This window comes from Allobosea sp. BK604 (assembly GCF_004341515.1).
Taxonomy (GTDB): Bacteria; Pseudomonadota; Alphaproteobacteria; order Rhizobiales; family Beijerinckiaceae; genus Allobosea.
On the sequence record NZ_SLZF01000012.1, the window covers coordinates 1 to 230686 of the forward strand.

Sequence of the window (230686 nt, forward strand, 5' to 3'; positions counted from 1 at the left end):
ACCATCGCCGTCATGCGAAAACTCATCGTCATCGCCAACGCCAAAATCCGCGACGCCAGACCTAAACTCCCAAATCAACAAGTGAGTTGATGACGCGGTTAGGATCTGGCTTCGCCCAACCCTTCTCCGGGAGGGTGCTCCCGCGCTTCGTCCCGAAGCACCTCCCCGCCCGCCCCCTCACATCAGCACGATCAGCGACCGTGGTGACAGCGTAAGCTCCGTCTCCGCCTTCAGCCCCTTGCGGCCTTCGTCCGAATTCGGCCCGGTCTCGGTATCGAGCACGACTGACCATGAGCCCTTCTTCACCCGCGCCGGCAGCTCGAACACCACCTCGCCGTCGAAGGCGTTGAACAGGATGAGCGCCTCGTCGCCGCCTTCCTCGACATTCGGCGCATGCATCAGCAGGCCGATGGCACGCACGCCGGGATCGTCCCAATGCTCCTCGAGCTGGTCGCCGCCGGCGGGGTTGACCCAGCGCAGCACCGTGCCGTCGCGAAAGCTGTCGCGCCGGAAGATCGCGTGCTCGGTGCGCAGATGCGCCACCCGGCGCACGAACTCCGTCAGCGCCTTGTCGCGCGGCCCGATCCTGCCCCAGTCGATCCAGCCGATCTCGTTATCCTGGCAATAGGCGTTGTTGTTGCCGCCCTGGCTATGCCCGAACTCGTCGCCGGCGAGCAGCATCGGTGCGCCATGCGAGAGCAGCAGCGTCGCCAGGAAATTGCGCTTCTGACGTTCGCGCGCGGCGATGATACCCGCATCCTCGCTCGGTCCCTCCACCCCGAAATTGAACGAGAGGTTGTGGCCGTGGCCGTCCCTGTTGTCCTCGCCATTCGCCTCGTTGTGCTTGTCGTTGTAGGAGACGAGATCATTGAGCGTGAAGCCGTCATGGGCGGTGACGAAATTGACGCTCGACCAGGGCCGCCGCCCGTATTCGTCGTAGATGTCGCCCGAGCCGGTCACCCGCGCCGCGAGGTCCCGGATAATGCCCTCCTCGCCCTTCCAATAGGCGCGAATCGTATCGCGATACTTGTCGTTCCATTCTGACCAGCCGGGCGGGAATCCGCCGACCTGATAGCCGCCCGGGCCGATATCCCAGGGCTCGCCGATCAGCTTGACCCGGCGCAGCACCGGATCCTGCCCCATGGCGTCGAAGAAGCCGCTGCGCGGATCGAACCCCTCCGGCTCGCGCCCGAGGATCGTGCCGAGGTCGAAGCGGAACCCGTCCACTTCCATCACCTCGACCCAGTAGCGCAGCGAATCCAGCACCATCTGCAGCACGCGCGGATGGCTGGTATTCACCGTGTTTCCGGTGCCGGTATCGTTGACATAGTAGCGCGGCTTGCCCGCGATCGTCCGGTAGTAGGCGTAGTTGTCGATGCCCTTGAAGCTGAGCGTCGGGCCGAGCTCGTTACCCTCGGCAGTGTGGTTGTAGACGACGTCGAGGATGACCTCGAGCCCGGCCTCGTGGAAGCGCCTGACCATGTCCCGGAAGGAGGCGAGGCCGGCCTGCCCCTCATAGCGCAGTTCCGGCGCGAAGAAGCCGATGCTGTTATAGCCCCAATGATTGCGCAGGCCCCTGGCGACGAGGTGATGATCGTCGGCGAAGGCATGCACCGGCAGAAGCTCGACCGAGGTCACGCCGAGGCTCCTGATGTAATCGACCACCGCCTGCTCGCCGAGACCGTCGAACGTGCCGCGCTTCGCTTCGGGAATGGCGGGATGCAGCTTGGTGTAGCCGCGCACATGCGTCTCGTAGAAGATCGCCTTGTCCCAGGCGATGGCCGGCCTCGAAGGCGCCTTCGGATCGGCCTTGAAATCGCAGACCACGCATTTCGGCATGAAGGGCGCGCTGTCGCTCTTGCTGAAGGTCAGATCGCGCTCCGCCTTGGCTGCGGCATCATAGCCGTAATGCGCCGCGTCCCAGGCGATATCCCCAGCATATTGCCGCGCATAGGGGTCCAGCAGCAGCTTGTTGGGATTGAAACGGTGTCCCTCCTCCGGCGCGTAGCGGCCATGGACGCGGTAGCCATAGCGCTGTCCGGGCTTCACACCCGGCAGGTATCCGTGCCAGATTTCATTCGTGTATTCGGGCAAGCTGAGCCGGGTGATCTCATGCGCGCCGCTCTCGTCGAACAGGCACAACTCGACACGCTCGGCCGCGACCGAGAACAGGGCGAAATTCGTGCCCTCGCCGTCGAAAACAGCCCCGAGATCGGCCGCCTGCCCGGCCTCGATCGTAAATTTCACCATCCCCAGCCCTTCTCCAGGACAGGCGCTCCGGGATCGCGAAAACCGCCGTCCAACTGTCGCCTTGCCGCGCTAGGGAACGCCCGGCGGACTGGGCGGTTCCGGAGCTCGGCCTGGAACTTGCATGATTATTTTGCGCTGCAACATGGAACCTTAATCTTTATGGGCTGTTCTCAGGCCAGCTAGAGCGGGAAGGCAATGATGGCCGAAACGTTGGTGCAATTTGAACCTGTCCCCGCGACGTCCGGCCATGCCTTGACCTATGCTGCTGTCGTAAAGGAAGGCGCGCCGGAGATCGGCGCGGCGCTCCCGGCCACGACCAGGCTGCTCTTCGTCACCTCGGAAATGGGGGATTTCATCAAGGCCGGCGGGCTGGGCGAGGTCTCATCGGCCCTGCCCCGGCAATTGCGCCAGCTCTGCGATGTCCGCGTCCTCATCCCGGGCTTCCGCCAGGTGCGCGCCGCGCGGCCGAACATGGACATCGTCAGCACCATGCCGCGCACTGCGAGCCTGCCGCCATGGTCGCTCGGGCGCTTCAGCACGGCTGACGGGCTGACCATCTACGCGTTGCTCTGCGACGAGCTCTACGATCGCGAAGGCTCGCCCTACGGCCCCTATTCGGGCGGCGACTTCCCCGACAACGACATCCGCTTCGCCCGGCTCTCGCTCGCGGCGGCCGAGCTCGCCGCTGGCGAGGCCGATCCGAACTGGAAGCCGGATATCCTCCATGTCAACGACTGGCCCTCGGCGCTGGCGCCCGGCTATCTGCGCTGGAAGGGGCTGACCACTCCCTCGATCCTGACCATCCACAACCTGGCTTATCAGGGCCTCTACCAGCCGGCGCGGCTGGCGCCGCTCGGCATTCCCGACCTCGCCTTCTCGGTCAACGGCACCGAGTTCCACGGCAAAATCTCCTTCCTCAAGACCGGGATCTTCTATGGCTCGCATGTCACCACGGTGAGCGAGACCTATGCGCACGAGATCACCACGGCCGAGCATGGCTGCGGCCTCGAAGGCCTGCTCAAGACCCGGATGGACGAAGGCCGCCTGACCGGCATCGTCAACGGCATCGACGACAGCTGGAACGCGCTGATCACCGGCGAGAATCTCGACTCGCGCCGGGTCCGGCAATGGAAGCAGCAGAACGCGGCCGATATCCGCAAGACGTTCGATCTGCCGACGTCGAATGGCCCGCTCTTCTCGATCATCTCCCGGCTCGTCCATCAGAAGGGCATCGACCTTTCGATCGAGGCGGCGGAGACCATCGTCGGCAATGGCGGCCAGCTCGTCGTCACCGGGCGCGGCGAGCCGCGGCTCGAGGATGCGATCGAGCGCCTGGCCCGACGCCATCCGCGCGCGGTCGCCGCCCGCATCGGCTTCGACGATGCCGAGGCGCGCCGGCTCTTCGCTGCCAGCGATTTCCTGCTGATGCCGTCGCGCTTCGAGCCTTGCGGCCTGAGCCAGATGTACGCGCAGCGCTCCGGCGCCCTGCCGATCGCCTATCGCACCGGCGGGCTGGTCGACACGATCGAGGATGGCCGCTCAGGCTTCCTGTTCTCGACGCTGACCAGCGCCGGCTTGACCTCGGCGGTCTCTCGCGCCATCGAGGCCTTCCGCTCCAAGCGGATGTTCCGCACCATGCGCGAGCACGCCATGGCCAAGCGCTTCGATTGGAGCCGGCCGAGCCACCGCTATGCCGATGTCTATGCGAGGGCGCTGGCAGCTTGATCTGTCGTCAACGCACTCCGGCGGCCTGCTTGGCCGCCGCCCGGGCCCAAAGCCTCGATCTCGAGGAGACGACGCGCACTAGCGCCCCGAACCCTGCTTCAGGAGGCGGCGAAACCACTTGGAGCACGCTTCGAGACGCGCCGATAGCGCTTCTTGAAGTGAGCGGTGAGAAGAGGACCTCAGGCCTTTTTCTTCAGCGTCTTGCCCGAGTCGACCTTGGCCTTGGTCGGGGCCTTTTTGGTCGCCGCAGCTTTCGCGGGCGGCTTTGCCGCAAGCTCCTTGGAGACGTCCAGCGCCTGGCCCTTGGCCGGAGTCGTTGCCTTGGCTTTGGCCTTTGCAGGGCTCGCGGCCTTCGAATTGCCCGTGGTCAGGCTGGCGGCGACGCGCGCCTCGGCCTGGCGCCAATGATCCTCCGCCCGACCGTCGGGCTTGCCCTCGGCCTCCCAGATCGCATAGGCCGTATCTTTGACGATCTGTTCGCGGCTCATCGGCAGTCTCCCTGTTGCGGAGCAAAAACCCGGTGGGACAACGGCAGCGGCGAAGCTTGGTTCCATTCGCGCGGCGCTGATAAAACGGGCGTCCGGGGAGCGGAACGGGCAATACCGCTATTGCGTTGCATCATAAGTGATTCCGCGCCTCCAGCGGAATCGTTTTCTCGTCCAGGCGGCGCTTTATGACGCATCAGGTCCAGCTCAATTTTCCCAGCTTGCCGGCGCAGGACCTGCTGCTGCTCGAGGAAGGGCGTCACCCCGACCCTTTTTCTGTCTTGGGTCGGCATGTCGTCGATGGCGTCCAGATCGTGCGTGCCTTCCTGCCGGGCGCGCCCTATGTCGAGATCACCAGCGGCGCGGGCGAGCAGCGCCGGACGATCGCGATGACCGGCAACGGCAGCGGCCTGTTCGAGGCGCCGTTCCCGCATGACGAACTCTATCGCCTGCGCGTCGCCTGGCCGATTGGCCTGAGCGAGCATGCCGACCCCTATAGTTTCGGGCTGCTGCTCTCCGAAGAAGACATCTATCTCTTTGCCGAAGGCCGGCATTTCGATCTCTCGACCCGATTCGGCGCCAATCCGCGCGATTTCGGCGGCACGAAAGGCGTTCTCTTCTCCGTCTGGGCTCCCAATGCCGGCAGCGTCTCGGTGGTCGGAGACTTCAACGGCTGGGACCCGCGCCGCACCCCGATGCGCCGGCGGCTCGGGCCGGGCGTCTGGGAACTTTTCGTCCCCGATATCGGCGTCGGCACCACCTATAAGTTCGCGATCACGACGCCCTCCGGCGAACGCCTGCCCTGGAAGGCGGACCCACTTGCGCGTCGCACCGAGGAACCGCCGCGGACCGCTTCGGTCGTTGCCGAGTCGCCCGACTTCGATTGGAGCGATGCCGACTGGCTGGCAAAGCGCGCCAGGCGTCACCCGGTTTCCGAGCCGCTTTCCATCTATGAGGTCCATGTCGGCGCCTGGCTGCGCATGGAATGGGGCCAGATGGGCTCCTGGGACGAGGCTTCCGACCGGCTCGTCTCCTATGTCCAGCACATAGGCTTCACCCATATCGAGCTGCTGCCCATCACCGAGCATCCGTTCGGCGGCTCCTGGGGCTACCAGCCGCTCGGCATGTTCGCGCCGACGGCGCGGCTTGGGCCGCCCGAGGCTTTCGCCCGCTTCGTCGATCGCTGCCACGCCGCCGGCATCGGCGTCATCCTCGACTGGGTGCCAGCACATTTCCCCTCGGACGAGCACGGGCTCGTGCGCTTCGACGGCACGGCCCTCTACGAACACGAGGACCCGCGCGAGGGCTTTCACCGCGACTGGAACACGCTGATCTACAATGTCGGACGGCGCGAGGTCCGCGGCTTCCTGCTCTCATCGGCGCTCTGGTGGATCGAGACCTTCCATCTCGACGGTCTGCGCGTCGATGCCGTCGCCTCGATGCTCTACCGCGACTATAGCCGCCTGCCCGGCGAATGGGTGCCGAACCAGTTCGGCGGCCGCGAGAACCTGGAGGCGATCTCCTTCTTCCAGGAGCTCAACACGCTCATCGGCGAGCGCGGCCGCGGCGCCATCACCATCGCCGAGGAATCGACCGCCTGGCCCGGCGTCACCACGCCGGTGAACCATGGCGGGCTGGGCTTCTACTTCAAATGGAACATGGGCTGGATGCACGACACGCTGCGCTTCTTCGCGCGCGATCCGATCCATCGCGGCCATCACGGCGACGACGTGACCTTCGGCCTGATCTACGCCTTCTCCGAGAATTTCGTGCTGCCGATCTCGCATGACGAGGTCGTGCACGGAAAGGGTTCGCTGATCGCCCGCATGCCGGGCGACGACTGGCAGCGCTTCGCCAATCTGCGCCTATGCCTCGCGCTGATGTGGGCGCATCCCGGCAAGAAGCTGCTCTTCATGGGCTGCGAGTTCGGCCAGGAGGAGGAGTGGAATGTCGACGCCCCATTCCCCTGGCCGCATCCCGGAGAGGAACGCCGACAGGGCGTCTCGCACCTCGTCCGCGATCTCAACGCGCTCTATCGGGCGACGCCGGCGCTCTACAGGCTCGACCGCTCGCCGCAGGGCTTCGCTTGGGTTGTCGGCGACGACAGCGTCAATTCCGTCTTCGCCTTCCGCCGCTCCGGCGGCAAGCCGGGCGACGACCTGCTCGTCATCGCCAACATGACGCCCGTGCCGCGCCACGATTACCGCATCGGCGCGCCGCATCCCGGCTTCTGGCGCGAGCGCATGAACAGCGATGGCAGCGCCTATGGCGGCTCCGGCATGGGCAATCTCGGCGGGGTGTCGAGCGAGCCCATCGAGGCTCATGGCGAAAAGCAGAGTCTGCTGCTGACCTTGCCGCCGCTTAGCCTGCTCATACTCGAACGCGACATGCAGGCGCGCTAAGACAGCATGACGATCACAGCTCTCATCCTTCGAGACGCCGCTGCGCAGCTCCTCAAGATGAGGGCTGCGGAATTCGCCCCCATTGCTCGAACAGAGGCCGGCCATGAGCGACGAAACCTTGCGCGTGCTCGCGTCGAAAGCCGGCATCTCCACGCATTGGACTGATCAGAAGGGCGAGGATCGCGAGGTCTCGCCCGAAAGCCTGCGCGCCATCCTCGCGGCCTTCGGCCTGCCGGCCGATAGCGACGACACGCTGCGCAACTCGCTCTCTGTGATCGAAGGTGGCATCGGCCTTGCCGGCGCGGTGAGTTTCGCGACCGCCCGCACCGGTCAGCCGGTGACCTTGCCGCTGGCGATCGGCGCCGGCACCAAGATCGAGATCACGCTCGAAAGCGGCAACCGCCATATCGTCTCGGCACAGGAAGGCTTCGAGGGCGCGCTCACGCTGCCGCCTTTCGCCGAGCCGGGCTATCATACCGTCCACACGCCGGCGGGCGACATCACCGTCGCGACCGCGCCGGGCCGTTGCGTCACCTTCGCCGACCTGAGCGGTGGTCATACGGGCTGGGGCCTCGCCGCCCAGCTCTATTCCTTGCGCAGTGCGGAGGATGGCGGCATCGGCAATCTCGGCGGCGCGGCCGAACTCGGCCGCAAGGCTGCGGCCCTTGGTGCCGACGCGCTGGCGATCAGCCCGGTCCACGCGCTCTATGCCGCCGACCCGAGCCGTTTCAGCCCCTATTCGCCCTCGACCCGCCTCTTCTACAACCCGCTCCATGCCGACCCGGCTGCGGCGCTGCCTGAGGCTCTGATCCGCGAGGTCATCGCCAAGCAGGGCCTGGCCGAGGAAATGACGCGGCTCTCCGCCATGCCCCAGGTCGATTGGCCGGCGGCGACGCCACTGCGCTGGGCACTGCTGCGCGCGCTCTTCGCCGCGATGACGAGCCCCGCGCAGAAGGACGCGCCCTTCCGCGCCGATTTCGAGCAGTACCGCGCCAGTGCCTCCTCGCTACTGCGCGGCCACGCCACTTTCGAGGCGCTGCAGGCCGCCGAACTCGCACGCGATCCCTTGGCCTGGAGCTGGCGGGCCTGGCAGGACGCCTATCGCGACCCCGACTCTCCGGAGGTCGCCGCCTTCGCCGCCGAGCATGCCGCCGAGATCGATTTCCAGATCTTCCTGCAATGGCTGACCGGCCGCTCCTATGGCGCGGCCCAGCAGGTCTGCCGGGAGGCAGGCATGAAGGTCGGCCTCATCGCCGATCTCGCCATCGGCATGGACGCCGCCGGCAGCCATGCCTGGAGCCGGCAGGACGAGGTGCTCGGCGGGCTCAGCATCGGCGCGCCGCCCGACTATTACGCCGCCGAAGGCCAGGACTGGGGCCTGACCACCTTCTCGCCGCGCGGCCTCGCAGCCTCCGGCTATGCCCCCTTCATCGAGACCTTGCGCGCGAGCCTGCGCCATGTCGGCGGCATCCGCATCGACCATGTCATGGGCATGAGCCGGCTCTGGCTGGTGCCACAGGGCGCGAAGGCGATCGAGGGCGCCTATGTCGCCTTCCCCTCCGAGACGCTGTTCCGGCTGATCGCGCTCGAATCCTGGCGCCATAAGGCGATCGTCATTGGCGAGGATCTCGGCACCTTGCCCTATGGCTTCCGCGATTATTTGCGCGAGCAGGGTGTCGCCGGCCTGCGCGTGCTGCGCTTCGAGAAGACCGAGCACAGCTATGTACCGCCGCAGGAATGGGATGCCGGCGCCGTGGCGCTGACCACGACCCACGACCTGCCGCCGACCGCCGGCTGGTGGGCCGGATGCGACCTCAGTCCGAGTGACGACGGCATCGACCATCAGGGCCTCCGCGCCTGGGATCGCGGTGTACTCTGGGGCGCCTTCCAGAATGCCGGGTTGGTCCATGGCGAACGTCCGGCGCCTGAGGATACCGATCCGGTCGTCGACGCTGCGATCCGCTATGTCGCTGCGACGCCCTGCACGCTGAAGATGCTCCCGATCGAGGACGCGCTCGGCATCCGTACCCAGCCGAACGTGCCGGGCACGACGGTGGAGAAGCCGAACTGGCGGCATCGGTTGCAGGGGGACGCGGGGGCGCTGCTGGACGATCCGACGGTGCGGGTGCGGCTTCGCCACCTCGGCCCGACGCGAGAGACGAGCTGACGGAACCGACGGGAGGCGGCTGAACGCGATCTATGCCGCCGCCCGCGTCTCCACGGCCTCGGCGATCGCCTCCAGCATCTGCGTGTCGTCGCCGGCCATGCCGTCCATCGCCGCCATCCGGCCGATCACGGTCGCGGCCACCGCCTCCTCCACCGTGTCCTCGGCATAGGCGTAGAAGATCGTCGCGTGCTGGCCGTCGCGATGGCAACGCCCCTCGATCTGCTGGAGCTGGATCGCGCTGTGGCGCATGTCGTGGATCACCAGCGAGCGCTCGCGCTCGCCACCCGGCATCTCGCCGCGATGCAGCGAGATCGATTCCGTCACCGTGAAGATCACCGCGTCGAGTTTGCCGGTCTGGAAGGCGATGCGGGTCTCCTCGTTGGCGATACCGGAATATTCGCCATTGATCTCGCCGACCCGCCAGCCGCGCCCGCGCAACGTCTCCGCCAGCATCGCGCTGGTCTCCAGGAAGGCGACCGAGATCGCCACCTGCTCGTCATTCCCCAGCAGGTCCTCGGCGAAATCGCTGGTGCCGGCGATGCGCAACAGGCTCGCCTTTTGACGAAAGCGCAGATCGGCAGCCCAGCCGGCGGGCTTGCGCGTCGAGCCGCCAGCCAATCCCAGCTCACGCCGGAACTCGCGCCAGGTCGCCTCGTAGAGCCGGCGCGCCGGGCTATCCAGCGCGATCGGCGCGAGTTCGCGCTGCACCTCCGGCCAGCCGGCGATCTCCTCCGGCCGCCGTCGCAGGCCGATGGCATTCTTGCCCTTGTAGAGCAGGTCCGACATGATCTTTCGGTCCTGCTCGTTCGGCTCCCAGCTCCAGTTCTTCCAGCGCCCCTTGGCCTTGCCGATTTTCAGCCGCTTCATCATGGCTCGGAAGCCATCGAGATCCTCGCTCGGAGCGCCCGCCGCCCGCGCCAGCAGCGGCCCGAGATAGGACAGCTCATGCGGCGACTGCCCGGCGGTCGCACTCATATAGATCGTGAAATTGGCCGCCGCAGCCATTTGCCGGCAAACCAGCCCCTGCTGCGCATTGGGATTGCGGATGCGATGCGCCTCGTCGATCACCACGATCGGCCAGATGCGCTTTGGCGTGCCGTGCTTGGCCAGCTCGTTGTTCTTCGCCCGCGTCGAACGCTTCTTGCTCTCCGCCGGCGGCGCCAGCAGCGACTTGGTCCGCTCGAAATTCATCAGGGTCACGCGCTTCGGCTTCAGGCCGGAGAGCGCCATGGTCCGCCGCCATTGCGGGATCGCGCCCTTCGGGCAAATCACCAGCACCTCCTCCTCCGGCATTGCCGCGATGGCGAGCCAGGCCGAAAGCGTCTTGCCGAGCCCGGTCAGGTCGCCGAGCAGGAAACCCGGCGCCCCCTTCTCCCGTGCCGCGAGGATCGCATCGCGCGCCGTGAGCTGGTGCGGATGCGGCACCATGATGGCGCCGCCGTGCCAGGTCTCGCCCTTGCTCATGCCCGGACGGTCCGCGCCGGGGCTATCGGCCTGCGAGTCGTTGCCGCCACCGTGTCGAAGCCCTCGAGCTGCCGCGACAAAGCCGCGATGAAATTCGTCACCAGCCGCGGCAGCACGCGCCCGGACATGGTTTGCACTTGCAGGCTGCGCGAGGGCATATCGGCCTCTTTCAGCGGCAGCGCGACGATGCTGCCATTGCGCACCAGCGCGCCGAATGAGATCGCGCTCGCGAACATCACGGCGCCGCCGAGCTCGCAGAAATGCTGCAGGCTGGTGACGTTGGTCGAGACCAGCACCGGTTCCAGCGGCAACCCGCGTCCCGAGCAGTAGATGTTCATGATCTTGGTTACGGTCGCCTCGCCGTCGAGAGCACAGATCGGGTGGGCGAAGATATCCTGGATCTGGATATCCTCATGCGCCAGCAGCGGATGCCCGCGCGCCACGAAAGCATAGGTCGGGATCGTCTGCTGCCAGTTGATGGTGACGCCGCGATCGGCCTGGAGCGAGAAGGTCGCGCCGATATCGATCGTGCCGTTGCGGACATTCTCGGTCACCACCTGCGGCGACATCACCTTGAGATCGAATGCCGCCTCGGGATGGAGCTGCCGGAAGCCGTGGATCACCTCCGGCATCAGGCTGACCGCGAAGCCCTCGGTGACGCCGAGCCGGATCAGCCCCTTCCCTGAACTGTTGAGCTCGCGGATCTCGCTGACGATCTGGTCGCTTTCGAGCGCGACGCGCTGGGCATAGGCCGCCAGGGTCAGCCCGGCCTGGGTCAACACCATGCCACGCGGCCGGCGCTCGAACAGCGGCGCGTCGAGCTCCTTCTCGAGATTTGCGATCTGACGGCTGACGGCCGAGGCCGCGACTCGCAGTCGCTGTGCGGCCGCGCTGACCGAGCCGGTCCGCGCCACCTCCAAAAAATATCGCAAGCCCGAGCTCTGCATCCTGGCATGCCTGTAGCGATGCTTTGCCGATACGGCAATGATCCGTTCGATTCATTCTTATGGCGGCAAACGGATTCCTTCGTCAGATTTCGCGCCGGCATACTGAGTGCAGCCGGCGCAGGCGCCGTGCCGCTCCATGCCGGAAAAGCGATAACGCTGGGGAACGAGAATGAGCGTGATGAACAAGGCTTTCGCATTGCTGCTGGCGACGAGCGCCATGACGGCCACGGCAATCACCACTCCGGCGCTCGCGCAGAAGGCGGCCAACACCGTCCGCTTCGCCTATGACCAGGCTCCCGAAAGCGTCGATCCCTTCTTCAACAATGTCCGCATCGGCGTGATCATCGGCGCCAATGTCTGGGACACGCTGGTCTACCGTGACCCCGACACCAACGAGTACAAGGGCCAGCTCGCCAAGAGCTGGAAGCAGGTCGACGACAAGACCATCGAGTTCGAGCTGCGCCAGGGCGTCAAGTTCCACAACGGCGAGGAATTCGACGCCGACGACGTCGTCTACACCCTGAACTTCATCTCCAAGCCTGAGAACAAGGTCGTCACCCAAGGCAACGTCAACTGGATCGACAAGGCCGAGAAGGTCGATAAGTACAAGGTCCGGGTCGTCACCAAGGAGATCTTCCCGGCCGCGATCGAGTATCTCGCCGGCCCGGTCGTGATCCATCCCAACGAGTATTACGAGAAGGTCGGCCCCAAGGGCCAGAACGAGAAGCCGGTCGGTTCCGGCCCCTACAAGGTCTCGGCCTATGTCCCGGGCAAGTCGATCACGCTCGAGCTGAACAAGGACTATTTCAAGGATTCGCCCAAGCCGCAGCCGAAGATCGGTAAGGTCGAGATCCGCTTCATCCCGGACCGCCAGACCCAGATGGCCGAGGTGCTTTCGGGCGGCACCGACCTGATCATGAGCGTTCCGAAGGATCAGGCCGAGCAGCTCAAGACCGTGCCGATGCTGCAGGTCGTCTCCGGCGAGACGATGCGCATCGTCTTCATGCAGATGAACATCCTCGACAACACGCCGGCTCCGGCCCTCAAGGATGAGCGCGTCCGCAAGGCGATCAACCACGCCATCGACCGCGAGGCGATGGTCAAGAACATCGTCGGCGACGGCTCGCGCGTCATCAACACCATCTGCTTCCACTCGCAGTTCGGCTGCACCGAGGAAGGCGCGACGAAGTACAATTACGACCCGGCCAAGGCCAAGGCGCTGCTGGCGGAAGCCGGCTTCCCCAACGGCCTGACCATGGACATCGTCGGTTATCGCGAGCGCAACCAGACCGAGGCGCTGATCGGCTATCTCCAGGCCGTCGGCATCAAGACCAACCTGCGCTTCCTGCAATATGCCGCGATGCGCGAGCTGATCACCACCAACAAGGCGATGCTGACGCACCAGACCTGGGGCTCCTTCTCGGTCAACGACGTCTCGGCCAATACGCCGAACTATTTTGCCTTCAGGGCCGAGGATTTGACCCGCGACCCGCAGGTCCGCGACCTGCTCGAGAAGGGCAATAATTCGGTGCAGCCGGAGGCCCGCAAGGCCGCCTACAAGGACGCGCTGAAGATCATCGCCGACAAGGCCTATGCGGTGCCGCTCTACTCGCTGCCGGCGTATTACGTCGCCAGCAAGGATCTCGACTTCAAGGCTTATCCCGACGAGATGGTCCGCTTCTGGGCGATGAGCTGGAAATAAGTCCCGCGCTCTGGGAGCGCCGTCATCCCGGCCGTGCCTGCCGCCGGCCGGGATGACCCATCGGGGGCCTTCAAGCCTCGCGAACAGTCTGGAACGATCATTTGCTCGGCTTCATCCTCAAGCGCCTTGGCCTTGCGCTTCTCGTCGCGCTGGCCGTCTCGGCCATCGCCTTCTTCCTGCTCAGGCTCTCGGGCGATATCGCCGTGGCGATCGCCGGCGAAGGCGCGCAGCAGGCCGATCTCGAACTGGTGCGCAAGACCTATGGGCTCGACCGCCCGGTCGTCGTGCAATATCTCGACTGGCTGCTGAAGACGCTCTCCGGCGATTTCGGCACCTCGATCTATTTCAAGACGAGCGTCGCCTCGCTCGTCTTCGACAAGATGCCGGTGACGCTGATCCTCGGCCTGACCTCGCTCGGTTTCGCGCTGCTGATCTCGATCCCGCTCGGCGTGCTCGCCGCGATCTATTCCAACACCTGGATCGACCGGGCCGCGCTCGCCATTGCCGTCTTCGGCCAGGCCATGCCGAATTTCTTCTTCGCGCTGATCCTGGTGATGCTGTTCTCGATCACCTTGCGCTGGCTGCCGGTCTCCGGCTCGCAGACCTGGGCGCATTACGTGATGCCGACCATCGCGCTCGGCTATTACGTCGCACCCGCCTTCATGCGGCTGATCCGCGCCGGCATGATCGAGGTGCTCCAGGCCGATTACATCCGCACCGCCCGCGCCAAGGGGCTCCCGCCCTATGCCGTCGTCATCACCCATGCGCTGCGGAATGCGGCGGTGCCGGTCGTGGCGCTGACGGCGGTTCAGCTCGGCTTCCTGCTCGGCGGCTCGGTCGTGATCGAGACCATCTTCGCGCTCGATGGGCTGGGCTACCTCGCCTATCAGAGCATCACCTACAAGGATTTCCCGGTCATGCAGGTGGTCGTGCTGCTGCTCTCGGTGGTCTATGTGCTGCTGACGCTCGCCGCCGACATCGCCAATGCCTGGCTCGATCCCCGCATCCGGGTCGAATGAGATGACCGACGCCACTCCACTTTCGATCCACGCGACTGAAGCCACCGGCGGCCGCAAGCTGCTGCGCAAGGCTCTCGCCCAGAAATCCTTCGTGCTCGGCTTCGGCCTGCTGCTCCTGTTCGTGCTGATCGCGCTGCTCGCCCCGGTGCTGGCCCCGCACGATCCCTATCTGCAGAACCTGACGGCGCGCACCATCCCGCCCTTCTGGTACGAGAAGGGCAACTGGGTCCATCCGCTCGGCACCGACCAGCTCGGCCGCGACTATCTCTCGCGCCTGCTCTATGGCGCGCGCATCTCGCTGATCATCGGCTTCAGCGTCGTTGCGATCGCCGGCGTGATCGGCACGACGATGGGCCTGCTCGCCGGCTTTTTCGGCGGCCGTATCGACATGGCCATGACCTTCCTGGTCACGACCCGCCTCGCCATGCCGGTGATCCTCGTCGCGCTCGCCGTCGTCGCCATCGTCGGCTCCTCGCTTTGGATCGTCATCCTCGTGCTCGGCCTGCTGAAATGGGACCGTTTCGCCGTGGTGATGCGCAGCGCCACCCAGCAGGTCCGCTCGCTCGACTATATCACCGCCGCGCAGGCGGCCGGAGCCACCACGACCCGTATCATCCTGCGCGAGGTCCTGCCCAATATCGCCCCGCAGCTCATCGTCGTCGCGACGCTGGAAGCCGCGAGCGCGATCCTGCTCGAGGCGGCGCTGTCCTTCCTCGGCCTCGGCGTGCAGCCGCCTTTGCCCTCCTGGGGCCTGATGGTCTCGGAGGCGAAGGCCTATATGTTCTTCTCCTTCTGGCTGATCGCCCTGCCCGGCACCGCGCTGGCACTGCTGATCTTCGCGATCAACCTCGCCGGAGATGGCCTCCGCGACGTGATCTCGCCGGAGAAGCGCGGCTGATGCGCAGCGAAAAGGACAAGATGCTGGCCGGGGGACTCTACGATGCCTCGGATGCCGAGCTTCAGGCCGATGCCGCGGCTGCGGCCGCCTGGATGGCGCGCTACAACGCGACGCTGGCCATGCCGGCGGAGGAACGGCATGCGTTGCTTGCCGAGCGCTTCGCGGCGGCGGGACCGGGCTGCGTCATCCGCCCGCCTTTCCACTGCGACTACGGCTTCAATATCAGCCTCGGCACCGGCGTCTTCCTCAACTTCAACTGCGTGATCCTCGACGTCGTCGCGGTCACGATCGGCGACAAGACGCAGATCGGCCCGGGCGTGCAGATCCTGACCGCGGACCATCCCCGCGATGCGGCGGAGCGTCGGTCCGGGCTCGAATTCGGCCGCCCCGTCACCATCGGCCGCAATGTCTGGATCGGCGGCGGAGCGCTGATCCTGCCGGGCGTACGGATCGGCGACGACGCGATCATCGGCGCCGGCAGCGTCGTCACGCGCGACGTGCCCGCCGGCGCGACCGCCCTCGGCAATCCCGCCCGCCCGCGGGCCTGATCGATTTCAAGCGAACGGAGACCACCATGACCCGGGCCCAGGCCATCGCCCATGCGCAAGACTATTTCGACTCCGGCTCGTTCAAGAGCGACCTGACGCGCCTCGTCGCCATGCCGACCGAGAGCCAGAACCCCGAGCGCGCCCCGGTCCTCACGGAATATCTCGAACAGGAGATGCAGCCGCTGCTCGAATCGCTCGGTTTCAGCTGCCGGACGCTGAACCATCCCAAGGCCAAGGGCCCCTTCCTCTTCGCAGAGCGTATCGAGGACCCGAGCCTGCCGACCATCTTCGGCTACGGCCATGGCGACGTTATTCGCGGCCTCGACGCGCAGTGGAGCGAGGGCCTCTCGCCCTGGACCCTGACCGAGCGCGGCGACCGATGGTACGGCCGCGGCGTCGTCGACAACAAGGGCCAGCACGTCATCAACATCAACGCGCTGAAGGCCGTACTGGCGACGCGCGGCAAGCTCGGCTTCAACGCCAAATACCTGATCGAGATGGGCGAGGAATGCGGCTCCCCCGGCCTGCGCGAGCTGTGCACCGAGCAGAAGGAGCTGTTCAAGTCGGATATCCTGATCGCCTCCGACGGGCCGCGCCTCAATGCCGAGCGCCCGACCATCTTCCTTGGCGCCCGCGGCGGCGTCACCTTCGACCTTTCGATCAACGCCCGTGAGGGCGGTCACCATTCCGGCAACTGGGGCGGCATCCTTTCCGATCCAGCGGTTCAGCTCGCCCATGCCATCGCCTCGATCACCTCGCCGACCGGCCAGATCCGCATCCATGAATGGGTGCCGAAGGAGTTGCCCGCTGCGGTGCGCAAGGCGCTGGCCGATTGCGAGATCGACGGTGGCCCGAACGGGCCGGTGATCGATCCCAACTGGGGCGAGCCCGGCCTGTCACCGGCCGAGCAGGTCTTCGGCTGGTGCTCCTTCGACGTGCTCGCCATGAAGTCGGGCGTGCCCGAGACGCCGGTCAACGCGGTGCCGCCGAGCGCCTGGGCCCGCTGCGCCCTGCGCTTCGTCGTCGGCATCGACCCGACCGATGTCGTCCCGGCGCTGCGCCGCCACCTCAAGCGCCATGGCTTCGACATGGTCGAGGTCGCGCTGGCGCGCGACGAGATCTTCAACGCGACGCGGCTCGACCCCGAGGATGCCTGGGTGCACTGGGCGCTCGACTCGGTCGCCACGAGCACCAACAAGAAGCCGGCGCTGCTGCCCAATCTCGGCGGCGGCCTCCCCAACGATATCTTCTCCGAAATCGTCGGCATGCGCACGATCTGGGTGCCGCATTCCTACCCGGGCTGCTCGCAGCACGCCCCGAACGAGCATCTGCCGGTCGCCATCGCCCGCGAGGGACTGACGATCATGGCCGGGCTCTATTGGGATCTGGGCGAGGACAACATTCCGGCGCTTTGAGCCGAAAGCACGACGTCATGCTCGCCCTTGTTGCGAGCATGACCTCTTGAACACCGCGCTTGCTCAAGGAAGACATTGATGGTCGGCACAAGGCCGACCATGACGCGGGTTTGCATCTCCAGGCGAACTCACGTCGGACGCAACGACGCTTCGTCGCCATACTCCGCCTCATCTGGCGGCGCATCCGGCCGCTGCCGATCGAGGCTTTCCCGATAGCGCAGGCAGCCGCGCAGAAATGTCGGCCAGGGCGGTACCGCGATGGCGGGATCGACCCGCTCCGGCAGCAGCTCCCAAAGCTGCGGATGGTGCCAGCAGAGATCATGCCCGGTCGTATCGCGATGCGCGCGGATTCCGGCGCGCAGGCGCCTGACCTCCTCGGCCAGCTGCTCGCGGCTCATCACGCTGAGATCGTCATCCATGACCGCCCTCGCCGCGGCCGATCAGGCGCGGTGCTCGTTCGGCTCACGCGGCGGCCGGCCGGGCGGAAGGTCATAGGGGCTCGCCGGCGGCGTCTTGGGCGGCGGTGCGTTCGGCGGCAGCTCCGATGGCGGGTCGCGCGGGACCCCGATCGGCTCCTCGTCCGGTGGCGACTCGACCGGCGGCGCCGGTGGCACCTCGCCAGGCGTCAGCGGCGGCGCTTCCGGCGGTGGCTCCGGCGGCGGTTGCGGCACCCCTGGCATCATCGTCACGCTCATCAACTCTCTCCTCTGTCGCTGGATCAACGCAGCGTGGCGAGGATGGTTCGCGCCGGATTTACCCCGCGGAACAATGCCGGGGCTGATGGCTTGGTTCAAGGAACCCTCGCAGAGGAGCACATGCCATGGACAAGCCCGACACCCCCCGCGAGAACCCAGCCCTGCTTGACGAACGGATCAAGGGCGAGGCGGCACGGCCCGAACTGGAAAACCAGGTTCCGGACCGGCCGCAAGCCACCGAGCGGACCAAGCCGCATGATGCGGGCAGCGACGCCAACGATACCGTGGACGGGTTGACCGAGTCCGAGGAAGCGATCCGCCAGGCCGCCGAGGATATTCCGACCGGTCAGGACCCAGCAGGGTCGTCGGAATCGGTCCCGGTCTTCGAGCGTGGCTCGCTGCCGCCCAAGGTATGACGCTTCCTGGCCTCCTTGCCCTGGATCCAGCGCTCGACCGAGTGATTGATCAGCAGCAGCAGGAGGGCCAGCACCGTGGCGGTCAGCGTGACCCGCCAATGGCCCATCCCGGCCGAACAGCCGAGCGCGGCGGTCACCCAGATCGCCGCTGCGGTCGTCAATCCATGCGGCATCCCGTCCTGCTCGCGCCGGATGATCACGCCCGCCCCCAGGAAGCCGATCCCGGTCAGGATACCTTGCATCACGCGGCTCGCTGCATCCGGATGAAACGGGTCGGTGAAGACCGCAGTGGCAGCCGCCGTGCCGAGCCCGACAAGAGCGAAGGTGCGCAGACCGGCGCTCTTGTGCTTGAGCGTCCGCTCCCAGCCGATGGCAACCCCGGCGAGCAACCCCGCCAGCAGTTTCAGGATCAGGTCCAGCTCAAACATCAAGTCGTTCATGCGCGGGCTTCCGTAGATGGAACCGGCTGTCGGGCGCGGCTCCGCCCGCAATAGGCTGCAGCCTCGCTGGATTGGCAAGAGGTGACAGGCGCTCAAACGCGTCGGGAGCGATTACATCGTCACCGGGATGAATATCAGATTACGAAAGATTAATTTCGGCATTCATCTTTCATTTAATTGAGAATTGCAAAGATGAACTATCGATCACCTCGGGAGACATTCTATGAAAATCTCGATTGCCATTGCCGCGCTGGCCATTTCGTTGCTGGCCGTCCCCGCCGCTGCTTTCGCACAGCAGCCGCATCGCCCGGCTCATCACGGCCCGGTCCATGTCCAGAAGCGTCATGTCCAGAAGCCCGTGGTGGTGAAGAAGGTCGTTGTGGTCAAGCAGTCGCGCTGGGCTGCCGGCCGCTCCCTGCCCTCGAGCTATCGCCGCAACGTCGTCGGCGGCTACCACCGCTACCATTTGCGGACGCCCGGCCGCGGCCAGCGCTGGGTCAGGGTCGACAATCAGTTCCTGCTGATCAACAGCATCACGGGCGTCATCGCCGCCCTGGCCGCTGCTGGTTGATCATCGGCCCAGAAGTGGATTGCGGCTCTCGGAAAAAGCCGACGATCCAACTGCATCAAAAAAGACAGCCGCGGCATCGGCCGCGGCTGTCTCGAAACTGGCCTGCGCTGGCAGGTTTCTCAATCAGTACGGATAGGGGCGAACGCCACGACCGGGCGTATAGATATAGCGTCCGCCGGGTCCGGTTTGCGGCCTGACATAGCCACCACGGCCATAGCCGCGGCCATACCCGTAACCTCTGTTATATCCGTAACCGGGGCGGCCATAGCCGCCGCGCCCGTAGCGCTGCTGCCGATTCAGACTGTTCATCATCATCAGCCGGCGCTCCTTGGCGGCGGTCATGGTGAACTCAACATCCTGCCTGTCGAGCTGGTGAGCAATGCCGGCAGGCAAGGCGTCCGCGCGTGCCTGAGAGGGGGCGCCAATGCCAATACCGGCGAGAGCGAAGGCACCGAACATGCTGGCAATGAGCGTCTTACGTATCATGGCAATCCCATCCTTTTGGCCCGTGGCGGGCCATTATCCAACGGGAGCGGACTCGTATTGTTCCACTCCCCGGCGTCAAGGAAGCTACGCCCGCGAAGGTGAACCGAACATGGATGACCGGCCATGACCGGACGATGAAGGTTGCGGGACGAGGTGCAGGAACCCGTGCGCCGCCCGGGCCCCAGGCGGCCAGGCTTCCCGCTACAGAACTGGTTTTCCTGAGGTTTCCGTGGTGGGTGATGTAGGGCTCGAACCTACGACCCGCTGATTAAGAGTCAGCTGCTCTACCAACTGAGCTAATCACCCATACGCCACGAAGACGTCGCCGTTGCGTGTCCGCGTCAGGCAGGCCGGCGATGTAGCAAACACCCCCTGCCCTGTCCACCCCGTTTGCAACAGAAATATGCAGCCGGGAACATTTCTTTTCGCGGCTGCGAAAAAGCCTCACGCCGCCTTGCGATTCAGGAGGTGATAAAGCGCGATCGCGCCGAACGTGGCCGTGCCGATGCCGCCGAGCTCGAAGCCGAAAATCGGCAGCTTGAGATCGCCGGCCCCGAGGATCAGCGCGGCCGCAACGGTCAGCAGATTCTTCGGTTCGGAGAAATCGACCTTGTTCTCCACCCAGATTCGCCCCGCCGTCGCGGCGATGAGCCCGAAGACGACGATGGCGAGGCCGCCGAGCACCGCGACGGGAATCGTTCCGATCACGGCACCGAACTTGGGCGAGAAGCCGAGGGCGAGCGCAATGAGGCCGGCCGCGACGAAGACCAGCGTGGAATAGACCCGCGTCACCGCCATGACGCCCATGTTCTCGGCATAGGTGGTGACGCCGGTGCCGCCGCCCGAGCCGGCGATCATGGTCGCGAGCCCGTCCGCCATGAAGCCGCGGCCGATCAACGGATCGAGATTGCGCCCGGTCATCACGGAGATGCCCTTGATGTGCCCGAGATTCTCCGCGACCAGGATGATCGCCACCGGCGCGATCAGCGCCATCGCCCTGGCGTCGAAGATCGGCGCGATGAAATTCGGCAGGCCGAACCAGGCTGCCGCGCCGATCTTGCCGAAATCGATCGGAGGTGCGCCGAAGGACGAAGCGGTCAGCGCATAGAGGATATAGGCCGCGAGCCCACCGATCAGCACCGGCAGCCGCTGGGCGAGGCCCCGCCCATAGACCGCGACCAGAGCCACGGCGACGACCGTCAGCAGCGCGATCCATTTGGTATAGGCGCTGGCCGAGATCATGTTCATCGCGACCGCGGTCAGGTTGAGACCGATCGCGGCGACGACAGCGCCTGTGACCACCGGCGGCAGGAGTTTCTCGATCCAGGCGGTGCCGACAGCCTGGACGACCAGCCCGATCAGGAAATAGAGCGCGCCGCAGGCGATGATGCCGCCGAGCGCCACGGCGATGTTGGCGTTGGGGCCAGAGCCGGCATAGCCGGTCGCTGCGATCACCACGCCGATGAAGGCGAAGGAGGAGCCGAGATAGCTCGGCAATTGCCCGCGCGTGATCACGAAGAACAGCAGTGTCGCGATGCCCGAAAAGAAGATCGCGACATTTGGATCGAAGCCCATCAGCACCGGCGCCAGCACGGTCGCGCCGAACATGGCGACGACATGTTGCAGGCCGGCGATGAAGGTCTGCCCGGTCGGCAGCCGCTCGTCCGGCATCACGGCGCCGGAGGTCTTCAGGGTCCAATTCGGAAAATAGCCCATCGCCCAACTCCCCAACCCGGCCGCGGGAGGCAGCCCTTGGGGCGATAGAGGCAAGGATCGCGCCCCGCGTTAAGCGGGGCACCGCAATCATCCACCGAAAAAGCGCACGAACGGGCGCCAGAACGCGCTCACGCGACGAGCGGCTGCTGCGGCGGCTGGTGATGCGTGCCTTCGCCGCGATGCAGGAGACGGTCGCCGGAAAGCACGGCCTCCGGACCGAGCTCGGATTGCGCCCGAGCCGCTGCCATCGCCGCGGAGAGCGGGGCCTCGTCGAGCTCGGGCATCGCATCGAAGCCGGGCAGCACGAAATAGCTCTGCTGGTAATCGTCGATGCGGTAGCGCGTGCGCATGACGCGCGTTGTGTCGAAGCCGATCCGGTTCGGCGATGTGCTCTCCAGCGCGAAGATCGTCTCGCCCGGCGAGGAGGCGATGCCGGCGCCGAAGATACGCAGGCCGGCATTTGTCTCGATCAGCCCGAATTCGACGCTGTACCAGTAGAGCCGCGCCAGGCGGGCGAGATCGTCCGGCTCGGTCAGCCTCAAACCCGCCGCGCCATAGGCCGCGACGAAATCGGCGTAGGAGCGGTTCATCAGCAGCGGCACATGGCCGAAGATGTCGTGGAAGATGTCGGGCTCCTCGATGTAGTCGAATTCCTCGGGCCGCCTGATCCAGAACCCGGCCGGAAAGCGCCGCTCGGCCAGATGCGTGAAGAACACGCGGTCGGGCACCAACCCGGGCACGGCGACGACCTGCCAGCCGGTTGCCCGCTCGAGCACGCGATTGAGCGCCCGAAAATTAGGAATGCCGTCAGCGGCGATGCCAAGCGCGTCGAGCCCCTCGAAATACTCGTCGCAGACACGGCCACGCAGCAGTTCGGCCTGGCGACGGTGCAACCGCGACCAGGTCTCATGGTCGGCGGGGGAATAGGCCTCGAAGCGCTGGTCGACGACGAAATCGGCTGGAATCTCATCCGGCCTCAGGCCGGAACGCAGGAAAGGATCGGACATGGCACAACCTCCCGAGTTTACGAGATGGTCCGCCCAGACCCAGGTCATGTCCTGACTATTTCTTGTCGCGAATGTCCTATTTTGGCAGGATAGGACCCAATATCTCAAAACAAGGTCCGATCATGACCCATTCGCAGTTACAGCCATCCGGGCTCGACGAGACCGACCGCCGTATCCTGCGCGCGCTCCAGCGCGATGGACGCATCACCAATGCCGCGCTAGCCGACGAGATCGGCATGGCCGCCTCCCCCTGCCTGCGACGGTTGAAGGCGCTGGAGGAGGATGGCGTCATCACCGGCTACCGCGCCGAGATCGACCGCCGCGCGCTCGGCCATGGCGTCGAGGCCTATGCCTTCGTCAAGCTGGCGCAGTCCGATCCGGATTGGCGCACGCGCCTGATCGCCAAGCTGCAATCCTTCGAGGAGGTGATCTCCTGCCACGCCATGACCGGCGAATGCGACCTTCTGGTCCATATCGTCGCCGGCAATATCGAGGCCTATGGCGAATTCGCGATGCAGCGTCTGCTGACGCTTCCCGGCGTCGCGGATATGCGCTCGTCCTTCGTGCTTTCGACGATCAAGAAGGACAAGGGCTGGCCGGTGTAATAGAGTCTTTCGTTGAAATGATCGCGCTACGGTCGGACTCCATATCCGAGGTAGCGAATATCGACCAAGGGGTCGAGCTCACGTGCCTTTGCGAAAGCAGCCGCAGCGGCGGCCAGTTCACCCTTTCGTTTGAGCAACAGGCCTCGCCCAAATTGCGAATGAGCAAGATTCGGATCGATCGAAACGGCCTTGTCGAAGTCGGCCAAGGCTGCATCGAGGTCGTCTTGCCGAAAAAATAGAAATGCCCGACTGTCATAGATGTATGCGCCACTCGGATCGAGCCGAAGCGCTTCGTCGCAGTCACTCATTGTTCCTTCGAGATCGCCGGCAACAGCCCGATAGAAACAGTTGCTATTCCAAATATCGGCGTTCGCGGCACCTTTTTTGATTATCTTTGAGAGAAGAGCGGTCGCAGCCCCGTAACGCCCCTGCTTAAACAGTAAATTTGCGAGATCGACGATGAGGTTTTGTGAATCAGGATTTAAGCGCAGCGCCTCCTGCAAATCGACAAGAGCTTCTAACGGCTGACCTTGTCTCCATTTGACAGTCCCGCGGCAATACCATGAATCAAAGTCGCCCGGCCTCAGTTGGACCGCCTCCTCGCAATCGAGAGCTGCGGCCTCGAATTGCCTCTCCCCTAGAAAGAGCATGGCTCGATTGACCCGTGCTTCCTTCATCCGGGGATCGAGCGAAATGATCGTGTTATAGTCAGCAATGGCATCCGACCGTCGGCCAAGCGCAGTCGCCGACAATGCTCGCCAGAACATGGCGATCTTGTCTTTCGGGGATTTCGCGATGACCTGCTCAGTGTCCCTGCTCGCGTCTTCGAAGCGCTTCTCGGCGTAGTGGAAGGCCGCTCGCTGGCGCAGCGCGTCGATATGACCAGGCTCTCGCGTCAAAATCCAGTCGAGATCGGCTAATCCCTGCGCGTGCTTTTCAGCATCTTCCGCGAGCAGCCCAGCTCGCCTCAAACGTGCCTCGACGTCGTAGGGGTCGAGTTCGAGCGTGGCATCGAGGGAGCGTAATTGATCTGCGCGCGGGGGCTGCGGCGCCGGCTCGCCTCGTCGGGCGGTCGATGACGAGGCTGCTTGCCGCCAGCCCTGCACCGTCTCCGCCAAGCGCAGCCGCCACATCTCAACCTCCCGGCCGAGCTTGACGAGCATCTCGTTGCGCTTGCGAACGGAATCGGCCTCTCCGGGCTCGACCTCCAGGGCCTTGATGTAAAGCTGCAGGGCCTCGTCCCAGCGCTGCATGCCCTCTGCCGCAAGCGCGCGATTATAGTAGCCATAGAGCGCCTTTGGGTCGCGCCTGACGACCTCGTCAAACTCTGCCGCAGCCTCACGATACCGCTTCATCCTGAGTAAGACGCGGCCACGGTAATTGACCACGGAGACGGTTCTCTCGCGCCCCAGGGTGAGAGCGCGATCGATGTCACGCAGCGCAGCGGCAACGTTGTCGCGATGAAACTGCGCAACTCCACGAACATAGAAGGCTTGCGCATTCTTGGGGCTGCCGTGCAATGCCCGCTGCACGTCCTTTATCGCTTCGTCGTAGCGCCCTTTTTCGATAAGCAGCCAGGCCCGATTGCCATAGGGTATGGAGGAAAGCTTTTCATCGGCCGCTATGGTCTCGCCATAGGTCTTTATCGCCTCATCGTAGCGGTTGAGCATGACCAGCACATAAGCGCGGCGGAACAGCATATCCCTATGCTTGGGGGCCAGCTTCAGGCCCATGTCGTAGGAGCGCAGGGCGCGCATATTCTCGCCTAGGCGTTCGAACGCCTTGCCGCGCTCGAACCAGGAGCCGACAGCAGTCGGGTCCAATGCAAGCGCACGGTTGAAATCCGATATCGCGCCGCGGTTGTCGTCCTTGCTGCCTTTCGCCAGGCCACGATAATGCATGTAGCTGGCGTTCTGCGGCTCAGCCTGGAGGAGCGCATCGAAATCGGCCAGTGCCAGATCGTAGTTGCCGCTGATCGTTGCCAGCCGGCCCCGAAGCCACCGGATATGCGTATCGGCCGGCCTGAGCGTCAGCGCCGCAGCGAAGTCGGAAAGTGCTTTTTCGTCCCGTCCGGCGCGCATATGCACGATGCCGCGATCTGCATAGAGTGTCGCATTCGTCTCGTCGGTGGCGAGCAAGCCTGCCAGGAGCTTCAAGGCCTCTTCGTAGCGACCGAGGTCCGAAAGGACCACCGCCTGCCCTCTTTGCGCGGAATACGCAGACGGCGCGATCTTCAGTGCGGCCTCGAAATCCCGCAATGCGCCCGGCAGTCGTCCTGCCTCCCGCTTCTGCCAACCACGCATCGCCAGCAGCGTCGCTCTGTGAAACCGCCGCGCCTCCATGGCGAGGGCCTGGTCGCAGGCCACCATTCGCTCGGCGGGAGCGACCACGTCGGATCCGCAGCGCTCGACCAGCTCCGACAGCCTGTCGGCAGTCGATGCGCGCAGCTCGGCGGCAGCTCGCCCTGCACTCATGAAGAGGCCGACCGCAATCACGGTCGGCCACAACAACGCCCTTAAAACCATCCCCAGCCCCGGCGCCATCCACACGGAAGAACCACAACTTCCGATACGTGAATCATATAGGCCGGAGCTACAACGGTATAGCCAGCGTGGGCCCGCCGGCGGTGCCTTACTCCGCCGCCTGCGGATGCACCCGCACGCCGCGCGCGATCAGCTTGTTGAGCGCGCTGAGATAGGCCTTGGCCGAGGAGACCAGCGTGTCGGGATCGGCGCCGCGGCCGGTCACGGCAGCACCGCCCTCGCTCGCGAGCCGGACCGAGACCTCGGCCTGCGCATCGGTGCCCTCGGTCACGGCATGGACCTGATAGAGCTCCAGCACCGCCTCATGCGGCACGACCGCCTTGATGGCGTTGAAGACGGCATCGACCGGGCCGTTGCCCTCGGCCTCCTCGGTGACGATGCGGCCATCGACATCGAGCTTCATCGTGGCGCGCTGCGGGCCCCGCGTGCCGGCGATCACGGTCAGCGAGACCAGCTTCACCCGGTCATGAGCGGAGGCGATATTTTCGTCGACCAGCGCCTCGATATCCTCGTCATAGACGTGCTTCTTGCGGTCGGCGAGCGCCTTGAAGCGGGTGAAGGCGTCTTCCAGCTGGTTGTCGCCGAGATCGTAGCCCATGTCCTTCAGCTTGGAGCGGAAGGCGGCGCGGCCGGAATGCTTGCCCATCACCAGCGAGGTCTTGGTGACGCCGACCGAGGCCGGGGTCATGATCTCGTAGGTCTGCTGGTGCTTGAGCATGCCGTCCTGATGGATGCCGCTCTCATGGGCGAAGGCGTTCCGGCCGACGATCGCCTTGTTGTACTGCACCGGGAAGGAGCAGGCCGTCGCGACCGCCTTGGAGGCGCGGGTCAGCATGGTGGCGTCGATGCCGGTATCATAGGGCAGCACGTCGCCGCGTACCCGCAGCGCCATCACCACCTCTTCCAGCGCCGCATTGCCGGCGCGCTCGCCGATACCGTTGATCGTGCACTCGACCTGGCGTGCACCGCCCTCGATGCCCGCCAGTGAATTCGCGACGGCGAGGCCGAGATCATTATGGCAATGCACCGAGAAGATCGCCTTGTCGGCATTGGGCACACGCTCGCGGATCTGCCGGAACATGTCGCGGTACTCATCCGGCGTGGCGTAGCCGACCGTGTCGGGCAGGTTGATCGTCGTCGCACCGGCCTTGATCGCGGTCTCGACAGCGCGGCAGAGATAGTCGATCGGGGTGCGGGTCGCATCCATCGCCGACCATTCGACATCCTCGACCAGGTTGCGCGCCTGGGTGACGGTCTTGGTGATGATCTCGATGACCTCGTCCTCGGTCTTGCGCATCTGATGCGCCAGATGGATCGGCGAGGTCGAGACAAAGGTGTGGATGCGCGGTTTCACGGCATGGCGAACGGCCTCGCCGGCCCGCGCGATATCGATGCTGATGGCGCGGGCGAGGCCGGCGACGGTCGCGCGCTTGATCCGCCGGGCGATCTCGGACACCGCCTCGAAATCGCCGTCGGAGGCGATCGGGAAGCCCGCCTCGATGATGTCGACGCCCATCGCGTCGAGCACGTCGGCGACTTCCAGCTTCTCCTCGAAGGTCATCGTGGCGCCCGGACATTGCTCGCCGTCGCGCAGCGTCGTGTCGAAGATCAGGACGCGGTCCTTGGCGTTTCCTGCAGTGGTCATGCTCTTGTTCCTTGGCTCGGAACGCGCCGCTTGTCTGTCTTGCCGGCGCGGAAGGTCTGAAGGTCGGGTTCCGTCACTCCCCTGAGCGCCCAGGCATGCATGCCCGGCCGGCCCTCAGGGGCGGCTAAGGAGAAGAAGCTGACCAAGGCCAAGAGGAGCGCGCATGCGGGCCGGCCGCGCGATGGCGCGGGACAGGCTCTCGGCATGGGTGGCGAATGCGGCCACGGCGTTTCCTCTGCGAATTGCGAAAGGGTGTAACCGAAAGAGCGGGGCCGATGCAAGCCGGCTCGGCGCAGTTACAATTCGCCGATCACCAGCCCCTCCATCACATAACCCGCGAACTTGAAGTCGCGGATCCCGGTGATCTGCCCCTCGGCCCAGCTGAGCAGGACGATATGGCCGATGCGCCCCTCGCTATCGGCCGGATCGCGGAAGAGCAGCGCCGGGCGGCCTTCCGCCAGGCCGACCGCGACATGCCAGTCGAAGACCGCATCGTAGCGGCCGAAATAGACCGAGACATCCTTGCGGCCGGCGAGGCTGAGGCGGTTCACCAGGTCGAGCTTGACGTCTTCGGCCAGCAGACCGCGCAGCCTGTCGAAATCGCGGGCGTTGAAGCTGTCGGCATAGGCCCGCAACCGCAGCTTCTCCGCCTTGTCGAAGCGTGGCGGTTCGGCGGGCATTTCGACGATCTCGCGCAGCCGGCCACGGCCGCGATGCAGCCCGGCCTTCACGGCGGCGACGTTGATCCCGAGAATCTCGGCCGTCTCGACCGCCGAATGGCCGAGGACGTCGACGAGAAGCACGCTCGAGCGCGGCGTGGGCGGCAGCAGCAGGAAAGTCGCAAGGCTCGCGGCTGCGGCGACCCGCGCATCCGCCGGGCTGCTTTCGCCGACGGCATCGCCCGCTTCGGCCTCGCTTGCGAGCGCGGCCTGCCGTCGTCGCGCCCGCAAGGCGTCGATCGCGACATTATGCGCGATCCGGAACAGCCAGCTCTCCGGCCGCTCGATCAGGCCGGCGCCCGGAAGCGCCGCAGCCGCCCGCGCCAGGGTTTCCTGGACCAGATCCTCGCCATCGATCGCCGAGCCGATCATGCGGGCGCAATAGCGATGGAGGCGCGGCCGCAGCTCCACCATGAGATGATTCATCTCGACCTGACTTGGCATGGTCACTCGCGATCCAGTCGTTGAGCCGCCGAGCGGCGGGGTTCAGACATCAAAGACGCGCGGCAGGAGCAAAAAGATTCCCCCTCCGAGAAATTCCTGCCTCCGAGGAAAACTCCGCGAATCTTTTTGGCGTGCCCGGCCGTCCTTGGTTGCAGCGGTGCGAATTCCCTCGCCGCGACAACGAGGATCGAGACAATGCCAAGAGTGACAATGGTTCGCTATACGACCAAGCCGGGCCAGGACGAGGAGAACGAAAGGCTCTCGCGCGCCGTCTTCACCGAATTGCGGGAGAAGGCGCCCGAACATGTCAGCTATGCGCTGTTCCGCAGCGGCGCGCATTTCGTCCACCTGTTCGTGAACATGCAGGCCGACGACGCGGGTGTGGTGACCGAACTCGCCAGCTTCAAGGCCTATGCGGACGGTATCGGCGCGCGCTGCGAGGCGCCGCCGGAACAGACCCGGCTCGACCTCGACCTGATCGAATCCTACGGCCTCGCGCAGCCGGCCTGAGGCGGGCCAGGCCCGCGACTTGCAGGTATCCACCCGGCGGCGATTGCAATCATTGCCCGAGCCGGGCAATCGGAAGCAGTCGCCGCCTGGGGAGAAGCCGAGATGATGCGCTACGATCGCCGCGCGATCGGGTTCGCGGTTTGCCTGTCTTGCCTGGCCGGCTATGTCGACGCGCTTGGCTTCATCAGCCTTGGCGGCTTCTTCGTCTCCTTCATGACCGGCAACACGACGCGGCTCGGCATCGAGCTCGCCGGCCGCCATGCCGGCGGCATCTTCCTGGCCGGCGGCATCCTGGCGCTGTTCGTCTGCGGCGTGGTCCTCGGCTCGCTCGTCGGCCATGCCGGCGGCAAGCGCCGCGCGCCGGCCGTGCTCGCCAGCGTGACGCTGTGCCTGCTCCTGTCGGCGCTGCTCGACACGCGAGGCTACAGCACGCTCGGCGTCGGCCTGCTTGCCGTGGCGATGGGCATGGAGAACGCCGTGTTCCAGCGCGACGGCGAGGTCACGATCGGGCTGACCTATATGACCGGCACGCTGGTCAAGATGGGCCAGCGTATCGCCGGCGCGATGCTCGGCGGCTCGCGCACCGCCTGGCTGCGCCATTTCGTGCTCTGGCTCGGCCTGCTCTGCGGGGCGGTGCTCGGCGCGGCTGCACATGGCGCGATCGGGCTCGACGCGATCTGGTTCGCGGCCACCGCGGCCGGGTTGCTGACGCTGGTGGCGATGCGCCTGCACATCGCCGAGTGAGGCCGCTGCTCAACCGGCCGCGACGGTCCGGGCCTTGCGCACAGCAAGTTCGGCCGGCGGCGCCGGCCAAAGCTGGAGCCGGTAGAAGTCATCCCCCTCGAGCCCGTCCTCGCTCAAGCTGTCGAGACCGGAATAGGACACGCGCACGCGATAGGTTCCCGAAGCCAGCGGAACCCGCGGCGCATCCGGCAGATGGTCGGTGCAGCCCATGATGACGAGCGTGTCCGAGCGAATGCTGATCGAGCACTCGTTGACCATGTCCCATTCAGCGAAATCCTCGGCCGGCGCATCGCCATGGATCGAGAGCACGACCGGGACTGTCATGTTGCGCGCCGTGCCGATGCCGACGGAGAACTGTCCGACTGCAAGCAACCGGTCGATCGCCTCCTCGGTCCATCTGTCGCCAAAATCCTCGTTGGCCGACTCGTCCTGGATGTAGAATTGGAAGTAGTCGGCGAAGATCGCGAGTTCGGTCGTGGTCGGTTCAGTCATGGAAGCGCGTGCCTCTCTGTGGCGATGCGGGGCGAGTTGTCGGCGCACAGCATGTCGAGCCTGTGGCGATAATCGGGGGTTTGGCGCTTGCACCAGAATCGGTCATGGTCGCGCCGCCTGATCCTGATCGGAGCCGCCGCGATGCGCTCAACTCCTGCCCTTATCATCTCCGGTCTCCTGCTCGCCGCCTGCCAGACTGCCGGTCCGCCGCCCGCGCCCCCGCCGGAAAGCGCCCCGACAGGCGTGACGCCGAACACCTTCCACATGCCGACCGGTGGCGGCTGCTCCGGCGAGGTCGAACGCTTCCAGGCGATCATCGACAACGATCTCCAGACCGGCCACACCACCAAAAGCGTGCATGATCGCGTCAGCGCCGAGATTTCGCGTGCGCGCACGACCTGCTCGGCCGGCAACGACGGCGGCGCGATCAGCCAGATCCGCGCGACGCGGACGAAGTTCGGCTATCCGTGAATGCTCGTCATGCCCGGGCTTGACCCGAGCATGACGGCGGCGCCTTAAGCCGCCAGCCCCCGCTTCTCCAGCAGCGCATCCGGCGTCGGCAGCCGGCCGCGGAACAGCGTGTAGGCCTCGGCCGCATCGCGCGTGTCGCCGGCCGAATAGATGTAGCGCTTCAGCTTGCCCGCCACCTCCGGCGCGAAAACGTCGCCGGCCTCGATGAAGGCGTTGAACGCGTCGGCATCCATTACCTCCGACCAGAGATAGCTGTAATAGCCGGCCGAATAGCCGTCGCCCGAGAAGACATGGGTGAAATGCGGCGTGCGGTGGCGCATGATGATCTCCTCGGGCATGCCGAGTCGCGCGAGCTCGGCGGCCTCGAAGGCGATCGGGTCGAGCCCATCGGGCTTCTCCAGCGAATGGAAGGCGAGATCGACCAGCGCCGAGGAGGTGTATTCCACGGTGGCGAAGCCCTGGTTGAAGGTCTGGGCCTGCCTGATCTTGTCGATCAGCGCCTGCGGGATCGGCTCACCGGTCTCGGCATGCAGGCAAAAGCGCTGCATCACCTCCTTCGTCAGGAACCAGTGCTCATAGAGCTGCGAGGGCAGCTCGACGAAATCGCGCGAGACGGCCGTACCCGCGAGCGAGCCATAGGTCACGTCCGAGAGCAGCCCGTGCAGGGCATGGCCGAACTCGTGGAAGAGCGTGCGCGCATCGTCGAGCGAGAGCAGCGCCGGCTTGCCTTCCTCAGGCTTCGCGAAATTGCAGACATTGACGATGATCGGCCGGATCTCGCCGCCGAGCTTGCGCTGGCCGCGGAAGGCGCTCATCCAGGCGCCTGAGCGCTTCGAGGGCCGCGCGAAATAGTCGCCGACGAAGAGGCCGATATGCCGGCCGCTCGCCGCCTCCGTGACCTCCCAGAACCGGACATCGGGGTGATAGCCGGCCAGCTCCGCCTTCTCCTCGAAGGCGAGGCCGAAGAGCCTGCCCGCCGTGTCGAAGGCCGCGGCGATGACGCGGTCGAGCTGGAGGTAGGGCTTCAGCACGGCTTCGTCGAGCGCGTAGGTCTGCTGGCGCACCTTCTCGGCGTAATGGCGCCAGTCCCAGGGGCGGATCGGCCCGTTCTCGCCCTCGTCCTGTGCCATGGCGGCGAGATCCGCGGCCTCTTGCGCGGCACGCGCCTTGGCCGGCGTCCAGACCAGCTCGAGCAGCTCGCGCACGTTCTCCGGCGTCTTCGCCATGCAGTCGTCGAGCTTGAAATGCGCGAAGGTCTTGAAGCCGAGCAGGTTCGCCTTCTCGGCCCTCAGCTTCACCATCTCGGCGACGAGGCGACGATTATCGGTCTTGCCGACATGCTCGCCGCGCTTGCTCCAGGCAATGAAGGCTTCCTCGCGCAGGTCGCGCCGCGTCGAGAAGGTCAGGAATGGCTCGATGATCGAGCGCGACAGCGTCACCGCATGCTTGCCCTCATGACCACGGTCAGCCGCCGCGCGCGCCATCGCCGCGAGCAGGAAGGGTGGCAGGCCGGCGAGCTTCTCCGCCTCGTCGAGGATCAGGGCGTAGGAGGATTCATCGCCCAGCACATTCTGGCTGAACTGCGTGCCGAGCGCCGCCAGGCGCTCGTTGATCGCGGCGAGCCGCGTCTTGTCGGCCGGGCCGAGCCGCGCGCCGGAGCGCACGAAGCCGCGATAGCTGCGCTCCAGCAGGCGCATCTGCTCGGGATCGAGATGCAGCGCCTCACGCCGCTCGTAGACACGCTCGACGCGGGCGAACAGCGCCGGGTCCATCATGATCGCCGACCAGTGCCGCGAGGCGATCGGCGACATCTCGCGCTCGATCGCCTGCAGCGCCTCGTTGGTATGGGCGCCGGTCAGATTGTAGAACACGCCGCCGACGCGGCTGAGCCCCCTGCCCGCCTTCTCCATTGCCTCGATCGTATTGGCGAAATCGGGCTTGGCCGGATCGGCGACGATCGCCGCGATCTCCGCCCTGTGCTTGGCGAGGGCTGCCTCGAAAGCCGGCCGGATATGCTCGGGCGTGATCTCGGCGAAGGGCGGCAGCTTGAACGGGGTCTCCCAGACACGGGAGAACGGATTGGACTCGGGCAGGTCGAGGGCTTCGGGGGCGGTCATCGGAGGTCTTCCCGGGAAGGAGGCGGCGGTTCAGTTCTGGTCGTAGATATGGGCGAGATAACGCCGCATGAAGGGCGGCAAATCGTAGCTCTCGCACTCGGCGAGCGTGCGGAGGACGACGATGTCGGACAGCTCCGGCTCCTCCTGCTCGGCCATGCGCGAGAGCATCAACGCGCGCGCTTCATCCGCCGGCAGACGCACCGAGACGGGGCGCATGAAGGCGATGCGTCCCTCCAGGATCACCGCCGTCCACCTGTCCTCGACATCGATCTCGCCGAGCGTCAGCCCGGTCTCCTCGCAGAGCTCACGCGTGACGCTGCCGGCGAGATCGAGGCTGCCATCATCCCGCACATCCTCGCGATCGGGCGTGCCAGCGGCAAAATAGATCTTGCCGGGATTGGCGGTGTGCTCGCCCATCTTCCCCAGCAGGAAAGCGCCGTCCGCGGCGCGCAGCGCCGCCATGGCGAAGCCGTTGCGGATGACGGGGCCGGGATGGCCGAAATCGCGCCAGCTCATGAAGGCGGCATAGTCGGTCTCGAAATAGCCTGCCCGGCAGACGCCATCCTCGATCGCGGCGCGATGCTGCAGCATCACCCTGCCGTTGAACATGGCCGGCTTACCGGCGCTGATCTTCGCCCAATGCGCCGCGATCTCCGGCTCGCTCTCGCGCGCGAAAACCCAGTCATAGGGCTCGACCCTGGCCTCGACACGGTCGAGCGCGACAATGCTGTTGTTCTCCACCCCGCTCGTGGACCTGTCTGTCGTCATCGCCGAACCTTTCGCCTAAATCGGAGCGTCAAAAATCGAGGCCGGGCTGAAACCAGCCCCCTACCTTATGCGTATTTCAGGCTGTGAAGCCGGGTGAGCAAAGCAAAGTGCACGATCAGGACGAAAAGCAGCGCAGCGAACAGGGGCAGTCACAAAATCCGCCCCGTGCCAGGCAAAGCGACGAGCAGCGCCTGCTGGCCATCTATCGCTCCCTCTCCGCCGATAACCAGAAGAACGTCATGCGCTATGTCGAAGCGGTGAACGATATCGAGGACATCTTCAAGGCGAAAGGGCGCGACCACTGAAGCATTCTCGAGCGTAGTGGCCCCGGTTCGCGTGACGAAAATGCGTCGATACAAATAGCTAGAGCAGCGTCCCCTCGCTGACGACCACGGCGGCGCCACCGATACGCGCCGCGACCAGCTTGCCGCTCGCGACCGTCAGCCCCAGCTCGATCTGCGAGGGCCGGCACATCTCATAGCCCTGCTCGACGACGAAGACGTGCTCGCCATCTTCGGGCTGGTCGAAGCGCATCACCGCTCCTGCGAAAGCCGCCACCGCCGAGCCCGTCGCCGGGTCCTCGGGAATGCCCATCGAGGGCGCGAACATGCGCGCGTGATAATGGTGCCCGGCATCCTGGGTCTGCCGGCAATAGACGAAGGCATTGGGATGGCCCTCCGGCTTCATCACCTTCGGCCAGAGGCCGGTATCGAGCCTGATCCGGCCCATCGCCTGCAAGCCGAAGACCGGCACGAGGGTGAAGGCGACGCCGGCGGAATAGATGCTGGGAACATGCGTATCGAAGCCGATCTCGCGCTCGTCGAGGCCAAGCGCCTCGGCGAGCAGCGGCGCCCCGGCCGGCTGGTCTATCTCCGCCGGCAGCCGCGGCAGGCTGAAGGTGGCGCGGCCGGCGCGCGCTCCCTGCACCGAGACGGTGCAGGGCACGAGGCCGACCTTCTCCTCGAGCACGAGGCTGCCGCTAGCCCGACCGTCAGCGGCGGCGCGCAGGGCGAGCAGAACGGCGGATCCAACCGTCGGATGCCCGGCGAAGGGGAGCTCTGCCGCTGGCGTGAAGATGCGGACCGAGGCGCTGTTCGTCGGATTGGCCGGCGGCGCGACGAAGACCGTCTCAGACAGGTTGAACTCGCGGGCAATCGCCTGCATCGCCTCGGTATCGAGCCCGTCGGAATCGAACACCACGGCAAGTGGATTGCCGGCATGCGGCCTGGTGGTGAAGACATCGAGCGTGGCGAAGCGGCGGCTCATGGCGATCTGCTCAGCTTTGAGGGATGGTGAGGTCGATGGTCAGCGGGCAATGATCCGAGGCTTTCGGCCTGTCCCAGCCGACGCGCGGATAACGGTCGGCGCTGGTCGCGAGCCGCGCCATCGAGCGATCGGGCTCGCGCGGATCGAGCGGCACCCGATAGGGCAGCCCGCGCCGGATCATCTGCATCTGCGGCCGCGGATTGGCCGCGGCTAGCGCAGGCGAGAGCAGGATATGGTCGAGCGGCATATGGCTCTCCATCAGTTGCTCATGCTCTTCCGACCAATAGCGTCGGAAATGCGTCCAGCGCTCATGCCGCGGCAGGCTCTCCATCGGGTCGACCGCGAAATCATCGAGCAGCGGCTCGATGCCGCTATCGCCCTCGTCGACCGGCTCCGCCTTCGGTCCGAGGCCGATGCGATAGCCATTGAGATCGCCGAGCACGAGCCAGTTCGCCTCGCGCCACCCGGGACCGAACCAGCCCTTGATGAGATGCTTCACCGCCAGAGCCTCTGCCCGGCGGATCGGCAGCGTCATTTCCCGGCCGTCGTCGCGACCATTGTTCATCGACTTGAAATGGCAGCCGAACAATGTGAGCCGCCGGTCGCCGAGCCCGAGCTCGACCGCCAGGCAATCGCGCGCGAAGACGCGGTCATGCGGCCGGATGCCGAACCGCGCCAGGGTGCCCTCATAGACATTCGCCTCGGCGAAGCTCAGCTCCTTGTGCGACGCGAACTTGATCGCCTGCGGCGTCACCAGATCGCGCCGCGCCGCAAAGCCGATATCGATGTTGCGCCGGTCATTGCCGTCGATCAGCGCGAAATGACCGTAGCGGTGATCGGCGATCCGGTGGACGTAATTGGCGAAGAAGGCCTGCAGGCTGGCGAGCGAGTCGACCTCCTGCAGCATCCAGAGATCGGCCTGCGCCTCGGCGATGGCGAGCGCCGTCATCTGACGCTTGTCATCCTCCAGCGCCACGGCGAGCGAGCGCTCGACCGCGTCGCGCTCGTCGGCGCGCGGGAAATGGAACAGCGACATCGCCGCCGCCGTGTCGGTGCGCCCGCCTGGCTCGAAGCGATGGCGCGTCAGCAGGTTCTCGACATTGAAGGTGCCGACTCGCAGCTTCATCGCGGCCATCCGCTCAAAGCGTTTCCGGCGCGAACACCTGCGACGGCGTTACGAACTCGTCCTGCGCCGCGACCGTCAGGATCTCGCGCGAGCCCGCTTCCTTGGTCCGCTTCAGCAGCCCGAATACCGAGGAGGAGGCCTTGGCGAGCGCCGAGGCGGCGGAGCCCTCGCGCAGGTAATGTACGAAGAACAGTGCCGCGATCGCATCGCCCGCACCGTTGACGCTGACGTCGAGCTTGGGCGTGCGCACGCGATAGGCACCCTGCGCATCAGCCGCCATGAGGTCGATCGCGTCGGCCGGCGTCTCCTCGGTGACGAGCGAGGTGACGAGCACGACCTTGGGCCCGGCATCGCGCAGGGTCTCGACCGCGCGATGCGCATCCGAGATGGTCTTGACCTCGATATCGGTGAGCAATTCGAGCTCGAACTGATTGGGCGTCACGATATCGGCCGCCGGCACCGCCTGCTCGCGCATGAATTCCGGAATGCCGGGCCGGACGAAAATGCCGCGCCCGACATCGCCGATCACTGGATCGCAGCAATACATCGCCTTGGGATTAGCCGCGCGCACGCGCTCGACCGCCGAGAGGATGGCATGGCCGATATCGGCCGAGCCCATATAGCCCGAGAGCACGCCGTCGCATGTCGGCAGCACGCCGCGCTCGGCGATGCCCTCCATCACCTCATCGATCGTAGCGCCATCGAAGACCCGGCCTTTCCAGGCGCCGTAGCCGGTGTGATTCGAGAATTGCACCGTGTGGATCGGCCAGACATCGACCCCGAGGCGCTGCATCGGGAAGACCGCAGAGGCATTGCCGACATGGCCATAGGCGACATGCGACTGGATCGAGAGGATATTCATGACGCGCGGCAGGCCTCAGACGAAGAAGGACGCGGCGAACCTAGAGCATGTTCCGCAAAAGTGGCACGCACTTTTGCGATGCGCACATTGCTCAAGATATTGAGCCGGCGCGAATTACGATCGTCCAGCTGCGAGCGGCAGAACGGAAAGCGCGACTTGCGCGCCCACGCAAGGCAAAAGCGGCTATGGCCACGGTGAGAAATTGAGCTCAGTTCGTCCTTGCCGCCGTGATGCGCGCAAGCCCGGCCGTATCCGTGAACTGTGCGATGCTGCGCACCTTGCCATCGGCAAAACTCAGCAGGTCGAGCGTCTGGAACCGCTCGGTGCGGCCGGTCGGCACGAAGGTCACATCGGCACGCCAGTGATAGGCCGCCCGCTCACCTTCGACGACGATGTCGAGCGTCTCGAAATTCGAGAAGGTGAAGACGCCGATGAAGTCCGACATCGTCTTGCGCACGGCCTCGCACCCCTCGAACGGCCGGCAGATCTCCTCCCGCTCGGGCGCGCCCATGAGCTGGAAGCGGCAGTCAGGATGGAAATAGGTCATCAGCACGTCGAGGTCGCCCTGGACGCGTGCCTCATAGGCTTTCTCGATCAAGGACCTGATAGCGGAGTGCTCGGTCATCTCGCCTCTCCTCTTGCAGAGACTTGAGTGTGACCGGCACTCCGCCGGGAGTCGAGAGATTACGAGCCTGCCGCTGCTTTCTTGGCGAAAGTGTCGATGAAGGTCTTCGACAGGTCGACATTGGAATTCGTCAGCTCGGGATCGAGCAGCTTCAGCGAGTCGTACATGCTCTTCATGCCGTCCGGCGTCGAGACGCCGGTGCGCGAATAGCTCTCCTGCGAATTCTTGACCGCGCGCAGATAGAGCGGCTTGTCGCCGAGCAGATACTCTTCCGGCACCAGGTCGGCGACATCCTCGGGCTTGGCCGTCTCCAGCCATTTCAGCGACTTGTAGAGCGCATTGACCAGCTTCTGGGTGGTCACCGGGTTCTTCTCGGCGAAATCGTTCTTGAGATAGAGCACGGCCGCCGGGTTGGAGCCGCCGAACAGCGTCTTGGTGCCCGCCTCGGTCCGCGTGTCGATCAGCGAGACGATGTCGCCATCGGCCTCGAGCTTCGAGGTCACCGGGTCAAGATGCGAGATCACGTCGACCTGTTTCTGCTTGATCGCGGCGACCGCGCTCGCGCCGGCGCCGACACCGATGATCGGCGCGTCGGCGGCCTTCAGGCCCGCCTTGACCATGGCATATTGCGCGGTGAGCGCGGTCGAGGAACCCGGCGCGGTGACGCCGATCTTGAGACCCTTGAAATCCGCGGCGGACTTGACCTTGTCGGCAAGGTCCTTGCGCACCGCGATGGTGATGGCCGGGAAGCGGCCAAGCTCGATCACGGCGCGAATATCCTGGCCCTTGGCCTGCATGCGGATCGTGTGCTCATAGGCGCCGGTCACGACATCGACCGAGCCGCCGACGAGCGCCTGCAGCGACTTGGCGCCACCGCCGAAATCATTGATCTCGACGTCGAGCCCCTGCTCCTTGAAGAAACCCTTCTTCTCGGCAATCGTAAGCGGCAAGTAATAGAGCAGCTGCTTGCCGCCGACGCCGAGCGTCAGCTTCGGCTTCTCGGCGGTCTGGGCCAGTGCGCCATAGGGGGAGAATCCGAGCGCAGTCGAAAGGGCGAGCGCGGCCAGCGCGCCGCGACGGGACAGTAACATTGTAAGCATTCCTCCGATTGGACGATGTGGGCGCTTCTGGCGGGCGCGTTCGGGAGGACAATAGGCGAGATCGCGGAGCGGGAGCAAGAATCCGATCCGCCACTTAAGACTATCGACGACCTCACCGCGCATCCGCGCATGGCTACCGGCTGAAATGGCAGGACTGGGGACCGGTCATGAATGAAGTCCGCATCGCGATCTTTGTGTTCCTGTGCCTGATCGCAGCCTCTTTCGGCGCACTCTTCTCCTACCAAAGACTGCCGGAGCACCAACGGCAAGGCGACACGCATACTGTGATGCGGCTGATCGCCAATATCTTCATCGTGATGACCTCCCTCGTGCTCGGGCTGATGATCACCTCGGCGAAAACCCGCTTCGATGCGGTCAATCAGGATGTGCACCGCTTCGCGACCGATCTCATCCTGCTCGACAAGCTTCTGGTTCTGTACGGGCCGGAGGCGGACGGCGCGCGCAACCGCCTCGTCGCCTATACGGAGCGGGCGTCGAGCGGCCCATGGACGGCGTCGGACGGTACCTTGTCCGACCGGACCGCCGAGCAATTGCTGACCCAGGTCGGCGGCGAGCTCAGGACGCTGAAACCGACGGCCGAGCCCCAGGTGTCGATCTGGAACGACATGCGCCAGCAATATGGCAGGGTGCTCGCGCTGCGCTGGAGCCTGGTGGAGCAGGCTGAAGGCTCGCTGCCGAGACCGCTCGTCCTGATGCTCGTCGCCTGGCTGGTGCTGATCTTCGCCACAATCGCATTCCGCGCCCCGAGAAACGCGGTCGTCATGATGAATTTCGTCGCGGCGGCCGCCCTGATCGGCGGCGCCATCTATCTGATCGTCGACATGGACATGCCGTTCGAGGGGCCGATCCAGGTTTCGCCAGCGCCGCTGCAGAGGGCACTGACCGAAATGCGTCGATAAACTTATGTCGTGGTCGTCGAACTCTGCCCCGGCCGCCAGACCAGCAGACGCTTCTCGACCAGAGTTACGACCGAGTCGATCGCGATCACGAAGATTGCCAGGATCAGCATGCCGGCAAAGACGCCAGTGACGTCGAACACACTCTCGGCCTCGTGGATCTTGTAGCCGAGCCCCGCCGAGGAGCCGAGATACTCGCCGACCACGGCACCGACCAGGGCGAAGCCGACCGAGGTGTGCAGCGAGGAGAACATCCAGGTCAGCGCCGAGGGCCAGTACACATGGCGAAAGAGCTGGCGCCCGTTCATGCCGAGCATGCGGGCATTGGCCAGCACGGTCGGCGAGACCTCGCGCACGCCCTGGTAGACGTTGAAGAAGACGATGAAGAAGACCAGCGTGAAGCCGAGCGCCACCTTCGACCAGATGCCCAGGCCGAACCAGAGCGCGAAGATCGGCGCCAGCACGACGCGGGGCAGCGCATTCGCGGCCTTGATATAGGGGTCGAACACCGCGGCGAGCAGGTCGTTCCGAGCGAAGGTGAAGCCGAACAGGATGCCGGCGGCCGAGCCGATGACGAAGGCGAGCACCGTCTCGGTCAGGGTGATGCCGAGATGGTAGTAGATATCGCTGCCGGTGAGCTGCTTGAAGGTCCGGGCCAGCACGTCGATCGGCGTCGAGAAGAAGAACTGGATCGTCTTGGTTTCGCCGAACAGCGGATAGACCGTAACGACGTGCCAGATGCCGAGGCAGACGATCATCACCAGCATTTGCAGGGCGAGGAGCTTGAGGCGGTTCATCGGTTGCTGCCCTCGACCAGTTCCTTGCCTTCGCCCATGGCATAGGCCTTCTGCACCTCGACCTTGAGCGAGGCCCAGATATCGCGATGGATCTCGTGGAAGGCCTTTTCCAGCCTTATCTCCGCGATGTCGCGCGGGCGCGGCAGCGGCACCTTGTAGTCCGCGACGATGCCGGCGGCGGGCCCGGCCGACATCACCACGACCCGGTCGGAGAGCGCGATCGCCTCTTCGAGGTCGTGCGTCACGAAGATCAGCGCCTTGCGGTCCTTCGACCAGAGGTCGAGCAGGAGGTTGCCCATGATCTGGCGGGTCTGGGCGTCGAGCGGGCCAAAGGGCTCGTCCATCAGCAGGATCTCGGGATTGCGGATCAGCATTTGCGCCAGCGCGACACGCTTGCGCTGCCCCCCCGAGAGCATATGCGGATAGCGGTCGACGAAGGCGCGCAGGCCGACCCGGCCGAGCCATTCGCGCGCCCGCTCATTGGCCTCGGCGGCCGGCACGCCCATCGGCTCCAGGGCCACCGCGACATTCTGCAGCGCCGTCTTCCACGGCATCAGCGCATCGGCCTGGAAAAGATAGCCGGCGCGGGCGTTGAGCCCTGAAAGCGGCTTGCCGAAGATCTCGACCTTGCCGGCCGAGGGCGTCAGCAGCCCGGCCGCGGCGTTGAGCAGGGTCGATTTGCCACAGCCGGTCGGCCCGACCACCGAGACGAATTCGCCGGCGGAGACCGCAAGATCGATCCCGGTCACGGCCTTGTAGCGCTGATCGCCGATATGGAAGGTGATGTCGAGCCCGCTGAGCCTCACAGCCACCGGCGATGCAGTTGCGGACACGCCCTGCCCCGTCTCGAACGGGGGGCGCTGTTGCAGATCCATGGATCGTTTCCCTGGTGGCCGCAGCTTGGGCCGGCCATCATCGCGTTTCTCTTTGCGAAAAACTCTAGGCGATCAGCCCGGGAAGGCAACCCGCCTTTGGTGGGGCAGAGTTGCGTCCGGATGCCGGGCCAGCGATAAGCCAACGCCTCTCCAAACGAAGGAAGACCGCGACGTGATGCTGCAACTCGAAAGCCTGATGCGGGATCTGGTCGAGTTCATGCGCGTCAATCAGCAATGGGCGGTGCCGATCGTCTTCTTCGTCGCTTTTGCGGAATGTGTCGCCGTTCTGTCCTGGATCGTGCCGGCCACGGTGTTCTTCACAGCCTTCGGCGCAGCCGCAGGCGCGATGGGGCTGAACCTCGGCCCACTCGCCTTCGCGGCCTCTGTCGGTGCCGCGTCCGGCTTCTGGATATCCTATTGGGCTGGCCAGGTGCTGGGTCCGAGGGTCGACCATCACTGGCCGTTCAAGGACAACCCCCAGCTCTTGGCGCGGGGCCATGCCTTCTTCGAGAAATGGGGCATCGCCAGCATCCTGATCGGCCATTTCTTCGGCCCATTGCGGGCCGTCATCGCCATCGTCGCTGGAATCGTCAGCATGCCGTTTCTCCAGTTCCAGATCGCGAACTGGATCGCTTCCTTCGTCTGGGGCTTCGGCCTGCTCTACGGCGCCGGCCGTCTCGCCGAACTCGTCACCCGTTGAACAGGCCCAGCACGATCGCCAGCGCCAAGGCAAAAGATGCAGCCATCACGAGCCGCGCACCATAAGGCGATTCCAGCAGTCTGATCGGTCCCATCGTCGCCTCCCTGCGGTTAGGTCCGACTGGTCTCCGGATCGGCCGCGATCATAGCAGTTTTCGCGGGCGAAGCGGCGACCTTTCGTGAGAAGGAATGCTCGCGCGAGCAAAGCTATGGGCCGGCTTCTTTCGCCGGCCCCGCGATGCCTAGTAGGTCAATTCGACCACGCCCCAGGCGATCATCGCCAGGACGAGACCGCCGATGAGGACCATCAGCACAGGCCTGTCCAGAAAGCCCTGCCGGGCCTCCACGGGCGACTCCACTGCCGGATCCTCGTCGCTGTGGTCGTCAGCGCGGAGGGGCGGAATCGGATCGCCCCCTTTGAGCCGTTCGAGCCGATCATCTCTCGGGTCTTTGACATCCGTCATGTCGCTCCCCTTTCACGCCCCGAAGGCGCTCAGAACAGGTTCGTGGCGATCGTGCAGACCACGACCGCGATCGCGGCGCTGATGACCAGGACCATGAGGGCGAGGCTGTCGCCGGCATCATGCTCGGGCAGCGGAACGGCCCGTGCGATCCCGCGTCTGCGCCGATCGCTGTTGTTCAAACCGTTCCGCCCCCATTCGTCCTGGTTCATCGCAAGCTCCCGATCTCGTCTGGCGCATCAACGCCCCGGAGCGCGGCACTGTTCCGCCCGGCGGGAAGCATGGGGCGGCGCCATAGAAAAACGGGCGCCTCGCGGCGCCCGTTTCAGTAATCATCTCAACAGCTAAGCTCAGCATCTTGAATCAAGGTCGTACAGACTTGAATCAGATTGTGAGGCTTCCCGGATCAGTTCGCGAAGCCGCGTATGATCCTCAGTTCTTGGTCTTGTCGACCAGCGCCTTGGCCTTGATCCAGGGCATCATGTCACGCAGCTTGGCGCCGACTTCCTCGATCGGGTGGGAGGCCATGCGGGCGCGGGTCGCCTTGAACGAGGTCTGGTTGACCTTGTTCTCCAGCATCCAGTCGCGGGTGAACTTGCCCGACTGGATGTCGGTCAGCACGCGCTTCATCTCGGCCTTGGTCTCGGCGGTGATGATGCGCGGACCGGTGACGTACTCGCCATACTCGGCCGTGTTCGAGATCGAGTAGTTCATGTTGGCGATGCCGCCCTCGTAGATCAGGTCGACGATCAGCTTCACCTCGTGCAGGCACTCGAAATAGGCCATCTCAGGCGCATAGCCGGCCTCGGTCAGCGTCTCGTAGCCGGCCTTGATCAGCTCGACCAGGCCGCCGCAGAGCACAACCTGCTCGCCGAACAGGTCGGTCTCGCACTCTTCCTTGAAGGTGGTCTCGATGATGCCGGCGCGGCCGCCGCCATTGGCCGATGCGTAGGAGAGGCCGAGATCATGGGCGTTGCCGGTCGCGTCCTGGTGGATGGCGATCAGGGTCGGCACGCCGCCGCCACGCTCGTACTCGGAACGGACGGTGTGGCCCGGGCCCTTCGGCGCGACCATCAGCACGTCGAGATCCTTGCGCGGCTCGATCAGGTTGAAATGCACGTTGAGGCCGTGCGCGAAGAGCAGCGCAGCGCCTTCCTTCATGTTGGCGGCGAGCTCGTCGCGGTAGATGTCGGCCTGGAGCTCGTCCGGCGTCAGCATCATCACGACATCGGCCCACTTGGCGCCTTCGGACGGGGTGTAGACGGTGAAGCCCGCGCCCTCGGCCTTCTTGCGCGTGGCCGAGTCGGCCTTCAGCGCGATCGCCACGTCCTTGACGCCGGAATCACGCAGGTTCTGCGCATGCGCATGGCCCTGCGAGCCGTAGCCGACGATCAGGACCTTCTTGCCCTTGATCAGGTTGATATCCGCGTCGCGGTCGTAATAAACGCGCATGTTGACAGGTCCTTCCTTGGGTTGCGTCGTTTCTTCAGGCTTTCGGTGCAGGCCGCGCCCGCCCGTGAAGTGCGAGGAACTGGTCGACCGCCCGGGCGGCATCGCGCTCGATCTCGGCCGGGCTGAGGCGCAGGGCGTCGCCGAGCAGCAGCCTGATCTGCACGTCGCGGCCGATCAGCCCGAAAAAGGTGCGGAACGCCGTCTCGGCATCGTCGAAGGATAGCAGCCCCGTGTCGCGGCCGGCTTCCAGGACCGGCTTCAGGCGCTCGCCAATCGCGAAACGCCCATTCGCCAGCACGATGCCACCGAGATTGCTCTTGCCCGAGGCGGCATGGCCAATCGCGACGCGGTTGAGCGCGATCGAGGTCTGGCTCGTGATGACGCTCAGCCAGTTCTCGGCGAAATCCTTCAGGCTCTTGCGCAGGGCCACGGCATCGAGCGTCTGGCGGTCGTAATTGTCGGCGCGAACGCGCGATGCCTGCCATTGCACCGTCGCGGTGAGCAGCCCGTCACGGTCGCCGAACCACTTGTAGAGGGTTTCCTTCGAGCAGCTCGCCCGGCGCGCCACCGCGCTCATGGTGAGCTGGTCGCCCTCCTCCACCATCAGCGCGAGCACGGCGTCGAGCACGGCCTGCTGGCGCGCAGTCGGCTCATCGCTCGTGGTCTCGAGGGCTGCTTGCATGGCGGAAAATTGCCGAACCGAACGTTACGGTTCGGGCATCTACAGGATGCGCTTGACGAGCGCAAGCGCTAAGCAAGGCGGCACGAACTGGTCGTCGCAAGGTTCACTGGCGAAGCCGGACCGATCAGATTGCGCCGACAGGAGCAGCTCATGAACTTGGTCACGATAGCCGACATCCTCTCCTTCTGGCGCGAGGCCGGCCCGGAGAAATGGTTCGAGAAGGACGAGACATTCGACGCCGAGATCCGTGCCCGCTTCCTCGCTACCTACAACGCCGCAGCTGCCGGCCAATTGAGCGATTGGGAGGCGACGCCGGACGGCAGCTATGCGCTTCTCATCCTGCTCGACCAGTTTCCGCGCAACATGTTCCGCGGCTCGGCGCAGGCCTTCGCGGCCGACCCGCTGGCACTCGCCATAGCCGATCGCGCGGTCGCGAGAGGCTTCGATGAGGGCTACGCCAATCCCGAGCGGCGCTTTTTCTACCTGCCCTTCGAGCATGCCGAGGACCTGGCGCATCAGGAACGCTGTGTCGCGCTGACCCACGCCTCCGGCGACGAGGACAGCACGAAATGGGCCATCGTCCATCGCGACATCATTCGCGATTTCGGCCGCTTTCCGCATCGGAACGCCGTCCTCGGCCGCGACTCGACGGAGGCAGAGCACGCCTTCCTCGAGAAGGGCGGTTTCAACGGCTGATCGATCAGCCGCCTGTCGCGTGCTGGCTGGCGACGCGCTGCAGCACGATCGCAATCACCGTCAAGGTGAAGCCGAGCCACCAGAGCGGTGAGCGCAGGCTCGCCGTGCTGCCCGGCTCCGGTGCCGGTGCCCGCCCGCTCAGGCGCTGGAAGATCGGCCAGGCCAGGCAGCCGAATCCGACAATCCCCAGCGCCAGCGTCAGCAGGTTGAGCGTCGCCGCATCCATCACATCGCGTCCGGGCCGCGGCTCATCGCGGCGATGCCGGTGCGCGAGACCTCGGTCAGGCCGACCGCCGTCATCAGCTTGATGAAGCGCTCGACCTCTTCTGTCGAGCCGGTCAGCTCGAAGACGAAGGAGGTCAGCGAGGCGTCTAGCGTACGCGCGCCGAAAGCCGATGCGAGCCGCATCGCCTCGACCCGATGGTCGCCCTTGCCGACGACCTTGACCAGCGCGAGCTCGCGCTCCAGCGCCTCGCCCTGCAGCGTCAGGTCGACGACGCGGTGCACCGGCACCAACCGGTCGAGATGCGCCTTGATCTGGTCGATGACATTGGCCGTGCCCGAGGTCACCACGGTGATGCGCGACAGGTGCTTCTCGTGCTCGGTCTCGGAGACGGTGAGGCTCTCGATATTGTAGCCGCGGCCCGAGAACAGGCCGGCGATGCGGGCGAGAACGCCGGGTTCGTTGTCGACGATCACCGCCAGCGTGTGGCGGGCGACCGGCTGGGTCTTGGGGGCGTTCGGATAATGCGTGGCTGGGTTCGGCATCGGAGACCTGTCGCGGAAAGCTGGAAACGAAGGAAGGACTAGTTTGAACGAAGATTGGCGATGGCGGGCTCGTCGACCTCGTCGGCTGCTACGATCCAGCGCTCCTTGAGCGCCGCCTCGAGCCATTGCCTGTAAGCCGGCAGGCCAAGTACCGCCTGCATATACGCAGCCGCATCGGCATCCACCGGGATGGCATAGGTATCGAGCCGGGCGACGACCGGCGCGAACATCGCGTCCGCTGCGCAGAACTCGCCATAGAGGAACGGACCGCCTGCCGTCTCGCCGAAGCGGCTACGCGCCTCCCGCCAGATTGCACTGATCCGGGCGACATTCCTGGCGACATCCGGCCCGCGATCCCGGGCCGCGTAACGCTTGCCGAGATTCATCGGGCAGGCGCCGCGCAGGGCCTGGAAGCCCGCATGCATCTCGCTCGACACGGCCCGGGCATGGGCACGCGCGGCGACATCACCCGGCCAGATGCCCCGCTCGGGGAAGCGCTCATGCAGGTATTCGGCGATCGCCAGCGTTTCCCATACGGCGACCTCGCCATCCGACAACGTCGGCACAGTGCCGCCGCTACGCGGCGCGTGAGCGTAGATCGCCTCTTTGAAGCCGGGCTCGTCGAGCAGGACGAGCACCTCCTCGAACGGGATCTCCTTCGCCGCCAGCAGCAGCCAGGCGCGCAGCGACCAGGAGGAATAGCACTTGTTGCCGATAAGAAGCTTCATATCCGCCCCCCGAACCCTCTCCCCTGCGGGAGAGGGTGCCTTATCACGGCCTCAGACCAGCTGCTTGCCCTTGGCGTCGATTATCTCGCCGGTATCGCCCTCGAAATCCGGCAGGATCATCTCGTTATGGGCCTTGCCCGACGGGATCATCGGGAAGCAGTTCTCTTCCTTGGCGACGATGCAGTCGAAGATCACGGGCTTGGGCGTATCGATCATCTCGCGGATCGCGTCGTCGAGCTCGGCCGGGTTCGAGCAGCGGATGCCGTGGCCGCCATAGGCCTCGGCCAGCTTCACGAAATCGGGCAGCGAAGCCGAGTAGCTCTCCGAGTAACGCCCGCCATGCAGCAGCTCCTGCCACTGGCGCACCATCCCCATGTACTCGTTGTTGAGGATGAAGATCTTGACCGGCAGCCGGTACTGCACCGCCGTCGACATCTCCTGCATGTTCATCAGGATCGAGGCCTCGCCCGCGATGTCGATGACCAGCGACTCCGGATGCTTCATCTGCACACCGATCGCAGCCGGCAGGCCATAGCCCATCGTGCCGAGGCCGCCCGAGGTCATCCAGCGGTTCGGCTCCTGGAAGTGGAAATACTGCGCCGCCCACATCTGATGCTGGCCGACCTCGGTCGTGATGTAGGTGTCGCGGTCCTTGGTCAGCTCGTAGAGGCGCTGGATCGCGTATTGCGGCTTGATGATCTCGGACGAGCCCTTGTAGCCGAGGCTGTTCCGCGCCCGCCAACCGTTGATCTGCTCCCACCAGCTCTTGAGAGCCGGCTTGTCGATCTGCGGATTGGTCTCCTTCCAGACCTTGACCATGTCTTCGAGCACATTGGCGCAATCGCCGATGATGCCGAGATCGACCTTGACGTTCTTGTTGATCGAGGACGGGTCGATATCGATATGGATCTTCTTCGAGCGCGGCGAGAAGGCGTCGAGCCGGCCGGTGATGCGGTCGTCGAAACGCGCGCCGATATTCACCATGACGTCGCAGTCATGCATCGCGAGGTTGGCCTCGTAGGTGCCGTGCATGCCGAGCATGCCGAGCCACTGCCGGTCGGCGGCCGGAAAGGCGCCCAGCCCCATCAGCGTCGAGGTGACGGGATAGCCCGTCAACCGCGCCAGCTCGCGCAGCAGCTCCGTCGCACGCGGTCCGGAATTGACCACGCCGCCGCCGGTATAGAAGACCGGCCGCTTCGCCTTGGCGATCAGGTCGACCGCGGCGCGGATCTTGTCGATATCGCCCTTGACCACCGGACGGTAGGTCTTGTGCTGGTTGTCACGCGGGCGGCTGTATTCGCCCTTGGCGAACTGGATGTCCTTGGGCACGTCGATGACGACCGGGCCCGGCCGGCCATTGGCAGCGACATAGAAGGCCTCGTGCAGGACACGCGGCAGGTCGGCGATGCTCTTCACCAGGTAGTTGTGCTTGGTGCAGGAGCGGGTGATGCCGACCGTGTCGCATTCCTGGAACGCGTCGGAACCGATCAGATGGGTCGGGACCTGGCCGGTGATGACGACGACCGGGATCGAGTCGAGCAACGCATCGGTCAGGCCGGTGACGGCGTTGGTCGCGCCCGGCCCGGAGGTGACGAGCACGCAGCCGACCTTGCCGGAGGAGCGCGCATAGCCTTCCGCCGCATGGACTGCGCCCTGCTCGTGGCGGACGAGGACGTGCTTCACCTTCTCCTGGTGGAAGAGCGCGTCATAAATCGGCAGCACGGCACCGCCGGGATAGCCGAACAGGTGCTCGACGCCCTGGTCCTGAAGCGCGCGGACGACCATCTCGGCGCCGGTCATCATCTCGCTCATCATACTCTCCTGCGGGTTCTTCGGTCGGTCTCGGGAGCTTTGGGCAATAAAAAAGGCCCTCTGAGGGGCCTGGACGTGCGCTGGCGTCGGGGACGCGCGGTTTATGAAAACCGGCCCCTACCAGCGCACCCGTACGATAATAAGCTTGCGCATCGCGCGTTCCACCCTTTGCGGATATTGCGGCACGCTAGCCGAGCCTCAGGGCGCGGTCAAGCGGCCGGAATGCCGCGGCAATCGAACGCCAGCCGTATCGTCTGCTGCATTGCGAAAAATCGGGCGGCCAAAAGAACACTTTCTCAAGACCGCGTTGCTACCGTTTTCGTCTGCGGAACGGGACGGTCATGTATCAGGAAGTGCATACCCAGAACATCGTCGAGCGCGCCCACGCACCGGAAATCACCGAGCTGCTCCGCCGCTTCGCGCTGCTCGCCGACGGCATGGCCGGCGCCCCCTATGAGGCGCTGTGCCAGCAGGTCATGGGCGATTTCGGCGACGACCTGATGGTCATGGTCCCGACCGGCGATGGCGATTACGTCTACCAGCATTACGGCCGTGAGATCATTCGCTATGTCGGCGGCAATCGCTCCGGCGAACGCGTCTCGCAAATGTCGCCGCAGGTCGCCCGCTTCACCGTGGATTGCTATGATCGCGCGCTCGTCGACGGGCAACCGGCCTATACCGTGCACCGCTCGCTCAAGACCTATCGCGTCTGCCTCTGGGAGCGCCTGATCCTGCCGGCCACGGCCGCGAATGGCGAGCGCTTCCTCGTCGTCTTCAGCCGCCCCTTGCAATTCCGCGAGGAGTTGCTGACCACCGTGCTCGAAACCTCGCCTTGCGGCATCGTGGCGCTGCGCGCCGTGCGCGATGGCGATGGCAATATCGAGCGCACCATCGTCATCACCGCCAATCGTCGCGCCGCGATCATCGCCGGGCATGAGGACGAGCAGTTGCTCGACAATGACGCGCGGGCCTGCTTGCCCTTCCTTGCCGACAACATGGTCTGGCGCCGCTGCCTTTACGTTATCGAGCTCAGGCGCAACGACATGTTCGAGGCCTGCTTCACCGTGAACGGCCGTGAGATCTGGCTTCAGCTCGCGCTCGCTCCCCTCGGCGACGGGCTGGTTATGACGCTGACCGACATTACCGAATTGATGATCGCCAACCTCACCCTGCAGAGCCGCGCCGCCACGCTCGCGCTCGAGATCGGCCGCGAACGCGCCACCCGCCGCGCCCTCTCGCACGAGATCGGCCAGCGCGAGGAGCGCGAGCAGGAATTGCGTCGCCTCGCCGAGACCGATCCGCTGACGGCGCTGCTGAACCGGCGTTCCTTCACCGAGAAGGCCAATGCCGAGATTGCCGCCTGCGCCGCGGACAGCGACGATTCCGCGCTGATCATCGTCGATCTCGACCATTTCAAGAGCGTCAACGACAGCCATGGCCATGCCGCCGGCGATGCCGTGATCCGCGCCTTTGCCGATCTCCTGCTCGGGCTCGTCAGGCTCGACCGTGATCTCGTCGGCCGCTTCGGCGGCGAGGAATTCGCCATCTTCCTGCCGCGCACCGGCGCGGCTGCGGCGCTCCGGATCGCCCAGCGCATCCAGGACGCTCTCGCCGTCAAGCAGCTCCCGGTGTCGGAGACGGTGGCGCTGCAGGTCACCGCCAGCTTCGGCGTCGCCATCCGCGAGAGCGAGGAAAGCTTCGCCGATTTCTTCGCGCGAGCCGACGGCGCGCTCTATCGCGCGAAACACGAAGGCCGGAACTGCATCCGCCTCGCCGGCGCCGATATCGCCGTCGCGGCCTGATCTCCCACCGTCACGGCGAGGAAACGCAGCCGGGGAGCGACTCAGGATGACTGGGTGCGAAGCGGTTTCTGGATTGCCTCGCTGCGCTCGCAATGACGGAAGCGGTCCGATCCTCCGTCAAGCCACGGCATTCAGCTCCCTCAACGCCAGATCGAGAGCGCTCTCCGGCGCGACCGCCCGCCAGTCTTCCATCTGGTGCCGGAACCAGGTCACCTGCCGCTTGGCATAGGCGCGCGTGTCGGCCTGGCCCTTGCGGATCGCGTCATCGAGGCTGAGCTGGCCGTCGAGATGGGCGATCAATCCGGGCACGCCATGGGCCCGCATCACCGGCAGCAGCGGATCGAGCCGGCGCTCGCGCAGAGCCGCGACCTCCTCCAGCGCCCCCTGCCCCATCATCACCTCGAAGCGCCGGTCGATCCGCGCCCTCACCTCCTCGCGCTCCGGCGAGACGAAAAGCTTCACCAGCGGCAGCCCGTCGAGCGGCCCGGGCTGCCGTGCCCCCTGGAAGCTCGCGAGCGAACGGCCGGTCGCTTCGAAGACCTCGAGAGCGCGCATGACCCGCATCCGGTCGCTCGGCCGCAGGCGCTGCGCCATTGCGGGGTCGCAGGCCGCAAGCTCGGCATGCAGCATCGCGGTCTCCAGCCCCTGCACGCGTGCGCGAAAAGCCTCGCGCACCGGCTCGGGGACTGGCGGGATCGCCGAGAAGCCCTCAGTCAGCGCTTTGAAATAGAGGCCAGTGCCGCCGACCAGCACCGGCAGCGAGCCGCTGTCGCCAAGCTCGGCCAGCAGCGCCGTGACATCGGCGACATAGCGCGCCGCCGAATAGTTCACCGCACCGTCGACATGGCCATAGAGCCGATGCGGAACCGAAGCCTCCTCGACGATCGTCGGCCGCGCCGTGATGACGCGCAGATCGGCATAGACCTGCATCGAATCCGTGTTGACGACGGTCCCGCCGAAGCGTTGCGCGATCGCCATGGCGAGGGCGGACTTGCCGCTCGCGGTCGGACCTGCGATGAGCACCGCCCTGTACCTGAGCTTCACCCGGTCCGTCTCCATGCTCGTTGCCACGCTCGTTTCCGCCCATGACCAGGCTCTCGTGAGCGAAGCTCTGCTCTCGCGGCTCGTCACCGCCGTCCCGGGCGCCGGAAAATCCGAGCGGCTGGACGGCGAGATCGCCGCCGATCTCTTCGCGGATGCAGCGGATGCGCGCAAGCTCGAAGCCGATATCCGCGCCGCGCTCGAGGGCGCCGCGATCGACATCATCGTCCAGAAGGCCGCGACGCGCCGCAAGCGGCTGTTCCTCGCCGACATGGACTCGACCATGATCGGGCAGGAATGCATCGACGAGCTCGCCGCCTATGTCGGCCTGAAGGAGAAGGTCGCCGGCATCACCGAACGCGCCATGCGCGGCGAGATCGCCTTCGAGCCGGCCTTGCGGGAGCGTGTCGCTTTGCTCAAAGGCGTCAAGCTCTCCGTCGTCGACGAGATCATCCGCGAGCGCATCACGCTCACACCCGGCGGCCGCGAGCTGGTGCACACCATGCGCGCCAACGGCGCCTATACCGCTTTGGTCTCCGGTGGCTTTACCGTCTTCACCGGTCCGCTCAGCGCGATGATCGGCTTCGACGAGCACCGCTCGAACACGCTCATCGCCAAGGACGGCGTCCTGATCGGCGAAGTCGCCGACCCGATCCTCGGCAAGCAGGCCAAGCTCGACAGCCTCATCGAGCTGCGGACGAAACTCGGGCTGGACAAGGCCGCCACGCTCGCCGTCGGCGACGGCGCCAATGATCTCGCGATGATCGATGAGGCGGGGCTCGGTGTCGCCTTCCGGGCCAAACCCGCGGTCGCGGCGGCGGCCGACGCTCGGCTCGACCATGCCGACCTGACCGCCCTGCTCTACGCCCAAGGCTACAAGGGCAGCGAGATCGTCAGGGTCTGACCGCTGCTCGCGCCGGACATCGCACTGGCATCACCCAGAGCATTTCCGCGATTCTCCGAAGCGCGGAAATGCTCTATCTATTTGTTTTGACGCATTTTCTTCACGCGAACCGGTGCCCACTTCGCTCGAAAATGCTCTAAACAAAAGGGCGGCCGAAACGGCCGCCCTTCGAGATAACCGCATTGAGCGGGCGTCAATCCATCGTCACCGCCACGAAGCGGACCTCGCCCTGGGCGCTCGAGACCAGAAGCAGGGCCGACTTCTTGCCCTCCTTCTTCAGCGCTTCCAGGCGCTTGGTCACGTCCTCCGGCGAATTCACCGCCTCCTGACCGACCTCGACGATCAGCTCGCCGATCTGGATGCGCTTGTCGGCGGCGTTGGAGTTGGGATCGACCTTGGTGATCACCACGCCCTTTGTGCCGTCCTTGATCGAGTAGCGCTTCTTGAGCTCCTCGCTCTGGGCCGAGAGCTCGAGGCCGAGAGCCGAGGTCACCGCGGGCTTGGCCGGCTCGGGCTTGGCGCTGGCTGCAGCGGTCTGCACCTTCTCGCCATCCTCGAGGCGTCCGAGCTTGACCGTCTTGGTCTCTTCCTTGCCCTTGCGGACGACAACGACCGGCACATCCTTGCCGACCGACGTGCCGGCGACGATGCGCGGCAGGTCGCGCGAATCCTTGACCTCCTTGCCGTCGAACTTGACGACGACGTCGCCGACCTCGAGGCCGGCCGGCTTGGCCGGGCCCTTGTCGTCGATGCCGGCGATCAGGGCACCACGCGCCGTGCCGAGATTCAGCGCTTCGGCCGTGGCGTCGTCGACGCTCTGGATACGCACACCGAGCCAGCCGCGACGCGTCTCGCCGAACTCGCGCAGCTGCTCGACGACGTTCATCGCCAGCGAGGACGGTACGGCGAAGCCGATGCCGACCGAGCCACCGGTCGGCGACAGGATGGCGGTGTTGATGCCGATGACCTCACCCGCCATGTTGAACAGCGGGCCGCCGGAATTGCCCTTGTTGATGGCGGCGTCGGTCTGGATATAGGTGTCGTACGGACCCTGGTTGATGTCGCGGTTGCGGGCCGAGACGATGCCGGAGGAGACCGAGCCGCCGAGGCCGAACGGGTTGCCGATCGCCATGACGGGGTCGCCGATCCGCATCTTGTCGGAATCGCCGAACTTCACCGACTCCAGCGGCTTGTCGGGCTTCACGCGCAGCACCGCGAGATCGACCTTGGTGTCCTTGCCGACGACCTCGGCCTTCAGGCGCAGGCCGCTGTTGAAGATCACGGTGATCTCGTTGGCGTCGCCGATGACGTGGTTATTGGTGACGACGATGCCCGACGGGTCGATCACGAAGCCCGAGCCGGCCGATTGCGAGCGGCGCTGCTGCGGCGCCTGGTTCTGGCCCTGCTCGCCGCCGCGGCCACGGCGATTGAAGAACTCCTCGAACAGGTCGCCGAAGGGCGTGTCCGGGCCGAGTTGAGGCAGCTGCGGCAAGGTGCGGCCACGGGTGTCGCTGGTGGTGACGGCCGAGATATTGACCACTGCCGGCATCACGCGCTCGGCGAGATCGGCGAGCGAGACCTGACCAGTGACATGCGGCGAGCCGGCAAGCGGCGCTTGCGCGAGCACAGGCATTGTCATCATCGGCAGCGCGGCGACGCCGGCCATCAGCGCGACGCGCAGGAGCCTCGGAGCAGCGGAAACGGATTTCAATGCCATCAGTGGGTCCTCGTGAAGATTCGGGCCGTTTCGACGGCCAAAACGCTGGCCAGAGATTGAACCTCAAAATGCGGCGGAAGGGCGACGCAGGATACACACGATCATGTCATTGCCGGCGCTGTTTTGCACGATCCGTGCGGGTATTTCATCGGCTTTTCGGCGTGAAGCCGGGTGCGGGCGTCCGCGGCAAACGAGCTTGCCTGTAGAATAGGCACAGGCGGCTCAGGTTCCGCCGCGCACCAGCCAGACCAGCAGCACGCCGAGCGCTGCCGAGCCGAGTCCGATCAGCCGCATCGTCTCGACCGGCGTCTCGGAGGCACTGCGCAACGCATCCTTCGCCAGATGCGGGATCGCTGCGAAAAGAATGCCTTCGATCGCAAAAACGAGGCCGAGCGCCGCGATGAAATCCAACATATCGCGACGCTCGTTCTTGATCAGGGCCTGGTGGCCGGGGCTTGGGCCGGTGGGGTCTGGGCCGGGGTCGAAGCCGAACCCGCACCCTTGCCGTCGGGGCCGTTGAAGAAGCGGAAGAATTGCGAATCCGGCGAGAGGACCAGCCGCGTATCGCCCGCCTTGATGCTCGCCTCATAGGCCTGCATCGAACGGTAGAAGGCGAAGAACTCCGGATCTTTGCCGAAGCCTTCGGCGAAGACGCGGTTGCGCTCGCCTTCACCCTGGCCGCGGACCTCGTCGGAGCGGCGTTGCGCCTCGGCGACGATGACCGTCGATTCACGGTCGGCGCGCGCCCTGATCTCCTGCGCCTGCTGGGCGCCAAGCGCGCGGGCTTCAGCAGCCTCGCGCTGACGCTCGGTCTGCATGCGCTGGAACACCGCCTGCGAGTTGGCCTGCGGCAGGTCGACCCGGCGTAGCCTGACATCGACGACCGTCATGCCGAAACGGCCGGCCTCGCGGTTGACGTCGTCGCGGATGCGGCTCATCAGCCGCGAGCGCTCGGTACGGACCACCGCGGTGAAGGTCGCCTCGGCCAGCACCGAGCGAACCTGACCGTTGACGATCGAGGCGAGCTGCGAATTGGCGCGGGCGATGCTGTTGACCGCCTGGTAGAAGCGCAGCGGATCGGAGATGCGGTAGCGCGTGAAGGCATCGACCACGAGCCGCTTCTGGTCCGAGGCGATGATTTCCTGCGCCGGCAGGTCGAGATCGAGGATGCGGTTATCGAGCAGGATGACCTGCTCGAACGGCGCCGGCAGCTTGAAATAGAGGCCGGGCTCCGTGACCACGCTACGCACCGCGCCGAAGCGCAGCACGAGCGCGGACTGGGTCTGCTGGACCACGAAGGTCGCCGCATAGAAGACGATGGCCACGATCGCCAGGACGACGAGCAGGCCGATGCGAAGAGCCGAACCGTTCATCGGACAGCTCCCGTCTGCGGAGCGCCCGGAGCGGGACGCCGCTGCTGCTGCAGCTCGCTGAGCGGCAGATACGGCACGACCCCCTGCCCGCTATTCTGGTCGAGGATGATCTTGTCGGCGCCGCCGAGCACGCGCTCCATCGTCTCGAGGAACAGACGCTCGCGGGTCACGCCCGGAGCCGCCTTGTACTGCTCGTAGACCGAGTTGAAGCGGCTGACCTGACCATAGGCTTCGGCCACGGTCTGCTCCTTGAAGGCCTCGGCCGACTGGACGAGCTGAGCCGCACGGCCGCGTGCCTCGGGCACGACGCGGTTGGCGTAGGTCTGCGCTTCGTTCTGCAGACGCTCCTGGTCGGCGCGCGCGGCCTGGACGTCGCGGAACGCGTCGATGACCTGCTGCGGCGGATCGACCTTCTGGAGCTGGACGAGGCGAATGGTCACGCCGGCCTTGTAGGTGTTGAGCGTATCCTGCATCAGCTGGCGCGTCTCGGTCTCGATCGCACTGCGATCGGTCGTCAGCACCGGCTGGATGTTGCGGCGGCCGATGATCTCGCGCATCGCGCTCTCGGCCACGGCCTTCACCGTGCCGGGCGGGTCCTGGATATTGAAGACATACGCTTCCGGCGCGGCAGGATCGATCTGCCACTGCACGATGAAATCGATATCGACGATGTTCTCGTCGCCCGTCAGCATCAGGCTCTCTTCGTTGACGTCGGTCTGGCGCGAGGTGCGCACGGATTCGACGGTACGGAAGCCCACTTCCGTGGTGCTGACATTGGTCACCTGCGGCTTGATCACGCTGCCGATCGGATAGGGCCAGTTATAGTTGAGGCCTTCGCCGGTCTTGCCGATGAACTTGCCGAAGCGGAGATTGAGACCGACCTCGTTCGGACGGACGATGTACCAGCCGGTCATCAGCCAGATCGCGATCAGGACGAGAATGCCGAGAATCAGGCCGCGGCTGCCGAGATTGCCTCCCGGCATCAGATTCTTCAGCCGGTCCTGGCTACGACGCAGGATCTCCTCGAGATCAGGCGGCGAACCGCCGCCGCCGCCGCCGGGGCCTTGACCCCAAGGGCCACCACCGCCGCCACCCCCGCGCTGGCCCCAGGGTCCGCCCCCGCCGCCACCGCCGCTCTGGTTGCTCCAAGGCATACTCGCGCCGTTCCTCGCTCTTTGGACCTGCCGTGCAATAGGCGAACGGCGGCTGTTTGTCAGCGCCCGGATGGGAGCCGAGCCCGTGAATTGGTCATCGGACACGAATTCGTCAACGGCGCAACCCCTTCGTCATCAACGGAAAGCTGGTTAATGGCGGCGGCGATAGGTCGCGAAGGTAAACGCGTGCTCGTCATCGACGCTGGCAGGATGGCTTTCGCGGCCCGCGGCGTCGAATGCGGCGCGGGTCCAATCGGGGAAAATCGCGTCCCCCGCCGGCTCGGCATGAACCAGCGTCAACTCGAGCCGGTCGGCCAGCGGCAGCGCTTGCGCATAGATATCGGCGCCGCCGGCGACCACGACCGAATCCGCCCCCATCGACGCGCCGAGGCGCTGCCCTTCGGCGAGCCCCTCCTCCAGCGAATGCGCGACATGGACGCCCTCGGCACGAAATTCGGCGTCGCGCGTCAGCACGATGGTCTCGCGCCCCGGCAAGGGCTTGCCGATCGAGAGGAAGGTCTTGCGGCCCATCAGCACCGGCCGGCCGAGTGTCAGGCCGCGGAAGCGCCGCAGATCGGTCTTGAGCCGCCAGATCAGGCGATTGTCATCACCGATCACGCCGTTATCGGCGATGGCTGCGATGAGGACGATGGGAAGCGCCATGCCTCAGCCTTCCCGCCCGAGCCGTTCCAGCGCCTCGCCATCGAGCCGCTTCACGGTCCAGGCGTCCTGGGCGACAGCGCCGATCGAGCGATAGAACACGCGCGACGGCTCGTTCCAGTTCAGCACCCACCAGGCGAGGCGCGGCAGCCCCTCGTCGACGCAGCGCCTGGCGAGATTCGCCATCAGTGCCTTGCCGATGCCACGACCGCGCTGCTCGGGCTTGACGAAGAGGTCCTCCAGCCAGATGCCGTGCCGGCCGCGGAAGGTCGAATAGGTGTAGAACCAGAGCGCGAAGCCGGCAGGCTCATCCTCCCATTCGGCAATGTCGCAAAACACCTTCGGATTGGCGCCGAACAGCGCCTCGCCGATCATCGCCTCGGTCGCATCGACCTCATGGGCGAGCTTCTCGTATTCGGCGAGATCCTTGATGAAGGCGAGGACGAGCCCGGCTTCGTCTGGCCGCGCAGGGCGGATGGTCAGGGTCATAGCAGCAATCCAGCGAGAATGACGGCTGCGTTCATGCAGGCGTGGAGCAGAATGGGCAAGCCGATGCCTCCCGACAGCTCGCGGGCATAGCCCAGGAAGGCCCCCGCCGGCAGGACCGAGACGACATGGAGCAATCCGTTCTCCAGATGGAGCAGCCCGAAGGCGATGGTCGTCACCGCCAAGGCCGGCAGCACGGCAAGGTGGCGGCGCAGCGTCGTGAACAGCTGGCCTCGAAACAGGAGTTCCTCGACGACTGGCGCCAGCAGCACAGCATTCGCCAATCCCAGCGCGCTCCGCTCCGACGACGACATCGCCTTCATCTCCTCGAGCGAGCCCAGCAGGCCGGAGAGCGCCACCGCCGCCTCGACGGCCAGGACGGCAGCAAGCGCGGCGCCAAACCAGATCGCGATGCGCCTGTCTTGCGGCCAGGCCAATGCCAGCGACCGTCGAAACGGCCGGTCGCCAGCAGCCCATGTGATTGCGAATGTCGTGACTCCGACGCTCAGAAAGAATGCGGCCTCCCGCGCATCGAAGCCGAGCGGACGGCCCGCCAGGCTCGTCCAGAGGACAACCGCGCCGGCCATCCCGGCATAGCCGAACCCGACGGCAAGCAGGACCTGGCCGAAAGCCAGAGCGACCGCGCGTTCCATGCCTTCGTCAACCTCTCAGCCGCTCGGATGATTGCCCACCACGCGGTCTCGCCCCTGGGCCTTGGCCGCGTAGAGATGGGCGTCGGCATGGGCGACGAGGTCGCGGATATCGGTCGCGTCGCCCGGACATGTCGCGACGCCGATGCTGACCGTCGGCGCCGCCGCGAATTCCTGCGCGAGGGTGCGGTGGATCGCAAGGCGCATTCGTTCGGCGCAGGCGAGCGCGGCCGCATGAGGCGTGTTTTCGCAGACGATGACGAATTCCTCGCCGCCATAGCGGAAGATGCGGTCATCGCTGCGGATCTCGCTTCGCACGCAATCGACCACGCGCCGAAGCACTTCGTCTCCGGTGACGTGCCCGTAGCGGTCATTGACGCTCTTGAAATGATCGACGTCGAGAATCGCCAGGCTGACCGGCGATTTGGCGGCGAGGTTGCGGGCCAGGATGGCCTGGCCAAGCGTTTCGAAGCGCTCGCGCGTGAGCGCGCCCGTCAACGCGTCGCGCCCGGATTTGCCGAGGAGCTCCTCGTATTTGTGGCGATAGGTGAGCTTGGAGAACACATCCGCGAGCGGCTGCGGGGCCAATTCCTGAGGATCGCGCTCGAACAGGGTCAGGTACAGGCCCATGAGCGTGCTGTAGACGACAGCCGCGCCCATCTTCGCGACCCAGCCTCCGACAAGTGCGTCGATCGGCGTGCCGGTCACGATATGCAGGCCGATGAAGAAGCCGATCTGATCGAAGGTCAGGATCAGCGCCAGGCTGAGACACGAGCGCAGGATCAGCGAGTCCGGAAGAACTCGCCGGAACCGTTCGTAGAGCAGGATGAGCGCGATCGAATCGACGAACAGGAGGGTTGTCCCCCACACCATCAAGGCGCCCATCTGGTCGATCAGCACCAGATCCGGATTATAGCCTGGCAACGAGACGGGCGAGCCATAGAGCCGCAGCGTGAAGACCAGCGCCACCATCAGGAAATTGCCGATCAGCAACCCGTAGATCGGCTGACGAACCGTCTCCGCATCCTCCCGGATGTAAAAGAGCAGGATGATCGCGAGCTTGCCGGAGAACAGCACGGTCGACCCGGGCGAGAGCAGGCCGAACGGCAGCTGGATGAAGAACACGGCCGCGAGATAGGTCTCGAGGAAATGCATCACTCCCAGGGCGCAAAAAAACGCGCCAAGGCCCATCATGTGACGCAGCCGAAAAAGCCCGGCCATCACGCCGAAATAGATGAGGGCTTGAGCCAGAAGAAGAATGATGCCGGACATGGAATGCGGCTACCTGAATCGCACGATAGCCGCTAGAGCGCCCACGTCCTGTGGTCGGTCAACGGCTGCGGATGCGACCAATTCTGGGGCAACATGTGCCTCGAAGGGCACGAAACGGCTTGTCTTTTGACAATGAACGCGTCTCGCAGGGCTTCGCGCGAGGCCGTCCGGCCAGCGCCGCAGACGTCGCGCCAGCTGGCTTGCGCCGGGGTCGGCATCTCTCGATGCGGCTCAGTGTTTCACGACCTTGGCGCCCGGCACCGGCTCCGGCGGCGGCGCTGCCGGCGCGGTCTTTCCGAGCGGAAACGCGATGGTGAAGAGGCCGATCGTGCCTTGCGGACGATTATCCACGCTAACCTCGCGCAGGACCTTCACGCGCGTCGTGATCGGTGTCTCGGCGACATTGAACGTGTAGCTGATCATGCCGCCGACGGCGGTGACGCGGCCCTTGTAGGGGCCGAGCGAGGCGCCCTCACCGCTATCGCCGCTGATCTGCTGATAATGCCCGAACAGGGCGCCGACCGAGAGCTCCTTGCTCAAATACTGGCTGATGGCGAGGTCGACATGAACGGCATTGCCGGTCTTGTAATCGGTGTCGTCGTTCTTGCCGTTGATCTCGATTCCCACCGCGCCGGAGATGTCGAGGCCGATCTTGGGGTCCAGCCAGGTGCCCGCGGCATAGATATCGCCGATCCAACGATTGAAGGAGAGGTTCGAGAGCTCGCCGTCACGATACGTGCCGGAGGGGATGTTGACCAATCCGCCCACTTGCCAGTGGAAGTTGCCGGCGTGCCAGCCGATGAAGCTGGAAATGACGGGATCGCCGAACAGGAAATCGGAATCGCGCAGCTTGACGCCGAATGCCCGCCCGATGCGCGGTGCCGCAATCAGCGCGCCGGCGCTGACGCGCGGAACGCCGAAAGGAAGGATCACCGCGAAGCCGAGATTGCCGCCGAGGATCTCGATCGGTGTGACCCAGGTCGGCGTCAAGAAGTTGACCCGCGCCTGGACCTTGACATTGGCCAGCACCGCGCCGCCGATTTGGGTCTGCGTGCTCGCCGAAAGGCGACCGGAATAGGAATAGAAATCGTTCTCGAAGTAAAACCCCGGCGGCGGAACGATTCCGGCCAGAGGTCCGCGCAGCCCCGCAACGTATAGGCTCGCGCCACTCTCAGTTGAACTCGCGGGATAAGAGGCTATTCCGGCCCAACTAAACGCTATTGCACCGACGACAGAGGCCCGTAGCCGCTTCATGTCCGACGCCCCGCCCGATTTATGCAGCGATGCTGGACTGATTTGATAGGAGCGTCAAGCACAGAGCCCCCGCTAGCGGCGCTAGCAGCTTCAACCAGAGGCGACAAGCCGGTAACAGTTACGGGCCCATTTGCCCGCATTTTCCGGCAGTATGGCGTCAAAGAACGGCCCGCACGATTTGTGGACAGATGGCCATGGAACAAGCGCAGAAGCGTGGGCTGGCTCGCCTCATGCTCCGCTGGCCGGAGCGGAGGGCGGAACTGCGCCAGAGATTCGCGCAGGACCCCCGCCTCCCCGAATTATGCGAGGCATACGAGGCGGCCTGCGAAGCCGCGGCCTATTGGACAAAATCCTCCGCCGCCGTGGGTGCCGAGCGCGCGGAGGAATATCGCGCACTCATGACAGCGACAGAGCAAGACATCCTGCATAGAATTTCTTAAGCTAGGAGCAAGCGCGGCGTTTCACGCAAGCTTGTCATGCGCTTGCCAGAACACTCCGAGTTGAGCCATTGTCCAAAGACTAGCCTATGCATCGAGTTTTGGTCCAAGCTTTATGAGGCGAAGCGATGGACAAGGGAATCTCGGCATTTCGGCCCGGCGGGCCGCCGGCTGAAGATATTCTGGCCGCTCTGAAGGCTATACTTAGCCATGACGAATTGCGGTTGTCGGAACGCAATCGGCGTTTTCTGTCTTTCGTGGTCAACCAGACCGTCGCGGGCCACAGCGAACGGATCAAGGCTTACGCAATCGGTGTCGACGTCTTCGGGCGTGACGAGGCCTTCGATCCGACCCTCGATCCGATCGTGCGCATCGAGGCGACGCGGCTGAGATCGGCCCTAACCGCCTATTACGACGCAACCGGCGCCAGGGATCGCATCCGGATCGCGATTCCGCCCGGGAGCTACGTGCCGACATTCGCGTGGGCAATACCGCTTGCCGAAGACGAGGCCGATACGCCGCCAGCCGGCGCTCAGCCCGCAAGACCCACGCGCTCCGAGACGATCATCGTCCACGACCAGTCGCCGCGCTCGGATGCCGAAGCGGCACTGCGCGGCGAACTCTTCTCGGATGCGCTCGTGCGCCTGTTGAGCAAGGCACAGTTCAAGGTCCATGTGGTTCCTTCGGTCGAACGCCGGGCCGCCTTGGACGCGATACGCGAGCTGTTCACGCACCCTGGCGAGGCCTATTCGCTCGATCTTGCCGTTCGCCCGATGCTCGAGCGGCGGCGCTATTCCTGGCGCTTCGGCGATCTGCGCAACGGCAAGGTGTTGTCGAGCGACTTCCGCGACTATGTCATCGCCACGGCGCCCTGCTTCGACCTGATCGATGCGGTCGCCGATGAGGCTGCGCAGGCGGTCATGGACGCCCTGCCCGATTAGACCTTCGCCCCCTGCTGGCGATCCGGCAGGCAGGCGAAACGCCGGTAACAGTTACAGCCTTAAGCAGGGCGGTGCCGCGTGCGACCCTCCGGCTGCACGCCCCGGGGTCGACGCGTCCATGCCCCGTACGACCCCGAGCGGCGATCCGGAACCGGGAGTGTTTCATGGGACGCCATAAATTCCTGGCCGCGGCAGCCTTGGCAGCTGTCATGAGCCTTTCCGCGCCTCTCAAGGCCCAGCAAGCTGCGCCCGCCCAACCACAGGCGCCCACGAGGCCCAATATCCTGGTGATCTTCGGCGACGACATCGGCCAGTCGAATATCAGCGCGTATTCGCACGGTCTGGTCGGCTACAAGACACCGAATATCGATCGGATCGCCAAAGAAGGCATGATGTTCACCGATTATTATGCGGAGAACAGCTGCACGGCCGGGCGCTCGACCTTCATCACCGGCCAGGTCTGCCTGCGCACCGGCCTGTGCAAGGTCGGCATTCCCGGCGCTGCGGTCGGCCTGCAGGACCGCGACATCACAATCGCCCAGGCGCTGAAGTCGCTCGGCTACGCGACCGGGCAGTTCGGCAAGAACCACCTCGGCGACCGCGACGAATACCTGCCGGTCCGGCACGGCTTCGACGAGTTCTTCGGCAATCTCTACCATCTCAACGCCGAGGAGGAGCCCGAGCGTCCCTATTACCCGAAGAACGATGCCGCCTTCGTCAAGTCGAACTCGCCCCGCGGCGTGCTGAAGGCGTCGGCCGACGGCAAGATCGAGGATACCGGCCCGCTGACCAGGAAGCGGATGGAAACCGTCGACGACGAGACCACAGCCGCTGCGATCGACTTCATGCAGCGCCAGGCGCGGGCCAACAAGCCGTTCTTCACCTGGATGAACACGACCCGCATGCACGCCTTCACGCATGTGCGCGAGGCGATGAAGGGCCAGAGCGGCATGCCCGGCAATGACTATGCCGATGGCATGATCGAGCACGACGGCGACGTGGGCAAGCTTCTGAAGGCGATCGACGATCTTGGCATCGCCAACAACACCATCGTCGTCTACACGACCGATAATGGCCCGAACCAATGGTCTTGGCCTGACGCGGCGACGACGCAGTTCCGCTCGGAGAAGGACACCAACTGGGAAGGCGCCTTCCGCGTGCCGGCGATGATCCGCTGGCCCGGGCGGGTGAAGGCGGGCGAGGTCTCGAACGAGATGATCTCGGGCCTCGACTGGTTCCCGACACTCGTCGCAGCCGGCGGCGATTCCGAGATCAAGGACAAGCTCGCCAAGGGCACGACGCTCGACGGCAAGCCGGCAAAGGTCCATCTCGACGGCTATAACCAGCTTCCCTACCTGACCGGCCAGCAGCCGAAATCGGCCCGCAACGAGTTCTTCTACTTCAACGACGATGGCGAGATGGTCGCCTATCGGTACAATGACTGGAAGATCGTCTTCTGCGAGCAGCGCCAGCCGGGCGGCTTCCAGGTCTGGGCCAATCCCTTCACCTGCCTGCGCGCGCCAAAGATCTTCAACTTGCGCATGGATCCGATGGAGCGGGCCGATACAGTCTCCGACCAGTATTACGATTGGCTCGCCAAGAACGCTTATCTGATCCAGTACGGCGTCTGGAAGGTCGCGCCCTTCCTGCAGACCTTCAAGGAGTATCCGCCGAGCCAACGGCCGGCGAGCTTCAGCGTCGACCAGATGGTCGAGGCGCTGATGCGCAACCTCGAGCAGACAACCCGGTCGAAATAGGCCCTCGCAAATGTGCCGGCCGCCGCCTTTGCGCGGCCGGCAAATCCGGATGATGAGGGCGGAGATGACCAGACAGCTCAGGATTGCGTGCCATGCGACACCGGTGCTGAATCGGCGGCAGGTCGTGGCGGGAACGGCGGTGACGCTCGCGGCCGCAACTTTCAGCACCGCGCCTGTGCTCGCACAGACGGTGACGGCGAAAGAGGCGCGCGCCATCGCCAAGGAGGCCACGATCTACGGCTTTCCGCTGGTCGATACCTATCGCGTCCAGCATTCCTATTTCGTCGACCGTGACAGTCCCGAGTTCAAGGCGGGCTGGAACACGCTGGTCAACAACGACCGGGTCTATACGCCCGCGGACAAGGCGATCCAGACTCCGAATTCCGACACGCCCTATTCCTATGTCGGGGCCGACCTGCGGAGCGAACCGCTCGTCCTCACCGTGCCGGCGGTCGAGAAGGGGCGCTACTACTCGCTGCAATTCATCGACATGTACACGTTCAACTTCGCCTATGTCGGCAGCCGTGCCACCGGCAACGGCGCCGGCAATTACCTGCTGGCCGGGCCGAAATGGAAGGGCGAGAAGCCCGGCGGCATCAAGGCGGTGATCCCCTGCGAGACGGATTTCGCCTTCGTCCTCTACCGCACTCAGCTCTTCAATCCGGCCGATATCGACAAGGTCAAGGCGATCCAGGCCGGCTACAAGGTCCAGCCGCTGTCGCAATTCCTCCATCAGACCGCGCCGGTCGCCGCCGCGCCGGTCAATTTCGCAAAACCGCTGACGCCCGAGCAGGAGCGCAGTTCGCTCGGGTTCTTCGGCCTGCTGAACTTCATCCTGCAATTCTGCCCGACCAATCCTCCCGAGCGAGCGCTGATGGCGCGCTTCGGACGGATCGGCATCGCTGCCGGCAAGCCATTCGATCCCGGCTCGCTCTCCCCCGACATGCGCCAGGCCCTGGAGGGCGGCATGGCCGATGCGTGGGCTGCTTTCAAGGAGTTCAAGGACACCCAGATCGATACCGGCAAGCGGAGCAGCGCCGATAGCTTCGGCACCCGCGCCTACCTGAACGGGAGATATCTCGACCGTATGTCAGGCGCCGTGCTCGGCATCTACGGCAACTCGAAGCAGGAGGCGATGTATCCGGCCTATTTCACCGACAGCGAGAAGAAGCCGCTCACCGGGGCAAGCCGCTACACCTTGCGCTTCGCTCCCGGCCAGTTGCCCCCGGTCAACGCCTTCTGGTCGGTCACCATGTATGAGCTGCCGGCAAGTCTGCTCTATGCGAACCCGCTCAACCGCTACCTGATCAACTCGGCGATGCTGCCGGACCTGAAGCGCGATCCCGACGGCGGCATCACGCTCTACCTCCAGAACGAGTCACCGGGGCAGGACAAGGAGGCCAACTGGCTGCCGGCGCCCAAGGGACCATTCTTCACGGCGATGCGGCTCTACTGGCCGAAACAGGCCGCACTCAGCGGCAAATGGAAGGCGCCGCCGCTCCAGCGCGCAGCCTCGGGTTGAGGAGGAATTGATGCCGGCAACACGTCTCTACCTCGCCGCCGCCGCGATACTGACCTGCGCCGGGGCCGCGGCGCAGACGCCGCTCCCCGTAACGGCGGACAATTTCATTCGTGCCGAGTCGGATCTCTATATCGGCAATCTCGTCAAGGAAGGCGGCATCGGCAAATTCCTGCATCGGCGTGAGCCCGCCTCGCTCGATAATCAGGCCGTCATCCGCCTCAACCGCGACACGCTCTATTCGAGCGCGGTCTTCGATCTCGACGCCGGGCCGGTGACGGTCACAATGCCCGATCCCGGCACGCGCTTCATGTCGATGCAGGTGATCAACCAGGATCACTATGTGCCCGTCGTCGCCTATGGCGCGGGCAGTCATGTGATCGATCGGCGCAAGGCGGGGACACGCTATGTCGTGGTCGGCATCCGCACGCTCGTCGACCCCTCCGATCCGAAGGACGTGCAGCAGGTCCACGCATTGCAGGATGCGATCAAGGTCTCACAGAAGGCGGCCGGGACTTTCACGGTGCCGGCCTGGGATCCGGCCAGCCAGAAGAAGGTGCGCGACGCGCTGCTGGTGCTCGGCTCGACGATTCCCGACTTCAAGAAAGCATTCGGGACCAAGGCCGAGGTCGATCCGATCCGACACCTGATCGGGACGGCGTTGGGCTGGGGCGGCAATCCCGATAAGGACGCCATCTATCTCAACGTCACGCCGCCGAAGAATGACGGCACGACCGTCTACAAGCTCAACGTCAAGAACGTGCCGGTCAACGGCTTCTGGTCGGTCAGCCTCTATAATGCCGACGGCTACTACCAGAAAAACTCCTACAACGCCTACACGCTCAACAACATCACCGCGAAGAAGAACGACGACGACTCGATCGCCATTCAGTTCGGCGGCTGCGACGGCAAGATTCCGAACTGTCTTCCGACCATGCCAGGCTGGAACTATACGGTTCGACTCTACCGACCGAAGAGCGAAATCCTCAGCGGCAAGTGGACCTTCCCGCAACCGCAGCCGGCAACCTGATGGTGTAAGGGAGTTGTTCCCACGGAGGAGGCGAGAATGCCAATGGTCAAACTTCGCGCGGCGTCGGCCCCTCTCCTCATCGCCGCACTCTGCGTCTGGAGCGCGGCAGCCTTGGCCCAGGCCGATCCGCTTCCCTCGTGGAATGACGGCAAGTCCAAGCACGTCATCCTCGATTTCGTGCGCAAGGTGACGCAGGAGGGCGGACGCGATTTCGTGCCGCTGGACCAGCGCATCGCCGCCTTCGACAATGACGGCACGCTCTGGGCCGAGCAGCCGGTCTATTTCCAGCTCCAGTTCGCCTTGGACGAGATCAAGCGCCTGGCCGCACAGAATCCGGCGCTGAAGGGCAAGGAGCCCTACCGCTCGGTGCTCGCCCGCGATCTCAAGGGGCTTTCGGCGAACGGCAACAAAGGCCTGATGCAGGCCATGGCGGTGACCCATTCCGGCATCACCACCGATGAGTTCGCGGTTCTGGTACGCAACTGGCTTGCGTCCGCGCGCCATCCGACGAAGCGAGCCTATGATGAGATGGTCTATCAGCCGCAACTCGAGCTGCTGGCCTTTTTGCGCGCCAACGGCTTCAAGACCTTCATCGTCTCAGGCGGCGGCGTCGAGTTCATGCGGGTCTTCGCCGAAAAGGCCTATGGTATTCCGCCGGAGCAGGTGGTCGGCTCTTCCGGCTCGGTCAAGTACCGGCTCAGTGCCACCGGCAAGCCGGAACTCTACAAGGAAGCAAAGGTCGAATTCATCGATGACGGCCCGGGCAAGCCGGTCGGTATCAACCGCTTCATCGGCAGGCGCCCGATTCTCGCCTTCGGCAATTCCGACGGAGATCTGCAGATGCTGCAATACACCACGGGCGGGGAAGGCGCGCGCCTTGCGCTCATCATCCATCATACCGACGCCGCGCGCGAATGGGCGTATGACCGCAAATCGCAGATCGGCAAGCTCGACAAGGCGCTTGACGAAGCGGCAACGAAAGGCTGGACAATCGTCGACATGAAGACCGATTGGAAGACGATCTTCCCGCCAGGACGCTAGGGATGCAGGCAGACGAACTGGCCAAGCGCTTCAGGGTGACGGATGGCGACGATTTCCGCCTGAAGCATTTCGACCCCGGCGAGACCTGCGGGCTCGATATCGCCAAGGACGAGGCGCGGGAATTGCTGCGTGCGGGGGTCGAGCGCCTGCGCGACCTGCAGGAGCGACTCTATGCCGAGAAGCGCTGGTCCCTGCTCATCGTGCTGCAGGCGATCGATACCGCCGGCAAGGACGGCACGATCGAGCATGTCATGTCCGGCATCAATCCGCAGGGCTGCGAGGTCACCTCGTTCAAGGCGCCGAACTCGCTCGAACTGCGCCATGACTTCCTCTGGCGCACGACCTGCGCGCTGCCCGAGCGCGGCGAGATCGGCATCTTCAATCGCTCCTATTACGAGGAAGTCCTGGTCGTTCGCGTTCACGAGGGATTGCTGCAGAAGCAGGGTCTGCCACCCAAGCTGATCGGCAAGGACATCTGGCAGGAGCGCTTCGAGAGCATCCGCGATTTCGAGCGCCATCTCAGCCGCAACGGCACGGTGATCCTCAAATTCTTCCTCAACCTGTCCAAGGACGAACAGCGCCGCCGCCTCCTCGCGCGCATCGACGAGCCCGACAAGAACTGGAAGTTCGACGCTGCCGATCTCACCGAGCGCGGCTATTGGAACGAGTATCAGGCGGCCTACGAAGACGCGATCGCCCACACGGCGACGAAGCAGGCGCCCTGGCACGTGATCCCCGCTGACAACAAATGGTTCACCCGCCTCGTCGTCGCGGCGACCGTCGTCGACTGCCTCGAACGGCTCGACCCGAAATTCCCCAGAGTCGATGACGAGGCGCGCAGCGTCATGGCCAAGGCGCGCAAGCAATTGCTGGCCGAAGACGACAATCGCAAGGGCTGAAACCGGAGGGTGGACGCATGACGGATGGCGCGACACTGGACGCCCCGCTGCAGACCAAGGGCATGGTCCGCATTGCCGGCGGCACGTTCCGCATGGGCTCCGACCGGCATTACGCCGAGGAGGCGCCGAGCCACCAGGTCGGCGTCGATGCCTTCTGGATCGATGAGACGCCCGTCACGAACCGGCAGTTCCGCGCCTTCGTCGAGGCCACAGGCCATGTCACATTCGCCGAGATCACGCCCGATCCGAAGGATTATCCCGGCGCGTTGCCACATATGCTGCGAGCCGGCTCGCTGATGTTCGATCCGCCGATGCATCCGGTCGACCTGCGCGAGTGGTCGCAATGGTGGACCTTCAAGTTCGGCGCGACCTGGCGCAAGCCCTATGGTTCAGGCTCCTCGATCAAGGGCCTGGACGACCATCCCGTCGTGCATGTCGCCTATCGCGACGCGGAGGCCTATGCCGCCTGGGCGGGAAAATCGCTGCCGACCGAAGCCGAGTGGGAATTTGCCGCCTGGGGCGGACGGGAAGGGGCCGAGTTCGCCTGGGGCGACGAGCTGATGCCGGAAGGCCGCCACATGGCCAATATCTGGCAGGGCAATTTTCCGAACGAGAACACCAAGGATGACGGCTGGGCCCGCACGTCGCCGGTCAGAACCTATCCGCCGAACGGCTATGGTCTGTACGACATGATCGGCAATGTCTGGGAATGGACCTCGGATTTCTGGTCGACGCGCCATCAGGGCGATGCGCCAAAAGCGTGCTGCGTGCCGCAGAATCCGCGCGGTGGGCCGGAAGCCGAGAGCTACGATCCGCGCCAGCCGACGATCCGCATTCCCCGCAGGGTGCTGAAGGGCGGCTCGCATCTATGCGCGCCGAGCTATTGCCGGCGCTATCGCCCGGCGGCGCGCCATGCCGAAGACGTCGACACCTCGACCAGCCATGTCGGCTTCCGTTGCGTGGTGCGCGGTTAGCGCATCGGCCCGAAAAGTGGAATGCGGTTTTCGGAAAAGCCGATGCGAAGCAATGAGTTAGATCATCTGAGCGGATACGGTATCCGATGATCTAAAGCATTTTCGAGCGACGTGGAGACCGGTTCGCGTGAAGAAAATGCGTCAAAACAAATAGATAGAGAATTCTCGCGAATCGGGGAAACGCAGGAAGTCTCGAATGTGCTGAGCAGCAGGGAGAGCGACTGCTCCATCCCATAAGAAGCATGTACCAGCCAGGGGGGCTTGCGGCAATCCCCCGGCCTGGGCGTATGAGCCCTGCCCTTCACCTGATTTTGGGGAGAAGGGAGCTGCGGAATGCGTTTATTGTTATCGACCTATGGCTCGCGCGGCGACGTCCAGCCCTTGGTGGGATTGGCCGTTGAACTGCAACGCCTCGGCGCCGACGTGCGGGTGAGCGCGCCGGCGGACAAGGAATTCGAAGAGTTGCTGTCGGCTTTCGGCGTCCCCTCGGCGCCGGCATTCTTGTCCGTGCGCGAGTGGATCGCCGAGGCGAGACGTTCGGGAGAGGCCCTGCCCGCACTTGCGGCCCGCATGGTCCGTGCGCAATTCGGTGCACTCTCAGCTGCGGCCGAAGGATGTGACGCGATATTGTCGACGGGACTGTTTCCGTCGAGCGCCGCAGCCTGCTCCGTGAGTGAGATATTCGGCATCCCGCATCTGCACGCGAGCTTCTGCCCGCTCTCCCTGCAATCCCCGCATCACCCGCCTTACGAGTACCCGGGCTGGCCGCATCCACCGGAGATGACCGATAACCGCGCGCTCTGGGATCGGAACGCGCAGGTCATGAACGCGCTGTTCGGCGAGGCATTCAACAGCCAGCGCGCAACGATCGGGTTGCCCTTGATCGATGACGTGCGCGACCACGTCTTCACCGATCGCCCCTGGCTGGCATCGGATCCGGTTCTCAGCCCTTGGGTACCGGCCGATCTCGATGTCGTGCAGACCGGCGCGTGGCTGCTGCCCGACCGGCACCCGCTTCCAGACGCCTTGATCGCCTTTCTCGAAGCCGGGACGCCGCCTGTTTATGTCGGGTTCGGGAGCATGACGATGGCTGCTGCAAAGGACGCAGCGCGAGTGGCTGTTGCGGCAATTCGATCACAAGGCCGTCGCGTGGTGTTGTTCCGTGGCTGGGCTGAGCTGGCATCGAATCATCAGGAGGACGACGATTGCTTCCCGGTGGGCGAGCTCAACCAGCTGGCCCTGTTCCGCCGGGTCGCCGCCGTCGTGCATCATGGCGGCGCGGGGACGACGACAACGGCAGCCCTCGCCGGTGCGCCTCAGGTGGTGGTGCCGCAGATCGCCGACCAGCCCTATTGGGCCGGGCGCGTGGCCGCGCTGGGTATCGGCGCGGCGCATGATGGCCCGGTCCCGACCGACGAGTCTTTCGCGACAGCACTCGGGATTGCCCTCGCACCGGAAACCCGCGCACGCGCCATCGCGGTTGCCGCTACGATCCGCACCGATGGCGCGGCCAGGGCCGCGAAAATGCTGCTGGAGACGATCAGGTGAGGCTGGACGCCGGCAGGCGCGTGCTACGCCCCTATCCGGCCGAGGCTGCGCGTCTTTCTCGCAGCCAGTCCCTCGCCTGATGGTGCCAATAGGTCAGCTGCACTGCGGCGGTGCCGGCAGGCCCGCCGTTCCAGACCAGCCCGAACGGCTCGAACTGGCGGATGCGGTCGGACCGCCCGGTGATCGCCTCCGCCACCACCCGGCCGCCGATCGCGGTGGTGTTGAGGCCATGGCCGCCGAAGCCGAGGCAATGCCAGACCTTGGGCTGGAGTTGGCCGATCTGCGGCATGAGATGGCGGGCATAGGACATCAGCCCGGTCCAGGCCGCGTCGATCGCGATGCCCTTCAGCTGCGGATAGGTGTCGGTGATGCTCCGGCGCAGCATCTCGGCGAGCTCGCGCGGTTCCGAGGTCCGCGTGGTGATGCGACCGCCCCAAAGCAGCCGCCGGCCATCGTCGACCAGCCTGTAGTAATCGCTGGCGCGCCGGTCATCGAGCGCGGCGGCACGGGTGCGGATCGCGCCCGCGAGCCGGTCCGGCGCCGCCTCGGTGACCAGCACATAGGTCGCGATCGGTAGCTGGCTGCCGCGCAGCTTCGGCACGAGCCGGTCGGTATAACCGCCACCGGTGAAGACGACATGCTCGGCCCGCACCTCGCCGGCAGTGGTGCGAATGATCTTCTCCGGCTTGTCGAGATCGACCGAGACCGCGCGCGAGTTCTCGAATATCCGCCCCCCGGCTGCCTCGATCGCCGCCGCCAGGGCGCGGGCATAGTTCAGCGGATGGATGTGGAAGGCCTGCGGATCGAGCAGCGCCTGGAAATATTTCGTCGAGACCAGCTTCTCGCGGACCTTGTCCGTCTCCCAGAAATCGAGCGGATAATTATGGCGCTCCCGGAGCCGCTGGCGGAAGCGCTGCAGGCCGTCGGCATCCTCATAGCGGATGACGCGGAAGATGCCGTCGACGCGCTGGGCATCGGTGATCCCGAGGTCGCGAATGTTCTGGGCGACGATGTTCATGCCTTCGATCGAGAGATCGTAGAGCCTGCGCGCCGGCTCCTCGCCAATCGCGCCTTCGAGCGAGGCGAGGCCGCGTGAATAGCCCGGGCTGACGAAGCCACCATTACGGCCCGACGCGCCCCAGCCGACAGCCTCGGCCTCGAGCAGGATGACCGAGCGCCCTGCCCGCTGCAGCTCGAGCCCGGTCGTGAGACCGGCGAGCCCCGCGCCGACGATGCAGACATCCGCCTTCTGCGTGCCGGCGAGCGCCGGCCTCCCCCGGCGATCGGCGAGCGTGCGGGTGTAATAGCTATCGATGTAGGGCGTCATTCGCGGGTCCAGGCAGCTTCGGAATGCAGGCTGTCACCAGCCGACGGCATAGGAGGTGCGGCGCGGATCGGCAGCGCCTGCCTTCACTCCGCTGGCATGGTCGTGCTGGATGGCGCAGACGGCGCCGGCACGCAAAGTCCAGTCCGGCCAGGGATGGACATCATGGCCGAGCGTGCCGAGCTGGCGCGCGGTGTCGGCGGCAATCCGGCTTTCCAGCGCCAGCCGGCCCGGAAAATACTCGTGCGGCTGGAACGCACCGGGGAAGCTGTAGCTCGCGAAGCGCGGCGCTTCGACGGCGAGCTGGAGATCCATGCCGAAAACCAGCCGGTTGAGCAGGACCTGAACCATCGCCTGGCATTGCACGTCACCGCCCGGCGTGCCGAATGGCATGGTCCAGGCGCCCGGCTTGATCGCCAATGCCGGATTGCAGGTCAGGCGCGGCCGGACACCCGGCGCGACCTGCGCCGGATGGCCGGGCGAGGTGAAGCTCTGCGTGCCACGCGAGGACGGGCACAGGCCCGTGCCGGGCACGAGCACCGAATCGTAGGAGGTGTCGCTCGGCGTCGCTGCGAAGGCGTTGCCATGCCTGTCGACGACGCAGACGAAGGACGTATCGCCCGGCAATGCGGGCGAGCCTTCCGAACCGGACAGGCCTGCGGACGCTGCCTCGGCAAAGGAGTGCGGCGGCATTTCCGTCCAGGCCCTGTCGTCGCGCAGCAAAGCGCGGCGGGCGGCGAGATTGTCCTCCGCCAGCAACGCGTCCAGCGGCACATCGGTCACGCGCGGGTCGCCATAGAAGCGCTCGCGATCGGCGAAGGCGAGCTTCAACGCCTCGGTAATCCGGTGGATATAGGCCGGTGAGTTATGGCCGAGCGCTTTCAGCGCCGCGGGATCGAGCAACGCCAGCGTCTGCTGGATCACCGGTCCTTGCGTCCAGGGCCCGCAGGTATGGATTTCCGCCTCGCCGAAGCGGCGCATCACGGCAGGCTCCAAAGCGGCCTCGAAGGAGGCGAAATCTCCGAAGCGCAGCCAGCCGCCCTCGGCCTCGTGGAACGCGCTGATCGTCCGGGCGATATCGCCGCGATAGAACGCGTCGTGCACCGCCTGGAGCCCGGCTTCGCGCCCTGCCCCGGACGCCGCACTTTCCTCGTCGGCGAGATATTGCAGGGTCCTTGCGAGATCGGATTGGATGAAGATTTCGCCGACCTGCGGCAGACGCCCACCCGGCAGGAACACCGCGGCGTTCGACGGCCACTTGCGATAGTCCGCCTCATGCTCGGCCAGGGCATCGGCGAGCAGCGGGTACATCACGAAGCCGTCGCGCGCGAAGCGGATCGCGGCCTGCGCGACCTCGCCGAACGACATCGTGCCGAAATGGCGGAGGGCCTTGATCCAGGCCGACGGGGCGCCGGGCACGACAGTGCGCAGCAGGCCCGGCGGAATCAGGCCGCCATGCTCGCGCAGGAAGATCTCGTTATCGGCCAGGGCCGGCCAGGGACCGAGACCGCTGATCGTCTGGGTCCGACCGGATTTGGCATCATGGACCATGATCGGCGCGATGCCGGCGACGTTGACGAGGTCGCATTGGACGACGCCCAGCACGATCCCGGCCGCGACACCGGCGTCGGTCGCGTTGCCGCCGGCCTCCAGGATGGCGAAGGCGGCATGCGAGGCCAGATAATGCCCGGCGACGGCCATGTGCTGCGTACCGTAGAGCGTCGGCCGATGGGCACCGGTCGTGCCTAGTGTCAGCCCTGATTCAACTGGCCTGGTATTCACGGAGGCAACGCCTTTCCACATAAGGGGCCAAAACCGAAATTTATCTTTTATTTATAAAGACTTGCACGAAATCTCAAATCGCCTAGATTGGCCGAAATCCCCGGATGGAGCGTCCTAGATGATCATTGGCCTGCCGCGCGAACTCAAGCCGGACGAGCGGCGTGTAGCGTTGCGGCCTGTCGAGGTCGGGCGGCTGGTCGAAGCCGGGCACGAGGTCGTCGTCGAAACCCGGAGCGGGGCAGATGCCGGCTTCAGCGACACTCTCTACGAAGCGTCCGGCGCGCGGATCGCGGCGAGCGCGGAGGCGGTCTTCGAGCAGGCAAGGCTGATCGTGAAGGTGCATGAGCTCCAGCAGAACGAGCCCTCGCTGCTGCGCCCGGAGCATATCCTGCTCGCCAGCCTGTATTGCGAGGCCAACCGCGGCCGGCTCGACACGCTGCTCCATGCGGGCATCACCGCCTTCGCGGTCGAGCATGTCGTCAGGCCGCTCTCGGCGAGCAGCGTGCTCGGCGGCGAGATTGGCGCGCTCGAAGGCGTTCGCCTGCTGCTCGCCCCGCATGGCGGCACGGGCAGGCATTTCGCCGGACATTTCGGCCTGGAACCGGCGCGCGCACTTGTCGTCGGGCTCGGCACGGCCGGGCGCGGCGCCCTGCGCGTGCTGCTCGGGCTCGGCATGTCGGTGGCGGGCTTCGACATCGACCCGCTGGCGCTTGAACAGGCGCGCCTCGACTGGCCGGGGCGCGACTTCACCGCGAGGCCGGTCGAGGACTTGCCGGAGCACCTTCCCGGCGCCGATCTCGTGCTGAACTGCGTGCTCTGGGACAAGATGCGGCGCGACCATCTGATCACGCGTGCGATGCTGGGCCGGATGAAGCGCGGCGCCGTCATTGTCGATGTCGCGGCCGACCGGGCCGGAGCGGTCGAGACCAGCGTGCCGACGACCTGGCTGAGCCCGATCTACCAAGTGCAGGGCATCACGCATTTCTGCGTCGAGAACCTGCCGAGCGCCAGCCCGGAAGCCGCCTCGACCGGCTATTCCCGCATGATCTACGACACCGTAGCGGCGATCGCCGAGCACGGCGCGATCGATGCCGCGCGGCGCGATGCCGCGTTGGGGCGCGGGTTGATCTGCGCCGGCGGCAAGCTCGTCCATGCCGGGGCGGCGCAGGTGCAGGGCTTGTCCTTCACTCCGCTCGCCGCCCTCTAGCGCCTTGCTCATTTTGCGTTGGCGCGCGGCGAGGTCTCGTCGATCCAGAGATATTCCGGGTACTGGTTGGTCAGCTCGACCGCGTTCTTCTGGATGCCCTTGAGCCAGGGCTGATGCACCAGCACGGCCTTGTTGTAATTGAAGAACCACATCGCGGCGTCGTCGACGAGCAAGGCGTCGGCCTTCTTCAGGATCGTGGCCTGCTCGGTCTTGTCCTTGGCGGCGCTGGCGGCGTCGATCAGCGCGTCCATGTCCTTGTTGGCGTAGCCGAAGATGTTGCCGGCCGGACGGCTCGTGGTCGAATGGAAGCGCTTCATCGCGGCGAGCGGGTCGGGTCCGGAGGCGAGCGACCAGATCGCCGCGTCGAAATCGCCCTTCTGGAAGAGCAGGTCCTGGCCGACCGCGTTCTCGACCACCTTCGGCTTCACGATGATGCCGACCTTCGCGAGGAAGGGGATCGTCGCCTCGACGATGGTGTTGCCGAAGGACTCGTTATTGGTCGTGACCAGCTCGACCTCGAAACCCTTCTCGTAGCCGGCCTCCTTGAGGAGCTGCTTCGCCTTCTCGGGATCGAAGGGGAAGGCCTTGATCTCAGGGTTGTAGGCGACGGAGGTCGTCGGCAGCCAGCCGGTGGCGCGATAGGCCTTGTCCTTGACCAGGCGATTGATGATCAGATCCGAATTGATGGCGTAGTTGATCGCCTGGCGGACGCGCTTGTCCTGGAACGGCTTGAAGCGCGGATTCAGCGCGAAGAAGCGGGTGCGGTATTCGGCGACCTCGACGAGGTTCTTCGAGAAGACCGGGTCCGCCTTGTAGACCGGGTACTGCGCCGAGCCGAGCAGGTTGACGTCGATATCCTTGGAGCGGAAGGCGACGTCGCGCGCCGGCGCCTCGCCCATGATGTTGTAGACGATCTTATCGAGATGCGGCTTGCCCTTGTAGAAATCGTCGAAGCGCTCGACGACGATGCGGCTGCCGGAGGTCATGCTCACGAACTTGTAGGGGCCGAGACCGATCGGCGCCGTGGCGAAGCCGGGACCGAGGCGCTCGACCTCCTCGCGCGGCAGCACCGAGACTTCCGGCCAGAACAGGTACTGCGCCGGGTCGACGCGGTCCTTGAGCGTGATCTTCAGCGTGTTGTCGTCGACGGCCTCGAGGCCCGAGATCGACGTCGCCTTGCCGGCCTCGAACTCCTCCGCCCCCGCGATGATGCGCAGGTAGCGCGCGCCGGCGAAGGCGCCCTTGGGATCGAGGATGCGCTGATAGCTCCAGATGATGTCCGCGGCGGTCAGCTTGCGGCCATTATGAAAGCGGGCGTTGTCGCGCAGCTTGTAGGTGTAGACCATGCCGTCCGGGGAAACCTCGACGGCCTTGGCCAGCTCCGGCACCGGCTCGTTCTTGTCGCTGTCCCAGCTATAGAGGCCGCGATGGATGGCGAGCGAGATGATGCCGTCCTGTGCACGCGCCGAGGAATGGATGTCGAGCGTGGTGATGCTCGCGCCATAGGGCAGGACGAGGGAAGCCGTGCCCCCGTCGCGCTGGGCATAGGCCGGCGCTATGGATGCCAGAAGCGCCAGCGCGCCCAGAAATGCCTTGATCCGCATCGTCTTGTTCCTGTCCCTGGCTGGTTCCGGCTGGCCCGAAATCCTGTTCACGCAATCCGCTGAGACGATATACGCACAGCCTATGTAGCGTAGGGTGAAACCGCTACTGACGCCCCAAACCGCCGTCAATCAATTTATAATTGATCGCAGGCATAGAGAAAAACTATGGATGTTCGGTCCCTCACGTATTTCGTCGCCGTCTACGAGGAGCAGAGCTTCAGCCTGGCGGCGCGCCGCTGCGCCGTCTCCCAACCCTCGATCTCGGCTGCGATCAGGCAGCTGGAAGAGCATCTCGACTGCCAGCTCTTCGTCCGCAATGCGCGCGGGGTCAGCCCGACCGCGGCGAGCGACCAGATCTTCCCCACCGCGGTGAGGCTCATCGCCGAGTTCGGAGCGCTCAAGACGATCGTGCGGCGGCCGGTCGCCACCAGGCCAGTCCGCTGCGCCGTGATGCCGGGATTGTCCGGCGAGCGTGTCTCTGGCTTCCTGAAGGAGGCGGCTATCGCCTCGCCCGAACTTTATTTCGAGCTGCAGCGTGAAAGCAGCGCGGCGGACATCATGATCGTCTCGGAAGCGGCGCTCCCCGAAGACCAGATCTTCCACCCACTCTGGCGCGACAGCTACCGCGCCATAGCACCCGTCGGTCACCCGCTGACGATGCGCGAAGAGGTCACGATAGCAGGCTTCGCCGATGATCCGGTGATCGTGGCTCATTGGACGGACGCGCCCGGCTCACCGCGCCGGGCCTTCCACGACAGAGGCGTGCAGTTGGCCCGCATGTCGATCGCCCATTCGCATCAGGACGCGCTTGCCATGGCGGCGGCCGGTTTTGGCATCGCGATCGCACCGAGTTCGGAGCCGCTCAGGTCCGGGCTGGTCTCGCGCGAGATCGAGGACATCAGCGTGGAGCGCAATGTCGGGCTGAGCTGCGCCCGCTCCTACCAGCTGCCCAGCGGTCTCTCGATCGCGGTGAACATTTGCCGCCTGCGCTGGCAGAGCCGCTAGAGTACGCGGCGATCTGATCGGCTCCGGCTCTAAGCCAGGCCCGGGCTCGCCTTGAGGACGATCGCGGCGATCGCCTCGATCCCGGCCTGATCCTCGGCATCGAAGCGGGCCGGAACCGGGCTGTCGAGATCGATCACGCCGAGCACCTTGCCCTCGCGGATCAGCGGTACGACCAGCTCCGAACGCGAATCCGCGTCGCAGGCGATATGGCCGGGAAAGGCATGCACATCCTCGACCAGGACCGATTGCTTGCGCGCGACCGCAGCGCCGCAGACGCCGCGCCCGACCGGAATGCGGACGCAAGCCGGCTTGCCCTGGAACGGCCCGAGCACGAGCTCCTCGCCGCGCATCAGATAGAACCCCGCCCAATTGAGCTGCGGCAGCATCTGGAACAGCAGGGCCGAGGTGTTGGCCGCATTGGCGATCGGGTCGCTCTCGCCCTCGAGCAGACCCGTGAGCTGCGAGGCGAGGTCGCGATAAAGTTCCGCCTTGCCGACACCTTCGATGACACGCGCCTGAAACATCGCCGTTTCCTTGCCGAACCGTTCGATAGGCCGCCCTTCTAGCACCGGGGCCGGCTTGGGGCTATCGGCGTCGCCTCAAGCACTCGTCAGCGACAACAAGCTGCGCGCCTCCGCAACCGAGGCGACATGGCGCCCATACTCGCCAGCCAGATCGGCCACACGCTTCACCAGGGCGGCGTTGGACGGCGCTAGCGTATCGCGGTCGAGCCTGACATTGTCCTCGAGCCCCGTGCGACAATGGCCGCCGAGCTCAAGCGACCAGCGGTTCAGCGTGATCTGGTCGCGGCCGATGCCGGCGCCTGTCCAGGTCGCATCCGGCGCGAGCCGCTTCAGCGTCGCGACGAAGAACTCGAAAGCGCCGCGGTCGACCGGCATGGCGTTCTTCACGCCCATGACGAACTGCACATGCAGCGGCCCCTTGATCTGTCCGGTTCTTTCCATCTCGACCGCCTTGAAGATCATCGACAGGTCGAAGGCCTCGATCTCCGGCTTGACGGCATGCTGGAGCATCTCGCTCGCCAGCCAATCGACGAGGTCGGGACTGTTCTCGTAGACGCGCGTCGGGAAGTTGCAGGAACCGGTCGAGAGCGAGCACATCTCCGGCCTGAGCGGGATCATGCCGCCGCGTTCGCGGCCGGCGCCCGAGCGACCGCCGGTCGAAAACTGCACGATCAGGCCGGGACAATGCCGGCGCAGGCCTTCCAGCAGCCGCGCGAAGCGTTCGGGATCCGAGGTCGGCATGCCGTCATCGTTGCGGACATGGCAATGCGCCAGCGTCGCTCCGGCCTCGAACGCCGCCTGCGTCGACTCGATCTGCTCGGCAATCGAGATCGGCACTGCCGGATTGTCGCGCTTGGTCGGCAGCGAGCCGGTGATCGCGACGGTGATGATGCAGGGAGTGGTCATGGGTACTGCCCTCTCCTAGTAGCTGACCTGCGCAACCGCGCGGAGCTCGTCGGACGTGGTCGTCGGGAAGCCGAAAAATTCGAGATAGGCCGGGATCTGCTCGAACAGCATGTCGGTGCCGACCTGGAACGCGCAGCCACGGGCGCGGACCGCCTCCAGGAACGGCGTGACCTCCTGCTTCATCACCACCTCGCCGACGAATGTCGTTGGCGCGATCCGGCTCACATCCATCGGCAGCGGATCGCCCGGCTTCATGCCCAGCGGCGTCGCGTTGACGACGATATCGAAGCCGGCCGGGTCGGCAGAGCCGGTCGCGACCTGCAGCAGCGGGTAGTGCAGCCGCAAGCGCTCGGCGAGGCCGATGGCGAGCGGAGCATAGGCGTCGAACAGGGCAAGTTCGGCGACGGCCGCCTTGGCCAGCGAGGCGGCAATGGCGGAGCCGACACCGCCGCAGCCGACGACCAGAGCCCGCGCGCCTGCGAGACCGCGGCCCTTGCGCAGGACACCGCGCACGAAACCTTCACCGTCGAACATATCGCCGACCAGCCTGCCGTCGGGCCGCAGGCGCACGGCATTGCAGGAGCCCGCGACCTGTGCCGTCGTCAGCACCTCGTCGAGCAGGGATATGGTCGTCACCTTGTGCGGCATGGTGACCAGAGCGCCGTGGATATTGGAGAGCTTGAAGACCAGCTTCAGGAAGCGGGCATAGTCCTCCGTCTTGCAGCCCATCGGCACCACGACGGCATCGATGCCGTGCTTCTCGAAATACGGGTTGTAGATCATCGGAGCCTTGAACGACTCCGTCGGATAGCCGAGATGGGCGATGAGCTTGGTCGTGCCGCGGATCATTGCGAGAAGCTTTCGACCCTAGCCGGCCACGCGCACGGCCGCGCCGGAGCGGGCGCTTTCGAGGATCGCGTCGAGCGTCAGCGCAATGTCGATGGATTCCTCGGGCGTCGCGCCGGTCCAGTGTTCGGGGCCGTGGCGCAGGAGCCGCTCGAAGGCTTCCGCCTCGGCCCGGAAGCCGTTGCCCGGAGCGACTTCGACGATATCAGGCTCGACCGTGTTCAAGGTGCCGCGACGCACCGTCAGGATCGGCGGCCCGCCGACCGGCGGATGGTTGAGATAGGTGGTCTCGATCGTGCCCGCATCACCCGCGATCAGCGCGTGACGATGGAAGGCCGTGGCGAAGCTGCAGGAGATCTGCGCCAGCGCGCCGCCGGGAAATTCCAGCGTAGCCACCGTGCTCAGATCGACACCGGTCTCGCTCCAGCGCGCGCTCGCGCTGACCCGCTCCGGCCGCTCGCCGGCGGCGAGCAGCGCGAGGCTGACCGCATAGCTGCCGGCATCGAGCAGCGCGCCGCCGCCGACCTCGGGCCTGAGGCGGATATTGTTTGGATCAGTGAAGGTGATGCCGAAGCTGGAGTGGATCAGCTGCACCTTGCCGATCACGCCCGTGGCCAGCAATTCGCGCAGCTTCAGCGTCTGCGGCTGGGCGCGATAAGGATAGGCCTCGACGAGATGGCGGCCGAGGCGCTTCGCCGCCGCGAACATGGCGCGCGCATCCACCGCGCTGGTCGCCAGCGGCTTCTCGCAAAGCACGTGCTTGCCCGCCTCCATGGCGCGAACAGACCATTCGGCGTGGAGCGAGTTCGGCAGCGGATTATAGATGGCCTCGATTGCCGGATCGGCCAGAAGGGCCTCATAAGAGCCGTGGAAACGCGGGATGCCGCATTCCCCCGCGAAGCTCTCCGCCTTCGCCGCATCGCGGCTTGCGACCGCCGCGACGGTCACGGTCTTCGACGCTGCGACGCCGCTGCTGAAGGCCCTCGCGATATTCGCCGCGCCGAGGATGCCGAGCTGCAACGGCCTTGTTCCCACGTCACCCATTTGACTCTCCTCGACGGCTTCGCCTGACGGACTTTTGCAGTGTGGCTGCACCTCGCCGCAAGCGCTGCCAGGCGGCCGATCAATGCGTGCGCAGGATCTCGCCCAGGAATGCCCGGGTGCGCTCGTGTCGCGGCCTGGTGAAGAACTCGGCCGGTGGCGCCTCCTCGACGATCGCGCCACTCGCCATGAAGATCACCCGATCGGCGACCTGCCGGGCGAAGCCCATTTCATGGGTCACGCAGATCATGGTCATGCCTTCCTCGGCCAGGCCGATCATGGTGTCGAGCACCTCCTTGACCATCTCGGGATCGAGCGCCGAGGTCGGCTCGTCGAACAGCATGACCTTGGGCTGCATGCACAGGGCGCGGGCGATCGCGACGCGCTGCTGCTGTCCGCCCGAAAGCTGCGCCGGATATTTGTCCGCCTGCTCCAGAATCTTGACGCGGGCGAGCAGCTTGCGGGCCGTCGCCTCGGCCTCCGCCTTGCTGGCGCGCAAGGAGCGCATCGGCGCCAGCATGCAATTCTCCAGCACGGTCATGTGCGGGAACAGGTTGAACTGCTGGAACACCATGCCGACCTCGCGGCGGATGGCGTCGATCGTCCTGGCGCTGTCGCCGAGCAGGATACCGTCGACCCTGATCTCGCCCTTCTGATAGGCTTCGAGATGGTTGATGCAGCGGATCAGCGTCGATTTGCCCGAGCCTGACGGCCCGCACAGGACGATTTTCTCGCCCGTGCGGACCGACAGGTCGATATCGGTCAGAGCCTTGAAGTCGCCATACCATTTCTCGACGCCGACCATGCTGATCATGGCCGCGGCCGTGGCCGCAGGCGAGGATTGGCCTGTCATGTCAGGGCTCCGATCCGTCACTGTTTCGCTCAGCTGGCGGTGAAGGTGATGCCTTCGAGACTGTCCGGGAACTTATGGACCGGCACCTTCATCCACTTGTCGTAGACCTTCTGCAGCTCGCCATTGGCCTTGATCTTGTCGATGAAAGTATTGATCGCGGCGTTGATCTCCTTCTCGCCGAGGCGGGTGCAGGCCCCGTTATAGAGGTTCTGGAATTCGAGCTTGTTCTCGAACTCGCCCGGACGGGCCTGCTCGATGCGCTGCAGGTAGAAGATGTTGCCGCCGAGCGCCTGGACCTGGCCCGAGACCAGCGCCTGGATGCTCGGCGCATCGCCGTCATAGCGCCGGATCGTGGTGCTGGCCGGCGCGTTCTTGGTCACCTGGGTGTCCTGCGCAGCGCCCTTGGCGACACCGATGCTGAACTTGCCCATGTCCTCGTTGGTCTTGATCGTGTCGCTCTTCTTGCCGACCAGCACGATCGTGTTGGCGACATAGGGCTTGGAGAACTGAACGGCCTTGGCCCGCTCGGGCAGCATCGCCATGGTCGCGAACAGCACGTCGACGCGCCCGGTGGTCAGGGCGGGAATACGATTATTGACCTCGAGCGGCACGAACTCGACGGGCACGCCGAGCTCCTTGCCGAACAGCGTCGCGATATCGGCGTCGAGCCCGTCCTGCTTGCCGCCGCTGGTCACGAAGCCCCAGGGCGGATTGTCGCCCTGGATGCCGACGACGAGCTTGCCCTTGGCCTTGATCTCGGCCGGCGTGATCGCGAAGGCCGGCAGCGAGATCAGCGCCGGCGCAGCGAGCGCGAGCGTCCCCCCGAGCAGCAGGTGGCGGCGACTGGGCAATCCCCTGGATAGTTTCTTCATGACGTCTCTCCCTCGGTTGAAATGGCCTTGAGGCCTTGGTGATCGATTGAGTGCTAGCGCGAGGCGGCAGCGAACTGGCGCTCCAGCCGGGCGCCATAGAGCGACAGCGGCCAGCACATGATGAAATAGAGGACGCCGACGATCCCGAAGACGAGGAGCGGCGCGAAGATCTGGTTGGAGATGATGTTTCCGGCCCGCGTCAGCTCGGTGAAGCCGACGATGGCCGCGAGCGACGTGCCCTTGATCAGCTGGACGAGGAAACCGATCGTCGCCGGCAGAGAGATGCGGATCGCCTGCGGCAGGATGACGTCCTTCATCCGCGAGACGTAGTTGAGGCTCAGCGCCTTGGCGGCTTCGGTCTGGCCCTTCGGCACGGCCTCGATCGAGCCTCGCCAGATCTCTCCGAGATAGGCGCTGGCATGCAGGGTGAAGCCGATCGAGACCGCGACCCAGGCATCCAGCTTCAGCCCGATCAGCGCCAGCCCGTAATAGACTACGAAGAGCTGCATCAGCAGCGGAGTGCCCTGGAACAGCGCGATATAGCTCGCGGTCACGCGTTCCAGCAGCGGATATTCCGATGTCCGTGCCAGCGCGACCGCGAGGCCCGCGATGCCGCCGCCGATAAAGCCGACGGCCGACAGGGCCACGGTCCATTTCAAGCCGGCGAGGAGGAAGAGGAATTCGTCGGAGCCCATGACGCGCTCCTCACTTGACCGGGTAGCTGAAATAGCGCGTCGAGATCATCCCGAAGGCGCGCATCATCAGCCATGAGATGACGAGGTAGAACACCGTCACGACGCCGTAGACCTCGAAACTACGAAAGCTCGAGGTTTCGATCTGCTGCGCCACCGAGGTCAGCTCATAGGCCGAGATCGCCGAGGCGATGCTGGTCGTCAGCGTGAGCAGGACGAACTGGCTGGTCAGCGACGGGAAGATCGCCCGCAGTGCCGGCTTCAGCACGATCAGCCGGAAGACCTGCGTCTTGTGCAGGCCGAGCGCGAGACCCGCCTCGATCTGGCCGCGGCTGATCGACTGGACGCCGCCACGGATGATCTCGATCGCATAGGCGCCGCCATTGATGCCGAGCGCGATGATCGCCGTCGGTGTCGGGTCGAGCCTGAGCCCCGCCAGCGGCAGCGCGAAATAGATGAAGTAGATCTGCACCAGGAAGGGCGTGTTCCTGATCACCTCGACGAAGGATTTGATGAACCAGCGGATCGGCGCGATCTTGGAATCGCGCAGCATCACGCCGCCGATGCCGATGATGATCGCGAGGATCATGCCGCCGATCGCCAGTGCGAACGTGCCGAGACAGGCCGTCAGCAGGCTCGGCAGCCCATCCAGTACCGGCGTGAAATCGAGCTTGTAGTTCATGGCGTTTCCCTGAACGGCCGACCTTCTGGCTGGGTCGGTCCAAGTCCCGTCATTTGCGTCGGCGCCTCGTCCCGGGCGCCTTGATCTCGGCCGGCGGAAGAGGTTGCGCGGCCCGCGATCGGTGTTAATTGTACTAACTAGTTCAATTGGTCAAGCGAAATTAACTGCATGGTCCATTTCCCCTCGTTCGCGTTGGGCGATAGACCCGCGACCGGAAGCTTCGAGATGGAAGAGATGGCTCAGACCAAGCCTCGGCGGGCAGATAACGGCAGGAAGGCCTCGAGCTGGACGCAGGACCCGGAGGGCGTCCGCCGCGACATCCTCGCGGTCGCGCGCGCAGAGTTCGTCGAGAACGGCCTGAGCGGCGCCAGGGTCGACGAGATCGCGGCCAAGACCTCGACCAGCAAGCGGATGATCTACTATTATTTCGGCGACAAGGAGGGGCTTTACCGCGCCGTCCTCGAGGAGATGTACGCCCGCATCCGCAATTTCGAGCGCAGCCTCGATCTCGCGGCGCTGCCGCCGCGGGAGGCGATCGCGACGCTGGCGGGCTTCACCTTCGACTACCACGCCGACAATCCGGATTTCGTCCGGCTGGTCATGGTCGAGAACATCCACCATGCCCGGCACCTCGAGGACTCCGCCAAGATCGGCGAGCTCAACCTGTCGGCGATCGACATGATCCGGGAGGTCTATGAGCGCGGCCTGCGCGAGGGCCTGTTTCGCGAGGGGCTCGACCCGATCGATATCCACCTGACGATCAGCGCGCTCAGCTTCTACAATGTCTCGAACCGGGCCACGATCCGACAGGTCTTCGGGCACGATATGGGCGCGCCCGATGCCCGCGAGCGTCGGCGCGCGAGCACGATCGATACGGTGCTGCGCATGCTTTCCCGCTGATCTCGTTCCTATCGGGGTGATGAGCGGTTCCATGGCTCGCACGCGCCGGCTTCAGCTTCGCCCGACCAAGCCAGCCATGGCCTGAAGGGCCAATTCGTACCCCGCGGCGCCGAGACCGATGATGATGCCGGTCGCGGTCCGCGAGATCAGCGAGTTGTGGTAGATGCTCTCGCGCGCATGGACGTTCGAGATGTGCAGCTCGATCTTGGGTCCATCGAACATCTTCAGCGCATCGAGCAGCGCGACCGAGGTGAAGGTGTAGCCCGCCGGGTTGATGATGATGCCGCAGGCCTCGACGCGCGCCTGATGCACGCTCTCGACCAACTCCCCCTCGAAATTCGTCTGGCGAAAATCGACCTCGAAGCCGAGCGCGCCGGCCTTGTCCACGCAGCGCTGGCGGATCTCGTCGAGCGTGGTCGTGCCGTAGACGGCCGGCTCGCGCTGACCCAGCAGGTTCAGGTTCGGGCCGTTGAGAACGTAGATGCGGTTGTCCATGCCCGAACTCCTGCGGCCCCGACGAGGCCGTTGTCGCATCGGCTCAAGCGAATATCAACCGACAAAATCAGAATCATCTGATGATATAATTTTTATCAGATATAGAGCGATCCGACTTTGCGGTCGCCTCCTGCCGTAGTATCGGTCCGGAAAGATGCGAGCAGCGGCATGGTGGATGTAACGACGGACATGGTGGGCGAGGAGGTCGCGCCCGTCTCGACGGGCGAGCAGGCCTATGAGCGCATCCGCACGGACATCGTCTTCGGGAAGCTGCGCCCGGGCCAGCGCCTCACCCTGGAGAAGCTGCGACCTGCCTATGGCGTCGGCATCAGCACATTGCGCGAAATCCTGAGCCGCCTCACCCCCGAGGGGCTGGTCACGGCGGAAGGGCAGCGCGGCTTCCAGGTCGCCCCCTGCTCGGCAGAGGATCTGAAGGAGATTGCCGCCTTACGACTGCTGATCGAGAAGGACGCCTTGGCGAAGTCGTTCCTGGCCGGCGACATGGAATGGGAGGGCCGCGTCGTCGCGGCGCATCACAAGCTGGCGCGAATGGAGTCCGGCCTGCTCGCCGGGGACGATTCCATGACCCAGCAATGGAAGCGCTACGACTGGGAATTCCATCAGGCACTCGTCTCAGCCTGCGGCTCCAGGGCCTTGCTCGAGCTTCACTCCGGCATCTATGACCGCTACCTGCGCTACCAGATGGTCTTCGTGATCTTCCGCGGCCAGGTCGCGGCCGAGGAGCACAGGGCCCTGCTGGACTGCGCCCTCAACCGGGATGCCCCTCAGGCCGAAGCGCTCCTGGAGCGGCACATCCAGGGCTGCCTCGACTTCGCCTTCCAGCACCGGCTCATCTGAGCGGGAGAGCAGTACCGGGACCACTCCCGGCCTCGATAGCTGCGCGGGTTCACAGACCGCAACCTCGAAATCCTCGACGGCAGTCATCGATCGATGCCGCCTGGCGCGCCGGTGAGCGCGCGACACGCTCCGATTCCGTTATTGTCCTGAATCAAACGTCCGCCCCGCGAACGAGCCTAGGTTGCGCCCTCCGGAGCCATCGGCGAAGCGGAGGATGCGATTTGCCTAGGGAAGCAAGACTCGATCTGGACGAGCGCCTGCCGCGCTATACCAGCTATCCGACGGCGCCGCATTTCTCGGGCACCGTCGATTCGCGCGATTATGGCGAATGGCTCGCTGCGCTCGCTCCGGGAACGACGGCCTCGCTCTATCTTCACATCCCCTTCTGTCGCTCGATGTGCTGGTATTGTGGCTGTCATACGACCGTGGCCCTGCGCGATCAGCCGATCATCGACTACCTCGGCGCGCTCCGGCATGAGATCGAACGCGTGGCGGAACGGCTCGCCGCCCCGCTCGACGTGCGGCACGTCCATTTCGGCGGCGGGACCCCGACCATCCTCGAACCGAAGGATTTCCTCGCCCTGGCCGAGCTGCTCCGGAGCCGCTTCGTGATCGCGCCTGGCGCGGAGGTCGCGGTCGAAATCGATCCCCGCAGGCTGACGCGGGCGATGGCGGAGGCACTCGGTGCGGCCGGCGTCAGCCGCGCAAGCCTTGGCGTCCAGAGCTTCGACCCGCAGGTGCAGAAGGCGATCAACCGCATCCAGAGCCTCGAGCAGACGGCTTCCGTCGTCACGGGCCTGCGCGAAGCCGGCATCGGCCGCTTCAACTTCGACCTGATCTACGGCCTCCCCGAGCAGACCGTCCGCTCCTGCATCGACACCATCGAGCAATGCCTGCCGCTCCGGCCAGACCGCTTCTCCGTCTTCGGCTACGCGCATGTGCCGGGATTCAAGAAGCACCAGCGCCGGATCCAGGAGGCCGACCTCCCCGGCGGTACCGCGCGGCACGAGCAGGCCGAGGCGATGGCGGCGGCCCTGATGTCCGCCGGCTATGTCCGCATCGGCCTCGACCATTTCGCCCGCCCGGACGATGCCATGGCCAGGGCGAGCCTGGACGGGACCCTCCACCGCAACTTCCAGGGCTATACGACCGACGCTTGCGAGGCCCTGCTCGGCTTCGGCGCCTCGGCGATCGGCCGGCTCCCGCAGGGCTACGTCCAGAACGAGGTGGTGATCGGGCGCTATGGCGACAGCCTCGCTCAGGGTGCGCTGCCAACGGCGAAAGGCTACAGGCTCAGCGCCGACGACCGCCTCCGTGCCGAGTTGATCGAGCGCCTGATGTGCGACTTCACGGTCGATATCGCGGCAGTCTGCGCCAGGCACGGCACGAGCGCACACGCGCTCGCGGCGTCCGTCCCCCGCCTGCGTGCGCTCGCTGATGAAAGTGTCATCCGCTTTGACGGCTGCCGGGTTGTCATCCCGGAAGGGGTGCACCTATTCGTGCGCAAGGTCGCCTCGGCCTTTGACGCCTATCTCGACAGCTCGTCACGCCAGTTCAGCCGCGCCGTGTGACGACCGCAGGGCATCGCCCATGTCCTGTCCGACCTGAGACGCATCGACTGAAGAGCCATACACTTTCTCAGCTTCATCCAACTCGCCGCCGCTTTGCTCCGGAGGCGGTGAATGTCGGTTCTGCCTACAGCATTCTCGAGCGAAGCGGGCTTCAGCTCGCGTGAAGAAATCCGATAGAACAAAAACTTAGTGCGTTCTTGCGTTTCGAAGAAACGCGGAATGCTCTAGTGGGAGATGATCTCCCGCAGCAGGCTGAGAAGCCCGCGCAGGCGCAGCCAGAGCGTCAGGAAGACGCTTCGATCGAGATCATCAACTGGCGAATCCGATCGGCCGGCTCCTTGCCAGCGCCGCCGAAGTCGGTTCGTCCAGGCAGCTGGGATCTTCTCCGACATGACCGCAGCTCTCGGTTGGGATCGCCGAGCTTGCGCCAAACGTCAGGCGGCCGTCCTTGATCGGGATCAAATGCCGGCACAGTCGCGCCAGGGCGGCGCAGCGCCGGTTGATCTGAATCAAAGTCATTCCAATCGGGTCTCGGTACCGCTCGCATCGAAGCGCCATGGGGCGCGGCGAGCAGAAGAGGTGTCGCATGGCGGCGACTGGCTATCCGATCCGGCGAGCGACGCCAGGAGAAATGGGCGGCATGTTGCTGGCGGCGGCCGCGGTGCTGCCCCTGCTGATGATCGCGGGGATGACCTCCGATTCCGGCTACGCCTTCCATGCCAGCCTGTCGGCGGCCGCGGCGACGGCGAGCATCTTCCTGATCGCCAACCGCTGCTTCCGCCCCGGGCAGGTTCCGGCCCCGCTCGAGATCGATGGCCGGCCGAACTACAACATGGAGCCCGTCAAATTCGCGACCGTCGCCGCGATGGTCTGGGGCATCGCCGGCTTCGCGATCGGCGTGATCATCGCGTCGCAGCTCGCATTTCCCGATCTGAATTTCGATCTGCCCTGGGTCAATTTCGGCCGCCTGCGGCCGCTGCATACCTCGGCGGTGATCTTCGCCTTCGGCGGCAACGTGCTGATCGGCACCTCCTTCTACGTGGTGCAGCGTACCTGCCGGGCCCGGCTCGCCGGCGACCTTTCGCCCTGGTTCGTCATCCTCGGCTACAATTTCTTCATCGTCATCGCCGGCACGGGCTACCTGCTCGGCATCACCGATGGGAAGGAATACGCCGAGCCGGAATGGTATGCCGACCTCTGGCTGACCCTCGTCTGGGTCGTCTACCTGCTCGTCTTCCTCGGCACGCTGGCACGCCGCAAGGAGCCGCACATCTATGTGGCGAACTGGTTCTATCTCGGCTTCATCCTGACCATCGCCGTCCTGCATGTCGGCAACAACCTCGCCGTGCCGGTCTCGGTCCTGTCGCCGAAATCCTACGGGCTCTGGTCGGGCGTGCAGGATGCGATGTTCCAGTGGTGGTACGGCCATAACGCCGTCGGCTTCTTCCTTACCGCCGGCTTCCTCGCGATCATGTACTATTTCGTGCCGAAGCGGGCGGAGCGGCCGATCTACAGCTACCGGCTCTCGATCATCCACTTCTGGGCGCTGATCTTCCTCTATATCTGGGCCGGCCCACACCACCTACACTACACCGCCCTGCCCGACTGGGCGCAGACCCTGGGCATGACCTTCTCGATCATGCTCTGGATGCCCTCCTGGGGCGGCATGATCAACGGGATGATGACCCTCTCGGGCGCCTGGGACAAGCTGCGCACCGATCCGGTGCTGCGGATGATGGTCGTCTCACTCGCCTTCTACGGCATGTCGACCTTCGAGGGCCCGCTGATGTCGATCAAGGCGGTCAACTCGCTCTCGCACTATACCGACTGGACCATCGGCCATGTCCATTCCGGCGCGCTCGGCTGGGTAGCCTATATCTCCTTCGGCGCGATCTACTGCCTGGTGCCCTGGCTCTGGAACCGCAAGGGCCTGTATTCGCTCAAGCTGGTCAACTGGCACTTCTGGGTCTCGACGCTCGGCATCGTGCTCTACATCTCGGCGATGTGGGTGTCCGGCATCATGCAGGGCCTGATGTGGCGGGCCTATACCTCGCTCGGCTTCCTCGAATACTCGTTCATCGAGACGGTTGCGGCGATGAAGCCCTACTACGTCATCCGCGCGATGGGCGGCGTGCTCTTCCTGACCGGCGCGCTGATCATGGCCTTCAATCTCTGGATGACGGTGCGGCGCGGGGCGGAGGACGTCCCGCAGCGCGATCTCACGCCCCAGCCGCAGCTCGTCCCCGCGGAGTAAGGAACGCCCCATGTCGAGCCTCGACACCAACGCGCCCGAGCCGCGCAAGTCGCTCTGGTCAAAGCACAAGATCTTCGAGACGAACTCGATCATCCTGGTCATCGGCGTCCTGCTGGTCGTCTCAATCGGCGGCCTGGTCGAGATCGCGCCCCTCTTCTACCTGCGCAACACGATCGAGACGGTCGAGGGCATGCGGCCCTACACGCCGCTCGAGCTCGCCGGCCGGGCGATCTATGTCCGCGAGGGCTGCTATAACTGCCACAGCCAGATGATCCGGCCGCTGCGCGACGAGATCGAGCGCTACGGGCACTACTCGCTCGCCGCCGAGAGCATGTACGACAAGCCCTTCCAATGGGGCTCCAAGCGCACCGGCCCGGACCTCGCCCGCGTCGGCGGCAAATATTCCGACGAATGGCAGCTCGCCCATCTTAACCGGCCACGCGATCTCGTGCCGCAGTCGATCATGCCGGGCTATCCGTTCCTGGCTGCGACCCGGCTGAATTACGGCGATATCGCCGACCACCTGCGCGCCAACCGCGCCGGCGGCGTGCCCTATAGCGACGAGATGATCGCCCAGGCGGAGACCGACCTGAAGGCCCAGGCGACGCCGGACCATCCCCGCGCCGCCGAGCTCGAGGCCCGCCATCCCAAGGTCCAGATCCGCGACTTCGACGGCGACGCTCAGCGCATCAGCGAGGCCGACGCCCTGATCGCCTACCTCCAGACCCTCGGCACGCTCGTCGACTTCAAGATCTACGACGACAAGGCCAACATCCGGTGACCGCCATGACGACATCGACCTATGCCTGGCTCGCCCATTTCGCGCAGTCGACCGGCGTCCTCTACTTCATGGGCATCTTCCTCGCCGTCTGCATCTACGCCTTCTGGCCCTCCAACCGCGCGCGCTTCGAGGAAGCCGCCCGCACGCCATTGCGGGAGGACTGAGCATGGACGGGCATCACGACAGGGACAATTTCGACTCCGTCACCGGCCACTCGACCACCGGCCATGAATGGGACGGCATCCGCGAGCTCAACACGCCGCTGCCGCGCTGGTGGCTCGGCGTCTTCTACGCCACGATCATCTGGTCCGTCGGCTACTGGGTCGTCTATCCCGCCTGGCCGCTGCTGACGGACGCGACGCGCGGCGTCATCGGCTACGCGACCCGGCTCTCGATCGAGCAGGACCTCGCGACGCTGCGCGACTTCCGGGCAGCGCAGTCGAAGGGGCTCGCCGAGGCCTCGCTCGTGCAGATCAAGGCCGATCCCGACCTGTTCCGGGTCGCGATGGCGCAGGGCAAGGCTGCCTTCGGCGACAATTGCGCCGCCTGCCACGGCGTCGGCGGCGCGGGCGCCAAGGGCTTCCCCAACCTGAACGACGACGACTGGCTCTGGGGCGGCTCGCTCGACACGATCCGCACGACGATCCAGCACGGCATCCGCTTCGCCGGAGACGCCGACACGCGGGTGAGCCAGATGCCGGCCTTCGGCCGCGACAAGATGTTGACGCCCGGGCAGATCAACGATGTCGCCAACCATGTCCGCGCGATCGCCGGCCTGCCGACCCAGCCCAGGGCCGATCTCGCCGCCGGCGGCAAGCTCTTCGCCGAGAACTGCGCCGCCTGCCACGGCGAGGCGGGCAAGGGCAACCGCGAGATGGGCGCGCCGAACCTCACCGACGCGATCACGCTCTACGGCATGGACGTGGCCTCGCTCACCGAGACGATCACCAACAGCCGCAACGGCGTGATGCCCGCCTGGGGCGGGCGGCTCGATCCGACCACGGTCAAGGCGCTGACCATCTATGTCCATTCGCTCGGTGGGGGTGAGTGAGATGGCCGTCATCGACGCGGATGATCTGCCCCTCTTCGCACCGTCGAAGAAGGTCTATCCCCAGAGCGTGGCCGGCCCCTATCGCCGGGCCAAGTGGATCATCCTCGTCCTCTGCCTCGGCATCTATTACCTGCTGCCCTTCCTGCGCTGGGACCGCGGCCCCAACCTGCCCGATCAGGCGGTGCTGGCCGATCTCGCCAATAACCGCTTCTATTTCTTCTTCATCGAGATCTGGCCGCAGGAGATCTATTATTTCACTGGCCTGCTGATCATCGCCGCCCTCGTCCTCTTCCTGATGAATGCCGTCGCCGGCCGGGTCTGGTGCGGCTATCTCTGCCCGCAGACGGTCTGGACCGACCTCTTCCTCGCGGTCGAGCGCGCCTTCGAAGGCGACCGGCGCGAGCGGATCAGGCGCGACGAGAGCCCCTGGTCGCTCGACAAGGCCTGGCGCAAGACCGGCAAGCACGCGGTCTGGCTCGTCATCGCCTGGTGGACCGGCGGCGCCTGGGTGCTCTATTTCGCCGACGCGCCGACCCTGGTGCGGGAGCTCGCGACCTTCACCGCCCCGGTCTCGGCCTATGTCTGGATCGCGATCCTGACCTTCACCACCTATTCGCTCGCGGGCATCATGCGCGAGCAGGTCTGCACCTATATGTGCCCCTGGCCGCGTATCCAGGCCGCACTGACCGACGACGACGCGCTCAACGTCACCTATCGCTATGACCGCGGCGAACCGCGCGTCTCCGTGAAGCAGGCCCAGCGCCTGCGCGCCGAGGGCGTGCCGGCCGGCGACTGCATCGACTGCAACCAATGCGTCGCGGTCTGCCCGACCGGCGTCGACATCCGCGACGGCGCACAGGTCGGCTGCATCCAGTGCGGGCTGTGCATCGATGCCTGCAACACGGTGATGGCGAAGATCGCCTATCCGACCGGGCTGATCGCCTATGACACCGACGATAACGTCAAGCGCCGCATCGCCGGGCACAGGCCGGTCTACCGGCTGCTGCGGCTGCGCACGGCGATCTATGCCGCGCTCATCCTCGTCGTCGGCGGCGCGATGATCTACCAGCTCGCCACCAGGCAGACGGCCGGGATCTCCGTCCTGCATGAGCGCACGCCGCTCTTCGTCAAGCTGAGCGACGGCTCGATCCGCAACAGCTACACCATCCGCCTGCTCAACAAGCGACCGGAAGAGCGGCCCTTCGCCCTGACGGTGTCCGGCCTGCCCGGCGTCCGGATCGAGACCATCGGCCCTCAGGCGACGGCGGATCTGCGCCCGGTCGTGACGGTCGAGCCCGACTCGTCGCGCGAAATCCGCGCGCTCGTCACCGTGCCGGCCGACGTCCATCTCGAAAAGTCCCAGCCGCTCACCTTCACCGCCTCGGACCTGTTCGCCGGCGAGATCGTGCGCGCCGAGGATCATTTCATCGCACCTTAACGAGGGCTCCATGTCCTGCTGCGGAGGCTTCATCATGCCGATCGAATTACCGGCTTCACCGCCGCCCCGACCGCGGGCGCCTTTCAGGCTCGGCGGCCGCTTCGTCCTCGTCACGATGATCGGCTTCTTCGCCGTGGTCGCCGGCGCCAATGCCGTGATGATGACCGTCGCGATCCGGACCATGCCCGGCGTCGACGTCAAGAGCGCCTACGAGACGAGCCAGCGCTTCAACCAGGAGATCGAGCGGATGCGGGCGCAGGCCGCACGCGGCTGGCAGGTCGACGCCGATCTCAGGGATGACGGCACCGAGAGCGTGGTCGAGATCGCCTTCCTCGACAAGCGGGGCGTCCCCGTCCGCGGCCTCGATGTCGAGGCCAGGCTCGAACACCCGGCGACGCGCAGCCAGGACCGCGACGAGCACCTGACCGAAGCGGCGCCCGGGCGCTACCTCGCCCGCATGCGAGCGCTCCATGCCGGCGGTTGGACGCTCGCCATCACCGCCCGCCGCGACGGCGCAGCTGTCTTCGACACCCGCAGCCGTATCGTGCTGAGGGACTAGCACCATGGCCGCCACCCACGACCTCTCGATCTTCGTCCGCCATGGCGAGGGCGGCGTCGCCGGCATGGAACTCGCCGTCGACGGCATCCACTGCGCCGGCTGCATGCACAAGATCGAGCGTGGCCTCTCCCGCCAGTCCGGCGTGCTGAGCGCCCGCGTCAACCTGGCGCTGAAGCGCGTCACCGTCGAGTGGACCGAGGGAGCGCTGCGGCCGGAGGCGGTCATTGCCGGCCTCCAGAGCCTGGGCTTCAAGGCCTATCCCTTCCTGCCCGCCGAGGCGCGGGACGCCGACGCTCAGGAGGACAAGCGGCTGCTGCGCTGCCTCGGCGTCGCCGGCTTCGCCTCGATGAACATCATGCTGCTCTCGGTCTCGGTCTGGTCCGGCAATGGCGGCGAGATCAGCCCGGTCACGCGCGACTTCTTCCACTGGCTCTCGGCGCTGATCGCCCTGCCGACCGCGGCCTATGCCGGGCGGCCCTTCTTCGAGAGCGCGATCCGCGCCCTCAGGGCCGGCGGCGTCAACATGGACGTGCCGATCACGCTCGGCATCGTGCTGACGCTCGGCATGTCCGTGGTGGAGACCTGGAACCATGCCGAGAACGCCTATTTCGACGGCGTCGCGATGCTGCTCTTCTTCCTGCTGATCGGCCGCTATCTCGATCAGCTGATGCGCCGGCGCACCCGCGACCTCGCCGGCAATCTCGCCGCGCTCAAGGCAGAGACGGCGACCAGGCTCGGCGTTGACGGCGCGACGGTGGTGGTGCCGATCGCAGCGATCGCGCCCGGCGAGCTCGTGCTGGTCAGGCCGGGCGAGCGGGTCAGCGTCGACGGCATCGTCGAGGGCGGTTCCTCGGAGATCGACCAGAGCCTGGTGACGGGTGAGACTGCACCGGTCGCGATCTCTGCCAAGGGCCGCGTCCATGCCGGAACGATGAACCTTTCCGGCATGCTCACGGTCCGTGTCGAGGCGGCAGGCTCCGGCACGCTGCTCGACGAGATCGACCGGCTGATGGCGCAGGCGGTCGAGAGCCGCTCGCGCTATGTCAAGCTTTCCGACCGCGCCGCCCGGCTCTATGCGCCGCTGGTCCATGCCACCGCGCTCGCCACCTTCCTCGGCTGGGTCGCCTTCGGCCTCGCCTGGCAGCAGGCGCTGATCATCGCCATCACCGTGCTGATCATCACCTGCCCCTGCGCGCTCGGCCTTGCGATCCCGGCCGTGCAGGTCGTCGCAGCTTCGGCCTTGTTCCGGCGCAAGGTCATGTTGAAGCAGGGCGACGCGCTCGAGCGCCTCGCCGAGATCGACACGGTCGTCTTCGACAAGACCGGGACGTTGACCCTGCCCGAGCCCAGCCTCGCCAATCGCGAGGCGATCGATCCGGCAATCCTCGAGGCGGCAGGCAGGCTCGCCGCCGCCAGCCGCCATCCGCTGGCGCGCCCGCTCGCCTTCGGCGCCGGCGAGCCGCGCCCGCCCGAGGGCGTGCAGGAGCATCACGGCCTCGGCCTCAGCGCCATCGTCGACGGCACTGAGATGCGGCTCGGAAGCGTCGCCTTCTGTGGCGCGGAGCGCGAGGCGCGGGCCGTCGCCGCCGCCTATCCGACTGCCTCGCTGATCGCCTGGCGGCACGGCGAGCGCTGCGCCGTCTTCGCCGTCGACCAGGAGCTCCGGCCGGATGCGCGGGCGAGCATGCGGGAGCTGCGCGCGCTCGGGCTCGACATCGTCATCCTCTCGGGTGACAGGGAGAGCGCCGTCGCGCCTCTGGCGCGCGAACTCGGCATCGAAGTCTACAAGGCCGGGCAGCGTCCCGACGAGAAGCTCGCCGAGCTCGATCGGCTCGCCACGTCCGGCCGCAAGGTGCTGATGGTCGGCGACGGGCTCAACGACGCGCCCGCGCTGGCCAAGGCGTATGTCTCGATCTCGCCGATCAGCGCGACGCATCTGGCGCAGGCTTCGGCCGACATCGTCTTCCTCGGCGACGAGCTGGCCCCCGTCGCCGCCAGCATCCGCATCGCGCGAAAGGCACGCGGCCTGATGGTGGAGAACCTCTGGTTCGCGGTGCTTTACAATGCCGTTGCCGTACCGATTGCGATCGCCGGCTTCGCTACGCCGCTGGTAGCGGCCGTCGCCATGTCCGGCTCGTCGATCGTCGTCACGCTGAATGCGCTGCGCGCCTCCCGGCCCGCAGCCACTCCCTCGGAGCAGGCGCCATGAACATCCTGGTCCTGCTGATGCCGCTCGCACTCGGTCTCGGCCTCACCGGCCTCGCCGCCTTCTTCTGGTGCATGCGCACCGGCCAGTTCAGCGACATGGACGGGCCGGGCTGGCGCATCCTCGAAGATGACGATGTCGGCAGGGAGGGCGTGCTCGTCGAGGCGGCCGGAGCACAGCACCAGGATCGGTTATAGAGCTCACGCTTCTTGCTCGCGCTTGTGGCGAGCATCCACGTCTCGAACACCGCACGTCACCGGCGAAGACGTGGATGGTCGGGACAGGCCCGACCATGACGAAGAAGGCCCGCCCCGGCCGGCATTGCTTCAAGCGCTCGCGCGCTGTCGCTTGCGTCCCTTGCGCTGCGAGGGAGGAGCCGGCTCCAACGCCTGCAGCGCCAGGACCGCACGCATCGTCTCCAGATCGTCAGGGTCGGGGGTGATCGTGAAGCCCAGATCGGCGGCCATGTGCAGCATGCCGCGATTCTCGCGCAGGATATGGCCGAACACGGTCCGATAGCCCGTCTCGCGCGCATGGGCGATGATCTCGCTCATCAGCCGGTAACCGAGGCCGCGCCCCTTCATGTCAGTGCGCACCAGGATGGCATATTCGGCCGTCTCGCGCTCGGGATCGCCCATGATCCTGACGACGCCGAGGATCGGACCGCCGCCGAACGCGGTTCCCGGCTCGACCACGATGAAGGCCATCTCGCGGTCGTAGTCGATCTGCGACAGCCGCGCCGCCATCTCGTGCGGAAAACCCTTCAGCGGCCCGAAGAACCGCATGCGGATATCCTCCGGCGCGCAGAGCCCCACCATCTCGGCGAGTGGCGTCTCGTCCTCCGGTCGGATCGGGCGCAGATGGAGGGCCGTGCCATCCTCGAGCCTGATCTCGCGTTCGAGTTCGCGCGGATAGGGGCTAACGGAGAGGCCGGGACTTGCTGGCTGCGGCTCGCAGATCACCACCCGTGCGTCGAGCGCGATCACACCCTCGGCGTTGGCGAGCAGCGGATTGATGTCGAGCTCGCGGATCTCCGGCAGCAGCACCGACAGTTCCGACAGGCGCAGCAACACGTCGACCACCGGTTCGAGCGGCGTCGCCGGCACGTCGCGGAAACCGGCGAGCAACCTGGCGATCCGCGTGCCGCCGATCATGTCGCGAGCGAGCACCGAATTCAGCGGCGGCAGGCCGATCGCACGATCGCCGACGATCTCGGTCGCCTTGCCGCCGGCTCCAAACAGGATCACCGGGCCGAAGGTGGGGTCCTGCGCGATGCCGGCGATGAGCTCCTGGGCATTGCGGCGCACGATCATCGGCTGCAGCGTGAAGCCGGCGATACGGGCATCCGGCCGGGCCACGGCCACGGCGGCGAGCATGGCCTGCCCGGCGGCCTCGACCTCCTCGGCTGAGCCGAGATCGAGCGCGACGCCATTGACGTCCGACTTATGCATGATGTCCGGGGAGAGGATCTTGAGAACCGCCCTGCCCGTCATGGCGACGAAGGAACGCGCCGCCTCCGCGGGCGAGGCCACCGTCGCTGTCGGCACGGTCGGGATGCCGAACCAGCTCAGCATTTCCTTTGACTCGGCTTCCGTCAGCGACGCACGTCCGTCACTCCTGACAGCGGCGAAGAGTTGTCGCGCCTGCTCGATCACGCCTTGCCCGATCATCACGCCGGCGGCCGGCGTCTCCATCAGCAGCGCCTGGTTGCGGCGAAAATCGGCGAGGTAGCTGAAGGCGCGTACAGCCTCCTCGGGGCTCTTGAACGTCGGCAGCTTGCTTTGTGCCAGGACGGCCCGCGCGTCCTGGGTACTGCGCCCGCCAAGCCAGCTCGTCAGGATCGGCACGCCGCGATGGCGCCCTGCCACGGTCGCGACAGCCCGGGCAGTGTCGACTCCGTCGGCGACGGCCGTCGGGCAGTTGATGACGAGCACGGCGTCGCTGTCGCGTTCCTCGAGCAGGGCGTCGAGCGCGCCGGCATAGCGCTCTCCTGTCGCATCGCCGAGCAGATCGACCGGGTTCGCGCGCGACCAGCCGGCAGGCAGGATCTTGTCCAGCCGCGCGATCGTGCCGGGGGCGAGCATCGCGACGGTACCTCCGCGCGCTCCCGCTGCATCGACTGCGAGAATGCCCGCTCCGCCGCTATTGGTCAGGATCGCCATGCGCTCGCCGGAGACGCGGATGCCGGTCGCGAGGATCGCGGCCGCGGCGAAGAGCTCGTCGAGCTCGGCCACGCGCAACAGCCCGGCGCGCCTGAAGGCCGCGTCATAGACGATGTCCGAGCCCGCGAGCGCTCCTGTATGCGACAGGGCTGCTCTGGCGCCGACTGCGCTGCGCCCTGCCTTGACCACGATGATCGGCTTTGTGCGAGCCGCCGCCCGTGCAGCGGACATGAATTTGCGGGCATGGGTGATGTTCTCGACATAGAGCAGGATCGAGCGCGTCGCGGCATCGGCACAAAGATGGTCGAGCATGTCGCCGATATCGGCGTCACTCATGTCGCCGAGCGAGACGACATGGGAAAAGCCGATGCCACGCTCGTCGGCCCAGTCGAGCAGCGCCTCAATGATCGCGCCGGACTGGCTGATCAGGGCGATATTGCCGGGATGGGGCGTCAGCCGCGCGAAGCTGGCATTGATCCGGCGCGGCGAGGAGATGAGGCCGAGGCAGTTCGGCCCGACGATGCGCAGCAAATGCGGCCTGGCGGCGTCGAGCAGTTGCTGGCGTAGTCCCGCCGGCTCGCCGGCCGCGCCGAAGCCGGCGCTGATCACGATCGCGGCGCGGCAGCCCCGCCTGCCGAGATCGGCGATCAGGCCGGGCACGGTCGCGGCCGGCGTCGCCAGCACCGCCAGATCCGGCGTCACTGGCAGCTCGGCGACCGAGTGATAGCTCAGCGCCGAGCGGATCGCCGTGGCATGCGGGTTCACGGCCATGATCGGCCCCGCATAGCCCGCGCCATAGAGGTTTTCGGCCAGCACGGCCCCGACCGAGCCCGGCGCAGTGCTGGCGCCGATCAGTGCGATCGCGCCGGGATCGAAGAGCGCGTCGAAATTGCGTATGCTCATCAGCGGCCACCGGGTTGGCTGCGCATGATCATGCGGCGGCGGCGCCGATTTGGCGATAGCTGCCCTTGGCAGCTATCGCGGCTCGTCAGTGGCTCATCAGCAGCGGCACGCGGCTGGCCTTGAGCAGGGATTGGGTGACCCCGCCGAGCAGCCATTGACGCAGGCGCGAGTGCCTGTAGGCGCCGGTGACGATGAGGCCAGCCCGGAAAGCCACCGCCTCGCGCTGCAGCGCGCTGGCGGCGTCCTCCTTCGCGCCCAGCGCCGTCGTGGTGACGCTGACATCGATGCCGTGCCGGGCGAGATGCGGCGCGAGATCAGCCCCTGGCACGGAGCTCGAGAGATCCTTCTCGCCGACAACCGAGACGATCTCCACCGCCTCCGCCGCGCGCAGGAAGGGCATGGCCCCGGCGACGGCGCGGGCTGCGCTGGCGCTGCCATCCCAGGCGATGACGATGCGCCGGCCGGCGAAGCTGTGATGCTCCGGCGGCACGATCAGCACCGGCCTGCCGCTCTCGAACAGCGCGCTCTCGATCAGGCCGCGATCGCCGTCGATGGTCGAGCTCTCGGCGTCGAGGATCGACAGGTCATGGACGCGGGCATGGCCGAGGAACCGATCGATCAGGTCGTTATAGTGCAGCTGCGGGCTCTCGACCGTGCAGACCACGCCGGCGAAATCGGCCTCGCCCTTGGCCTTGCCGGCAAAGCGATCGGCCAGCGCCGCGATCCGCCTGTTCTCTGAGGAGATCAGGTCCCGGCTGAAGTCATCGATCATCGAATAAGGGATGTGGAAGCGACTGGCGGCCGCCTGGAGGGTCAAATGGGCGTTGGTCTGCCGCGCCAGCGAAAGTCCGTAGCTCAGGGCGAAGGTCTCTTCCTTGCGCCCCTCCTCGGTGACGGCGACCAATACGCTCTTGATGCCTTCGATCATACGAGCCTCCTGTTTGGGATGGAACGGATCATCGCCGGCGGGGCGAAAACGTCTTTGCGGCAGATCAATTCTGCCGTCGCCTCGCCAGTCGATAGTTATGGCGTCAATCGCCCGGGAGAGCCACACTCATGCCGCACGTCATCACCCTTCATCTCGCCCGCACGCCCGGCCATCCCGATGGCAGCACCCGGCATGGTTACGAGATCCACGCCCCGCTCGATACGAGCGGCCATATCGATGCCGAAGCCTGGCGGGCGAGCCGCAAGCTCTGCCGCGTGCGCCGCTTCTGGGCCGGCGAGCCCGACCGGCACGGCTGGCTGGTGCATCGGGCCGGAGGCGCCGGCGGGTCGACCTGGTGCATCGACTACGACGACGCCAGGAGCGAGGATGACGAGTTCGGCTATCGGCTCGACAGCCACCGCTTCGTCGCCGGCGACTATGTCTCGATCCGAGACCACGACGGCGAGATGCTGCCGTTCCGCATCGCGGCAGTGAAGGAGAAGGCTGGGCGGACGCCTTCGGCCGCCTGAACGCAGCGGCTTTGCGCTGGATCAATGCAACCGGTCCGGGCGAAAGCGAGCATGCTCCGGCAAGCCTTGAACGCAGGAGATTTGCGATGACGTCCGCAGCGATAACCGCCGTCCAGACCGGCTATGCCAGCATCATGGTGCCGCTCAATCTCGGCGAAGGCGCCGAGGACCGGGTCAGGCTGGCCGCCTCGCTGGCCAGGGATTTCGGCAGCCGCCTGATCGGGATCGCGGCAGAGGAGCTGGTGCTGCCCTATATGGGCGACGGCATGTCCGGCGTCGACGCCACGCTGATCGAGGATGCCAGGCGCACCGCAACCGAAAACCTCGCCAAGGCGGAGACGATCTTCCACCGGGCCGCCGATCCGCTCAACGATATCGATTGGCGCTGCGCCATCGACACACCCCGCCACTTCATCGCGAACCAGGCCCGCGCCGCCGACATCGTCGTGATGGCGCGGCAAGCCTCGAACGACCCGGTCCAGAAGAACATGGGGCTGTCCCCCGGCGACCTCGTCATGGATGTGGGACGCCCCGTCATCGTCGTGCCGCCGCGCATCACCCATCTCGCCGCCAGGCACATCGTCATCGCCTGGAAGGATACGCGCGAGGCACGCCGTGCAGTCTGGGACGCCCTGCCCCTGCTCCGGCGTGCCGAGACGGTGACCGTGCTCGCCATCGGCGCAGATGCGCCGGACCAGGGCGCCCAGGATGTCGGCAACTATCTCGCGCTGCACGGCATCACCAGCCGGACGGTGCTTCGGACAGACAGTATCAAGCACACCAGCGACGAGCTGATCGATTTCGCGCTCGAAACTGGTTCCGACCTGATCGTGGCCGGTGCCTATGGCCATAGCCGGATGCAGGAATGGTTCTTCGGCGGCGTGACGCGTGATCTGCTGGAAGGCGCGCCCGTCTGCTGCCTGATGTCCCACTAGACCTGACGGCGCGTTGGCCCGCGCAGGTCCCCGCAGCCTTCGCCATGGGGCCGCGGGCCACGTGGCTGAACACTCAGCCCTCCGACATCCACGGCTCGCAGCCCGGAATGGCAAGCTCGCTCTCGATGCCGCGCGTCATGTCTGATTGCGCGCCTGCGTGGCCTTTTCCCAGATGCGGACGGCATCCTTGAGCGCCATGATCTCGCGATGGCTGCTCCCGTCCTGAACGGAGAGCGCCTTGATGCGCCGTGTCGCCAGGGCGTAGTCCTCGATTGTCTCGATCGTGAAGATTGGCGGATCGGACCTGCAGGAGTCCGGGCCATGCTTGACTGTCGTTTTCATCGACAACCTCCGTGGTTTAAGTGTCGGATACGCGACGCCTGACTGATCGTAGGACGGATAGGGCGGTCCAGATTTGCGCCACATCAAACTCCCCATCGGCGCTTCGGGCGGGCGGCCATGCGGCGGAGGGCGGCAGCGTTTCGGGCGGGCCATGCAGGCAAAGCTCGCGTCGCGGGGCCGGCCGGCTGATCAATTCTAGCCGCTTTTGACCCAGGTCAAAGCAATCTGCTCAGGCACAGGTGGCATTGCGACATTCGACCCCATGGAGCTTGTCATGTCGTCCTATGCGAGCTTGATCGTGAATCTCGATCTTGGCCCGGATGCTGCCAGCCGCGTTGCGCTCGCCGCCCGCCTGGCAGAGCGCTTCGGTGCGCGCCTGATCGGCTCGGCCTCGCGCAGCATCATTCCCGCCCTCCCTCTGGAGGCGGGTTTTGCCGCACAGACGCTGATTGAGCAGTGGCGCGAGATCGCTGCCGAAGAGCTGCAAGAGATCGAAGCCGGCCTCATCAAGCTCGCCGGGCCCGCCGCAGGCACCGCGCTGCGGACCGGGATGGACGAACCGACACCGTTTCTCGTCGAGCAGGCCCACGCTGCCGATCTCCTCATCATCGGCCGGCAAGGACGCAGCGATCACCGTGACTGGCGCTTCGCCGTCGATCCCGGATCGATCCTGCTCGAAGCCGGGCGCCCCGTCCTGGTCGTGCCGCCCGCCACGGATCGCCTGTCTGCGCAACGCATCGTCATCGCCTGGAAGGACACGCGCGAGGCGCGCCGCGCGGTCTGGGACGCGCTGCCTTTTCTGAAGGCCGCCGAAGAGGTCTTCGTCTTCACCGCTGGCGAAAGCCCCGAGACTTCGGGCGCGCGCGGCCTGCAGGATTATTTGCGCCAGCATGGAGTCAACGCCCGCATCCTCCCGGATGCCACGATCCGGGAAGCGTGCATCGCCGACGAACTGGTCGAGCGCGCCCGGCAGGAAGGCGCGGATCTCCTGGTGTCCGGCGCGTATGGCCACAGCCGGACGCGTGAGTGGATCCTCGGCGGCGTCACGCGTGATCTGCTCGATCACGCATCGATCTGTTGTCTGATGAGCCATTGATCGCATGACGGCGTGATCAGGCGGAAGACGGCGAGCGGAAGGAGCAGGATAGCCGATCTGCATCCAGGCCGAATTCGGCGTGCTTGACCGAAATCAAAGCCTGCGGGTGAACCACCGGGCCATGATCGGAATTATTCAGGGGAGGCGGAGTGCACGCAGATGCAGGCCTGCAATCAGAACGAGACGATCTGCTTTCTCGGCTCGCCGCGAGCCTTCGGCGATTGCGCGGGGCGGGCGCGGACGGTCTCGACCCATATCTCGGTGGTGCTGCTGCTCGGCTCGCGCGCGCTCAAGCTGAAACGGCCGGTCGCCCTGCCCTATCTCGACCTGTCGACGCCCGAGCGCCGGCTGGCCATGTGCGAGCGCGAGCTGATGCTCAACCGTCGCACCGCGCCGGAGCTCTACCGCGCCGTCCACCGCATCACGCGCGAGGGCGACGGCAGCCTGACACTGAACGGCCAGGGCAAGCTCGTCGACGCCGTGCTGGAGATGAAGCGCTTCGACGACAGTCTCCTGTTCGACAGACTTGCGCAGGAGCGACAGCTGACGTCGTCCGACATGGCGGCGCTGGCAACGAGCATCGCCGAATTCCACCGCTCGGCCGCGATTGCGGAGGGCGGCGACGGGGCGGCGCGCATGGGGCGCGTGCTCTCCGTCAACGAACGCGCCTTCGCCGCCACGTCTCTCCTCGCACCAGCTGAGGTCGCCCAGGTCAACGCCGCCTGCCGCACCGCCCTCACCCGTCATGCCGGCCTGCTCGACCAGCGGGCGCGCGACGGCAAGGTCCGGCGCTGCCATGGCGACCTGCACCTGCGCAATATCTGCATGGTCGATGGCAAGCCGCTGCTTTTCGACTGCCTTGAGTTCGACGAGGATCTCGCCACGACCGACGTCCTCTACGACCTCGCCTTCGTCCTGATGGACCTGTGGTACCGCCGGCGCGAGACGCTCGCGAACGCCCTGTTCAACCGCTATCTCGACGCCACCGGCGACGAGGCGGGATTGCGCCTGCTGCCCTTCTTCATGGCCGTGCGCGCCGCGGTGCGCGCCCATGTCACCGCGGCCAGTGCCACCGGCAACGAGCCGTCCTCCGCCTGGAAGCTGGCGGAAGCACAGGCCTATCTCGAGCTTTGCCTCACCTTGCTGGAGCGCAGGCCGCCCATTCTCGTCGCCATCGGTGGCTATTCGGGCTCGGGCAAGTCGACGGTCGCGGCCGCGGTCGCGCCGAAGCTCGGCCCTGCCCCGGGGGCCCGGATCGCCGCGAGCGACCGCCTCAGGAAGCGCCTGTTCGGCGTCTCGCCCGAGACGCGGCTGCCCGAGGCGGCCTATTCCGAAGAGGCTTCAGCCCGCACCTACCAGGCCATGGCGGAGGCGGCCGCGAACGCGCTGTCGCAAGACCATGCGGCGATCGCGGACGCGGTCTTCGACCGGCGGATCGAGCGCGACCGGATCTGCGAGGTTGCGAGGCATGCCGGAGTGCCGTTCCGGGGCCTCTGGCTCGACGCGCCGGAGGAGATGCTGATACGGCGCGTGGCCGAGCGGCTGGGTGATCCGTCCGACGCGACCTCCGAGGTGATCAGGGCCCAGCTCGCCCGGAAGGGCGCGGCGACCGATTGGACGCGGCTTGCCGCACAGGCGGACGGCAGGACGGTCGCAGATGCTGCCATCGCGGCTATCGGAGCGGGAACCACGGTGCAGGCCGCATGGCCCGCTCCGGCGCCGGCTTCGGGCACGCTTTCGTCATCGGCGATCCTTTGACGGAAGGGTTCGGGGCGCGGGAGACGTCTCTGGCCAGCGGCTGAATCAGTCCAGCAGCAGACGCAGCCGCGTCGCCAGCTCCCGCGCCGTATAGGGCTTCTTGAGCCAGCTGCCTTCGTCGAGCTCGCGGCCGGCAAGGCTGGGCTCGGCATAGCCCGAGGTGAAAAGGACCTTGAGATCGGGGCGCAGCGCCCGGGCCTCCTTGGCGAGCTCGTCGCCGAGCATGCCGCCGGGCATCACGATATCCGTGAAGAGCAGCTCGATCTCCGGATGCTCGGCCAGCGCCGTGAGCGCCTGCGCGCCGTTGCCGGCCTCGATCACGCGATAGCCCTCGTCCTCCAGCCGTGCGACGGCGACGCGGCGGACGCGCGCATCATCCTCCACGACCAGAATGCATTCATGGCCGCGCGGACCTGCCGGCGCATCCGCCTCCCCTCCGGGCTCGCCCACCCCTCCGCGCAGGCCGGCGGCAGCCGGCAGGAAGAGCCGCACCGTCGTGCCCCGGCCGAGCTCGCTGTAGAGCTGCACATGCCCGCCCGATTGCCTGGCGAAGCCATAGACCATGCTCAGGCCGAGCCCGGTGCCTGAGCCGACCCCCTTAGTCGTGAAGAACGGCTCGAAGGCGCGTTGCTGGACCTCCGCGCTCATGCCCTCGCCGGTATCGGAGATGCTGACGAGGACATAGTCGCCGGTGCGCACCTGCGGGTACATCTGGGCATAGTCCGCGTCGAGATGAGCGCGCGCGATCTCGACCGTCAGCCGCCCGCCGCGCGGCATCGCGTCGCGCGCGTTGAGCGCGAGGTTGAGCAGCGCGTTCTGGAGCTGGGCGGTATCGACCAGGGCCGACAGCGCTGCTCCGGTGATCACCGTGCGCAGCTCGATCGCCTCACCGAGCGTCCGCCGCAGCAGGTCGGCGAAATTCGAGACGAGCTGGCCGATATCGGCGAGCTTGGCGTTGAGCGCCTGGCGCCGACCGAAGGCGAGCAGTTGCCCGGTCAGCTTGGCGCCGTCATCGGCGGCGCCCTGCGCCTCGCGCAGCAGGGCGAGCAGCCTTTCGTTATCGAGCCGCCGCTCGATCATCTCGAGATTGCCGCTGATGACCGTCAGCAGGTTGTTGAAGTCATGGGCGATGCCGCCGGTCAGCTGGCCGATCGCCTCCATTTTCTGCGACTGGCGCAACTCCTCTTCCATCTTGTGGCGGCTGGTCAGGTCGCGGATGAAGCCGGTGAAAATCCGCTTGCCGCTGGTCGCAGCCTCACCGACCGCAAGCTCCATCGGAAAGGTGGTGCCGTCCTTGCGCTGCCCTGTGACGACGCGGCCGAAACCGATGATGCGGCGTTCGCCGGTGGTCAGGTAGCGCGAGATATAGTCGTCATGCCGATCACGGTCGGGATTCGGCATCAGCATCTTGACGTTGCGCCCGCAGACCTCCTCCGCCGCGAAGCCGAAGAGGCGCTCCGCCGCCTTGCTGAAGGACAGCGTGATGCCGGCCTCGTCGATCACCACCATCGCTTCCGGCACGGTCTCGAGGATCGAAAGCAAGTGGGATTCGCGCGCGGCGAGGTCGTCCTGCGCGTATTTCAGGTCGCTGATATCGGAATTCGTCACCACGATGACGAAGTCGGAAGGCCGATCGCAGGCCACGGCGACCCAGCGGCTGGCTACGAAGATCGGCCGTCCGTCGCGGTGCCGCTGCGTCAGCTCGCCCTTCCAGGTGCCGTGCCGGCGGAGCTCGGCGAGAATCTCGTCGAGCGGGCGCGGAAAGACCGTCTTCAGGAGGTCGTGAACGCTCCTCCCGATCGCCTCCGCGGCGGTCCAGCCGTAGAGCTCCTCGCAGCCGCTCGTCCAGCGGCTGATCACGCCGTCGAAGCCGTGAACGATGAAGTTGCCGTCGTCGAGGATCGCAGCGATCTCGTCCAGGCCGCTCTGCGTGATGACTTTCCGTTCGCTGGTCTTCGTCACCCGGCCGGTCCTGCGCTCGTCAATGAGGCCGAGATGCCTGCTGCGCCATCCCGGCATCAGCCAGAGCGTTATCGCCCTCCTCGACCTCACCAGCAAGGCAGGCCAGGTTCGATAGCTGGCGAATCTCGAAGGCGTAGCGGCTGCTCGGCGTGATCACGCCGCGATGGGTCAGGCTCGTCACCGTTCGTGACACGGTCTCGATGGTCAGGCCGAGATAGTCGGCCATGTCGAGGCGGTTCATCGGCAACTCGACGACGATCGGCCCTGGGCGGCGCGGCGCGCGGCGTGCCAGTTCGAGCAGGAGGCTGCACACGCGCTCCTCGGCGCTCTTGCGGGCAAGCAGCACCATCCGGTTCTGCGCAGAGGCCATTTCCTCGCAGATCCTGGCGACGAAGAGTGGCCGCAGCTCGGCCGATTCATCGATCGCCTCGCGGAACCGGTTGAGGCCGAGCCGCCGCAGCTTGACCTCGTTCACCGCCTCGGCGGTGTAGAGGTAGCGCTCGTCGAGCGAGATGCCGAGAATCTCGCCGGGATAGATGAAGCCGGTGATGATGCGGCGGCCATCGGCCAGGATCTTGAAGATGCGAAGCACACCCTCGACGACCTTGAAGACATGCGTCGCGGCGTCGCCTTCCCAGAAGATCGCGCTGCCGCTCTCATGGGTCTCCAGCGGCTGGCGGCTGAATAGGCCGAGCAGGCCGGGTTTCACCGCGTTGAGCGCGAGACCCGGAAACTGGCCGGGCGCCCGGGACACCGCATTCGCAACGATCATGACCACCGTCTCCGCATCGGAATTGATGACACGAGTTGAGTGCCCTTGCGTGACTGCGGAACGATCGGCGTGTTACCGATAGTGCTGATTTGTAACGAACTGTGACAAGCTCCCCGCCCCGCTCCTTCCAAGTGCAGATGGCCGATCCGCAGACACGCAGCGAACACATCCTCGTCGTCGACGACGATGCGCGCATCCGGCAAATGCTGATCAGCTATTTCGAGGATGAGGGTTATCGCGTCAGCGCCGTCCCGGACGGGCGCGGCATGCGTGAGGTATTGCAGAATTCCCCGATCGACATCGTCCTGCTCGATCTCATCCTTCCCGGCGGCGAAGATGGCCTGGTACTGGCGCGCGAGATCCGCTCGCGTTCGGACCTGCCGATCATCATGCTGACCGGGCGCGACGACGTCGTCGACCGCATCGTCGGGCTCGAGGTCGGGGCCGACGACTATATCGCCAAGCCGTTCCATCTCCGCGAGGTCCTGGCCCGATTGCGGACGGTGCTGCGCCGCCGTCAGCGCTCACCCGAAGCGGCGAAGACCGAGACGGGCATCATCCGCTTCGACGGCTGGGAACTGGATCCGGAGCGGCGGCGGCTGACGATGCCGGACGGCCAGGAGGTCGCGCTCACCACCGGAGAGTTCGATATCCTCACCGTGTTCGCGCGCCATCCGGGGCGCGTCTTCTCGCGGGAGACGCTGATGGACCTGACGCGCGGGCGCCGCCAGGAAGCCTTCGACCGGACGATCGACGCCCAGATCGCGCGACTGCGCAAGAAGATCGAGCCGGAACCCGGCGCCCCGACGCTGATCAAATCCGTCCGCGGCGTGGGCTATGTCTTCACCGGCAAGCGCTCCTAGCGGCGACGCGTTGGAGGCCCCCGCGCTACCGGGTCAATTTTCGGTGTCGACCCTGGCCGTCGCACCGGCACCTGTACCGGCGAAGCGATGCGGGTTCAGCCGTTGCGCGGCAATGACCACCTCCAGCCTGTTCCGCGCGCGGAGCTTGCCCATGAGGTTGGTCATGTAGCCTTTGACCGTCTTCTCGCTCAGCGCCAGCGTGCGCGCGATTTCGCTGTTGCGCTTGCCACAGAGCAGCAGATGCACGATCTGCTCCTCCCGCAAGCTGAGCTTCGTGCTTTCCGCTACGCGTTTTTGCAGCGCCTTGCTCTGCAGCGCGCCGATGACCTTGGTCGCGAAGGATGGCGTGACATACATCTCGCCGCGCCGCGTCATGTCGATCGCCTCGAACAGTTCCCCCGCCTGGCTGTTCTTCAGCACATAGGCGTCAGCGCCGGAATCCAGGGCGCGCATCGCATGCTCTGCGCTGGCAGAGGCGGCAAAGGCGATGATCTTCGTGTCCGGGTATTCCCGGCGGAGGCTCGCCATCGCCTGGAACGCATCCCCCGGCACGTTGAGGTCGATGATCATCACGTCGATCTCATGACGTGACGCAATCGCGATGATGTCGCCCGCGCGCGAGCCCGTTGCCGAGATGGCAAAGCCGGTCCTGCCCCGGAGAACGGACGCAATCCCCTCCATCATGAGGGGATGGTCATCGACAATGCCAACCGAGATCACCAGAGTCTCCGCCCCACCCTTACTTTTGTCGTAGGTCGCAAGAGCCATCGCCTAAGTTGGAATCGATGTAAATACCCTAGTTAACGGAGGGTTAATTGCGCATCCGCCGTTATCTAGGCGCTCCCATTTGGGAGTTGCCGAGCTTCCCGATCTTGAAAAAGCATCAAAGCACAGATATATCGCCTACATTCCGAAAAAACGAACAAAAATCGAACATTAATTCAACAATAGAATACTATACATCTCAACGACGGCCGATAAACGCGGTAGTATATAGAAAATTTTTCTTACCAACAATTTGTATTGGGGGCCACCCACACGCCCCGATATGATCAGCATTAGAGGTGCATCACCTCGCATCTCCAGAGACACGACTATGATTGCCGTTACGTCACTCGTCGGACGCCGGGACATAACGCTGGGCTGCAATGGCAGCCTCGGTGCGGTTCTTGAATTCCCCTTTCGCGAGAATGTTCGAGACGTGAAACTTCACCGTCTTGACCTGCACGCCTGTCGCCTCCGCGATCTCGCGGTTGCTCAGGCCATGGCCGAGAAGCCGAAGGACGCGCTCCTCGGCGCGGGACAGGAGTGCAAGCCTGGCCTGGATCGGGTCGACCGGTTGCGGCTTGCGCATTGCCGCCAGGAGTTGGACCGCCATGCCGGGTGGGACATAGCGCTCGCCATCGGCAATCGAGCGCACGATACTGACCAGGTCCGGCGCGGACACGCCTTTGAGCACGTATCCGACCGAACCGGCATCAAGCGCTTTCAGGACGGTCTCCTGGTCTTCGGACACCGTCAGCATGATGACCTTCACCCGGGGCCAGCGCTTGCAGATTTTCTGCGCGGCTCCCAGGCCGCCGCCGGGCATCGAGACATCCGTCAGCGCAATGTCGGGCGTGAGACGTTCGACCAGGTTGATGGCATCTTCGGCGGTCGCCCCCTCGCCGACAACGTCGAAATCGTCGACGTCACGAAAGGCCTGGACCACGCCGCTCCGAAAGAGCGAATGGTCGTCGACGACGACAATCGAGCGCCTGTCAGTGTTCAAGCAGCCCTCCAACAAGCTCCAGGTTCATCGAAATCCGGGTCTCTCCCGATTGCCGGATCTCGGCGGCGAATGTTCCGCCGAGGCTTTCGACGCGATTGCGCAGCCCTTGCAGGCCGAGTCGCTCTCCGTCAGCGGCGTCCCGCTCGACGATAACGGCTGCCCCGTCATTTGCGACCACGACTGAAAGCGTCGTGCCATAGAGCGCGCAGCTGACGGATTGCCGGGCGCCGGCCGCGTGGCGGAAAGCGTTGTTCAGGCATTCCTGAACGAAGCGGAACACGCAAGCCCTCACGGCATCCGAAATCTCGATGCCGACGGCTTCGGTCGCGAGTTGCACCTCGGTATGCGTCCGTCTCTCGTGAGCGCGCGCAGCGCGCGCAATGACGTCCTGCAAGGGCAGGCCTGCAAGATCGGGCAGGAGCAGCCCCTTCGCGATCGTCCGGATTTCGTGCAGGGCTTCAGACAGGACCGTGCCCAGATGCTGGACGAGCCGGCCGCGCGCAGCAGGGTCGGAGGCGGCCGCGATCTCGTCGAGCTTGAGCTTGGAGAAGCCGACGAGCTGGGCCGGGCCATCATGCAGTTCGGCCCCGACCGTGCGGATGAACTGCTCGTTGAGCTCGGCGACGCGGGCGGATGCGCGCTGCAGGCGATCTCTCAGGTTCTGGTTCAACAATGCCAGCCTCTCGGCTTCGGCGATACGCGCCTCCAGGGCAGCGTGCTGCGCCTCGATGGTCCGACTTCCGCGACGGACGATACCGTAAAGGCCGAGCATGATCGCCAGCGTGCTTCCGGCCACGACCAGCCAGCTGCCCCAGCGCAGATTGGCGAGGTCCCCTTGCAGAGGCTGCGTGAATTCGTGGATCTCCGCGACGCCCAGGACATGTCCCTCCACGCCCGAGCGTATCGGGCTGTAGATTTCGAGGAACGGCGTCTTGATGTCACGGACGCGGTGCTCGCCGGCGCGCAGGTCCGTGTAGTCGGCGACGACTTCGCCGCTCAGCGCGCGCGACAGCCCGGCAGAATGCGGAAAGCGCTGGCCGATGATCTGGGTAGAATTCGAATAGGCGACGGTTCCGTCGGGCTTCCAGATCTCGAAATAGGGGAACCGATCCTTGAACTGCTCCTTCGACAGGAGCATGTCGAGCCTGGCGGATGAGTCCGGCGACAGGCGCCCCGTGCTGGCGAGCTCATCAGCAAAGGGCGCAACCAGGCTCTGCATGAACAGCGCCGTGGCTGCCGCCTTGTGATTGATCGTGCTGCGCGCGACGAGGGCGCTGATCGCGTAGCCGGCGAACAGCATCGCGATCAACAGCAGCAGACCGCCCGCGACCAGGAACTGGGCCGACAAGCTGCCGAAAGGCCGCTTTGCCAGGGCCTGCTGGCCGTGGCCAAGCCAGCCACGAAGACCCGACTTCACCCCATCCTCCACATCGCGACCGGGCCCGGAGCGCGTCTCGCAGAACTGGACCAAAGACCAGAAAAACCCCTAGTCCCCGGGCCAGTTTTTGCAGTGTTCTTAAGTCGTTTTCTTACCCCAGGATTTAGTCCTGAAAATAATCGGACCAATTTCTCTCACGACCATTGTTTAGTTACGGCATTATCTCATTAACGAAAGGTTAATTTGCCGTCGTCGCACCGGCGCCGGCTGCCTTAGTCCGTGATCGATTTGATTTCAAAAGTGAGGGTGTGATGAAGCTCAATACGCACGATCTGCAATTCATCCTGAAGCAGATTAAGATCGCGGAGGCGCACACCGACGGGACGCCGCTCACAGAACTCGTCGACAATCCGCTGGTGCCCTATGGATTGCGCACGGTCGATGGCTCGTGGAACAACCTCACTCCCGGGCGCGAATGGGTCGGATCATCCGATCAGATCATGCCCCGGCTGCTCGATCCTGTCTTCCATGACGCTGAAACGGCACCGGCTGGCCTCCATGGCCCGACATCTCCCGCAGGGACCACGCAGACGAGCTACGAGCAGACCTCCGGCAATGTCTACGATTCCCAGCCGCGCCTGATCTCGAACCTGATTTCCGACCAGACCCTGGGCAATCCGGCGACGATCATCTCCGCGCTGACGAATCTCGGCCACGAGGACCCTTACGCGTTCCTCGCGATCACCGCGAACAAGGCGGTCTATGAGGGCGCGGTCTCGGCCTACGAGACCTATGTGCAGGCCGAGAAGGGCGTGGCGACGGCGAAGCAGGCGCTGGCGAACCTCTATTATGGTCCGCCGCCGGCCGGATCCGCGGTCGCCGCGATGCAGGCCGTGATCAACGCTGCCCAGCTCGTGCTCGATGCCGCGACCGAGGCCAAGGACGACGCATATGCGGCACTCGAGGAGACCCTCGGCGTGACCATGGAAGGCGACTCGGTCCTGATCCCGAACGTCGCGCCTGATCTCGGCGATACCGCGCCCTTCAACGGCTTCTTCACGCTGTTCGGCCAGTTCTTCGATCACGGCCTCGACCTCGTCAGCAAGGGCGGGGCAGGCACGGTCTATATCCCGCTTCAACCCGACGATCCGCTCTATGTGCCGGGCAGCCCGACCAACTTCATGGTCCTGACCCGCGCGACACCGGTCATCGGCGCCGGCGCAGACGGTGAGCTGGGGACGGCGGACGACACGCGCGACCACAATAACGAGACGACGCCGTGGATCGACCTGAACCAGGTCTATACCTCGAACCCGTCGCACCAGGTCTTCCTGCGCGAATATGAATTGGTCGACGGCAAGCCGGTCGCGACGGGCCGCATGCTCGAGGGCGCCAGCGGCGGCCCGGCGACCTGGGCCGACGTCAAGAAGCAGGCGGCCGATATGCTGGGCATCCAGCTGACGGACATGGATGTCCTGCGTGTCCCAGCCGTACTGACCGACCTCTATGGCGAGTTCATCCGTGGAGCGAATGGCTTCCCGCAGCTCGTGACGGCTTCCGGCCCGCTCGAGGGCGATCTCGACGCTCCGGTCCTGGCCTCGCAGGCCTATTCGGCCGGGCGGGCCTTCCTGAACGACATCGCACATAGCGCGGTCCCGTCAGGCCCGGTCGACCATGACCGCAGGCCCGATACGGCGCCTGTCGAGGTTCTGCCGGATAGCGACGACGTCGCCGGCAACACCATCACCCCGAACGCCTACGGCATCGCCACCACCTATGACGACGAACTGCTCGATGCGCATTTCATCGTCGGCGACGGGCGCGGCAACGAGAATATCGGCCTGACCTCCGTCCATCAGGTTTTCCATGCCGAGCACAATCTGCGCGTTGAGCAGATCAAGGAGCAGCTTCTGACCGGCGAAGGCGCCAGCCTGGCCTTCCTGAACGAGTGGCTGCTGACCGACGTCACCCAGATCCCGACCGATCCGGCGGTCATCGCGGCCCTGAACTGGGATGGCGAGCGCCTGTTCCAGGCCGCCCGCTTCTCGACCGAGATGGTCTATCAGCATCTCGTCTTCGAGGAGTTCGCCCGGGCGGTCGCGCCGGATGTCGATCCGTTCCTGTTCTCGAACACCACCACGGTCGACGGCGCCATCGTCGCCGAGTTCGCCCATGTGGTCTACCGCTTCGGCCATTCGATGCTGACCGACACGGTCGACATCCTCTCGGCTGGCCCGGGCGGCGCTCCCATCGCCTCGGAGATCGGGCTGATCGAGGCCTTCCTCAACCCGATTGCGTTCAACGCGGCGGGAACCAACGCGGAGGACGCCTCCGCCGCGATCCTGCGCGGCATGATGCGCCAGACCGGCAACGAGATCGACGAGCACATCACCGATGCGCTGCGCAACAATCTCGTTGGTCTCCCGCTCGATCTCGGCACGATCAACATCGCCCGTGCCCGCGAGACGGGCGTGCCCTCGCTGAACGAAGCGCGCCGGCAGTTCTACGAGGATAGCCAGGACAGCCGGGTGAAGCCCTATGAGAGCTGGTTCGACTTCGCCCTGTCGATGAAGAACCCGGCCTCGCTGATCAATTTCATTGCGGCTTACGGCACCCATTCGACCATCACCTCGGCGACGACGCTTGAGGCCAAGCGCGACGCCGCGACCCTCCTCGTCATGGGCGGACCGGGTGCGCCGGCGGACCGGCTCGCCTTCCTCAACGGCAGCGGCGCCTGGGCCAATGACGCGGATGGCGTCACCATCACCGGCCTCGACAGGGTCGATTTCTGGATCGGCGGCCTGGCCGAGAAGAAGATGACCTTCGGCGCGATGCTGGGCTCCAGCTTCACCTATGTCTTCGAATTCCAGATGGAGCAGCTCCAGGCTGGCGACCGGTTCTACTATCTTAGCCGCACCCAGGGCCTGAACCTGCTGAACGAGCTCGAGGGCGATTCCTTCGCGCAGCTGATCATGCGCAACACCACGGCCGGCGACGAGGACGCACCGCATATCAACGGCGCCGCCTTCCAGACCGCGTCCTTTATTCTCGAAGTCGACCAGAACAAGCAGGTCACGGGCCTCGGCGCAGACGGCAAGGCCGATCCGCTCCACACCAACCCGGTCCTGCAGGCGATGAGCCCGCTCGTCGTGCGCGACAATCCGGCCACGGCCGAGATCGACACCAACTACCTGCGCTATACCGGTCTCGAGCATGTCGTTCTCGGCGGCACCGCCGGGAATGACACCCTGATCGGCGGCGAGGGCGACGACACGCTCTGGGGCGGAGCTGGCGACGATCGCCTCGAGGGTGGCTATGGCGTCGACCACCTCCATGGCGGCGCCGGCAACGACATCATCACCGATAGCGGAACCGATATCGGCGCGGCCGACGTCATCCATGGCGATGACGGGCATGATGTCATCACGCCCGGCAACGGCCTCGACCTGATCTTCGGCGGCCGCGGCAACGACTTCATCTACGGGGGAACCGAGGCGAAGACCGTCTCGGGCGGCGAAGGCAACGACTTCATCCGTGGCGGCACCGGCATCAGCATGCTGGCCGGCAACGAGGGCGACGACTGGATCGAGGGCGGCGAGAGCTTCGACACGCTCGCCGGCGAGAACTCGGAACTCTTCTTCAACTCCTCGATCATCGGCCACGACGTGCTCAACGGCCGCGGCAACGACAATGACTATGATGCCGAGTCCGGCGACGACATCATGTTCCAGGGCGAGGGCATCGAGCGCAACAACGGCATGGCCGGGTTCGACTGGGCGATCCACAAGGGCCATGAGCAGGCCGCCGACTCCGACATGACGGTGTCGATCTTCCAGAACCAGCAGAACAACATCCTGCGCGACCGCTTCGACCTGGTCGAAGGCCTCTCGGGCTGGAAATATGACGACAAGCTGGTCGGCCGCGAGGTCGTGATCGGCTCCTACGATGCCGACGGCAACGCGGCGGAGATCGATCCGGACGCGCCGCTGGAATCCTATTCGAACGCGCTCCTCGAAAAGAACCTGCACCTGATCGACGGGCTGGACGCGCTCGTCGCCCATCTCGAGCGCAGGACGGTGACCGTCGCGGGCCAGACCGAGACCATCGTCATGGATACGGCCGATGCCTCGGACATCATCCTCGGCGGCGGCGGCAGCGACCTGATCGAGGGCAAGGCCGGCAACGACATCATCGATGGCGACCAATGGCTGAACGTCCGCATCAGCATCCGTGATGAGGACGGGCTCGAGTTGGCGACGGTCGACACGCTCGACCAGGTCGTCACCGGCGCGCTGATCCCGACCTGGAACGGCAAGACCCTGCCCGAGCTGATGCTCTCCCGCCAGATCGTCCCAACCCAGCTGAACATCGTCCGCGAGATCCTGGACGGCGGCGAGGAGGACGATATCGACACTGCCGTCTACTGGGACGTCAGGGAGAACTATGCCATCACCCGCAATGCCGATGGCAGCGTCACGGTCGAGCATGTCGAGCAGACGCTCGAGACCGATCCCGTCACCGGCCGGAACCGGATTTCCGACGGGACGGACCGCCTGTTCAACATCGAGCGCCTGCGTTTCGCCGATGGCGACATCATGCTCTCGCCCCCCGAGCTGAGGCTCCATGCCTTCGATGCGGGCGGCACCTATGTCGACAGCTTCAACAGCGCCAATTACGGCAACAGCAACGGCTCGCTGAACTGGGGCCCGGACTGGAGCGAGACCGGCGACGACGGCAGCGCGACCGCGGCGAGCGGCCAGATCCGGATCACCAACGGTGATCTGCAGTTCGACGCCGGCAACGGCGCCACGATCCAGCGCAGCGTCAATCTCTCCGCCGCAACCACGGCCCGGCTGACCTATTCGGTCGAGGAGAGCGGCTTCGACGATGGCGAGACCGTCCTCGTCGAGTTCGCTGCCGACGGCGTCAACTTCGTCACGGTCGATACGATCGACGACCAGACCGGCAACGCGGACCGCGCGATCGACCTCACCGGCCCGTTCGGCACCAATGCGATCATTCGGTTCACGGTCTCGAACGTCAGCGCCAACAACGAAACGGTGAATATCGACAATCTCGCGTTCGAGCTCTCGGTCCCGGCGGCCGCGCCGACCACGAACTACGAGACCAACTTTACGGAAGACGGCAATGCGGTCGCGATCGCCTCGCGGCCCGGCATCGCTGACGACGCGACCGAGATGGTCTCGGCCCGCATCGTCCTGACCAATGCCCAGGCCAGCGACGTGCTCACTATCGGCAACCTGGCCGGCACGGGCATCACCGGCGCGGTCGACACCTCGGTCCCTGGCCAGATCACCGTCACGCTCACCGGAACCGCATCGCTCGTCGCATATCAGCGTGCGATCCAGGCGGTGTCCTTCAACAACACCTCCGAGAATCCGAGCACGGTCGACCGCATCATCCACGTCACCGTCAATGACGGGATCATGGACAGCAATGTCGCCGTCACGACGGTCAATGTCGCGGCGACGAACGATCCGACCAATGCCCAGGACGACACGATCATCACCAATGTGACGACCGCGCCGATCGTCGTTCCCGAATGGGTCCTGCTCGCCAATGACACCGATGCCGATGGCGTGCTCGACATCACCGCGGTCGGAACCCTCAACAGCCTCGCTTCGGTCTCGCTGACGACGAATCCGGGTTCCGTCACGATCACCGACGGCACCACCGGCGGCGCCGGGGGCTCGTTCCGCTACACGGCGGGTGACGGCGCCGGCAGCGACACGGCCGGCGTCACCGTGACCCGGGTCGGCGGACAGACGATCAACGGCAACACCGCCAACAACATCCTCGTCGGCGACGCCGGCAACGGCACCTTCGACGCCGGCACGGGCAACGACGTCGTCCTGGCCGGCGGCGGCAACGACATGATCATCTGGAACGCCAACAACAATGGCGACACGGATGGCCGCGACTTCGTCGATGGCGGTTCCGGCACCGACACCTTCGACGTGAACACACGCAACGGCACGACGGAGATCTACCGCGTCTATACGCTCGAAGCAGCTGCCACTGCCGGCCTGACCGGCTTCAGGCCCGGCACCGAGATCGTGATCACCCGCACCGTCGGGACAACAACCTCGATCATCGCCGAGCTCGACAATATCGAGGAGATCCGCATCGGCAGCCAGCCGGGCGATCCGGTCAACGGCTCGGCCGGCAACGGCGACACCGTCCAGATCTTCGGTGACTTCTCCACCACCAGCCTGGCGCTCAACACGATCACCATCGACGGGACCGGCGGCGACGACACGGTCGACATCTCCGCCCTGGCCTCGGCGCACCGCATCGTGTTCCGCTCCAATGGCGGCAACGACACGATCGTCGGCACCTTGCGGCCGCAGGACGTGATCGAGCTGCCCGACGGCGCAGTGCCGGAGGATTACGAGGTCACGACCGACGAGAACGGCGTGACCACGATGACGAGCGGCACGCACAGCATCTGCTTCACCGCGGGCGACGGGATGCCGCAATTCGGCTCCGGCGATCACGGCGACGATGATGACGACGATGACGACCATCACGGCCATGATGACGATGACGATGATGACGACGATCATCACCAGGGCGGTAATGACGACGATGATGACGATGACTGCGGTTGCGACGATGACGACGCCGAGCCGGCGCCGTCGGTTAGCGGGCCGCGGGTCGGCACCACCGGCAGCGACGTCCTGATCGGCACCGCGGGCGATGACAACATCGTCGGCTTCGCCGGGGACGACGTCCTGATCGGCGAAGCGGGCGAGGATGCGATCTCCGCCGCCGAGGGCGCCGATTTCGTCGATGCCGGAGCGGGTGACGACGTGGTCTTCGCCGGCTCGGGCGACGACCAGGTCTTCGGCGGAGCCGGCAACGACCTCCTCCATGGCGAGGCCGGCAACGACCGGATCTTCGGCGAGGCGGGCAATGACCGGATCGCGGCCGGCGCGGGTGACGACACGGTGGTGGCCGGCAGCGGCGACGACGTGATCGTCGGCGAGCAGGGTGACGGCAACGACACCTATTTCGGCGACGATATCGGCGGCGGCTCGGGCAATGATACGCTCGACCTCTCGGCGATCACCGCGAACCTGACCGTCGATCTCGGCAACGGCCTGCTCGGACGCGGCAACGTCTCCAGCTCGCAAAGCGGCAACGACGTGCTCTGGAATATCGAGAACGTCGCGACCGGCTCGGGCAACGACACGATCACCGCGAGCAACGCCGTCAACGTGATCGAGGGCGGCACCGGCAACGACACGTTCCGCTTCCTCAGCACCGCGGCCGCCGATGGCGACACGATCCTCGACTTCGAACCGGGCGACCGGCTCGATCTCAGCGGCATCGACGCCAACGCGACGCAGGCCGGCAACCAGAGCTTCACGCTGGTGAACGGCCCGCTCACAGGCGCAGCCCAGGTGGCCGTGACCTACGAGATCCGCCAGGACGGTGACTACACCATCGTCAGCGGCAGCATCGATGCGAACTCCGACGCGGAGTTCCGCATCGAGCTGAAGGGCAGCCACAACCTGACCGGCGGGAACTTCTCGCTCTGACCGGCAAGGCATCCCAGGCAGGCGGGTGAAAACCCCGCCTGCCTCCACCGCATTTCCTCGTCATTTCGAACTCACGGTCCGCCGCCATGGCAATGTCCAAAGGCCTCGCCAGCGCCCGCAAGCGCGATGTCGCGAAGCTGACGGAAGGTTTCCGCAGCGCCTTCCTCTTCCTGTTCCTGGTCTCCGGCATCATCAACATCCTGGCCCTGACCGGATCCTTCTACATGCTGCAGGTCTACGACCGGGCGCTCACCAGCGGCTCCGTCCAGACCCTGGCGGCGCTCTCGATCCTGGCGATCGGGCTCTATCTCTTCCAGGGCGCCTTCGACGTCATCCGCTCGCAGGTACTGGTGCGCCTCGGCGCGAGGCTCGACCGCAACATCGCGCCGATCGCCCATCGCGTCGCCATCGACATGCCCCGCTTCGGCTTCTCCAGCGCCGAGGCCCTGGAGCGCGGCCGCGACGTCGACACGGTGCGCGGCTTCCTCGGCAGCCAGGGTCCCGGCGCCCTGTTCGACCTGCCCTGGATCCCGCTCTATCTGGTCTTCGTCTATTTCCTCCATCCCTGGCTCGGCGCCCTCACCTTCGGCGGCGCTTTCGTGCTCGCCCTGCTGACGGTGCTGAGCGAACTGGCAACGCGCCGGATCAACGGCACGACGCGCCAGGCCGCGATCGCCCGCAACACGATCGCCGATTCCAATGCGCGCAATGCCGAGGTGCTCAAGGCGATGGGCTTCGCCGGCCGCGCGGTCGAGCGCTTCAACCAGGCCAATCGCGAGCATCTCGTGCTGCAGACGAAGTCGAACGATTTCGGCGGCACGTTCGGCGCGATCTCGCGCGTGCTGCGCATGATCCTGCAATCGGCGACGCTGGGGCTTGGCGCCTATCTGACGATCAAGGGCGAACTCTCGGCCGGCGCGATCATCGCCGCCTCCGTCGCCTCCTCCCGCGCCCTCGCCCCGGTCGACCAGGCGATCGCCAACTGGAAGCCCTTCGTCGCGGCGCGTGCCGCCTTCCAGCGCCTGCGCGAGACCGTGGTGGCCCTCAGCCAGGCGACCGAGCCGATGGAGCTGCCCGCTCCGACGAAATATCTCAAGCTCGACAAGATCACGGTCGCAGCCCCCGGCTCGGGCCAGGTTCTGCTCAGCGATGTCAGCTTCGAGCTTACAGCCGGCAAGGCGCTCGGGATCATCGGCCCAAGCGGCGGCGGCAAGACGACCCTGGTCAAGGCGCTGACCGGCATCTGGCCGGCCCTGCGCGGCGCGGTCCGCCTCGATGGCGCCGAGCTGGCGCAGTGGCCGGAAGAGAGCCTCGGACGCCATGTCGGCTACCTGCCGCAGGAGGTCAGCCTCCTCGATGGCAGCGTCGAGGAGAACATCTCGCGCCTGCAGCCGGATCCGGATGCGTTCGGCATCATCGCGGCGGCCACGGCGGCGGGCATCCACGAGATGATCCTGCGCCTGCCTGACGGCTACAAGACCCAGCTCGGACCGCAGGGCGCCGCGCTCTCGGCGGGCCAGCGCCAGCGCATCGGCCTGGCGCGGGCGCTCTATGGCGACCCGTTCCTGGTCGTCATGGACGAGCCCAACTCCAATCTCGACGGCGAGGGCGAGGCTGCGCTGAAGACGGCGATCGAAACGGTCAAGGCGCGCGGCGGCATCGTCGTCATCGTCGCGCATCGGCCAAGCGCCCTGACGGCGGTCGATCTGGTCGGCGTCATCCAGAACGGCAAGCTCGCCGGCTTCGGCCCGAGGAACGAGATTCTCGCTCCCGCCGCGAACCAGTCGGCGCCGATCCAGCAGCCGGTCCAGGCGCCGGCCGCGTCTCCCGCCCCCGTCAGGCTGCCGCGGGCGGCCGAGCATCTCAAAGCCTTGCACGAGCGGGTGTCGGCATGACGATCCAGGTCAAATCCCTCAGGTCCGAGGCGTCGCAACTTCCCTCGACGCAGGAGCTCTATCGTGGTCCGGCGACCGAGCCCGCTCCCTCGCGCTGGCCGGCGGTGTTCGTGCTCGCTCTCACCTCCATCGCCATCTACCTGAAAAGCATCTTCCCCGGCCTTTCCAAATCCGACCTCGGTCCGCCCACCGAGCACCCGGAGGCGGAGGAGGCTGGGGAAGGCCGGGTGCGGCAAGCCCGCACCGACGCCGAACCGACGGATGCGGAGAAGCAGCCCGAGGACGAGACCGGTGCGCTCGGCGACAAGCCGGTCGATCCCGACCAGGCGATCGGTTCCGGTGGGCCGGGCCCCAGTGTCGGCGGCATCGCCGATTTCCTGGGCATCGATTCCCCCGCGATCGACTACGCACAACTGCCGCTGCCAGCACGCCAGCTGGCTGGCGAGATCAAGATGGACTATGGCCGCGAGCGCGCCGGCAACGACAATATCGGCGCGGTATCCTTCGGCGGCTCCCCTGCCCCGAGCGGCTCGCCTGGTCTGGATGATATCGCCGATCGCGATACCGGCGCGCGGCCGAACCTGCCGGTCGTCGTCGGTCCATTCTCGCCGGTGATCGTCACGCCCGAGCCTGAGCCCTGGCCGGACGATGATGGCAATACCGACATCGACATCCCGCAGCCGCCGGATCCGCCGGCGTTGCGCAACCGCGCGCCGCGCGTCGGTGCGCCGGTCCTCCTCGGCGATATCGGCATTTGCCAGAGCTTCCTGATCACGGCGGTCGCGCTGCTGGCGGGCGCATCCGACGCCGACGCCGACCCGCTCACCATCGTCAACCTCACGGCTTCGTCAGGCGAGATCGTCGCTGTCGACGGCGGCTGGGAGTTCAGGCCGGCGGATGGCTACTACGGCCCGGTCACGTTCAGCTACGCGATCAGCGACGGCGAGGAGAGCGTGGTCCAGACCGCCTCGGTCAGCGTCGTCGAGTTCGTCGAATTGATCGGCACGGATGGCGACGACGATCTCGTCGGCACCGAATGCGCCGACCTGATCGACGGGCGCGACGGCAATGACACGATCGACGCACGCGGCGGCAACGACATCGTCTTCGGCAGCGGCGGCGCAGACATCATCCACGGCGGAGCCGGCCATGACCTGATCTATGCCGGCCGCGGCGACGACATCGTCCATGGCGGCAGCGGCAACGACACGATCCATGGCGGCGCCGGCAACGACCAGCTCTTCGGCGATGATGGCGACGACATCATCCATGGCGACGAGGGCGATGATCTGATCGTCGGGGGGGCCGGCAACGACCAGCTCTCGGGCGGGGCGGGCAATGATCACCTCATCGGCGGCACCGGCGACGACGTCATCGACGGCGGCGAGGGTGACGATATCATCGACGGTGGCGATGGCGACGACGAGATCCATGGCGGCCCCGGCGACAACGTGATCTCGACCGGCTCCGGCACGAACAGCGTCACCGTCACCGGCAGCGGCAGCAACCTGGTCATCGGCGGCAGCGGAGCGGACACGGTCCAGCTCGCGGCGGGCGCCGATACCGCCAGGCTCGGCGGGGGCGACGATGCCGCCTCCGGTGCCGATGGCGACGACCGCCTGTTCGGCGAGGACGGCAACGACACCTTGCGCGGCGACGATGGCGACGATGTCCTCGACGGCGGGAGCGGAAACGACAACCTCTCCGGCGGCGCCGGCCAGGACAGGCTCTATGGCGGCGACGGCACGGACCTGATCGATGCCGGCTCGGGCAACGACTATGCCGAGGGTGGCGACGGCAACGACGTGATGCTGCTCGCCGCCGGCGACGACGAGGCCAAGGGTGGCGCCGGCGACGACAGCATGTTCGGCGGCGACGGCAATGACGATCTCGACGGCGGAGACGGGAACGACGTCGTCGATGGCGGCAATGGCGATGATCGCCTTCGGGGCGGCGCCGGCAACGACACGCTCCGCGACGGCGCCGGCCGCGACGAGGTTCGCGGCGGCGATGGCGACGACCACATCGTCGCCGCGCTCGACGGCGACGACGATTGCTACGATGGCGGCGACGGCTACGACACGCTCGATCTGTCGCAGGCGCGGCGCAGCGTCGATATCGACCTTGTCGACGGCACCGCGATCGGCATCGAGATCGGCCGCAACCAGATCTTCGACCTCGAGGAGATCATCGGCGGCGGCGGCGACGACCACTTCACCGTCGGCGCCACGGCGATGACGCTGAGCGGTGGCGAAGGCTGCGACACCTTCAATTTCGATGTCAGCCTCGATGACGACGACCGCGCCCTCGTTCACGACATCCTCGATTTCGAGGCGGGCGACCGCATCGTCATCAAGCAATACCAGATCCGCTCCGACTGGGACGATGACGACGACGATCGCAAGCGTGACGATGACGATGACCGCTTCGAGCGCAATTACGGCGACAATGACGATGACGGCCAGCCGTTCAGGTTCCGCATCGAGAAGATCGGCGACCACGAATGGACCTTCGTCGATGTCTTCGTCGAACAGCAGGACGAGAAGGATTTCTCCATCGAAATCCTCGGCAGCCACCGGCTCTATTACTACTGAGCCGGCAGCATTGACGAAAATACTGGCGCTGCGGCGCGGAGAGGGAGAGTAGCGTGACAGCCCATCAGGTCGATGCAGCCGCCGAAGACGATCGGAAGACGAGCTTCCGCCTCGGTCCCCATGTCATGGCCGGCTCCGCGCTCATGCTCATGCTCGTGCTGGGCTGCGGTGGCTGGGCCGCGACGGCCAACCTCAACGGCGCCGTGATCGCGCAGGGCGCGGTCAAGGTCGACCAGAACCTGAAGGAGGTGCAGCACCGTGACGGCGGCATCATCCAGGCGCTCATGGTGCGCCAGGGCGATCATGTCGAGGCCGGACAGGTGCTGTTCAGGCTCGACGATGTCCAGATGCGGGCCGAGCTCTCGATCATCCACTCCCAGCTCAGCGAGAATCTCGGGCGCAAGGCCAGGCTGGCGGCCGAGCGCGACAACCTGTCGGCGATCCAGTTCCCGGCTGAGCTGGCACAGGTCGCCGAGGATGCCACCCCGATCGTCGAGGGTGAGACGCGGCTCTTCGACGGCAACAAGGTCAACCGCGAGAGCCGCAAGGAACAGCTCGAGATCGGCATCGTCCAGTCCGGCGAGGAGATCAAGGGACTGGAGGCGCGCCGCGTCGCCAAGATGGAGGAACTCAGGCTTGTCGAGCTCGAGAAACAGAAATACACCGGCCTCTTCGCCAAGGGCCTGATCGACGGCACGCGCGTCTACACCGTCAATCGCGAATGGGCCCGCCTGCTCGGCGAGCGGGGCGAGATCGATGCCGCGCTCGCCCGCTCGAAACTGCGCATCAGCGAGGCCCGCCTGCAGATCATCGCTGTCGACGAGACGGCGCGCACCGAGGCCCAGCGCGAGCTGCGCCAGGTCGAGGCCAAGATCTCGGAGCTCGGCGACCGGCGCCTTGCGACCGAGGACCGGCTCGCGCGCACCGAGATCCGCGCGCCGATCGCGGGCACGGTCAACGAATTGACCGTCTTCACGGTGGGCGGCGTCATCACGCCGGCGGCACGGCTCGCCACGATCGTGCCGCGGCAGGCCAAGCTGACGGTCGACGTGAAGATCGCGCCGGCCGATATCGACCAGATCAAGCCCGGGCAGCCGGCGCGGCTGCGCTTCTCGGCCTTCGCAAAGAACACCACGCCTGAATTCCCCGGCAAGGTGATCCATGTCTCGCCGGCGACCTCGCGCGACCCGAGCAACGGCACGACCTTCTATTCCGGCGACATCGAGCTGGAGGACGCCGCGGCGCTCGACGGCCAGCGGCTGCTGCCGGGCATGCCTGTCGAAGTCTTCATCCAGACGGAAGAGCGCACCGCCCTCTCCTATCTCGTCAAGCCGTTCGCCGATCACGCCAGCCGGATCTTCAGGGAACGGTGATTGGCTGGAACATCGGCCCGAAAAGTGGATTGCGATTTTCGGAAAAGCCGATGATAAATCAAGAAGTTAGATCATCGGGCCGGACGATATCCGATCCGATGATCTAGAGCTCGGCTTCGCTAGGCCGCGAGGGTCGCCGCCCAGGGATGGGCCGGGTGGACCATTCCCGCAAAGCCTTGATCCCCATCGCGTTGCACGGCGGAGGGGATCGAAAAATGCACCGGGTAGAGCGCGTCCTCGACAATCTCGATCGGGAACTCGCGCCCGACCGTAGCGGCCGTATCGGCTTCGGCCCTGGCATCGATCTTGATGACCGGTGTCGAGGCGTCGATGCGGGGGCGGTGGAAGACCTCCTCCAGCGTCAGGCCGAAATCGACCATGCCTGACACCATCTGGAGCACGGTCGGAAAGATCGTCCGGCCGCCGGCAGCACCGATCGCAAGACAGGGCTTTCCGTCTCGGCTGAGGATGAGCGGGCACATGTTCGCGAGCGGCTGCGCCCCGGCGGCGATGCTGTTCGGGTTGCCCGGGCGTGGATCGAACCACATCATGCCGTTATTCATCAGCAGCTGGACGGAAGGCAGCATCACCAGCGCTCCGAAGCGGGAGAGCAGCGTATTGGTCAGCGCGACCATGGTTCCGCTCCGATCGACGACGCTGACATGGGACGTGCAACTCGCGCCCGTGGCATGCCCCATCGTCGTCAAGCGCTCGGCATAGGCGTCCCGGATCGCACGCGCATAAAGCAATGCGGCTTCGGCTTCAGGTGTCGCGGCCCCAAGAGGCGCGCCCTCGAGGCGCTGCGCCGCTGCGAGCCAGGTCGGCCCGGCGGAGAGGCCCGGCACGAGTGCGACATCGAAATCGCGATAGCGCCCCTTCAAGGGAGCGCGCCATGCCGCTTGATAGCTAGCGAGGTCGGACGCGCGGATCGGCGACCCTCCGGCCTCCAGATCGGCTGTGATGCGCCGCGCGGTCTCGCCTTCGTAGAAATCACGTGGACCGGCGGCCGCAAGCTGCTCCAGCATCTCCGCCTTGCGCGGCATGGGCTTGTAGCGTTGGCCCTGGAGGCCACTGGCCCGCGGTGCTGCACCATTGTCGAGCAGCGTTGCGGCGCTGACGGCGTCCCGCGCAAGCGCTGCCGACTCGAGACCGATGCACAGGGCGGCGAACCAATCGATCTCCAACCCGCGCCGAGCATGTTCGATCGCCGGCTGCACGGCTTCGGCAAAGGAAATCGTGCCATGGCGTTCGAGGGCTGCGGCGAAGCCGGCAATGGCGCCTGGCACGCAGATCGACGCGTAACCGGAAATGTTGCGGTCGTCTTTGACGGCCGGCCACTGAAACCAGTTGCCTTCCGCTCCGGGCGCGAGCGGGTAATCGGCAGGGTCGAGCCCCGCAGCCGAGCGCATCCCGAAATCAAGCGTGTCGATTGCGCCCGAAGCGCCGTCGGCGCGAATCAGGAAGCCGCCACCGCCAACTCCGGAAAGCCAGGGCTCGACGACGCTGAGGGTCAATGCGGTCGTGATCGCCGCATCGACGGCATTGCCCCCGCGCCTGAGCACAGCCGCACCGGCTTCGGCAGCATGGCGATTCTGGGCCGAGACAAGGCCATGGCTGGAGCGCACGGCGGGGCGCCGCATCGTGAAGGTCTGCATCAGTGCCCGGCCTTGAAGCGCCGCGGCGCGCTGGGCAGTGGCGGCTGCGAACGCGTCACGAAATGCTCGCGATTGGGCGACGCAGCATGATGCGCCGCGATCTCGCCCACCGTGGCAAGCCAGACCCCGGGCGTCGCCGTGATGGCGTCGAGGAGCCTTTCCAGCATGCGGATGCGCCCGGCGCGACCGGAGATCCAGTCATGCACGGTCAGCATCAGCAGCCCGCCCTCTCGGGCGAGCACCGTCCATTCGTCCAGCCAGGCATCGAGGACGCCGTTCTGGGCGGCCGGGTGCCAGCGGTCCGCTCCGCCACCAGTGAACTTGAAGTAGATGGCGTCGTCGACGGCCCATTGCACCGGGACCTCGGTGACGCCATCGATGGTGTAGGGATGGTCGAAGCCCATCAGCGAGGAATCGTAGAGCCCCCGTGCGGCGAGCTCGGCGAGCATCTCGGGCGTCATCTCCCAGGCCGGAGAGCGGAAGCCTCGCGGGACGACCCCAGCCTGCGCCTTGAACAGCGCGAGGGACGCATCGAGCGCACGGACGAACTCGGCCGTCGGCGTGTCGGCGACGATCTCGTGGAAATAGCCGTGCAGGCCGATCTCATGGCCGGCCTCCGCGATCGCCGGCAGCAAGGCCGGGTGATTTTGCGCGACCAGGCCGGGAACAAAGAAACTGCCCTTGATGCCATATCGGTTGAGCAGGTCGAGCAGGCGCCAGATGCCGGTGCGCGGACCGAAGAGCCGCTGCTCCATCTGGCCGAGCAGCGGCGGCGTTCCCTCCGGAAGCCCCCACAGATACGGGCTCTCGGCATCGACATCGACGGAGAAGGCGAAGGCGCTGCTGCGACCCTCCGGCCAGGAATAGCGTGGGTAGGGAGAGCTCATAACGCCCGCTTCTTGTCCTGGTGGACAGCAAGCGTGCCGGCCGAATTGCCCCCGTCCACGGTCAGCGTCGCGCCGGTGACATAGGCCGAGGCGTCGCTGGCGAGATAGAGCAGGCCATTGCCAACATCCTCGCGCGAGGAGGCGCGGCCGAGCGGGATCTGCGAGACTGTGTTCTGGACATGCGCGTCGGTCAGCGGGCTGACCTTGCTGCCGGCGGCGAAGCCGGGCTCCAGCGCATTCACACGGATACCGTATTCGGCGAGTTCGACGGCGAAGCCCTTGGTCAGGCGATCGAGCGCCGTCTTCGAGGTGCAATAGGGCACCACCGTGCGGCGCATCTTGCGGGAGGCGCCCGAGGAGATGTTGATCATCGAGCCGCGCCTGTCGGCCTTGACCATCTGCGTCGCGATCTCCCGCGTCAGGATGAAGGGCGCGCGCAGATTGACGGAGAAGATCCGGTCGAACTCCGCCGTCGAGGTGTCGAGCAGGAAGCCGCTGGGATAGATGCCGGCGTTGTTGACGAGGATATCGGTCGCGCCCCAGCGCCGGCCGACTTCGCCGACAAGCGCCAGGATCGAGGATTCGTCGGTCAGGTCGGCCGCGTGCGTGAAGCCGCCCTCGCCCAGCGAGACGGTCTTGGCCAGCGAGGCGAGCTCCTCCGGATTGGCATCGGTCAGCGCGAGGGTCACACCGGCTTCGGCGAGGCTCTCCGCGATCCAGCGTCCGATCACGCCGCCGGCGCCGGTGACGAGGGCTCGCTTGCCTTTGAGGTCGGGAAAGAAGGTCATGATGGTCCTCAGCGAAAGCGGGGGTCGAGGCGGTCGCGCGCGGCGTCGCCGGTGAGGTTGACCGAGAGCACCAGTGCGAACAGGCACAGGCCCGGAATCGTCGCCACCCACCAGGCGGTGGCGACATAGTTGCGTCCGGTCGAGAGCATCGCGCCCCAGCTCGCGGTGGGCGGCTGGACGCCGAGGCCGAGGAAGGAGAGCCCGGCTTCGAACAGGACCATCAGCCCGAATTCCAGCGTCACCACGACGATGAGCGTGCCGGCGATGTTCGGCAGGATGTGGCGGAACAGGATGCGCGCGCTGCCGGCGCCGGCCAGCACGGCGTTCTCCACATAGGACATTCCGGCCATGGCGAGCGTCTGGCCATGGGCGACGCGCGCATAGCGCGGCCAACGCGTCAGCGCCAGGACGAGCACGACGTTGATCAGGCTCGGCCCGAGCACCGCGACCGTGATGATCGCCAGCAGCACGGCCGGGATCGACAGGAAGATATCGACGATCCGCATGATGACGATCTCGGCCCAGCCGCGGCGATAGCCGGCGAGCAAGCCGAGCGTCGTGCCGACCACGCCCGAGAGCAGCACCGACAGGACGGCGACGAGCAACGAGACGCGCGTGCCATAGATGACGCGGCTCAGCAGATCGCGCCCGAGCTCGTCCGAGCCCAGCAGGTAGTGGAAATTCCGCGAGACCGTGCCGGGCGGCTTGAGGCGGCCGACGAGGTTCTGGGTATTCGGATCGTAGGGCGCGAGCAGCGGCGCGAAGACGGCCGTCAGTGTGAACAGCGCCAGCAGGCCAAGCGGCCACCAGCGCTTGAGCGGGAAACGCCCGGCGGGTTGGTGCGTCGCGACGCCGCTCATCTTCCGTCATCCAGTGCGATGCGCGGATCGATGATGCTGTAGAGCAGGTCCGAGAGCAGGCTGAGCGCGATCGTGACGAGTGCGCCGAGCATCACGACGCCCTGCACCACCAGAAAATCGCGCGCGAGGATCGCCTGCACCGTGACCTGCCCGATGCCTGGCCAGGCGAATACGGTCTCGACGATCACGGCACCGGCGAGCAGGTTCGAGATCTCTAGCGCGGCGACCGTGATCAGTGGAATGGCGGCGTTGCGCGCCACATGCCGGAACAGCAGCCGGACCGGGCCGACTCCGCGGGCGCGGGCCGTCCGGACATAATCGCGCGAGAGCTCCTCGATCAGCGCCGCCCTGGTGATCCGCGCGAAGGTCGCCATCGAGAGCAGGCCGAGCGCGACCGACGGCATGATCAGGTTGGCGAAGCTGCCGGTCGATGATGGCGGCAGCCAGCCCAGCGTCACCGCGAAGAGAAGAATGAGCAGGATACCGCTCCAGAAGGTCGGCATGCTCTGGGCCGCGAGCACGAAGCCACCCGCGAGCTTTGCGGGTGCGCTGTCCCGGAACAGGGCGAGCAGGATTCCGACCGGGATCCCGATGCCGCAGGCGACGGTCAGCGCGCCGCAGGCCAGCATCACCGTATAGGGCATGCGCGAGGCGATGATGGTCGTGACCGGCACGCGCTGGACGACCGATTGGCCGAGATCGAAGCGCGCCAGGTTGAACAGGAAATCGACATACTGGACCATGAGCGGCCGATCGAGGCCAAGCGCGTGGCGCAGGTTCTCGATATCGGCGGCCGTCGCGGTTTCCGGCACCAGCAGATAGGTCGGGTCGCCCGTCAGGCGCTGGACGAAGAAGATAAGCGTCGCCACGCCGAACAGCGTGATCAGCGCCTGCCCGCCGCGCCTGAGGAGGAAGCTCGTCATCCGCTTGCGCTCAATCGGTCCAGCGCATGCGATTCAGGAACAGGCTCTCATTGGGGGTCGGCTGCCATTCGAGATTGCGCGTCGCGCCGTAGATCGCGGACGATTGGTAGAGCGGCACCGCGGGAACGTCCCTCGCGACGATCTCGTGGACCGCAGCATAGCTGGCAAGGCGCTTGGCCGGATCGAGCGCCTGTCGTGCGGTCTCGAGCAGAGTGTCGACCTCCGCGTTGCGATAGGCCGACCAACCGCTGGAGCGATGCAGCAGCGGAAAGAGCACGCCGTCGGCATCCTGGCAGGCGCAGGACCAGCGCCCGAAGCTCAGGGTGGGAATCGTGTCGGGACCGGACTGGGCGCGGCGCAGATAGCTTGCCATGTCGGAGACGACGATCTTGACGTTCAGGCCGACATCGGTGAGCTGCTGCTGGATCGCCTGCACGATGCGCTGATCGAAGACCGGCGCGGTCGCGAGCTCGACCTCGTCTTTCGCAGCCGCCCCCGCCTCCCCGATCAATGCCTTGGCGCGAGTGGGGTCGTAGGGAAGCGCCTTGATGCCGTCGGCCCAGCCGAAGACGACCGGCGTGAGCAGTTCCGGCATCGGCTTGTCATAGCCGCCGAGGATGCCGTCGGTCAGCCCTTCCTTGTCGATGGCATGGGCGACGGCCTGGCGGACCTTCGGGATGTCGAAGGGCGGTTTCGTCGTGTTGAGTCGCAGGTAGGCGACGCGCTCGGTCAGCGCGGTGAGGGCCTTGGCGCGCTGGGACGACTTGAGCTGGCCGGCCTGGTCGGTGTCGAGACCGACGGCGAGATCGGCCGTCCCCGCCTGAAGATTGGCGAGACGCGTCGCGCCGTCGGGCACCGCGCGGAAGAGCACCACGGGGAACTGCCCCTTGGTTCCCCAATAGGTTTCGTTGCGGGCGAGCGTGACAGCGACGCCGCGCTGCCAGGAATCGAACCTGTAAGGTCCGCTTCCGATCGGCTTCTGGTTGAAGCCATCATTGCCGAGAGCCTCGACCGCGGCCTTGGGCACGATGGAGAGTTTGACGAGCTGGGCGAGCAGCGCCGGATAGGGCGCCGAGGTGGTCAGCGTCACCGTGTTCGCGCCGGTCGCAGCGGCATCGGCGATCTTGTCGAACTGGCCGAGCTGGGGGCTGCCGAAGGCCTTGTCGGTGATGCGCTTCACCGAGAACACGACGTCCTGCGGCGTCAGCTTCGAACCGTCATGGAAGCTGACGTCGTCGCGGATCGTGAACTCGATCTGGGTATCTGAGAGCTGGCGCCAGGCCGTGGCGATCTGCGGGACGATCTGCCCCTTGTCGTCGCGCGTGACGAGATTGTCGAAGATGTTGCGATAGACGTAGTAGCTATCCGGATTCCACTGGAGATGCGGGTCGAGCGAAGACGGCTCGCCGGAGAGATCGACGGTGAAGCGGTCCTTTCCGGCTTGTGCCCCGGCCGCGCTCAGTGCCAGGACGGCGGCGATGACTGCGCGGACAGGCCATTTCCAGTGTTTTCCCATCTTGCCCTCCCAGGCGTCTGATCTCAGTCGGTCCAGCGGATACGGTTCAGGAACAGGCTCTCGTTCGGTGTCGGCGTGAACTGAACCGGCTTTGCGGCGCCATAGCCCGCGACGGTCTGGTAGAGCGGCACGACCGGCAGGGTCGTTGCGATGATCTCGTGAACCTTGCGGTAATCGGCCAGCCGCGTGGCGGGATCGAGCGCAGTGCGGGCTCCGTCGAGCAGGGCGTCGACCTGCTTGTTCTCGACAATCGTCCAGCCGCTGCCGGCATGGAACAGCTCATAGAGCGCGCCGTCGGCGTCCTGGCAGGCGCAGGACGAGCGGCTGATGGCGAGGACCGGTGCCTCGACCGGGCCGCGCTGCGTTCGTTGCAGGAAGCTCGGCGTATCGATCAGCTCGATCGTCACATTGAGCCCGACATCGCGCAGTTGCTGCTGGATCGCCTGCACCACGCGCTGGTCGAAGAACGGCGCGGTCGTCAGCGGGATCGCGACCTTGCCCGCGGGGCCGGCCTCCGTGACGAGCGCCTTGGCGCGCGCGGGGTCGAAGGCCGGGCCCTCGATCCCGTCGATCCAGCCGAAATGGGCCGGCGTCAGCATCTGCGCGATCGGCTTTTCCTGCCCCCCGAGGATGCCGTCGATGATGCCCTGCTTGTCGACCGCGCGCGCCACCGCCTCCCGGATCTTCGGGTTGTCGAATGGCGGGCGATTGGGATTGAGGCGCAAATAGGCCAGCCGCTCGGTCAGGGCGGTCAGGGGCTTGGCACGCTGCGAGCCCTTGAGCTGGGCGAGCTGGTCGCTGTCGAGGCCGACGGCGAGATCGGCGCTGCCGGCCTGAAGGTCGGCGAGGCGGGTCGCGCTGTCGGGGATGGCCCGGAAGACCGCGCTCGCGAACGGTCCCTTCGTTCCCCAATATCGATCGTTGCGCGTGAGCGTGACGGCGACGCCGCGCTGCCAGGATTCGAAGCGATAGGGGCCACTGCCGACCGGCTTCAGGTTGAAGGCGTCCTTGCCGACCGCCTCGACGATCTTCTTCGGGACGATCGAGAGCTTCACGAGCTGGGCGAGAAGCGCAGGGTAAGGACCGTCCGTGACGAACTTGACCTCAGTCGCCGAGAGCGGGATCGCCTGCACGATCTTGTTGAACTGGCCGCGTTGCGGGCTCGCGAAGCTCGCATCGGTGATGCGGGCGATGCTGAACGCGACGTCCTCGGCGGTGAGGCTGGAGCCGTCGTGGAAGGTCACGTCAGGCCGCAGCGTGAAGACGATCTCCGTGTCGGAGAGATTGCGCCAGGCAGTGGCGATCTGCGGGACGATCTGCCCCTTGTCGTCGCGCGTGACGAGATTGTCGAAGATGTTGCGATAGACGTAGTAGCTGTCGGGATTCCACTGGAGCTGAGGGTCGAGCGTCGACGGCTCGGCGGCGAGATCGACGACGAAGCGATCAGCGCCCGCGATGGCCGGCGTCGCCAGCATGAGACCGGCGGCAAAGAGCCAGGTGAACGATTTTTGCATCACTCTTCCCTCCGTTTCGTTGCTGGGGCGGCCGCCATCGGCTTCGGCGCGAGCGGTCTGCGCCCGCGCCGCCGCTTCGCCGGATTCACCTGAGGCGCAAAGCTGAGCATCGCGCGGGCGACGGCGATCTCGAACCCATCGATCTCGGCACGGATCAAGCGCTCGGCCGAGACGGCGTCCCCCGAAGCCAGGGCTTCGATCAGCGGGCTAAGATGAGCGGGCGCCAATGGCAGCCCGGCGATCTCCAAGGCCCGCACGATCCGCGAGACGTGGTCGGCGAGTTCGCAGAACCAGCGCCGTGCCAGTGCCCCGGACTGCTCGGCAAGCAGGTCACGCATCCGTCGCTCGGCGGCCCGCGCGGTTGCAACGACGGCGGGCTCCTGCCGCCCGGCCGCAGCGCCGACCGCGATAGCCAGGGCGCGCAAGACCTGCACCTCCTCGGCCGACAGCAAGCGACGCGCGAGGGCGGGCTCGAGCTGCCGCCGCGCCAGGATCAGAGCGGCGACATGGGGGCCATCGAGCGGCGTGACGCGCCAGCCCTGCCGCGCCTGTCGCTCCACGAAGCCAATGGCCTCGAGCCGGGTGAGCGCGACCCGGACGGCAGCGCGCCCGAGCCGGAAGCGCTCCGCCAGGACCGCCTCATGGATCATCGAGCCAGGCGCGAGCTCGCATGAAACGATGGCGTGATGAACCCGCTGCAAGGCCATCTCGGTGCGCGGAGCCGGGCTCGGCGGCACTGGCGTCGCGTTGGCTGAGACAAGCGACCAGGGCGTACGATCGAACATCGCAGCATGTTACGCCATATCTGACATCTCACAATTCTCTTTTGAGATGTCAGAACAGAAAAATCATCTCTGCTTTGGCCTGCCCGCGGCGTGCCGACTTCCGAGGATCTGGCGCATCGGCCCGAAAACTGGCTTGCCGCTTTTGGAAAAGCCGATGCGAAAACAAGGAGCTGGACCATCAGACCCGATACGATATCCGGTCCGATCGTCTAGCGAGCCACTCCCACGGTCATCCCGCCGCAGACATAAAGCGTCTGGCCGGTGACGAAGCGCGCGGCATCCGAGACGAAGTAGGCGACGGCATGGGCGATGTCGGCCGGCTGCCCGAGGAAGCCAACCGGGACGCCTTCGACAATCGCCTTGGTCTTGGGCGAATCCGCCGGGTTCGCCGCCTCGAACAGCTTGGTCCAGTCGGGCCCGGCCCGATCGCGTTGACGGTGATGCCGTCGCGCGCCAACTCGAGCGCCATCGTCTTGGTCATGCCGAGCAGGGCCGCCTTGCTAGCGGAATAGGCAGTGCGCAATTCCTTGCCGAGCGCGGCACGGCTCGAGATGCTGACGATCCGCCCGATGCCGGCCCTGCGCATGGAAGGTACCGCGGCCTGCGCCGCCAGCATCGCCGAGCGGACATTGACCTGCTGGACGAGATCGAAATCCTCCGCCGTGGTGTCGTCGAAACGCGCCGGCCGTACGATCCCGGCGCCGTTCACCAGACGCGTCACCCGCCGGTCGCGGCAGAAGGCCCCGAGGGTTTCGGAGGTCGCCGTCGCGTCGGCGAGATCAAGGCTGACGTGGTCCGAAAGAAAACTGTGCCGCGGCTCGTCGCGGTCGACGGTGACGACGCGAAAACCGTCATTGGTCAGCCGCTCGGCGATGGCGGTTCCGATGCTGCCGGCGCCCCCGGTCACGATGGCGAAGTCGGACATGTCTTCTCCCTTGTCTTGTTCTGGAATTTTGACTCTCCCGGCAGCTAGACCGCCCCCTCGCGCAGCGTATCGAGCCGGAAGCGCGCCGCGACCTCGGGTACGAGCTTTTTTACCTTGGGCAGGATGCTTTCGCGCAGCCCGGTGATCGCGACATCATGGATGTGCTCGCCGACATGCATTCCGTCGCCCCGCCGCATGGCCAGGAAGATGGAACGCACCAGCGAATCCTCGGGATAGGGCGCGACGCGGATCGGCTCGCCGCGCTCCATCGCCTTGATGACCGCCAGCACGGGCAGGACCGTCCAGCCGGCACCGGCCGCGACCATTTGCAGGACACCCTCGTTGGTATCGAGATGGAAGCGGCGCTGCGGCGCCATTCCGCGCGCCTGAAGCGCGATGTCGACGCGCGAGACCATGTTCGGGTCGCGCCCGAAGCGGATGTGGTCGAGCGTCTCGCTGACCCGCTGGATATCCCTTGGGTCGCCCTCGTAGGAGGCGGGCACGATGATCAGCAACGGCTCGGTCAGGATCGGCATGATCTGCACATCGGGCGGCGGGCTGGCTTCATCCGCCGTGATGATGAAATCGAATTCCCGCTGCGACAGCGATTGGAACCTTGTCGCGAAGAAGCCGGAATCGACCGAGACCTCGGCCGCCATTTCCCGAAGGCTGTTGATGATCACCGGCCCGATCGTCGTCGCAACGCTATTCAGCATGCCGATGCGCAGCGCCGGAAGCTGGGCGAGATGGCCAAGGCGCAGGGCGTTGTCGAATTTCTGGAGGCTTTCGAGAATGGCGATGGCGTGCGGCAGCAATGCCCCGGCCTGAAGCGTCAGCGCCGGCGGGCGCACTGAACGGTCGAAGAGCTGGACGCCGAGCGAGGCCTCGAGCGCGCCGATCGCCTGCGAGATCGCCGGCTGGGTAAGCCGCAGGCGCTCGGCGGCCGCGCTCATGCTGCCTTCACGCGCGACGGTGACGAAGAATTCGAGCGAGCGCGCCGTGAGCGCTGGACTGATTGCAAAGCGACTCAGGCGCTCCCCCGAGCTTGGCTCGATATGAGATCTATCGTTTGAATTCTTGCGCATTCATGCTCCACGAAAGCCAATAGGCACGGATTCCGGGTGAATAATTCAAAATACCAAATTCCGGAGAATCTATACTCAAAAATATCAAAAATCGGATCGGTCCATAAAAAATTCTTGCACCGCTCACAATCGGCTTATACTAAATATAAGTCGCCTTTAGAAGGGCCCTCAAAACACAAAAAAATAAGCAATATCAATGGGAGACGGAAATGCTCATACGACGTGAGGTGCTTTTCGCGATCGCCGCGGCACTGTCGCTCAGCGCGACGGCACATGCCGATGACAGCTGGAAGCCCAAGGGCAACATAGAATTCATTGTCGGGGCTGGCCCGGGCGGAGAAAACGATCGCATTGCACGCGCCATCCAGCGCGCTCTGCAGGATGGCGGCTTCGTCCCATCGATGACCATTCTCAACAAGCCGGGAGCGGGCCAGGTCATCGCCATCACCGACCTCGCGAGCCGCAAGGGCAATACCAACACCATCGGCCTCGCCTCCGGCAGCTTCATCAACGCCATCGCGCGCTCGGGCTCGAACCTCCACACCCGGGTCGTCCCGGTGATGAAGCTGTTCGACGCCTATCAGGCGTTCTTCACCAAGGCCGATTCTTCCATCAAGACGATGGCCGACGTGAAGGAGCGGCTGAAGGCCGATCCGAAATCGGTGACCTTCGCGTTCCCGGTCGGCCTCGGCAGCCCGCTGCATGTGGCGGCGGTGCAGGTCGCCAAGACCGCCGGCGTCAAGCCCGCCGAGGTCAAGACCGTGGTGTTCGACTCCGGCGCCGACGTCTCGGCGCAGATCTCCGGCGGTCACGTCGATGTCGGCATCACCAGCATCGGCAGCGCCATGCCGTTGATCCAGGCCGGGAAGGCCCGTTTCCTCGGGCTCGCAGCGCCGGAACGCATGGGCGGAGACATGAAGGATGTGCCGACGCTGCGCGAGCAAGGCCTCGATGTGATCGTCGCCAATTCATACAACGTGCTGCTGCCGGGCAGCCTCAAGCCCGAGCAGGTCGCGTTCTGGACCAAGGCGCTCGACGCCGTTCTCGAAAACAAGCAGTTCCAGGCCGATCTCGATCGGAATTTCTGGGTCGCGACCCCCGTCCGCTATCCGGGATCCGTCGCCGAATTCAACAAGGAATATGACGAGAATCGTACGATTCTCAAGGAAATCGGCTTCGCCGAATAGCATCCCGAGCGCTGCACCTGTCCCGGATCGATCCTGATCCGGGGCTCATCTTCCTTCACGGCAATGCATCGGCGCGTGGCGCTGGTGCCATTGACTGGAAAAGCACGTCGAGGCGCACCGTGTCCTATACCCGCTTAGGATTTCTTCTTCCGCTCGTCCTGGCCGCCTTCTACGAATTCATGACCGAGCGCATCCCCTCGCTCGCCTTCGGCGATCCGCTTGGCGCGCGCGCATTCCCTCGTCTGATCGTCGCCGGATTGGTGCTCTCGGCCGTGCTGTGGGCGTTCGAGGACCGGGGCAGGGCGAAGACGTCGGAGGCGTTAACAGAACACCCTGAAGGCAATCATTACGTCGCCGCCCTAGCGGTGGCCGCCGCCGTGCTGGTCTACATCCTCGCCCTGGTGCCGCTCGGTTACGTTATCTCGACATTGGTATTCCTGCTGGTCCTCACCAGTTACTTCAACAAGGGAAAATGGATCGCGAATGTCGCGACGTCGGTCATGTTTCCCGTCGCGTCCTATCTTCTCTTCACAAAGCTTCTCGGCGTCGCGCTGCCTTACGGCGAACTTCTCCCGGCATAGGCCAAATCCGAGGATCATGGCATGGAGCATCTGATTTCCGGGTTTGCCGTTGCTCTGCAATGGGACAATCTGATCTACACCTTCATTGGCGTCTTCATCGGGACGATCGTTGGCGTCCTGCCCGGTATCGGGCCTTCCGCCAGCATCGCACTGCTCGTGCCGATCACCTTCGGCATGAACCCCACCAGCGCGCTCATCATGATGTCGGGCATCTACTACGGCGCCATGTATGGCGGCTCGATCTCGTCGATCCTGATCAATACGCCCGGTGAAGCCTCGTCCGTCATGACGGCGATCGACGGCTACCAGATGGCGAAGAAGGGTCGTGCCGGCGCGGCGCTGGCCGTCGCCGCCTGGGGCTCGTTCATCGCCGGCACCATCGGCATCGTCGCGCTCTCCCTGCTCGCCGTGCCGCTGGCACAGTTCGCGCTCGAATTCGGCCCGGCCGAATACTTCCTGGTCATGCTGTTCTCGATGGCTGCGGTCTCCGCGCTTGCCGGCGACGCGCCGGGCAAGGCGGTCTTCTCGATGATGCTTGGCCTCGCGGTCGCCACTGTCGGCATCGACATGCAGACCGGCCAGGAGCGCTTCACCTTCGCAATTCCGGAATTCCAGGACGGCATTCACTTCGTCGCGGTCGTGGTTGGCCTGTTCGCCGTCGCCGAGGTCCTGCGGGGCGTCGAGGATTGGTACATGGGTACGAACGAGGTCATTCGCATCAAGGGCAAGCTGATGCTGACCCGTGACGAATGGAAACGCTCCATCAAGCCGATCGCGCGCGGCGGCATCATCGGCTTTCTCCTCGGCGTGCTGCCCGGAGCCGGAACCACCATCGCAACCTTTCTGTCCTATGCGGCGGAGAAGAAGTCTTCGAAGCATCCGGAGGAGTTCGGGCACGGCGCCATCGAAGGCGTTGCGGGACCGGAATCGGCGAACAACGCCGCGACGATGGGCGCGATGGTGCCGCTGCTCAGCCTCGGCCTGCCGGGCTCGTCCACAACGGCGGTGCTGCTCGGCGTGCTGATCATGTACGGCATCCAGCCCGGCCCGACGCTGTTTACCGCCAAGCCCGAGCTGGTCTGGGGCCTGATCAACAGCATGTATGTCGGCAATATCATGCTGCTCATCCTGAACCTGCCGCTGATCGGCCTGTTCGTCCGCCTGGTCTACCTGCCGGTCGGCCTGCTGTTGCCGATCATCCTCGCCCTTTCGGTGATGGGCGCCTACGGGCTGAACTCCAGCGTCATCGACCTCTACGTCATGCTGTTCTTCGGCGTCGCCGGCTACCTCCTGGAGAAGATCAAGGTCCCGCTCGGCCCGATGGTTCTCGCGCTGGTGCTTGGCGGCACGCTCGAACAGTCGTTCCGGCAGGCCATGACGATCTCCAGCGGCAGCCCGAAGATCTTCGTCGGGACCCCGATCTGCGTCGTGCTGCTGATCATGTGCATCGGCGCCATCAGCTGGCCGTTCATTAGCAAAGTCATGGCGCGCCGCACGGCTGCGTCGACGCCCAAGCGGGCAATCGAAAATCAGGTGGGAGAAACGCTTTGAGCACGGCCAAGACGAGTTTCAAGCAGGCGCTGCGCAGCGGCGTGCCGCAGATCGGCTATCGCAGCCAGCTCTGCAGCCCGATGGTTGCCGAGGCGCTGGCCTGGTGCGGCTTCGACTACATCTATATCGACATGGAGCACGCCCCCAACGACCTGATGTCGGTGGTGCAGCAAAGCCAGGCGATCGGCGGCACCCCGGCCTATCCGGTGGTGCGGCTGCCGACCAATGACAGCGTTCTGATCCAGCAGATGCTGGATGCCGGGGTCGACAATATCGTCATTCCCATGGTCGAGACGCCGGAGGAGGCCGCGAGCGCAGCCGCCGCGACGCGCTACCCACCGAAGGGCATACGGAGCGCGGCGCGGGTGCATCGCGGCAGCCGCTACGGCGCCATCACCGACTACGACACCACGGCCAACGAGCTGACCTGCCTCGTCGTGCAGGTCGAGACCCGCGCGGCCGTCGAGCGCGTCGCCGAGATCGCGGCGGTCGAGGGGGTCGACGGTGTGCTGTTCGGGCCGGGCGATCTCGCCGCCGACCTCGGCCATCTCGGCGATGCCGACCATCCCGAGGTCATCGCGCTGATGGAAGCGGCGATCCCGAAGATCCGCGCCGCCGGCAAGTTCGCCGGCATGTCGTCGTCGAATCCGGCCAAGACGCAAGGCTGGCTCGCCAAGGGCTGCAATTTCATCTCGATCGGCGGCGACATGCAGCTGCTGGTCACCCACGCGCGCAACGCATCGAAGACGGCACGCGCCGCGGCCTGAGCCGCCTGTGAACAACAGAGCGGCATGAGCGCAGCTTCAGTGGAAGGATAGAGGAAGACCTCAATGGCGGATAAGCGATCTTTGTATCAGAAGGTGTGGGACGAGCATGTCATCGTCACCTCGCCACAAGGTGAAGATCTGCTCTATGTCGACTTCAACCTGATCAACGAGGGCGGTTCATTCCTCGCCTTCGACCAGATGCGCATGGAAGGCCGCAAGCCCTATCGGCCAGCGCAGCATCTGGCGATCACCGACCACTATCTGCCAACCGCGAACCGTGCGGCGGGGCCGGCGGGCATCGGCAATCTCGAGATCCGCAAGGTGGTCGAGATGCTGGCCTCCAACACTGCCGATTTCGGCGTGCCGCACATGAACATGCACCATACCCAGCAGGGCATCGCGCATGTGGTGGCACCCGAGCTCGGCTATGCGCAGCCAGGCATGCTGATCACCTGCAACGATTCCCACACCGCGACCAACGGAGCGCTGGGCGCGCTGGCGATCCCGATCGGAGCCTCGATGCAGCTCCGACATGTGCTGGCGACGCAAACGGTGTGGCTGAAGCGCGCCAGGACGATGCGCATTTCCGTCACCGGCACGCTGCCCGAGGCCGTCACTTCGAAGGATGTCATCCTCGGCATCATCGCGCAGATCGGCATTGGCGGGGCGACCGGCTACGCGGTCGAATATGCCGGCTCGACGGTGCGGGCCATGTCGATGGAGGCCCGCCTCACCATGTGCAACATGTCGATCGAGGCCGGCGCGCGCATCGGCATGATCTCGCCCGACGACACGGTCTACCAATATCTCAACGGCCGGGTGAACGCGCCGAAGGGCGCCGATTGGGACCGGGCGCTGGCCTATTGGCGGACGCTGCCAACGCAGGACGACACGCCGTTCGATCGCGAACTGAGCTTCGACGCCACCAAGCTCGCGCCTATGGTGAGCTGGGGCACCAGCCCGGAGGACTGCTCGCCGATCGACGGCGCCGTGCCCGATCCCGCGCTGATCACTGACGCCGACCGGCGCCGGCATGTCGATCGCGCGCTGGAATATATGCAGCTCACGCCGCGGACCCGGCTCGCCGATATCGCCATCGACCGGGTCTTCATCGGCTCCTGCACCAATAGCCGGATCGAGGACCTGCGTTCCGCCGCCAAGGTGCTGCGGGGCCGCAAGGCCGCGGTGCCCGGCATGGTCTCGCCCGGCTCGACCACGGTGAAGCGCCAGGCCGAGGCCGAGGGGCTGGATGCCATCTTCCGCGCGGCCGGTCTCGACTGGCGCGACGCCGGCTGCTCGATGTGCAACGGCTCCAATGGCGAGATCCTCAGCCCGGGCGAGCGCGCCGCCTCGACCACCAACCGCAATTTCGAGGGCCGTCAGGGCCGCGGCGCCATGACCCATATCATGAGCCCGGCGATGGTCGCGGCCGCCGCCGTCACCGGAAAGCTGACGGACGTGCGCCGGATCACCGATTGAAGCGCCACTTCTGCCGCCTGGAGTTTGCCATGCTGCCTTTCACCGTTCTGACCGCCGTGGCGGTGCCCCTGGAGATCGCCAAGATCGACACCGGCATGATCCTGCCGGGCCGCTTCATGCGCCGCCACCGGCGCCCCGGCCATGACTATTCCGAGGCGTTCCTGCACGACCTGCGCTTCGACGAGAAGGGTGTGCCGCGCCCCGAATTCGCGATGAACATGCCGGCTTATGCGAAGGCCGAGATCCTCGTCACCGACAGCGATTTCGGCTGCGGCTCCTCCCGCGAGGGCGCGGCCTATGCGGTGATGGACTATGGGTTGCGCGCCTTGATCGGGCCGAGCTTCGCCGAGATCTTCTATGGCAACTGCCTGCAGAACGGCCTCCTGCCGGTGACGCTGCCGGAGCCGGTCGTCCACGACCTTTGGGCGCAGTTGCGCAACACGCCGGGCGCGACGATCACCATCGACCTGCCCAACCAGCAGGTGATCGCGCCGGACGGTTCCGCGCATGCCTTCGAAATCAACCAGTTGCGCAAGGAGCGGCTGGTGCTCGGCATCGACGATATCGACGTCACCCTGGAGCACCGCGCCGCCATCGACGCCTTCGAGGCGAAGCGACAGCAGGCCTATCCATGGCTGCCCAATGCCGCGCACGTCCTGGCCGGGCACTGAAGCCGTCTTCGTTCGAGCGGAACCATGCTCCCGCCGCGCGATAGCGGCCTCAACTACCAAGGGAATCCGACGTGAACGGTGCCGAGAGTATTGTCCAGACGCTGCTGGACGCCGATGTGACCACCTGCTTCGGCAATCCGGGAACCAGCGAGATGCATTTCGTGGCGGCGCTGGACCGGATCGCCGGCATGCGCTGCGTGCTCGGCCTGTTCGAGGGCGTGGTGACCGGCGCCGCGGACGGGTATGGCCGCATGGCGGACAAGCCGGCGGCGACGCTGCTGCATTGCGGGCCCGGGCTCGCAAACGGGCTGGCCAATCTCCACAATGCGCGCCGCGCCCGCACGCCGGTGGTCAATATCGTCGGCGACCAGGCGACCTATCACCGCGAGCTCGATCCGCCGCTGACCGCCGATACGGAAGGCTGGGCCCGCGGCGTTTCGGCCTGGACACGCACTGCGGCATCCGCCGCTACCGTCGGCCTCGATACCGCCACCGCCGTCCAGGCGGCTCGGAGCTCTCCGGGCCGCATCGCGACGCTGATCGCACCCGCCGACACCTGCTGGGACGAGGGCGGCGTGGTCGCCAAGCCCCTGCCCGTCCCGCCGCCTCCAACCATCGCGCCACACCGCATTGCCGAGATCGCCAGGTTGCTGCGCGGCGGCGAGCCGGTTCTGCTGCTGCTCGGAGGCACCGCGTTGCGCAGCGCGGCGCTCGAAGACGCCTACCGCATCGCCGAGGCGACCGGCGCCCGGCTGATGGCCCAGCAATTCAATGGCCGGGTCGAGCGCGGACAAGGACGCTTGCCGATCCGCCGACTATCCTACGGCGTCGCCCCGTCCCTCGCCGAACTGGCGGAATTCCGGCACATCGTGCTGATCGGCGCGACGCCGCCCGTGGCCCCTTTCGCCTACCCCGGCAAGCCCGGCCATCTCGCGGCGCCGGGCACGTCGATCCATGTCTTCGCTCGGCCGGAGGAGAACATGCCCGACGCGCTGGCGCGGCTCGCCGATGAATTGTCAGCCCCAAAACTCGCCGTCCCGAGGGCGCCGCAAGGCGCCGGCCCCGGACGCGGAAACGTCACCCAGGAGGCGGTGACGCAGACGCTCGCCGCCCTGCTGCCGGACAACGCGGTCGTGGTGGACGAGAGCGTCAGCTTCGGCCGGCTGTTCTTCAACGGCCTGGCGGGCGCCGCGCCGCATGACTGGCTGCAGATCACCGGTGGCGCCATAGGCAGCGGCCTGCCGATGGCGACCGGCGCTGCGCTGGGCGCCCCTGGCCGACGTGTCGTCTCGCTGCAGGCCGACGGCTCGGCCATGTACACCGTGCAGGCTCTGTGGACGCAGGCGCGCGAGCAATTGCCGATCACGACCGTGATCCTGTCGAACCGGAAATACGCGATCCTGCTCGGCGAGCTCGACAATGTCGGCGCCAATGCCGGCAAGGTGGCGCTCGACATGCTGACGCTCGACAACCCCGCCATCGGCTGGGTCGGCATCGCCAGCAACCTCGGCGTCGAGGCGGCCCGTGCCGAAGACATGGAGACCTTCGCCGATCTATTCACCGCGGCGAACAGGAGGCCCGGGCCATTCGTGATCGAGCTGACGATCTGAGACGGGGGCTACCTCGCCCGGCCAGCTGCCGGCGCAACCTGCCTTTTCGCCAACGTCAGAGGCAGGACTACGGTATCGGCTGGGTCGCGCCCGCACCGAGCGATCGCTGCACCATGACGCTGTCGGACCACTTGCCGTAACGATAGGCGACCCCGGGCAAATGACCCACCCGGGCGAAGCCGAAGCGCTCGTGCAGCGCCAGCGAGGCGCCGTTCTCCGCGTCGATATAGCCGATCATCTGGCGGAAGCCCGCCGCCGCGCAGGCGTCGATCAAAGCCTGGATCAGCAGCCGGCCGATGCCGCGGCCGAGATGCTCGTGATGCACGTAGATAGAGTGCTTGACGGTGAAGCGATAGGCTGGCCGCTTGCGGAACAGGACGACATAGGCATAGCCCACCACCTCCCCGCCGCGCGTCGCCACCAGATGCGGCAGCCGCCGGTTGCGGAGGTTCTTGCGTCGGTCGCGCAGATCGTCCGGCTGCGGCGTGCCGGTATCCTCGACTCCCGCCTCGATGCCGCGGCGGATATGCCGGCGATAGATCGCCAGCATGGGCTCGACATCGTCATCGCGCGAGGGGCGAATGACGATCGGCGGTTCGTTCTCCATGATTCCTCGGTAATCTCAGCCCTGTGCCTGTTCGCTGGCGACATAGGTATACAGGCGCACGCGCCCGGCCGAGTCCACCTCGCGATAGACACCCTGGATCTCGACCTCGAAACCGGGGAAAGCGTTGAAGCTCGCCTCGAACATCTTGAGATAGTCGATCATCGGCTTGGCCCGCTCCGTCAGCAGCTCGCCCGGGACGATGGTGGCGATGCCCGGGGGATAGACGACGAAGGGCGTCGTCGCGATCCGCCCGGCAATGGCGTCGATCGGGAGGTATTCGACATCGTTGCGCACGAGACAGCGTGCGGCGTCATGCGGAGACATCGCCATCTCCGGCAGATGCTCGGGCGAGAATTGCCGGTTCTGCAGCCCGCTGACGTCGTGGTCGCGGAAGAAGCGGTGCATCTCGCCGCATAGGTCGCGCAGCCGCACACCGCCATAGCGGCCCGGCCGGCGCCGGTAGAATTCGGGGATCGCGTCCTCCAGCAGCGCGTTGTCGTCATGCAGCTTCTTGAAGGCGACGAGCCCGCTGATCAGCGTGCCGGCCTTGCTGGCCTCGACGCCGGGCGTCAGCAGGAACAGCAGCGAGTTGAGATCGTTCTTCTCTGCGACGATGCGGTTCTCGCGCAGGAACTGCGCGACGATCGGCGCCGGGATGCCATGCTCGGCATAGGCGCCGGTCTCGCGATCGAAGCCCGGCGTCAGCAGCGTCAGCTTGTTCGGGTCGGTCATCGCGAAGCCCGGCTGCATCCCCGCGAAGCCGTGCCAGGCCGCATCGGGACCGAGCTGCCAATAGCCAGGATTGCTGGCGAGCTGGTCGGTCGCGACCATTTCCCAGGCGACATCATGGACCGCGCCCTCGCGCGAGGCGTCGGCGATGCTGACCCGGTCCGGCACGAAGGGCTCGAAGAACCAGCGCCGCTCCGGCCTGATCTCCTTCTCCTCGAACTCGCGCCGCACGGCCCGGATCTTCTTGCGCAGCTCGATGCCGAGCCGGATCGTATCGTCCCAGAGCACCTCGCCGGAACGCCCCTTCATCATCTGCGCGCCGACATCGAGCGAGGCGAAGAGCGGGTAGAACGGCGAGGTCGAGGCATGCTGCATGAAGCTTTCGTTGAAGCGCCGGTGCTCGACACGTCGCTTCTGCCCCTTGATGTGCCGGTCCTTGATGTGGATCTGCGAGGCCTGGCTGAAGCTCGCCAGCTGCTTGTGGGTAGATTGCGTCGCGATGATGCCGGGCGAATCCGGCCCCAGCTCCGACAAGCCCATGGCGAAGCGCCCGGCATAAAGCGGGTGGAACTTCATGAAGCCGGCCCAGGCCTCGTCGAAGAGGATGTATTCGCAGAGATGGCCGATCTTATCGAGGATCATCTGCGCGCTGTGGATCGTGCCGTCATAGGTGCATTGCTCGACCACGGCGACGCGGAACGGGCGCGGCTTCTTCCAGGCCTCGGCATCCTTGACCAGCGGGTTGGTGCGGATGCGCTCACGCAGCGCCTCCTCGTCGAAGCTCTCCCAGCGCATCGGGCCGATCAGGCCCCAGGCATTGCGCGCGGTCGGGATATAGATCGGGATGCCGCCCGAGATGAGCAGCGCGCCGTGATGGGCGGCCTTGTGATTGTTGCGGTCGAACAGGACGAGGTCGTCGTCGGTGACCAGCGCGGAGAGCGCGACCTTGTTCGAGGTCGAGGTGCCGTTCAGGACGAAATAGGTCTTCTCCGCCCCGAAGATCTGCGCCGCTTCCTTCTGCGCCTTGAGCGCTGGCCCCTCATGGGTCAGGAGATCGCCGAGATCGAGCACGGAATTGTCGAGATCGTCGCGGAAGACGGCTTCGCCGAGATGCTCCATGAAGACGCGGCCGATCGGGCTGCGGCTGTAGAACACGCCGCCATTATGGCCCGGGCAGGTCCAGAGATGGTTGCCTTCCTCGGCATAGTCGACGAGCGCGCCGAAGAACGGCGTTTTCAGCGTCTCGGCATATTGCTTCAGCCGGCTGATCAGGCTCTTGGCGATGAAGGGCGGCGTCTCTTCCGAAAGGAAGATGTAGCCGTCGATGAAGTCGAGCACCTCGACCGGAACGTCCTCGAAGCGCTTGCGGCGGATCAGCAGGATGATCGGGAACTCGAGACCGCGGCGGCGCATCAGGTTGATCAGCGCCGCGGTCTTGCCCTCGAGCCCCTTCTTGCCCCAGTCGACCACCATGCAGCCGATGGCCGCATCGGTCTGGACGGCGATCTCGGCATCCTCGAGCTTGCGCGCCTTGACGACCTCGAAGCCAGAGCGCTCGATCTCCTCGACGATCTGGTTGTAGCGAAGCCCCTCGAGATCATCGCTGTCGAAGTTCGGCGTCGCGAAGAGAAAGGTGAAGCGCCTGAAATAGTCCATGCCACCTCCGTTGGCGTGAACCTCCAACATTGAGTGAGTCTTGCGACAATCCGGCGACCAGCGCCACCGGTTCAGCCTGCCGACCGAGCGCTGACTTGGATATCAGCAGATATTCTGAACATCGGCGATGGTAGGAGGCGAAAATTTGCCCCAACTCTCGCCCCCTGGCGGCAGGAACTTCTCGCGACAGTTCGTCGTGTATAGGTTGACTGCCGCATCAGCCACGCAGGGCGCCCGGAGTGAATCATCGCCAGCTCGAAACCTTCGCCGCGGTGATGAAGTCCGGGACGGTGTCGCGCGCCGCCGAACTGCTCGGGATCACGCAACCGGCCGTCAGCCGCACCGTCGCCGAACTGGAGCGCTCCATCGGCTTCCTGCTCTTCGACCGGGTCCGCAACCGCATCATCCCGACACCCGAAGCCAAGTTGTTCTATGCGCAGGTCGAAGCCTCCTTCCGCGGCATGGATACGCTGCGCGCCGCGGCCGCACGCATCCGCGATCATGGTTCCGGGCAGCTTCGCGTCGGCTCGCTCTCGGCGCTCGGCTCCTCGCTCGTGCCGAAGGCCGTCAAGCGGTTTCGCGAGGGACATCCCGATATCGGCGTGACGCTGATGGTGCTGCCTTCCCGCGATGTGCGCGACGGCGTCGCCTCCGGCCAATTCGATGTCGGGCTCGCGGCCGACGAGATCGATGTCAGCGGCGTGCTGCACCAGCCCTTCGTCTCGCCCCGCGTGCTCTGCGCCCTGCCGGTCGGTCACGCTTTGGCCGAGCGCGACGTCATAACCCCCTATGACCTGCGCGACCTGCCCTTCATCGCCTATGTCCCCGAAGATCGCGCGCGGCAGCGGCTCGACCTGATCTTCCATCAGGCCGATGTCAGTCCCCGCATCGTGGTCGAGACGATCTATGCCGCGACAGTCTGTGCCCTGGTGGCGGAAGGTGTCGGCGTCGGCCTCGTCAGCCCCTACGCGGTCGCGGGCATCGACCCCTCCCGCATCGTGCTGAAGCCGTTCGAGCCGGCGGTGCATAGCAAGAGCCTGCTGATCCTGCCGCTGGACCGGCCGAAATCGCAGCTCGTGCGCGATTTCATCGATTGCCTGCTCGCCTCGCGCTAGATCGCATCGGCTTTTCCGAAAACCCCAATCCCCTTCCCGGACCGGCACGCTAACCGGAAGCGCGGCAGGTATAAGTTTCAGGCATCGAGTTATTCCCCCCGCTCGATTGTCGCGCGAGCCTTGCCGGCTATCGTGACCGGCAGGCGGGCCTGAGCCCGCCGGATCGGAGCCCGGTCCAGAGCGGCGCAAGACCGTGGCGGGCAATCGATCGGCATCAATGCAGGGGATAGATCATGAGCTTTCCTTCCCGACGCCTCGCGCTCGGTCTCGCAGCCCTTGGCTTTGGCATTCTCGGCGGCTGGACAGCCCAGGCCCAGCAGCCCGACCTGTCCGGCAAGACCGTCATGGTCGGCATCCATAACCGCTCGCCCTGGGGCTATCGCGACAAGGATGGCAACGTGATCGGCTACCATCCCGATCTCGTCCGCGCCGCGCTCGCACCGCTCGGCGTCAAGAAGATCGAGTTCACGGTCGCCGATTTCGGCGCGCTCATTCCGGGCCTGCTCGCCAACCGCTTCGACATCATCGCCTCCGGCGTCGCCATCACGCCGGCGCGCTGCCAGCAGGTCCTGTTCAGCGAGCCGGATCTCTCGGCCGGCGACGGGCTGCTCGTGCTGAAGGGCAATCCGAAGAAGCTGCATAGCTACGAGGACATCGTGAAGAGCCCGGAGGTCAAGCTCGGCGGCGGGCGTGGCACGGAGAATGCCAAGAACGCGCTGGCGGCCGGCGTGCCGGAGGACCGGCTCCTGCTCTTCCCGAACAACGAGGCCGTGGTCAGCGCCATGCTCGCAGGCCGGGTCGATGCCGCCACCTTGTCGGCCGCGAGCGTTTCCGGGCTGATGGAGGCTGGCGGCATGAACGGGATCGAGCGTGCGCTGCCGTTCAAGGGTTACGTCAAGCCGGACGGGCAGGAATATATGATGGCGACCGCCGTCGTCTTCGCGCCGAAGGACAAGGAACTCCAGGCTGCCTACAACGCCCAGCTCGCCAAGCTGAAGGCCGACGGCACGATGAAGACGATCATGGCGAAATACGGCTTCACCGATGCCGAGATGCCGCCCAAGGCGACGACGGCCGAACTCTGCGCCGCCAAGCCCTGACCGCCCCGGCAGCACGCTGACCCGTCATGACATTCGCGGAAATCCTCGCCGGGATCTACGAAGGCTTCGGCGTGACCGCCTCGGTCACGCTGCTGGGCATGGCCTATGCCGTGCCCTTCGCCTTCATCGCGGGCGTGCTGCAATACAGCACCAGGGGCTGGGCCCATACGGCGGTCACGGCAGTGATCGAGTTCTGGCGATCCTCGCCGGTGATCATCCTGCTCTACGCCTTCTATTACACGCTGCCGGGCTTCGGCATCCGGCTCTCCGGGCTCGCTGTCGGCGCGCTGGTGCTCGGGCTGAATATCGGCGGCTATGGCAGCCAGGCGGTGCGCGCCGCGCTGCAGGCGCTCGACCGGGGCCAGGCCGAGGCGGGCCGCGCGCTCGGCTTCCGTCGCTGGCAGATCCTCCTGCTGATCGAGCTGCCCCAGGCCCTGCTCGCGATGATGCCGACCTTCGTCAACCAGTTCATCCAGCTGGTGAAGAGCACGGCGCTGGTTTCGCTGATCACGCTCAGCGACATGACCTTCCGCGCGAAGGAGATCTCGCAGCTCTATTACGACCCGGTGAAGGTCTATACCGGCCTTCTCGTCGCCTATTTCGTGCTCTGCTACCCGGCGACGATCATCGGCCGCTGGCTCGAGCGCAAGGTCGGCGCCGGACGGAAATTCGCCCATGATATTTGACCTGGGCTTCGCGCTCTCGATCGTGCCGCCGATCGCCAAGGCGCTCGGCACGACGCTGGCCGTCACGCTGCTGAGCTGCATATTCGCGGCACTGCTCGGCTTCGGGCTCGAGATCACCCGCCGCTCCAGCGAGCCGATGCGCTACGTCATGCGCTTCGTCATCGACTTCATCCGCTCCACGCCGGTGCTGGTGCAGCTCTATTTCCTCTACTATGTGCTGCCGGTCTACGGCATCAAGCTGCCGGCACTGGTCGTCGGCGTCGCCGCACTCAGCATCTATTATTGCGGCTACCTCGCCGAGGTCTTCAAGGCCGGCATCGACGGCATCGCCAAGGGCCAGTTCGAGGCGGCGAAATCGCTCGGCCTCAAGCATTGGCAGTCCGTGCTGCTGGTGATCGCGCCGCAGATGCTGCGCAACATCGCGGCTCCCATGGGCAACTACTTCATCTCGATCTTCAAATCGGCGCCCTATCTCGCCGTCATCGCCGTGCCGGAATCCTTTGGCTCGGCGCTCGACATCGCCTCCGACACCTTCCGCTACGGCGAGCCGATGGCGGTGGTCGGCGCGATCTTCCTCGCCATCGCCGTCACGCTGTCCTTCCTGATCCGCCAGCTCGAAGCGCGCCTCGCGCTCTCGGCCAAGCGCTGACGGTCCCTTCCGCAGAGATCCATCATGGACCAGGCTTTCCTCGACCAGCTCAAGCAATGGCGCCGCCATCTGCATGCCCATCCCGAGCTCTCCGAGCATGAACACGGCACCTCTGCCTTCGTGCAGGAGAGGCTGACGGAGCTCGGCATTCCCTTCGTCGCGAATGTCGGCGGAACCGGCGTGGTCGCGACGCTGTCGCGGCCGGGCTCGAACCGGACCGTGGGCCTGCGCGCCGACATGGACGCACTGCCGATCCACGAGCTGAACGATACGCCCCATGCTTCGAAGACGCCGGGCGTGATGCATGCCTGCGGGCATGACGGGCACACGGTCTCGCTGCTCGGCGCGGCCGCGGCGCTCGCCCGCGACGAGAGCTGGAAGGGCCAGATTCAGTTCATCTTCCAGCCGGCCGAGGAGAACGGCGTCGGCGCCAAGGCGATGATCGCCGACGGGCTGTTCGAGCGCTTCCCGATGGAGCGCGTCTTCGCCTTCCATAATTGGCCGGGTCTGGAGACCGGCACGGTCGCGGTCCACAATGGGCCGGTGATGGCGGCCGGCGGGCGCTGGAGCGTGACCTTGCACGGGCTCGCCGGCCATGCCGCGATCCCGCACCTGACGCGCGACCCGATCGTCGCCGCCGGCCATCTCATCGTCGCCCTGCAGACCATCGTCTCGCGCAATGTCGATCCGGTCGATGCGGTCGTGCTCTCGATCGGCCAGATCAATGGCGGCGTCGTCAGCAATCAGATCCCGGAAAGCGTGACCCTGCTCGGCACCCTGCGCACATACCGGCAGGAGGTGCGCGAGGCGGTGATCAAGCGCATGGAAAGCATCATCGCCGGCATTTGCGAGGCCTATGGCATGCGCGCCGATGTCGAGATCCTCTCGACCGGCCGCGCCATCATCAATTCCGCTGCCGAGGCCGAGCTCTCGGTCGCAGCGGGACAGGCGATCGGCGCGAAGGTTCGACGCGACCTGCGCCCCAGCACGACCGGCGACGATTTCTCGTTCCTGATCAAGGAGCGCCCCGGCGCCTATGTCTGGATCGGCAACGGCCCTGCCGTCGACGAGGGCGAACTGCACAACGCCCGCTACGATTTCAACGACGAGATCCTTCCGGTCGCCATCGACTGGATGAGCCAGGTCGCGCGCCTCGCGCTCGCCGACCGACCGGCCACCTGAACCATAACGTGGCGGCATCATCTCATGCCGACCGCCTGATTGTCCCTGTCTCAGAACAGCTTACGCCTCGTCCCACGAAAGGGATTTGACATGCACGACCTCACCCGCTGCGTCCATCATCCAGCCGTCAACACCGAGGGCTATGCCAGTCTCGCGGTCGCCACCCACCGCGCCTCGACCATCGTCTATCCAGACGCCGAGACCTTCTCGCAGCGTAAGTACCGCGGCTTCGACGGCTATACCTACGGGCTGCACGGCACACCGACGACACGCACGCTCGAAGCCCAGCTCAGCGAACTGCATGGCGGCGTCCGCACCGTGCTCGTGCCCTCCGGCCAGGCGGCGGTGACCGTGGTCATGCTGTCCTTCCTGCTGCCGGGCGACCGCGTCCTGATCCCGGACCATGTCTATCCGCCCGTGCGCAGCTTCTGCGAAGAGTACTTGAAGCCGCGCGGCATCGATTATGGCGTCTACGACCCGCTGATCGGCGCGGGTATCGGCGCGCTGATCGACGAACGGACCAAGCTCGTCTGGGTCGAGTCGCCGGGCTCCGGCACGATGGAGGTCCAGGACGTGCCGGCCATCGTCAAGGCGGCCAAGGCCAAGGGTGCGCTGGTCGGCTGCGACAACACCTGGGCGACGCCGCTGCTGTTCAAGCCACTGGCCCATGGCGCCGATTTCGCCTGCGAGGCGCTGACCAAATATGTCGGCGGCCATTCCGACCTGCTGCTCGGCTCGATCACGGTCAAGGATATCGCCCTGCGTCAGACGATGAAGGAGACGATCCGGGCAATGGGCGTCGGCGTCTCGCCCGACGAATGCGCGCTTGCCCTGCGGGGCATCGAGACGATGGGCATCCGCGTCGCCCATATGGGCAAGGTCTCGGAGGATTTCGCCAGACGGCTGACCCGCTCGCCGGCAGTGGATCTCGTGCTGCATCCGGCCCTCCCCTCCTGCCCCGGCCATGAATTCTGGGCACGCGACATCAAGCGCTCCTCGGGCGTGTTAAGCATCGTGCTGAAGCCCGGCGCCGAGGCGAATCTCGACGCCGCTCTGACGGCGCTGAAGGTCTTCGCCATCGGCGCTTCCTGGGGCGGCACCCGCAGCCTGATCGCGCCGATGGCGGTGAAGGGCGACCGCACGGTCAATCCCTGGACCCACCAGGGCACGATTCTGCGCATCAGCATCGGCCTCGAGGATCCCGACGACCTCTGGACGGATCTCGACGCCATGCTGTTCAAGCTCGAGAACGCGACGGCCGCCAAGGTCGCCTGAACACCGATCACGAACGAGACGCTGCCGCCCGACAATCTCGCACCAAAGCATTTTCGAGCGAAGTGGAGACCGGTTCGCCTGAAGAAAATGCGCTAAAACAAGGGGCTAGAGAATTTTCGCGCTTCGGGGAAGCGCGGAGATGCTCTAGAGCATCGGACCGAAAAGTGGAATCCACTTTTTGGGTAAGTCCGATGCCAGATCAAAGGGATAGATCGCCACTTCGCGTCCGAAAGGACGCGCGGCGATCTAGCGGCGTTTGCCTCTCCGAAACGACTATCGGGCATGTTGACCGTCTGTCGTCCGGAGGTCGGGTTTGGAAACGTCTCTTTATGCACCGGTCAAGCGCTTCCTCGAGGGGCTGGGCTATTCCGTGAAGGGAGAAATCGGACGCTGCGACCTTGTCGGCCTTCGCGACGACGACCCGGCCGTGGTGGTGATCGGCGAATTGAAGCTGAGCTTCAATCTCGAGCTCATTCTGCAGGGCGTGGACCGGATGAGTCTCGGCGACGAGATCTGGCTCGCGGCGCAACTCTCCGCCAGGGGCAAGGGCCGCGAAAGCGATCCGAGATACCGCAATCTCTGTCGGCGCCTCGGCTTTGGGTTGCTCGGTGTGTCCAATTCCGGCCGCGTCGATATCCTTGTGTCCCCGACTGCGCCCACGCCACGGAAAGACCCTCGCCGTCGCTCGAGATTGGTCGAGGAGCACAAGCGCCGCCAGGGTGACCCCGCCGCTGGCGGAAGCACGCGCAAGCCGATCATGACGGCATATCGCCAGCAGGCGCTTGCCTGCGCGGCGGCGATGACGACAGCGCCGCAACGACCGCGAGATCTCAAGCAAGCCTTTCCCGATGCCCAGAAGATCCTGCACCGGAATGTCTATGGCTGGTTCGAGCGCTCCGAACGCGGCGTCTACGCCCTGACCGAGACAGGTCGGAGCGCGGTGGAGACATGGCTGCCTCAGGCACCGACCAGCCCTGACGGAAGCGGGGCATCCGCTTAGGCTCAGCAGCAACTTGCGATGATCCGTGCGGACCCAGCCTTCCCGCGCGGCCGTTGCGCGGAAGTCGCCATCAGATTCCCCAATCGCCTTGACCGACCATCCGTAAATTCAATACTCGATGGCCATGAAGCTGAGGGAACTCGAAGCTTTTCGGGCTATTCTGCAAACCGGCACGGTGACTGGCGCGGCGGCGCAACTGCGCCTCACCCAGCCGCAAGTCAGCCGCCTGATCGCAAATCTCGAGGCGGAGTGCGGCTTCCCGCTCTTCATCCGGCAGAACCAGCGCCTGATCGCGACGAGCGAGGCGCGCATCTTCAATGTCGAGTCCGAGCGCCTGCTGCGCGGCCACGAGGAGGTCAAGGCCGCCGCCCATCGAATCCGCAATCAGCAGTCCGACCATGTCAGGATCGTAACGGCCCAACCGCTTGCCGATGGCCTCGTCTCGCCCGCGCTGCGCCTCCTGACATCGCGCAACGACAAGGCGACGTTCTCGATCGAGATACGCTCGAAAATCGAGATCGAAGCCCGCATGGGTCAACATCATTTCGATCTCTGCGTGTCGTCCCTCCCGATACACCACGTCGCGATCACCACGGAGCCTTTCGCCTTCCGTGAGGCCGTCATCATGCTGCCCGCCGGCCATCGCCTGGCGTCGCAACCGATCATCAAGCTCGCGGAGCTGGCGGAGGAGCCATTGGTCGTGACGAGGCGCGGAACCTATCTTCGCGATCATCTCGACCACGTCTTCGCGGATGCGGGCATCATCCCGAATATTCGCGTGGAAACAGCCCTGAGCGGGTTTGCCGGCAAGCTGGTCTCCGAAGGCATCGGCATTGCCTTTGTCGACCCTTTCGCCGCCTTCGCGCTCAAGAGCGAACGGGTCGTCTTGAAACCGGCGGAGCCCGCGATGGCGCTGGGCTATGCCTTCGTCCTACCGGCCTGGCAGCCGGCCTCTGCAATTACGCGCGCTTTGATGGGGTGCATCGCCGAGGTCGAAGCGACCCTTGAGAGGATTGGCGGCCACGGCAAGCCGGAAAAATAGTCGAAGAAATCGCAGCCTCGGCGCGAGATCACGATCATACATTTTCCGCATGACTTTAAAAATATTATGAATTTGACGCATAAAGGTCGCGGCGACAACAGTAGCGGATGACGCATTGAAGCGGCATCTGCGGAGATCATCGATACCCCGCAGCAAACAGACGCCAGGAGATGGCGAACACTATTGTTCGCGATACTCGCGCCTGAAAACAGCCGAGGGGACAATGAGCGATATCGCATTCACACGTCGACATGTACTGACGATGACATTGGCTGGTCTGGCCTCAGTGCCCTTCATCGGCGCGGCTTCGGCGCAGAGCGGGCGGCGCCTGCGGATCGGCGTGGCCGCGCCTGCGACGACCCTGGACCCTCATCTCCAGAATAACGGGCCGAACAACGCCCTTGCCACGCATATCTTCGATTCCCTCGTCATCAACAACGAGACCTCACAGTCGAAGCCGGGACTAGCCAGTTCCTGGCGGACTCTCGACGATACGCATTGGGAATTCACGCTGCGCGACGGTGTGAAATTCTCCGACGGAACGGCTTTCGGCTTCGAGGACGTCAAGGTTTCGATCGAGCGCGCCACAAACCTGCCGAGCAGTTCCTCTTTCCGGGCCTATACCCGCAACGTGAAGGCCGTGACGCCGGGGGGCGCGCCGAACACGATCGTGATCGAGACGCGGACACCTGATCCGCTGCTGCTGAATTCGCTCAGCCGCGTCCGTATCATCTCCGCGCGCTTCAAGGATGCGCCCAGCGGCGATTTCGACGCCGGCAGGGCCGCGATCGGCACCGGGCCCTTCCTGCTCAAGGAATATGTGCCGGGCAGCCATACGCTGCTCGCTCGCAACGACGCCCATTGGGGCGCGAAGCCGGCCTGGGACGAGGTGATCCTGCGCATCGCCAGCAACAGCGGCACGCGCATCGCGGGTTTGCTCGCAGGCGAGTTCGATATCGTCGAGAACGTGCCGGCCGAGATGCTCGACCGGATCAAGGCCGACAGCAAGCTCCACGTGATCACCGGCGTCTCCAGCCGCGTCGTTTTCATGGGCTTCGATTTCGGCCGCGACGTGACGCCGTTTGCGACCGACGCTTCCGGCAAGCCGCTGGCTCGCAATCCCTTCAAGGATCCAAAAGTCCGTCAGGCTTTCGATTACGCCATCAATCGCCAGGCGATCGTCGACCGGGTCATGGAGCAGCAGGCGACCGTGGCGGCTCAATATCTCCCGACCGGCGCGCCCGGCACCTCGGACAAGCTCAAGCCGACGCCCTTCGACCTGGCCAAGGCGAAGGCGCTGCTGGCCGAGGCCGGCTATCCGCAAGGCTTCAAGCTGACCATTCACGGGTCCAACGACCGCTACATCAACGACAGCAAAATCATGCAGGCCATCGCGCAGATGCTGACGCGGGCGGGCATCGAGACGAAGGTCGAGCTGCTGCCGTGGTCGGTCTATTTCCCGAAATGCAACAACAACGAATTCAGCTTCTTCCTGGGCTCCTTTGGCGTGAATACGGGAGAGACGTCGAATCCCATCGTCGCGATCAATGCGACGTTCGACGCCAAGACCGGCATGGGTCCGGTCAATTTCGGCCGCTATTCCAATCCCGCGCTCGATGCCAAGCTCAAGCAGGCGCTTCCTCTGCTCGATGACAACGCCCGCAACGGGCTCCTGGCGCAGGCGAGCGAGATCGTTTTCGACGATCGCGCGATCCTGCCGCTGCATTTCGAGGGGCTCATCCTCGCCGCGCAAAAAGGCATCGAATACGCCACCCGGGCCGATCAATACACGCTGGCGATGGGCGTGACGAAGGCCTGATCGAGCCTATCTCACTGAGCTCAAACGAATAATCCGACCTATAGGCGACTCTATGAACGACTTCGAGACCAAGGCCCGCGCGCAATACGACATGGGCCCGACGGCGATGTTCGCCGCCAAGGCCGATCCACGCATCCATTACTGCCTTTACGTTCCGCCTTCGGTCGCTCGGGGCGAGCAGACCGATCTGCTCGTCGCCGTCCACGGCAGTTCGCGCACATCGTTCCTGGAATATCGGGATGCGTTCGCGTCCTTCGGTCACTGGAACAACTGCGTCATCCTCTGCCCGATTTTTCCCATCGGCATCCGGGGCGACGGCGCGCGCCACGGCTACAAGTACATGCAGGAGGGCGATATACGTTATGACGAGGTCCTGCTCTCGATCGTCGCGGAACTCGCCGGGAAATACGGGCAGGACTGGTCGAAATTCGCCATGTTCGGCTTTTCCGGGGGCGGGCATTTCACGCACCGCTTCACCATCATGCACCCCGACAGGCTCTGGGCCGCATCGATCGGGGCCCCCGGTTCCGTGACGCTGCTCGATCCCAGCCGCAACTGGTGGGTCGGCATCAAGGACATGAAGGAGCGCTTCGGCATCGATTTCGATCCCGCCGCCCTCGCGAAAGTCCCGGTGCAGATGCTCGTGGGCGAGCAGGATATCGAGACCTGGGAGATCATCCACCAGCCGGGAAGCGCGACATGGATGGAAGGTGCGAACGATGCCGGCGGCACGCGTCCGGAACGGTTGAAGGCGTTGAAGGCCTCGTTCGAGAGCGCCGGCGTTTCGGTGCGGTTCGAGCTCGTTCCCGGCATCGCCCATGAGCGGCTTCGGGTGCTCGGACGCGTTCAGGACTTCCTGGCCGGCGTCCTGAAGCAGCGCCGCTCTCGCGGCGGTGAGGACCGTTGAGCCGGGCCCCCCGTAGCGACCGTCGGGCTCGCTCCTGCGAGCCGCCATCGCTGCCGGGCTGCGATAGGATGATGCGACCATGATTGGCTGGCTGGCCCGCCGCGTCGTGCAAGCGATCTTCGTCATGCTGGCGATGACGGTGATCGTCTTCATCGGCGTCAATGTCATCGGCAATCCGGCGGATATCCTGATCCCGCCGGATGCCGACCAGATCGAGCGCGCGCGGGTGATCGCGCAGCTTGGCCTGGATAAGCCCCTGTGGGAGCAATACGCCTCGTTCCTGTGGGGCGTGCTGCACGGCGATTTTGGCAAGAGCTTCGTGTTCGGCGAGCCGGCACTCAAGGTCATCCTGCAGCGCATGCCTGCGACGCTCGAGCTGGCGCTGGTCGCGATGGTCTTCGCCGTGCTCGTCGGCATTCCGCTCGGCCTCTATGCCGGCCTGCGCCCCAATGCCCCCGGCGCCCGGGCCGTCATGGCGATCTCGATCCTCGGCTTCTCGCTTCCGAGCTTCTGGGTCGGCCTGCTGCTGATCATGCTCTTCTCGGTCCAGCTCGGCTGGCTGCCAACCGGCGGCCGCGGTGAAACCCGCGAATTCCTCGGGATGCACTGGTCGTTCCTGACCGCCGACGGCCTGAGGCATCTCGTGCTGCCCGCGCTCAATCTCGCCCTGTTCAAGATCTCGCTCGTGATGCGCCTGGCGCGGGCCGAGACGGGAGAGGTCATGCCACAGGATTATGTCCGCACCGCTTTCGCCAAGGGCCTCTCCGAAGGCGCCGTCATCCGCACCCATGTGCTCAGGAATACGCTGATCCCGGTCGCCACGGTCGTCGGACTGGAGTTCGGCTCCGTCATCGCCTTCTCGGTCGTGACCGAGACGATCTTCGCTTGGCCCGGCATGGGCAAGCTGATCATCGACAGCATCCACCTGCTCGATCGGCCGATGATCGTCGCCTACCTGCTGGTGATCGTCGTGCTCTTCATCGTCATCAACCTCGTCGTCGATCTGATCTACGCATCGCTCGACCCCCGAATACGCCTCGAGAACTGACGTCCGGCACTTGCCGGGACACCGCCGGCCCCGCCGTATTCGCCTTCTCTGGATGAGCCTCATCGATGAACACGCATGTTTCACAGGGCCAGGTCGAAGCGGTTCTCGTCCAGACGCCGCTTCGTCGCTTCGCGCGCGCCTTCAGCCAGTCGCGGCTGGCCATGCTCGGGCTCGTTCTCTTCACTGTCATCGCGCTGGCCGCGCTTTTCGCGCCTCTGCTGGCGCCGCAGAACCCCTACGACCTGATGCAGCTGGACATCATGGATGGCCGCCTGCCGCCCGGCTCCCGCTCGGCGACGGGCATGGTCTACTGGCTCGGCACCGACGACCAGGGGCGCGACATGCTGTCGGGCATCCTCTACGGCCTGCGGATATCGTTGCTTGTCGGCGTCTGTTCGGCCCTGGTCGCCGCCGCGATCGGCACGACGCTGGGACTGTTCGCGGCCTATGCCGGGGGCCGCATCGAGAGCGCGCTGATGCGCCTCGTCGACCTGCAGCTGTCCTTTCCCACGATTCTCGTCGCGCTGATGATCCTGTCCTTCCTCGGCAAGGGCGTCTTCAATGTCATCCTGGCCCTGGTGATCGTCGAATGGGCGACCTATGCGCGAACCGCGCGGGCGAGCGCGCTCCGGGAGCGGCGCAAGGAATATATCGAAGCCGCCATCTGCCATGGCGCCTCGCCCCTGCGCATCCTGTTCGGTCATCTGCTGCCGAACTGCATGCCGCCGCTCATGGTCATCGTCACGATCCAGGTCGGGCGTGCGATCGCACTCGAGGCGACCTTGTCCTTCCTTGGCCTGGGCGTGCCGGTCACCGAACCGAGCCTCGGCCTGCTCATCGCCAACGGCTACCAGTACATGCTCTCGGGGAAGTTCTGGATCAGCTTCTATCCGGGGCTGGCCCTGCTCGCGACAGTCGTCTCGATCAACCTCATCGGCGACCAGCTCCGCGACGTCCTGAACCCGCGCAAGCGGTCCTGATCGGCGCCGTCGCCGAACTCGATGGCTGGCTGCGCGGACGACCACTGCGCGCGCGAAATCATTCGATACTTGGGGGAGCAAACGACTTGCGCGCCTGGCGCCGGATGTCGTTGAGCTCTGCCCTCACTCGTCACACAGTTGCGCTGCCGGCGCTTGAGGAGCGCCGGCAGCGTGAAGACGTCAGCGGATCGCTGGAACGGGTTTAGAGCATTTTCGAGCGAAGTGGATACCGGTTCGCGTGAAGAAAATGCGTCAAAACAAGTAGATAGAGATTTTTCGCGATTCGAAGAAACGCGGAAATGCTCTAGGAGGTCGCGGCGACGATCGTGATCTCGACCTTCAGGCCGGGCTCGAGCAGAGCCATCTGGCCGGTCGAGCGTGCCGGCGGATTGGTGGGATCGACCCACTTGTCCCAAACCGCATTCATGCCGGCGAAATCCCGCCTGTCGGCCAGCCAGACAATCGCCTGGAGAATCCGCGACTTGTCGGTCCCCGCAGCAGCCAGCAGCCGGTCGATTGAAGCCAGCACGGAGCGGGTCTGCTCCTCGATGCTCTGGTCTTCGACGCCAACCTGCCCGGTGAGGTAGACAGTCTGGGCATGGGCGACTGCCTGGGACAGGCGGCCATTGGGCTGGATACGTGCGATGGACATCTCTTGATCCTTCCAAGTCAGATGCGGGGATTTTGGGTCGCGAAAGCAGGCGTGCAGCCTCGACAGCCGGGCGTGAGGGCGCTCGATCACACCGTTTGCTGGCCGTGCGGTGAAAGGCAGGGGTCGCCTTGCGAACCTCCAGACCTTCCATGAGGTCTTGGACGAGCGCTCGACGTCCCCGGTTAAGTGCCGGAGTTGGCCGAGGGCTAGGCCTGAGCCCTGATCAGCCTTTCCTTGATGGCATCAAGGGCGAGCGAGACATTCGAGAAGACGCCCTGGGCGCTCAGAAAATTCAGGACCTGCTCGTTCAGGCCGCCGCGCGTCTGATACTCCGCGGCGAGCGCGGCGAATTCCCGCCCCGCTGCCGCGCCGAGATTGCCGCCCAGCCCGACCAGCATCTGACCGACATAGGGCTGGGCCTTTTCATGTGCGACGCCATTGGCAACCATCCATGAGGAAATCGCCTCGGCGAACTGGAAATAGCTCGCCATCATCGCCGTCCCGGCCGTAAAGGCGTGGAACTCGCTCTCGTTATCCAGTTCAATCGCCGTGCCCAGCGGCTCGAACAGCGCTTTCACGGTCGGGTGTGGCGGGAAGAAAGCGGTCGGCCCCTGCCGTTGCGCGACTGTGGGGATCGGCACCGCCCTGGTGACGGTCGACGCTGGAGCCGTGACCTCCTTGAGGTAGTCCAGGGAGACCGCGGCGATCAGGCTGATCGCGTGGTGATCCGGCCGGAACCGCAGCGCGCGCAGGACGCCATCCGCGATCTGTGGCCGAACCGCGAGGAACACGACATCGCTCGCATCCAGCACGGCCTGATTTGTCGCCGCAACGCGCACATTCGAGAAGCGCGCAGCCAGATCAGCCGCGACATCGGCATTGCGTGGGGACAGGGTGATCGCATGGTCGCGATCCACAGCACATAGCCCTTCGATGATGGCGGCCGCGATGGCCCCGGTGCCGATAAACCCAAGTCTCATGATCTGCATTCCCTGCGCCCATTCGATCAGCACGACATCCATGTGTCGTTCAGGCGATAGCCCTCGGGGAACGGATCTTCGGGGTCCGTGCCGTAACAGGAAACCCCAGTCAGCCAGGCTCGCCCCGCGACGCGCGTCATCACGGCCGGGCCCCCCCCGACTGTCGCGGTCCCCTCGATCCTGCATCCGAAGACCGTATCGAGCAGCGAATAATGGTTGAATGCCTCGCCGACCTCCAATTCGCCGCGGGCATGCATCAAGGCCATGCGCGCCGAGCTGCCGGTGCCGCAGGGGCTGCGGTCGACACGGCCCGGGGAGACGATCACGGCATTCCTGGCGCTCTTGATCCCGTCCCTCTCGTGGAGCGGGCCGGCGAACAAGGTCTGGTTGATGGTATGAATGCCGGGATTCTCGGGGTGGACGGAGGGGAGCTGCTCCGCCGCCGCCAGCTTGATCCGCTCCCCGAGTTCCACCAGCGCGCGCGCGTCGTTCCGCTCCAGCCGGAATCCGAGGCTGTCGGCGGAGACGATGACATAGATCATGCCGCCATAGCTCACATCGACCTGGATGCGCCCGAGCCCGGGGACATCCACGCTCTTGTCGCGATGCATCACGAAGGCCGGCACGTTCTGGAAGGACACGCGGCGGCACTTGCCGCCGTCACATTCGGCCTCGACCTGGACAAGCCCGGCAGGGGTATCCACGCACAGCTTCACGACGCCATCGCGCATCCCAATCATGCCCGTCTCGAGGACGGCGGTCACGGTGCAGATCAGGTTCGAGCCCGACATCGGCGGGTAGTAATCCGACTCGATCACGATCATGCCGAAATCGGCTTCGGCAGCGACCGGCGGTGTCACCAGATTGACCGCGGCGTTCACGCTGCCGCGTGGATCAGACAGCAGCATGGTCCTGAGCCAGTCCTGGTCGCGCTGGATCGCGACCTGGCGCTCGAACATCGAGTTCGCGCGCGGCGCGATCACGCCGCCGGTGATGACCCGCCCAACCTCCCCTTCGGCGTGAGCGCCGACGACGGTGACGACCTGCTGTAATCTCATGCTCGCTCCGAATGACAGGCTGCGAGGCTTGCCATCAGCGAGCCTCGCAACATTTGCCTAACCGCGGCCCGCCGGAATCCCGGCCGGCCACCTGCGTCACGCCGCGAGCTTCGCGCGCGCCTTCAGGGCATCGATTGCGGCCTGCACCGTATCGATGACGTGCTTGCGCTCCTCGCCGACGAGCGGGAGGCGCGGTGCGCGCGTCCATTCCGGAGCGCCATAGACGAGGTGCTCGGCGAGCTTGATGTACTGCACCAGCTTGACATGGGTATCGAGATGGAAGGACGGCGTCAGGATGCGATAAAGCTCGCGCGCTTCCGCGTATTTGTTGGCCCGGCAGAGATTGAACAGCTGCACGCATTCGGCCGGCCAGGCGTTGGTCATGCCGGAGACCCAGCCGGTGACGCCGAGCGCGGCGCTTTCGACGATGAGATCGTCGACACCGCAGAACACGCTGAAGCGGTCTCCGCAGGCGATATAGGTATCCGTGACGCGCCGGATATCGCCGGTCTCTTCCTTGATGCAGACGATTTCCCTGGTGTCCGCGAGCTGGAGGAGCATCTCTGGCGTCACGTCGACGCCATAGGCGATCGGGTTGTTGTAGATCATGATCGGCAGTGCCGAGGCGCTGGCCAGCTGCTTGTACCAGTGCACGGTCTCGCGCGGATCGGTCTTGTAGCCGAGGCTCGGGAACGCCATCAGGCCCTGGGCGCCGAAGCTCTCGTATTTGCGGGCATTCGCCTTGACCGTCTCGACGGTGGTTTCGCAGATGCCGGAGAGCACCGGGACGCGCCCGGCAGCGGCCTCGACGCCGGCGCGAATGACGGACTCGCGCTCGCCGATCGAGAGCGACGCGTTCTCGCCGAGCATCGGCAGGACGATGACGCCGGAAACACCGTTCTTGATCAGCCGGTCGACCGACTTCTGGCAGGCGTCGAGATCGAGGCTGCCATCCTCGTTCAGCTTGGTCGTCACCGCCGGGAAGACACCGGTCCAGATGGTCATGTTAGCGCTCCTTGATCTGCGTATTGGATCCAATATCCTGCATTCAATCGCTTGTCCATAGCGCCCTTGGGCGCTCAGGACCGTACCACGCGGGCGAGGCCCACGAGACGCTCCAGCCCGAACACCACAATCAGGATGAGACCGATCTGCAGGGCCGAGGCGGCGGCGATGACGAGCTGGCCGACCGAGAATTGCAGGTAGTCGAAGATCTCGATGGGCAAGGTGCTGATGCCGGGGCCGGTCAGGAACAGCGCCGCGTTCAGCTCGCCGAAGGAGAGGATGAAGGCAAAGATGCCGCCTGCCAGGATGCCGGGCCAGATCAATGGCAGCGTCACGAGTGCGAATCCCCGGAGCGGGCCCGCTCGCAGGCTCTGCGCCGCTTCCTCGAGCACCGGGTCGACCGCAAGGACGCTGGCGGCCACCGACCGGACGACGAAGGGCATGCCGAGCACGCAATGCGCGATGACCAGGCCGGTGAAGGCCGGCATGCCGCCGAGCAGCTTGAAGAACAGCAGCAAGGACAGGCCGAGCACGATCGCCGGAAAGACGAGCGGCGCGAGAAAGATGCCTTGCAGGATGCTCGCCGCCAGGCCGCGCCGTCGTGCGATGTAGAGGCCGCCCATCGTGCCGACCAATGTCGCCAGGATGCTGGAGACGATGGCGAGTTGGATGCTGAGCGTGAACGCGTTGCGCATGCTCTCCGTGCCGAAGAACGTCGCGAACCAGCGCAGCGACAGGCCAGGCGGCGGGAAGACGAAGAACTCCGTCGGCGAGAAGGCGGAAACGACGACGACGAGGATCGGCAGCAGGATGAAGAGATAGGTGAAGACCGTCATGGCGACGAGAAGACGATGCATGACGTTATCCCCTGCCCTGGACGCGCTGCGGCCGCAGCACCATCAGGATGAGCGCGCAGACGACGAGCGCGATGGCGAGCAGCACGAAGGACATCGCGGCGGCCAGCGGCCAGCGGAAGGTCGCGGCGCTGTCGAAGATCAGGCTGACCAGGAGTTTCATGCGGGGGCCGCCGAGCAGCACGATCGCGACATAGGCGCTGAGCGACATCAGGAAGACCAGAAGCATTCCCGACGCCACGCCCGGGCTCGACAGCGGCCAGGTGACGTGGACGAAGGTCTGGAAGGGATTGGCCCGGAGCGACTGGGCGGCTTCCCGATAATAGGAATCGATCGTCGCCAACGCGTTGCAGATCGAGATGACCATATAGGGCAGCATGATCGTCATCAGCGCGAAGGCCACGGCCTGGAAGGTGTTGAGCATGACCAGCGGCGCGTCGATCGCCCCGGCCTTCTGCAGCACGACATTGACCAGGCCCTGCCGCCCGAGCAGCGTGAGCCAGCCATAGGCGCGCACGACATTGCTGACGAGCAGCGGCAGGGACAGCAGAAGCAGCAGCCACAGGCGTGCGCGCGGGCTCAGGGGCGCGAGCACATAGGCGGTCGCGTAGCCGAAGACGAGGCAGAGGGCCAGGATGGTCGCGCCGGCACCGAGGGTGCGTTGCACGATCGTCAGATAGAAGCTGTCACTGATGATCGCGATATAGTTCTCCGCCGTGATCTGATCGCTGTAGAGCTCACTGCTGGATGAACCGTGGATGCTGACCCAGAACAGCAATCCCAGCGGCACGATGAAGAAGATGATCGATACGAACAGAGGCGGGGCAAGCAGCGCGAAGGATGCGAGCCTGCGTGTCATCACGAGCTTCGTCATCACGCCTGTCCTTGCGCGAGGACGCCGAGGCTCCCCGTCGGAAACGCGATCGACGCGGCCTCGCCCGGCTGCCAGTCGATGGCGGCCTCGGCGGAATTCTGCACGAAAGCCATCAGCGGCAAGCCGTTCGCGTCCAACGTGATATGGGCGGTCATGCCGCGATAGACGACGTCGCGGACCGTCGCCGGGATCGCGGCGTTCGCCTCGGCCTTCGCCAGCGCGACGCGCTCCGGCCGGATCGAGACCCGCAACCTCGTTCCCGGCCCATGGCGTCCGGGGATCGTGAAGCGCCCGCACGGCGCCTCGACCAGCGTCTGGTCCGCCTCGGCCGCGACCGCCACGACATCGATCAGATTGCTGGCGCCAAGGAAGGTCGCCACGAATTCGGTGGCGGGCCGCTCGTAGATCTCGCGCGGCGCCCCGAGCTGCTCGACCACGCCGTCGCGCATCACGGCGATCTGGTCGGACATCGTCAGCGCTTCTTCCTGGTCATGGGTGACGAAGACCGTGGTGATGCCGAGCTTGCGCTGCAGCGAGCGCAGTTCGACCTGCATGGACTCGCGCAAATTCTTGTCGAGCGCGCCGAGCGGCTCGTCGAGCAGGAGCACGGCCGGTTTCATGACGATGGCGCGGGCAATGGCCACGCGCTGCTGCTGGCCGCCCGAGAGCTGCTTCGGATAGCGGTCGGCAAAGTTGCCGAGCTTGACCAGGTCGAGCGCGGCGGCGACCGCAGCGGCGCGCTCGGCCTTGGGCACCCCGCTCATGCGCAGCCCGAAAGCGACGTTCTCCGCGACATTGAGATGCGGGAACAGCGCGAAATTCTGGAACACCATGGCGAAATCGCGCTTGTACGGCGCGACATCCGTCACGCGCTGGTCGCGAATGAAGACGTCACCGGAATCCGGAACCTCGAAGCCGGCGATGAGCCTCAGCGTCGTCGTCTTCCCGCAGCCGGAGGGGCCGAGCAGAGAAAAGAAGCTGCCCTGCGGAATGCTGAGCGACAGGTCTCGAACTGCCGTGGCCTTGCCATAGGTCTTGCGGACATTCTCGAAACGGACGTCCGGCCGGTTTGACTGGTTGATCATTGGTCTTTCGCGGCTCTGCTGGAAACGGCAACGACAAGGCGCTGCCGGCACCCTCCACGGATGCCGGCGCCGAGCGCCACAGGACTGGATGGTGTGCTGATCAGCCGCCGGAGACGGCCCGGTTCCAGCGATCGGTCCACTCGGCCCGCTTGGTCATCATCATGACCGGGTCGAGCTCGACGAGCCGCTTGAAGTCGTCCTCGCTCATGTGAACGCGTTTCTGCAATTCCGGCGTCAGGACGGCCTCGGTATCCGGGTTGCTGCCGGCATAGTTGAAGCGTTCGGCGATGACCTTCTGGAAGCGCGGATCGAGCAGGGTGTTCAGATAGGTCTCGGCCAGTTCGAGATTCTTGGTGCCCTTGGCGATGCCGGCACCGCTGGCATAGGCGATGGCGCCCTCGCTCGGCCAGACCCAGTCGACCGTTCCGCCCCAGCCCTGCAGCGTATAGGTCTGCGCCTTGTACAGCAGGCCCACCAGCGCATCCTCGTTGCGCAACGAGTTCATGATCGAGTCCGTGTCCTTGATGAACATGGGTTGCTGGTCGACCATCTTCTTCAGCATCTCGAAGCCGGCCTTCTCGTCGCTCGGGCTCTTGCCGGCGGCCATGGCGCCGATCGGGATGATGTAGGAGCCGATGGAATGCGAGATCTCGGGCAGCGCGATCCGGCCCTTGAACTCGGGCTTCCACAGATCGGCGAAGGATTTCGGCGGGTTCTTCAGCTTGGTGTTGTAGACGATGCCGAGCGGTGAATAGTTCAGCGCGACCCAGCTTCCGGTGAAGAAGCGCTTCGGCACCTTCCTCAGGTTGGGCAGGCGCGGCGAGTCGAGGTTGAGCGGCTGCAAGGCGCCCTGTTCGAGGCCGAGCTGCGCCATCAGGTCGACGAGCTGGATGATGTCGTATTGCTGGTTGTTGACGCTGAGCTTGACCTTGGTGATGCGCTGGTCGGGCGTCGAGCCGCGATCCTGCACGACCTTCACGCCGGTCTCCTGCTCGAAGATGACGTCGCTGCTCGCCTTGAGCGCATCGCCCCATTGTCCGCCCCAGGTCATCACGACGATCTGCGACGCCTTCGGTTGAGCCAGGGCCGAGCCGATCGGTCCCGACAAGCTGTTGGCTGCTACGAGCCCGGCCGAGCCGGACAGAAATTGACGACGATCCATGCCTTCACGCCTCCCGTGAGCTGTCGTTCGCGGCAGCTGTCCCGCCGATCGGGAGACCGCCTTGTCAAACGAGATGCATCCGTATGAATGGATATTGTATAGCAATCTCTGTCAAGGTTCGTTTGCGGCTGCGGCGGTCGTGGCTGCGCGATTGTTGAGCAAGATGCTGCGAACGCAGGCGCAGGCATGAGGCGGCCGGGTTTGGGTCATCGCCTGGACGGCGAAGGCGGTCGCAGCATGCGCGGGGGATCGATCGCCGCGGCGAGACACGTGGAAAAACAGGCGGAGCGGCACCGCAAACGGTTTATTTTGGATATCTTCGTACGAGACACACGCTCCAGCGGGAGATTCGCGTCAGATGCTCAAACGTCGAACGGTCACCAGCGATGTGGCTGATTTCATCCGCCAGAAGATCATCGACGGCTCCTACAAGGGCGGAGAGCTCATTCGGCAGGAGGCTCTGGCTGCCGAGCTCGGGGTCAGCCGCATTCCCGTCCGCGAAGCCCTGCTCCAGCTCGAAGCGGAAGGCCTGGTGACGATCCATACCCATCGCGGAGCGATGGTCGCGATCCTGTCGCCTGACGACGCGCAGGAGATTTTCGAGGCTCGCGCGCTAATCGAGCCCTTCATGCTCAACGAAGCCATGAAACTTCGTACGCCGGCGGACGTGCTGGCGGTCCAGCAGGTCCTGACGCGCTATGAGAATGCGATCAAGAACGATGCCGGCCCGGAAGAGCTGAGCAGCCTGAACTGGGCGCTGCATGTGAGGATGTGCGAACCGGCGAAACGGCCGCGAATGATGGCGATCCTCACCTCGCTCCATAATTCGGCCGACCGGTACTTGCGCGTGCAGATCAATGTCCAGGAAGCGCGGCAGCGCGCACTCGTCGATCACCGGAATATCGTTGATGCCTACGCCAAGGGGGATACGAAAAAGGCCTGCAAGCTCATGGAACAGCATATTCGCGTGGCCTTGGACGAGGTCATGCAGCGCCTGAAGCCGCTATCCCCGGGCAGCTAGATAGGGCTACTCGTTCCGGCTCCTTGCGCTCGCAGCCGCACGACATGGCGCGGGCGCCCCCAATCGGCGGCGGCGCGCACGGCGGGTTCGACATCTTCCCACAGCATCAGGCCCTGGCCCGCGAGCCGTTCGGCCGCCTGGCGGATCGCCTCCCGATAGGCTTCGGACGAGGGATAGCGTTCCATGATCGAGATGCGCGGGTCGCCTGACTGCTCGCGCTCCTCCTCATCCTCGGGGAACGGGAGGTAGCTGCCGGTCACGCCGAGCATGGCGCCGAGGCCGAGATCGGACCGGCGAAGGTTCCAGCCGACATAGGTCCCGAGCGGCGCCTGCACCATCGGAGCCTTCACGCCCGCCAGATCGATCCCGTCCCGATCGACGGCCGGAACGAGCACGGCATATTCCCTGTCACCGACGAATCTGGGCGGGTGATGTCCGATCACGCCACGATCGATGTCCGGCCCGAAATCGAGAAGCCGGAGACGACTGGCCTGCTTCGGGATGGCGCGGCCCGGAATGGCGGGGAACTGTTGCTTCCAGGCTTGATAGCTGACGAGGGTTGCGTCCTCGCGTCTCGGATGATGGCTCGGCGGCGGCGCCTTGCCGGTCGTCGCCCAAACATCCAGCAATGTCAGCGTCGCGCGGAAGAACATCGAGGTCGAGACGATGTTGTCGAGATACTCGCCGAGCCCGTTCAGGCCGCGTTGCGGCGGCGTGTTCTCGACCGCGGCGAAATGCTGCGAGCTCGCCCACATGTAGACACGGACAATATCGGGCTGCGGTAGATCGTTTCCTTGAGTGTCTGTGACGACAAGCGATCCGCGACGATTCCAGTATTCGGAACAGGTATCGGTGTGAATGACGAGAGGGTCGGTTGCAGGTCGTTTGAGGATTGCGTCCGTTCGCCCCGTCAAATGATCGATCGAGGACGCGTAGGCGAAGGGGAACCTGTCGACGACCGTGAAATGGTTCTCGTACTCACAGCCTGACAGCACGACCGCATTCGCGAAGCGATGGTTCAGCCACTTCTTGCCGGCTCCCGCGACATGCGGGAGGACACCATCGAAGACAGGCTCGCCGCGACCGTTGTCGTTGAAGCCGAGATAGAGGAAGTCCCTGATGCAGCGACCGGTCTGCGAACGGCCCCAGGCATAGGCCTTCTCGATATACGCGCCCTGCTCCTGCAGCGGATTGGCGGTTCCATCGCTGTCGGTCGGGCTGGTGCGCAGAAAATCGACAAAATCGCGAACCGCCACGTGACCGAGCCCGAGAACGAGCGGATCGCGCGCCTCATAGATGAGTTCGTAGATCCAGCCCGGTTCGAAACCGCCTGCCACATAGAGATGGCTATCCGACGGAACGATCGCGATCTCGGGACCGTGCTCGACGCCGCTGCCATGCTCCACCCGCGCGAAGGACCAGGCGTCAGCCTCGATCGGTACGCGCCTGGACTCGGCGTAACGCCGACGCGTCAGCTGCGCCTTGGTGGTGTCGCGCGAGACCGGAGGATAGCTGCGTGTCGACGCGACGCTGCTGAGTGGAAGCGATAGCGTACCCGGCTTCGTCGCCACGAACTCGGTTCGGATCGTGCCGACGATCGGTTGCCCGTTCTGGGTCGCGGTCGGCACATCGAGCAGCAGCCGATCGCTTCCGGGGAGCAGGTCACCTTGCCACCCGAGCCAGACGATCGTGTATCCGCTCCGCATCAGGAAGCCGTTGCCCGCATGATCCAGCGTCGTTGGACGGTTCGCGGCCGGCGCGTCGTTGAAGAACTGCAGCGCCCGCTTGTTGCCGCGATTGCCATAGTCGAAGAACAGCCGCCGATTGCTGCGATTTATGTCGATCGGCTTCAGAATGAAGAAGTCGGCGGAAAGCGAGACCAGGCCATCAGCATCCCTTGGCGCAAGAGCGAGATCGACGACAGCCGCGTTCTCGTTCGCCAGGGGGTCGATGGCGAAAAAAGCTTTGCCGGAGATTGCCTCGTAGGCTCCCACGGCCCCGAAGGGGTCGCCTTGTGCGAACGGCTTGCGGGAACTGATGTCGAGACGCAGGCTCATTGGCGCATTTCCTAGGGCGACTGCGGATCGTCGCGAGGGAGATCCTGGTGAGACCGCCTGTCTTTGGCGCAACCGCCAATCTGGCTTCACTTTGCCCCGGTCGCGCTTACGCCTTTCATAATATATTGGATATTATATGCGCAACCAATGATTTTCGGCCCGATCGCGGGGCTCTGCCCACGGCGTTCACTTAGCGCTTGCACGTTTGCGATCGTGAAGAATAGACGGGCAGATCGGCGTTGGCGGCCTTCTCCCGCCCATTCCTAAAGGGTCGTAGCGCGCCTCACGAGCCGGCATGGCAGGCGAAGCGGGCTCGATTGGCGTCCGGTTTGGAGCCAGCGCTCGAGCATGCCCACCGCTTCATGCGCCATGCGTTCAATGTCCTGGTCGACAGTGGTCAGGCTATAGGCGGCAAGCGCGCCCGGCGCGGCATTGTCGAACCCTGCCACGGACAGGTCCTGCGGAACGCTGAGACCGAATTCGCTGCGCGCGACGTCGAGAACGGCCAGCGCCATCTCGTCATTGGCGCAGAAGATCGCGTCCGGCCGCTCGCTTGCGCCGAGCAGCCGCCGCGCCGCCGCCTGCCCGCCAGCATAATCGTATTGGCCGACATCGCGGCCGACGAGGTCGAGCCCGTGCCGGGACAATCCGGCGATGAAGCCCGTAGCGCGGTCGCGGCTGGTCGAGGTATTCTCGAGGCCGGCGATGAAGGCGGGCCGGCGCCGGCCGGTCTCGGCGAAGAGATCGGCGATCATCGCGGCACCGGCGACATTGTCGGCGCTGATATCGCCGGCGACATCCTCGTCATCCTCGGCCATGCGGTCGAGCAGCACGATCGGTGTGCGCGCCGCGTCATAGAGCCGGGTGACGCGCAGGGAGAGCGTGGCGCTGGTGACGAGCACGCCATCGACCTGGAAGGATAGCAGCTCCGGCAGCAGCGCGTCGGCCGCCCCCGCCTCCTTCGCCGCGAAGACAAGCGGTGCCTTGCCCCTGCCCTGGATCTCGATCGCCAGCGCCTCGACCAGGCGCGCATAGAAGGGATTGCCGACATCGGCGACGACGATGCCGATAAGGCCCGAGCGCTGCGTGTTCAAGCCGCGCGCGATGGCGTTCGGGCGGTAGCCAAGCTGCTCCGCCGCCTCCATCACGCGCCAGCGCGTCTCCTCCGCGATGCTGGCTCCAGGGGTGAAGCAGCGCGAAACCGCCGAGCGCGACACGCCGGCGAGCTGTGCGACCTCCAGTGACGTGACCCAGCGACGCTTGCCCAAATCTGTCATCGCAACGATCAGTGGCTTGACCGGAGCGAGGCGTCAAGGCTAACGTTGCACACGTATGCAAGAGGTGGATCGGAACCGCCCTGCACCGAGGAGGACGTCCCATGGAGGAGAGCGACAGCGTCGCCGCCGATGCGCATGCGCGCGCTCCCCGGATGCCCTTTTCGCCGCGTTTCACGGCGGCGCTGCCGAGCGCAGCCGCCAAGTCGCCCCGCCTGCAGCTGAACAAGGCTCTGACCAATGACCCGCGTGCTTATCGATTGCGATCCCGGCCATGACGATGCGATGGCCATCCTCTATGCGGCCAAGCATCTCGACCTGGTGGCGATCACGACCGTCCACGGCAACGCGCCGCTGGAGGACACCACCCGCAACGCGCTCTCGGTTTGCACGCTCGCCAAGCTGAACGTGCCGATCTCGGCCGGTGCCGACCGGCCGCTGGTCCAGCCCAAGCTCCAGAAGCAGACCCTGCACGGCAAGAGCGGCATCGACGGTGCCGACCTGCCGGTTCCGGACCGCGACGTCACCGGCGAGCACGCCGCGCTGACCATCATCCGCGAGGCCAGGCGCGCACCGGGCGAGCTGGTGCTGATCGCGGTCGGGCCGATGACCAATGTCGCGCTGGCGCTGCGCCTCGAACCGAAGCTGCCGGAGCTGCTCAAGGGCCTCAGCATCATGGGCGGCAGCACCACGCTGGGCAATGTCACGGCCACCGCCGAGTTCAACCTCTGGGCCGATCCGGAGGCCGCCGCCGCCGTGTTCGACTGCGGCATCCCGGTCATGATGGCCGGGCTCAACATCACCCGTCAGGCGCTGATCCGCGAGCCGCATGTCGCGCGCATGCGCGCCAGCGGCGGTGCGGTCGGCAAGGTGATGGGCGACCTCCAGGAGTTCTATGCCCGCCGCTCGCATTCGGTCTACGGGCTCGGCGGCGCGCCGATGCACGATTCCTGCGCGGTCGTGCCCTTCGTCCATCCCGATCTGATCAAGCATCGCGAGTGCCATGTCCACATGGAGCTCGGCAGCCCGCAGGTGCGCGGCACGACGATCTGCGACCTGCGCACCTTCCTCAGCGAGCCGGCGGGCGCCACCCGCCAGCAGCAGAAGGCTAACGCGCTGGTCGCGCTGGAGATCGACGGTGACGCCGTGGTCGACAAGGTTGTCGACGCGGTGGTGAGCTACGACAGCTGAAACAAGAAGTCGCAACGCACGAAGCCACGAAGGCAAGAAACCAGAAGGGGAGAGAAACATGCTGACACGGCGCCATGCCATGAGCCTGCTGGCCGCCAGCGCGACGGCTTTCGCCGCGCGCGGCGCGTTCGCCCAGGCCAAGGGAGAGTTGAACGTCATCTGGCAGGCATGGCCCGAGGGCCATGTCACGCCGATCTTCAACAAGTTCAAGGAGCTCAATCCGGGCGTCACGTTGCGCGACGAGCGCCTGCCCTTCGCCGAGCTGTTCCAGGCCATCGAGGTCAGGCTGCAATCGCGCGGGCCGACGCCGGACATCTACATCGCCGACGGACCGTTGACCGCCTCCTATGCCGTGCGCCGTCATCTCCAGGAGCTCGACGGCCTCGTCGATGTCTCCCGCTACACCAAGGCGGCGCGCGACCAGGGCAGCTTCCGCGGCAAGCTCTACACGCTGCCGCTCTTCTCCAGCAGCCAGCTGCTCTACATCAACGCCAAGATCTTCAAGGAAGCCGGCGTCACGCCGCCACCGGCCGATGTCAACGGCCGCTGGACCTGGGACCAGGTGCTCGAAGCCGCGAAGAAGCTGACCGACAAGGGCAGCAACCGCTGGGGCCTCGTCATCGAGCAGGCCGAGCGTCCCTATCAGCTGCTGCCGCTGGCCCAGTCGAAGGGCGCAACCGTGATCGGCCCGGACGGGCTGACCGCGACGGGCTTCGTCGACAGCGCGCCCTTCATCGACGCGATGCGCTGGTATGGCGAGCTCTACACCAAGCACCAGGTCTCGCCGCCGAACGTGTTCGAGCCCAACCTGGCGCAGGAGCTTTTCGCCACCGGCCGCGCCGCGATGTTCCTCGGCACCAACTCCAATATCAGCATCTTCGGCAGCCGCGAGGGGCTGGATTGGACGGTCGCCGCCCACCCCTATTTCGCCGACGGCAAGCCGGTGACCCCGACCGGCAGCTGGCATGTCGGCATGAACCCGCGCACCAAGCAGAAGGAGGCGACAGAGGCCTTCATCCGCTTCCTGGCCGAGCCCGCGACCATCGAGATGCAGGCGCGCCTGCGCTCCAACCCGCCGGTGATCCGCAGCGTCTGGGATTCGATGTCCGACGTGCTCAACACGCCAGGCTGGAAGATTATGCGCTACGAGCTCGACAACACCGCCGTGCCGCGCCCGGCGACGCCGGGCTGGCGCGAATACGAGGATATCCTGCGCATCTCGATCCGCGAGATCACCGGCGGCGCCGATGCGGGTCCGCGCCTGCAGCGCGCCGCCAAGGATATCGACCGCGAAATGGCCAAGTACCGCTCATGACCAAGTACCGCTCGTGACCAAGTACCGTTCGTGACAGGGTGTCGTACGTGACGGAACTGACAGCATCGGGTGCGGCGGCAGCCGGTCCAAAGGCCCTGCCGCGCCTGAAAAAGCCCCGCTCCCATCTCGGCCTCGCCGCGCTCTTCCTGGCGCCGGCGCTGCTCGGGCTCGTCATCTTCCGGCTGGCGCCGATCGGCGTCGCCGGGCTGGGGGCGCTCTATCGCGAGAATCTGGAGGGCGATCAGGTCTTCGTCGGCCTCGCCAATTTCGCCAGCCTGTTCGAGGACATGGGCTTCTGGCATTCGCTGCGCACGACGATCCTGTTCAATCTGATCATCAACCCGTTCCAGATCGCCATCTCCTTCGCCATGGCACTCCTGGTGCTGCGGCCAGGACGCGGTATCACCTTCTTCCGCGCCGCCTTCTTCCTGCCGATGACGCTGTCGATCGGGCTCACCGCCGTGCTCTGGTCGATGCTGCTCGACCAGACGCTCGGGCCGATCAACGCGCTGCTGGAACAGCTCGGCTTCGCCCGCCAGGGCTTCTTCCGGAGCGAGGACCAGGCGCTCGGCACGATGATCGCGGTCGCGAGCTGGAAGGGCTGCGGCTACTGGATGGTCTTCCTGCTCGCCGGCCTTTTCGGCATCGACGACCAGCTCTACGAGGCGGCGCGCATCGACGGCGCCAATAGCTGGCAGCGCTTCTGGCACATCACCTTGCCGCAGATGCGCCGGCCGCTGACCTTCGTGCTCATCGCGGACACGGCGGTGAACTTCCTGTTCTTCGCGCCGGTCTACATCATCACCAGCGGCGGCCCTAACGACGCGACCTCGCTGATGATGTTCCGCGCCTATGAGGCCGCCTTCACCTTCATGAACTGGGGGCGCTCGCTCGCCTATTCCTCGGTGATCCTGCTGATCGTGATCGGGGTCGCCATCGTCCAGCTCAAGCTGTTGCGCCATGGGGAGGATGAAAGTTGAGCACCGTCGACGGCACCATGGGCCGCCGCCTCGGCCTCACCGGCGCGCGCTATCTCGCGCTCTCCGCCCTCGCCTGCCTGCTGCTGCTGCCGCTGGTCTGGCTGGTGATGTCCTCCTTCCGTCCGGCCGGCGAGATCTTCGCCAACAGCCACCAGTTCGGCTGGCGCACTTTCGTGCCGGGCAGGCTCACCTTCGAGAATTATCTCTCGCTCGCCGATAGCGGCTTTCCGCGCGCCCTCTTGAACTCGCTCTTCGTCGCGGGAACGACGATGCTGCTCGGCGTCCTCGTCAATTCAGCCGCCGGCTTCGCTTTCGCGGTCTTCGAGTTTCCCGGCCGCAAGCTCCTGCTGGTCCTGGTGCTGGCTTCGGCGATGATGCCGTTCGAGGCGATCGTCATCCCGCTCTACCAGATCATCCGCTGGTTCGGTTGGGTCGACAGCTACCGGGCGCTGATCCTGCCGGAAGTGGCGAACGGGCTGGTGATCTTCCTGTTCCGCCAGTTCTTCGTCGGCGTGCCCAAGGAATTCTACGAGGCGGCGCGGGTCGACGGCGCCTCCTGGCTGCACATCTTCCTGAAGATCGCGCTGCCGCTGTCATGGCCGGTCGTGGTGACGGGCGCGCTGATGCAGTTCATCACGCAATGGGAAGCCTTCTTCTGGCCGCTCGTCGCCGCGCCCTCGCCCGACCACACGCTGGTGCAGATCGCCATCACCCGGAACATCTCCTTCGAGGAGACCTCCTGGGGGCGGCTGTTCTCATCGACCACCATCGCCTGCCTTGTCGCGCTGATCCCGTTCCTGGCCTTCCAGAAACTCTATCTGCGGAACATCGCCTCGTCGGGCCTGAAATAGGCCCGCGTCCCACGAGACGCGCGACGCCCGCACGACCTTCGGGAGCCGGAATGATTCTCGTCTTCGGATCGATCAACATGGACCTCGTCGCCGAGGTCGCCACGATCCCACGCCCTGGCGAGACCGTGCTCTCGCCGAGCTATGCGCATCTCTTCGGCGGCAAGGGCGCGAACCAGGCGGTAGCGGCAGCCCGCGTCGCCGAGCCGGGCCTGGTCGCGATGGTCGGCTGCGTCGGCGACGACGCGTTCGGGCGGATGTGCACGGCCAATCTCGCAGCGAACGGCGTCGATGTCAGTGCGGTAACCCCGGGCGAGGAGCCGACGGGCTGCGCCTTCATCACCGTCGATGTCACCGGCCAGAACGCCATCACCGTAGCCAGCGGCGCGAATCTGCAGCCGACAGCCGGCGCTGTTCCGAGCGAATTCGTCGACACGCATACGATCGGCGTCTTCCAGATGGAGGTTCCGTTCCCGACCTCCCTTGAGGTCGCGAGGCGGCTCAAGGCGTGCGGGGGTCGGGTGATCTGGAACTTTGCACCGGTACCGCCGGGGTTCGGGCGCGCCGAACTCGACATGCTGCTGGACGTGACCGACCTCTTCGTCGTCAATGAGATCGAGGCCCGGTCCGCCGCCGCAATCCTGGGCGTCGACGATCAGGGACTGGAAGCCGACGCGCGAAACATCGCGAGTTCCGGCAAGGCAACCTGCATCGCCACGGCTGGCGAGCGCGGCGCCATCGCCTTCACTCCGGCAGGCGAGCGCTATCTTGCGCCTGCCCTGGCCATCCGGCCCATCGACACGACAGGCGCGGGCGACACGTTTGTCGGCGTCCTGGCGGCGAGCCTCGGTGCCGGAGCGGAGATCGCGGCCGCGCTGAATGAAGCCTGCATTGGCGGCTCGCTCGCCTGCCAGGCAAAGGGCGCGCAAGCAGGGATGCCGGACGGTGCGGCTCTGCGCGCCGCTATCGGTTAGAGCACGCCGACATGACGGACTGAAAACCCGAGTCGGCAACACCGAGCAGCACGCTGGCAAGCAGGCATACCATGAGCGACATCATGTCTCTCCGGCTCTCGAGCGACCCGCGGCAGGGCGAGAACCTCTCGGTTGGGCCGTACCATCGAACTCAGACCGCGACATCCGCCTTGATGACGGCGTGTGGCGAATAGCCCTCCACCTCGAAGTCCTCGATCCGGTAGTCGTCGATGCTGGCGGCCTGCCGCGTCAGGCGCATTTTCGGGAATGGACGAGGCTCGCGTGACAGCTGCTCCTGAGCCTGGTCGAGATGGTTCAAGTAGAGATGGACGTCCCCGCCGAACCAAACGAAGTCGCCCAGCTTCAATCCTGCTTGCTGCGCTATCATCAGTTGCAGGGCGCAGCAGTTGACCCAGTTGAAGCCCACCCCGAGAAGCATGTCCGCCGATCTCTGGAAGCACAGAGAATTCAACCGCCCGTCAGACGTGACATGATATTGGTAGACCATATGACAGGGCGGAAGCGCCATTTGGCTTAATTCAGCGACATTCCAGCCGTGGAACAGCATTCGACGGCTGGAAGGATTGTTGCGAAGACTGCTGATCAGATCTGCGATCTGATCGTGCTCACGGCCGTCAGCGCCCAGCCACCGCCGCCACTGCTTGCCGTACACGGGCCCCAAATCGCCCCAGCGCGCTGCAAAGGCATCGTCCTCGGCGATACGCCGCTCGAAATCCGTCTGGCTGATGTCCTCGCCCGTCTCGCGGCGGTAGGTAGCGAGCGGCCAATCGGTCCAGATCCGCACATTCTCGCGGACCAGCGGCTGAATGTTGGTCTGCCCGGTCAAGAACCAGAGCATCTCCTTCACCGCCGTCTTCCAGAAAACGCGCTTGGTTGTGAGGATCGGCACCGTTCCGTCCGAGAGGTCGAAACGCGCCATGGCCCCGAAGATCGACCGCGTGCCGACGCCCGTACGGTCGATTCGCTTGTCGCCTCGTTCCAGAACATCGGAAAGGAGGTCGAGATACTGGTATTCCGGATGCCTTCGGTTCACGCGCCGCCTCCTCGAGGATTGACAGGACGAGCCTGACAATCGTGAACCTGACTATCCCCCTCGGTGTTTGCTGGCAACGCGTGGACAGCGAGCGGTCCACGTCGAACTGGGTGCGTCGGCCTCTGCTCGTCGGTGATTCCCTATATCTGTGACCAGCTTGCCATGCCCCGCCTGCCGCGCGACCTTCGCGCTGCTCCTGAGCCTGCTGCCGGTCACCGCCGCGCTCGTCGGAGCGCTGGTGCTGCGGCAATGGCCGAGTGCGGCTGAAATCGTCGGAATCGCCCTGGTTTGCGCCGGAGTTGGGCTCCATCAGGCGCCGGAGCGCTGAGATCTCGCACCTCTCACAGGAATGCGAAAAGGCGTGATGGCGCCGGCCACGCCCCGGCCGAACCCCTGCCGCAATTCGGCGGCTTATGGCGGCGGCCACAACGGAGCCCCGCCCCCATGATGATCGGAAGCATTGCCAGTCTCAGCTTCATTGTCCTTGCTTCAGTAGCCCCGACCACGCCCTCCACCGCTGGAGAGCCGACCCAGATCGCGAAGCCGTCTCACATCCGAATCGATGAACGCCAGGCGCGGCGCATCGCCTGGGACTACGGCATCGTCCGGATCGAGGAGATCGCGCTCGCCGGCGGTCGCTGGGAGATTGCCGGGCGCGACGACGAAGATGGTGAATTGGCGCTGGATATCGATGCCCATAGCGGCAAGGTCAGCCGCTGAACCTCAAAACCGGGGATATCCGGAGCGAAATCGACGATCTTCGCCGGCGAGCGACAAGCTCTCTTTCCCCGCGCGCGCTCAGTGCCTATATTCGGTTTGCCGCTCGCAAGAACGGCTATGGCGATAAACGGACGTCGGAATAAGCCTTTCGGACCCGGGGGCGGTACCCGGCGCCTCCACCAGAGCCCGTCAGCCTCTCGCAGGCGGGTTCCGGCGGGGGCGAAATAGGATCGACGAGGGTGTAAAGGTCGTTCTTTTGCTCGGCATGGTTCCGCCGTTATCGGGCCAAAAGCATAGTTGCCAACGACAACAATGCTCGGGTTGCTGTCGCCGCGTAATGCGGTGCTGGTTCCCAAACCAAAGCCCTTGCGCTTAGCCGCGTAAGGCGGGGCTCGGAGGCGCCTGGCAACAGAAGCCTCCACTTCTTTCTGCGGGCTTGCCCGGCCTTGACGCCGAAGCGGATACGGGAACAATCGAAACGATGACCAAGGATATTCTTCGCTACGACCTCATGGTGCAGGAGGCACTCAAAGGCGTCGTGCGCAAGATCCTGACCGAGGCCGGCCGCGACGGCCTGCCGGGCGAGCATCATTTCTACATCACCTTCCGCACCACGGCGCCGGGCGTGCGCCTCTCCCAGCGGCTGCGCGACAAGCATCCGGACGAGATGACGATCGTGCTGCAGCACCAGTTCTGGGATCTCAACGTCAGCGAGCATTCCTTCGAGGTCGGCCTCTCCTTCTCCGGCGTGCCGGAGCGGCTGCTCGTACCCTTCGACGCGGTCACCACCTTCTTCGACCCGTCCGTGCAGTTCGGCCTGAAGTTCGAGACGCAGGACGTACCGGACGAGGCCTCCAACAGCGACCAGCCGCAGCCGGCCGCCAAGTCGCCGCGCGGCGCCGGCTCCGAACCCAGCGTCGCCCCGCCGGCCCCCCTCGCCCTGCCCTCGAAGGCTGCGACGCCGAGCGCGCCGGCATCCAAGGGCAAGAACGCGGGAGCGGCGGCCGAAGCTGCCGAAAAGGCCCCCGCGAAAGGCGCCGAGCCCGCAGCCGAGACCGATGAGGGCGCCGGCGCGCAGGTCGTGAGCCTCGACGCTTTCCGCAAGAAGACCTGACAGCCGCCATGTCGGATACCCGCACAGAAACCGATTCCTTCGGCCCCATCTCTGTTTCCGCCGATCGCTACTGGGGCGCCCAGACCCAGCGCTCCCTGGAGAATTTCCGCATCGGCGGCCCGAGCGAGCGCATGCCGCTGCCGCTGGTCCATGCGCTGGTGCTGGTCAAGAAGGCCGCGGCCCATGTCAATGCGCGGCTCGGGCTGATCGAGCAGCGCGTCGCCGGCGCCATCGGCCAGGCTGCCGACGAGGCGCTTGCCGGCCGTTTCGACGCGCATTTCCCGCTCGTCATCTGGCAGACCGGCTCGGGCACCCAGACCAACATGAACGTCAACGAGGTGCTGGCGAACCGCGCCAACGAGATCCTCGGTGCAGGGCTCGGCGCCAAGAGCCCGGTCCACCCCAACGACCAGGTCAATCGCGGCCAGTCCTCCAACGACTGCTTCCCGACCGCGATGCATATCGCCGCCACCATCGAGATCTCGCGTGGCCTCCTGCCCTCGCTACGAAAGCTCGAGCAGGCGCTGCAGCTCAAGGCCGAGCATTTCTCCAACCTGGTCAAGATCGGCCGCACCCATCTCCAGGATGCGACGCCGGTCACGCTCGGCCAGGAATTCTCCGGCTACGCCATGCAGCTCCATCTCGGCATCGGCCGGATCGAAGCCTCGCTCGGCGGGCTCTATGCGCTGGCCCAGGGCGGCACGGCGGTCGGCACGGGCTTGAACACCCATCGCGATTTCGCCGCCTTCTTCGCGAGGGAGGTCGCATCGCTGACCGGCCTGCCCTTCCGCCCGGCTGGCAACATGTTCGAGGCGCTGGCGAGCCACGGCGCCCTCACCGCCGCCCATGGCGCGCTCAATGCGCTCGCCATGGACCTGTTCAAGATCGCCAACGACATCCGCCTGATGGGCTCCGGCCCCCGCTCCGGCCTCGGCGAGATCAGCTTGCCGGAGAACGAACCGGGCTCCTCGATCATGCCCGGCAAGGTCAATCCGACCCAGGCCGAGGCGCTGACCATGGTGGCGACGCAGGTGCTCGGCAACCAGGCGACGATCGGCTTCGCCGCCAGCCAAGGCCATTTCGAGCTCAACGTCTTCAAGCCGGTGATCATCGCCGCCTTCCTGCAATCGGTCCGGCTGCTCGCCGACGCCGCCGAGAGCTTCCGCGTCAATTGCGTCGAGGGCATCGAGGCGAATGAGGACCGGCTCGCGGAGCTGCTCTCGAACTCGCTGATGCTGGTCACCGCGCTCGCCCCGGCGATCGGCTATGACAAGGCCGCCAATATCGCCAAGTCGGCCCATCACAACGGCACGACCCTGCGCGAGGAAGCGGTGAGGGCCGGCGTCGACGCTGAGTTGTTCGATCGCACGGTCAAGCCCGAGCATATGCTCGGCCCGACCTGAGCGAGGGCCAGCCGCATGGCCGAGATCATCAATCTCCGGCGTGCCCGCAAGCAGCGCGACCGCGCCGCCGCCGAGAAGCAGGCCGAGCAGAACCGCATCAGCTTCGGCCGCAGCAAGGCCGAGCGCAGCCTGACCGAAGCCGAGCGCAAGAAGGCGACCCGCACGCTCGAAGGCCATCGCCTGTCCACCGCGGACGATGACGAGCCGGCGCGGTGAGGCGCGAGCGCAAGCACTCCCTTGCCATTGCCGGCCACCGCACCAGCATCTCGCTGGAAGAGCCCTTCTGGAGCGCCCTGAAGGAAATCGCGAGCACGGAGGGCGTCACCCTCGCCGCGCTGGTCGCCGAGGTCGATTCGCGCCGCGGCGAGGCCAATCTCTCCTCGGCGCTCCGCCTGCACGTGCTGGCGCATTATCAGCGGCTGGCTGCGGCGACATGAGCGTCCGCGCAGCGGCGCGCGACCTGTCAATTCACGAAAAATAAACCATAACAGCGGCTTGTCGCGGTTTCTTGCATCGGACCGGCAAGCACCTGAATCTGGATTGCAAGCGGTTGAATCAGTTCGGCAGCGGCGTGCGCGAGAGCGGACGCGGCACCGACTCGATCTCCACCGGTGGGGCGAGCGGCGGCGGGTTCTGGCCCGGCGGAGGCGGCCGGAAGACCTGATCAGGAAAATTCTCGCGCGGCGCGCCCTGCAGGATCAGCGGCCCGGGCTGCTGGGCGGCGGCACGCTCGGCGGTCGCCCGCGCCCGCTCCTCCGCCTCGATGCGGCGGCGCATCTCCTCCATCCGGCGAGCCTCTTCCTGGCGCTGCGCTTCCTGGGCCCGACGCGTCTCCTCCTGGATCCGCGCTTCGAGCGCCCGGCGCTCGTCCTCGACCCGCTTCTCTTCGGCCAGGCGGCGCACCTCCTGCGCTTTGCGCTCCTCTTCGGCGCGCTTCTCCTCGGCGATGCGACGCTCTTCCTGGGCCTTGAGGAACTCGCCAAGCTTGCGTTCGTTCTCGCGCATCTCACGCTCCGCCCGCAGCCGGCGCGAATTCATCGCCCGCTCGCGCGCATCGGCCTCGAAAGCCTCGACCCGCTCGATCTCGCGCGCCAGCGCCCGCGCCGCGACCGCATTCGAGAAGGCGCTGACATCGGCCTCGCGCCGCAGGCCGCTGAGCGGGCCGCGCCAGGCAATACCGAGCACGGGCGGGGTCTGGACCGTCCAGCCCTTCGGCATCGTCCCGAGCGGCCGCAGGCCAAGGCGAAGATCGGCGCTGAGCGAGCGCAGATCGATGAGCCCGCTCGCCTCAGCCCGCAATTGTGCGCGCTCGATCGTCAGCGGCGCGAGCCGCACGATGCCGCCGGCCAAGGTGAAGCCGAGCGTGACATCACCGAGCTGCCAGGCGCCCTGGTCCAGCGCCGCGCCCAGCCTGTCCTGCAGGCGCGCGCTCTCGCTCTCCGACGCGTCCTCTCCGGTCGCCGCGATGACGCGGGCATAGCCGCTCGGGTCGAATTTCACGAGGCTCGCGCCGATGAAGTTCAGCGAGCCCGCGCCACCCAGGCCTGCGACCAGCCGCGCGGGGCTCTCGCCGGAGCCGCCGGCTTCGAAACGGCCGGAAACCTTGCCGAGGAATGCGCCGCCGGTCAGGCCCGCAAGATCGACCTGGGCCAGCGTGACGCCGCCCGAAACCTGCGCCAACCCACCCTCGCGCCGCGTCGCGAGATGCCCGGAGACCTTGCCGCCACCATAGGAGCCGGCGAGCTTGTCGAGCTTGAGCCCATCGGCATCCGCTTTCAGCTCGAAGCTGGCATCGCGCAGCTCGATCGTGTCGCTGACGCGCAGCGACGGTGTCTCGACGGTCACCGCAAGATCTCCGAGCACGGCGACGGGGCTGAAGCGGGCGCTGGACCAGAGCACGCCCGCCGCGGGCCCAGCGGTGCCGAGCGAAGCCCCGAGCACGGAGCGCAGATCGGCGCGCTGCAGGGCGAGCTTGCCGGTCACGGCCCCTTCCCGCGGCAGGACGAGCGAGCCGCGCGCGCTGGTATTGCCGATATTGGCGACGAGCTCGTCGAGGGCGATCTGGTCGGCCGAGAAGCGGGCGCGACCATTGGCGTCGAGCACCGCATCAGGCAGGAGGCGGGCCGGGCCCTCGGACAGGATCTGCCCGGGCCGGTCGGCCTGTACGGTCAGGCGCGGTGCAGCAGTCGCATCATCGTCGAGCGCGACCGACAGCCCCGGCCCCGCCAGCGAACCCGAAAGCCGGTTCTGCGCCTTCGCCAGGTTGAATTGGCCGGGCCCGCCGAGCTGCGGCGCCGGCAGACCAAACGCCGTGAAGACCTGGCGGCGATCGTTGAGGTCGACGCGGAAATCGGCACCGCTCCAGCTGCCGCCGGCATCGAGCCGGGCGTTCAGAGCGAGCTTGCCCGCTTGCGCGGCGCCATCGAGCGTCAGCGCCGTGTCGCCGGCCGGCGCCCGCGTCAGACGATAATTCGCGTCGAGCCGCGACAATCCTTCGCCGACCCGGGTCAGCGCCTGCCGGACGCTCTCGGGCAGGAGCGGCCCGGCGAGCGCGGCGAGCGTCTCGAAGCGCGGCGCCCGGATGCGGCCGGCGATCTCGCCGCCCTCCGGCAGGAGCGCGCCCGATCCGGCGACCGCGACGCCGCCGAAACCATCGATCGAGAAGCGGCTCAGCCGCCAGCTCGCGCCTTCGCGGCGCAGGTCGAGCTTGGCCGAGCCGGGCGGCGCATTGCGATAGCGCGCGCCGTTCAAGGTGAGATCGAGCGAAAGGTCGCGCCTGCCGATCAGCCCCGCAAAGCTCTCGCCCGGCGGCAAGGTGTTGAGGTCGAGCCCCTGCACGGTCAGCTTCGCGTTCAGCCGCTCGGCCGCGATCTCCCCGCCCCCGTCGAGCCGCAAGCCCGAGGCCCCGGCAATGGTCGCGCGCTCGAACTGCAATCGCCCGGGCGCCCAATCGCCGACCGCCTCGGCATCGATCTTCCCGAGCGCAGCGATCATATCGGCCAGCGCTGGATCGAGCCCGGCCCGCGCCAGGACAAGCGCGACGCGGCGCGCATCCTCGGCCTTGAGATTGAGCTTGCCCCGCAAACCATTCGCATCGACCGCGCCGCTGGCGCCGATCAGGGCTCCGGCCACGCGCACCGAAGCCGAGGTATTTCTCAGCCCCTCATCGGTCAGGGTGCCGCGCAAGGCCGCAGCCGAAAAATCCTCGCCGCGCCAGATCACCTGGTCGAGATCGAGGCCCAGATCGATCGCGCCCGGCAAGCCGCGCAGGCCGCGCTCGAAGCCGGCGCGTTCGCTTAGCGCCACGACCAGCGCATCGGCATCGAGCCGTCGCGCCCTGAGCGCGACCGAGCCGGTGCCCGCGACCGGCAGGAACTGGCCCTCGCCCTCCAGCCGCGCCGCGCCGCCGGCGATATCGACGATCAGGCTGCTGAGATCGAGCTGGCGATTGCTGCCGCTGACGCGCCCGGAAAGGCTGACTGCACCGCCGGGGGCGAGCGAGAACGAGCCGTCCAGCCCGGGCCTGACGCTGCCATTGCTGCTTGGCAGCTGGAAATAGCCGTCGAAGCCGACCTGCGCCTCTTCTCCCGTGATCGACGCCTTGGCGCGCAGCCGACCATCGGCCTCGGTCTCGCCGGTCGAGAGTCTCAGCGACGTGCCTGCCACCTCGCCGTCGACGCGCCAGGGCCCGGCCAGGCTGACGGCTGAAACCTCGGCGGAGATCGGCGACAGCGTCACCGGTTCCTTGCCGCGCTCATGCCAGAGCACGGCCGAGCGGCGTACGCTCAGGCGGTCGAGGCTGGTCTGCAGGGGTAGGCCGGCGCCGACCCGGCGCGGCAGCAGCACGGCGCCGCTCTCATCGGCGACGAGTGCAAGCGTCGCGCCCTCGATCTCGGCATCCGCGAAGCGGAACTCGCCGCGCGCCAGGGCCGCCAGCGCCAGCTCGACCGTGATCTGCTCCGCCGTCGCCGAGCTCGCCGCGCCATTGGCCTCGCCGAAATGCACATCGCCGAGCGTCAGCCGCGGCGAGGGCAAAAGGCGCATGCCGATATTGCCCGCTACCTTGGTCTCGATACCGAGGGCGGTTGTCAGCCTCGTCTCGAATTCCTGCCGGTAGACGCGCCAGTCGACAAAGCCCGGGCCGATCAGCGCTGCAAGCAGCGTCAGCACCAAAAGCCCGGCCAGAACTGTCAGACTCTCACGCACCTTGCGGCACTATCCCTCTTGTCGGCGGTGTCCCGATCTTGCCGGCAAGTCGCGGCGAGATCACGACATTCCTGTCCCTGAACCCCTGCCGCAAGACGCTTTGATGTCACAAGGCAATGATCTTGCCCGGATTCAGGATGTTCTGCGGATCGAGCGAACGTTTCAGCAGCCGCATCACATCGAGCGTGGCGGCGCTATGCTCGAGTTCGAGATATTTGATCTTCTTCTGGCCAACGCCGTGCTCGCCGGTGCAGGTGCCGTCCATCGCCAGCGCCCGCTTGACCAGGCGGTCGATGAAGGCGCGGCAACGCTCGACCTCGTCCTCGTTGTCCAGGTCGACCAGCGGCTGCGTGTGGAAATTGCCGTCGCCGACATGGCCCGCGATCGGCGCGATCAGCCCGCTTTCCTCGATGTCGCGCTTGGTCTCCTCGACGCATTCGGCCAGCCGCGAGATCGGCACGCAGACATCGGTCGCGACCGATTCCGTGCCGGGCCGCAGCGCGCGGGCCGCCCAATAGGCGTCGTGGCGGGCCTGCCACAGCTTGGAGCGATCCTCCGCCTTGGTCGCCCAGTCGAACGGGCCGCCGCCATATTCGGCCGCAATCTCGCCGAAGCGCTCCGCCTGTTCCTTCACCCCGACTTCCGAACCGTGGAACTCGACGAAGAGCATCGTCGTCTCCGGCAGGCCGAGCTTGGAATGGATGTTGACGCCGCGGATCATGACGTCGTCGAGCAATTCGATGCGCGCCACCGGCAGGCCAGACTGGATGGTGACGATCGTCGCGTCGCAGGCGGCCTGGACCGAGGGGAACGGGCAGACGCCGGCCGAGATCGCCTCGGGAATGCCGTGCAGCTTGACCGTGACCTCGGTAATGATGCCGAGCGTGCCTTCCGAGCCGACCAGCAAGCGGGTGAGATCATAGCCGGCCGAGGACTTGCGCGCCCGGCTCGCCGTCGTGACGACCGAGCCATCGGCCATGACCGCGGTCAGCGCCAGCACATTCTCCTTCATCGTGCCGTAGCGCACCGCGTTGGTGCCGGAGGCGCGCGTCGCCGCCATGCCGCCGAGCGAAGCGTCGGCGCCGGGGTCGATCGGGAAGAACAGGCCCTGGTCACGCAGGTGCTCGTTCAGCTCCTTGCGGGTGACGCCGGCCTCGACGGTGACGTCGAGATCCTCGGCATGGACGGCAACGATCCGCTTCATCTGCGAGAGATCGACCGTGACACCGCCGAAGGGCGCGTTGACATGGCCTTCGAGCGAGGTGCCGGTGCCAAAGGCGATGACCGGCACGCCATGCTTGGCGCAGAGCTTGACGATCTCGGACACCTCGTCGGTGCTCTGCGGATAGACCACCGCATCCGGTGCCTGCGTCGGAATCCAGGTCAGCGTATGGCCGTGCTGGTGGCGCACCGCCTGGCTGGTGACGAGGCGGTTGCCGAAGCTGGCAGCGAGCGCGCCGATCACAGCTGAAATCGCCTCTGGAGACGGCGGCAGGGTTGCGGCGGAAGCGGAGGCGGCATGAAAGGCTGTGACAGGCAGGCTCATTGTCATTTTCCGGACGAGGCGCTTAACTTGGAACTGGTTGGCTTCTTAAGCGGTTGAATTAAGTGAGGTCGACCCTAGAGCATGTGCGCGAAAAGTGGGAACCGCTTTTCGGACATTGTCATGCTCTTAAGTCGTATCGGGCTGCTTCTGTGCGGCTCGTCATGGTCGGCGGCGAGATTCGCCTGACACATGGATTAAAGGCATCAGGTGAAACGCGATGGTTTCTTAACCATCTGGCGTCTTCATCGGATCTGAAGAGCGCGAGCGGGGGCCGTACCGCTCGTGTGACAGCGAAAGGGAGGCGGCCATGAAAGACGATATCCGCGCTCCGGCGCTGTTCTTCGCTCCATTCGTCTCGTCCGCCATGCGGGTCGAGCCGCAATGGATCGACTATAACGGCCATCTCAACATGGCCTATTACCATGTCCTGTTCGATCGCGCCGTCGACGAGGTCTTCTCGCTCGTCGGCATGAGCCAGGACTATGTCGAGACGCGCCACGCTGCGTTCTTCGCGGCCGAGTGCCACATCCTCTACAAGCGTGAGCTGACCGAGGGCGATGTGGTGCGCGTCACCGCCCAGCTCATCGCCTTCGACGAGAAGCGCCTGCACTATTATCTCGAGATGCGCCATGCCAGCGAGGGCTGGCTCGCGGCGACGAGCGAGAACCTGTCGCTCCATGTCGATACGACGAGCCGCAAGGTCACGCCCTTCCCGGCCGACATCCTCGCCAATCTGGCGCTGATGAAGGCGGCCCATGGCATGATGCCGTTGCCGGCGACGATCGGCCGCATGATCGGCATGCCCAAAAAGACCGCCATCACCATCGAAAGCATGAGCGGCGAGCGCGAGGCCGAGACCCGACATTGAGGGCGGCGCGAGCCGCCCTGTCGGAACGGGCGGCCAGTCCCTATCTCCGGTGATCAGATCACCGGAGCAACCATCATGGTCAAGGCAGTCTGGAACGGCGCGGTGCTCGCTGAATCCGACGACACGGTCGTCATCGAGGGGAACCATTATTTCCCGCGCGAGACGATCCGGGGCGAGTATTTCAAGCCGAGCGAGACCACCTCGATCTGCCCCTGGAAGGGCACCGCGAACTATCACTCGATCGTCGTCGATGGGGCCGAGAACAAGGATGCGGCGTGGTATTATGCCGATCCGCAGCCGGCTGCCGCCGAGATCAAGAACCGCGTCGCCTTCTGGAAGGGAGTGACCGTCAGCTGAGCGTGCAGGTCAGGCTACGCCGCGCTCCGCCACGGCATGGACGGCATAGCCGCGATAGAGACGCGTCGTTCTCGCGCGCACGCCTTCGGCCCGCGCCAAAGCGTCGAGCGTTTCGCCGAGATCAGGTCGCGGCGTGACGTGAAAAAGCGTCAGCCAGCGGTTGAGCACTGCCTTGAACGGGCCGGGCAGCCCCGCCTGGTCGCCGAAATCGACGATATGCAGCGAACCGTCCGGCGCGAGCGTCCTGAGCGCCTGTGCCACGACGCCCTGCCAGGGCGGGATCATCGAGAGCGCGTAGGAGATCACGATCCGGTCGAAGCCGCCGAGGCCGAACAGGACCTGCGGATCGAAGGCGGTGGCGTCGGCTTGAGCCAGCGTGATCCGATGTGACAGGCCGGCACGCTCGACATTGCGCCGCGCCGTCACCAGCATCTCCTCGGAAACGTCGAGCCCATAGCAGACCGCATTCGGATAGGTCTGCGCCAGCTTGATCAGGTTGCGGCCGGTGCCACAGCCGATCTCGAGCACGCTGCCGCCGAGCGGCGGATCGAGCGCCGCGATCATGCCGTCCCGCCCGAGCAGGTAGAACTTGCGGCTGGCATCGTAGATATGGCGCTGGTGGCGGTACATCCGGTCCATCAGACCGGCGGCTTCGCCGCTTCGCGCGGCCGCGCTCACGCCGCCGCCCTCGCCAACCGGTAGAGATGGAAGGCACCGTAGATCGAGGAGCGGTCGCGCTCGCCGAGCTCGCGGCTGCGCGCTTCCTCATAGGTCCACTGGTCGAGGACCGCGTCGGGGATGCGCCCCGGCAGCAGACGCTCATCGGCAGCGGTCCGGAAGATCACGCGCGCGCCCGGCTTGGCCGTGCGCGTGATCTGCGTCCACAGCGCGGTGAGATCGGCATCATTCATCCAGTCCTGCGCATCGAGCAGGACATAGGCGTCACAGCTCTCGGCCGCCCGCCCTTCGAGGAAAGCGGTGATCGCGCTCTGATGATAGCCCACCCTGTTGGCACGCGCGCGCACCACCTCGAAATTGCGCCGCTCCAGATAGGGCGGCAGCGAGGCGTCCGGCCCGCTCTCATACCCTCGGCCGAAGGCCTGGCGGGCGAAATAATTCTGCTTCAGGTCGAAGCCGCAGGCGAGCCGCTCCAGCCGGTGGTGGAGCACGGCCTTGATGCCGTCGTCGCTATCGGCGGCGAGCGCCTTGTACTGCGCCGGGGGGATGCCGAGCCCATAGAGCGAGGCCGGCTGGCGGATCAGCCAGCGCACCAGCTTCTTCTCGAAGACCGGCGCCAGATGCTTGTCGAACAGCGCACGTTGCTCCGCCATGTCGCGCGCCTGGAGCATGACCCGTGGATCGTAGCCGAGGGCACGACCAAGGAAATGGCCGGCGCCGATGAAGCGGCCGAGCAGGCCGTAGCGGTAGAAATTCCTGGCGAAGGCGTCGATGCGCCGCCGCCCTGTCAGGCTCCGCGCCTCCCAATAGCCGCGCGAGACGGAATCGAGCCTCGGCGCGATCACCTTGTCGTAGAGGGCGACATTGTCCTTCGACTGCGCCTGCCCGAAGAAGCGCAGGAAATCCTCGTGTCGCGTCAGGCTGCCGAGCGCTGCGATCTTGAGCTTGCCGAGCGCGATATGAGCGCCGTTGAGGTCGATCGCGCTGATCTTCGCCGGATCGCCGGTGAGATAGGACAGGATGTTGCAGGAGCCGGACGCGATCGCGACGACATGGTCGGATGAGCGCAGGTCGAGCGCCTCCATGTCGACGACCGGGTCCTCCCAGATCTGCGGATAGACCAGCCCGGAAAAGGCGACCGTGAACATGCGTTCCAGCACGCCCGCCCGGGAGAGCGGCTTGCTGCGGTGGACCGCAGTGGTCAATCCGATGGTGGTCGTGCGCCGGACCGTGCGTGCCGTTTGCGTCACTCGTGCCTCGCGCGGCTCGTTGCGAATTGCGAGCCGACTAGAGGAGTCGGATGACGGTTGGGTGACGAGCGAGACGATCAACCTCTCCCGGCCATGCAACGGTGGCATGAAACCTTCGTGATGGGGCTGACGAATAGGCTGTTCGCTCCCCATATTCGGGCGCGAACGGAACAGGAGATTGACCATGGGCCTGATGGACATGTTCGGCGGCGGCAAGGCGAAGACCGAGGATTTCCCGTTCAAGCTCACCGACGCCGAATGGCGCGCGAAGCTGACGCCGGAGCAGTATCAGGTGTTGCGCGGCCACGGCACCGAGCGGCCCGGCTCCTGCGCTCTCAATTATGAGAAGCGCGCCGGCACCTTCTCCTGCGCCGGCTGCGCCAATCCGCTGTTCAAGGCGGGCACCAAGTTCGAAAGCGGCACCGGCTGGCCGAGCTTCGACCAGCCGCTCGAAGGCGCGGTCGAGACCACCGAGGACAACAGCTACGGCATGCGCCGTGTCGAGGTCCATTGCGCCAATTGCGGCGGCCATCTCGGCCATGTCTTCCCCGACGGCCCGCCGCCGAGCGGCCTGCGCTACTGCATGAACGGCGTGGCGATGGATTTCGAGCCGGAGGAGAAAGCGGCCTGAGCCGCCTCATCCGCAAAGCCGTCAGATGGAAATCCGCACTGAAGATGTCGGCGATGCTGATGCCATCGCCGACGTGACGACCAGGGCGTTTCGCGCAGCCGCGCATTCAAGCGGTACGGAAGCGAAGATCGTCGAGGCGCTGCGTCATGCCGGCGCCCTTACGGTTTCCCTGGTCGCGACCGAGAGCGGCTCGATCGCCGGCCATGTCGCCGTGTCCCCGGTTCGCATCGACGGGCGGGAAGAACGCTGGTTCGGGCTCGGCCCTGTCTCCGTCGCTCCCGAACATCAGTCGAAGGGAATTGGGACCGCCCTGGTCCAGGCGGCGCTTGAGCGACTGCGCGAGCTGAAGACGGACGGCTGCATCGTCCTTGGCGACCCGGCCTTCTACCGGCGCTTCGGCTTCAGCAGCGATCCCGGACTTGGATACGGGGATGTTCCGCCGGAATATCTCCAGCGGCTCCTTCTCGCAGGCACGCCGCCCAAAGGCGAAGTCAGATATCATCCCGCCTTCGACGGGTCCTAGAGCATTTTCGAGCGAAGTGGATACCGGTTCGCGTGAAGAAAATGCGTCAAAACAAGTAGATAGAGAATTTTCGCGATTCGAAGAAACGCGGAAATGCTCTAGGGAGGGGAAGGCCCTCTTACGTGGCCGGCACCGCCCTCCTCGCCAATGCCCCCGCATCGACCGAACCCGGCAAATCGCCGAAATGCCCAGCCCATCGCCCTTCCAGCCGGGTCGCGATGAACGCGTCGGCCACCGCATTCGGCGCATGGCGCAGCAGCAGAGAGGCCTGCAGCATGACCGCCAGCCGCTCGACCAGCCGTCTCGCCTGGCCCTCGTCGCGCGCCATCTCGGCAAGCTCGCCCTCGATACCCGCCAACGCGGAATCGTAGCGCCGGTCCTCACCCTCCGCCTCGCGCATCTCGTCGAGCAGTGCCGGCAACGAGTCGGGCTCGCGCTCCAGCGAGCGCAGCACGTCCAGGCAAATCACGTTGCCCGAGCCCTCCCAGACGCTGTTGAGCGGCGCCTCGCGATAAAGCCGCGCCATCGGATTCTCTTCGATGAAACCATTGCCGCCATGGCATTCGAGCGCCTCGACCACCACGGCCGGCGTCCGCTTCGCCACCCAGTATTTCGCGATCGGCGCACCGATCCGCGCCAACAGCCTTTCGCTCTCGCTTTCCCTCTGCCGATCCACCGCCGCGAAGAGCCGGAAGGCGAGCCAGCCCGCGGCCTCGGCCTCGATCGCAAGGTCGGCGATCACGTTCTGCATGATCGGCTGATCGATCAGCGCCCGCTGGAAGGCGCGCCGGTGCTGGGCGTGATGGGCCGCCAGCGAAACCGCAAGCCGCATCTGCCCGGCCGATGCCGCCGCGATATCGAGCCGCGAGCCCTGGTTCATTGACAGGCCGGTGCGCAGCCCACGGCCCGGCTCGCCGATCATATGCCCGATCGCACCGCGGAACTCGACCTCGGAAGAGGCATTCGAGCGGTTGCCGCACTTATCCTTGAGCCGCTGGATCGCGACGCCGTTGCGCGACCCATCCGGCAGCCAGCCCGGCACGACGAAGCAGGAAATGCCCTCCTGGGTCCGCGCCAAGGTCAGGAACAGGTCGGAATGCGGCACCGAGAAGAACCATTTATGCCCGGTCAGCGACCAGGTGCCGTCGCCATTATCCTCGGCGACCGTCTGTGTCTGGCGCAGGTCCGAGCCACCCTGCTTCTCGGTCATCGCCGTGCCGACGGTCACGCCCGTCTTGCCCATGGCCGGCATCTGGCGCCGGTCGTAGCGGTTGGACGAGATCAGCCTGCCCCATTGCGCCCACAGGTCGGGCTCCTGCCGGAGGACCGGGATCGCGGCATAGGTCATGCTGATCGGGCAGCAGATGCCGCTCTCGCCCTGGCTCCAGAGATAGGAGAGCGCCGCTCGCGCGACCTGCGCGCCGGGGGCCGGTCGGTTCCAGGCCAGCGCATGCGTCTCCTGGCCGATGGCGAGCTCCATCAGCTCGTGCCAGGCAGGGTGGAACTCGATCTGGTCGATGCGGTTGCCGAAGCGATCGAAAGCCCTGAGCTCGGGCGTATGGCGGTTGGCGAGCCGCGCCAGTTCCTGCACCCCTGCCGAGCCAACCGTGCGCCCGGCCTCGTGCAGCCGCTCGCTTGCCCAATCGGCATCGAAGACCGCGATAGCCTCCGCGAGGACCGGGTCGGCCCCGAAGGCGTCGTAATCGGCGAGTATCGGAACCTGGTTCGTCGCCTCGGGGGTGGCATAGCGGGGAACGATATCCACATTCATCGCGGCGCATCCTGACGATCCTGCGCGCATTCAACGCCGATCAGGCGTATCCAGCAAATTGCGCCGCACCACCCTATATTGCAGATAGAACGAATCACGATCAGCGACCCGAAGCTTTGAGCGACGAAACCACCACTTCAGCCCCCCTGCCCCGCCCCGGCGGATTGGCCGCGCGCGCCGCTGCGCAGCAGGCCACGCCCTACCTCGCGGGCCTGAACCCTGAACAGCGCCAGGCGGTCGAGGCGACGGACGGACCGGTTCTCGTGCTCGCCGGCGCCGGCACCGGCAAGACCCGCGTGCTGACCACCCGCATCGCCCATCTGATCGCGACCAACCGCGCCTATCCCTCGCAGATCCTATCGGTGACCTTCACCAACAAGGCCGCCCGCGAGATGAAGGAGCGCGTCGCAAACCTCGTCGGCCCGGTCGCCGAGGGCATGCCTTGGCTCGGCACCTTCCACTCGATCTCGGCAAAGATCCTGCGCCGTCATGCCGAGTTGCTGGATCTGCGCTCGGACTTCACCATCCTCGACACCGACGATCAGATCCGCCTGATGAAGCAGGTGATCACGGCCGAGGGCATCGACGAGAAGCGCTGGCCGGGCCGGATGCTGGCGGGCTTCATCGACTCCTGGAAGAATCGCGGGCTGGCCCCCAAGGACGTGCCAGCGGGCGAGGCCGCCGTCTTCGCCAACGGCAAGGGCGGCAAGCTCTACGCCGCCTATCAGGACCGGCTGAAGACGCTGAACGCCGTCGATTTCGGCGACCTGCTGCTGCACTGCCTCTCGCTCTTCCGCGAGCATGCCGACGTGCTGGCTCATTATCACGAGCGTTTCCGCTATATCCTGGTCGACGAGTATCAGGATACCAATACGGCGCAATATCTCTGGCTGCGGCTCCTGGCGCAGGGCCGGCGCAACATCGCCTGCGTCGGCGACGACGACCAGTCGATCTATGGCTGGCGCGGCGCGGAAGTGGATAACATCCTGCGCTTCGAGCACGACTTCCCGGGCGCGACCGTGATCCGGCTGGAGCGCAACTACCGCTCGACCGGCCATATCCTCGCCGCCGCCTCGAAGCTGATCGCCCGCAACCAGGGCCGGCTCGGCAAGACGCTGCGCACCGAGGACGAGCTCGGCGAGAAGGTCACGCTCACCGGCGCCTGGGACAGCCAGGAAGAGGCGCGCCTGATCAGCGACGAGATCGAGGCGATGCAGTCCAAGGGCGAGAACCTCGCCGAGGTCGCCGTGCTCGTGCGCATCTCCGCGCAGATGCGCGAGATCGAGGAGCGCTTCGTCCATGTCGGCGTACCCTATCGCGTCATTGGCGGCCCGCGCTTCTACGAGCGCGCCGAAATCCGCGACGCCATGGCCTATCTGCGCTGCGTCGTCAGCCAGACCGACGACCTCGCCTTCGAGCGCATCGTCAACGTGCCGAAGCGCGGCCTCGGCGACGCCACGATCCAGCTGCTGCACAACCATGCCCGCGCCACCGGCTTCTCGCTGCTGCAATCGGCCCGCGCCGTGGTCGAGACCGAGGAGCTGAAGCCCAAGGCCCGCACGGCGCTCCGCGAGCTGGTCGAGGCCTTCGCCCGCTGGAGCGGACGCGCCGAGCACATGAAGCAGGGCGAGCTCGCCGAGCTGGTGCTGGAGGAGAGCGGCTATACCGAGATGTGGCAGAAGGATCGCTCGGCCGATGCCGCCGGGCGGCTCGAGAACCTCAAGGAACTCGTGCGCTCGCTCGACGAGTTTCCCGACCTGCCGGCCTTCCTCGAGCACGTCTCGCTGGTGATGGACGCCGATGGCGGCGATGCCGGGGCGCGCGTCTCGATCATGACGCTGCACGCCGCCAAGGGGCTGGAATTCGACACGGTCTTCCTGCCTGGCTGGGAGGAAGGATTGTTCCCGAGCCAGCGCGCCCTCGACGAGAACGGCCGCGCCGGGCTTGAGGAGGAGCGTCGCCTCGCGCATGTCGGCCTCACCCGCGCCCGCAAGCGCCTGAAGCTCTATTTCGCCTCGAACCGCCGCATCCACGGCCTCTGGCAATCGAGCCTGCCGAGCCGCTTCGTCGACGAGCTGCCGGAGGACCATGTCGAGGTGGTGCAGGCACCGTCCGTCTACAGCCAGGGCGGCTACGCGTCCTCGCGCTTCGACCGGATGGAAAGCTTTGGCTCCTCCTACCAGACGCCCGGCTGGCAGCGCGCACAGGAGAACAAGGCCAAGTTCGGCTCCGGCGGCGGCTTCTCGGACGGTGGCCGCGGCGGCTTCGGCCAAGGCGGTGGCCGCACTCGTGGCCCGATGCTGATCGAGGGCGAGCTCACCGCCAAATCGACAGGCAGTTCCGCCTTCGACACGGGCGCCCGCGTCTTCCACGTCAAGTTCGGCCCCGGCTCGGTGGCGAGCGTCGACGGCAACAAGCTGACGGTGGATTTCGACAAGGCCGGCCGGAAGATGGTGCTGGACTCGTTCGTGCAAAAGGCGGGGTAAAGGCGTATTTCTCCAGGCGATGGAACGCGCTATGGTTGCAGGCGGAGGATGCCGATGCACCACAAGCGAAAACGCCCGAAGAGTTCCCGCGCAGGCTGCCTGCTTTGCAAGCCGCACAAGGCCAATGGCTGCTGCGCTGGTAGCAAGAACATGCGCCACGGCAACCGCCGCCGCTTTGAGGCGGGAAGCAGCCAGCTTCGCTGCGAAGGGGTGGTTCTGAGATAGCTCACGTATCCGCTCGTGGCAGTCCCGGCATGCCTGCCGCGGCGATACGGGCTTTTGATTGATCGACTATGAGCCTCGCATCGCCTGCCTTGGCGAGCCGAGGATCTCCATTCATGACTGGCTTCACCCTAGCCCTTTCCGACACCGCCGATTCCGCCCTCCAGGCAGTGATCTCCGATGGGCTCAGCAGCTACAATGGTGAGATGGGCGGCGCGCGTGACCGCAAGCCGCTCACGATCGCGATCAAGGGCGAGGACGGCGCGCCAATCGGGGGCCTGCTCGGGCGCACCTCGATGGGCCTGCTCTTCATCGACCTGTTCTATCTGCCGAAGGAGCTGCGTCGCTCCGGCCTGGGCAGCCATATCCTCAAGATGGCCGAGGATGAGGCACGTGCCCGCGGCTGCAGCGCCGGCGTGCTCTACACGGTCAGCTTCCAGGCTCCCGATTTCTACAAGCGCCATGGCTGGACAGTGATGGGCGAGGTCGCACCCAGCACCGGTGCGGCCCGTGTTTTCCTGACCAAGGTGCTGGATCAGTCGGCGGCGGCGGCCTGAGGCACGCCGCCTACTCCGCCTCATGGCAGCAGACGCAGAGCTTGTTGCCCTCGGGGTCGCGGAAATACGCCCCGTAATAATCGGCGTGATAATGCGGCCGTAGGCCCGGCGGCCCCTCGCAGCTCCCGCCATGCGCCAGAGCCGAGGCATGGCAGCGATCGACCGTTGCCCGGTCGCTGGCCAGGAGGGCAATCATCTGGCCGTTGCCGACGGCGGCCGCTTCGCCATCGAAAGGCCTGGACAGGATGAAGAGCGGGCGCCCGCCCTGCTTCTGCTGCCAGCCGGCCCATCTACCCTCTTCGTGGAAGCGCAGGCGGTGGCCAAGCTCGGTCAGCAGGGCCGAGTAGAATGGCAGCGACTTCGCAAAATCATTCGTGCCGACATTGACATGCGAGAGCATGGGAGCGTCCCCTGGGGGCCAGATCGACAGCGTAGGAGACTGCTTGGGACTTCGCCAGCGTGGGTCGCATTGCCACGCGAGGCGACCATGCTGCTGGACCTATCAGGCGGTCTGCGAATGACATTCGCCCGCGCCCCTGCTAAGCCGCCCGCATGCGCGAAGGCCTTCTCCCCGCCACGGTCGCGACCGTGCTCGAACTCTCCACCAGCGGCGACAAGGCGCGCGCGCTGACCGAACTCCTGGGCGAGGTCTTCGACCCCACGGAAACCGCGATCTCCGCCTTCGAGATCGAGCAGGGCGTCACCACCCTCTCGCTCAACGCGCCCTGGAAGGTCGAGATCTATTTCGCAGCGCATCCCGACGAGGATGCCGTGCGCGACATGCTGCGGCCGATCGTCGGCGAGGTCATCGATTCCACGCCTTTCACCACGGTGAACCAGAAGGATTGGGTCGCCGCCAGCCTGGACGGCCTGCAGCCGGTCCGCGCCGGGCGCGTGCTCGTCCACGGCGCGCATGACCGAGAGGCGATCAGGGTCAACGACGTCGCGATCGAGATCGAGGCGGCGCTCGCCTTCGGCACTGGCCATCACGGCACCACCGCCGGCTGCCTGCTCGCCCTTGATGCCGAACTGAAGCAGCGTCGCCCGCGCTACGGGCTCGATGTCGGCACCGGCACGGGCATCCTGGCGCTCGCATTGGCCAAGCAGACCAGGCAGCGCGTCGTCGCCGGCGATATCGACCCGCTCGCGGTCGAGGTCGCCGCGCATAACGCCCGCGTCAACCACGCTCCTCACGCGCTCGATCTTTATGTCGCGCCGGGCCTGCGCCATGCCAAGGCGAACCGGCGGGGCCATTTCGACCTCGTCTTCGCCAATATCCTGGCGGGGCCGCTGAAGCGCCTGGCACCCGCGATCACGCACGTGCTCTCGCGTGACGGCACACTGATCCTGTCCGGGCTGCTCGCCATGGACGTCGCCGGCGTGCTCTCGGTCTACCGGCACCAGGGCGTCTATCTCGCCCGCCAGTCGCTACGCGAGGGCTGGGCGACATTGGTCATGAAAAAAGGCGGCGCAGCTCCGAGAGCGCGCCGCCTGTCATAGGCCAGACGATCCCACCGGGATCTTCAGGCTTCGAGCACGTGGCTCAGAAGCCCAGATGGCCGTACTTCTGCTCCGCTTCGCTCTGAAGCGCGCGGGCCTCGTCCCAAACGAGCGAGGTGAATTCGACGGTCTCGACGACCCATTCGACGATGTGCTTGATGATGGCGATCATGGTCTTTGTCCCAGGGTTAGGTGGCGAGCCCGAAGGCCAGCCGGAATTCAGCGGTTGAAGGGAAGCGAGGCGGGTTTGTCTTGCGCATCACCGAGCACCAGTTCCGCCTCCTTGATGAGGTGGGAATAGGCGCGAAGCTCGCGCAGAGCCGAGCGGCGGCGGCTCTCGATCATCGCGGCGAATATCCGCTGCCAGAAGCTCAGGCCCTTGAGGTTGGCCGGCTTGTCGGCGGCGAAACCGGCAGTCGAATTCAACACATAGGTCACAGGTCCATCTCCTCAGCAAACGAAGGACAGTCCCGGTCGCTTCCTCGTTCTCTTGTAAGACTTAAGTGATACGCCTTCGCACTTGCGAGAAGAGGCCTTCGCAGATGCGAGATATGCGTTTTCTGCATGCAGCCCCTAAAATGCGGTTAACGGTTGCATGTGCCGCATAGCTATGAGGCAAGCCGCCTAAATTCAAGGCTGATTGGCCTGACCAGTTGGCCGGAACCAGAACCGCTTTTGCGCTGGCCTTCCCACCGTCAAGACGTAACGATGCGACAAACCCGCATCCGGACCCGCCATGACCGACTCGCCTGTCTCAGTCCATCCCGCCTGCCGCTTCCAGTCCTTCTCCGAGCCGAGCGACCCGGCGCATGTGGCCCCGCGCGTCGCCGCCTTGCGCCAGGCGCTGTCCAAGCTTGGGCTCGACGGCTTCATCGTGCCGCGCGCCGACGAGCATCAGGGTGAATATGTGCCGGCCCACATGGCGCGCCTCGCCTGGCTCACCGGCTTCACCGGCTCGGCCGGCAACGCAGTGATCCTCAGGGACAAGGCGGCGTTGATCGTCGATGGCCGCTACACCTTGCAATCGGCCGAGCAGACCGACCCCGCCATCATCACTCCCACCAGGATGGAGGTGACGGCGCTCGACCGTTGGGTCGAGCTCAATCTGACGGCCGGCGCCAAGCTCGGCTACGACCCCTGGCTTCACACGGTCGATGGCGTCTCAAAGCTCGAAAAGGCGGCCGCTGCGGCCGGCGGCGCGCTCGTCGCGGTGAAGGTCAATCCGATCGATGCGCTCTGGAGCGATCGCCCTGCTCCACCTGCAGCCCCGGTGAGGGCGCATCGCGCCGAATTCGCCGGTGAGACCGCGGCAAGCAAGCTCGCCCGCATCCAGGAGGCGCTCACCAAGGCCAGGGTCGACGCGCTGGTGGTCTCCGACCCGCATGCGCTCGCCTGGGCCTTCAATATCCGCGGTGGCGATGTCGAGCATACGCCGCTGCCGCTCGGCTACGCCATCGTGCCGCGCGAGGGCCGGCCGACGGTCTTCCTCGAGCCGGAGAAGGTGACGAACGAGGCAGGCGATGCGATCGGCGCCGTGGGCGAGATCGCCCCGCCCGCGGCGCTGCAGAAGCAGATCGAGGCGCTCGGTGCCGCCAAGGCCAAGGTCCGGCTCGACGCCGGCACGGCGGCGGCCGCACTGGCCATGCTGATCCGCGATGCAGGGGGCACGCCCGATGCCGGAACGGATCCGATCGCGCTGATGAAGGCGAGGAAGAATACGGCCGAGCTCGAAGGCACGCGTGCAGCCCATCTGCGCGATGGCGCCGCGATCGTGCGCTTCCTGCATTGGCTCGCGCGTGAGGCGCCGAAGGGCGGGCTCACCGAGATCGATGCCGTAGCCGCGCTTGAAGACGAGCGCGCCAGAACCGGCCTGCTGAAGGATGTCTCCTTCACCACCATCGCGGGCGCCGGTCCCAATGCCGCCCTGCCGCATTACCGCGTCAGCGAGCAGAGCAACCGCAGGATCGAGCCCGGCATCTTCCTGGTCGATTCCGGCGGTCAGTACGAAGACGGCACGACCGACATCACCCGCACCATGGCGATCGGCGAGCCGACGGCCGAGATGCGCGACCGCTACACCCGCGTGCTCAAGGGCCATGTCGCGATTTCGCGCGTCGTCTTCGTCAAGGGTACGTCAGGCGCGCAGCTCGACGCTCTGGCGCGGCTGCCGCTCTGGCAGGCAGGCCTGGATTTCGACCACGGCACCGGCCATGGCGTCGGCAGCTATCTCTCGGTGCATGAGGGGCCGCAGCGGCTCTCCAAGCTCGGCACCACACCGCTGGAACCGGGCATGATCCTCTCCAACGAGCCCGGCTACTACAAGACCGGCGAGTACGGCATCCGCATCGAGAACCTGATCGTCGTCGAGGAGCGCCAGATCCCGGGCGGCGACCGCACCATCTATGGCTTCGAGACCATCACCTGGGCGCCCTATGAGCGGGCGTTGATCGATCTCTCGCTGCTGGACGAGGGCGAGATCGCCTGGATCAACGCCTATCACGCCCAGGTCTGGAGCAATCTCGCGCCGCTCATGGAGGGCGAGGCGAAGGCGTGGCTCGAGCAGGCCTGCTTGCCTTTGTGACGCCTCGTCAGCCCCAAAGATCGGTCGAAAGGTACTTCAGCCCGGAATCGCAGATGACCACGGCGATGGTCCTGCCGGCCTCGGCGCCGCCAAGCAGTTGCAGCGCGGCGGCGACGTTGGCGCCAGCCGAGAAGCCGCCGAAGATACCTTCGAGACGAGCGAGAAGCCGGGCAGTCTCGCGTGCCTGCTCGCCCGAGACCTGCAGATAGCCGTCGACCGGAAGATGTTTCAGGAAGGCGAGATCCGCCATCGCGTAGCCGCCACCCTGGATCGGATGGTCAGGCCGCGACACGGGCTCTCCCGCCGCCGCCGCGGCCCCGTCCGGCTCGACGACATAGCAGCGGATCGCTGGATCGCGCTCCTTCAGCGCCCTGGTCACCCCGGCATAGCTGCCGCCGGAACCGATGAAATCGGCGAAGACCTCGATCGCGCCGCCACTTGCCTGCCAGAGTTCCGGCCCGGTCGTGCGGTAATGCGCAAGCCAGTTGCCGTCGCGATGGAACTGGTCGGCGCGGAAGGCGCTACGTTCCTGCGTGATCCGCTTCGCTTCCCGGTCGACGAGTTCGAGATCGCCGCCCGAGACCTGCCCTGGCACCGAGCCGGGCAATTGATCGACGAGAATCACCTCCGCCCCCAGTGCTCGCATCATTCGCGCGCGCTCTTCCGAATTGCCCTTCGACATCACGGCGACGAAAGGATAGCCCCGGATCGCGCAGACGATGGCGAGCCCCGTGCCCATGTTGCCGGAGGTGAGTTCGACCACGGTCTGCCCTGGCTTCAGCGTGCCGGCACGCTCGGCCTCCTCGATGATGCCGAGCGCGGCGCGGTCCTTCTTCGAAAAGCCGGGATTGAGGTAGTCGAGCTTTGCGAGGATCGTGCCCTCGACGCCTGCATGCCGCGTCAGCCGGTCGAGCCGCACCAGCGGCGTGTCGCCGATGGCCTCGACGACGGAGTTCATCACGGCGCGCATGGTTTCTCTCCCGACCGGTCTCAGACCACCAGGCGCAAGGCAACGACCGCCGCGACGCCGACCGCGACCACCCCCAGCAAGGGCAGTCGCGTCGCAGCGAGCGCTGCCACCACGGTCGCTCCCGTCTCGGCCCAGCCGGTCGCCAGCGCACTCGGTGCGATCACCGCGATCAGCACGGCCGGCGGGATCGCATCGAAGGCGGCCTGCGCACGCGGTGAGAGATCGAGCCGCCCCGCCAGCGCCAGGCCGGCGATGCGGGTGAAATAGGTCACGAGCGCCATCCCGAGGATGGCGACGAGGTTCAGTGGATCGAGCGTCACGGCTGCGCTCCTTCGCTGACGGACTGCACCTCGCCTTCGTCACCGGCGGCGAGCCAGGCGGCGAGCAGCCCGCAAAGAGCCCCCGCCGCGACATGCCAGGGCGGGCCGGCGAGCTTGTAGGTCAGCGCCGAGGCAGCCCCGGCCGCCGCGACGGTCCAGAACGTCACCCTGCCCTTCCAGAACGAGGCGGTGAGCGCAATGAACAGCGCCGTGAAGGCGAAATCGGCACCGAGCCGCTTCGGATCGCCAAAGGCCGCGCCGACGATCGCCCCGAGGGTCGTCGTGGTCAGCCAGCAGCAAACGAAGGGCAAGGCCATGCCGAACCAGTAGGCCGGGCTGAGCGCGCGCGAGCGGGCCCGCTTTTCCGCCAGCGCCCAGTTCTCGTCGGCCATGTAGTAGAGGCCCAGGAGCTTCTGGACTGTGTTGAAGCCGTTCAGCTTCGGCACCAGCGAGGCGCTCATCAGGATATGGCGGGCATTGATCAGCAAGGTCGAGAACACCAGCGCCCAGACCGGGGCCGGTTGGGTCCAGAGCTCGACCGCGGCGAACTGCGCCCCGCCGGCGAAGACGAATGCCCCCATCAGGAACACTTCGAGCGGCGAGAGCCCCTTGCCGGCGGCGAGCGCCCCGAGCAGCAGGCCGACCGGTATCGCGGCAACCATTGCAGGCCAGATATCGCTGAGGCCCAGGCGGGCATCGTCCAGGACAGACATGAGTGAGCCGTTTCAGATGAGATGGGCGGCGCGAAAGGCGCCAGGCGTCAGCGCATAGCGCGCCTTGAAGGCGCGGGTCAGATGCGCCTGGTCGCAGAATCCGGTCGCGGCGGCGACATCGCCGGGCCGCTCGCCCCGCGAAAGCAGGTCGCGCGCTCGCCGGACCCGGACATCGACGAGATAGGCATGCGGCGTCAGCCCGGTCTCCCGCCGGAAGGCACGGATGAGATGATGCCGCGCCAGCCCGCTCAGCCGGGCAATCTCCGCGAGGGAGAGATCCTCGTCGTAATGCGTCTCGATCAGATCGCGCGCACGGGCGACATGGATAGCCTCGCGGCCGAGCGGCGCGACCGGCCAATCGGCATGGCGGGCGAGGCAGCGCGCATAGAAGCGCAGCAGCATCTCCTCGCCGGCAAGCAGGTCGAGCCCCGCCTCGATGGTGCGGTGAGCCTCGCGAAAGAGCAGCGCGCCCTCGGGATCGTGGATCAGCGGCGCGCGGAAGAAGGGCGTGCCCGCGACCTCGCGCCCGGCCAGCGAGGCCGCGACCTCGCGCATCAGCACGACGCTCGGATAGGTCATGCGATAGCTGTAGCCGCCCTCGTGCGGCGCACCGTCATGGGTTTCGAGCGGATTGACGAAGGTCAGGTGCTCGGGGCGCGCATAATGCTTCACCCCGCGCACGCTGAAACTCTCGCAGCCGGTCTCGATCGTGCCGAGCACATAGGTCTCGTGCAGATGCGGCGCATAGGTATGGCGCTGGAACGTCGCCGACAGGCAGTCGAGCCCGTCGAAGCGGCGGGCCGGAAACAGCACCGCCCGCTCATCGGCGGCCAGGGGCTCGATGCCGAGCGCTTCGATCTGCGAAATCGCATCCATGCGCGATCATATGCCGCCGCGCCGCAATCGTGTCTTGAAGAAAAGTGATGGCGACGATCACGCGACCGTCGCCATCAGGCTCCCCAGACCGAGGTCTCAGAGGGCCGCTTGTCCGCGCCGCGCCGACAGCGCGAGCAGTGCGCCGAGCAACGTGCCGAGGCCGCAATAGCCGATGGCGCCGAGCGCACCGAGATGGTCGACGAGCAGCCCGCCGAAGACCGCGCCGCTGGCGATCGCGATCTGGAAGGCCGCGACGATGAGCCCGCTCGCCGCCTCCGCCTGATCAGGCGCGGCGCGGATGATCCAGGTCTGGACGCCGACCGGGATCATGCCGAAGGCGAAGCCCCAGAACGCGACGCCAACGGCCGAAACCGGCAGCGATGCACCGAAGAGGGTCAGCCCGAGCGCCATCACGGCGATCAGCAGGGCGCCGGTGACGACCGAGGCTTTGGCGCTGCGCTCGACCACCGCCGCCCCCGCGAAATTGCCGAAGAAGCCGCCGACGCCATAGGCGAGCAGGACAAGCGAGATCATCTCGACGGAAAGGGCGGGCACCTGCTCCAGGAAGGGACGGACATAGGTGAAGCCGGCGAAATGCCCGGAAATGCAGAGCAGGATCGTGAGCAGCACCAGCCTGACACCCGGCCGCCCCAGCAGCTCCACGAGCGTGCGCGCACTCGGCGCACCCTGCGGCGGCATGCGTGGGAAGGTCGCGAGCTGCGCGACCAGGGTGACGACGCCGATCAGCGCCGCAAGCGTGAAGACCATGCGCCAACCGATCAGTCCGCCGAGATAGGCGCCGATCGGCGCGGCGCTGACGGTCGCGACCGAGACGCCGGTGAAGATCAGCGACATCGCCCGCGGAACGAGCCGCGACGGAACGAGCCGCATCGCCATGGCGCCGGCCATCGACCAGAAGCCGCCAATGCCGATGCCGAGCAAGAGGCGCGCGACGAGCAGCATGGTCAGGCCGTTGGCCAGCGCCGCAAGCACGCTCGATACGATCAGCAGGCCGGTCAGCGCCCACATCACTAGGCGCCGGTCGAGGCGTCCGGTCACGATCGGGGTGAAGAGCCCGGCAACCGCGCCGATCAGGGCGGTCGCGGTCACGGTCTGCCCGGCTGCGCCGTCGCTGATGCCGAGATCGGCGGCGATCGGCGTCAACAGGCTGGCGGGCAGGAATTCGGCGGTGACGAGGCCGAACACGCCGAGCGCGAGCGCAAGCACGGCCGCCCAGGCCGGGCTCCGCTCATCGGCATCGGGAAGCGCGTCGAGATCCTGGACTGTGGCGGATAGGGAATCGGACATGGGCATCTCCGGAAAGGTCAGGCCGGGAAATTGGCAATGACCCGCTGGACATTCCATGCTAGAAAACCCACAATGCTTGACCATTCGTCCAAAACTGGCAGTGCCGACCCGTTGACCGAGATGCTGCGCGGCCTGCGGCTCGATGGCGTCGACTACGCGCGTTACCAGATGGCGGCGCCCTGGGGCCTGCTCTTCCCGGCGCAGCAGGCGGCGCGTTTCCATTTCGTCGCGGAGAGCGGCTGCTTCCTGCGCACACCGGAAAACGAATGGGTGCAACTCCAGCCGGGCGATGCCGTGCTGCTGCCGCGCGGTGTCGAGCACGCGCTGGCGAGCGCGCCCAATGCCTGCACCGCGCCGCTCGCCTGCTGCCAGTTCCAGACGGTCTGCGGCGACATCGCCGAGGCGCGCGGCGGCGGCAGTGGCGAGGAGAGCCTGTTCTTCAGCGGCAGCATGAATTTCAACGTCGACGGCCAGCACCCGTTTCTGCGGATGATGCCGGAGCTGATGTGGGTGCATGAATTCGCCGCTCACGAGCCCGGCATCTCGCCCCTGTTGAAGACCATGGCCTGCGAGCTGGCGCTCGACCGGGTCGGCGCCGGCAGCATCCTGACGCGGCTCGCCGATGTCGTCGCTGCCAGCATTATTCGCTCCTGGGTCGAGCGCGGCTGCGGTGATGCCAGCGGCTGGGTCGCCGCGGCGCGCGATCCGGATATCGGCCGGGTGCTCGCCGCGGTCCATCTCAACCCGCAGGAGGATTGGACGGTCGAGTCGCTCGCCAGGGTGATGCACGCCTCGCGTTCCGCCTTTGCCGAACGCTTCGCCAGCGTCGTCGGCGAGACGCCGGCCCGCTATGTCCTGCAGGTCAGGATGCGCCAGGCCCGGCAATGGCTGGTGCGCGACAAGCTCAAGATCGCCGTGGTGGCGCGCCGGCTCGGCTATGAATCGGAAGCTTCCTTCAGCCGCGCCTTCAAGCGCGTCATCGGCAAGGCGCCGAGCCATTTTCGCGCGGAGCCGGAGACAGGCGATGGCGAGACGAGGCCCGCGGCTGCCCCGCCGCAGCAATTCGCAGGCTCGTAGCCGAGTGGCTCGGTCCGGGCGCTGCCGGCCGCGGCACCATCCTCATGGATCTCGACACGGTTGCGGCCGTTGTGCTTGGCCCGGTAGAGCGCGGAATCCGCGCGCGTGAGAACATCCCGAAGCAGGTCGCCGGACTCGTAACTCGCGACGCCGAAACTCGCGCTCAGCCTGTGATCGGCGGCAATGAGCGGATGGCTGGCGGCATGGAAGCGAACGCACAGCATGCCCGCCAGTTCGGCGGCCTCGGCTGCGCTCCGGCGCGGCAGCAGCAGGGCGAACTCCTCGCCGCCGACGCGGGCGGCGGGCTGGCCGGTCCGTGCCAGCAGCACGGCGAAGCTGCACAGGATCTCATCGCCGACGTGATGGCCGTAGCGATCATTGACCTGCTTGAAGTAGTCGATATCGCAGAGGATAAGGGCGCCACCGCCCGAACGGCCGTCCCGGATCATCTCGTCGAAGGCGAGACGATTGAACAATCCGGTGAGTCCGTCCCGCTCCGAGCGGGTGCGGTAGGTCGTGATCACGCCTCCGATGATCTTGGCCAGCAGCAGGAAGACGGCCGGGGGCGTCACGATCGCCGTGAGGCGCAACAGCATGCTCTCGAACGACGAATCCCTGATCGACGGATAGGTGGCGGCGCTGTCGAACAGCACGGGGAAGAACGGCAACCGCAGGAAGAAGGCGCCGGCGATGCCGGCCAGGGCGAGCATGAGGCAAATGTCCAGCACCCGCCTGCCGGGAGCCCGGAACAGCCTGATGAGGCTGTCGCAGACCGCCAGCCCGCATGCCAGCTGGAATGGCAGGGTCTGGTAGATGAATGGAATGCCGGCAAGCAGCAGCAGGAGGGAGACGCCCGCCAGGCCGGCCACCGTCGCGAGCAGCCCCGGATACGCGCGCGGTTCGCCGACCACAAGCCCGGCGGCCTGTCCGAAGCAGAGATAGGCGGAGGGCAGGAGCAAGATCACCGCGAGTTGCTCGAGGACCGTGCCGTTCGACTGGCTGAGGATCAGGATGACGATGCTGCCGATGAACATCGCCGCCGCGAGCCAGGCGAGCGATGATTGCCGGCGCAGGCCGAAATAGATCGCGACGCTCAGGCCGGCCAGGAACGCGAAGATGCTGGCTTGCACGAAGCCCAGGCTCACCATCGTGTTCATTGAGGGCGGCCCCCTTACGCGCGCCGCAACATGGGACATCCTCGCAAAGTTTCGGTTAACGGAGGACTACTGCGATCGGGCATGCGGCAGCCATCCGGGCGGCATGTCCGCTGCAGCGATTTACAGGCTGCCGGTCGTTCGTCAGAACTCGCCGTACCGACGAATGGTGGAGCCGACATGAGCATTCGCGAGCAGCTGATCGAGCGCTTCTTCCGCTATGCCGCGGTCGAGAGCCAGAGCAATGCGAAATCCGCCTCGTTGCCGAGCACGCCGGGCCAGCAGCGTCTCGCCGAACTGCTGGCCGAAGAGCTGCGGGCGCTCGGGCTGGAGAACATCGTCATTGATGAGCACGCCACCGTCACGGCGCTGAAGCGCGGCACCGTGCCGGGCGCAGCGAAGATCGGCTTCATCGCCCATCTCGACACGTTCGACGCCGGGCTCTCGGCGGTGGTCCGCCCGCAAGTGCTGCGCTTCGAGGGCGAGGATCTCTGTCTCAACCGCGAGCAGGACGTCTGGCTGCGCCTCGCCGAGCATCCCGGTCTGCGCGACTGGACGGGTGCCGACATCATCGCCAGCGATGGCACGAGCGTGCTCGGCGCCGACAACAAGGCTGCCGTCACGGTGGTGATGACGCTCCTCGCCACGCTCGGGCCGCAGGACGCGCATGGCGACATCCTCGTCGCCTTCGTGCCTGACGAGGAGATCGGCCTGCGCGGCTCGAAAGTGCTCGATCTCGCCCGCTTCGCCTGCGACTTCGCCTATACGATCGACTGCTGCGAGCTCGGCGAGGTCGTGATCGAGACCTTCAACGCCGCTGCCGGCGAGATCACCTTCACCGGCGTCAGCGCCCATCCGATGTCGGCCAAGGGGGTCATGGTCAATCCGCTCCTGATGGCGCACGACTTCATCGGCCAATTCGACCGCGCCGAGACGCCCGAGAACACCGAAGGCCGCGAGGGCTATTTCTGGTTCAACGCGATCGCGGCCAACGCCAGCGAAGCCCGCCTGCAGATGCTGATCCGCGATTTCGACAAGGAGCGCTTCGCCTGGCGCAAGCGCCGCGTCGCCGAGGTCGCCGAGGACATCGCGGCGCGCTACCCGACAGGCCGGGTCGAGTGCAAGATCACCGACACCTATGGCAACATCCATGACAGCCTGGGCGAGGACCGCCGCTCGGTCGACCTGCTCTTCGGCGCACTGGAGAGGCTGCAGATCAGGCCGAAGCAGATCCCGATGCGCGGCGGCACGGATGGCGCGGCCCTGTCACCGCGTGGCCTGCCGACACCGAACTTCTTCACCGGCGCCTATAATTTCCACTCGCGCTATGAGTTCCTGCCCGTCCCGGCCTTCGAGAAGTCCTACGAAGTCGCCCGGATGATCTGCACATTGGCGGCGGAGCGGACGAAGACCGCAGCCTGAAACATCATTGCGGGCATCCGGGTCTTGCCTTCGGCAAGCCCGAGTACAGGCTCCGCGAAGCAATCCAGGGGGCTCGCTCTACGTCCTCCTGGATTGCTTCGTCGCTATGCTCCTCGCAATGACGACTTTGGGCCGCCCTACCCGCCGACCAGCTCGAACCAGCCGGCCTCGTCGATCACCTGCACGCCGTGCTTGGCGGCGTCCTTGAGCTTGGAGCCGGCACCCGGCCCGGCGATCAGGATATCCGTCTTCGACGAGACCGAGCCTGCCACCTTCGCGCCGAGCCGCTCGGCCATCGCCTTCGCCTCGTCGCGGGTCATGCGCTCGAGCGCGCCGGTGAAGACCACCGTCTTGCCGGCGACCGGGCTGACCGAGGCGACCGCCTCCAGCGGCTGCGGCGTCACTTGCGCCAGCAGCCGGTCGAGCAGTTGCTGGTTGTGCGGCTCGCCGAAGAACTGCGCGAGCGCCTCGACCACGGTCGGGCCGATGCCGTCGATCGCATCCAGCGCCTGGCGCTCCGGCGCGTCGGGATCGGTCGCGCTGCCGACCGCTCGCAGAGCCTCGAACGAACCGAAATGCCGCGCCAGCAGCCGCGCCGTGGTCTCGCCGATATGGCGGATGCCCAGCCCGAAGATGAAGCGGTTCAGCGGCGGCGAGCGCCGATCCTCGATCGCGTCGAACAGCTTCTTCACGCTCGTCGCGCCAAAGCCTTCCTTGTCCTTGAGCTTCTTCAGGTTCACGCCATCGCGCGCCGCGAGCGTGAAGATATCGGCCGGCTCGCGCACCGGCAGGTCGGGATCGGCATGGAAGAACTCGATCTGCTTGTCGCCGAGCCCATCGATGTCGAGCGCATCACGCGAGACGAAATGCTTGAGCCGCTCGACCGTCTGCGCCTCGCAGATCAGGCCGCCGGTGCAGCGCCGCACCGCATCCTCCTTGCCCGTGCGCGGATTGACCTCGCGTGTCGCGTGGCTGCCGCAGACCGGACAGAGCGTCGGGAAGACATAGGGCTGTGAGTCGCTCGGCCGCTTGCTGAGATCGACAGCCTCGACACGAGGGATCACATCGCCCGCGCGCTTGACCGTCACGGTGTCGCCGATGCGGATATCGGCGCCGTCGCGGATGGGCTGGCCCTTGGAATCGAAGCCGCGGATGTAGTCCTCATTGTGCAGCGTCGCGTTGGTGACGACGACGCCGCCGACCGTGACCGGCTTCAGCCGCGCCACCGGCGAGAGCGAGCCGGTGCGGCCGACCTGGATATCGATCGCTTCAAGGACGGTGGTCGCAAGCTCCGCCGGGAATTTATGCGCGATCGCCCAGCGCGGCGCCCGCGAAACGAAGCCGAGCCGGGCCTGTAGCGCCAGCTCGTCGACCTTGTAGACCACGCCGTCGATATCGTAGCCGAGCGTCGCACGCTGGGCCTCGATGGCGCGATAATGCGCCAGCAGCTCTTCCGTGCTCACGCAGCGACGCATCAGCGGGTTGGTGCGGAAGCCCCAGCGCTTGAAGGCCTCGACCACGCCGAACTGGGTATCGGCCGGCAGGGCCGACATCTCGCCCCAGGCATAGGCGAAAAAGCGCAACGGCCGCGCGGCGGTGATCGACGCGTCCAGCTGGCGCAGCGAACCGGCCGCGGCATTGCGCGGATTGGCGAATTCGCGCTCGCCCTTGTCGCGCTGAACCTGATTGATGGCAGCGAAATCGGCATGGCCGAGATAGACCTCGCCTCGGACTTCGGCGACCTCCGGCACATCGTCGCCGGTCAGCGTCTTCGGGATTTCCGCCATGGTGCGGGCGTTGATCGTGACGTCCTCGCCCTCCTCGCCATCGCCGCGCGTCGCGGCATAGACCAGTGCGCCCTTCTCGAAGCGCAGCGAGAGCGAGAGCCCGTCGATCTTGGGCTCGGCGGTGAAGGCGATCGCGCTCTCGTCCTTGCGGCCGAGGAAACTCCGCACCCGCCCGACGAAGTCGACGATATCCTCGTCGGCAAAGGCGTTGTTGAGCGACAGCATCGGCACGCGATGCCGGATCTTGGCGAATTTGCCGGAGGGCTTGGCGCCCACGGCATCGCTGAGCGCCGCCTTGCCCTTGAGCTCCGGAAAGGCCTCCTCCAGGGCATTGAGACGCCGTCGCTTGGCGTCGTAGACGGCGTCGTCGAGGATCGGCGCGTCATCCTGGAAATAGGCGTTGTTGGCCGCCGCCACCTCGGCCGCGAGCAGCTTGTGCTCGGCCTTGGCCTGGCGTGGCGTGAGATCGGTGACCGGGGCGGATTCAGCTTCTTCGCTCATGGCATTTTCATAGGCGAGTTGCGGGGACTGCGGAAGGCTGCCGGAACAGCGGCAAGGTTCCCGCTTTTCTTCGCATCCGACTGCGACAAGTACCGTCATCAGGCGTATAATGCTCGCGCTGGGAATTGGATGCTCGACGCCTGCGGCGCGTGAACCAAGGATCGCGTCAGGACGCTGCTGGTGAACCGGGCCGGAACCGGAGGAACGCCATGGCAAATCTCGACGGTATGATCTCCAATGCTGAACGACGTGAACTCGCCGGGCATCCATTGCACGTTGCAGATCCACGCGTGCGCACCATCACAGTCGCCGACCTGTATGACGCGCTCTGGCGCGGCTACGAGGATTTCAAGGCACAGCCGAGCCATATCCTCTTCGTCGCCCTGATCTACCCCATCGCGGGCGTGCTGCTCGCCCAGCTCACGGTGAGCTACAACATCTTCCCCCTGCTTTTCCCGCTGGTGGCAGGCTTCGCGCTGCTCGGCCCCTTCGCCGCGATCGGGCTCTACGAGATCAGCCGGCGCCGCGAGCGCGGCATGAACTCCTCCTGGGGCCATGCCTTCGCGTTGTTCAGGTCGCGCTCGATCGGTACGATCGCCGCGCTCGGCGCAATCCTGACCGGTCTCTTCCTGTCCTGGCTGATTGTCGCCTGGGTGCTCTATCGCTGGCTGCTCGGCGACGCGCCGCTGACCTCGATCGAAGCCTTCATGACCGACGTGCTGACCACGGTGAATGGCTGGACACTGATCGTCGCCGGCAATGCGCTCGGCGCGCTCTTCGCTATCACCGCCTTCTCGATCTCGGTGATCTCCTTCCCGCTGATCATCGACAAGCATGTCGATCTGGCGACTGCGATCCGGACCTCGATCTCGGCGGTCGAGGCTAATCCGCGGGTCATGTTGATCTGGGGCCTGATGGTCACCGGGCTGCTCGTCCTCGGCTGCCTGCCCGTGCTGGTCGGCCTGATCATCGTCATGCCGATCCTCGGCCATGCGACCTGGCACCTCTACCGCAAGGTCGTCGAGAAATAGGCTGCCCCCGCGGCCGGGCGAACACGCGTCCGGCCGCAATGGTCTCACAAGAATTCCTGGATCTCCCGAAAAAGTCTTGCGCCGCTTTGAACCGGCTCGCGCCTCGCCGCGACCAACGGGCATGAGGCCGCGTGCTGCGGACCTCGCAAGCGCAAGCAAGGGAGATCCCCATGTCCGTTCGCACGAGCTTCACCGCTCTCGCCGCCGCCGTCGTCCTCGGCACCGGCGCCCTCGTTGCTGGCTCGCTCGCCACCGCGACCTCGGCTGAAGCCGCGCCCGGCTGGCACGGCAAGGGTGGCCACCACGGCCATGTCGGCAAGGGCTGGGGTCATCACCGCCATGGCGGCTGGGGCCATCGCGGCTGGGGCTTCCGTCCCGCCTATACCGGCGCCTATTTCGGCGGCTGCTACAGGGTTTATCGCCGCGGCTTCGTCCCCGGCATCGGCATGGTCGTCCGCCCGGTCACCATCTGCCGCTAAGCCGATGCAGATCGGCGAGCAGGAGCCGGAGCGATCCGGCTCCTGTTCGCGTCGCCAGCATTGCTCGGTCGCCATATCGCGCCACGCCATGTCGACCGCCGGCACGATCGGCAGCGAGGCCGGGAGCCCGATCGCCGAAAGCTGCCCCGCGTCATCATCGTTGATCAGCGTCGCGATCCGACAGTTCGGAACCTTTGCCGTCAAAGTCGGTTCAAGCAACGTCCGTCCCGTGTCGCAGTGGTTTCACGGGAGCGCGGCAGTCGATTTCAAGCTGGGGCGTTTCATGAACAACATCATTTACATCGTCGGACTGATCGTCGTCGTTCTGGCTATTCTGTCCTTCCTCGGCCTGCGCTGAGCCCAGCTGCAGACCGAATGTGGCAGAGCAGAGCGCGACGCTCCAGCCGCGCGCTCAGCGGCGCTCATCTCCGCGCGGCTTCTTGCGCTTGAACGGCTTCCCTCCCGGTCCACCCGCACCGCGCCCATCGTCGCGCTGCTCGAAGCGCGGCTTGGCTCCGGCAAACGGCTTGGCGAACGGCTTGCCGCCGGGCTTGCCGGAATGCGGCTTCCCGCCCGGCTTGAAGGCGCCGTCGCCTTGCGGCTCACGATCAGCGCGCACCGGATCGTAGGATTTCGCCGCGCCAAACGGCTTGCCCTTGCCTTCATAGGGCTTGCGCTTGGGCGCTCCGGAATGGGAGCGCTCCTCGTCGCGATGCTCGCGCTGCACCCTCGTCTCGGCGCCATGGCTCGCCTTCTCGCCAAAGGGCTTGGCTGGCCGCCGCTCGCCCTCGCCGAAAACCTGCTCGATCGTGATCCGGTCGCGATCGGGAGCCCCTGCGAGCGACGCGAAGCGCTCCGCAACATCGGCATCGATCTCGACCTTGGTCTCGCGGTCGAAGATGCGGATGGCGCCGACCTCGTCGCGTGTGATCTTGCCGCGCCGGCACAGCATCGGCAGGAGCTGGCGCGGATCGGCTCCATCCTTGCGGCCGATATTCAGGCGGAACCAGACGGTCTCGCCACGCGGCCCAGCCTTGCGCGGGCCGTCAGATTTCGGGCTGTCGGAGCGATCAAACTCGCGCCGTTCGCCATATTCGCGCGGCTTGCGCTCGTCGCGCCCATAATTGGGATCGCCGACCTCTTCCGCCGCCGGCAGGCGCGAGCGATAGACCCTGACCAGGGCCGCGGCAATCTCCTGCGCCGAACGGCCGGCAAGCAGGGCCTCGATCATCGAGGCATCATCTGTAGCGTTCTCCCCGCTCAGCAGCGGGTCGCCGAGCAGCCGCTCCTGATCGAGCGCGCGGATCTCTTCCGGCGTCGGGGGACCGGCCCATGTCGCCTCGGCCCCGGCGACGCCGAGCAGCATCTCCGCCTTGCGCCGGCGCGAGGGCGGCACCAGGAGCACGCTCGTGCCGCGCTTGCCAGCGCGCCCGGTGCGGCCGCTGCGATGCTGCATCACCTCGGGATCGTTCGGCAATTCGGCATGGATCACGAGTTCCAGGCCCGGAAGGTCGATGCCGCGCGCCGCGACATCGGTCGCGACGCAGACCCGGGCCCGGCCGTCGCGCAAGGCTTGCAGTGCGGAGTTGCGCTCGCTCTGGCTCAGCTCGCCCGAGAGCGCCACGGCCGAGAAGCCGCGCTCGAGCAGGATCGCCTCGAGATGGCGCACGGCGTTGCGGGTGTTGCAGAAGACCAGCGCGCAGGGCGCATCGTGGAAGCGCAGCAGATTGACGACCGCGAGCTCCGCCTCCTTCGGGTAGACCCGGATCGCACGGTAGTCGATATCGGCATGGCCGCGCGCCGCGCCAGTGACCTCGATGCGCAGGGCGTCGCGCTGATAGTTCTGTGCCAGCGCGATGATCGCCTTCGGCAAGGTCGCGGAGAAGAGCAGGCTACGCCGCTCCTCCGGCGCCGTCTTCAGGATGAATTCGAGATCGTCGCGGAAGCCGAGATCGAGCATCTCGTCGGCCTCGTCGAGCACCACGGCCTTCAGGGCGGAGACATCGAGCCGATGGCGCTCGATATGGTCGCGCAGGCGACCGGGCGTGCCGACGACGATATGCGCGCCCTCGTCGAGCAGGGCCGCCTCGCGACGCGGATCCATGCCGCCGACGCAGGAGATCACGCGGGCGCCGGCCTGCTTGTAGAGCCAGGACAGTTCGCGCTGGACCTGGAGCGCCAGCTCGCGGGTCGGGGCGATGATGAGCGCCAGCGGCTGCCCGGCGCGCCCCAGCGTTTCGGCGCCGCCGAGCAGCGTCTCGCCGATGGCGAGCCCATAGGCGACTGTCTTGCCCGAGCCGGTCTGCGACGAGACGAGCAGATCGCGCCCGGCGGCCGCCTCCTCCAGCACCGCGTTCTGGACCGGGGTCGGTTCGTTGTAATTGCGTTCGGCGAGCGCACGCGCGAGCGGCGGGCTCGTGGGGAGGAAGGACATTTCTTGTCAGGCCTTGGGTTGCGGCACGCGTGCCTCGCGTGCGGGGCGGCGATACGCGACGCCACGACATTGCTGCGGCTCATAGAGCAGATCGGCGCAAAAGGAAATGGAGCCTGCCGCAGGCGCGTGGTCTATCGATCGTTGAGAGGCGGATTCGCCGATCAGGTTGATCCAACCTGATCGGATCCGGCTCTAGGCAGCGCAGGCGACTGGAGGCCCGCTCGACATGGACAGGACATCGCGCCGCTTCGGCCAGTTCGAGCTGCGTCTCCTCAAGGACGGCATCTTCGAGGCATTTTCGAAGGTTCTCACCCACACGGCCGGGGCAGAGGCGCGCCAGGCCGCCATTGCGGCATTGGGCCGGCGCGCCTTCAGCATCGATGTGAACTGCTTCGCCCTGCGCGGGCCGGATGGGCCGATGCTGATCGATGCCGGCACCGGGACCGCTTGGGGCGAGGCTCTTGGCCATGCCCGCGCTGCCCTGGTCGCGGAAGGCCTGTCTGCGGGCGAGATCCGTCGCGTCCTGGTCACCCATCTTCACGGCGATCACGCGCTCGGATTGTTCGACGGGGATGAGCCGTATTTTCCCCAGGCCGAGATCTGGGTCCCGCGCGCCGATTTCGCCTTCTTCACCGACGCGCAGGCCCGCGCGTCATTGCCGAAAGCGCGTCAAGGCGGTTTCGACATCGCGGAACGCCTGCTTCGGCTCTATGACGGGCACGTGCGCCTGATCGACCCGGGCGAGATCCTGCCGGGGATCGAACTCCATGCCCTGCCGGGGCACACGCCCGGCCATTGCGGCTACCTGATCCGCGGTGAACCGGAGAGCGCGATGCTCTGGGGCGATGCGGTGCATCTGGCGGATTTGCAGGCGGCAGACCCGGATATCGGCCTTGAATATGATCTCGACCGGGCCATAGCGGCGGCGACCCGCCGCAACGTGCTCGCGCAATCCGCACGGGAGGGCTGGCTCGTTTCGGGCGGGCACATCCACGGCTTTGGCCGGGTGCGCTCCAGCGGCAGCGGCTTCGAGATCGCCCCCACCTAACGCATCGGCCCGAAAAGTGGACTGCGGTTTTCGGAAAAGCCGATGCGAAACGAAGGAGCTGGATCATAGGACCGAACACGGTATCCGGTCCGATCAACTAGAGCATTTTCGAGCGAAGTGGACACCGGTTCGCGTGAAGAAAATGCGTCAAAACAAATAGATAGAGAATTTTCGCGGTTCGGAGAAACGCGGAAATGCTCTAGCCGCGCAGGCCTGCCGCGCTCAGGAGCCGCCCGGCCGCCGCCCTCGCCTCTTCCGTGATCGAGGCGCCGGCAAGCATGCGCGCGATCTCCTCGCGCCGTGTCTGGTCCATCAGCGGGGTCACGCGGGTCACGGTCTTGGCGGCGGCCGCCGCCCCCGTCGCCGATTTCGCGATCAGGAAATGCTGGCCGGCCTTGGCCGCGACCTGCGGCGCATGGGTGACCGAGATCACCTGCACCCGTCCGGCCAGCCGCGCCAGCCGCTCGCCGATCGCATCCGCCACCGCGCCGCCGACGCCGGTGTCGATCTCGTCGAAGACCAGCGTCGGCGCCGAGCCGCGTTCGGCCAGCACGACCTTCAGCGCCAGCATGAAGCGCGAGAGCTCGCCGCCCGACGCGACCTTCATCATCGGGCCGGGCCGCGTGCCGGGATTGGTCTCGACCCAGAACTCGACCCTGTCGAACCCTTCCGGCCCGCGTGCGGTCTCGTCGCTGTCGATCTGGGTGATGAAGCGGGCCCGCTCCAGCTTGAGCGGCGGCAGTTCCGCCTTGACCGCCTTGTCGAGCCGCGCCGCCGCCTGCTTGCGTCCGGCAGAGAGCGCCTGCGCCTGCGTGAGATATTGCCCCTCGGCCTTCGCCAGTTCGGCTTCCAGCCGCGACAGCGAGCCCTCGCTCTCGTCCAGTTCGGCGAGATCCGCGCTCATTCGCGCCGCGAGATCGGCCAGCGCATCGACCGGCACATCGAATTTGCGCCCGGCGGCGCGCAGGGCGAAGAGCCGTTCCTCGACCCGCTCCTGCTCGCGCGGATCATATTCCGCCGCGCGCATCGCCGCGGCCAGGGTCTCGCCCGCCTCTTCCAGGGCGACGATCGCGGTGTTGAGCGCCGCCATCGACGGGTCGATGAGGTTCGGCGCCTGCGCGCCACGCCGCTCCAGGCGGCGCAGCACGGCCGATAGCGCGGGAACCGGCGAAGCCTGGCCACCCACAGCCTCATAGGAATCGATCAGGTCGCGCGAGACCTTTTCGGCCTGCATCATCGCCTGGCGCTCTGCGGCCAGCGCTTCCTCCTCGCCAGGCTGGGGCGCGAGCTTGCCGAGCTCGGCGACGGCATGGCGCAGGAAATCGGCCTCCTTGCGCGCGGCCTCGACCCGGATGCGCTGCGCCTGCAAGGCCTGGCGCGCCCGCTTCAACGTCTCGCTCGCGACAGCGGTCGCTTCGGCCCTCGCCTCGAGCCCGCCGAACCCGTCGAGAATGGCGCGGTGCTGTGCGGCATCGGTCAGCGCCCGGTCGTCATGCTGGCCGTGGATCTCGACGATCGCAGCTCCGATCATGCGCAGGATCTGGACGCTGACCGGCTGGTCGTTGACGAAGGCGCGGGTGCGGCCATCGGCATATTGCACCCGGCGCAAGATCAGGTCGCCGTCGGTATCGATCTCCTGCGCCTGCGCCAGCTTGCGGGCGGGATGGTCGAGCGGCAGGTCGAACACGGCGCTGACCTGCCCCTGCGTCTCGCCATGGCGCACGAGATCGCCATCGCCGCGCCCGCCAAGCGCCAGCGCGAAACCGTCGAGTAGAATCGATTTGCCGGCGCCGGTCTCGCCGGTCAGCACGCTCAGCCCAGCGCCGAAGGCCAGATCGAGCCGGTCAATCAGAACGATGTCACGGATCGAGAGCTGGGCCAGCATCGGTTTCAGCCGGGTGTCGGGTGGCGGAACAGGCGGTCTTCACCGCCAGCTTGGCCGTCAGCCTCCGGTGAGGCCGATCAGCGTGCGCGTGAAGCCGTTGAAGGCCTTGCTGATATAGGAATAGCGATCCTCGCGCGGCTGCAGGCCGCCGCTTTCGAGGAGCACATACGAGTCCTTGTACCAGGGGCTGTCGGGGAAGTTGTGCCCGAGCACGGCCGCCGCCGTCTGCGCCTCGTTGGTGATGCCGAGCGCCATATAGGCCTCGGTCAGACGCATTAGCGCCTCCTCGACATGGCGCGTGGTCTGATACTGGGTGATGACGGTGCGGAAGCGGTTCACGGCGCCGGTATAGTTGCGCTTCTCGAGATAGAAGCGGCCGGCATTCATCTCCTTGGCGGCGAGCTGGTCGCGCGCCATCAGCATCTTTTCCTTGATGTCGAGGACGTATTCCGACTTCGGATACCTGTCGAGCAGCTCCTGCATCGCCTGCAGGGCAAGGCCGGTGCGCTCCTGATCGCGTGTCGCATCCGGGATCTGGTTGAAATAGGACATCGCCAGAATGTACTGCGCATAGGCCGCGTCGGGGCTCTGCGGGTTCTGGGCGATGAAGCGCTTCGAAGCGGTGATCGCCTCGTCATATTTCTGCGCCTGGAAATTCGTGTAGGCCGTCATGATCATGCCCCTCTTCGCGTAGGGCGAGAACGGGGCAGACTTGTCGATCTCCTCGAAACGCTTCGCGGCGCCGTCGCTGTCGCCGTTCTGCAGGCGCGCCAGACCCTCGTTGTAGAGCTTGTCGGCGGGAACCTCGTCCTTGACCTCGGGCTTGTAGACCTCGGGCCGGTCGAACGGATTGAGCGAGGACAGCGTATCGCAGCCGCCGAGCAACAAGCCGACGCCAAGCGCCAGGGCAGCACCCGGCCGCAGCGACCGCGCGTTTCCGGTGATTGGGGTGTTCAGCCGCTTGACGCTCACGTCGTCCGTCCTCTTTCGATCGTCACCGCAGGATGGCGAAGGATGCCCTTTACCTCAGACGCCACGCCCGCGCTACCGTCGAAAGCCGGGTTGCGAACAAGCGAAGCTGTCCAGGGCATTCGATAGAAACCGGGCGAATGCAAGGCGCAGGGCCTGCCCGGCCGCAATTCGACGCGTTTTCGGCTCAGTTCAGGTCGGGCGCGAAAGCGGCGGGAGCCGCCGCTGCCATCTGCGCGGCGCCATGAGCATAGACCGGCGCAGCCTCGACGATCGCGTAATTCGCGCGGTCGGCGAACAGGGCCTCCAGGATCTTCACGTTCATCCGGTGGCCGCCGCAATAGGAGCGGAACTCGCCGAGAATCGGATAGCCGGCAAGCGCCAGATCACCGACCGCGTCGAGCACCTTGTGGCGCACGAACTCGTCGGCATAGCGCAGGCCGTCAGGGTTGATCACCTTGTCGTCGCCGATCGCGACCGTGTTGTCGAGCGAGGCGCCGAGCGCGAAGCCGGCCTTCCAGAGCTGCTCAACATCACGCATGAAGCCGAAGGTCCGGGCCCGCGAGATCTCGGTCGCATAGGCGACCGGATCGAGATCGAAGACCTTGCGCTGCCGGCCGATCACCGGCGTGTCGAAGTCGATCTCGACATCGAGGCGGAAGCCGCCATCGAACGGCACCAGCTCGGAGAAGGAGCGGCCATGCTCGACACGGACGGGCTGCAGGATCTGCAGGTAACGGCGGTTGGCGCCGAGCGCGACCAGCCCGGTCGCCTCGATCGCCGCGACGAATTCCGCCGCGCTGCCATCCATGATCGGCATTTCCGGCCCGTCGATCTCGACAAGGACGTTGTCCAGGCCGAGGCCGGCGCAGGCCGACATCAGGTGCTCGATGGTCGCGACCGAAGCCGAGGCACGGTCGCCGATCACGGTGCAGAGCTCTGTGGCGCTGACCTTGTTGTATTTCGCGTGGATGAGCTGCGCCGGCGCGGCCTCGGTTTCCTTGCGCAGGAACACGATTCCGGAGTTGGCGCTGGAGGGACGCAGACAGATACCGGCCGAAGCCCCCGAATGGACGCCGATACCTTGTAACATCACGGGTGCGCGAAGGGTGGTCTGCCGATCAAGAATCATTCCGGTATCCAATCTCGAACGCAAACGAATCCAGCTCCGCGCAAGGCACAGGCACACTGATGCGTCTACGGTCCTCAGCGATCCAGCGTGGAGCACCGCTCCGCCGCCGTTTGTCCCCTTTTGTGCGATCGCAACATAACCGTTGCGCGAAAGGTCACAAAATCACGCTTTCTTTCGCTCTGTAACAAGCTGAGTTGGCCAGAAAAACTTAACCATCCCATTGAGGGATATAGTTTTTTTAGGGTAAACAGAGTTCCGCTTCGGACCGTGCACCGGGCTCTGTTACACGCCGGTGACGGCCTGCGCGGGTCAGCCCCCGACCGATTCTTCACAGCGAATCGAGCGGGGGCATAAGCCGTTTCTATCAATATGTTAGCCGGTGATTCCCCAAGCTCGAACGCAGCTGGCTGCGTTTTCCATCGGGGAATCCTTGAGTCCCGCCTCAGTTTGCCTGGCGGCGGAGGAAGGCCGGGATCTCCAGCTGATCCTCCTCGCTGGTGCGGCTCGGCGCGGCGCGGCCATGCGGATCGAGCTGACCCTGGGCCGGACGCTGGGCCGGCTGCTGCACCGGGCGGCGCATATACTCGGCATGGGCCGCGCTCGGAGCTGACGGCGCCGCCGCCTGGACCGGCGGAGCCTGCCGCGGCATCGGAGCGGGAGCCGGCATCGGGGCTTCGGCCATCTCGTCATCCTTGCGGCCGAACCCGACCGAGGCCAGGCGCTGCATCAGCGACATGCGCTTCTGCTCGACCGAGGCCGGCGGCTGCGGCACGGCCTGGACGCCGCGGCTCGCAGCGATCTGATTCTGCGCCGGCATCGGCAGGTCCTCGATTCGCGGCATGCGAGTCGGGCGAACGACAGCGCGCTCGGGCGCCGGCGGAATGAAGCTCTCCTCGGCGTGACGGAGCGGCTCCTCGAACATGACAGGCTCGACCATCGGCGCGGCCGCCATGACGGGGCGCGGCTGAACCGGCTCGATGCGCAGATCATCGGCCATGCTCGGCTGCGGCGCCGGAGCGACCTGGCGCGGCAGCTCGGCCACCGGCGCGGGGCGCAGGTCCATGAGCGGCTCGGGCTGCATCGGCGCGGGAACCGGGCGCAGGGCCGCAGCGCTCTGGTTGCGCAGGCGGGCCTCGGCCTTAAGCCGCTCGGCGACCTGGGCGATGCGGGCCTCGGTCTCGTCGACCTCGGCCTGGGTCGAGATCGGCTTGTCGATGCCGGTGGCGACCACCGAGACGCGCACCGTGCCCTCGAGCGATTCGTCGAAGGTCGCGCCGACGATGATATTGGCCTCCGAATCGACTTCCTCGCGGATGCGGGTGGCGGCCTCGTCGACCTCATAGAGCTTCATGTCGCGCCCGCCGGTGATCGAGATCAGCAGGCCGCGCGCGCCCTTCATCGAGACGTCGTCGAGCAGCGGGTTGTTGATCGCGGCCTGGGCCGCGGTCAGCGCGCGCTTCTCGCCCTGCGCCTCGCCGGTGCCCATCATCGCCTTGCCCATGCCGCGCATCACGGCGCGCACGTCGGCGAAGTCGAGATTGATCAGGCCGGGACGGACCATCAGGTCGGTGATGCAGGCGACCCCGGAATAGAGCACCTGGTCGGCCATGCCGAAGGCATCGGCAAAGCCGGTGGTCTCGTTGGCGACGCGGAACAGGTTCTGGTTCGGGATGACGATCAAGGTGTCGACCGCCTCGTTCAGCTCGCCGATGCCGGCCTCGGCCATGCGCATGCGGCGATGACCCTCGAACTGGAACGGCTTGGTCACGACGCCGACGGTCAGTATACCCATGTCGCGGGCGACGCGGGCGATCGCGGGAGCCGCGCCCGTGCCGGTGCCGCCGCCCATGCCGGCGGTGATGAAGACCATATGCGCGCCCGCCAGATGATCACGGATCTCGTCGATCACTTCCTCGGCCGCCGCGCGCCCGACCTCCGGCTGCGAGCCGGCGCCGAGGCCCTCGGTGACCTGCAGACCCATCTGGATGATGCGCGGGGCGCGCGAGAGCGCCAGAGCCTGCGCGTCGGTATTGGCCACGACGAAATCGACACCGTCGAGGCCAGCCTCGATCATGTTGTTGACGGCATTGCCGCCGGCTCCACCGACACCGAACACGGTAATCCGGGGCTTCAGTTCCCGGATGTCCGGGGCTTGCAGATTCATCGCCATGGTTGCCTCTTCCAATTCTTGTCCGGCGCCTGGCGGGAGCCGTCCCGTTGCTGTTTTACTCGTCGCCATCCCACCGGCCGCCGCGCCGGCTGAAGAGCGTTACCCCTTAGAAACTGTCCTTCAGCCACCGCCCGACGCGCGAGAAGTAGCCATCCGTGCCGGTCGCGAAATAGGCGCCGCTGGCCCGGGGTTCGAAATGCTCGATATGCGCCACCTGCGGATAGACGAGCAGACCGACTGAAGCTGCGAAGGCCGGGCCCTTGCCCGCCTCCGGCAATCCCTTGATGCCGAGCGGCCGACCGGTGCGGACCTGGCCGCCGAGGATGCGGCGCGCCACTTCCGGCAGGCCGGTGAGCTGGCAGGCCCCGCCGGTGAGCACGACGCGGCGCCCGGCCTGGGCCGAGAAGCCGGCGGCGTGCAGCCGATCGCGGACCAGTTCGACGATCTCCTCGACGCGTGGCTTGATGATGCGCACCAGATGCGACTTGGCGAGGTGGTTCGGCATGTCGCGCTCGTCGTCGTCGACTTGCGGCACCGCGATCATGTCGCGCTCGTCGGAGGCGCTGGAGATTGCCGAGCCGTGCAGGGTCTTCAGCCGCTCCGCCGCCGAGACGCGGGTCGAGAGCCCGCGCGCCACGTCCATGGTGATATGGTTGCCGCCGACGGCGACCGCGTCGACATGCACGAGATGGCCGCCGGCGAAGACGCCGAGGCTGGTGGTGCCGCCGCCCATGTCGACCGTGACGACGCCCATCTCGGCTTCGTCATCGACCAGGACCGAGAGGCCGGACGCATAGGGCGTCGAGACCACGGCCTCGACCTCGAGATGGCAGCGCTCGACCGCGAGCATCAGGTTGCGCGCCGCCGCCGCCTCGCAGGCGACGACATGCATGTCGACCGAGAGCTTGCCGCCGGTCAGCCCGCGCGGATCGAGAACACCGGGAACACCGTCGAGCGCATAGCCCGTCGGCAGCGCATGGAGCACCGCCTTGCCCGGCCGCAGCGCATGGGTCGCCGCGCCCGCCAGCACGCGCTTGACGTCGCCGTCCCCGACCGAGCTGCCGCGCAGATCGACGCTCGCCGCATAATGCTGCGAGCCGAGCCTGCCGCCGGTCAGGTTGACGATGACCGACTGGACCTCGACCTTGGCCATGCGCTCGGCCGCATCGACCGCCGCGCGAATGGCGCGCTCGGCATTCTCGAGATCGATGATCGCGCCGCCCTTCACGCCGAGCGAACGCTGATGGCCGATGCCGATGATGCGCGCGACATGGGTGCGCCCGCGCAGCCGCTCATTGGCCTCGGCCGGGTTGAGCTCGGCGATCAGGCAGACGACCTTGCTCGTGCCGATATCCAGAATCGACAATGTCGCGCTCTTGCGCGACGACAGCGGCCGCATCCGCGGCGTCAGACCGTGGGAGTTGAGGTTCACGCCTCGCCTCCCTTCTTCGGCTTGTTCTTGCTCTTGAGCTGCTCGGCGCGGGCCGCAGCGGCCTCCTCCGTCAATCGCATCACCACCCGGTCGGGCTGGCGCAGATCGATGGCGAGCAGGTCCTTGTCGAGCAGGTGCATATCGTTTTCGAGGCCGGCGAGACGCTTGACCGCGGCGGCGGGGTCGACCTCGGGCAGCCGGACATCCATGCCGTTGTCGAGCTTGAGGTTCCAGCGCCGGCCGGAGATCAGGCTGCCGGCGCGGATGCGCGGGGCCATCGGACCGGCATCGGCCAGGAGCGCGAGATATTCCTTGGCGCGCTTGTTAGCGTCGTCGCCGACGACCAGCGGCAGCCGGGCGAAGCGGCCATCATCCATCTTGTCGATCACGGTACCGTCGGCTGCGATGAGGAAGAGGTCACCCTTGACCTGCCAGAGTGCGTAGGGCTCGCGCTCGACCAGCGTGATCGAGACTTCGCCCGGATAGAGCTTGCGGACGGTGGCCTCGCGGATCAGCGGTGTCGCCTCCAGGCGGCGGCGCGCCTCGTCGGCATCGAAGAAGGCGAGCGAGGTCTTCGAATCGATGCCGGCGGCGACCAGCACTTCAATCTCCGAGAGCTCGGCGATGCCGGAGATCGTCACCCGGTCGATGCCGAGGCCGACCAGCCGCGCCAGCATGTGCTTGGGCTCGCCATAGCTCTCGCGCAGCGTGTCGAGATGGCCACCCATCACCGTGCCGGCGCCGATGCTGAGCGCCAGGAAGCCGAGGGCGAGCATCGTGCCGATGCGCTGCGGCAGGCGCTGCGCCAGCGGCACCGCGATCGCGCTGCGGCGCGAGCGGAACCAGCGGCGCGAGCGCTCGCTGACCAGCAATTGCGGGCCAGGGACAGGCACCGGCAGACGTTGGCTTGTCACCGCCATCGCCCTCACCGATCCAAGGAGGCGTCCTCCACCATCCATTTGACGAGCTCACCGAAATTCAGGCCCGCGTGGGCAGCCAATTCGGGCACCAAACTTGTCTCGGTCATCCCGGGCTGCGTGTTGACTTCCAACCAGACGAGCGTGTCGCTCTCGTCGTCGTAACGGAAGTCAGAACGGCTGACGCCCCGGCACCCGATTGCTTGATGCGCCGTTAACGCACACTCTTCGATCTGCTGGTAAATTTTCGGTAAAATTTGAGCCGGACAGATGTGGATCGAACCACCTTTTGCGTACTTCGCGTCATAGTCGTAGAAGACGCCCGTCGCGGCCCGAATCTCGGTCACGCCCAGCGACTTGCCGCCCATGACGGCGCAGGTCAGCTCCCGTCCGGCGACGAAGCTTTCGGCCAGCAGCATCTCCCCGCAGGGCCAGTCCTCGCGGGCCACTTCCTGGGGCGGATGTTCGCGGTCTTTCTTAACGATCACGACGCCGACGGAGGAGCCTTCATCCACCGGCTTGAGCACATAGGGCGGCGGCAGCGCATGCTTCTTCGCCGCATCGAAGCGCGAGAGCGTGACGCCGCGCGCGACCGGAACGCCGGCCGCTGCCGCGACGATCTTCGCCCGGTCCTTGCGCATCGCGAGGGCCGAGGCCAGCACGCCGGAATGGGTATAGGGAATGCGCAGGATTTCGAGCACGCCCTGGATCGTGCCGTCCTCGCCGAAGCGCCCGTGCAGCGCATTGAAGGCGACATCGGGCCTGAGCCGGGCCAGCACCTCGGCGATATCGGGCTTCACCTCGACGCGGGTCACGCGATAGCCGACGCTTTCAAGCGCATTGGCGCAGCCCTCGCCGGACCGGAGGCTGACCTCCCGTTCGACGGACCAACCGCCCATCAGCACCGCGACATGTTTGGTCATAAGGGTCCCCGCTTGCTAGCGCCGAACCTGACCAGTCATGGTTAATAGATGGTTAATGCCGCAACGGCATCTTAACCATTTGATCGCTAGGGTCTGTACTCAGGCCGCCAAGCCGAGCCGCTTGATCTCCCAGTGCAGCTCGTAGCCGGACTTGTCCTTGACCCGGCGACGGACCTCCTCGCCGAGATTCTCGATATCGGCCGCGGTGGCCCCGCCCGTGTTGATCAGGAAGTTGCAATGCATCTCCGAGACCTGCGCGCCACCGATGCGCAGGCCGCGGCAGCCGGCCGCGTCGATCAGCTGCCAGGCCTTGCCGCCATCGGGGTTCTTGAAGGTCGAGCCGCCGGTGCGCTCCTTGATCGGCTGCGCCGCCTCGCGTGCCGCCGTCACCCGGTCCATCTCGGCGAGAATGGCCTTCTGGTCGCCGGGCCGCCCCTGGAACAGGGCGGAGGTGAAGATGATCTCGGCGGTCGAGAGCGCGCTGTTGCGATAGGTGAAACCCATATCGGCATGGGACAGCGTGACGATCTCACCCTTGCGCGTGACACCGCGCGCCTCGACCAGGACATCGGTCGTCTCGCCGCCATGCGCGCCGGCATTCATCCTGAGCGCCCCACCGATGCAGCCGGGAATGCCGCGATAGAAGGCGAGCCCGTCGAGCGAGGCATCGGCCGCCGCGCGCGCCACCTTCACATCCGGAACCGAGGTTCCGGCCCGAAGCCGATCGCCGTCCTCCAGCGTGATCTCGCCAAAAGCCTTGCCGCCGAGCCGGATGACGAGGCCGGGAATGCCGCCATCACGCACGATCAGGTTCGAACCGAGGCCGACCACCGTCACGGGAATATTCGCCGGCAGCTTCGAGAGCAGATAGGCGAGATCCTGCTCATCGGCCGGGGTGAACAGCACCTGCGCCGGCCCGCCGACGCGGAACCAGGTCAGGCCAGCCATCTCCTGGTTGGCCAGAAGCCGGCCGCGCAGCTCGGGCGCGGCAGCGCGAAGGTCGGGGGTGATGTCGGGGAAGGTCATCGATGAGGCCGCGCGCTACTCCTTCTCCCCTCGGGGGAGAAGGTGGCTCCGCGAAGCGGAGACGGATGAGGGAAGTCCGGCGAGACCTAAGACGTCGGCAATCTCGCGCAGAACGAAGTCGAGATTTCCTAGAACCCGATCATTGGCAAAGCGCAAGACCCTGTAGCCCTCGCGGCGCAGGAAGGCGTCACGTTGGGCATCCCTGGCCTTTGCCTCCTGCGTGAGATGCGGCTCGCCATCCAGCTCGACGATGATCCGATGCTCAAAGCAGCAAAAATCGGCGATAAACGGGCCGATTGCCATCTGGCGCTTGAATTTCAAGCCATTGAAGCGGCGCCCCCGAACCGCCTGCCAGAAGGCAGCTTCCGCCCTGGTGGGCTGGCGGCGCTGATCGCGAGCGAAGGCGAGCGCTTCAGGCGAATTCTTTCGCTCCAGCACAGCCTTCCCTCATCCGTCAGCGCTTCGCGCTGCCACCTTCTCCCCCGGGGGGAGAAGGAAGCAAGCATCAATCCAGCGCCGCCAGCTCTCCCGGCAGCGCATAGGCCCATTGCGTGATGTTGCCCGCTCCGAGGCAGACGACATAGTCGCCCGGCCCGGCGAGCTCCTTCACCATTCCGGCGAGCTTGTCCGGTCCCTCCAGCGCCAGAGCATGGCGGTGGCCCCGCGCCTTGATGCCGGCGACGAGGCTGTCGCGGTCGGCGCCCGGAATCGGCGCCTCGCCGGCCGCATAGGTCTCGGCCACGATCACCGTGTCGGCATCGTTGAAACAGGCGGCGAAATCGTCGAACAGGCTGGAGAGGCGGGTATAGCGATGCGGCTGCACGATCGCGATGACCTTGCCCTTGGTCGAGGCCCGCGCCGCCTTGAGCACGGCGGCGATCTCGACCGGGTGATGGCCGTAATCGTCGAAGATCAGCGCGCCGTTCCATTCTCCGGTCTTGGTGAAGCGGCGCTTCACGCCGCCGAAGCCGGCGAGCGCCTCGCGGATCTGCGGCACCGGCACGCCGAGATCATAGGCCACCGCGATCGCCGCCGTGGCATTGAGCGCATTGTGATGGCCCGGCATCGGCATGATCAGGTCGCGGATGACCTCGTCGCGGTTGCGCTTGCGGTCGCGGATCAGCAGCGTGAACTTGGCCTGGCCGCCGGCGAGGTCGATATCGATCAGCCGGAAATCGGCCTGCGGGTTCTCGCCATAGGTGATGACGCGGCGGTCCTCGATCTGGCCGACCAGCCCCTGCACGGTCGGATGGTCGATGCACATCACGGCGAAACCATAGAAGGGCAGGTTCTCGACGAAGGAGCGGAAGGCCTCCTTGATCGCGTCGAAGGTCTTGAAGTGGTCGAGATGCTCGGGGTCGATATTGGTGACGATCGCGACATCGGCCGGCAGCTTCAGGAAAGTGCCGTCGGACTCGTCGGCCTCGACCACCATCCAGTCGCTCTCGCCCATGCGGGCATTGGTGCCGTAGGCGTTGATGATGCCGCCATTGATCACGGTCGGATCGAGGCCGCCCTTCTCCAGCAAGGTCGCGACCAGCGAGGTCGTCGTCGTCTTGCCATGGGTGCCGGCAATGGCAACGCAGGTCTTCAACCGCATCAGCTCGGCCAGCATCTCGGCCCGGCGCACCACCGGCAGGCGGCTTTCGCGGGCGGCGGCGAGCTCGGGATTGTCGCGCTTGATCGCGGTCGAGACCACGACGACCTCGGCCTCGCCAAGATTCTCGGCGGAATGGCCGATGAAGGTCTTGATGCCCTTCTCGGCCAGGCGCCGGACATTGGCGTTGTCGGAGGCGTCCGAGCCCTGCACCTTGTAGCCGAGATTGTGCAGCACCTCGGCGATGCCGGACATGCCGATGCCGCCGATGCCCACGAAGTGGATCGAGCCGAGTTCCGCCGGCAGCTTCATGATTCAGACGTCTCCTGTGGGGGCGGTAGCCGTCCCGCGCTCGGGACCAACATCAAGACTTGATGCCCGCGACTTGCATGACGAGGCGGGCGAGTCGATCGGCCGCGTCGGGAATGCCCGCGCTCTTGGCGTTGGCGGCCATGGCAGTCAAGCGCGACGGCTCGGCGATCAGTGCGGAAAGCTCGCCGGCAAGCCGCCGCGGCGTGAAATCGGGCTGCAGGATGCGGATGGTCCCGCCCGCCTTTTCGAGCACGGCGGCATTGGCCGCTTGGTCCTGGTCGAGCGCGCCGGGCAGCGGCACGAGCAGCGAGGGCCGGCCGATCACGGTGAGCTCGGCGACAGTGGATGCCCCCGACCGGCCGACGACGACATGCGCCGCCGCCATCCGCGCCGGCAGGTCCTTGAAGAAGGGCGCGATCTCCGCGGGAATACCAAGATCGCCATAGATCTTGCGGACGCGATCATCATCCTCGGAACGCGCCTGCTGCACGATCGAGAGCCGCGCCCTCTCCTCGGCGGACAGGAGCTGGATCGCCGGCGGCACGATATCGGCCATGATCCGCGCGCCCTGGCTGCCGCCGAAGACGAGCAGGCGAATGCGGCCCGTCCCGGGATCGCCATAGGGCAACATCGCCTCGATCACGGCCGGCCGCACCGGGTTGCCGACCTGGACGCATTTCGCCACCTGGGCAGGCTTGAGGCCGCCGACCTCGGCAAAGCCGGTCGCGATCGTGTCGACGCGCGAGGCCAGGAAGCGATTGGCGCGGCCGGCGACGGCATTCTGCTCGTGCACCAAGGTCTTCACGCCCATGAAGGAGGCAGCCAGCACCGGCGGCACGGTCGGATAGCCTCCGAAGCCGACGACGACGGCCGGCCTCACCGCCTTGACCACGTGCCGCGACGCGGCGAAGCCCTTCGCCAGCTCGAGCAGCGCCAACCCCATCTTCAGCGGCGAGCGGCCAGACGGCGTCGCGGCCGGGATCGGGTGCAGCGATTCCGCCGGGAAGCTGCCGGCATATTCCGCCGCGCGTGTATCGGTGATCAGCGCGACCCGCGCGCCCTGCCGGTGCAGGGCATGGCTCAGCGCCTCGGCCGGGAAAAGATGACCGCCCGTGCCTCCGGCGGCGAGCAGGACGAGCGGAGCACTTGCCATGGTTCAGCGTCCGAATTCGCCGAAGCTCTCGGCGCGCGGCCGCTTGCGCGTCAACGCCAGCAGGAAACCGGTGCCGAGCGCCAGGGAGATCAGCGACGAGCCGCCATAGGAGATGAAGGGCAAGGTCATGCCCTTGGCCGGCATCATGTGCAGGTTGACCATCATGTTGATCGCGGCCTGGACGCCGAAGAGCAGAGCCAGTCCCGTCACGGCCAGACGGATGAACGGGTCTTCCGCCTTCTGCGCCACGAACAGCGCCCGGAGCACGATCGTGGCGAAGAGCGCGACGAGGACGATGCAGACGACGATGCCGAACTCCTCCGCCGTCACCGCGAAGATGAAGTCGGTATGCGCGTCGGGCAGGATGCGCTTCACCGTGCCCTCGCCCGGGCCTTTGCCGAACCAGCCGCCCTGCGCGAAGCTTTCAAGCGCCGTATCGACCTGGAACGTGTCGCCAGAGCCCTTGTCCATGAAGCGCTCGATGCGGGCGCGCACATGCGGCACGAGCTGGTAGGCGACGAGAATGCCGGTCGCGCCGACGCCGCCAAGCCCCATCACCCAGAACCAGTGCAGGCCGGCGACGAAGAAGAGCCCGCACCAGACCATGCTGATCAGCAGCGTCTGGCCGAAATCGGGCTGCAGCACGAGCGGCACGATGGTCAGCGGCAGCAGCAGGAAGGCGAGGATCGTGCCCGGCAGGTCCGGCCGGCGGGTGCCTTCCGAGAAGGCCCAGGCAGCGAGCACCACGAAGGCGGGCTTGAGGAATTCGGACGGCTGCACTGAGCCGAGCGGGCCCAAGGTCAGCCAGCGCCGCGCGCCCTTGACCTCGACGCCGAGATAGAGCGTCCCGACCACCATCGCGAGCGAAACGACGTAGAGCAGCAAGGCGGAACGGCGCACCTGCCGCGGCGTCAGGAACGAGGTGGAGATGAACACCGCCATGGCGATCAGGAGATAGACCGCCTGCCGATTGACGAAATGGAAGGTCGAGAGCCCAAGCCGCTCGGCCACCGGCGGTCCGCCGGCCATCAGCAGCACGACGCCGGAGACCATCAGGGCGACCAGGGTCGTGAGGATGACGCGGTCGATCGACCACCACCAGCGGCCGCTAAGGCTGGGTTCCGCGCGCGAGACCATGTCGAGGCTCCATCACCGGGCAGGCAGATAAAGAGCGCCCGCTCCAGCGAATCACTCTGTCAATGAATGGTTAACCGATTGATTCCGACTCGAGCCGATTGCCCTCAAGCCTGGCTCGATTCGAACCCCGGCAGCGCCTTCACCAGCGCACGGAACCGATCGCCGCGCACCTCGAAATTCGGGAACTGGTCGTAGGAAGCGCAGGCAGGCGAGAGCAGCACCGCGATCTCGCCATCGCCCGCTTGCGCCAGGGCATCGCGCGTCGCGGAAGCGACTGCGGCATCGAGCGTGCCGCTGCGCTCATAGGCGACGCGCCCGTCATCCTCGAAGGTTCCGGCGAACTCGTCGCTCGCCGCACCGATCAGATAGGCCTTGGCGATGTTGCGGAAATAGCGCCGGAGGCTCTCGATGCCGCCTTCCTTGGCCTTGCCCCCGAGGATCCAGAAGATGCCGTTGAAAGAGGTCAGCGCCTTCTCGGTCGAATCGGCGTTGGTCGCCTTGGAATCGTTGATAAAGACGACGC

207 protein-coding genes, 1 tRNA gene, 1 other RNA gene and 3 pseudogenes (1 of these 212 cut by a window edge) are annotated in these 230686 nt (G+C 65.9%); 97 read left to right on the forward strand and 115 right to left on the reverse strand.

The genetic code is table 11. The features are described 5' to 3' along the window. Positions 1 to 177: 177 nt before the first annotated feature. Positions 178 to 2250, reverse strand: coding sequence for a glycogen debranching protein GlgX (glgX, locus tag EV560_RS29790; RefSeq protein ID WP_131859487.1), 2073 nt, complete (start codon positions 2248 to 2250; stop codon positions 178 to 180). 198 nt (positions 2251 to 2448) lie between these two features. Here glgX and glgA point away from each other — a divergent pair, with 198 nt between their 5' ends. After that, positions 2449 to 3975, forward strand: coding sequence for a glycogen synthase GlgA (gene glgA / locus EV560_RS29795; RefSeq protein ID WP_131859488.1), 1527 nt, complete (start codon positions 2449 to 2451; stop codon positions 3973 to 3975). Between the two features lie 179 nt (positions 3976 to 4154). Here the strand turns inward: glgA and EV560_RS29800 are convergent, their stop codons facing one another. Further along, on the reverse strand, positions 4155 to 4463 hold the full coding sequence (locus EV560_RS29800) for a DUF2934 domain-containing protein (protein ID WP_165923707.1): 309 nt from the start codon (positions 4461 to 4463) through the stop codon (positions 4155 to 4157). 185 nt (positions 4464 to 4648) lie between these two features. Between EV560_RS29800 and glgB the strand changes: the two genes are divergently transcribed. Both glgB and malQ read left to right on the forward strand, forming a co-directional pair. After that, positions 4649 to 6862, forward strand: coding sequence for a 1,4-alpha-glucan branching protein GlgB (glgB, locus tag EV560_RS29805; protein WP_131859490.1), 2214 nt, complete (start codon positions 4649 to 4651; stop codon positions 6860 to 6862). A 103-nt stretch (positions 6863 to 6965) separates the two neighbouring features. Then, on the forward strand, positions 6966 to 9029 hold the full coding sequence (gene malQ / locus EV560_RS29810) for a 4-alpha-glucanotransferase (RefSeq protein ID WP_131859491.1): 2064 nt from the start codon (positions 6966 to 6968) through the stop codon (positions 9027 to 9029). Between the two features lie 30 nt (positions 9030 to 9059). Here malQ and EV560_RS29815 read toward each other — a convergent pair whose 3' ends face one another. Continuing rightward, positions 9060 to 10493: a DEAD/DEAH box helicase family protein gene (locus tag EV560_RS29815; RefSeq protein ID WP_131859492.1), complete on the reverse strand. Its 1434-nt coding sequence runs from the start codon at positions 10491 to 10493 to the stop codon at positions 9060 to 9062. Further along, positions 10490 to 11425, reverse strand: coding sequence for a LysR family transcriptional regulator (locus tag EV560_RS29820; RefSeq protein ID WP_165923708.1), 936 nt, complete (start codon positions 11423 to 11425; stop codon positions 10490 to 10492). Before EV560_RS29820 ends, EV560_RS29815 begins: the two co-directional genes overlap by 4 nt. Positions 11426 to 11609: 184 nt before the next feature. On the opposite strand from EV560_RS29820, the gene EV560_RS29825 reads away from it, so the two are divergent. From EV560_RS29825 to EV560_RS29845, 5 genes are all read left to right on the forward strand, one after another. After that, positions 11610 to 13142 carry an ABC transporter substrate-binding protein gene (locus tag EV560_RS29825; RefSeq protein WP_131859494.1) on the forward strand — a complete coding sequence of 511 codons (1533 nt, stop codon included), beginning with the start codon at positions 11610 to 11612 and terminating at the stop codon, positions 13140 to 13142. A 101-nt stretch (positions 13143 to 13243) separates the two neighbouring features. After that, positions 13244 to 14161 carry an ABC transporter permease gene (locus EV560_RS29830; protein ID WP_131859495.1) on the forward strand — a complete coding sequence of 306 codons (918 nt, stop codon included), beginning with the start codon at positions 13244 to 13246 and terminating at the stop codon, positions 14159 to 14161. Between the two features lies 1 nt (position 14162). After that, positions 14163 to 15059, forward strand: coding sequence for an ABC transporter permease (locus tag EV560_RS29835; RefSeq protein WP_131859496.1), 897 nt, complete (start codon positions 14163 to 14165; stop codon positions 15057 to 15059). Next, positions 15059 to 15607 (forward strand): sugar O-acetyltransferase, encoded by a 549-nt coding sequence (locus tag EV560_RS29840; RefSeq protein ID WP_131859497.1) that lies wholly within the window; start codon positions 15059 to 15061, stop codon positions 15605 to 15607. The genes EV560_RS29835 and EV560_RS29840 overlap by 1 nt, the downstream gene beginning before the upstream one ends. A gap of 26 nt (positions 15608 to 15633) precedes the next feature. Further along, a complete protein-coding gene (locus EV560_RS29845; RefSeq protein WP_131859498.1) occupies positions 15634 to 17022 on the forward strand; it encodes a M20 family metallopeptidase in 1389 nt (462 codons plus the stop codon). Positions 17023 to 17150: 128 nt separating this feature from the next. Here the strand turns inward: EV560_RS29845 and EV560_RS29850 are convergent, their stop codons facing one another. Together EV560_RS29850 and EV560_RS29855 are read right to left on the reverse strand one after the other, a co-directional pair. Then, complete coding sequence (locus tag EV560_RS29850; RefSeq protein WP_131859499.1) at positions 17151 to 17441, reverse strand: hypothetical protein; 291 nt, start codon at positions 17439 to 17441, stop codon at positions 17151 to 17153. A 21-nt stretch (positions 17442 to 17462) separates the two neighbouring features. Continuing rightward, a complete protein-coding gene (locus EV560_RS29855) occupies positions 17463 to 17717 on the reverse strand; it encodes a hypothetical protein (protein WP_131859500.1) in 255 nt (84 codons plus the stop codon). Positions 17718 to 17842: 125 nt separating this feature from the next. On the opposite strand from EV560_RS29855, the gene EV560_RS29860 reads away from it, so the two are divergent. Beyond that, positions 17843 to 18133, forward strand: a complete 291-nt coding sequence (locus EV560_RS29860) for a hypothetical protein (RefSeq protein ID WP_131859501.1) — start codon at positions 17843 to 17845, stop codon at positions 18131 to 18133. On the opposite strand, the gene EV560_RS29865 is transcribed toward EV560_RS29860, so the two are convergent. Continuing rightward, on the reverse strand, positions 18064 to 18573 hold the full coding sequence (locus tag EV560_RS29865; protein ID WP_131859502.1) for an MgtC/SapB family protein: 510 nt from the start codon (positions 18571 to 18573) through the stop codon (positions 18064 to 18066). The two genes, EV560_RS29860 and EV560_RS29865, sit on opposite strands and share 70 nt — an antisense overlap. A 223-nt stretch (positions 18574 to 18796) precedes the next feature. On the opposite strand from EV560_RS29865, the gene EV560_RS29870 reads away from it, so the two are divergent. Further along, positions 18797 to 19144, forward strand: a complete 348-nt coding sequence (locus EV560_RS29870) for an RcnB family protein (RefSeq protein WP_131859503.1) — start codon at positions 18797 to 18799, stop codon at positions 19142 to 19144. A gap of 123 nt (positions 19145 to 19267) precedes the next feature. Here EV560_RS29870 and EV560_RS29875 read toward each other — a convergent pair whose 3' ends face one another. The 4 genes from EV560_RS29875 to phhA form a co-directional block, all read right to left on the reverse strand. Next, on the reverse strand, positions 19268 to 19630 hold the full coding sequence (locus EV560_RS29875) for a hypothetical protein (protein ID WP_131859504.1): 363 nt from the start codon (positions 19628 to 19630) through the stop codon (positions 19268 to 19270). Between the two features lie 230 nt (positions 19631 to 19860). Next, positions 19861 to 19936: transfer RNA gene (locus EV560_RS29880), tRNA-Lys, on the reverse strand. 138 nt (positions 19937 to 20074) lie between these two features. Continuing rightward, positions 20075 to 21346 carry a solute carrier family 23 protein gene (locus EV560_RS29885; protein ID WP_131859505.1) on the reverse strand — a complete coding sequence of 424 codons (1272 nt, stop codon included), beginning with the start codon at positions 21344 to 21346 and terminating at the stop codon, positions 20075 to 20077. 128 nt (positions 21347 to 21474) lie between these two features. Next, positions 21475 to 22353, reverse strand: a complete 879-nt coding sequence (gene phhA / locus EV560_RS29890) for a phenylalanine 4-monooxygenase (protein ID WP_131859506.1) — start codon at positions 22351 to 22353, stop codon at positions 21475 to 21477. Positions 22354 to 22475: 122 nt separating this feature from the next. On the opposite strand from phhA, the gene EV560_RS29895 reads away from it, so the two are divergent. Continuing rightward, complete coding sequence (locus EV560_RS29895; protein ID WP_165923709.1) at positions 22476 to 22958, forward strand: Lrp/AsnC family transcriptional regulator; 483 nt, start codon at positions 22476 to 22478, stop codon at positions 22956 to 22958. 26 nt (positions 22959 to 22984) lie between these two features. Here the strand turns inward: EV560_RS29895 and EV560_RS29900 are convergent, their stop codons facing one another. The 3 genes from EV560_RS29900 to EV560_RS29910 all read right to left on the reverse strand — a co-directional run bounded on the left by EV560_RS29900 (position 22985) and on the right by EV560_RS29910 (position 28309). Continuing rightward, positions 22985 to 25501 (reverse strand): tetratricopeptide repeat protein, encoded by a 2517-nt coding sequence (locus tag EV560_RS29900; protein WP_131859508.1) that lies wholly within the window; start codon positions 25499 to 25501, stop codon positions 22985 to 22987. 88 nt (positions 25502 to 25589) lie between these two features. After that, a complete protein-coding gene (locus EV560_RS29905) occupies positions 25590 to 27146 on the reverse strand; it encodes a 2-isopropylmalate synthase (protein WP_131859509.1) in 1557 nt (518 codons plus the stop codon). A gap of 296 nt (positions 27147 to 27442) precedes the next feature. Next, positions 27443 to 28309, reverse strand: coding sequence for an RNA polymerase sigma factor (locus tag EV560_RS29910; protein WP_131859701.1), 867 nt, complete (start codon positions 28307 to 28309; stop codon positions 27443 to 27445). A 195-nt stretch (positions 28310 to 28504) separates the two neighbouring features. On the opposite strand from EV560_RS29910, the gene EV560_RS29915 reads away from it, so the two are divergent. After that, the gene (locus tag EV560_RS29915) at positions 28505 to 28819 is read left to right on the forward strand and encodes a hypothetical protein (protein ID WP_131859510.1); all 315 of its coding nucleotides are present in this window, start codon (positions 28505 to 28507) and stop codon (positions 28817 to 28819) included. Between the two features lie 102 nt (positions 28820 to 28921). Beyond that, the gene (locus tag EV560_RS29920) at positions 28922 to 29563 is read left to right on the forward strand and encodes a YoaK family protein (RefSeq protein WP_131859511.1); all 642 of its coding nucleotides are present in this window, start codon (positions 28922 to 28924) and stop codon (positions 29561 to 29563) included. Positions 29564 to 29572: 9 nt separating this feature from the next. On the opposite strand, the gene EV560_RS29925 is transcribed toward EV560_RS29920, so the two are convergent. Beyond that, positions 29573 to 30055: a hypothetical protein gene (locus EV560_RS29925; RefSeq protein ID WP_131859512.1), complete on the reverse strand. Its 483-nt coding sequence runs from the start codon at positions 30053 to 30055 to the stop codon at positions 29573 to 29575. Between the two features lie 141 nt (positions 30056 to 30196). Here EV560_RS29925 and EV560_RS29930 point away from each other — a divergent pair, with 141 nt between their 5' ends. Then, positions 30197 to 30526 (forward strand): hypothetical protein, encoded by a 330-nt coding sequence (locus tag EV560_RS29930; protein WP_131859513.1) that lies wholly within the window; start codon positions 30197 to 30199, stop codon positions 30524 to 30526. Positions 30527 to 30570: 44 nt separating this feature from the next. Here the strand turns inward: EV560_RS29930 and EV560_RS29935 are convergent, their stop codons facing one another. Beyond that, positions 30571 to 32643, reverse strand: a complete 2073-nt coding sequence (locus EV560_RS29935) for a M3 family metallopeptidase (RefSeq protein WP_131859514.1) — start codon at positions 32641 to 32643, stop codon at positions 30571 to 30573. A 30-nt stretch (positions 32644 to 32673) separates the two neighbouring features. After that, positions 32674 to 33411: an NUDIX hydrolase gene (locus EV560_RS29940; protein WP_131859515.1), complete on the reverse strand. Its 738-nt coding sequence runs from the start codon at positions 33409 to 33411 to the stop codon at positions 32674 to 32676. Positions 33412 to 33518: 107 nt separating this feature from the next. Between EV560_RS29940 and EV560_RS29945 the strand changes: the two genes are divergently transcribed. Beyond that, the gene (locus EV560_RS29945) at positions 33519 to 33716 is read left to right on the forward strand and encodes a hypothetical protein (RefSeq protein WP_131859516.1); all 198 of its coding nucleotides are present in this window, start codon (positions 33519 to 33521) and stop codon (positions 33714 to 33716) included. 58 nt (positions 33717 to 33774) lie between these two features. Here the strand turns inward: EV560_RS29945 and EV560_RS29950 are convergent, their stop codons facing one another. The 5 genes from EV560_RS29950 to EV560_RS29970 form a co-directional block, all read right to left on the reverse strand. Continuing rightward, complete coding sequence (locus EV560_RS29950) at positions 33775 to 34677, reverse strand: PhzF family phenazine biosynthesis protein (RefSeq protein WP_131859517.1); 903 nt, start codon at positions 34675 to 34677, stop codon at positions 33775 to 33777. A 10-nt stretch (positions 34678 to 34687) separates the two neighbouring features. Continuing rightward, positions 34688 to 35803: an endonuclease/exonuclease/phosphatase family protein gene (locus EV560_RS29955; protein ID WP_131859518.1), complete on the reverse strand. Its 1116-nt coding sequence runs from the start codon at positions 35801 to 35803 to the stop codon at positions 34688 to 34690. Positions 35804 to 35816: 13 nt separating this feature from the next. Next, on the reverse strand, positions 35817 to 36665 hold the full coding sequence (gene pdxY, locus EV560_RS29960; protein WP_131859519.1) for a pyridoxal kinase PdxY: 849 nt from the start codon (positions 36663 to 36665) through the stop codon (positions 35817 to 35819). A gap of 208 nt (positions 36666 to 36873) precedes the next feature. After that, entirely contained in the window at positions 36874 to 37290 is a 417-nt protein-coding gene (locus tag EV560_RS29965) for a nuclear transport factor 2 family protein (RefSeq protein WP_131859520.1), read from the reverse strand. Positions 37291 to 37349: 59 nt separating this feature from the next. Further along, positions 37350 to 38375, reverse strand: a complete 1026-nt coding sequence (locus tag EV560_RS29970; RefSeq protein ID WP_465247057.1) for an ABC transporter substrate-binding protein — start codon at positions 38373 to 38375, stop codon at positions 37350 to 37352. Between the two features lie 182 nt (positions 38376 to 38557). Here EV560_RS29970 and EV560_RS29975 point away from each other — a divergent pair, with 182 nt between their 5' ends. Further along, positions 38558 to 39310 (forward strand): bestrophin-like domain, encoded by a 753-nt coding sequence (locus tag EV560_RS29975; protein ID WP_131859522.1) that lies wholly within the window; start codon positions 38558 to 38560, stop codon positions 39308 to 39310. A gap of 2 nt (positions 39311 to 39312) precedes the next feature. Here EV560_RS29975 and EV560_RS29980 read toward each other — a convergent pair whose 3' ends face one another. After that, positions 39313 to 40104 (reverse strand): ABC transporter permease, encoded by a 792-nt coding sequence (locus tag EV560_RS29980; protein WP_131859523.1) that lies wholly within the window; start codon positions 40102 to 40104, stop codon positions 39313 to 39315. Further along, on the reverse strand, positions 40101 to 40979 hold the full coding sequence (locus EV560_RS29985; protein ID WP_131859524.1) for an ABC transporter ATP-binding protein: 879 nt from the start codon (positions 40977 to 40979) through the stop codon (positions 40101 to 40103). The genes EV560_RS29980 and EV560_RS29985 overlap by 4 nt, the downstream gene beginning before the upstream one ends. Before the next feature lie 175 nt (positions 40980 to 41154). Between EV560_RS29985 and EV560_RS29990 the strand changes: the two genes are divergently transcribed. Then, positions 41155 to 41679 carry a DedA family protein gene (locus EV560_RS29990; protein ID WP_248312283.1) on the forward strand — a complete coding sequence of 175 codons (525 nt, stop codon included), beginning with the start codon at positions 41155 to 41157 and terminating at the stop codon, positions 41677 to 41679. Between the two features lie 241 nt (positions 41680 to 41920). On the opposite strand, the gene EV560_RS29995 is transcribed toward EV560_RS29990, so the two are convergent. From EV560_RS29995 to EV560_RS30010, 4 genes are all read right to left on the reverse strand, one after another. Continuing rightward, the gene (locus tag EV560_RS29995; protein ID WP_131859525.1) at positions 41921 to 42142 is read right to left on the reverse strand and encodes a hypothetical protein; all 222 of its coding nucleotides are present in this window, start codon (positions 42140 to 42142) and stop codon (positions 41921 to 41923) included. A 29-nt stretch (positions 42143 to 42171) separates the two neighbouring features. After that, positions 42172 to 42351, reverse strand: a complete 180-nt coding sequence (locus EV560_RS30000) for a hypothetical protein (protein ID WP_131859526.1) — start codon at positions 42349 to 42351, stop codon at positions 42172 to 42174. 220 nt (positions 42352 to 42571) lie between these two features. Then, positions 42572 to 43591 carry a ketol-acid reductoisomerase gene (gene ilvC, locus EV560_RS30005; RefSeq protein ID WP_131859527.1) on the reverse strand — a complete coding sequence of 340 codons (1020 nt, stop codon included), beginning with the start codon at positions 43589 to 43591 and terminating at the stop codon, positions 42572 to 42574. 34 nt (positions 43592 to 43625) lie between these two features. Then, positions 43626 to 44273 (reverse strand): TetR/AcrR family transcriptional regulator C-terminal domain-containing protein, encoded by a 648-nt coding sequence (locus EV560_RS30010; RefSeq protein ID WP_131859528.1) that lies wholly within the window; start codon positions 44271 to 44273, stop codon positions 43626 to 43628. Positions 44274 to 44423: 150 nt separating this feature from the next. Here EV560_RS30010 and EV560_RS30015 point away from each other — a divergent pair, with 150 nt between their 5' ends. After that, a complete protein-coding gene (locus EV560_RS30015; protein WP_131859529.1) occupies positions 44424 to 44969 on the forward strand; it encodes a DUF924 family protein in 546 nt (181 codons plus the stop codon). A gap of 4 nt (positions 44970 to 44973) precedes the next feature. Here EV560_RS30015 and EV560_RS30020 read toward each other — a convergent pair whose 3' ends face one another. From EV560_RS30020 to EV560_RS30035, 4 genes are read right to left on the reverse strand one after another with little or no spacing between them, the layout of a single operon-like run. After that, positions 44974 to 45195, reverse strand: a complete 222-nt coding sequence (locus EV560_RS30020; protein WP_131859530.1) for a hypothetical protein — start codon at positions 45193 to 45195, stop codon at positions 44974 to 44976. Then, positions 45195 to 45737, reverse strand: coding sequence for an acetolactate synthase small subunit (gene ilvN / locus EV560_RS30025; RefSeq protein ID WP_131859531.1), 543 nt, complete (start codon positions 45735 to 45737; stop codon positions 45195 to 45197). The genes EV560_RS30020 and ilvN overlap by 1 nt, the downstream gene beginning before the upstream one ends. A 38-nt stretch (positions 45738 to 45775) precedes the next feature. Further along, on the reverse strand, positions 45776 to 46465 hold the full coding sequence (locus EV560_RS30030) for a glutathione S-transferase family protein (protein WP_131859532.1): 690 nt from the start codon (positions 46463 to 46465) through the stop codon (positions 45776 to 45778). Between the two features lie 51 nt (positions 46466 to 46516). Next, positions 46517 to 48280 carry an acetolactate synthase 3 large subunit gene (locus EV560_RS30035; protein ID WP_131859533.1) on the reverse strand — a complete coding sequence of 588 codons (1764 nt, stop codon included), beginning with the start codon at positions 48278 to 48280 and terminating at the stop codon, positions 46517 to 46519. Positions 48281 to 48618: 338 nt separating this feature from the next. On the opposite strand from EV560_RS30035, the gene EV560_RS30040 reads away from it, so the two are divergent. Continuing rightward, positions 48619 to 50079: a GGDEF domain-containing protein gene (locus EV560_RS30040; RefSeq protein WP_131859534.1), complete on the forward strand. Its 1461-nt coding sequence runs from the start codon at positions 48619 to 48621 to the stop codon at positions 50077 to 50079. A 117-nt stretch (positions 50080 to 50196) separates the two neighbouring features. Here the strand turns inward: EV560_RS30040 and miaA are convergent, their stop codons facing one another. After that, positions 50197 to 51138 (reverse strand): tRNA (adenosine(37)-N6)-dimethylallyltransferase MiaA, encoded by a 942-nt coding sequence (miaA, locus tag EV560_RS30045; protein WP_131859703.1) that lies wholly within the window; start codon positions 51136 to 51138, stop codon positions 50197 to 50199. Between miaA and serB the strand changes: the two genes are divergently transcribed. Continuing rightward, positions 51095 to 52024, forward strand: a complete 930-nt coding sequence (gene serB, locus EV560_RS30050) for a phosphoserine phosphatase SerB (RefSeq protein WP_165923710.1) — start codon at positions 51095 to 51097, stop codon at positions 52022 to 52024. The genes miaA and serB overlap by 44 nt on opposite strands. A gap of 193 nt (positions 52025 to 52217) precedes the next feature. Here serB and EV560_RS30060 read toward each other — a convergent pair whose 3' ends face one another. From EV560_RS30060 to EV560_RS30100, 9 genes are all read right to left on the reverse strand, one after another. Further along, on the reverse strand, positions 52218 to 53741 hold the full coding sequence (locus tag EV560_RS30060) for a Do family serine endopeptidase (protein WP_131859535.1): 1524 nt from the start codon (positions 53739 to 53741) through the stop codon (positions 52218 to 52220). Positions 53742 to 53963: 222 nt separating this feature from the next. Continuing rightward, the gene (locus EV560_RS30065) at positions 53964 to 54155 is read right to left on the reverse strand and encodes a DUF2065 domain-containing protein (protein WP_131859536.1); all 192 of its coding nucleotides are present in this window, start codon (positions 54153 to 54155) and stop codon (positions 53964 to 53966) included. A gap of 20 nt (positions 54156 to 54175) precedes the next feature. Further along, positions 54176 to 55114 carry a protease modulator HflC gene (gene hflC, locus EV560_RS30070; RefSeq protein ID WP_131859537.1) on the reverse strand — a complete coding sequence of 313 codons (939 nt, stop codon included), beginning with the start codon at positions 55112 to 55114 and terminating at the stop codon, positions 54176 to 54178. Then, complete coding sequence (hflK, locus tag EV560_RS30075) at positions 55111 to 56268, reverse strand: FtsH protease activity modulator HflK (protein ID WP_131859538.1); 1158 nt, start codon at positions 56266 to 56268, stop codon at positions 55111 to 55113. The genes hflC and hflK overlap by 4 nt, the downstream gene beginning before the upstream one ends. Positions 56269 to 56418: 150 nt before the next feature. Then, positions 56419 to 56931 (reverse strand): dihydrofolate reductase, encoded by a 513-nt coding sequence (locus EV560_RS30080; protein WP_131859539.1) that lies wholly within the window; start codon positions 56929 to 56931, stop codon positions 56419 to 56421. Between the two features lie 3 nt (positions 56932 to 56934). Next, on the reverse strand, positions 56935 to 57417 hold the full coding sequence (locus EV560_RS30085; RefSeq protein ID WP_131859540.1) for a GNAT family N-acetyltransferase: 483 nt from the start codon (positions 57415 to 57417) through the stop codon (positions 56935 to 56937). Next, entirely contained in the window at positions 57414 to 58067 is a 654-nt protein-coding gene (locus EV560_RS30090) for a CPBP family intramembrane glutamic endopeptidase (protein WP_131859541.1), read from the reverse strand. The genes EV560_RS30085 and EV560_RS30090 overlap by 4 nt, the downstream gene beginning before the upstream one ends. Before the next feature lie 15 nt (positions 58068 to 58082). Then, positions 58083 to 59336, reverse strand: a complete 1254-nt coding sequence (locus EV560_RS30095; protein WP_131859542.1) for a GGDEF domain-containing protein — start codon at positions 59334 to 59336, stop codon at positions 58083 to 58085. Between the two features lie 231 nt (positions 59337 to 59567). After that, positions 59568 to 60590, reverse strand: a complete 1023-nt coding sequence (locus EV560_RS30100; RefSeq protein WP_131859543.1) for a SphA family protein — start codon at positions 60588 to 60590, stop codon at positions 59568 to 59570. Between the two features lie 661 nt (positions 60591 to 61251). Here EV560_RS30100 and EV560_RS30110 point away from each other — a divergent pair. The 8 genes from EV560_RS30110 (at position 61252) to EV560_RS30145 (ending at position 70736) form a co-directional block, all read left to right on the forward strand. Further along, on the forward strand, positions 61252 to 61968 hold the full coding sequence (locus tag EV560_RS30110; RefSeq protein ID WP_131859545.1) for a hypothetical protein: 717 nt from the start codon (positions 61252 to 61254) through the stop codon (positions 61966 to 61968). Between the two features lie 164 nt (positions 61969 to 62132). After that, positions 62133 to 63725, forward strand: coding sequence for an arylsulfatase (locus EV560_RS30115; protein ID WP_131859546.1), 1593 nt, complete (start codon positions 62133 to 62135; stop codon positions 63723 to 63725). Positions 63726 to 63789: 64 nt separating this feature from the next. Further along, the gene (locus EV560_RS30120) at positions 63790 to 65247 is read left to right on the forward strand and encodes a DUF1254 domain-containing protein (RefSeq protein WP_131859547.1); all 1458 of its coding nucleotides are present in this window, start codon (positions 63790 to 63792) and stop codon (positions 65245 to 65247) included. Between the two features lie 10 nt (positions 65248 to 65257). Then, on the forward strand, positions 65258 to 66274 hold the full coding sequence (locus EV560_RS30125) for a DUF1254 domain-containing protein (protein WP_131859548.1): 1017 nt from the start codon (positions 65258 to 65260) through the stop codon (positions 66272 to 66274). A gap of 42 nt (positions 66275 to 66316) precedes the next feature. Beyond that, positions 66317 to 67315: an HAD family hydrolase gene (locus tag EV560_RS30130; RefSeq protein ID WP_131859549.1), complete on the forward strand. Its 999-nt coding sequence runs from the start codon at positions 66317 to 66319 to the stop codon at positions 67313 to 67315. 2 nt (positions 67316 to 67317) lie between these two features. Then, positions 67318 to 68214 (forward strand): polyphosphate kinase 2 family protein, encoded by an 897-nt coding sequence (locus EV560_RS30135; RefSeq protein WP_131859550.1) that lies wholly within the window; start codon positions 67318 to 67320, stop codon positions 68212 to 68214. Positions 68215 to 68231: 17 nt separating this feature from the next. Then, positions 68232 to 69188, forward strand: a complete 957-nt coding sequence (locus EV560_RS30140) for a formylglycine-generating enzyme family protein (RefSeq protein WP_131859551.1) — start codon at positions 68232 to 68234, stop codon at positions 69186 to 69188. A gap of 333 nt (positions 69189 to 69521) precedes the next feature. Then, entirely contained in the window at positions 69522 to 70736 is a 1215-nt protein-coding gene (locus EV560_RS30145; protein WP_131859552.1) for a glycosyltransferase, read from the forward strand. 31 nt (positions 70737 to 70767) lie between these two features. Here EV560_RS30145 and EV560_RS30150 read toward each other — a convergent pair whose 3' ends face one another. Together EV560_RS30150 and EV560_RS30155 are read right to left on the reverse strand one after the other, a co-directional pair. Beyond that, positions 70768 to 72063, reverse strand: a complete 1296-nt coding sequence (locus tag EV560_RS30150; RefSeq protein WP_131859553.1) for an NAD(P)/FAD-dependent oxidoreductase — start codon at positions 72061 to 72063, stop codon at positions 70768 to 70770. A 33-nt stretch (positions 72064 to 72096) separates the two neighbouring features. Continuing rightward, positions 72097 to 73842 (reverse strand): gamma-glutamyltransferase family protein, encoded by a 1746-nt coding sequence (locus EV560_RS30155; protein ID WP_207908154.1) that lies wholly within the window; start codon positions 73840 to 73842, stop codon positions 72097 to 72099. A gap of 118 nt (positions 73843 to 73960) precedes the next feature. Here EV560_RS30155 and EV560_RS30160 point away from each other — a divergent pair, with 118 nt between their 5' ends. After that, positions 73961 to 75049, forward strand: coding sequence for an alanine dehydrogenase (locus tag EV560_RS30160; RefSeq protein WP_131859555.1), 1089 nt, complete (start codon positions 73961 to 73963; stop codon positions 75047 to 75049). An 8-nt stretch (positions 75050 to 75057) separates the two neighbouring features. On the opposite strand, the gene EV560_RS30165 is transcribed toward EV560_RS30160, so the two are convergent. Then, the gene (locus EV560_RS30165; protein WP_131859556.1) at positions 75058 to 76653 is read right to left on the reverse strand and encodes an ABC transporter substrate-binding protein; all 1596 of its coding nucleotides are present in this window, start codon (positions 76651 to 76653) and stop codon (positions 75058 to 75060) included. A 165-nt stretch (positions 76654 to 76818) separates the two neighbouring features. Between EV560_RS30165 and EV560_RS30170 the strand changes: the two genes are divergently transcribed. Continuing rightward, a complete protein-coding gene (locus EV560_RS30170) occupies positions 76819 to 77658 on the forward strand; it encodes a LysR family transcriptional regulator (RefSeq protein WP_131859557.1) in 840 nt (279 codons plus the stop codon). A 29-nt stretch (positions 77659 to 77687) separates the two neighbouring features. On the opposite strand, the gene EV560_RS30175 is transcribed toward EV560_RS30170, so the two are convergent. The 8 genes from EV560_RS30175 to EV560_RS30210 all read right to left on the reverse strand — a co-directional run bounded on the left by EV560_RS30175 (position 77688) and on the right by EV560_RS30210 (position 84074). Beyond that, positions 77688 to 78182 (reverse strand): GAF domain-containing protein, encoded by a 495-nt coding sequence (locus tag EV560_RS30175; RefSeq protein ID WP_131859558.1) that lies wholly within the window; start codon positions 78180 to 78182, stop codon positions 77688 to 77690. A gap of 75 nt (positions 78183 to 78257) precedes the next feature. After that, complete coding sequence (locus EV560_RS30180; protein WP_131859559.1) at positions 78258 to 79088, reverse strand: 3-oxoadipate:acetyl-CoA acetyltransferase; 831 nt, start codon at positions 79086 to 79088, stop codon at positions 78258 to 78260. 15 nt (positions 79089 to 79103) lie between these two features. Beyond that, positions 79104 to 79937: a shikimate dehydrogenase family protein gene (locus EV560_RS30185; protein ID WP_131859560.1), complete on the reverse strand. Its 834-nt coding sequence runs from the start codon at positions 79935 to 79937 to the stop codon at positions 79104 to 79106. Positions 79938 to 79955: 18 nt separating this feature from the next. After that, positions 79956 to 80978 carry a Gfo/Idh/MocA family protein gene (locus tag EV560_RS30190; RefSeq protein ID WP_131859561.1) on the reverse strand — a complete coding sequence of 341 codons (1023 nt, stop codon included), beginning with the start codon at positions 80976 to 80978 and terminating at the stop codon, positions 79956 to 79958. A gap of 79 nt (positions 80979 to 81057) precedes the next feature. After that, the gene (locus tag EV560_RS30195; RefSeq protein WP_131859705.1) at positions 81058 to 81789 is read right to left on the reverse strand and encodes an amino acid ABC transporter ATP-binding protein; all 732 of its coding nucleotides are present in this window, start codon (positions 81787 to 81789) and stop codon (positions 81058 to 81060) included. 68 nt (positions 81790 to 81857) lie between these two features. Next, positions 81858 to 82700, reverse strand: coding sequence for a transporter substrate-binding domain-containing protein (locus tag EV560_RS30200; protein ID WP_131859562.1), 843 nt, complete (start codon positions 82698 to 82700; stop codon positions 81858 to 81860). 53 nt (positions 82701 to 82753) lie between these two features. Further along, entirely contained in the window at positions 82754 to 83395 is a 642-nt protein-coding gene (locus EV560_RS30205) for an amino acid ABC transporter permease (protein WP_131859563.1), read from the reverse strand. A 10-nt stretch (positions 83396 to 83405) separates the two neighbouring features. Continuing rightward, complete coding sequence (locus tag EV560_RS30210; RefSeq protein ID WP_131859564.1) at positions 83406 to 84074, reverse strand: amino acid ABC transporter permease; 669 nt, start codon at positions 84072 to 84074, stop codon at positions 83406 to 83408. A 234-nt stretch (positions 84075 to 84308) separates the two neighbouring features. Between EV560_RS30210 and EV560_RS30215 the strand changes: the two genes are divergently transcribed. After that, complete coding sequence (locus tag EV560_RS30215; protein ID WP_207908155.1) at positions 84309 to 84974, forward strand: TetR/AcrR family transcriptional regulator; 666 nt, start codon at positions 84309 to 84311, stop codon at positions 84972 to 84974. A gap of 51 nt (positions 84975 to 85025) precedes the next feature. Here the strand turns inward: EV560_RS30215 and aroQ are convergent, their stop codons facing one another. Beyond that, on the reverse strand, positions 85026 to 85469 hold the full coding sequence (gene aroQ, locus EV560_RS30220; protein WP_131859566.1) for a type II 3-dehydroquinate dehydratase: 444 nt from the start codon (positions 85467 to 85469) through the stop codon (positions 85026 to 85028). A 168-nt stretch (positions 85470 to 85637) separates the two neighbouring features. Between aroQ and EV560_RS30225 the strand changes: the two genes are divergently transcribed. Continuing rightward, on the forward strand, positions 85638 to 86327 hold the full coding sequence (locus EV560_RS30225; RefSeq protein ID WP_248312272.1) for a GntR family transcriptional regulator: 690 nt from the start codon (positions 85638 to 85640) through the stop codon (positions 86325 to 86327). Between the two features lie 221 nt (positions 86328 to 86548). Further along, a complete protein-coding gene (gene hemN / locus EV560_RS30230; RefSeq protein WP_131859567.1) occupies positions 86549 to 87898 on the forward strand; it encodes an oxygen-independent coproporphyrinogen III oxidase in 1350 nt (449 codons plus the stop codon). A gap of 224 nt (positions 87899 to 88122) precedes the next feature. On the opposite strand, the gene EV560_RS35915 is transcribed toward hemN, so the two are convergent. Continuing rightward, the gene (locus tag EV560_RS35915; protein ID WP_165923711.1) at positions 88123 to 88290 is read right to left on the reverse strand and encodes a hypothetical protein; all 168 of its coding nucleotides are present in this window, start codon (positions 88288 to 88290) and stop codon (positions 88123 to 88125) included. A gap of 194 nt (positions 88291 to 88484) precedes the next feature. Between EV560_RS35915 and ccoN the strand changes: the two genes are divergently transcribed. From ccoN to ccoS, 8 genes are read left to right on the forward strand one after another with little or no spacing between them, the layout of a single operon-like run. Then, positions 88485 to 90152, forward strand: coding sequence for a cytochrome-c oxidase, cbb3-type subunit I (gene ccoN, locus EV560_RS30235; RefSeq protein ID WP_465247052.1), 1668 nt, complete (start codon positions 88485 to 88487; stop codon positions 90150 to 90152). 10 nt (positions 90153 to 90162) lie between these two features. After that, the gene (gene ccoO / locus EV560_RS30240; protein WP_131859568.1) at positions 90163 to 90933 is read left to right on the forward strand and encodes a cytochrome-c oxidase, cbb3-type subunit II; all 771 of its coding nucleotides are present in this window, start codon (positions 90163 to 90165) and stop codon (positions 90931 to 90933) included. Positions 90934 to 90938: 5 nt separating this feature from the next. After that, complete coding sequence (locus EV560_RS30245; RefSeq protein WP_131859569.1) at positions 90939 to 91097, forward strand: cbb3-type cytochrome oxidase subunit 3; 159 nt, start codon at positions 90939 to 90941, stop codon at positions 91095 to 91097. A 2-nt stretch (positions 91098 to 91099) separates the two neighbouring features. After that, positions 91100 to 91984 (forward strand): cytochrome-c oxidase, cbb3-type subunit III, encoded by an 885-nt coding sequence (gene ccoP / locus EV560_RS30250; RefSeq protein ID WP_131859570.1) that lies wholly within the window; start codon positions 91100 to 91102, stop codon positions 91982 to 91984. Between the two features lies 1 nt (position 91985). After that, positions 91986 to 93422 carry a cytochrome c oxidase accessory protein CcoG gene (gene ccoG / locus EV560_RS30255; RefSeq protein ID WP_131859571.1) on the forward strand — a complete coding sequence of 479 codons (1437 nt, stop codon included), beginning with the start codon at positions 91986 to 91988 and terminating at the stop codon, positions 93420 to 93422. Positions 93423 to 93456: 34 nt separating this feature from the next. Further along, positions 93457 to 93981, forward strand: coding sequence for a FixH family protein (locus tag EV560_RS30260; RefSeq protein ID WP_165923712.1), 525 nt, complete (start codon positions 93457 to 93459; stop codon positions 93979 to 93981). A gap of 4 nt (positions 93982 to 93985) precedes the next feature. Then, a complete protein-coding gene (locus EV560_RS30265; protein ID WP_131859573.1) occupies positions 93986 to 96190 on the forward strand; it encodes a heavy metal translocating P-type ATPase in 2205 nt (734 codons plus the stop codon). Continuing rightward, the gene (gene ccoS / locus EV560_RS30270; RefSeq protein ID WP_131859574.1) at positions 96187 to 96384 is read left to right on the forward strand and encodes a cbb3-type cytochrome oxidase assembly protein CcoS; all 198 of its coding nucleotides are present in this window, start codon (positions 96187 to 96189) and stop codon (positions 96382 to 96384) included. Before EV560_RS30265 ends, ccoS begins: the two co-directional genes overlap by 4 nt. A 129-nt stretch (positions 96385 to 96513) precedes the next feature. On the opposite strand, the gene EV560_RS30275 is transcribed toward ccoS, so the two are convergent. Continuing rightward, on the reverse strand, positions 96514 to 99252 hold the full coding sequence (locus EV560_RS30275; protein ID WP_131859575.1) for a bifunctional acetate--CoA ligase family protein/GNAT family N-acetyltransferase: 2739 nt from the start codon (positions 99250 to 99252) through the stop codon (positions 96514 to 96516). Between the two features lie 85 nt (positions 99253 to 99337). Continuing rightward, positions 99338 to 100180 (reverse strand): universal stress protein, encoded by an 843-nt coding sequence (locus EV560_RS30280; RefSeq protein ID WP_131859576.1) that lies wholly within the window; start codon positions 100178 to 100180, stop codon positions 99338 to 99340. 128 nt (positions 100181 to 100308) lie between these two features. Here EV560_RS30280 and EV560_RS30285 point away from each other — a divergent pair, with 128 nt between their 5' ends. Continuing rightward, a complete protein-coding gene (locus tag EV560_RS30285; protein ID WP_131859577.1) occupies positions 100309 to 100710 on the forward strand; it encodes a hypothetical protein in 402 nt (133 codons plus the stop codon). A gap of 86 nt (positions 100711 to 100796) precedes the next feature. Then, complete coding sequence (locus tag EV560_RS30290) at positions 100797 to 101645, forward strand: universal stress protein (protein WP_131859578.1); 849 nt, start codon at positions 100797 to 100799, stop codon at positions 101643 to 101645. 135 nt (positions 101646 to 101780) lie between these two features. Here EV560_RS30290 and EV560_RS30295 read toward each other — a convergent pair whose 3' ends face one another. Further along, positions 101781 to 101987: a hypothetical protein gene (locus EV560_RS30295; RefSeq protein WP_131859579.1), complete on the reverse strand. Its 207-nt coding sequence runs from the start codon at positions 101985 to 101987 to the stop codon at positions 101781 to 101783. Between the two features lie 274 nt (positions 101988 to 102261). Here EV560_RS30295 and EV560_RS30300 point away from each other — a divergent pair, with 274 nt between their 5' ends. Together EV560_RS30300 and EV560_RS30305 are read left to right on the forward strand one after the other, a co-directional pair. Further along, entirely contained in the window at positions 102262 to 103083 is an 822-nt protein-coding gene (locus tag EV560_RS30300; protein ID WP_165923713.1) for a universal stress protein, read from the forward strand. A 159-nt stretch (positions 103084 to 103242) separates the two neighbouring features. Next, positions 103243 to 104841 (forward strand): bifunctional aminoglycoside phosphotransferase/ATP-binding protein, encoded by a 1599-nt coding sequence (locus EV560_RS30305; RefSeq protein WP_131859581.1) that lies wholly within the window; start codon positions 103243 to 103245, stop codon positions 104839 to 104841. Positions 104842 to 104886: 45 nt separating this feature from the next. Here the strand turns inward: EV560_RS30305 and EV560_RS30310 are convergent, their stop codons facing one another. After that, on the reverse strand, positions 104887 to 106803 hold the full coding sequence (locus EV560_RS30310) for a PAS domain S-box protein (RefSeq protein ID WP_465247053.1): 1917 nt from the start codon (positions 106801 to 106803) through the stop codon (positions 104887 to 104889). Between the two features lie 19 nt (positions 106804 to 106822). Beyond that, entirely contained in the window at positions 106823 to 107575 is a 753-nt protein-coding gene (locus tag EV560_RS30315; RefSeq protein ID WP_248312273.1) for a helix-turn-helix domain-containing protein, read from the reverse strand. 137 nt (positions 107576 to 107712) lie between these two features. On the opposite strand from EV560_RS30315, the gene EV560_RS30320 reads away from it, so the two are divergent. Further along, positions 107713 to 108438: a response regulator gene (locus EV560_RS30320; protein WP_131859583.1), complete on the forward strand. Its 726-nt coding sequence runs from the start codon at positions 107713 to 107715 to the stop codon at positions 108436 to 108438. Between the two features lie 33 nt (positions 108439 to 108471). Here EV560_RS30320 and EV560_RS30325 read toward each other — a convergent pair whose 3' ends face one another. From EV560_RS30325 to EV560_RS30335, 3 genes are all read right to left on the reverse strand, one after another. Next, positions 108472 to 109158, reverse strand: a complete 687-nt coding sequence (locus tag EV560_RS30325) for a response regulator (RefSeq protein WP_248312274.1) — start codon at positions 109156 to 109158, stop codon at positions 108472 to 108474. Positions 109159 to 109549: 391 nt separating this feature from the next. Next, complete coding sequence (locus EV560_RS30330; RefSeq protein ID WP_348982282.1) at positions 109550 to 110224, reverse strand: response regulator transcription factor; 675 nt, start codon at positions 110222 to 110224, stop codon at positions 109550 to 109552. Beyond that, positions 110199 to 111626, reverse strand: a complete 1428-nt coding sequence (locus EV560_RS30335; protein WP_131859586.1) for a sensor histidine kinase — start codon at positions 111624 to 111626, stop codon at positions 110199 to 110201. The genes EV560_RS30330 and EV560_RS30335 overlap by 26 nt, the downstream gene beginning before the upstream one ends. A 272-nt stretch (positions 111627 to 111898) precedes the next feature. Between EV560_RS30335 and EV560_RS30340 the strand changes: the two genes are divergently transcribed. From EV560_RS30340 to EV560_RS30355, 4 genes are all read left to right on the forward strand, one after another. Next, positions 111899 to 119152 carry a peroxidase family protein gene (locus EV560_RS30340; protein WP_131859587.1) on the forward strand — a complete coding sequence of 2418 codons (7254 nt, stop codon included), beginning with the start codon at positions 111899 to 111901 and terminating at the stop codon, positions 119150 to 119152. An 86-nt stretch (positions 119153 to 119238) separates the two neighbouring features. Further along, the gene (locus EV560_RS30345; protein ID WP_131859588.1) at positions 119239 to 121047 is read left to right on the forward strand and encodes a type I secretion system permease/ATPase; all 1809 of its coding nucleotides are present in this window, start codon (positions 119239 to 119241) and stop codon (positions 121045 to 121047) included. Continuing rightward, positions 121044 to 123641 (forward strand): cadherin-like domain-containing protein, encoded by a 2598-nt coding sequence (locus EV560_RS30350; RefSeq protein ID WP_131859589.1) that lies wholly within the window; start codon positions 121044 to 121046, stop codon positions 123639 to 123641. The genes EV560_RS30345 and EV560_RS30350 overlap by 4 nt, the downstream gene beginning before the upstream one ends. Positions 123642 to 123694: 53 nt before the next feature. Beyond that, the gene (locus tag EV560_RS30355; RefSeq protein WP_248312276.1) at positions 123695 to 125014 is read left to right on the forward strand and encodes an HlyD family type I secretion periplasmic adaptor subunit; all 1320 of its coding nucleotides are present in this window, start codon (positions 123695 to 123697) and stop codon (positions 125012 to 125014) included. 119 nt (positions 125015 to 125133) lie between these two features. Here EV560_RS30355 and EV560_RS30360 read toward each other — a convergent pair whose 3' ends face one another. From EV560_RS30360 to EV560_RS30405, 10 genes and pseudogenes are all read right to left on the reverse strand, one after another. Further along, on the reverse strand, positions 125134 to 126669 hold the full coding sequence (locus EV560_RS30360) for a gamma-glutamyltransferase family protein (protein WP_248312277.1): 1536 nt from the start codon (positions 126667 to 126669) through the stop codon (positions 125134 to 125136). After that, positions 126669 to 127556 (reverse strand): polysaccharide deacetylase family protein, encoded by an 888-nt coding sequence (locus EV560_RS30365; RefSeq protein ID WP_131859591.1) that lies wholly within the window; start codon positions 127554 to 127556, stop codon positions 126669 to 126671. The genes EV560_RS30360 and EV560_RS30365 overlap by 1 nt, the downstream gene beginning before the upstream one ends. After that, positions 127553 to 128344, reverse strand: a complete 792-nt coding sequence (locus tag EV560_RS30370; RefSeq protein WP_207908157.1) for an SDR family NAD(P)-dependent oxidoreductase — start codon at positions 128342 to 128344, stop codon at positions 127553 to 127555. Before EV560_RS30370 ends, EV560_RS30365 begins: the two co-directional genes overlap by 4 nt. 8 nt (positions 128345 to 128352) lie before the next feature. After that, a complete protein-coding gene (locus EV560_RS30375; RefSeq protein ID WP_131859592.1) occupies positions 128353 to 129204 on the reverse strand; it encodes an ABC transporter permease in 852 nt (283 codons plus the stop codon). Further along, positions 129201 to 130127: an ABC transporter permease gene (locus EV560_RS30380; protein ID WP_131859593.1), complete on the reverse strand. Its 927-nt coding sequence runs from the start codon at positions 130125 to 130127 to the stop codon at positions 129201 to 129203. The genes EV560_RS30375 and EV560_RS30380 overlap by 4 nt, the downstream gene beginning before the upstream one ends. A gap of 10 nt (positions 130128 to 130137) precedes the next feature. Beyond that, positions 130138 to 131643, reverse strand: a complete 1506-nt coding sequence (locus EV560_RS30385; protein WP_131859594.1) for an ABC transporter substrate-binding protein — start codon at positions 131641 to 131643, stop codon at positions 130138 to 130140. A gap of 23 nt (positions 131644 to 131666) precedes the next feature. After that, on the reverse strand, positions 131667 to 133157 hold the full coding sequence (locus EV560_RS30390) for an ABC transporter substrate-binding protein (RefSeq protein WP_131859595.1): 1491 nt from the start codon (positions 133155 to 133157) through the stop codon (positions 131667 to 131669). Continuing rightward, positions 133157 to 133864 (reverse strand): GntR family transcriptional regulator, encoded by a 708-nt coding sequence (locus tag EV560_RS30395; RefSeq protein WP_165923714.1) that lies wholly within the window; start codon positions 133862 to 133864, stop codon positions 133157 to 133159. The genes EV560_RS30390 and EV560_RS30395 overlap by 1 nt, the downstream gene beginning before the upstream one ends. A 287-nt stretch (positions 133865 to 134151) precedes the next feature. Next, positions 134152 to 134867, reverse strand: a pseudogene (locus tag EV560_RS30400) (SDR family NAD(P)-dependent oxidoreductase). A 44-nt stretch (positions 134868 to 134911) separates the two neighbouring features. Beyond that, positions 134912 to 135952 (reverse strand): LysR family transcriptional regulator, encoded by a 1041-nt coding sequence (locus EV560_RS30405; RefSeq protein WP_131859597.1) that lies wholly within the window; start codon positions 135950 to 135952, stop codon positions 134912 to 134914. A gap of 209 nt (positions 135953 to 136161) precedes the next feature. On the opposite strand from EV560_RS30405, the gene EV560_RS30410 reads away from it, so the two are divergent. The 7 genes from EV560_RS30410 (at position 136162) to EV560_RS30440 (ending at position 143798) form a co-directional block, all read left to right on the forward strand. Further along, positions 136162 to 137139 carry a tripartite tricarboxylate transporter substrate binding protein gene (locus EV560_RS30410; protein ID WP_131859598.1) on the forward strand — a complete coding sequence of 326 codons (978 nt, stop codon included), beginning with the start codon at positions 136162 to 136164 and terminating at the stop codon, positions 137137 to 137139. A 119-nt stretch (positions 137140 to 137258) separates the two neighbouring features. Then, positions 137259 to 137720, forward strand: a complete 462-nt coding sequence (locus EV560_RS30415; protein ID WP_131859599.1) for a tripartite tricarboxylate transporter TctB family protein — start codon at positions 137259 to 137261, stop codon at positions 137718 to 137720. A gap of 21 nt (positions 137721 to 137741) precedes the next feature. Then, a complete protein-coding gene (locus EV560_RS30420; RefSeq protein ID WP_131859600.1) occupies positions 137742 to 139271 on the forward strand; it encodes a tripartite tricarboxylate transporter permease in 1530 nt (509 codons plus the stop codon). Then, positions 139268 to 140038, forward strand: coding sequence for an HpcH/HpaI aldolase family protein (locus tag EV560_RS30425; protein WP_207908159.1), 771 nt, complete (start codon positions 139268 to 139270; stop codon positions 140036 to 140038). Before EV560_RS30420 ends, EV560_RS30425 begins: the two co-directional genes overlap by 4 nt. An 81-nt stretch (positions 140039 to 140119) precedes the next feature. Then, positions 140120 to 141517, forward strand: coding sequence for a 3-isopropylmalate dehydratase large subunit (leuC, locus tag EV560_RS30430; protein WP_348982283.1), 1398 nt, complete (start codon positions 140120 to 140122; stop codon positions 141515 to 141517). A 29-nt stretch (positions 141518 to 141546) separates the two neighbouring features. Then, positions 141547 to 142188: a 3-isopropylmalate dehydratase small subunit gene (gene leuD, locus EV560_RS30435; protein ID WP_131859602.1), complete on the forward strand. Its 642-nt coding sequence runs from the start codon at positions 141547 to 141549 to the stop codon at positions 142186 to 142188. A gap of 71 nt (positions 142189 to 142259) precedes the next feature. Continuing rightward, complete coding sequence (locus EV560_RS30440; protein ID WP_131859603.1) at positions 142260 to 143798, forward strand: acetolactate synthase large subunit; 1539 nt, start codon at positions 142260 to 142262, stop codon at positions 143796 to 143798. Positions 143799 to 143865: 67 nt separating this feature from the next. Here EV560_RS30440 and EV560_RS30445 read toward each other — a convergent pair whose 3' ends face one another. After that, complete coding sequence (locus tag EV560_RS30445) at positions 143866 to 144405, reverse strand: GNAT family N-acetyltransferase (RefSeq protein ID WP_131859604.1); 540 nt, start codon at positions 144403 to 144405, stop codon at positions 143866 to 143868. 15 nt (positions 144406 to 144420) lie between these two features. After that, positions 144421 to 146790, reverse strand: a complete 2370-nt coding sequence (locus tag EV560_RS30450; RefSeq protein ID WP_131859605.1) for an Orn/Lys/Arg family decarboxylase — start codon at positions 146788 to 146790, stop codon at positions 144421 to 144423. Between the two features lie 239 nt (positions 146791 to 147029). On the opposite strand from EV560_RS30450, the gene EV560_RS30455 reads away from it, so the two are divergent. The 12 genes from EV560_RS30455 (at position 147030) to EV560_RS30510 (ending at position 159593) form a co-directional block, all read left to right on the forward strand. Further along, the gene (locus EV560_RS30455; protein WP_131859606.1) at positions 147030 to 147905 is read left to right on the forward strand and encodes a LysR substrate-binding domain-containing protein; all 876 of its coding nucleotides are present in this window, start codon (positions 147030 to 147032) and stop codon (positions 147903 to 147905) included. 233 nt (positions 147906 to 148138) lie between these two features. Beyond that, on the forward strand, positions 148139 to 149005 hold the full coding sequence (ehuB, locus tag EV560_RS30460) for an ectoine/hydroxyectoine ABC transporter substrate-binding protein EhuB (RefSeq protein WP_131859607.1): 867 nt from the start codon (positions 148139 to 148141) through the stop codon (positions 149003 to 149005). A 26-nt stretch (positions 149006 to 149031) separates the two neighbouring features. Continuing rightward, on the forward strand, positions 149032 to 149691 hold the full coding sequence (locus EV560_RS30465; RefSeq protein WP_131859608.1) for an amino acid ABC transporter permease: 660 nt from the start codon (positions 149032 to 149034) through the stop codon (positions 149689 to 149691). Continuing rightward, positions 149681 to 150340, forward strand: a complete 660-nt coding sequence (gene ehuD / locus EV560_RS30470) for an ectoine/hydroxyectoine ABC transporter permease subunit EhuD (protein WP_131859609.1) — start codon at positions 149681 to 149683, stop codon at positions 150338 to 150340. Before EV560_RS30465 ends, ehuD begins: the two co-directional genes overlap by 11 nt. Before the next feature lie 24 nt (positions 150341 to 150364). Next, positions 150365 to 151522 carry an amidohydrolase gene (locus EV560_RS30475; protein ID WP_131859610.1) on the forward strand — a complete coding sequence of 386 codons (1158 nt, stop codon included), beginning with the start codon at positions 150365 to 150367 and terminating at the stop codon, positions 151520 to 151522. A gap of 90 nt (positions 151523 to 151612) precedes the next feature. After that, on the forward strand, positions 151613 to 152797 hold the full coding sequence (gene metC / locus EV560_RS30480) for a cystathionine beta-lyase (RefSeq protein ID WP_131859611.1): 1185 nt from the start codon (positions 151613 to 151615) through the stop codon (positions 152795 to 152797). 313 nt (positions 152798 to 153110) lie between these two features. Next, positions 153111 to 153797, forward strand: a complete 687-nt coding sequence (locus EV560_RS30485; RefSeq protein ID WP_131859612.1) for a DUF2161 domain-containing phosphodiesterase — start codon at positions 153111 to 153113, stop codon at positions 153795 to 153797. A gap of 118 nt (positions 153798 to 153915) precedes the next feature. Continuing rightward, the gene (locus EV560_RS30490) at positions 153916 to 154839 is read left to right on the forward strand and encodes a LysR family transcriptional regulator (RefSeq protein WP_131859613.1); all 924 of its coding nucleotides are present in this window, start codon (positions 153916 to 153918) and stop codon (positions 154837 to 154839) included. 262 nt (positions 154840 to 155101) lie between these two features. Beyond that, positions 155102 to 156658: an ABC transporter substrate-binding protein gene (locus EV560_RS30495; RefSeq protein WP_207908160.1), complete on the forward strand. Its 1557-nt coding sequence runs from the start codon at positions 155102 to 155104 to the stop codon at positions 156656 to 156658. Positions 156659 to 156710: 52 nt separating this feature from the next. Then, complete coding sequence (locus EV560_RS30500) at positions 156711 to 157565, forward strand: alpha/beta hydrolase family protein (protein ID WP_131859615.1); 855 nt, start codon at positions 156711 to 156713, stop codon at positions 157563 to 157565. A gap of 79 nt (positions 157566 to 157644) precedes the next feature. Continuing rightward, positions 157645 to 158613: an ABC transporter permease gene (locus tag EV560_RS30505; RefSeq protein WP_131859616.1), complete on the forward strand. Its 969-nt coding sequence runs from the start codon at positions 157645 to 157647 to the stop codon at positions 158611 to 158613. 65 nt (positions 158614 to 158678) lie between these two features. Further along, positions 158679 to 159593 carry an ABC transporter permease gene (locus tag EV560_RS30510; RefSeq protein WP_131859617.1) on the forward strand — a complete coding sequence of 305 codons (915 nt, stop codon included), beginning with the start codon at positions 158679 to 158681 and terminating at the stop codon, positions 159591 to 159593. Between the two features lie 304 nt (positions 159594 to 159897). Here the strand turns inward: EV560_RS30510 and EV560_RS30515 are convergent, their stop codons facing one another. From EV560_RS30515 to EV560_RS30550, 8 genes are all read right to left on the reverse strand, one after another. After that, positions 159898 to 160245 (reverse strand): RidA family protein, encoded by a 348-nt coding sequence (locus EV560_RS30515; protein ID WP_131859618.1) that lies wholly within the window; start codon positions 160243 to 160245, stop codon positions 159898 to 159900. Positions 160246 to 160451: 206 nt separating this feature from the next. Next, on the reverse strand, positions 160452 to 161225 hold the full coding sequence (locus EV560_RS30520) for a pyrroline-5-carboxylate reductase (RefSeq protein ID WP_131859619.1): 774 nt from the start codon (positions 161223 to 161225) through the stop codon (positions 160452 to 160454). 26 nt (positions 161226 to 161251) lie between these two features. Beyond that, a complete protein-coding gene (locus EV560_RS30525; RefSeq protein ID WP_131859620.1) occupies positions 161252 to 162283 on the reverse strand; it encodes a proline racemase family protein in 1032 nt (343 codons plus the stop codon). A gap of 96 nt (positions 162284 to 162379) precedes the next feature. Then, positions 162380 to 163288, reverse strand: coding sequence for a dihydrodipicolinate synthase family protein (locus tag EV560_RS30530; RefSeq protein WP_131859621.1), 909 nt, complete (start codon positions 163286 to 163288; stop codon positions 162380 to 162382). Between the two features lie 74 nt (positions 163289 to 163362). After that, on the reverse strand, positions 163363 to 164145 hold the full coding sequence (locus EV560_RS30535) for an ABC transporter permease (protein ID WP_131859622.1): 783 nt from the start codon (positions 164143 to 164145) through the stop codon (positions 163363 to 163365). Between the two features lie 4 nt (positions 164146 to 164149). Beyond that, the gene (locus EV560_RS30540; RefSeq protein ID WP_131859623.1) at positions 164150 to 165016 is read right to left on the reverse strand and encodes an ABC transporter permease; all 867 of its coding nucleotides are present in this window, start codon (positions 165014 to 165016) and stop codon (positions 164150 to 164152) included. Next, positions 165016 to 166101: an ABC transporter ATP-binding protein gene (locus tag EV560_RS30545; protein ID WP_131859624.1), complete on the reverse strand. Its 1086-nt coding sequence runs from the start codon at positions 166099 to 166101 to the stop codon at positions 165016 to 165018. Before EV560_RS30545 ends, EV560_RS30540 begins: the two co-directional genes overlap by 1 nt. Positions 166102 to 166201: 100 nt before the next feature. Then, complete coding sequence (locus tag EV560_RS30550) at positions 166202 to 167263, reverse strand: ABC transporter substrate-binding protein (RefSeq protein WP_131859625.1); 1062 nt, start codon at positions 167261 to 167263, stop codon at positions 166202 to 166204. 358 nt (positions 167264 to 167621) lie between these two features. Between EV560_RS30550 and EV560_RS30555 the strand changes: the two genes are divergently transcribed. Beyond that, positions 167622 to 168284 (forward strand): GntR family transcriptional regulator, encoded by a 663-nt coding sequence (locus tag EV560_RS30555; RefSeq protein ID WP_131859626.1) that lies wholly within the window; start codon positions 167622 to 167624, stop codon positions 168282 to 168284. Here EV560_RS30555 and EV560_RS30560 read toward each other — a convergent pair. Together EV560_RS30560 and EV560_RS30565 are read right to left on the reverse strand one after the other, a co-directional pair. Continuing rightward, on the reverse strand, positions 168281 to 170341 hold the full coding sequence (locus tag EV560_RS30560) for an alpha/beta hydrolase domain-containing protein (protein WP_131859627.1): 2061 nt from the start codon (positions 170339 to 170341) through the stop codon (positions 168281 to 168283). The genes EV560_RS30555 and EV560_RS30560 overlap by 4 nt on opposite strands. A 263-nt stretch (positions 170342 to 170604) precedes the next feature. After that, positions 170605 to 171618 (reverse strand): LacI family DNA-binding transcriptional regulator, encoded by a 1014-nt coding sequence (locus EV560_RS30565; protein ID WP_131859628.1) that lies wholly within the window; start codon positions 171616 to 171618, stop codon positions 170605 to 170607. A 101-nt stretch (positions 171619 to 171719) separates the two neighbouring features. Here EV560_RS30565 and EV560_RS35920 point away from each other — a divergent pair, with 101 nt between their 5' ends. Genes EV560_RS35920 through EV560_RS30590 form a run of 6 tightly spaced genes read left to right on the forward strand, consistent with a single transcriptional unit; the run spans position 171720 to position 176923 of the window. Continuing rightward, the gene (locus tag EV560_RS35920) at positions 171720 to 171893 is read left to right on the forward strand and encodes a hypothetical protein (RefSeq protein WP_165923715.1); all 174 of its coding nucleotides are present in this window, start codon (positions 171720 to 171722) and stop codon (positions 171891 to 171893) included. Continuing rightward, positions 171856 to 172806 (forward strand): nucleoside hydrolase, encoded by a 951-nt coding sequence (locus EV560_RS30570; RefSeq protein ID WP_131859629.1) that lies wholly within the window; start codon positions 171856 to 171858, stop codon positions 172804 to 172806. Before EV560_RS35920 ends, EV560_RS30570 begins: the two co-directional genes overlap by 38 nt. Positions 172807 to 172864: 58 nt before the next feature. Beyond that, a complete protein-coding gene (locus EV560_RS30575) occupies positions 172865 to 174121 on the forward strand; it encodes an ABC transporter substrate-binding protein (RefSeq protein WP_131859630.1) in 1257 nt (418 codons plus the stop codon). A 47-nt stretch (positions 174122 to 174168) separates the two neighbouring features. Further along, the gene (locus EV560_RS30580) at positions 174169 to 175101 is read left to right on the forward strand and encodes a carbohydrate ABC transporter permease (protein WP_131859631.1); all 933 of its coding nucleotides are present in this window, start codon (positions 174169 to 174171) and stop codon (positions 175099 to 175101) included. Continuing rightward, positions 175098 to 175952 (forward strand): carbohydrate ABC transporter permease, encoded by an 855-nt coding sequence (locus EV560_RS30585; RefSeq protein WP_131859632.1) that lies wholly within the window; start codon positions 175098 to 175100, stop codon positions 175950 to 175952. The genes EV560_RS30580 and EV560_RS30585 overlap by 4 nt, the downstream gene beginning before the upstream one ends. Before the next feature lie 50 nt (positions 175953 to 176002). Next, positions 176003 to 176923, forward strand: a complete 921-nt coding sequence (locus tag EV560_RS30590; protein WP_131859633.1) for a ribokinase — start codon at positions 176003 to 176005, stop codon at positions 176921 to 176923. A 151-nt stretch (positions 176924 to 177074) separates the two neighbouring features. Here the strand turns inward: EV560_RS30590 and EV560_RS30595 are convergent, their stop codons facing one another. Then, positions 177075 to 177977, reverse strand: coding sequence for a thymidylate synthase (locus EV560_RS30595; RefSeq protein ID WP_131859634.1), 903 nt, complete (start codon positions 177975 to 177977; stop codon positions 177075 to 177077). A gap of 114 nt (positions 177978 to 178091) precedes the next feature. Between EV560_RS30595 and EV560_RS30600 the strand changes: the two are divergent. The 7 genes and pseudogenes from EV560_RS30600 to EV560_RS30630 all read left to right on the forward strand — a co-directional run. Then, positions 178092 to 178305 (forward strand): annotated as a pseudogene (locus EV560_RS30600) (EamA family transporter); the annotation flags it as partial. A gap of 116 nt (positions 178306 to 178421) precedes the next feature. Next, entirely contained in the window at positions 178422 to 178697 is a 276-nt protein-coding gene (locus EV560_RS30605) for a PepSY domain-containing protein (protein ID WP_131859635.1), read from the forward strand. 59 nt (positions 178698 to 178756) lie between these two features. After that, positions 178757 to 179120: a transfer-messenger RNA gene (gene ssrA / locus EV560_RS30610) on the forward strand. A gap of 58 nt (positions 179121 to 179178) precedes the next feature. Beyond that, on the forward strand, positions 179179 to 179811 hold the full coding sequence (locus tag EV560_RS30615; protein ID WP_131859636.1) for an SspB family protein: 633 nt from the start codon (positions 179179 to 179181) through the stop codon (positions 179809 to 179811). A gap of 8 nt (positions 179812 to 179819) precedes the next feature. Beyond that, on the forward strand, positions 179820 to 181214 hold the full coding sequence (gene fumC / locus EV560_RS30620; protein WP_131859637.1) for a class II fumarate hydratase: 1395 nt from the start codon (positions 179820 to 179822) through the stop codon (positions 181212 to 181214). 15 nt (positions 181215 to 181229) lie between these two features. Continuing rightward, the gene (locus EV560_RS30625; RefSeq protein ID WP_131859638.1) at positions 181230 to 181430 is read left to right on the forward strand and encodes a DUF4169 family protein; all 201 of its coding nucleotides are present in this window, start codon (positions 181230 to 181232) and stop codon (positions 181428 to 181430) included. Beyond that, on the forward strand, positions 181427 to 181651 hold the full coding sequence (locus EV560_RS30630) for a ribbon-helix-helix domain-containing protein (protein ID WP_131859639.1): 225 nt from the start codon (positions 181427 to 181429) through the stop codon (positions 181649 to 181651). The genes EV560_RS30625 and EV560_RS30630 overlap by 4 nt, the downstream gene beginning before the upstream one ends. A gap of 118 nt (positions 181652 to 181769) precedes the next feature. Here EV560_RS30630 and EV560_RS30635 read toward each other — a convergent pair whose 3' ends face one another. Both EV560_RS30635 and EV560_RS30640 read right to left on the reverse strand, forming a co-directional pair. After that, positions 181770 to 185420 (reverse strand): AsmA family protein, encoded by a 3651-nt coding sequence (locus tag EV560_RS30635; RefSeq protein ID WP_131859640.1) that lies wholly within the window; start codon positions 185418 to 185420, stop codon positions 181770 to 181772. A gap of 106 nt (positions 185421 to 185526) precedes the next feature. Beyond that, positions 185527 to 186966, reverse strand: coding sequence for an FAD-binding oxidoreductase (locus EV560_RS30640; RefSeq protein ID WP_131859641.1), 1440 nt, complete (start codon positions 186964 to 186966; stop codon positions 185527 to 185529). Positions 186967 to 187273: 307 nt separating this feature from the next. On the opposite strand from EV560_RS30640, the gene EV560_RS30645 reads away from it, so the two are divergent. Both EV560_RS30645 and EV560_RS30650 read left to right on the forward strand, forming a co-directional pair. Then, positions 187274 to 187834, forward strand: coding sequence for a thioesterase family protein (locus tag EV560_RS30645; RefSeq protein WP_131859642.1), 561 nt, complete (start codon positions 187274 to 187276; stop codon positions 187832 to 187834). 75 nt (positions 187835 to 187909) lie between these two features. Continuing rightward, positions 187910 to 188191, forward strand: a complete 282-nt coding sequence (locus EV560_RS30650; protein ID WP_131859643.1) for a DUF427 domain-containing protein — start codon at positions 187910 to 187912, stop codon at positions 188189 to 188191. A gap of 9 nt (positions 188192 to 188200) precedes the next feature. Here EV560_RS30650 and EV560_RS30655 read toward each other — a convergent pair whose 3' ends face one another. Further along, positions 188201 to 188830 (reverse strand): class I SAM-dependent methyltransferase, encoded by a 630-nt coding sequence (locus tag EV560_RS30655; RefSeq protein WP_465247058.1) that lies wholly within the window; start codon positions 188828 to 188830, stop codon positions 188201 to 188203. Between the two features lie 35 nt (positions 188831 to 188865). Further along, positions 188866 to 190119: a BtaA family protein gene (locus EV560_RS30660; protein WP_248312279.1), complete on the reverse strand. Its 1254-nt coding sequence runs from the start codon at positions 190117 to 190119 to the stop codon at positions 188866 to 188868. A 193-nt stretch (positions 190120 to 190312) separates the two neighbouring features. Here EV560_RS30660 and msrB point away from each other — a divergent pair, with 193 nt between their 5' ends. Together msrB and EV560_RS30670 are read left to right on the forward strand one after the other, a co-directional pair. Then, positions 190313 to 190750, forward strand: coding sequence for a peptide-methionine (R)-S-oxide reductase MsrB (msrB, locus tag EV560_RS30665; protein ID WP_248312287.1), 438 nt, complete (start codon positions 190313 to 190315; stop codon positions 190748 to 190750). Positions 190751 to 190775: 25 nt separating this feature from the next. Next, positions 190776 to 191273, forward strand: a complete 498-nt coding sequence (locus tag EV560_RS30670; RefSeq protein ID WP_131859644.1) for a GNAT family N-acetyltransferase — start codon at positions 190776 to 190778, stop codon at positions 191271 to 191273. 118 nt (positions 191274 to 191391) lie between these two features. Here EV560_RS30670 and EV560_RS30675 read toward each other — a convergent pair whose 3' ends face one another. Then, a complete protein-coding gene (locus EV560_RS30675; RefSeq protein ID WP_131859645.1) occupies positions 191392 to 193044 on the reverse strand; it encodes an acyl-CoA dehydrogenase family protein in 1653 nt (550 codons plus the stop codon). Between the two features lie 116 nt (positions 193045 to 193160). Here EV560_RS30675 and EV560_RS30680 point away from each other — a divergent pair, with 116 nt between their 5' ends. Next, entirely contained in the window at positions 193161 to 195530 is a 2370-nt protein-coding gene (locus EV560_RS30680) for an ATP-dependent helicase (protein WP_465247054.1), read from the forward strand. A 338-nt stretch (positions 195531 to 195868) separates the two neighbouring features. Next, a complete protein-coding gene (locus EV560_RS30685) occupies positions 195869 to 196309 on the forward strand; it encodes a GNAT family N-acetyltransferase (protein ID WP_131859647.1) in 441 nt (146 codons plus the stop codon). Positions 196310 to 196319: 10 nt separating this feature from the next. Here EV560_RS30685 and EV560_RS30690 read toward each other — a convergent pair whose 3' ends face one another. Next, positions 196320 to 196709, reverse strand: a complete 390-nt coding sequence (locus tag EV560_RS30690) for a VOC family protein (protein WP_131859648.1) — start codon at positions 196707 to 196709, stop codon at positions 196320 to 196322. Between the two features lie 152 nt (positions 196710 to 196861). On the opposite strand from EV560_RS30690, the gene EV560_RS30695 reads away from it, so the two are divergent. Beyond that, positions 196862 to 197809 carry a 50S ribosomal protein L11 methyltransferase gene (locus EV560_RS30695; protein ID WP_131859649.1) on the forward strand — a complete coding sequence of 316 codons (948 nt, stop codon included), beginning with the start codon at positions 196862 to 196864 and terminating at the stop codon, positions 197807 to 197809. A gap of 43 nt (positions 197810 to 197852) precedes the next feature. Here EV560_RS30695 and EV560_RS36745 read toward each other — a convergent pair whose 3' ends face one another. After that, positions 197853 to 197981, reverse strand: coding sequence for a hypothetical protein (locus tag EV560_RS36745; RefSeq protein WP_282568885.1), 129 nt, complete (start codon positions 197979 to 197981; stop codon positions 197853 to 197855). Positions 197982 to 198028: 47 nt separating this feature from the next. Beyond that, positions 198029 to 198247: a hypothetical protein gene (locus tag EV560_RS30700; RefSeq protein WP_131859650.1), complete on the reverse strand. Its 219-nt coding sequence runs from the start codon at positions 198245 to 198247 to the stop codon at positions 198029 to 198031. A gap of 298 nt (positions 198248 to 198545) precedes the next feature. Between EV560_RS30700 and EV560_RS30705 the strand changes: the two genes are divergently transcribed. After that, positions 198546 to 200390, forward strand: a complete 1845-nt coding sequence (locus EV560_RS30705) for an aminopeptidase P family protein (RefSeq protein ID WP_131859651.1) — start codon at positions 198546 to 198548, stop codon at positions 200388 to 200390. Positions 200391 to 200397: 7 nt separating this feature from the next. On the opposite strand, the gene EV560_RS30710 is transcribed toward EV560_RS30705, so the two are convergent. From EV560_RS30710 to EV560_RS30730, 5 genes are all read right to left on the reverse strand, one after another. After that, entirely contained in the window at positions 200398 to 201360 is a 963-nt protein-coding gene (locus EV560_RS30710) for a PLP-dependent cysteine synthase family protein (RefSeq protein WP_131859652.1), read from the reverse strand. A 20-nt stretch (positions 201361 to 201380) separates the two neighbouring features. Continuing rightward, positions 201381 to 201680: an AzlD family protein gene (locus EV560_RS30715; protein WP_131859653.1), complete on the reverse strand. Its 300-nt coding sequence runs from the start codon at positions 201678 to 201680 to the stop codon at positions 201381 to 201383. Then, a complete protein-coding gene (locus EV560_RS30720) occupies positions 201677 to 202393 on the reverse strand; it encodes an AzlC family ABC transporter permease (protein WP_131859654.1) in 717 nt (238 codons plus the stop codon). The genes EV560_RS30715 and EV560_RS30720 overlap by 4 nt, the downstream gene beginning before the upstream one ends. Positions 202394 to 202405: 12 nt before the next feature. Continuing rightward, the gene (locus EV560_RS30725) at positions 202406 to 203269 is read right to left on the reverse strand and encodes an AraC family transcriptional regulator (protein WP_131859655.1); all 864 of its coding nucleotides are present in this window, start codon (positions 203267 to 203269) and stop codon (positions 202406 to 202408) included. A gap of 96 nt (positions 203270 to 203365) precedes the next feature. Further along, complete coding sequence (locus tag EV560_RS30730; RefSeq protein WP_131859656.1) at positions 203366 to 204577, reverse strand: MFS transporter; 1212 nt, start codon at positions 204575 to 204577, stop codon at positions 203366 to 203368. A gap of 72 nt (positions 204578 to 204649) precedes the next feature. Here EV560_RS30730 and EV560_RS30735 point away from each other — a divergent pair, with 72 nt between their 5' ends. After that, on the forward strand, positions 204650 to 205654 hold the full coding sequence (locus EV560_RS30735) for an AraC family transcriptional regulator (protein WP_131859657.1): 1005 nt from the start codon (positions 204650 to 204652) through the stop codon (positions 205652 to 205654). A gap of 56 nt (positions 205655 to 205710) precedes the next feature. Here EV560_RS30735 and EV560_RS36800 read toward each other — a convergent pair. After that, positions 205711 to 206850: pseudogene (locus EV560_RS36800) on the reverse strand (GGDEF domain-containing protein); the annotation flags it as partial. Between the two features lie 138 nt (positions 206851 to 206988). Here EV560_RS36800 and pepT point away from each other — a divergent pair. Continuing rightward, positions 206989 to 208230 carry a peptidase T gene (gene pepT / locus EV560_RS30745; RefSeq protein ID WP_131859659.1) on the forward strand — a complete coding sequence of 414 codons (1242 nt, stop codon included), beginning with the start codon at positions 206989 to 206991 and terminating at the stop codon, positions 208228 to 208230. A gap of 137 nt (positions 208231 to 208367) precedes the next feature. On the opposite strand, the gene ligA is transcribed toward pepT, so the two are convergent. Next, complete coding sequence (gene ligA, locus EV560_RS30750) at positions 208368 to 210518, reverse strand: NAD-dependent DNA ligase LigA (protein ID WP_131859660.1); 2151 nt, start codon at positions 210516 to 210518, stop codon at positions 208368 to 208370. Positions 210519 to 210745: 227 nt separating this feature from the next. Here ligA and EV560_RS30755 point away from each other — a divergent pair, with 227 nt between their 5' ends. The 3 genes from EV560_RS30755 to EV560_RS30765 all read left to right on the forward strand — a co-directional run bounded on the left by EV560_RS30755 (position 210746) and on the right by EV560_RS30765 (position 212386). Further along, positions 210746 to 211549 carry a DUF2189 domain-containing protein gene (locus tag EV560_RS30755; protein WP_131859715.1) on the forward strand — a complete coding sequence of 268 codons (804 nt, stop codon included), beginning with the start codon at positions 210746 to 210748 and terminating at the stop codon, positions 211547 to 211549. Between the two features lie 170 nt (positions 211550 to 211719). Continuing rightward, positions 211720 to 212028, forward strand: a complete 309-nt coding sequence (locus EV560_RS30760; RefSeq protein ID WP_131859661.1) for a hypothetical protein — start codon at positions 211720 to 211722, stop codon at positions 212026 to 212028. A 4-nt stretch (positions 212029 to 212032) separates the two neighbouring features. Further along, a complete protein-coding gene (locus tag EV560_RS30765) occupies positions 212033 to 212386 on the forward strand; it encodes a hypothetical protein (protein WP_131859662.1) in 354 nt (117 codons plus the stop codon). Positions 212387 to 212440: 54 nt separating this feature from the next. Here the strand turns inward: EV560_RS30765 and EV560_RS30770 are convergent, their stop codons facing one another. Next, positions 212441 to 214462: a DEAD/DEAH box helicase gene (locus tag EV560_RS30770; protein WP_131859663.1), complete on the reverse strand. Its 2022-nt coding sequence runs from the start codon at positions 214460 to 214462 to the stop codon at positions 212441 to 212443. A gap of 226 nt (positions 214463 to 214688) precedes the next feature. On the opposite strand from EV560_RS30770, the gene aidB reads away from it, so the two are divergent. Beyond that, positions 214689 to 215510, forward strand: coding sequence for an AidB family quorum-quenching N-acyl homoserine lactonase (gene aidB / locus EV560_RS30775; protein ID WP_131859664.1), 822 nt, complete (start codon positions 214689 to 214691; stop codon positions 215508 to 215510). A 199-nt stretch (positions 215511 to 215709) separates the two neighbouring features. Here aidB and recN read toward each other — a convergent pair whose 3' ends face one another. From recN to murD, 13 genes are all read right to left on the reverse strand, one after another. After that, positions 215710 to 217395, reverse strand: coding sequence for a DNA repair protein RecN (gene recN, locus EV560_RS30780; RefSeq protein WP_131859665.1), 1686 nt, complete (start codon positions 217393 to 217395; stop codon positions 215710 to 215712). A 57-nt stretch (positions 217396 to 217452) separates the two neighbouring features. Then, complete coding sequence (locus EV560_RS30785; RefSeq protein ID WP_465247055.1) at positions 217453 to 218367, reverse strand: outer membrane protein assembly factor BamD; 915 nt, start codon at positions 218365 to 218367, stop codon at positions 217453 to 217455. A gap of 184 nt (positions 218368 to 218551) precedes the next feature. After that, positions 218552 to 219496 carry a UDP-3-O-acyl-N-acetylglucosamine deacetylase gene (gene lpxC / locus EV560_RS30790; RefSeq protein WP_131859666.1) on the reverse strand — a complete coding sequence of 315 codons (945 nt, stop codon included), beginning with the start codon at positions 219494 to 219496 and terminating at the stop codon, positions 218552 to 218554. Between the two features lie 442 nt (positions 219497 to 219938). After that, positions 219939 to 221666 (reverse strand): cell division protein FtsZ, encoded by a 1728-nt coding sequence (ftsZ, locus tag EV560_RS30795; protein WP_131859667.1) that lies wholly within the window; start codon positions 221664 to 221666, stop codon positions 219939 to 219941. 106 nt (positions 221667 to 221772) lie between these two features. Continuing rightward, positions 221773 to 223065 (reverse strand): cell division protein FtsA, encoded by a 1293-nt coding sequence (gene ftsA, locus EV560_RS30800; protein WP_131859717.1) that lies wholly within the window; start codon positions 223063 to 223065, stop codon positions 221773 to 221775. Between the two features lie 29 nt (positions 223066 to 223094). Next, on the reverse strand, positions 223095 to 224057 hold the full coding sequence (locus tag EV560_RS30805; RefSeq protein WP_465247056.1) for a cell division protein FtsQ/DivIB: 963 nt from the start codon (positions 224055 to 224057) through the stop codon (positions 223095 to 223097). Next, entirely contained in the window at positions 224024 to 224938 is a 915-nt protein-coding gene (locus EV560_RS30810; protein WP_131859669.1) for a D-alanine--D-alanine ligase, read from the reverse strand. Before EV560_RS30810 ends, EV560_RS30805 begins: the two co-directional genes overlap by 34 nt. A gap of 99 nt (positions 224939 to 225037) precedes the next feature. Continuing rightward, a complete protein-coding gene (murB, locus tag EV560_RS30815; protein WP_131859670.1) occupies positions 225038 to 225964 on the reverse strand; it encodes a UDP-N-acetylmuramate dehydrogenase in 927 nt (308 codons plus the stop codon). A gap of 15 nt (positions 225965 to 225979) precedes the next feature. Then, a complete protein-coding gene (locus tag EV560_RS30820) occupies positions 225980 to 226402 on the reverse strand; it encodes an endonuclease domain-containing protein (protein ID WP_248312281.1) in 423 nt (140 codons plus the stop codon). A 67-nt stretch (positions 226403 to 226469) separates the two neighbouring features. Beyond that, a complete protein-coding gene (gene murC, locus EV560_RS30825) occupies positions 226470 to 227873 on the reverse strand; it encodes a UDP-N-acetylmuramate--L-alanine ligase (protein ID WP_131859671.1) in 1404 nt (467 codons plus the stop codon). Between the two features lie 52 nt (positions 227874 to 227925). Then, on the reverse strand, positions 227926 to 229026 hold the full coding sequence (gene murG, locus EV560_RS30830) for an undecaprenyldiphospho-muramoylpentapeptide beta-N-acetylglucosaminyltransferase (RefSeq protein WP_131859672.1): 1101 nt from the start codon (positions 229024 to 229026) through the stop codon (positions 227926 to 227928). 3 nt (positions 229027 to 229029) lie between these two features. After that, positions 229030 to 230163 (reverse strand): FtsW/RodA/SpoVE family cell cycle protein, encoded by a 1134-nt coding sequence (locus tag EV560_RS30835; RefSeq protein ID WP_131859673.1) that lies wholly within the window; start codon positions 230161 to 230163, stop codon positions 229030 to 229032. Between the two features lie 104 nt (positions 230164 to 230267). Beyond that, on the reverse strand, positions 230268 to 230686 hold the end of the coding sequence (gene murD, locus EV560_RS30840) for a UDP-N-acetylmuramoyl-L-alanine--D-glutamate ligase (RefSeq protein ID WP_131859674.1). It continues 1009 nt past the right edge of the window; 419 of the gene's 1428 nt are visible here — the last part of the coding sequence; the start codon falls outside the window, past its right edge — the gene reads right to left on this strand; its stop codon occupies positions 230268 to 230270.

Coding starts and splice junctions, on each gene's coding strand:
- glgX (WP_131859487.1), bottom strand. CDS start 2,250: ATGGTGAAATTTACGATCGAGGCCGGGCAGGCGGCCGATCTCGGGGCT.
- glgA (WP_131859488.1), top strand. CDS start 2,449: ATGGCCGAAACGTTGGTGCAATTTGAACCTGTCCCCGCGACGTCCGGC.
- EV560_RS29800 (WP_165923707.1), bottom strand. CDS start 4,463: ATGAGCCGCGAACAGATCGTCAAAGATACGGCCTATGCGATCTGGGAG.
- glgB (WP_131859490.1), top strand. CDS start 4,649: ATGACGCATCAGGTCCAGCTCAATTTTCCCAGCTTGCCGGCGCAGGAC.
- malQ (WP_131859491.1), top strand. CDS start 6,966: ATGAGCGACGAAACCTTGCGCGTGCTCGCGTCGAAAGCCGGCATCTCC.
- EV560_RS29815 (WP_131859492.1), bottom strand. CDS start 10,493: ATGAGCAAGGGCGAGACCTGGCACGGCGGCGCCATCATGGTGCCGCAT.
- EV560_RS29825 (WP_131859494.1), top strand. CDS start 11,610: ATGAGCGTGATGAACAAGGCTTTCGCATTGCTGCTGGCGACGAGCGCC.
- EV560_RS29835 (WP_131859496.1), top strand. CDS start 14,163: ATGACCGACGCCACTCCACTTTCGATCCACGCGACTGAAGCCACCGGC.
- EV560_RS29840 (WP_131859497.1), top strand. CDS start 15,059: ATGCGCAGCGAAAAGGACAAGATGCTGGCCGGGGGACTCTACGATGCC.
- EV560_RS29845 (WP_131859498.1), top strand. CDS start 15,634: ATGACCCGGGCCCAGGCCATCGCCCATGCGCAAGACTATTTCGACTCC.
- EV560_RS29850 (WP_131859499.1), bottom strand. CDS start 17,441: ATGGATGACGATCTCAGCGTGATGAGCCGCGAGCAGCTGGCCGAGGAG.
- EV560_RS29855 (WP_131859500.1), bottom strand. CDS start 17,717: ATGAGCGTGACGATGATGCCAGGGGTGCCGCAACCGCCGCCGGAGCCA.
- EV560_RS29860 (WP_131859501.1), top strand. CDS start 17,843: ATGGACAAGCCCGACACCCCCCGCGAGAACCCAGCCCTGCTTGACGAA.
- EV560_RS29865 (WP_131859502.1), bottom strand. CDS start 18,573: ATGAACGACTTGATGTTTGAGCTGGACCTGATCCTGAAACTGCTGGCG.
- EV560_RS29870 (WP_131859503.1), top strand. CDS start 18,797: ATGAAAATCTCGATTGCCATTGCCGCGCTGGCCATTTCGTTGCTGGCC.
- EV560_RS29875 (WP_131859504.1), bottom strand. CDS start 19,630: ATGATACGTAAGACGCTCATTGCCAGCATGTTCGGTGCCTTCGCTCTC.
- EV560_RS29885 (WP_131859505.1), bottom strand. CDS start 21,346: ATGGGCTATTTTCCGAATTGGACCCTGAAGACCTCCGGCGCCGTGATG.
- phhA (WP_131859506.1), bottom strand. CDS start 22,353: ATGTCCGATCCTTTCCTGCGTTCCGGCCTGAGGCCGGATGAGATTCCA.
- EV560_RS29895 (WP_165923709.1), top strand. CDS start 22,476: ATGACCCATTCGCAGTTACAGCCATCCGGGCTCGACGAGACCGACCGC.
- EV560_RS29900 (WP_131859508.1), bottom strand. CDS start 25,501: ATGGCGCCGGGGCTGGGGATGGTTTTAAGGGCGTTGTTGTGGCCGACC.
- EV560_RS29905 (WP_131859509.1), bottom strand. CDS start 27,146: ATGACCACTGCAGGAAACGCCAAGGACCGCGTCCTGATCTTCGACACG.
- EV560_RS29910 (WP_131859701.1), bottom strand. CDS start 28,309: ATGCCAAGTCAGGTCGAGATGAATCATCTCATGGTGGAGCTGCGGCCG.
- EV560_RS29915 (WP_131859510.1), top strand. CDS start 28,505: ATGCCAAGAGTGACAATGGTTCGCTATACGACCAAGCCGGGCCAGGAC.
- EV560_RS29920 (WP_131859511.1), top strand. CDS start 28,922: ATGATGCGCTACGATCGCCGCGCGATCGGGTTCGCGGTTTGCCTGTCT.
- EV560_RS29925 (WP_131859512.1), bottom strand. CDS start 30,055: ATGACTGAACCGACCACGACCGAACTCGCGATCTTCGCCGACTACTTC.
- EV560_RS29930 (WP_131859513.1), top strand. CDS start 30,197: ATGCGCTCAACTCCTGCCCTTATCATCTCCGGTCTCCTGCTCGCCGCC.
- EV560_RS29935 (WP_131859514.1), bottom strand. CDS start 32,643: ATGACCGCCCCCGAAGCCCTCGACCTGCCCGAGTCCAATCCGTTCTCC.
- EV560_RS29940 (WP_131859515.1), bottom strand. CDS start 33,411: ATGACGACAGACAGGTCCACGAGCGGGGTGGAGAACAACAGCATTGTC.
- EV560_RS29950 (WP_131859517.1), bottom strand. CDS start 34,677: ATGAGCCGCCGCTTCGCCACGCTCGATGTCTTCACCACCAGGCCGCAT.
- EV560_RS29955 (WP_131859518.1), bottom strand. CDS start 35,803: ATGAAGCTGCGAGTCGGCACCTTCAATGTCGAGAACCTGCTGACGCGC.
- pdxY (WP_131859519.1), bottom strand. CDS start 36,665: ATGAATATCCTCTCGATCCAGTCGCATGTCGCCTATGGCCATGTCGGC.
- EV560_RS29965 (WP_131859520.1), bottom strand. CDS start 37,290: ATGACCGAGCACTCCGCTATCAGGTCCTTGATCGAGAAAGCCTATGAG.
- EV560_RS29975 (WP_131859522.1), top strand. CDS start 38,558: ATGAATGAAGTCCGCATCGCGATCTTTGTGTTCCTGTGCCTGATCGCA.
- EV560_RS29980 (WP_131859523.1), bottom strand. CDS start 40,104: ATGAACCGCCTCAAGCTCCTCGCCCTGCAAATGCTGGTGATGATCGTC.
- EV560_RS29985 (WP_131859524.1), bottom strand. CDS start 40,979: ATGGATCTGCAACAGCGCCCCCCGTTCGAGACGGGGCAGGGCGTGTCC.
- EV560_RS29990 (WP_248312283.1), top strand. CDS start 41,155: ATGCTGCAACTCGAAAGCCTGATGCGGGATCTGGTCGAGTTCATGCGC.
- EV560_RS29995 (WP_131859525.1), bottom strand. CDS start 42,142: ATGACGGATGTCAAAGACCCGAGAGATGATCGGCTCGAACGGCTCAAA.
- EV560_RS30000 (WP_131859526.1), bottom strand. CDS start 42,351: ATGAACCAGGACGAATGGGGGCGGAACGGTTTGAACAACAGCGATCGG.
- ilvC (WP_131859527.1), bottom strand. CDS start 43,591: ATGCGCGTTTATTACGACCGCGACGCGGATATCAACCTGATCAAGGGC.
- EV560_RS30010 (WP_131859528.1), bottom strand. CDS start 44,273: ATGCAAGCAGCCCTCGAGACCACGAGCGATGAGCCGACTGCGCGCCAG.
- EV560_RS30015 (WP_131859529.1), top strand. CDS start 44,424: ATGAACTTGGTCACGATAGCCGACATCCTCTCCTTCTGGCGCGAGGCC.
- EV560_RS30020 (WP_131859530.1), bottom strand. CDS start 45,195: ATGGATGCGGCGACGCTCAACCTGCTGACGCTGGCGCTGGGGATTGTC.
- ilvN (WP_131859531.1), bottom strand. CDS start 45,737: ATGCCGAACCCAGCCACGCATTATCCGAACGCCCCCAAGACCCAGCCG.
- EV560_RS30030 (WP_131859532.1), bottom strand. CDS start 46,465: ATGAAGCTTCTTATCGGCAACAAGTGCTATTCCTCCTGGTCGCTGCGC.
- EV560_RS30035 (WP_131859533.1), bottom strand. CDS start 48,280: ATGATGAGCGAGATGATGACCGGCGCCGAGATGGTCGTCCGCGCGCTT.
- EV560_RS30040 (WP_131859534.1), top strand. CDS start 48,619: ATGTATCAGGAAGTGCATACCCAGAACATCGTCGAGCGCGCCCACGCA.
- serB (WP_165923710.1), top strand. CDS start 51,095: ATGAGCACCGCCCTGTACCTGAGCTTCACCCGGTCCGTCTCCATGCTC.
- miaA (WP_131859703.1), bottom strand. CDS start 51,138: ATGGAGACGGACCGGGTGAAGCTCAGGTACAGGGCGGTGCTCATCGCA.
- EV560_RS30060 (WP_131859535.1), bottom strand. CDS start 53,741: ATGGCATTGAAATCCGTTTCCGCTGCTCCGAGGCTCCTGCGCGTCGCG.
- EV560_RS30065 (WP_131859536.1), bottom strand. CDS start 54,155: ATGTTGGATTTCATCGCGGCGCTCGGCCTCGTTTTTGCGATCGAAGGC.
- hflC (WP_131859537.1), bottom strand. CDS start 55,114: ATGAACGGTTCGGCTCTTCGCATCGGCCTGCTCGTCGTCCTGGCGATC.
- hflK (WP_131859538.1), bottom strand. CDS start 56,268: ATGCCTTGGAGCAACCAGAGCGGCGGTGGCGGCGGGGGCGGACCCTGG.
- EV560_RS30080 (WP_131859539.1), bottom strand. CDS start 56,931: ATGGCGCTTCCCATCGTCCTCATCGCAGCCATCGCCGATAACGGCGTG.
- EV560_RS30085 (WP_131859540.1), bottom strand. CDS start 57,417: ATGACCCTGACCATCCGCCCTGCGCGGCCAGACGAAGCCGGGCTCGTC.
- EV560_RS30090 (WP_131859541.1), bottom strand. CDS start 58,067: ATGGAACGCGCGGTCGCTCTGGCTTTCGGCCAGGTCCTGCTTGCCGTC.
- EV560_RS30095 (WP_131859542.1), bottom strand. CDS start 59,336: ATGTCCGGCATCATTCTTCTTCTGGCTCAAGCCCTCATCTATTTCGGC.
- EV560_RS30100 (WP_131859543.1), bottom strand. CDS start 60,590: ATGAAGCGGCTACGGGCCTCTGTCGTCGGTGCAATAGCGTTTAGTTGG.
- EV560_RS30115 (WP_131859546.1), top strand. CDS start 62,133: ATGGGACGCCATAAATTCCTGGCCGCGGCAGCCTTGGCAGCTGTCATG.
- EV560_RS30120 (WP_131859547.1), top strand. CDS start 63,790: ATGACCAGACAGCTCAGGATTGCGTGCCATGCGACACCGGTGCTGAAT.
- EV560_RS30125 (WP_131859548.1), top strand. CDS start 65,258: ATGCCGGCAACACGTCTCTACCTCGCCGCCGCCGCGATACTGACCTGC.
- EV560_RS30130 (WP_131859549.1), top strand. CDS start 66,317: ATGGTCAAACTTCGCGCGGCGTCGGCCCCTCTCCTCATCGCCGCACTC.
- EV560_RS30135 (WP_131859550.1), top strand. CDS start 67,318: ATGCAGGCAGACGAACTGGCCAAGCGCTTCAGGGTGACGGATGGCGAC.
- EV560_RS30140 (WP_131859551.1), top strand. CDS start 68,232: ATGACGGATGGCGCGACACTGGACGCCCCGCTGCAGACCAAGGGCATG.
- EV560_RS30145 (WP_131859552.1), top strand. CDS start 69,522: ATGCGTTTATTGTTATCGACCTATGGCTCGCGCGGCGACGTCCAGCCC.
- EV560_RS30150 (WP_131859553.1), bottom strand. CDS start 72,063: ATGACGCCCTACATCGATAGCTATTACACCCGCACGCTCGCCGATCGC.
- EV560_RS30160 (WP_131859555.1), top strand. CDS start 73,961: ATGATCATTGGCCTGCCGCGCGAACTCAAGCCGGACGAGCGGCGTGTA.
- EV560_RS30165 (WP_131859556.1), bottom strand. CDS start 76,653: ATGCGGATCAAGGCATTTCTGGGCGCGCTGGCGCTTCTGGCATCCATA.
- EV560_RS30170 (WP_131859557.1), top strand. CDS start 76,819: ATGGATGTTCGGTCCCTCACGTATTTCGTCGCCGTCTACGAGGAGCAG.
- EV560_RS30175 (WP_131859558.1), bottom strand. CDS start 78,182: ATGTTTCAGGCGCGTGTCATCGAAGGTGTCGGCAAGGCGGAACTTTAT.
- EV560_RS30180 (WP_131859559.1), bottom strand. CDS start 79,088: ATGACCACTCCCTGCATCATCACCGTCGCGATCACCGGCTCGCTGCCG.
- EV560_RS30185 (WP_131859560.1), bottom strand. CDS start 79,937: ATGATCCGCGGCACGACCAAGCTCATCGCCCATCTCGGCTATCCGACG.
- EV560_RS30190 (WP_131859561.1), bottom strand. CDS start 80,978: ATGGGTGACGTGGGAACAAGGCCGTTGCAGCTCGGCATCCTCGGCGCG.
- EV560_RS30195 (WP_131859705.1), bottom strand. CDS start 81,789: ATGATCAGCATGGTCGGCGTCGAGAAATGGTATGGCGACTTCAAGGCT.
- EV560_RS30200 (WP_131859562.1), bottom strand. CDS start 82,700: ATGAAGAAACTATCCAGGGGATTGCCCAGTCGCCGCCACCTGCTGCTC.
- EV560_RS30205 (WP_131859563.1), bottom strand. CDS start 83,395: ATGGGCTCCGACGAATTCCTCTTCCTCCTCGCCGGCTTGAAATGGACC.
- EV560_RS30210 (WP_131859564.1), bottom strand. CDS start 84,074: ATGAACTACAAGCTCGATTTCACGCCGGTACTGGATGGGCTGCCGAGC.
- EV560_RS30215 (WP_207908155.1), top strand. CDS start 84,309: ATGGCTCAGACCAAGCCTCGGCGGGCAGATAACGGCAGGAAGGCCTCG.
- aroQ (WP_131859566.1), bottom strand. CDS start 85,469: ATGGACAACCGCATCTACGTTCTCAACGGCCCGAACCTGAACCTGCTG.
- EV560_RS30225 (WP_248312272.1), top strand. CDS start 85,638: ATGGTGGATGTAACGACGGACATGGTGGGCGAGGAGGTCGCGCCCGTC.
- EV560_RS35915 (WP_165923711.1), bottom strand. CDS start 88,290: ATGTCGGAGAAGATCCCAGCTGCCTGGACGAACCGACTTCGGCGGCGC.
- ccoN (WP_465247052.1), top strand. CDS start 88,485: ATGGCGGCGACTGGCTATCCGATCCGGCGAGCGACGCCAGGAGAAATG.
- ccoO (WP_131859568.1), top strand. CDS start 90,163: ATGTCGAGCCTCGACACCAACGCGCCCGAGCCGCGCAAGTCGCTCTGG.
- EV560_RS30245 (WP_131859569.1), top strand. CDS start 90,939: ATGACGACATCGACCTATGCCTGGCTCGCCCATTTCGCGCAGTCGACC.
- ccoP (WP_131859570.1), top strand. CDS start 91,100: ATGGACGGGCATCACGACAGGGACAATTTCGACTCCGTCACCGGCCAC.
- ccoG (WP_131859571.1), top strand. CDS start 91,986: ATGGCCGTCATCGACGCGGATGATCTGCCCCTCTTCGCACCGTCGAAG.
- EV560_RS30260 (WP_165923712.1), top strand. CDS start 93,457: ATGCCGATCGAATTACCGGCTTCACCGCCGCCCCGACCGCGGGCGCCT.
- EV560_RS30265 (WP_131859573.1), top strand. CDS start 93,986: ATGGCCGCCACCCACGACCTCTCGATCTTCGTCCGCCATGGCGAGGGC.
- ccoS (WP_131859574.1), top strand. CDS start 96,187: ATGAACATCCTGGTCCTGCTGATGCCGCTCGCACTCGGTCTCGGCCTC.
- EV560_RS30275 (WP_131859575.1), bottom strand. CDS start 99,252: ATGAGCATACGCAATTTCGACGCGCTCTTCGATCCCGGCGCGATCGCA.
- EV560_RS30280 (WP_131859576.1), bottom strand. CDS start 100,180: ATGATCGAAGGCATCAAGAGCGTATTGGTCGCCGTCACCGAGGAGGGG.
- EV560_RS30285 (WP_131859577.1), top strand. CDS start 100,309: ATGCCGCACGTCATCACCCTTCATCTCGCCCGCACGCCCGGCCATCCC.
- EV560_RS30290 (WP_131859578.1), top strand. CDS start 100,797: ATGACGTCCGCAGCGATAACCGCCGTCCAGACCGGCTATGCCAGCATC.
- EV560_RS30295 (WP_131859579.1), bottom strand. CDS start 101,987: ATGAAAACGACAGTCAAGCATGGCCCGGACTCCTGCAGGTCCGATCCG.
- EV560_RS30300 (WP_165923713.1), top strand. CDS start 102,262: ATGTCGTCCTATGCGAGCTTGATCGTGAATCTCGATCTTGGCCCGGAT.
- EV560_RS30305 (WP_131859581.1), top strand. CDS start 103,243: ATGCAGGCCTGCAATCAGAACGAGACGATCTGCTTTCTCGGCTCGCCG.
- EV560_RS30315 (WP_248312273.1), bottom strand. CDS start 107,575: ATGATCGTTGCGAATGCGGTGTCCCGGGCGCCCGGCCAGTTTCCGGGT.
- EV560_RS30320 (WP_131859583.1), top strand. CDS start 107,713: ATGGCCGATCCGCAGACACGCAGCGAACACATCCTCGTCGTCGACGAC.
- EV560_RS30340 (WP_131859587.1), top strand. CDS start 111,899: ATGAAGCTCAATACGCACGATCTGCAATTCATCCTGAAGCAGATTAAG.
- EV560_RS30345 (WP_131859588.1), top strand. CDS start 119,239: ATGGCAATGTCCAAAGGCCTCGCCAGCGCCCGCAAGCGCGATGTCGCG.
- EV560_RS30350 (WP_131859589.1), top strand. CDS start 121,044: ATGACGATCCAGGTCAAATCCCTCAGGTCCGAGGCGTCGCAACTTCCC.
- EV560_RS30360 (WP_248312277.1), bottom strand. CDS start 126,669: ATGCAGACCTTCACGATGCGGCGCCCCGCCGTGCGCTCCAGCCATGGC.
- EV560_RS30365 (WP_131859591.1), bottom strand. CDS start 127,556: ATGAGCTCTCCCTACCCACGCTATTCCTGGCCGGAGGGTCGCAGCAGC.
- EV560_RS30370 (WP_207908157.1), bottom strand. CDS start 128,344: ATGACCTTCTTTCCCGACCTCAAAGGCAAGCGAGCCCTCGTCACCGGC.
- EV560_RS30375 (WP_131859592.1), bottom strand. CDS start 129,204: ATGAGCGGCGTCGCGACGCACCAACCCGCCGGGCGTTTCCCGCTCAAG.
- EV560_RS30380 (WP_131859593.1), bottom strand. CDS start 130,127: ATGACGAGCTTCCTCCTCAGGCGCGGCGGGCAGGCGCTGATCACGCTG.
- EV560_RS30385 (WP_131859594.1), bottom strand. CDS start 131,643: ATGGGAAAACACTGGAAATGGCCTGTCCGCGCAGTCATCGCCGCCGTC.
- EV560_RS30390 (WP_131859595.1), bottom strand. CDS start 133,157: ATGCAAAAATCGTTCACCTGGCTCTTTGCCGCCGGTCTCATGCTGGCG.
- EV560_RS30395 (WP_165923714.1), bottom strand. CDS start 133,864: ATGGCCTTGCAGCGGGTTCATCACGCCATCGTTTCATGCGAGCTCGCG.
- EV560_RS30405 (WP_131859597.1), bottom strand. CDS start 135,952: ATGCGCAAGAATTCAAACGATAGATCTCATATCGAGCCAAGCTCGGGG.
- EV560_RS30410 (WP_131859598.1), top strand. CDS start 136,162: ATGCTCATACGACGTGAGGTGCTTTTCGCGATCGCCGCGGCACTGTCG.
- EV560_RS30420 (WP_131859600.1), top strand. CDS start 137,742: ATGGAGCATCTGATTTCCGGGTTTGCCGTTGCTCTGCAATGGGACAAT.
- leuD (WP_131859602.1), top strand. CDS start 141,547: ATGCTGCCTTTCACCGTTCTGACCGCCGTGGCGGTGCCCCTGGAGATC.
- EV560_RS30445 (WP_131859604.1), bottom strand. CDS start 144,405: ATGGAGAACGAACCGCCGATCGTCATTCGCCCCTCGCGCGATGACGAT.
- EV560_RS30450 (WP_131859605.1), bottom strand. CDS start 146,790: ATGGACTATTTCAGGCGCTTCACCTTTCTCTTCGCGACGCCGAACTTC.
- ehuB (WP_131859607.1), top strand. CDS start 148,139: ATGAGCTTTCCTTCCCGACGCCTCGCGCTCGGTCTCGCAGCCCTTGGC.
- EV560_RS30465 (WP_131859608.1), top strand. CDS start 149,032: ATGACATTCGCGGAAATCCTCGCCGGGATCTACGAAGGCTTCGGCGTG.
- ehuD (WP_131859609.1), top strand. CDS start 149,681: ATGATATTTGACCTGGGCTTCGCGCTCTCGATCGTGCCGCCGATCGCC.
- EV560_RS30475 (WP_131859610.1), top strand. CDS start 150,365: ATGGACCAGGCTTTCCTCGACCAGCTCAAGCAATGGCGCCGCCATCTG.
- metC (WP_131859611.1), top strand. CDS start 151,613: ATGCACGACCTCACCCGCTGCGTCCATCATCCAGCCGTCAACACCGAG.
- EV560_RS30490 (WP_131859613.1), top strand. CDS start 153,916: ATGGCCATGAAGCTGAGGGAACTCGAAGCTTTTCGGGCTATTCTGCAA.
- EV560_RS30495 (WP_207908160.1), top strand. CDS start 155,102: ATGACATTGGCTGGTCTGGCCTCAGTGCCCTTCATCGGCGCGGCTTCG.
- EV560_RS30500 (WP_131859615.1), top strand. CDS start 156,711: ATGAACGACTTCGAGACCAAGGCCCGCGCGCAATACGACATGGGCCCG.
- EV560_RS30505 (WP_131859616.1), top strand. CDS start 157,645: ATGATTGGCTGGCTGGCCCGCCGCGTCGTGCAAGCGATCTTCGTCATG.
- EV560_RS30510 (WP_131859617.1), top strand. CDS start 158,679: ATGAACACGCATGTTTCACAGGGCCAGGTCGAAGCGGTTCTCGTCCAG.
- EV560_RS30515 (WP_131859618.1), bottom strand. CDS start 160,245: ATGTCCATCGCACGTATCCAGCCCAATGGCCGCCTGTCCCAGGCAGTC.
- EV560_RS30520 (WP_131859619.1), bottom strand. CDS start 161,225: ATGAGACTTGGGTTTATCGGCACCGGGGCCATCGCGGCCGCCATCATC.
- EV560_RS30525 (WP_131859620.1), bottom strand. CDS start 162,283: ATGAGATTACAGCAGGTCGTCACCGTCGTCGGCGCTCACGCCGAAGGG.
- EV560_RS30530 (WP_131859621.1), bottom strand. CDS start 163,288: ATGACCATCTGGACCGGTGTCTTCCCGGCGGTGACGACCAAGCTGAAC.
- EV560_RS30535 (WP_131859622.1), bottom strand. CDS start 164,145: ATGCATCGTCTTCTCGTCGCCATGACGGTCTTCACCTATCTCTTCATC.
- EV560_RS30540 (WP_131859623.1), bottom strand. CDS start 165,016: ATGACGAAGCTCGTGATGACACGCAGGCTCGCATCCTTCGCGCTGCTT.
- EV560_RS30545 (WP_131859624.1), bottom strand. CDS start 166,101: ATGATCAACCAGTCAAACCGGCCGGACGTCCGTTTCGAGAATGTCCGC.
- EV560_RS30550 (WP_131859625.1), bottom strand. CDS start 167,263: ATGGATCGTCGTCAATTTCTGTCCGGCTCGGCCGGGCTCGTAGCAGCC.
- EV560_RS30555 (WP_131859626.1), top strand. CDS start 167,622: ATGCTCAAACGTCGAACGGTCACCAGCGATGTGGCTGATTTCATCCGC.
- EV560_RS30560 (WP_131859627.1), bottom strand. CDS start 170,341: ATGAGCCTGCGTCTCGACATCAGTTCCCGCAAGCCGTTCGCACAAGGC.
- EV560_RS30565 (WP_131859628.1), bottom strand. CDS start 171,618: ATGACAGATTTGGGCAAGCGTCGCTGGGTCACGTCACTGGAGGTCGCA.
- EV560_RS35920 (WP_165923715.1), top strand. CDS start 171,720: ATGGAGGAGAGCGACAGCGTCGCCGCCGATGCGCATGCGCGCGCTCCC.
- EV560_RS30570 (WP_131859629.1), top strand. CDS start 171,856: ATGACCCGCGTGCTTATCGATTGCGATCCCGGCCATGACGATGCGATG.
- EV560_RS30575 (WP_131859630.1), top strand. CDS start 172,865: ATGCTGACACGGCGCCATGCCATGAGCCTGCTGGCCGCCAGCGCGACG.
- EV560_RS30590 (WP_131859633.1), top strand. CDS start 176,003: ATGATTCTCGTCTTCGGATCGATCAACATGGACCTCGTCGCCGAGGTC.
- EV560_RS30605 (WP_131859635.1), top strand. CDS start 178,422: ATGATGATCGGAAGCATTGCCAGTCTCAGCTTCATTGTCCTTGCTTCA.
- EV560_RS30615 (WP_131859636.1), top strand. CDS start 179,179: ATGACCAAGGATATTCTTCGCTACGACCTCATGGTGCAGGAGGCACTC.
- fumC (WP_131859637.1), top strand. CDS start 179,820: ATGTCGGATACCCGCACAGAAACCGATTCCTTCGGCCCCATCTCTGTT.
- EV560_RS30625 (WP_131859638.1), top strand. CDS start 181,230: ATGGCCGAGATCATCAATCTCCGGCGTGCCCGCAAGCAGCGCGACCGC.
- EV560_RS30640 (WP_131859641.1), bottom strand. CDS start 186,966: ATGAGCCTGCCTGTCACAGCCTTTCATGCCGCCTCCGCTTCCGCCGCA.
- EV560_RS30645 (WP_131859642.1), top strand. CDS start 187,274: ATGAAAGACGATATCCGCGCTCCGGCGCTGTTCTTCGCTCCATTCGTC.
- EV560_RS30650 (WP_131859643.1), top strand. CDS start 187,910: ATGGTCAAGGCAGTCTGGAACGGCGCGGTGCTCGCTGAATCCGACGAC.
- EV560_RS30655 (WP_465247058.1), bottom strand. CDS start 188,830: ATGGACCGGATGTACCGCCACCAGCGCCATATCTACGATGCCAGCCGC.
- msrB (WP_248312287.1), top strand. CDS start 190,313: ATGGACATGTTCGGCGGCGGCAAGGCGAAGACCGAGGATTTCCCGTTC.
- EV560_RS30670 (WP_131859644.1), top strand. CDS start 190,776: ATGGAAATCCGCACTGAAGATGTCGGCGATGCTGATGCCATCGCCGAC.
- EV560_RS30675 (WP_131859645.1), bottom strand. CDS start 193,044: ATGAATGTGGATATCGTTCCCCGCTATGCCACCCCCGAGGCGACGAAC.
- EV560_RS30685 (WP_131859647.1), top strand. CDS start 195,869: ATGACTGGCTTCACCCTAGCCCTTTCCGACACCGCCGATTCCGCCCTC.
- EV560_RS30690 (WP_131859648.1), bottom strand. CDS start 196,709: ATGCTCTCGCATGTCAATGTCGGCACGAATGATTTTGCGAAGTCGCTG.
- EV560_RS30695 (WP_131859649.1), top strand. CDS start 196,862: ATGCGCGAAGGCCTTCTCCCCGCCACGGTCGCGACCGTGCTCGAACTC.
- EV560_RS36745 (WP_282568885.1), bottom strand. CDS start 197,981: ATGATCGCCATCATCAAGCACATCGTCGAATGGGTCGTCGAGACCGTC.
- EV560_RS30705 (WP_131859651.1), top strand. CDS start 198,546: ATGACCGACTCGCCTGTCTCAGTCCATCCCGCCTGCCGCTTCCAGTCC.
- EV560_RS30710 (WP_131859652.1), bottom strand. CDS start 201,360: ATGCGCGCCGTGATGAACTCCGTCGTCGAGGCCATCGGCGACACGCCG.
- EV560_RS30720 (WP_131859654.1), bottom strand. CDS start 202,393: ATGTCTGTCCTGGACGATGCCCGCCTGGGCCTCAGCGATATCTGGCCT.
- EV560_RS30725 (WP_131859655.1), bottom strand. CDS start 203,269: ATGGATGCGATTTCGCAGATCGAAGCGCTCGGCATCGAGCCCCTGGCC.
- EV560_RS30730 (WP_131859656.1), bottom strand. CDS start 204,577: ATGTCCGATTCCCTATCCGCCACAGTCCAGGATCTCGACGCGCTTCCC.
- EV560_RS30735 (WP_131859657.1), top strand. CDS start 204,650: ATGCTTGACCATTCGTCCAAAACTGGCAGTGCCGACCCGTTGACCGAG.
- pepT (WP_131859659.1), top strand. CDS start 206,989: ATGAGCATTCGCGAGCAGCTGATCGAGCGCTTCTTCCGCTATGCCGCG.
- ligA (WP_131859660.1), bottom strand. CDS start 210,518: ATGAGCGAAGAAGCTGAATCCGCCCCGGTCACCGATCTCACGCCACGC.
- EV560_RS30755 (WP_131859715.1), top strand. CDS start 210,746: ATGATCTCCAATGCTGAACGACGTGAACTCGCCGGGCATCCATTGCAC.
- EV560_RS30760 (WP_131859661.1), top strand. CDS start 211,720: ATGTCCGTTCGCACGAGCTTCACCGCTCTCGCCGCCGCCGTCGTCCTC.
- EV560_RS30765 (WP_131859662.1), top strand. CDS start 212,033: ATGCAGATCGGCGAGCAGGAGCCGGAGCGATCCGGCTCCTGTTCGCGT.
- EV560_RS30770 (WP_131859663.1), bottom strand. CDS start 214,462: ATGTCCTTCCTCCCCACGAGCCCGCCGCTCGCGCGTGCGCTCGCCGAA.
- aidB (WP_131859664.1), top strand. CDS start 214,689: ATGGACAGGACATCGCGCCGCTTCGGCCAGTTCGAGCTGCGTCTCCTC.
- recN (WP_131859665.1), bottom strand. CDS start 217,395: ATGCTGGCCCAGCTCTCGATCCGTGACATCGTTCTGATTGACCGGCTC.
- lpxC (WP_131859666.1), bottom strand. CDS start 219,496: ATGATTCTTGATCGGCAGACCACCCTTCGCGCACCCGTGATGTTACAA.
- ftsZ (WP_131859667.1), bottom strand. CDS start 221,666: ATGGCGATGAATCTGCAAGCCCCGGACATCCGGGAACTGAAGCCCCGG.
- ftsA (WP_131859717.1), bottom strand. CDS start 223,065: ATGCGGCCGCTGTCGTCGCGCAAGAGCGCGACATTGTCGATTCTGGAT.
- EV560_RS30805 (WP_465247056.1), bottom strand. CDS start 224,057: ATGGATGGTGGAGGACGCCTCCTTGGATCGGTGAGGGCGATGGCGGTG.
- EV560_RS30810 (WP_131859669.1), bottom strand. CDS start 224,938: ATGACCAAACATGTCGCGGTGCTGATGGGCGGTTGGTCCGTCGAACGG.
- murB (WP_131859670.1), bottom strand. CDS start 225,964: ATGACCTTCCCCGACATCACCCCCGACCTTCGCGCTGCCGCGCCCGAG.
- murC (WP_131859671.1), bottom strand. CDS start 227,873: ATGAAGCTGCCGGCGGAACTCGGCTCGATCCACTTCGTGGGCATCGGC.
- murG (WP_131859672.1), bottom strand. CDS start 229,026: ATGGCAAGTGCTCCGCTCGTCCTGCTCGCCGCCGGAGGCACGGGCGGT.
- EV560_RS30835 (WP_131859673.1), bottom strand. CDS start 230,163: ATGGTCTCGCGCGCGGAACCCAGCCTTAGCGGCCGCTGGTGGTGGTCG.